General features: G+C 71.1%; 183 protein-coding genes, 1 tRNA gene, 1 rRNA gene and 1 pseudogene. 85 read left to right on the top strand and 101 right to left on the bottom strand.

Translation table 11 applies throughout. The annotated features are described in order from the left end of the window. Positions 1–1,010: homocysteine S-methyltransferase family protein (locus ACZ7L6_RS34605; protein ID WP_471930877.1), on the bottom strand; the 1,010-nt coding region annotated here is incomplete at its 3' end. A gap of 296 nt (positions 1,011–1,306) precedes the next feature. On the opposite strand from ACZ7L6_RS34605, the gene ACZ7L6_RS34600 reads away from it, so the two are divergent. The 4 genes from ACZ7L6_RS34600 (at position 1,307) to ACZ7L6_RS34585 (ending at position 6,553) form a co-directional block, all read left to right on the top strand. Then, positions 1,307–2,071 (top strand): IclR family transcriptional regulator, encoded by a 765-nt coding sequence (locus tag ACZ7L6_RS34600; RefSeq protein WP_471930875.1) that lies wholly within the window; start codon positions 1,307–1,309, stop codon positions 2,069–2,071. Positions 2,072–2,449: 378 nt separating this feature from the next. Next, positions 2,450–3,244 carry an MIP/aquaporin family protein gene (locus tag ACZ7L6_RS34595; RefSeq protein ID WP_471930873.1) on the top strand — a complete coding sequence of 265 codons (795 nt, stop codon included), beginning with the start codon at positions 2,450–2,452 and terminating at the stop codon, positions 3,242–3,244. A gap of 98 nt (positions 3,245–3,342) precedes the next feature. Beyond that, positions 3,343–4,884, top strand: a complete 1,542-nt coding sequence (glpK, locus tag ACZ7L6_RS34590; protein WP_471930871.1) for a glycerol kinase GlpK — start codon at positions 3,343–3,345, stop codon at positions 4,882–4,884. A 52-nt stretch (positions 4,885–4,936) separates the two neighbouring features. Further along, on the top strand, positions 4,937–6,553 hold the full coding sequence (locus ACZ7L6_RS34585; protein ID WP_471930869.1) for a glycerol-3-phosphate dehydrogenase/oxidase: 1,617 nt from the start codon (positions 4,937–4,939) through the stop codon (positions 6,551–6,553). Positions 6,554–6,878: 325 nt separating this feature from the next. On the opposite strand, the gene ACZ7L6_RS34580 is transcribed toward ACZ7L6_RS34585, so the two are convergent. Next, positions 6,879–7,211 carry an ArsR/SmtB family transcription factor gene (locus ACZ7L6_RS34580; protein WP_471930867.1) on the bottom strand — a complete coding sequence of 111 codons (333 nt, stop codon included), beginning with the start codon at positions 7,209–7,211 and terminating at the stop codon, positions 6,879–6,881. 132 nt (positions 7,212–7,343) lie between these two features. Between ACZ7L6_RS34580 and ACZ7L6_RS34575 the strand changes: the two genes are divergently transcribed. Continuing rightward, the gene (locus ACZ7L6_RS34575) at positions 7,344–8,015 is read left to right on the top strand and encodes a FadR/GntR family transcriptional regulator (RefSeq protein ID WP_471930865.1); all 672 of its coding nucleotides are present in this window, start codon (positions 7,344–7,346) and stop codon (positions 8,013–8,015) included. A 13-nt stretch (positions 8,016–8,028) separates the two neighbouring features. Here the strand turns inward: ACZ7L6_RS34575 and ACZ7L6_RS34570 are convergent, their stop codons facing one another. Further along, positions 8,029–8,823 carry an NACHT domain-containing protein gene (locus ACZ7L6_RS34570; RefSeq protein ID WP_471930863.1) on the bottom strand — a complete coding sequence of 265 codons (795 nt, stop codon included), beginning with the start codon at positions 8,821–8,823 and terminating at the stop codon, positions 8,029–8,031. A 372-nt stretch (positions 8,824–9,195) separates the two neighbouring features. On the opposite strand from ACZ7L6_RS34570, the gene ACZ7L6_RS34565 reads away from it, so the two are divergent. Then, positions 9,196–10,125 (top strand): PAC2 family protein, encoded by a 930-nt coding sequence (locus ACZ7L6_RS34565; RefSeq protein ID WP_433038046.1) that lies wholly within the window; start codon positions 9,196–9,198, stop codon positions 10,123–10,125. A gap of 73 nt (positions 10,126–10,198) precedes the next feature. Here ACZ7L6_RS34565 and ACZ7L6_RS34560 read toward each other — a convergent pair whose 3' ends face one another. After that, positions 10,199–11,182 carry an SMP-30/gluconolactonase/LRE family protein gene (locus ACZ7L6_RS34560; RefSeq protein ID WP_471930861.1) on the bottom strand — a complete coding sequence of 328 codons (984 nt, stop codon included), beginning with the start codon at positions 11,180–11,182 and terminating at the stop codon, positions 10,199–10,201. Positions 11,183–11,507: 325 nt separating this feature from the next. On the opposite strand from ACZ7L6_RS34560, the gene ACZ7L6_RS34555 reads away from it, so the two are divergent. Together ACZ7L6_RS34555 and ACZ7L6_RS34550 are read left to right on the top strand one after the other, a co-directional pair. Continuing rightward, positions 11,508–13,229, top strand: a complete 1,722-nt coding sequence (locus tag ACZ7L6_RS34555; RefSeq protein WP_471930859.1) for a S8 family peptidase — start codon at positions 11,508–11,510, stop codon at positions 13,227–13,229. A 54-nt stretch (positions 13,230–13,283) separates the two neighbouring features. Further along, a complete protein-coding gene (locus tag ACZ7L6_RS34550; protein ID WP_471930857.1) occupies positions 13,284–13,853 on the top strand; it encodes a hypothetical protein in 570 nt (189 codons plus the stop codon). A 69-nt stretch (positions 13,854–13,922) separates the two neighbouring features. Here ACZ7L6_RS34550 and mshC read toward each other — a convergent pair whose 3' ends face one another. The 4 genes from mshC to ACZ7L6_RS34530 all read right to left on the bottom strand — a co-directional run bounded on the left by mshC (position 13,923) and on the right by ACZ7L6_RS34530 (position 17,490). Beyond that, positions 13,923–15,152, bottom strand: coding sequence for a cysteine--1-D-myo-inosityl 2-amino-2-deoxy-alpha-D-glucopyranoside ligase (gene mshC / locus ACZ7L6_RS34545; protein WP_471930855.1), 1,230 nt, complete (start codon positions 15,150–15,152; stop codon positions 13,923–13,925). Between the two features lie 179 nt (positions 15,153–15,331). Next, positions 15,332–16,150: an SCO1664 family protein gene (locus ACZ7L6_RS34540; RefSeq protein WP_471930853.1), complete on the bottom strand. Its 819-nt coding sequence runs from the start codon at positions 16,148–16,150 to the stop codon at positions 15,332–15,334. Further along, a complete protein-coding gene (locus ACZ7L6_RS34535; RefSeq protein WP_471930851.1) occupies positions 16,114–16,704 on the bottom strand; it encodes a DUF3090 domain-containing protein in 591 nt (196 codons plus the stop codon). The genes ACZ7L6_RS34540 and ACZ7L6_RS34535 overlap by 37 nt, the downstream gene beginning before the upstream one ends. A 99-nt stretch (positions 16,705–16,803) precedes the next feature. Beyond that, on the bottom strand, positions 16,804–17,490 hold the full coding sequence (locus ACZ7L6_RS34530; RefSeq protein WP_471930849.1) for a histidine phosphatase family protein: 687 nt from the start codon (positions 17,488–17,490) through the stop codon (positions 16,804–16,806). 62 nt (positions 17,491–17,552) lie between these two features. Here ACZ7L6_RS34530 and corA point away from each other — a divergent pair, with 62 nt between their 5' ends. Then, positions 17,553–18,551, top strand: coding sequence for a magnesium/cobalt transporter CorA (gene corA / locus ACZ7L6_RS34525; protein WP_471930847.1), 999 nt, complete (start codon positions 17,553–17,555; stop codon positions 18,549–18,551). A gap of 1 nt (position 18,552) precedes the next feature. Here the strand turns inward: corA and ACZ7L6_RS34520 are convergent, their stop codons facing one another. Further along, positions 18,553–19,341, bottom strand: coding sequence for a ferritin-like domain-containing protein (locus ACZ7L6_RS34520; protein WP_471930845.1), 789 nt, complete (start codon positions 19,339–19,341; stop codon positions 18,553–18,555). Positions 19,342–19,573: 232 nt separating this feature from the next. After that, on the bottom strand, positions 19,574–20,629 hold the full coding sequence (locus ACZ7L6_RS34515; protein WP_471930843.1) for an LLM class F420-dependent oxidoreductase: 1,056 nt from the start codon (positions 20,627–20,629) through the stop codon (positions 19,574–19,576). Between the two features lie 186 nt (positions 20,630–20,815). Here ACZ7L6_RS34515 and ACZ7L6_RS34510 point away from each other — a divergent pair, with 186 nt between their 5' ends. Both ACZ7L6_RS34510 and ACZ7L6_RS34505 read left to right on the top strand, forming a co-directional pair. Continuing rightward, positions 20,816–21,799: an aldo/keto reductase gene (locus ACZ7L6_RS34510; RefSeq protein WP_471930841.1), complete on the top strand. Its 984-nt coding sequence runs from the start codon at positions 20,816–20,818 to the stop codon at positions 21,797–21,799. A 308-nt stretch (positions 21,800–22,107) separates the two neighbouring features. Beyond that, a complete protein-coding gene (locus tag ACZ7L6_RS34505) occupies positions 22,108–24,399 on the top strand; it encodes a helix-hairpin-helix domain-containing protein (protein WP_471930839.1) in 2,292 nt (763 codons plus the stop codon). Between the two features lie 190 nt (positions 24,400–24,589). Here ACZ7L6_RS34505 and ACZ7L6_RS34500 read toward each other — a convergent pair whose 3' ends face one another. Beyond that, the gene (locus tag ACZ7L6_RS34500; RefSeq protein WP_471930837.1) at positions 24,590–25,303 is read right to left on the bottom strand and encodes a hypothetical protein; all 714 of its coding nucleotides are present in this window, start codon (positions 25,301–25,303) and stop codon (positions 24,590–24,592) included. Positions 25,304–25,350: 47 nt separating this feature from the next. Here ACZ7L6_RS34500 and ACZ7L6_RS34495 point away from each other — a divergent pair, with 47 nt between their 5' ends. Continuing rightward, positions 25,351–25,539 (top strand): DUF5703 family protein, encoded by a 189-nt coding sequence (locus ACZ7L6_RS34495; RefSeq protein ID WP_030053310.1) that lies wholly within the window; start codon positions 25,351–25,353, stop codon positions 25,537–25,539. 149 nt (positions 25,540–25,688) lie between these two features. Here the strand turns inward: ACZ7L6_RS34495 and ACZ7L6_RS34490 are convergent, their stop codons facing one another. The 3 genes from ACZ7L6_RS34490 to ACZ7L6_RS34480 all read right to left on the bottom strand — a co-directional run bounded on the left by ACZ7L6_RS34490 (position 25,689) and on the right by ACZ7L6_RS34480 (position 28,391). Further along, positions 25,689–26,504, bottom strand: a complete 816-nt coding sequence (locus ACZ7L6_RS34490; protein WP_471930835.1) for a chaplin — start codon at positions 26,502–26,504, stop codon at positions 25,689–25,691. Between the two features lie 170 nt (positions 26,505–26,674). After that, complete coding sequence (chpH, locus tag ACZ7L6_RS34485; RefSeq protein ID WP_307032906.1) at positions 26,675–26,908, bottom strand: chaplin ChpH; 234 nt, start codon at positions 26,906–26,908, stop codon at positions 26,675–26,677. 157 nt (positions 26,909–27,065) lie between these two features. Next, positions 27,066–28,391, bottom strand: a complete 1,326-nt coding sequence (locus tag ACZ7L6_RS34480; protein ID WP_471930833.1) for a M20/M25/M40 family metallo-hydrolase — start codon at positions 28,389–28,391, stop codon at positions 27,066–27,068. A 189-nt stretch (positions 28,392–28,580) separates the two neighbouring features. Between ACZ7L6_RS34480 and ACZ7L6_RS34475 the strand changes: the two genes are divergently transcribed. The 8 genes from ACZ7L6_RS34475 to ACZ7L6_RS34440 all read left to right on the top strand — a co-directional run bounded on the left by ACZ7L6_RS34475 (position 28,581) and on the right by ACZ7L6_RS34440 (position 42,820). Continuing rightward, positions 28,581–28,668 (top strand) — tRNA-Leu (locus ACZ7L6_RS34475). Positions 28,669–28,750: 82 nt separating this feature from the next. Continuing rightward, entirely contained in the window at positions 28,751–30,859 is a 2,109-nt protein-coding gene (locus ACZ7L6_RS34470; protein WP_471930831.1) for an McrB family protein, read from the top strand. Beyond that, the gene (locus ACZ7L6_RS34465) at positions 30,843–32,126 is read left to right on the top strand and encodes an McrC family protein (protein ID WP_471930829.1); all 1,284 of its coding nucleotides are present in this window, start codon (positions 30,843–30,845) and stop codon (positions 32,124–32,126) included. The genes ACZ7L6_RS34470 and ACZ7L6_RS34465 overlap by 17 nt, the downstream gene beginning before the upstream one ends. A 278-nt stretch (positions 32,127–32,404) precedes the next feature. Continuing rightward, positions 32,405–36,271 (top strand): Pls/PosA family non-ribosomal peptide synthetase, encoded by a 3,867-nt coding sequence (locus tag ACZ7L6_RS34460; protein ID WP_471930827.1) that lies wholly within the window; start codon positions 32,405–32,407, stop codon positions 36,269–36,271. Positions 36,272–36,348: 77 nt separating this feature from the next. Beyond that, positions 36,349–37,692, top strand: a complete 1,344-nt coding sequence (locus ACZ7L6_RS34455; protein ID WP_471930825.1) for a M1 family metallopeptidase — start codon at positions 36,349–36,351, stop codon at positions 37,690–37,692. Positions 37,693–37,825: 133 nt separating this feature from the next. Then, the gene (locus ACZ7L6_RS34450) at positions 37,826–41,539 is read left to right on the top strand and encodes a metallophosphoesterase family protein (protein WP_471930823.1); all 3,714 of its coding nucleotides are present in this window, start codon (positions 37,826–37,828) and stop codon (positions 41,537–41,539) included. A 10-nt stretch (positions 41,540–41,549) separates the two neighbouring features. Beyond that, positions 41,550–42,329 (top strand): hypothetical protein, encoded by a 780-nt coding sequence (locus ACZ7L6_RS34445; protein WP_471930821.1) that lies wholly within the window; start codon positions 41,550–41,552, stop codon positions 42,327–42,329. 62 nt (positions 42,330–42,391) lie between these two features. Then, positions 42,392–42,820, top strand: coding sequence for a YchJ family protein (locus ACZ7L6_RS34440; RefSeq protein ID WP_471930819.1), 429 nt, complete (start codon positions 42,392–42,394; stop codon positions 42,818–42,820). Between the two features lie 4 nt (positions 42,821–42,824). Here the strand turns inward: ACZ7L6_RS34440 and ACZ7L6_RS34435 are convergent, their stop codons facing one another. Together ACZ7L6_RS34435 and ACZ7L6_RS34430 are read right to left on the bottom strand one after the other, a co-directional pair. Continuing rightward, the gene (locus ACZ7L6_RS34435; RefSeq protein ID WP_471930817.1) at positions 42,825–43,184 is read right to left on the bottom strand and encodes a hypothetical protein; all 360 of its coding nucleotides are present in this window, start codon (positions 43,182–43,184) and stop codon (positions 42,825–42,827) included. Continuing rightward, positions 43,181–43,882 carry a FadR/GntR family transcriptional regulator gene (locus ACZ7L6_RS34430; RefSeq protein WP_471930815.1) on the bottom strand — a complete coding sequence of 234 codons (702 nt, stop codon included), beginning with the start codon at positions 43,880–43,882 and terminating at the stop codon, positions 43,181–43,183. Before ACZ7L6_RS34430 ends, ACZ7L6_RS34435 begins: the two co-directional genes overlap by 4 nt. Positions 43,883–44,020: 138 nt before the next feature. On the opposite strand from ACZ7L6_RS34430, the gene ACZ7L6_RS34425 reads away from it, so the two are divergent. The 5 genes from ACZ7L6_RS34425 to ACZ7L6_RS34405 all read left to right on the top strand — a co-directional run bounded on the left by ACZ7L6_RS34425 (position 44,021) and on the right by ACZ7L6_RS34405 (position 49,218). Next, positions 44,021–44,554 (top strand): gluconokinase, encoded by a 534-nt coding sequence (locus ACZ7L6_RS34425; RefSeq protein ID WP_471930813.1) that lies wholly within the window; start codon positions 44,021–44,023, stop codon positions 44,552–44,554. Positions 44,555–44,638: 84 nt separating this feature from the next. Further along, positions 44,639–46,036 carry a GntP family permease gene (locus ACZ7L6_RS34420; protein ID WP_471930811.1) on the top strand — a complete coding sequence of 466 codons (1,398 nt, stop codon included), beginning with the start codon at positions 44,639–44,641 and terminating at the stop codon, positions 46,034–46,036. Positions 46,037–46,055: 19 nt separating this feature from the next. After that, entirely contained in the window at positions 46,056–46,820 is a 765-nt protein-coding gene (locus tag ACZ7L6_RS34415) for an SDR family oxidoreductase (RefSeq protein ID WP_471930809.1), read from the top strand. Positions 46,821–46,834: 14 nt separating this feature from the next. Beyond that, on the top strand, positions 46,835–47,860 hold the full coding sequence (locus tag ACZ7L6_RS34410; protein WP_471930807.1) for an L-idonate 5-dehydrogenase: 1,026 nt from the start codon (positions 46,835–46,837) through the stop codon (positions 47,858–47,860). Positions 47,861–47,997: 137 nt separating this feature from the next. Then, entirely contained in the window at positions 47,998–49,218 is a 1,221-nt protein-coding gene (locus ACZ7L6_RS34405; protein ID WP_471930805.1) for a hypothetical protein, read from the top strand. Here the strand turns inward: ACZ7L6_RS34405 and ACZ7L6_RS34400 are convergent. The 4 genes from ACZ7L6_RS34400 to ACZ7L6_RS34385 form a co-directional block, all read right to left on the bottom strand. Further along, positions 49,172–49,795, bottom strand: a complete 624-nt coding sequence (locus ACZ7L6_RS34400) for a cytochrome b/b6 domain-containing protein (RefSeq protein ID WP_471930803.1) — start codon at positions 49,793–49,795, stop codon at positions 49,172–49,174. The two genes, ACZ7L6_RS34405 and ACZ7L6_RS34400, sit on opposite strands and share 47 nt — an antisense overlap. After that, positions 49,779–50,507, bottom strand: a complete 729-nt coding sequence (locus tag ACZ7L6_RS34395; protein ID WP_471930801.1) for a molybdopterin-dependent oxidoreductase — start codon at positions 50,505–50,507, stop codon at positions 49,779–49,781. Before ACZ7L6_RS34395 ends, ACZ7L6_RS34400 begins: the two co-directional genes overlap by 17 nt. Before the next feature lie 85 nt (positions 50,508–50,592). Beyond that, a complete protein-coding gene (locus ACZ7L6_RS34390) occupies positions 50,593–52,140 on the bottom strand; it encodes an APC family permease (RefSeq protein WP_471930799.1) in 1,548 nt (515 codons plus the stop codon). Between the two features lie 81 nt (positions 52,141–52,221). Further along, positions 52,222–53,172, bottom strand: coding sequence for a hypothetical protein (locus tag ACZ7L6_RS34385; RefSeq protein WP_471930895.1), 951 nt, complete (start codon positions 53,170–53,172; stop codon positions 52,222–52,224). Between the two features lie 296 nt (positions 53,173–53,468). Here ACZ7L6_RS34385 and ACZ7L6_RS34380 point away from each other — a divergent pair, with 296 nt between their 5' ends. The 4 genes from ACZ7L6_RS34380 to ACZ7L6_RS34365 all read left to right on the top strand — a co-directional run bounded on the left by ACZ7L6_RS34380 (position 53,469) and on the right by ACZ7L6_RS34365 (position 55,873). Further along, positions 53,469–54,389, top strand: a complete 921-nt coding sequence (locus ACZ7L6_RS34380; protein WP_471930797.1) for a DMT family transporter — start codon at positions 53,469–53,471, stop codon at positions 54,387–54,389. A gap of 176 nt (positions 54,390–54,565) precedes the next feature. Then, positions 54,566–55,084 (top strand): NUDIX hydrolase, encoded by a 519-nt coding sequence (locus ACZ7L6_RS34375; RefSeq protein ID WP_471930795.1) that lies wholly within the window; start codon positions 54,566–54,568, stop codon positions 55,082–55,084. Between the two features lie 34 nt (positions 55,085–55,118). Continuing rightward, the gene (locus ACZ7L6_RS34370) at positions 55,119–55,511 is read left to right on the top strand and encodes a YidH family protein (protein ID WP_093911039.1); all 393 of its coding nucleotides are present in this window, start codon (positions 55,119–55,121) and stop codon (positions 55,509–55,511) included. After that, positions 55,508–55,873: a DUF202 domain-containing protein gene (locus ACZ7L6_RS34365; protein WP_471930793.1), complete on the top strand. Its 366-nt coding sequence runs from the start codon at positions 55,508–55,510 to the stop codon at positions 55,871–55,873. Before ACZ7L6_RS34370 ends, ACZ7L6_RS34365 begins: the two co-directional genes overlap by 4 nt. Positions 55,874–56,064: 191 nt before the next feature. Here ACZ7L6_RS34365 and ACZ7L6_RS34360 read toward each other — a convergent pair whose 3' ends face one another. After that, entirely contained in the window at positions 56,065–57,042 is a 978-nt protein-coding gene (locus tag ACZ7L6_RS34360) for an NADP-dependent oxidoreductase (protein WP_471930791.1), read from the bottom strand. A 111-nt stretch (positions 57,043–57,153) separates the two neighbouring features. Between ACZ7L6_RS34360 and ACZ7L6_RS34355 the strand changes: the two genes are divergently transcribed. The 3 genes from ACZ7L6_RS34355 to ACZ7L6_RS34345 all read left to right on the top strand — a co-directional run bounded on the left by ACZ7L6_RS34355 (position 57,154) and on the right by ACZ7L6_RS34345 (position 59,902). After that, positions 57,154–57,450 (top strand): hypothetical protein, encoded by a 297-nt coding sequence (locus ACZ7L6_RS34355; RefSeq protein ID WP_471930789.1) that lies wholly within the window; start codon positions 57,154–57,156, stop codon positions 57,448–57,450. Positions 57,451–57,647: 197 nt separating this feature from the next. Continuing rightward, on the top strand, positions 57,648–58,682 hold the full coding sequence (locus ACZ7L6_RS34350; RefSeq protein WP_471930787.1) for a phosphotransferase family protein: 1,035 nt from the start codon (positions 57,648–57,650) through the stop codon (positions 58,680–58,682). Positions 58,683–58,687: 5 nt separating this feature from the next. Next, a complete protein-coding gene (locus tag ACZ7L6_RS34345; RefSeq protein ID WP_471930785.1) occupies positions 58,688–59,902 on the top strand; it encodes an acyl-CoA dehydrogenase family protein in 1,215 nt (404 codons plus the stop codon). Positions 59,903–60,159: 257 nt separating this feature from the next. Here ACZ7L6_RS34345 and ACZ7L6_RS34340 read toward each other — a convergent pair whose 3' ends face one another. Genes ACZ7L6_RS34340 through ACZ7L6_RS34330 form a run of 3 tightly spaced genes read right to left on the bottom strand, consistent with a single transcriptional unit; the run spans position 60,160 to position 63,241 of the window. Continuing rightward, positions 60,160–60,753, bottom strand: coding sequence for a TetR/AcrR family transcriptional regulator (locus tag ACZ7L6_RS34340; RefSeq protein ID WP_433038124.1), 594 nt, complete (start codon positions 60,751–60,753; stop codon positions 60,160–60,162). A gap of 53 nt (positions 60,754–60,806) precedes the next feature. Beyond that, positions 60,807–62,471 carry a class I adenylate-forming enzyme family protein gene (locus ACZ7L6_RS34335; RefSeq protein ID WP_471930783.1) on the bottom strand — a complete coding sequence of 555 codons (1,665 nt, stop codon included), beginning with the start codon at positions 62,469–62,471 and terminating at the stop codon, positions 60,807–60,809. After that, on the bottom strand, positions 62,468–63,241 hold the full coding sequence (locus tag ACZ7L6_RS34330; RefSeq protein ID WP_471930781.1) for an SDR family oxidoreductase: 774 nt from the start codon (positions 63,239–63,241) through the stop codon (positions 62,468–62,470). The genes ACZ7L6_RS34335 and ACZ7L6_RS34330 overlap by 4 nt, the downstream gene beginning before the upstream one ends. Positions 63,242–63,404: 163 nt before the next feature. On the opposite strand from ACZ7L6_RS34330, the gene ACZ7L6_RS34325 reads away from it, so the two are divergent. After that, complete coding sequence (locus ACZ7L6_RS34325) at positions 63,405–64,637, top strand: exo-beta-N-acetylmuramidase NamZ family protein (protein ID WP_471930779.1); 1,233 nt, start codon at positions 63,405–63,407, stop codon at positions 64,635–64,637. Positions 64,638–64,744: 107 nt separating this feature from the next. Next, on the top strand, positions 64,745–66,073 hold the full coding sequence (locus tag ACZ7L6_RS34320; protein WP_471930777.1) for a serine-threonine protein kinase: 1,329 nt from the start codon (positions 64,745–64,747) through the stop codon (positions 66,071–66,073). A 29-nt stretch (positions 66,074–66,102) separates the two neighbouring features. On the opposite strand, the gene ACZ7L6_RS34315 is transcribed toward ACZ7L6_RS34320, so the two are convergent. Beyond that, the gene (locus tag ACZ7L6_RS34315; RefSeq protein WP_471930775.1) at positions 66,103–68,901 is read right to left on the bottom strand and encodes a penicillin acylase family protein; all 2,799 of its coding nucleotides are present in this window, start codon (positions 68,899–68,901) and stop codon (positions 66,103–66,105) included. A gap of 231 nt (positions 68,902–69,132) precedes the next feature. On the opposite strand from ACZ7L6_RS34315, the gene ACZ7L6_RS34310 reads away from it, so the two are divergent. After that, positions 69,133–69,738, top strand: coding sequence for a hypothetical protein (locus ACZ7L6_RS34310; protein ID WP_471930773.1), 606 nt, complete (start codon positions 69,133–69,135; stop codon positions 69,736–69,738). A gap of 93 nt (positions 69,739–69,831) precedes the next feature. Beyond that, positions 69,832–70,560: a 3-keto-5-aminohexanoate cleavage protein gene (locus tag ACZ7L6_RS34305; RefSeq protein ID WP_471930771.1), complete on the top strand. Its 729-nt coding sequence runs from the start codon at positions 69,832–69,834 to the stop codon at positions 70,558–70,560. Here the strand turns inward: ACZ7L6_RS34305 and ACZ7L6_RS34300 are convergent. Continuing rightward, positions 70,506–71,240 carry a hypothetical protein gene (locus ACZ7L6_RS34300; protein ID WP_471930769.1) on the bottom strand — a complete coding sequence of 245 codons (735 nt, stop codon included), beginning with the start codon at positions 71,238–71,240 and terminating at the stop codon, positions 70,506–70,508. The two genes, ACZ7L6_RS34305 and ACZ7L6_RS34300, sit on opposite strands and share 55 nt — an antisense overlap. Positions 71,241–71,401: 161 nt before the next feature. On the opposite strand from ACZ7L6_RS34300, the gene ACZ7L6_RS34295 reads away from it, so the two are divergent. Next, a complete protein-coding gene (locus ACZ7L6_RS34295) occupies positions 71,402–72,469 on the top strand; it encodes an RNA ligase (ATP) (protein WP_471930767.1) in 1,068 nt (355 codons plus the stop codon). A 433-nt stretch (positions 72,470–72,902) separates the two neighbouring features. Here the strand turns inward: ACZ7L6_RS34295 and soxR are convergent, their stop codons facing one another. Next, complete coding sequence (gene soxR, locus ACZ7L6_RS34290) at positions 72,903–73,433, bottom strand: redox-sensitive transcriptional activator SoxR (RefSeq protein WP_471930765.1); 531 nt, start codon at positions 73,431–73,433, stop codon at positions 72,903–72,905. A gap of 116 nt (positions 73,434–73,549) precedes the next feature. Here soxR and ACZ7L6_RS34285 point away from each other — a divergent pair, with 116 nt between their 5' ends. After that, positions 73,550–74,011: a MaoC family dehydratase gene (locus tag ACZ7L6_RS34285; RefSeq protein ID WP_471930763.1), complete on the top strand. Its 462-nt coding sequence runs from the start codon at positions 73,550–73,552 to the stop codon at positions 74,009–74,011. 37 nt (positions 74,012–74,048) lie between these two features. On the opposite strand, the gene ACZ7L6_RS34280 is transcribed toward ACZ7L6_RS34285, so the two are convergent. From ACZ7L6_RS34280 to ACZ7L6_RS34270, 3 genes are all read right to left on the bottom strand, one after another. Next, complete coding sequence (locus ACZ7L6_RS34280) at positions 74,049–74,672, bottom strand: TetR/AcrR family transcriptional regulator (protein WP_471930761.1); 624 nt, start codon at positions 74,670–74,672, stop codon at positions 74,049–74,051. Positions 74,673–74,763: 91 nt separating this feature from the next. Further along, on the bottom strand, positions 74,764–75,051 hold the full coding sequence (locus ACZ7L6_RS34275; protein ID WP_274237805.1) for a YiaA/YiaB family inner membrane protein: 288 nt from the start codon (positions 75,049–75,051) through the stop codon (positions 74,764–74,766). 60 nt (positions 75,052–75,111) lie between these two features. Beyond that, positions 75,112–76,263 (bottom strand): acyl-CoA dehydrogenase family protein, encoded by a 1,152-nt coding sequence (locus ACZ7L6_RS34270; protein WP_471930759.1) that lies wholly within the window; start codon positions 76,261–76,263, stop codon positions 75,112–75,114. 104 nt (positions 76,264–76,367) lie between these two features. On the opposite strand from ACZ7L6_RS34270, the gene ACZ7L6_RS34265 reads away from it, so the two are divergent. The 3 genes from ACZ7L6_RS34265 to ACZ7L6_RS34255 all read left to right on the top strand — a co-directional run bounded on the left by ACZ7L6_RS34265 (position 76,368) and on the right by ACZ7L6_RS34255 (position 78,762). Then, positions 76,368–77,009: a TetR/AcrR family transcriptional regulator gene (locus ACZ7L6_RS34265; RefSeq protein ID WP_471930757.1), complete on the top strand. Its 642-nt coding sequence runs from the start codon at positions 76,368–76,370 to the stop codon at positions 77,007–77,009. Positions 77,010–77,056: 47 nt separating this feature from the next. Next, on the top strand, positions 77,057–77,767 hold the full coding sequence (locus ACZ7L6_RS34260; protein ID WP_471930755.1) for an ArsR/SmtB family transcription factor: 711 nt from the start codon (positions 77,057–77,059) through the stop codon (positions 77,765–77,767). Positions 77,768–77,832: 65 nt separating this feature from the next. Beyond that, positions 77,833–78,762, top strand: a complete 930-nt coding sequence (locus ACZ7L6_RS34255; RefSeq protein ID WP_471930893.1) for a DMT family transporter — start codon at positions 77,833–77,835, stop codon at positions 78,760–78,762. On the opposite strand, the gene ACZ7L6_RS34250 is transcribed toward ACZ7L6_RS34255, so the two are convergent. The 11 genes from ACZ7L6_RS34250 to ACZ7L6_RS34200 form a co-directional block, all read right to left on the bottom strand. Further along, positions 78,754–80,079, bottom strand: coding sequence for an MFS transporter (locus ACZ7L6_RS34250; protein ID WP_471930753.1), 1,326 nt, complete (start codon positions 80,077–80,079; stop codon positions 78,754–78,756). The genes ACZ7L6_RS34255 and ACZ7L6_RS34250 overlap by 9 nt on opposite strands. A gap of 134 nt (positions 80,080–80,213) precedes the next feature. Next, a complete protein-coding gene (locus tag ACZ7L6_RS34245; protein WP_471930751.1) occupies positions 80,214–81,296 on the bottom strand; it encodes a Zn-dependent alcohol dehydrogenase in 1,083 nt (360 codons plus the stop codon). Positions 81,297–81,346: 50 nt separating this feature from the next. Then, a complete protein-coding gene (locus ACZ7L6_RS34240; protein ID WP_471930749.1) occupies positions 81,347–82,735 on the bottom strand; it encodes an aldehyde dehydrogenase family protein in 1,389 nt (462 codons plus the stop codon). A 219-nt stretch (positions 82,736–82,954) separates the two neighbouring features. After that, complete coding sequence (locus tag ACZ7L6_RS34235; RefSeq protein ID WP_471930747.1) at positions 82,955–84,292, bottom strand: ABC transporter ATP-binding protein; 1,338 nt, start codon at positions 84,290–84,292, stop codon at positions 82,955–82,957. Between the two features lie 148 nt (positions 84,293–84,440). Continuing rightward, positions 84,441–85,109 (bottom strand): class F sortase, encoded by a 669-nt coding sequence (locus tag ACZ7L6_RS34230; protein ID WP_471930745.1) that lies wholly within the window; start codon positions 85,107–85,109, stop codon positions 84,441–84,443. Next, positions 85,096–85,746: a hypothetical protein gene (locus tag ACZ7L6_RS34225; RefSeq protein ID WP_471930743.1), complete on the bottom strand. Its 651-nt coding sequence runs from the start codon at positions 85,744–85,746 to the stop codon at positions 85,096–85,098. Before ACZ7L6_RS34225 ends, ACZ7L6_RS34230 begins: the two co-directional genes overlap by 14 nt. Before the next feature lie 100 nt (positions 85,747–85,846). Beyond that, complete coding sequence (locus ACZ7L6_RS34220) at positions 85,847–87,115, bottom strand: MFS transporter (RefSeq protein ID WP_471930741.1); 1,269 nt, start codon at positions 87,113–87,115, stop codon at positions 85,847–85,849. 25 nt (positions 87,116–87,140) lie between these two features. Then, positions 87,141–88,553 carry a CitMHS family transporter gene (locus tag ACZ7L6_RS34215; protein ID WP_471930739.1) on the bottom strand — a complete coding sequence of 471 codons (1,413 nt, stop codon included), beginning with the start codon at positions 88,551–88,553 and terminating at the stop codon, positions 87,141–87,143. Positions 88,554–88,693: 140 nt separating this feature from the next. Then, complete coding sequence (locus ACZ7L6_RS34210) at positions 88,694–90,931, bottom strand: molybdopterin oxidoreductase family protein (RefSeq protein WP_471930737.1); 2,238 nt, start codon at positions 90,929–90,931, stop codon at positions 88,694–88,696. A gap of 139 nt (positions 90,932–91,070) precedes the next feature. Then, positions 91,071–91,685, bottom strand: a complete 615-nt coding sequence (locus ACZ7L6_RS34205) for a TetR/AcrR family transcriptional regulator (RefSeq protein ID WP_471930735.1) — start codon at positions 91,683–91,685, stop codon at positions 91,071–91,073. Further along, positions 91,682–92,299 (bottom strand): hypothetical protein, encoded by a 618-nt coding sequence (locus ACZ7L6_RS34200; protein ID WP_471930733.1) that lies wholly within the window; start codon positions 92,297–92,299, stop codon positions 91,682–91,684. Before ACZ7L6_RS34200 ends, ACZ7L6_RS34205 begins: the two co-directional genes overlap by 4 nt. Positions 92,300–92,458: 159 nt before the next feature. On the opposite strand from ACZ7L6_RS34200, the gene hmgA reads away from it, so the two are divergent. Genes hmgA through ACZ7L6_RS34185 form a run of 3 tightly spaced genes read left to right on the top strand, consistent with a single transcriptional unit; the run spans position 92,459 to position 95,722 of the window. Further along, positions 92,459–93,775, top strand: a complete 1,317-nt coding sequence (gene hmgA, locus ACZ7L6_RS34195; RefSeq protein ID WP_471930731.1) for a homogentisate 1,2-dioxygenase — start codon at positions 92,459–92,461, stop codon at positions 93,773–93,775. Positions 93,776–93,803: 28 nt separating this feature from the next. After that, positions 93,804–94,553 carry a GntR family transcriptional regulator gene (locus ACZ7L6_RS34190; protein WP_471930729.1) on the top strand — a complete coding sequence of 250 codons (750 nt, stop codon included), beginning with the start codon at positions 93,804–93,806 and terminating at the stop codon, positions 94,551–94,553. 26 nt (positions 94,554–94,579) lie between these two features. Next, positions 94,580–95,722: a type ISP restriction/modification enzyme gene (locus tag ACZ7L6_RS34185; RefSeq protein ID WP_471930727.1), complete on the top strand. Its 1,143-nt coding sequence runs from the start codon at positions 94,580–94,582 to the stop codon at positions 95,720–95,722. On the opposite strand, the gene ACZ7L6_RS34180 is transcribed toward ACZ7L6_RS34185, so the two are convergent. Further along, complete coding sequence (locus ACZ7L6_RS34180) at positions 95,719–96,432, bottom strand: TetR/AcrR family transcriptional regulator (RefSeq protein ID WP_471930725.1); 714 nt, start codon at positions 96,430–96,432, stop codon at positions 95,719–95,721. The genes ACZ7L6_RS34185 and ACZ7L6_RS34180 overlap by 4 nt on opposite strands. A gap of 63 nt (positions 96,433–96,495) precedes the next feature. On the opposite strand from ACZ7L6_RS34180, the gene ACZ7L6_RS34175 reads away from it, so the two are divergent. Both ACZ7L6_RS34175 and ACZ7L6_RS34170 read left to right on the top strand, forming a co-directional pair. Next, on the top strand, positions 96,496–97,434 hold the full coding sequence (locus ACZ7L6_RS34175) for an ATP-binding cassette domain-containing protein (RefSeq protein ID WP_471930723.1): 939 nt from the start codon (positions 96,496–96,498) through the stop codon (positions 97,432–97,434). Continuing rightward, positions 97,431–98,213, top strand: coding sequence for an ABC transporter permease (locus ACZ7L6_RS34170; protein ID WP_471930721.1), 783 nt, complete (start codon positions 97,431–97,433; stop codon positions 98,211–98,213). The genes ACZ7L6_RS34175 and ACZ7L6_RS34170 overlap by 4 nt, the downstream gene beginning before the upstream one ends. 167 nt (positions 98,214–98,380) lie before the next feature. Here ACZ7L6_RS34170 and ACZ7L6_RS34165 read toward each other — a convergent pair whose 3' ends face one another. From ACZ7L6_RS34165 to ACZ7L6_RS34155, 3 genes are all read right to left on the bottom strand, one after another. Next, a complete protein-coding gene (locus ACZ7L6_RS34165) occupies positions 98,381–98,650 on the bottom strand; it encodes a hypothetical protein (RefSeq protein WP_398827387.1) in 270 nt (89 codons plus the stop codon). Between the two features lie 126 nt (positions 98,651–98,776). Then, positions 98,777–99,595 (bottom strand): anti-sigma factor, encoded by an 819-nt coding sequence (locus ACZ7L6_RS34160; RefSeq protein WP_471930718.1) that lies wholly within the window; start codon positions 99,593–99,595, stop codon positions 98,777–98,779. Continuing rightward, positions 99,592–100,134 carry a sigma-70 family RNA polymerase sigma factor gene (locus tag ACZ7L6_RS34155; protein WP_471930891.1) on the bottom strand — a complete coding sequence of 181 codons (543 nt, stop codon included), beginning with the start codon at positions 100,132–100,134 and terminating at the stop codon, positions 99,592–99,594. Before ACZ7L6_RS34155 ends, ACZ7L6_RS34160 begins: the two co-directional genes overlap by 4 nt. 231 nt (positions 100,135–100,365) lie before the next feature. Between ACZ7L6_RS34155 and ACZ7L6_RS34150 the strand changes: the two genes are divergently transcribed. From ACZ7L6_RS34150 to ACZ7L6_RS34135, 4 genes are all read left to right on the top strand, one after another. After that, positions 100,366–101,901, top strand: coding sequence for a DUF4331 domain-containing protein (locus tag ACZ7L6_RS34150; RefSeq protein WP_471930716.1), 1,536 nt, complete (start codon positions 100,366–100,368; stop codon positions 101,899–101,901). A 117-nt stretch (positions 101,902–102,018) separates the two neighbouring features. After that, entirely contained in the window at positions 102,019–103,710 is a 1,692-nt protein-coding gene (locus ACZ7L6_RS34145) for a tetratricopeptide repeat protein (RefSeq protein WP_471930714.1), read from the top strand. Continuing rightward, the gene (locus tag ACZ7L6_RS34140) at positions 103,707–105,476 is read left to right on the top strand and encodes an urease accessory protein UreH domain-containing protein (RefSeq protein WP_471930712.1); all 1,770 of its coding nucleotides are present in this window, start codon (positions 103,707–103,709) and stop codon (positions 105,474–105,476) included. The genes ACZ7L6_RS34145 and ACZ7L6_RS34140 overlap by 4 nt, the downstream gene beginning before the upstream one ends. 45 nt (positions 105,477–105,521) lie before the next feature. Next, complete coding sequence (locus tag ACZ7L6_RS34135; RefSeq protein ID WP_471930710.1) at positions 105,522–107,144, top strand: serine/threonine-protein kinase; 1,623 nt, start codon at positions 105,522–105,524, stop codon at positions 107,142–107,144. Between the two features lie 21 nt (positions 107,145–107,165). Here the strand turns inward: ACZ7L6_RS34135 and ACZ7L6_RS34130 are convergent, their stop codons facing one another. Further along, positions 107,166–107,975 (bottom strand): SGNH/GDSL hydrolase family protein, encoded by an 810-nt coding sequence (locus ACZ7L6_RS34130; protein WP_471930708.1) that lies wholly within the window; start codon positions 107,973–107,975, stop codon positions 107,166–107,168. Between the two features lie 318 nt (positions 107,976–108,293). Here ACZ7L6_RS34130 and ACZ7L6_RS34125 point away from each other — a divergent pair, with 318 nt between their 5' ends. The 7 genes from ACZ7L6_RS34125 (at position 108,294) to ACZ7L6_RS34095 (ending at position 118,084) form a co-directional block, all read left to right on the top strand. Further along, positions 108,294–109,499 (top strand): S8 family peptidase, encoded by a 1,206-nt coding sequence (locus ACZ7L6_RS34125; RefSeq protein WP_471930706.1) that lies wholly within the window; start codon positions 108,294–108,296, stop codon positions 109,497–109,499. Positions 109,500–109,761: 262 nt separating this feature from the next. After that, on the top strand, positions 109,762–110,112 hold the full coding sequence (locus ACZ7L6_RS34120) for a hypothetical protein (RefSeq protein ID WP_471930704.1): 351 nt from the start codon (positions 109,762–109,764) through the stop codon (positions 110,110–110,112). A gap of 1 nt (position 110,113) precedes the next feature. Then, positions 110,114–111,211, top strand: coding sequence for a GNAT family N-acetyltransferase (locus tag ACZ7L6_RS34115; RefSeq protein ID WP_471930702.1), 1,098 nt, complete (start codon positions 110,114–110,116; stop codon positions 111,209–111,211). 373 nt (positions 111,212–111,584) lie between these two features. Then, a complete protein-coding gene (locus tag ACZ7L6_RS34110; protein ID WP_471930700.1) occupies positions 111,585–112,439 on the top strand; it encodes a glycosyltransferase family 2 protein in 855 nt (284 codons plus the stop codon). Continuing rightward, positions 112,436–113,440 carry a glycosyltransferase family 2 protein gene (locus tag ACZ7L6_RS34105; RefSeq protein ID WP_471930698.1) on the top strand — a complete coding sequence of 335 codons (1,005 nt, stop codon included), beginning with the start codon at positions 112,436–112,438 and terminating at the stop codon, positions 113,438–113,440. Before ACZ7L6_RS34110 ends, ACZ7L6_RS34105 begins: the two co-directional genes overlap by 4 nt. Beyond that, complete coding sequence (locus tag ACZ7L6_RS34100; RefSeq protein ID WP_471930696.1) at positions 113,437–114,237, top strand: polysaccharide deacetylase family protein; 801 nt, start codon at positions 113,437–113,439, stop codon at positions 114,235–114,237. Before ACZ7L6_RS34105 ends, ACZ7L6_RS34100 begins: the two co-directional genes overlap by 4 nt. Then, a complete protein-coding gene (locus ACZ7L6_RS34095; RefSeq protein WP_471930694.1) occupies positions 114,230–118,084 on the top strand; it encodes a lipopolysaccharide biosynthesis protein in 3,855 nt (1,284 codons plus the stop codon). Before ACZ7L6_RS34100 ends, ACZ7L6_RS34095 begins: the two co-directional genes overlap by 8 nt. Positions 118,085–118,121: 37 nt before the next feature. Here the strand turns inward: ACZ7L6_RS34095 and ACZ7L6_RS34090 are convergent, their stop codons facing one another. Further along, the gene (locus tag ACZ7L6_RS34090) at positions 118,122–119,534 is read right to left on the bottom strand and encodes a GH39 family glycosyl hydrolase (protein WP_471930692.1); all 1,413 of its coding nucleotides are present in this window, start codon (positions 119,532–119,534) and stop codon (positions 118,122–118,124) included. Positions 119,535–119,721: 187 nt separating this feature from the next. Between ACZ7L6_RS34090 and ACZ7L6_RS34085 the strand changes: the two genes are divergently transcribed. Next, positions 119,722–120,816 (top strand): DUF5925 domain-containing protein, encoded by a 1,095-nt coding sequence (locus ACZ7L6_RS34085; protein ID WP_471930690.1) that lies wholly within the window; start codon positions 119,722–119,724, stop codon positions 120,814–120,816. A 23-nt stretch (positions 120,817–120,839) separates the two neighbouring features. Continuing rightward, entirely contained in the window at positions 120,840–121,610 is a 771-nt protein-coding gene (locus ACZ7L6_RS34080) for a DUF72 domain-containing protein (RefSeq protein ID WP_471930688.1), read from the top strand. Here the strand turns inward: ACZ7L6_RS34080 and ACZ7L6_RS34075 are convergent, their stop codons facing one another. After that, positions 121,611–121,979 (bottom strand): GntR family transcriptional regulator, encoded by a 369-nt coding sequence (locus ACZ7L6_RS34075; protein WP_471930686.1) that lies wholly within the window; start codon positions 121,977–121,979, stop codon positions 121,611–121,613. A 71-nt stretch (positions 121,980–122,050) separates the two neighbouring features. Here ACZ7L6_RS34075 and ACZ7L6_RS34070 point away from each other — a divergent pair, with 71 nt between their 5' ends. Both ACZ7L6_RS34070 and ACZ7L6_RS34065 read left to right on the top strand, forming a co-directional pair. Then, on the top strand, positions 122,051–122,980 hold the full coding sequence (locus ACZ7L6_RS34070; protein WP_471930684.1) for a GNAT family N-acetyltransferase: 930 nt from the start codon (positions 122,051–122,053) through the stop codon (positions 122,978–122,980). Continuing rightward, positions 122,961–123,464: a ribonuclease FAU-1 family protein gene (locus ACZ7L6_RS34065; RefSeq protein ID WP_471930682.1), complete on the top strand. Its 504-nt coding sequence runs from the start codon at positions 122,961–122,963 to the stop codon at positions 123,462–123,464. Before ACZ7L6_RS34070 ends, ACZ7L6_RS34065 begins: the two co-directional genes overlap by 20 nt. A 22-nt stretch (positions 123,465–123,486) precedes the next feature. On the opposite strand, the gene ACZ7L6_RS34060 is transcribed toward ACZ7L6_RS34065, so the two are convergent. Continuing rightward, positions 123,487–124,101, bottom strand: coding sequence for a class I SAM-dependent methyltransferase (locus ACZ7L6_RS34060; RefSeq protein WP_471930680.1), 615 nt, complete (start codon positions 124,099–124,101; stop codon positions 123,487–123,489). A 138-nt stretch (positions 124,102–124,239) separates the two neighbouring features. Between ACZ7L6_RS34060 and ACZ7L6_RS34055 the strand changes: the two genes are divergently transcribed. After that, positions 124,240–124,377 carry a hypothetical protein gene (locus ACZ7L6_RS34055; protein ID WP_093910979.1) on the top strand — a complete coding sequence of 46 codons (138 nt, stop codon included), beginning with the start codon at positions 124,240–124,242 and terminating at the stop codon, positions 124,375–124,377. A gap of 33 nt (positions 124,378–124,410) precedes the next feature. Here the strand turns inward: ACZ7L6_RS34055 and ACZ7L6_RS34050 are convergent, their stop codons facing one another. Beyond that, positions 124,411–124,857, bottom strand: coding sequence for a GNAT family N-acetyltransferase (locus ACZ7L6_RS34050; RefSeq protein WP_471930678.1), 447 nt, complete (start codon positions 124,855–124,857; stop codon positions 124,411–124,413). 141 nt (positions 124,858–124,998) lie between these two features. Here ACZ7L6_RS34050 and ACZ7L6_RS34045 point away from each other — a divergent pair, with 141 nt between their 5' ends. After that, complete coding sequence (locus ACZ7L6_RS34045) at positions 124,999–126,000, top strand: lytic polysaccharide monooxygenase auxiliary activity family 9 protein (RefSeq protein ID WP_471930676.1); 1,002 nt, start codon at positions 124,999–125,001, stop codon at positions 125,998–126,000. 119 nt (positions 126,001–126,119) lie between these two features. Here ACZ7L6_RS34045 and ACZ7L6_RS34040 read toward each other — a convergent pair whose 3' ends face one another. After that, entirely contained in the window at positions 126,120–126,989 is an 870-nt protein-coding gene (locus tag ACZ7L6_RS34040) for an esterase/lipase family protein (protein ID WP_471930674.1), read from the bottom strand. Positions 126,990–127,135: 146 nt separating this feature from the next. Continuing rightward, positions 127,136–127,582, bottom strand: coding sequence for a MarR family winged helix-turn-helix transcriptional regulator (locus tag ACZ7L6_RS34035; protein WP_471930672.1), 447 nt, complete (start codon positions 127,580–127,582; stop codon positions 127,136–127,138). 95 nt (positions 127,583–127,677) lie between these two features. Between ACZ7L6_RS34035 and ACZ7L6_RS34030 the strand changes: the two genes are divergently transcribed. Continuing rightward, positions 127,678–128,052, top strand: a complete 375-nt coding sequence (locus ACZ7L6_RS34030) for a cupin domain-containing protein (RefSeq protein ID WP_471930670.1) — start codon at positions 127,678–127,680, stop codon at positions 128,050–128,052. On the opposite strand, the gene ACZ7L6_RS34025 is transcribed toward ACZ7L6_RS34030, so the two are convergent. Together ACZ7L6_RS34025 and ACZ7L6_RS34020 are read right to left on the bottom strand one after the other, a co-directional pair. Continuing rightward, the gene (locus ACZ7L6_RS34025) at positions 128,030–129,034 is read right to left on the bottom strand and encodes a DNA polymerase Y family protein (protein WP_471930668.1); all 1,005 of its coding nucleotides are present in this window, start codon (positions 129,032–129,034) and stop codon (positions 128,030–128,032) included. The genes ACZ7L6_RS34030 and ACZ7L6_RS34025 overlap by 23 nt on opposite strands. Continuing rightward, positions 129,031–132,489, bottom strand: a complete 3,459-nt coding sequence (locus tag ACZ7L6_RS34020) for a DNA polymerase III subunit alpha (RefSeq protein ID WP_471930666.1) — start codon at positions 132,487–132,489, stop codon at positions 129,031–129,033. Before ACZ7L6_RS34020 ends, ACZ7L6_RS34025 begins: the two co-directional genes overlap by 4 nt. A 179-nt stretch (positions 132,490–132,668) precedes the next feature. On the opposite strand from ACZ7L6_RS34020, the gene ACZ7L6_RS34015 reads away from it, so the two are divergent. Beyond that, positions 132,669–133,706: a DUF3533 domain-containing protein gene (locus ACZ7L6_RS34015; RefSeq protein ID WP_471930664.1), complete on the top strand. Its 1,038-nt coding sequence runs from the start codon at positions 132,669–132,671 to the stop codon at positions 133,704–133,706. Between the two features lie 305 nt (positions 133,707–134,011). On the opposite strand, the gene ACZ7L6_RS34010 is transcribed toward ACZ7L6_RS34015, so the two are convergent. Together ACZ7L6_RS34010 and ACZ7L6_RS34005 are read right to left on the bottom strand one after the other, a co-directional pair. Continuing rightward, positions 134,012–135,094, bottom strand: coding sequence for a S1 family peptidase (locus tag ACZ7L6_RS34010; protein WP_471930662.1), 1,083 nt, complete (start codon positions 135,092–135,094; stop codon positions 134,012–134,014). 277 nt (positions 135,095–135,371) lie between these two features. Then, a complete protein-coding gene (locus tag ACZ7L6_RS34005) occupies positions 135,372–136,217 on the bottom strand; it encodes a slipin family protein (RefSeq protein WP_471930660.1) in 846 nt (281 codons plus the stop codon). Positions 136,218–136,307: 90 nt separating this feature from the next. On the opposite strand from ACZ7L6_RS34005, the gene ACZ7L6_RS34000 reads away from it, so the two are divergent. Continuing rightward, the gene (locus tag ACZ7L6_RS34000) at positions 136,308–137,192 is read left to right on the top strand and encodes an alpha/beta fold hydrolase (RefSeq protein ID WP_471930658.1); all 885 of its coding nucleotides are present in this window, start codon (positions 136,308–136,310) and stop codon (positions 137,190–137,192) included. 36 nt (positions 137,193–137,228) lie between these two features. On the opposite strand, the gene ACZ7L6_RS33995 is transcribed toward ACZ7L6_RS34000, so the two are convergent. The 3 genes from ACZ7L6_RS33995 to ACZ7L6_RS33985 all read right to left on the bottom strand — a co-directional run bounded on the left by ACZ7L6_RS33995 (position 137,229) and on the right by ACZ7L6_RS33985 (position 140,455). Beyond that, a complete protein-coding gene (locus tag ACZ7L6_RS33995) occupies positions 137,229–137,954 on the bottom strand; it encodes a hypothetical protein (protein ID WP_471930656.1) in 726 nt (241 codons plus the stop codon). Positions 137,955–138,028: 74 nt separating this feature from the next. Beyond that, a complete protein-coding gene (locus ACZ7L6_RS33990; protein ID WP_471930654.1) occupies positions 138,029–138,934 on the bottom strand; it encodes a S1 family peptidase in 906 nt (301 codons plus the stop codon). Between the two features lie 267 nt (positions 138,935–139,201). Then, positions 139,202–140,455: a DUF5685 family protein gene (locus ACZ7L6_RS33985; RefSeq protein WP_471930652.1), complete on the bottom strand. Its 1,254-nt coding sequence runs from the start codon at positions 140,453–140,455 to the stop codon at positions 139,202–139,204. Between the two features lie 334 nt (positions 140,456–140,789). On the opposite strand from ACZ7L6_RS33985, the gene ACZ7L6_RS33980 reads away from it, so the two are divergent. Next, positions 140,790–141,227, top strand: coding sequence for a cell division protein SepF (locus tag ACZ7L6_RS33980; RefSeq protein WP_031486205.1), 438 nt, complete (start codon positions 140,790–140,792; stop codon positions 141,225–141,227). 38 nt (positions 141,228–141,265) lie between these two features. On the opposite strand, the gene ACZ7L6_RS33975 is transcribed toward ACZ7L6_RS33980, so the two are convergent. Both ACZ7L6_RS33975 and ACZ7L6_RS33970 read right to left on the bottom strand, forming a co-directional pair. Beyond that, positions 141,266–142,456, bottom strand: a complete 1,191-nt coding sequence (locus ACZ7L6_RS33975) for an acyl-CoA dehydrogenase family protein (protein ID WP_471930650.1) — start codon at positions 142,454–142,456, stop codon at positions 141,266–141,268. 469 nt (positions 142,457–142,925) lie between these two features. Beyond that, positions 142,926–144,533 (bottom strand): MFS transporter, encoded by a 1,608-nt coding sequence (locus ACZ7L6_RS33970; protein WP_471930648.1) that lies wholly within the window; start codon positions 144,531–144,533, stop codon positions 142,926–142,928. 261 nt (positions 144,534–144,794) lie between these two features. On the opposite strand from ACZ7L6_RS33970, the gene ACZ7L6_RS33965 reads away from it, so the two are divergent. Both ACZ7L6_RS33965 and ACZ7L6_RS33960 read left to right on the top strand, forming a co-directional pair. Beyond that, positions 144,795–145,964 (top strand): hypothetical protein, encoded by a 1,170-nt coding sequence (locus ACZ7L6_RS33965; protein WP_471930646.1) that lies wholly within the window; start codon positions 144,795–144,797, stop codon positions 145,962–145,964. A gap of 238 nt (positions 145,965–146,202) precedes the next feature. Beyond that, a complete protein-coding gene (locus ACZ7L6_RS33960) occupies positions 146,203–147,231 on the top strand; it encodes a phosphatase PAP2 family protein (protein ID WP_471930644.1) in 1,029 nt (342 codons plus the stop codon). 91 nt (positions 147,232–147,322) lie between these two features. On the opposite strand, the gene ACZ7L6_RS33955 is transcribed toward ACZ7L6_RS33960, so the two are convergent. Beyond that, positions 147,323–147,538 carry an I78 family peptidase inhibitor gene (locus tag ACZ7L6_RS33955; protein WP_471930642.1) on the bottom strand — a complete coding sequence of 72 codons (216 nt, stop codon included), beginning with the start codon at positions 147,536–147,538 and terminating at the stop codon, positions 147,323–147,325. 331 nt (positions 147,539–147,869) lie between these two features. Between ACZ7L6_RS33955 and ctaD the strand changes: the two are divergent. Beyond that, a pseudogene (ctaD, locus tag ACZ7L6_RS33950) lies at positions 147,870–149,582 on the top strand (aa3-type cytochrome oxidase subunit I); the annotation flags it as partial. On the opposite strand, the gene ACZ7L6_RS33945 reads toward ctaD, so the two are convergent. The 4 genes from ACZ7L6_RS33945 to ACZ7L6_RS33930 form a co-directional block, all read right to left on the bottom strand. Beyond that, positions 149,581–150,621: a helix-turn-helix transcriptional regulator gene (locus tag ACZ7L6_RS33945; protein ID WP_471930640.1), complete on the bottom strand. Its 1,041-nt coding sequence runs from the start codon at positions 150,619–150,621 to the stop codon at positions 149,581–149,583. The pseudogene ctaD and the gene ACZ7L6_RS33945 overlap by 2 nt on opposite strands. A gap of 20 nt (positions 150,622–150,641) precedes the next feature. Continuing rightward, positions 150,642–151,112, bottom strand: a complete 471-nt coding sequence (locus ACZ7L6_RS33940; RefSeq protein ID WP_471930638.1) for a hypothetical protein — start codon at positions 151,110–151,112, stop codon at positions 150,642–150,644. 69 nt (positions 151,113–151,181) lie between these two features. Continuing rightward, positions 151,182–152,477, bottom strand: coding sequence for an ABC transporter substrate-binding protein (locus tag ACZ7L6_RS33935; protein ID WP_471930636.1), 1,296 nt, complete (start codon positions 152,475–152,477; stop codon positions 151,182–151,184). Then, a complete protein-coding gene (locus tag ACZ7L6_RS33930) occupies positions 152,452–153,009 on the bottom strand; it encodes an MTB12 C-terminal domain-containing protein (protein ID WP_471930634.1) in 558 nt (185 codons plus the stop codon). Before ACZ7L6_RS33930 ends, ACZ7L6_RS33935 begins: the two co-directional genes overlap by 26 nt. Before the next feature lie 165 nt (positions 153,010–153,174). Here ACZ7L6_RS33930 and ACZ7L6_RS33925 point away from each other — a divergent pair, with 165 nt between their 5' ends. Genes ACZ7L6_RS33925 through ACZ7L6_RS33915 form a run of 3 tightly spaced genes read left to right on the top strand, consistent with a single transcriptional unit; the run spans position 153,175 to position 157,451 of the window. Next, a complete protein-coding gene (locus ACZ7L6_RS33925; protein ID WP_471930632.1) occupies positions 153,175–153,651 on the top strand; it encodes a hypothetical protein in 477 nt (158 codons plus the stop codon). Positions 153,652–153,663: 12 nt separating this feature from the next. Next, positions 153,664–156,777, top strand: coding sequence for an ABC transporter permease subunit (locus tag ACZ7L6_RS33920; RefSeq protein WP_471930630.1), 3,114 nt, complete (start codon positions 153,664–153,666; stop codon positions 156,775–156,777). After that, positions 156,774–157,451, top strand: coding sequence for an ABC transporter ATP-binding protein (locus ACZ7L6_RS33915; protein WP_471930629.1), 678 nt, complete (start codon positions 156,774–156,776; stop codon positions 157,449–157,451). Before ACZ7L6_RS33920 ends, ACZ7L6_RS33915 begins: the two co-directional genes overlap by 4 nt. On the opposite strand, the gene ACZ7L6_RS33910 is transcribed toward ACZ7L6_RS33915, so the two are convergent. Both ACZ7L6_RS33910 and ACZ7L6_RS33905 read right to left on the bottom strand, forming a co-directional pair. Beyond that, positions 157,384–157,977 carry a transglycosylase family protein gene (locus ACZ7L6_RS33910; protein ID WP_471930628.1) on the bottom strand — a complete coding sequence of 198 codons (594 nt, stop codon included), beginning with the start codon at positions 157,975–157,977 and terminating at the stop codon, positions 157,384–157,386. The two genes, ACZ7L6_RS33915 and ACZ7L6_RS33910, sit on opposite strands and share 68 nt — an antisense overlap. A gap of 116 nt (positions 157,978–158,093) precedes the next feature. Further along, positions 158,094–158,756 carry a transglycosylase family protein gene (locus ACZ7L6_RS33905; RefSeq protein WP_471930627.1) on the bottom strand — a complete coding sequence of 221 codons (663 nt, stop codon included), beginning with the start codon at positions 158,754–158,756 and terminating at the stop codon, positions 158,094–158,096. Positions 158,757–159,301: 545 nt separating this feature from the next. On the opposite strand from ACZ7L6_RS33905, the gene ACZ7L6_RS33900 reads away from it, so the two are divergent. Both ACZ7L6_RS33900 and ACZ7L6_RS33895 read left to right on the top strand, forming a co-directional pair. Next, positions 159,302–160,090 (top strand): hypothetical protein, encoded by a 789-nt coding sequence (locus ACZ7L6_RS33900; protein WP_471930625.1) that lies wholly within the window; start codon positions 159,302–159,304, stop codon positions 160,088–160,090. A gap of 159 nt (positions 160,091–160,249) precedes the next feature. Beyond that, on the top strand, positions 160,250–160,603 hold the full coding sequence (locus ACZ7L6_RS33895; RefSeq protein ID WP_471930623.1) for a hypothetical protein: 354 nt from the start codon (positions 160,250–160,252) through the stop codon (positions 160,601–160,603). A 48-nt stretch (positions 160,604–160,651) separates the two neighbouring features. Here the strand turns inward: ACZ7L6_RS33895 and der are convergent, their stop codons facing one another. The 6 genes from der to ACZ7L6_RS33865 form a co-directional block, all read right to left on the bottom strand. Further along, positions 160,652–162,130, bottom strand: a complete 1,479-nt coding sequence (der, locus tag ACZ7L6_RS33890; RefSeq protein ID WP_471930621.1) for a ribosome biogenesis GTPase Der — start codon at positions 162,128–162,130, stop codon at positions 160,652–160,654. 77 nt (positions 162,131–162,207) lie between these two features. Next, complete coding sequence (locus tag ACZ7L6_RS33885; protein ID WP_471930619.1) at positions 162,208–162,900, bottom strand: lysophospholipid acyltransferase family protein; 693 nt, start codon at positions 162,898–162,900, stop codon at positions 162,208–162,210. Continuing rightward, entirely contained in the window at positions 162,858–163,544 is a 687-nt protein-coding gene (gene cmk / locus ACZ7L6_RS33880; RefSeq protein WP_471930617.1) for a (d)CMP kinase, read from the bottom strand. The genes ACZ7L6_RS33885 and cmk overlap by 43 nt, the downstream gene beginning before the upstream one ends. Before the next feature lie 235 nt (positions 163,545–163,779). After that, a complete protein-coding gene (locus ACZ7L6_RS33875; protein ID WP_471930615.1) occupies positions 163,780–164,865 on the bottom strand; it encodes a prephenate dehydrogenase in 1,086 nt (361 codons plus the stop codon). Further along, a complete protein-coding gene (gene aroH, locus ACZ7L6_RS33870; RefSeq protein WP_471930613.1) occupies positions 164,862–165,224 on the bottom strand; it encodes a chorismate mutase in 363 nt (120 codons plus the stop codon). The genes ACZ7L6_RS33875 and aroH overlap by 4 nt, the downstream gene beginning before the upstream one ends. Positions 165,225–165,333: 109 nt before the next feature. Then, positions 165,334–165,750: a YidB family protein gene (locus ACZ7L6_RS33865; RefSeq protein WP_471930611.1), complete on the bottom strand. Its 417-nt coding sequence runs from the start codon at positions 165,748–165,750 to the stop codon at positions 165,334–165,336. A gap of 124 nt (positions 165,751–165,874) precedes the next feature. On the opposite strand from ACZ7L6_RS33865, the gene ACZ7L6_RS33860 reads away from it, so the two are divergent. From ACZ7L6_RS33860 to ACZ7L6_RS33845, 4 genes are read left to right on the top strand one after another with little or no spacing between them, the layout of a single operon-like run. Beyond that, the gene (locus tag ACZ7L6_RS33860; protein WP_471930609.1) at positions 165,875–166,534 is read left to right on the top strand and encodes a hypothetical protein; all 660 of its coding nucleotides are present in this window, start codon (positions 165,875–165,877) and stop codon (positions 166,532–166,534) included. Between the two features lie 48 nt (positions 166,535–166,582). After that, entirely contained in the window at positions 166,583–167,167 is a 585-nt protein-coding gene (locus ACZ7L6_RS33855; protein WP_471930607.1) for a DUF6529 family protein, read from the top strand. After that, on the top strand, positions 167,164–167,574 hold the full coding sequence (locus tag ACZ7L6_RS33850) for a Rieske (2Fe-2S) protein (RefSeq protein ID WP_471930605.1): 411 nt from the start codon (positions 167,164–167,166) through the stop codon (positions 167,572–167,574). The genes ACZ7L6_RS33855 and ACZ7L6_RS33850 overlap by 4 nt, the downstream gene beginning before the upstream one ends. Positions 167,575–167,596: 22 nt before the next feature. After that, positions 167,597–168,340, top strand: a complete 744-nt coding sequence (locus ACZ7L6_RS33845; protein WP_471930603.1) for a nucleotidyltransferase domain-containing protein — start codon at positions 167,597–167,599, stop codon at positions 168,338–168,340. Here ACZ7L6_RS33845 and ACZ7L6_RS33840 read toward each other — a convergent pair. The 13 genes from ACZ7L6_RS33840 to ACZ7L6_RS33780 form a co-directional block, all read right to left on the bottom strand. Next, entirely contained in the window at positions 168,266–169,015 is a 750-nt protein-coding gene (locus ACZ7L6_RS33840) for a nucleotidyltransferase domain-containing protein (RefSeq protein WP_471930601.1), read from the bottom strand. The two genes, ACZ7L6_RS33845 and ACZ7L6_RS33840, sit on opposite strands and share 75 nt — an antisense overlap. A gap of 3 nt (positions 169,016–169,018) precedes the next feature. Beyond that, a complete protein-coding gene (locus tag ACZ7L6_RS33835) occupies positions 169,019–170,041 on the bottom strand; it encodes an ADP-ribosylglycohydrolase family protein (protein ID WP_471930599.1) in 1,023 nt (340 codons plus the stop codon). Then, positions 170,038–170,754, bottom strand: a complete 717-nt coding sequence (locus ACZ7L6_RS33830; RefSeq protein ID WP_471930597.1) for an NUDIX hydrolase — start codon at positions 170,752–170,754, stop codon at positions 170,038–170,040. The genes ACZ7L6_RS33835 and ACZ7L6_RS33830 overlap by 4 nt, the downstream gene beginning before the upstream one ends. Positions 170,755–170,823: 69 nt before the next feature. Continuing rightward, positions 170,824–171,363, bottom strand: a complete 540-nt coding sequence (locus tag ACZ7L6_RS33825; RefSeq protein WP_471930593.1) for a TIGR03086 family metal-binding protein — start codon at positions 171,361–171,363, stop codon at positions 170,824–170,826. Between the two features lie 177 nt (positions 171,364–171,540). Further along, positions 171,541–172,629 (bottom strand): pseudouridine synthase, encoded by a 1,089-nt coding sequence (locus ACZ7L6_RS33820; protein ID WP_471930591.1) that lies wholly within the window; start codon positions 172,627–172,629, stop codon positions 171,541–171,543. Continuing rightward, positions 172,629–173,312: an SMC-Scp complex subunit ScpB gene (gene scpB, locus ACZ7L6_RS33815; protein WP_471930589.1), complete on the bottom strand. Its 684-nt coding sequence runs from the start codon at positions 173,310–173,312 to the stop codon at positions 172,629–172,631. Before scpB ends, ACZ7L6_RS33820 begins: the two co-directional genes overlap by 1 nt. After that, the gene (locus ACZ7L6_RS33810) at positions 173,309–174,400 is read right to left on the bottom strand and encodes a segregation and condensation protein A (protein WP_471930587.1); all 1,092 of its coding nucleotides are present in this window, start codon (positions 174,398–174,400) and stop codon (positions 173,309–173,311) included. The genes scpB and ACZ7L6_RS33810 overlap by 4 nt, the downstream gene beginning before the upstream one ends. Before the next feature lie 18 nt (positions 174,401–174,418). Further along, positions 174,419–175,042, bottom strand: a complete 624-nt coding sequence (locus ACZ7L6_RS33805; RefSeq protein WP_471930585.1) for a hypothetical protein — start codon at positions 175,040–175,042, stop codon at positions 174,419–174,421. Continuing rightward, entirely contained in the window at positions 175,027–176,163 is a 1,137-nt protein-coding gene (locus ACZ7L6_RS33800) for a ParA family protein (RefSeq protein ID WP_398827522.1), read from the bottom strand. Before ACZ7L6_RS33800 ends, ACZ7L6_RS33805 begins: the two co-directional genes overlap by 16 nt. 399 nt (positions 176,164–176,562) lie before the next feature. Continuing rightward, positions 176,563–177,678, bottom strand: a complete 1,116-nt coding sequence (gene ald / locus ACZ7L6_RS33795; protein WP_471930889.1) for an alanine dehydrogenase — start codon at positions 177,676–177,678, stop codon at positions 176,563–176,565. Between the two features lie 144 nt (positions 177,679–177,822). Further along, positions 177,823–179,910, bottom strand: a complete 2,088-nt coding sequence (locus ACZ7L6_RS33790; protein ID WP_471930583.1) for a tetratricopeptide repeat protein — start codon at positions 179,908–179,910, stop codon at positions 177,823–177,825. A 277-nt stretch (positions 179,911–180,187) separates the two neighbouring features. After that, positions 180,188–180,814: an NUDIX domain-containing protein gene (locus ACZ7L6_RS33785; protein ID WP_471930581.1), complete on the bottom strand. Its 627-nt coding sequence runs from the start codon at positions 180,812–180,814 to the stop codon at positions 180,188–180,190. Positions 180,815–180,913: 99 nt separating this feature from the next. Beyond that, a complete protein-coding gene (locus ACZ7L6_RS33780; protein ID WP_471930579.1) occupies positions 180,914–182,560 on the bottom strand; it encodes a CTP synthase in 1,647 nt (548 codons plus the stop codon). Positions 182,561–183,053: 493 nt separating this feature from the next. Between ACZ7L6_RS33780 and ACZ7L6_RS33775 the strand changes: the two genes are divergently transcribed. Together ACZ7L6_RS33775 and ACZ7L6_RS33770 are read left to right on the top strand one after the other, a co-directional pair. Next, positions 183,054–184,856: a glycoside hydrolase family 15 protein gene (locus ACZ7L6_RS33775; RefSeq protein WP_471930887.1), complete on the top strand. Its 1,803-nt coding sequence runs from the start codon at positions 183,054–183,056 to the stop codon at positions 184,854–184,856. Between the two features lie 165 nt (positions 184,857–185,021). Next, a complete protein-coding gene (locus ACZ7L6_RS33770; protein ID WP_471930577.1) occupies positions 185,022–186,404 on the top strand; it encodes an FAD-binding oxidoreductase in 1,383 nt (460 codons plus the stop codon). A 390-nt stretch (positions 186,405–186,794) separates the two neighbouring features. Here the strand turns inward: ACZ7L6_RS33770 and ACZ7L6_RS33765 are convergent, their stop codons facing one another. Further along, the gene (locus ACZ7L6_RS33765) at positions 186,795–187,754 is read right to left on the bottom strand and encodes an LLM class F420-dependent oxidoreductase (protein ID WP_471930575.1); all 960 of its coding nucleotides are present in this window, start codon (positions 187,752–187,754) and stop codon (positions 186,795–186,797) included. Positions 187,755–187,764: 10 nt separating this feature from the next. Further along, entirely contained in the window at positions 187,765–189,270 is a 1,506-nt protein-coding gene (locus tag ACZ7L6_RS33760) for an APC family permease (protein ID WP_471930573.1), read from the bottom strand. 263 nt (positions 189,271–189,533) lie between these two features. Between ACZ7L6_RS33760 and ACZ7L6_RS33755 the strand changes: the two genes are divergently transcribed. Continuing rightward, positions 189,534–191,186 carry a PucR family transcriptional regulator gene (locus tag ACZ7L6_RS33755; protein WP_471930885.1) on the top strand — a complete coding sequence of 551 codons (1,653 nt, stop codon included), beginning with the start codon at positions 189,534–189,536 and terminating at the stop codon, positions 191,184–191,186. A gap of 20 nt (positions 191,187–191,206) precedes the next feature. Here the strand turns inward: ACZ7L6_RS33755 and ACZ7L6_RS33750 are convergent, their stop codons facing one another. The 6 genes from ACZ7L6_RS33750 to ACZ7L6_RS33725 form a co-directional block, all read right to left on the bottom strand. Further along, on the bottom strand, positions 191,207–192,343 hold the full coding sequence (locus tag ACZ7L6_RS33750) for a glycosyltransferase family 4 protein (protein WP_471930571.1): 1,137 nt from the start codon (positions 192,341–192,343) through the stop codon (positions 191,207–191,209). Between the two features lie 754 nt (positions 192,344–193,097). Then, positions 193,098–193,862, bottom strand: a complete 765-nt coding sequence (locus tag ACZ7L6_RS33745; protein ID WP_471930569.1) for a hypothetical protein — start codon at positions 193,860–193,862, stop codon at positions 193,098–193,100. Between the two features lie 383 nt (positions 193,863–194,245). Continuing rightward, the gene (gene recN / locus ACZ7L6_RS33740) at positions 194,246–195,964 is read right to left on the bottom strand and encodes a DNA repair protein RecN (protein WP_471930883.1); all 1,719 of its coding nucleotides are present in this window, start codon (positions 195,962–195,964) and stop codon (positions 194,246–194,248) included. 234 nt (positions 195,965–196,198) lie between these two features. Then, positions 196,199–197,104 (bottom strand): NAD kinase, encoded by a 906-nt coding sequence (locus ACZ7L6_RS33735; RefSeq protein ID WP_471930567.1) that lies wholly within the window; start codon positions 197,102–197,104, stop codon positions 196,199–196,201. Next, the gene (locus ACZ7L6_RS33730; RefSeq protein ID WP_471930565.1) at positions 197,101–197,916 is read right to left on the bottom strand and encodes a TlyA family RNA methyltransferase; all 816 of its coding nucleotides are present in this window, start codon (positions 197,914–197,916) and stop codon (positions 197,101–197,103) included. Before ACZ7L6_RS33730 ends, ACZ7L6_RS33735 begins: the two co-directional genes overlap by 4 nt. 7 nt (positions 197,917–197,923) lie before the next feature. Further along, entirely contained in the window at positions 197,924–198,253 is a 330-nt protein-coding gene (locus ACZ7L6_RS33725) for a hypothetical protein (RefSeq protein WP_471930563.1), read from the bottom strand. A gap of 42 nt (positions 198,254–198,295) precedes the next feature. Between ACZ7L6_RS33725 and ACZ7L6_RS33720 the strand changes: the two genes are divergently transcribed. Continuing rightward, entirely contained in the window at positions 198,296–198,643 is a 348-nt protein-coding gene (locus ACZ7L6_RS33720) for a sterol-binding protein (RefSeq protein ID WP_471930561.1), read from the top strand. On the opposite strand, the gene ACZ7L6_RS33715 is transcribed toward ACZ7L6_RS33720, so the two are convergent. The 4 genes from ACZ7L6_RS33715 to ACZ7L6_RS33700 all read right to left on the bottom strand — a co-directional run bounded on the left by ACZ7L6_RS33715 (position 198,627) and on the right by ACZ7L6_RS33700 (position 202,871). Then, on the bottom strand, positions 198,627–199,535 hold the full coding sequence (locus ACZ7L6_RS33715; protein ID WP_471930559.1) for an ABC transporter ATP-binding protein: 909 nt from the start codon (positions 199,533–199,535) through the stop codon (positions 198,627–198,629). The genes ACZ7L6_RS33720 and ACZ7L6_RS33715 overlap by 17 nt on opposite strands. Then, the gene (locus ACZ7L6_RS33710) at positions 199,532–200,551 is read right to left on the bottom strand and encodes a FecCD family ABC transporter permease (protein ID WP_471930881.1); all 1,020 of its coding nucleotides are present in this window, start codon (positions 200,549–200,551) and stop codon (positions 199,532–199,534) included. Before ACZ7L6_RS33710 ends, ACZ7L6_RS33715 begins: the two co-directional genes overlap by 4 nt. Before the next feature lie 107 nt (positions 200,552–200,658). Then, positions 200,659–201,702, bottom strand: a complete 1,044-nt coding sequence (locus tag ACZ7L6_RS33705; RefSeq protein ID WP_471930557.1) for a FecCD family ABC transporter permease — start codon at positions 201,700–201,702, stop codon at positions 200,659–200,661. A 140-nt stretch (positions 201,703–201,842) separates the two neighbouring features. Next, positions 201,843–202,871 carry an HAD hydrolase-like protein gene (locus ACZ7L6_RS33700; protein ID WP_471930555.1) on the bottom strand — a complete coding sequence of 343 codons (1,029 nt, stop codon included), beginning with the start codon at positions 202,869–202,871 and terminating at the stop codon, positions 201,843–201,845. A gap of 72 nt (positions 202,872–202,943) precedes the next feature. On the opposite strand from ACZ7L6_RS33700, the gene ACZ7L6_RS33695 reads away from it, so the two are divergent. Continuing rightward, complete coding sequence (locus ACZ7L6_RS33695) at positions 202,944–204,236, top strand: DUF1015 domain-containing protein (RefSeq protein ID WP_471930553.1); 1,293 nt, start codon at positions 202,944–202,946, stop codon at positions 204,234–204,236. A 73-nt stretch (positions 204,237–204,309) separates the two neighbouring features. Here ACZ7L6_RS33695 and ACZ7L6_RS33690 read toward each other — a convergent pair whose 3' ends face one another. Beyond that, positions 204,310–205,065, bottom strand: a complete 756-nt coding sequence (locus ACZ7L6_RS33690; protein WP_471930879.1) for a tetratricopeptide repeat protein — start codon at positions 205,063–205,065, stop codon at positions 204,310–204,312. 291 nt (positions 205,066–205,356) lie between these two features. Here ACZ7L6_RS33690 and ACZ7L6_RS33685 point away from each other — a divergent pair, with 291 nt between their 5' ends. After that, positions 205,357–206,199: a hypothetical protein gene (locus tag ACZ7L6_RS33685; RefSeq protein WP_471930897.1), complete on the top strand. Its 843-nt coding sequence runs from the start codon at positions 205,357–205,359 to the stop codon at positions 206,197–206,199. A gap of 32 nt (positions 206,200–206,231) precedes the next feature. Here ACZ7L6_RS33685 and rrf read toward each other — a convergent pair. Further along, a 5S ribosomal RNA gene (gene rrf, locus ACZ7L6_RS33680) occupies positions 206,232–206,324 on the bottom strand; the annotation flags it as partial.

Genomic DNA, 206,324 nt, shown 5'->3' with positions numbered 1-206,324 from the left:
GAGGCCGCCCCCGGCTCCGGGCGCGGCTCACGCTCGGTCGGGGCGACACCACGCACCCGCTCGACCAGCCGGCGCAGGTGCTCCGGGGTCGTACCGCAGCAGCCGCCCACCAGCGACAGACCGTAGTCCCGGACGAAGGTCTCGTGGGCGTCGGCCAGCTCCGGCGGGGTGAGCGGGTAGGTGGCGCCGTCCTTGCCGAGGACCGGCAGGCCCGCGTTCGGCATGCACGACAGGGGGATGCGGGAGTGCCGGGAGAGGTAGCGCAGGTGCTCGCTCATCTCGGCCGGGCCGGTGGCGCAGTTCATGCCGATCATGTCAATGCCCAGCGGCTCCAGCGCGGTGAGCGCGGCGCCGATCTCCGAGCCGAGCAGCATCGTGCCGGTCGTCTCGACGGTGACGGAGACGATGATCGGGAGGTCCAGGCCGGAGATCTCGCGGGCGCGCTGGGCGCCGATCACGGCGGCCTTGGTCTGGAGCAGGTCCTGGGTGGTCTCCACGATCAGGGCGTCCGCGCCGCCTGCGATGAGGCCCTCGGCGTTCTGCTGGAAGGCGTCACGGATCGTGGTGTACCCGATGTGGCCGAGCGTGGGCAGCTTGGTGCCGGGACCGATGGAGCCCAGCACCCAGCGCTGGCGTCCGTCGCGGGCGCCGAACGCGTCCGCCGTCTCGCGGGCGATCCGGGCACCCGCCTCCGACAGCTCGAAGACGCGCTCGGGGATGTCGTACTCGGCCATCGCCGCGTAGTTCGCGCCGAACGTGTTCGTCTCGACGCAGTCCACGCCCGCGTCGAAGTACGCCTCGTGCACCGAGCGGACGATGTCCGGGCGGGTCACGTTCAGGATTTCGTTGCAGCCCTCGAGCTGCTGGAAGTCGTCGAGGGTGGGTTCCTGGGCCTGCAACATCGTGCCCATCGCTCCGTCGGCGACCACCACACGGGTGGCGAGCGCCTCACGGAGGGCGGACACACGGGTCCGGCTGTCGGCGGAAGGGGTCGGCGGCAACGAGGCCATGAAGGGGCTCCCTGGAGTGCGACGGCTGTCGGCTTTGCGCCCTTCCGTGAAATCGTCCACAAGGGGCGCACGCCGCAAGGGTAGCCGGGACCGCCGCCGGATGGTCAGGGCGTCCACGGGGCGGGACGGGGATGACGGGCAGGTCGCTTGCCGGATACGGGTGACACAACAGAAGCGGACGGATACCGACGGACCATTAGCGGGAGGTCGGCATCGACTAGTAGTGTTCGACATTGCCGAACGGCGGCAGCGACGTCGCGGGGTCGACGGTCGAAGGGGACGGAGGCAGTACGGCGATGGCACGGAACATCCAGTCGCTCGAACGGGCGGCCGCGATGCTGCGGCTCCTCGCAGGTGGCGAGCGACGCCTCGGTCTGTCGGACATCGCCTCGTCCCTGGGCCTCGCCAAAGGCACCGCGCACGGCATTCTGCGCACCCTCCAGCAGGAGGGCTTCGTGGAGCAGGACGACGCCTCGGGCCGCTATCAGCTGGGCGCCGAGCTGCTGCGCCTGGGCACCACCTATCTGGACGTGCACGAGCTGCGGGCGCGCGCCCTGGTGTGGACGGACGACCTGGCCCGTTCCAGTGGGGAGAGCGTCTATCTGGGCGTCCTGCACCAGCAGGGCGTGCTGATCGTCCACCACGTCTTCCGGCCCGACGACAGCCGGCAAGTGCTGGAAATAGGGGCCATGCAGCCGCTGCACTCCACGGCCCTGGGCAAGGTCCTGTCGGCGTACGACCCGGTCGCGCACAGCGAGGCGATCGAGGCCGACCGCAAGGCCTTCACGGACCGGACCGTGTGCGAGCTTGACGGCTTCGAGCACATCCTCGACATGACACGCGCGCGTGGCTACGCGGCCGACGTCGAGGAGACCTGGGAGGGCGTCGCCTCCCTCGCCGCTCCCATCCACGACCGGCGCCGTATGCCGGTCGGCGCGGTCGGCATCACCGGCGCCGTGGAGCGGCTGTGCCGGGACGGCGAGCTGCGTCCCGAGCTCATCGCGGCGGTGCGGGACTGCGCCCGCGCGGTGTCGCGGGATCTGGGCGCCGGGCGCTTCTGAGGGCACGCGCGCGAAGACACTGACATTCCGGGACGTCATGCGGCGTTCCGGACTTCGCCGTGTCCTGACATGGCCGTATAAAGCGTCTCCGCGATACGGACCGTGTTTCCTACGCGGCAGTACGCATCGAAGATCCCCGTGTCGATAAATCAACACAACCCATAACGATCGAGCATTCGATAACAGGCCTCTTGACGGGCGCCTTACGCCGGGGCAAGACTCCCGTCCATCGGTCGGCATTGTCGAACACCTACCGGCAATACGCGCTAGAGTGTGACAACGCCAAGGGCCGCCATCGCTCTCACCCCCGAGGGCACGCGAACCACCGGTGGGACCCGGGGTTCGGCTTCCCCTGGACGAAGGACAAAGGAGTCGCGGGTGTCCAGCTCCGACATCTTCATCGGCGAGACCATCGGTACCGCCATACTCATCCTGCTCGGCGGCGGCGTTTGCGCGGCCGTCACGCTGAAGGCCTCCAAGGCCCGTAACGCCGGCTGGCTCGCCATCACCTTCGGGTGGGGCTTCGCAGTACTCACGGCGGTCTACACCTCGGCGCCGCTGTCCGGCGCCCACCTGAACCCGGCCGTGACGGTCGCGCTCGCGATCAAGGACAACGACTGGAGCAACGTTCCGACGTATATCGCCGGACAGCTCCTCGGCGCCATGATCGGTGCGGCTCTGGTCTGGGTGGCCTACTACGGCCAGTTCCACGCCCACCTCACCGACAAGGAGATCGTCGGCGGTCCGGGCGCGCAGGCCACCGCGGCCAAGGCCGTCGAGGCACAGGAGAAGGGCGCCGGCCCGGTCCTGGGCATCTTCTCCACCGGGCCCGAGATCCGGAACGTGGTGCAGAACCTGCTCACGGAGATCATCGGCACCGTGGTGCTGGTGCTCGCCATCCTCACGCAGGGCCTCAACAACAACGGCGACGGCCTCGGCCCGATCGGCGCGCTGATCGTCGCGCTCGTCGTCGTCTCGATCGGTCTGTCCCTCGGCGGCCCGACCGGCTACGCGATCAACCCGGCCCGTGACCTCGGTCCGCGCATCGTGCACGCCCTGCTGCCCCTGCCCAACAAGGGCGGCTCCGACTGGGGCTACGCCTGGATCCCGGTGGTCGGTCCGCTGATCGGCGCGGCGATCGCTGCAGGCATCTACAACGTGGCATTCGCCTAGGAGAACCGAGCTTCACCCGTTCGAGTGAGAAGCACCGAAACTCTCAGCGCACGCCGTACGTAAAGCCCCATAACCACGGAACTTTCCAGGAGCTCACAGTGACCGACGCGCACACCGCCGGCCCCTTCATCGCAGCCATCGACCAGGGCACGACCTCCTCCCGCTGCATCGTCTTCGACCGCGACGGACGTATCGTCTCCGTCGACCAGAAGGAGCACGAGCAGATCTTCCCGAAGCCGGGCTGGGTCGAGCACAACGCCACCGAGATCTGGACCAACGTCCAGGAGGTCGTCGCCGGAGCCATCGAGAAGGCCGGCATCACCCGCGACGACATCAAGGCCATCGGCATCACCAACCAGCGCGAGACCACCGTGCTGTGGGACAAGAACACCGGTGAGCCCGTTCACAACGCCATCGTCTGGCAGGACACCCGCACCGACGCCCTCTGCCGGGAACTCGGGCGCAATGTCGGCCAGGACCGCTTCCGCCGTGAGACCGGCCTTCCCCTCGCCTCCTACTTCGCCGGTCCGAAGGCCCGCTGGCTGCTGGACAACGTCGAGGGCCTCAAGGAGCGCGCCGAGGCCGGCGACATCCTCTTCGGCACCATGGACACCTGGGTCATCTGGAACCTGACCGGCGGTGTCGACGGCGGCAAGCACGTCACGGACGTCACCAACGCCTCCCGCACCATGCTGATGAACCTCCACACCACGGAGTGGGACGACAAGATCGCCGAGTCCATCGGCGTGCCGCTGCAGATCCTGCCCGAGATCCGCTCCTCCGCCGAGGTCTACGGCGAGATCAAGGGCGGCAAGCTGGGCGACCTGCTCGGCGGCATCCCGGTCGCCTCCGCGCTCGGTGACCAGCAGGCGGCCCTGTTCGGCCAGACCTGCTTCGCCGAGGGCGAGACCAAGTCGACGTACGGCACCGGCACCTTCATGGTGATGAACACCGGCGACAAGATCATCAACTCGTACGCCGGTCTGCTCACCACCGTCGGCTACAAGATCGGCGACCAGGACACGGTCTACGCCCTGGAGGGCTCGATCGCCGTCACCGGCTCGCTGGTGCAGTGGATGCGCGACCAGATGGGCCTGGTCTCCACGGCCGCCGAGATCGAGACGCTCGCCCTGTCGGTCGAGGACAACGGCGGTGCCTACTTCGTGCCGGCCTTCTCCGGCCTGTTCGCCCCGCACTGGCGTTCCGACGCCCGCGGTGTGATCGCCGGCCTGACCCGGTACGTCACCAAGGCGCACCTCGCGCGTGCCGTCCTGGAGGCCACCGCCTGGCAGACGCGGGAGATCGCCGACGCCATGGTCAAGGACTCCGGTGTCGAGCTGGTGACCCTCAAGGTCGACGGTGGCATGACCGCCAACAACCTGCTGATGCAGACGCTCTCGGACGTCCTGGACGCACCGGTGGTGCGCCCGATGGTCGCCGAGACCACCTGCCTCGGCGCCGCTTACGCCGCCGGTCTCGCCGTCGGCTTCTGGAACAGCACCGACGACCTGCGTGCCAACTGGCGCCGGGCCGCCGAGTGGACCCCCCGCATGGACGCGGAGACCCGCGACCGTGAGTACAAGAACTGGCTCAAGGCCGTCGAGCGGACCATGGGCTGGCTCGAGGACGAGGAGAGCTGACGAGAGCGCCTGAAGCTCACACGCCGGCTCTGATGAGGAGTAAGAACCCGAAATGACCAGTCAGTCCACCCTGCAGTCCGTGCCTGCCCTGGGGACGCGCCCGGCCTCCGGCTCCAACCCGAGCCGCGCCGAGACCCGGGAGCAGCTCTCCAAGGCGTCGTACGACCTTCTCGTGATCGGCGGCGGCATCCTGGGCATCTCCACCGCCTGGCACGCCGCGCAGTCCGGCCTCAGGGTGGCTCTGGTCGACGCCGGCGACTTCGCCGGCGCCACCTCCTCCGCCTCCTCCAAGCTGCTCCACGGCGGTCTGCGCTATCTGCAGACCGGCGCGGTGAAGCTGGTGGCGGAGAACCACTTCGAGCGCCGTGCGGTCTCCCGCCAGGTGGCCCCCCACCTGGCGAACCCGCTCACGTTCTACCTCCCCGTGTACAAGGGCGGGCCGCACGGCGCCGCGAAGCTCGGAGCGGGTGTCTTCGCCTACTCCGCACTGTCCGCGTTCGGTGACGGCGTCGGCCACCTGCTCAGCCCCTCGAAGGCGGCGCAGGACGTGCCCGAGCTGCGCACCGAGAACCTCAAGGCCGTGGCCGTGTACGGCGACGACCAGATGAACGACGCGCGTATGGCGCTGATGACGGTCCGCGCGGCCGTCGAGGCGGGCGCGGTCGTGCTCAACCACGCCGAGGTCAGCGGCCTGCGCTTCACCAAGGGCCGGGTGACCGGCGCGGAGCTCAAGGACCGCCTGACCGGTGACGAGTTCGGCGTGAACGCCCGCCTCGTGCTGAACGCGACCGGGCCGTGGGTCGACCACCTGCGCAAGATGGAGGACCCCAACGCGGCTCCATCGATCCGTCTGTCGAAGGGCGCGCACCTGGTCCTGAAGCGGACCTCGCCCTGGAAGGCGGCGCTCGCGACCCCGATCGACAAGTACCGCATCACCTTCGCCCTGCCCTGGGAGGACATGCTCCTGCTGGGCACCACGGACGAGGAGTTCGAGGGCGACCCGGCGGACGTCGCGGTCAACGACAAGGACATAGCCCAGATCCTGGACGAGGCCGCGTTCTCGATCCGGGACCAGCAGCTCAGCCGTGACCTCATCACCTACGCCTTCGCGGGTCTGCGGGTGCTGCCGGGTGGCCCCGGTGACACGGCCAAGGCCAAGCGCGAGACGGTCGTGACCGAGGGCAAGGGCGGCATGCTGTCCGTCGCGGGCGGCAAGTGGACGACCTTCCGGCACATCGGCCGTACGGTCATGCAGAAGCTGGAGTCCCTGCCGGGCGCCCCGCTGGGCGACGACTTCGAGCCGATCTCCTCGCTGCCGAAGAAGCTGCCGCTGCCGGGTATCGCCAACCCGCGCGCGGTCGCCCACCGGCTGCTGACCGACCGCCCGGCGCCGGGCCCGCGCATGGCGGCGGACACGGCGAAGCACCTGGCGACCCACTACGGCTCCCTGGCCTTCGACATCGCCCGCCTCGCCAACGAGAACCCGGAGCTGGGCGAGCGCGTCCACCCGGACGCCCCGGAGATCTGGGCCCAGGTCGTCTACGCCCGGGACAACGAGTGGGCCGAGACGCAGGACGACGTGCTGCGCCGCCGTACGACGCTGACGATCCGGGGTCTGGCGACGGACGACGTCCGCGCCAAGGTCCAGGACCTGCTCGACAAGAAGTGACCTCGCAGGCGCCGCGGGAGGTTTTCGCCGGATGAGCCTCTCGCGGCGCCGGGTTCGGCCCCTCCCCTGACCGGGCCGGACCGCACGAGGGCGGCCCCTTCCGCACCGGGGCCGGCCACTACCGAAAGGGGCGGCTCCCCGCCGATTGGAGCCGCCCCTTTCGCGTGCGCGATCGTCGCCACCCTCGGCGGGGAGGCCGCGCACGCCTTCGAGTCCGAGCACGGCGTCGCGCTGCCGGAGCCGTACCGGCCGTACGTCCGGGGCCTGGGATTCGGCGGCAAGCAGCGGAACGTCTCACTGCTTTCGCACTGCTGGAGCGTCGCGGCTAGAGCGTCCGGCCGAGCCGGGCGATCAGCTCGGCGATGCGCTCCTCGTCCCGCTTGTAGTGGGTCCACTTGCCCACGCGCGTCGCCCGCACCAGACCCGCCCGCTGCAGTTCGGCCATGTACGCCGACACCGTCGACTGTGCCAGCCCGGCCTTGGCCTGGATGTGGCTCACGCAGACCCCGACCTCGGCCGGGTCCGCGATCGCCTCGTACTGCCCGAAGTGCCGCTCGGGCTCGCGCAGCCACACCAGCAGCTGCATGCGCACCGGGTTGGCCAGCGCCTTCAGGGCGCCGACCAGATCCGTATCCGGTGAGGTCGCAGCATCGGTCATGGGGTCGCAGTATAGGTCGGCGCCATGGCCGGGGTTCAGGACGCGGTGATCGCCGATCTGGGAGCACTCCTGTGAGCAGGCCGCATAATGTGCCCTGAGACATCCGATCTCTGAACGACAGGGAGGCCGGTCATGGCCGTCACCGACGAGGCGATCGAGAAGATCAAGGGCATGATCGTCTCCGGCGCGCTGCGCCCGGGCGACCGGCTGCCCAAGGAGAGCGAACTGGCCGCCGAACTGGGGCTGTCCCGCAACTCCCTGCGAGAGGCCGTACGGGCCCTGTCGCTGATCCGGATCCTGGACGTACGACAGGGCGACGGCACCTACGTCACGAGCCTCGACCCGCAGCTGCTGCTGGAGGCGCTGAGCTTCGTCGTCGACTTCCACCGCGACGACACGGTGCTGGAGTTCCTCGCCGTGCGCCGCATCCTGGAGCCGGCCGCCACGGCGATAGCCGCGGCACGGATCAGCGAGCAGCAACTGGACGCGCTGACGAACCAGTTGGACAAGCTGGGCAACGATCCGTCGGTGGAGGAGCTCGTCGCCTGCGACCTGGAGTTCCACCGGGGCATCGTGCAGAGCTCCGGGAACTCCGTGCTGTGCTCGCTCCTCGACGGGCTCTCGGGGCCGACGACGCGGGCGCGTATCTGGCGGGGGCTGACCCAGGAGGACGCGGTCAGCCGGACCCTGCACGAGCACCGGGCGATCCTGGCGGCCCTGCGGGACCGGGACGCGGAGGCGGCGCGGTCGTGGGCGACGGTGCACATCGCGAGCGTGGAGCAGTGGTTGCGGTCCACTCTGTGAGTCACGGCCGGTATCAGGGGTCGGCGTCGACGAGCCGGTGCTGCAGCTCGATGTGGCGGAACTGGTAGACGGCACCGGTCCCCGTCAGCCGCGCCGGCACCCCTGTCCGGGGCCGCAGCGCCGCCCGGTACTCCGCGGGCCGGCTCGACAGCACCAGACCGCAGCCGTACGGCAGCGCCTCACCGATCCGGTGCAGCGCCAACCCTGCCGTGTCGGCGGGCAGTTCGTCGAACCCGTCGAGGACGGGCAGCACCAGACGCCGGTCCAGCAGCATCCCGGCGAGCGTCGCCTCCCCGTACTCGCCCGGTGCCGCCGCCCCCAGCTCGACGTAGTCCTGCACGAGCTTGCGCTCCATCCAGCCCCGCAGATCCACGGCCGTCGGATCCCAGGAGGCCAGCGGAAACGGCACCGGCACCGGTTCGCCCGCCGCGCGGCCCTCGATCAGCGCCAGCACCAGGCGGACGAGCAGCAGCGTCTTGCCCGAACCGGGGTCGCCCAGCACCGGCAGACGCCGGCCGGGCACCCGTCCGGCGAAGACCGCGCCGATCTCCCCGTCCCGCCCGCCCAGCCCTTCGGTCACCTCGGCCAGGTCGGGATCCGCGCCCCGCCACCCGACCGGCAACGGATACGGATCCGCCGGCCGCCGCACCTGTGCCTCGGCCTCCCACTGCCGCCGCACGGCGACGGCGAGCCGGTCGGCGACGACGCCGGGGTCCGTGGGCGCGGACGCCGCCTCGACGCGGTCCGCCCGATAGGCGCTCCACGCCAGATACGCACCCGCCAGGGTCGGCGGCAGCGCGGCCACCACGGCCGCCGGGTCCTCGACCCGCGGGGCGACCAGCAGCCCCCCCCCACGTTCCCCAGGCCGAGGAGCGTCAGATACACGATCCTGACCCGCCGCACATGTGACCTGGGAGCAACTCCGCTCACCCGGCGAACAGTTCCGCACCGGCACGGCACCCGATGGCCGATCCGCGGACCCCCACACGAGTGGGTGATACCGCCCGACCTGCCCCGACGCGTCGGGATTCGTCGGACATCGGATCTCTACCGGGGTGTTCCGGGGTGGCGAACGGGGCAGTGATCCGTTCACTCCCCCGTGCAAGGGGGCTGCGGGCGCCCCCGCCGCACGCCGTAAGGTTGGGTGGTCAAGCGAGGGCACGTCGGAAGGAGGCACTGGGTGATCGAGCTCGAGGGGGTTCCCGAGCTGATCGACCCGGTCATGGTGGCCGCGTTCGAGGGCTGGAACGATGCCGGCGACGCCGCCTCCACCGCGGTCGCGCATCTGGACAGGGAGTGGAAGGGCGAGGTGTTCGCGGCGCTGGACGCCGAGGACTACTACGACTTCCAGGTGAACCGCCCCACGGTGTGGATGGACGACGGAGTAAGGAAGATCACTTGGCCGACGACAAGGTTGTCGGTTGTCCGGGTGGGCGGCGAGAAGCCGCGTGATCTCGTACTCGTCCGAGGTATCGAACCGTCCATGCGGTGGCGCTCGTTCTGCAACGAGCTGCTCGGCTTCGCGCACGAACTGGGCGTGGAGCTGGTGGTCATCCTGGGCGCCCTGCTCGGCGACACCCCGCACACGCGTCCGGTCCCGATCAGCGGGACCACGTCCGACACGGACCTGGCCCGCCGGATGGATCTCGAGGAGACCAAGTACGAGGGCCCGACGGGCATCGTCGGCGTCCTGCAGGAGGCGTGCACGCACGCGGGCGTGCCGGCGGTGTCGCTGTGGGCCGCCGTACCGCACTACGTGTCGCAGCCGCCCAACCCGAAGGCGACGCTGGCCCTGCTCAACCGGCTCGAGGACCTGATCGACGTGCGCATCCCGCTGGGCGAGCTGCCCGAGGACGCGCGCGCCTGGCAGGTCGGCGTGGACCAGCTGGCCGCCGAGGACAGCGAGGTCGCGGAGTACGTGCAGACGCTGGAGGAGGCCCGGGACACCGCGGAGCTGCCGGAGGCGTCGGGCGAGGCGATCGCCCGCGAGTTCGAGCGGTATCTGCGCCGACGGGACGGCGGCGGACCGTCGGCCGAGGACCGTACGCGTCCGCCGATGCCCCCGAAGCCGGGCGGCAAGGACGACGACGAGGACTCGTCGGAGGACTGAGGCTCTCGGAGCCGAACGGAGGGCGGTGCGCCGTGCTGCGCACCGCCCTCCGTCGTCCCATCCGCGGGAGCGGTCACGCGGGCACGGAGATCACGTCGTACGTCGTCTGCGGTGTCGGCGTCGTGGTGAAGCGCGCGTTGGGCAGGTAGAGCCTGCCCCGGTACGCGGCCACCGTGGTCGGCACGTCGAAGAGCGGGTCGGTGATACGGCGCCGGAAGACGCCGCTGCGGCCGTCGGCGGCGAGCTGGAACACGTCGATGGCGTTCTGCCGGTTCTGGACGACGTACAGCGTCCGGCCGATCAGCAGCAGGCCGTCGCCGTTGGTGAGCGGGGCCGCGTCGCCGAGGTCGACGCGGCGGGTGACGCCGGTGCGCGGGTTCACGCGGTGCAGGGCGCCGACCCCGGACTGCACGACGAGCACGGCCGAGCCGTCGGGCGTGCGGGTGATGCCGTTGGCGTTGACGACCTCGCCGGGGACCTGGCTCCAGTCGCCGCTCAGCGTGATCCGTACGACGTCCTCGGCGTCCGGCAGTTCGCCGTGCCGGCCGAGGGGCAGGGCGTAGAGGGTGGGCTGGTAGGAGTCGGTGAACCAGGCCGTGCGCGGGGTCAGGAACACGTCGTTGGCGAAGGTCGGGGTCGCCGTGGTGAGGACGTACGAGGCGAGGATCTCGCCTGTGCGGGCGTCCACGACCCGGGCGCCCTGGCCGCGTCCGGCGACGAACAGGCGTCCCCGGTGGTCGAGTTTGAGGCCGACCGAGGGGGTGCCGGGTCCGGCGGAGATGATGCCGCCCTCGCCGGTGCGCAGGTCGGCGCGGTAGATCGAGCCGTCGCCGAGGGAGCCGAGGTAGGCGTACGGGCCGCCGCCGATGGTGATGCCCTCCGGGCGGAAGCCGTTCGGGAGGTGGATCACGGCGGGCCGGGTCTTCTCCGTCCCTGCGGCCGCCGCGGCGGAGGTGCCGGCGGCTCCGGCGAGTACGGCACCTGCGGTGGCGGCGCCGGCCGTGAGGAGTCTGCGGCGGGTGAGGTGAGGTGCGAAGGAGCGGTGTTCGGGGGCCACGGTGCGTCCTTCCGCGGACAGGACCGGGCCGGCATTGCAAGCCGGCCGCTGGTCCAACGGTCAACTGACTCGTCCACCCCACCACACGCCGACCGCCCCCGCAGCAGGAGACAGCCTCTCGACAGCACCTGGACAGCATGTGGCCCGATTGTGGCGTGACATCTCTTTCCAGCCGGATTGCACACGTTGCCCAATTCAACTTGTTCCAAACCGACTTGGCGAAATAAGTCTGGACGGACCGGTCCGGGCGTGCTTGGTTGTTCCACCGAAGGCGCGCCGCACCACCCGCACTTGGTACCCGCAGGACCGAAGGGAGCGGCAGACGATGAGCGAGCAGGCACAGCCGGCGCAGGGTCCGGGAGCGTCCGGGCCGGGGCCCGACGGAGCGGGATTCACCTATCGAGGAGCCGAGCAGGAACTGATCGTCGTCGCCCGTCCCGAGGCCCGGCTGCGGGCCCAGGCCGAGGGCGTCCGGTCGGTGGCGGGCGCCGATGTGTCGGCGCTCAACATGTTCCTCAGCGACGAACAGCTCGCGCTGGAACCGCTGTTCGGCAGCGAGGAGCGACTCCAGCAGGCCACGGTCGCCCAGGACGTGCCCGACCTCGCGCTGTTCTACCGGGTCCGCGGCGGGGAGAGCCGCGCAGAGCAACTGCGGGCCCGTATCGCCGCGCTGCCGGGGATCGACACGGCGTATGTGAAGCCGGGCGCGGTGCCGGCCTCGCTCGGGCCGGTCGGTGAGGACGGGCGCCTGAAGGAGGGCGCGCCGGTCACGCCCGACTTCAGCGGCCGGCAGGGCTATCTGCGGCCCGCGCCCGAGGGCGTCGACGCGTACTGGGCCTGGCAGCGGCCGGGCGGCACCGGCCAGGGCGTGACCGTGATCGACGTGGAGGGCTCCTGGCAGCTGGGCCACGAGGACCTGGCCGCCAAGCTGGCCGGTGTCGTGGTCGGCACGCCGATGGCCGACCTCGCCTGGCGCAACCACGGCACCGCCGTGATCGGGGTGATCGGCGGCGACCACAACGAGTACGGCGTCACCGGCATCGTGCCGGAGACGGTGACCGCGGCCGCGTCCTTCCAGGGCATCGGCACGGCGGCCGCGATCCACGCGGCGGCCGACCGGCTGAGCCCCGGCGACATCGTGCTGATCGAACTGCACCGCCCGGGGCCCCGGTTCGAGTACGCCGAGCGCGACGACCAGCGCGGCTACATCCCGCTCGAGTGGTGGCCCGACGACCTCGCCGCCGTCCGTTACGCCACCGCCAAGGGAGTCCTCGTGGTGGCGGCAGCGGGCAACGGCGCCGAATCGCTCGACGACGCCGTCTACGAGCGCCGCCCCGACGAATTCCCCGAGTCGTGGCGCAACCCGTTCAACCCGTCCAACCCGTCCTCCGGCGCGGTCCTGGTCGGCGCGGGCGCCCCGCCGCCCGGCACACACGGCCGCGACCACGGCCCGGACCGCTCACGGCTCGCGTTCTCCAACTACGGCGCCCGGGTGGACGCCCAGGGCTGGGGGCGCGAGGTGACGACGACCGGCGGCTTCTGGGACCGGCCCGGCGACCTTCAGGGCGGGCCCGAGGAAATCGCCTGGTACACCGACACGTTCTCCGGGACGTCGTCCGCCTCCCCGGTCGTGGTCGGCGCACTGGCCGCGCTGCAGGGCATGCTCAAGGCGGCCGGCCAGGAGCCGATGTCCCCGGAACGCGCCCGCACGGTGCTGCGGGCGACGGGTTCCCCGCAGCAGGACGCGCCGGGCCGGCCCGCCTCCCAGCGGATCGGCAACCGGCCCGACATCAAGGCGGCGGTGACGTATCTGGTCCCGCAGGCGGTCGGCTCGGGCAAGGCCGAACGCTACTGGGACGAGCTGCTGCCGTATCCGCGTGAACTGCCGCCCCGGCTCCGGCTGTTCGTGGCCGGCGAGTGGCGCAACCTCAATCATCCGTCCCCCGAGATCCGCCAGGCGGTCCATACCGCCTTCGCGGGGGGACGGCCCGATGTCCGAGTGTGGTTCTCGGACGACGAGATCGTCGGCCTGGTGATCACCGGCTGACGCAGCCCATCCCATCAAGGCAAGCCCATCACATCAAGGGAAGGTGACACCCGCATGAGCACCACCCCGCAGATGAGTCACATGGGACAACAGCAGGGCCAGCAGTACCCCAGCACGTCGCCGTACCAGCAGCAGCCGTTCGGGCAGCAGCAGGGCTACGGCCAGCAGGGCCTCGGCCAGCAGCAGCCGTACGGCATGAGCGGCTCGCTGGAGCAGCTCCAGCAGCTCGGCCAGCAGCAGCCGTTCCAGCAGCTGCTGCAGCAGCTGGGCCAGCCTTTCGGCACCCAGCAACAGGACCAGCAGGCGCAGCAGGCCGAGCAGCAGATGCAGCAGCAGCTCCAGCAGGTCACCCTGTCGGCGGTTCAGCAGGTCGTCCAGCAGGTGCAGGCCCAGGCGCTCGCCTCCGGTGTGGCGAACGGCTTCGTCGACGTCGTCCACCCGCTCCAGGGGCAGCCGCACCAGATCTTCCTGCGCATCAACAACCAGTTCCGGGTCCTCAACAACCCGAACCCGCAGATCCACCAGCAGATCCAGCAGGCCTTCGCGTTCGGCCACCAGGTGATCGGCATCTGGGACACCCAGTCGCCGAGCGTCCTGCGTAGCGTACGGATCCAACGGATCTGACCGGCTCCTGAACCGAAAGGGGCGCTTCCACCCGCGGGGAGGAAGCGCCCCTCTCTCGTGCTCCGGTCGCTAAAGGGCGACACCCAGCAAGGCGTCCACGGCCCGCGACACGACACCGGGCGCGCCCGTGTCCGTACCGCCCGTCTCCTCCTGCACCGCGACCCAGCGGTCGAGCGCCGCGAGCGCGGCCGGGGCGTCCAGGTCGTTCGCGAGGGCGTCGCGGATCTCCTCGACCAGCGCCTCGGCCGACGGTCCGTCGGGCCGGGACACCGCGGCACGCCAGCGGCCGAGGCGGGCGAGGGCGTCCTCGAGGACCTGGTCGGTCCACTCCCAGTCCGCCCGGTAGTGGTGGGCGAGGAGAGCGAGGCGGATGGCGGCGGGGTCGACGCCCTCGCGCCGCAGCTGCGACACGAAGACCAGGTTCCCCTTGGACTTGGACATCTTCTCGCCGTGCAGGGCGACCATGCCGGCGTGGACGTAGGCCTTGGCCATGGGGAACTCGCCGGTCAGCACCTGGGCGTGCGAGGCGCCCATCTCGTGGTGCGGGAAGGCGAGGTCGGAGCCGCCGCCCTGGACGTCGAAGGTCATGCCGAGGTGGTCGAGGGCGATGGCGACGCACTCGATGTGCCAGCCGGGCCGGCCGCGCCCGAGCGAGGCGCCGTCCCAGCTGGGCTCGCCGGGGCGGGCGGCCATCCAGAGCATCGGGTCGAGCGGGTTCTTCTTGCCGGGCCGGTCGGGGTCGCCGCCGCGCTCGGCGGACAGCAGCCGCATGGCGGCGGCGTCGAGGTTCGAGACCTTGCCGAAGTTCGGGTCGGACTCGACGGAGAAGTAGACGTCCCCTTCGAGTTCGTACGCGGCGCCCGCGTCTCGCAGCCGCTCCACGAGCGGCACGATCCCGGGTATCGCCTCCACCGCGCCGATGTAGTGCTGCGGGGGCAGCATGCGCAGGGCGGTCATGTCCTCGCGGAAGAGCGCGGTCTCCTTCTCGGCGAGGGCGACCCAGTCGATGCTGTCCCGCTCCGCCCGCTCCAGGAGCGGATCGTCGACGTCGGTGACGTTCTGGACGTACTGAACCTGCCGCTTGTTGTCCAGCCACACGCGCTGAACCAGGTCGAACGCGTTGTAGGTCGCCGCGTGACCCATGTGGGTCGCGTCGTACGGCGTGATGCCGCAGACGTAGATACGGGCGACGGGACCGGGGTCGAGGGTGACCAGACCGCCGGTCGCGGTGTCGTGGATCCTCAGGTCGCGGCCCTGACCAGGCAGGGCGGGGACCTCAGAAGCGGGCCAGGCATACATGTCATGAGCCTAACCGGACGGATGTTCCGCATACGAACCGGAGCGGGCCGGATGACCGGGAATACGGTCTTGCGCAGCACCTACCAGTGTGCATGCGCAGCCTGGGTCGGCAGTCCTGCCGAAGCGCACGCGCAGCCCGCGGCCAGTCCTGCCGGTGTGCCTGCGTGGTCTGCGGGCGTTCAGACCGGCGGCCACGGGATCGCCGGCCACTCCCCGCTCGGTTCCGGATGCCTCCCGGACGCCAGCAACGCCTCGACACGCGCGCGCGTGGCCGCCACCTCGGCGGCGGTGATCAGCCCGGCCAGCCGTAGGCCCAGCTCACCGCCCTCCTTCAGCCCCTCCCGCAGGGAACCGAGCACCTCGACGGCCTCCCCCGTCAGCGGCTCCCCCGCCCACCCCCACAGCAGCGTCCGCAGTTTGTTCTCGACGTTGAAGGTGACCCCGTGGTCGATGCCGTACAGCCGGCCGTCCTCGGTGGGCAGCAGATGCCCGCCCTTGCGGTCGGCGTTGTTGATCACCGCGTCCAGGACGGCGAGCCTGCGCAGCCGCTCGTCGTCGGCGTGCACAAGCAGCGCGGTGCGGCCCTCGCCGACCTCGGCGAAGCCGATCGCCTTCCAGCCGGGCTCGGGTTCCTCGTCGTCGACGAGGGCGAGCAGCTCGGCCTCGGGCGTCACGTCGATCCACAGCTGGACCATGCCCTCGCCGTACGGCCCGTCCCGGAGCACGGTGGGCGGTACGAGCCCCCAGCCGGTCGCCTCGGAGACCTCGTACGCGGCGACCTCGCGCTGCGCGAGCGTCCCGTCGGGAAAGTCCCACAACGGCCGCTCACCGGCGACCGGCTTGTAGACGCAGGTCGCCTCCTGCCCCTCGTACGCGACCGTGCAGACCAGAGCGGCGTTCGACGCCTCACGGATGCGGCCGCGCACGGTCAGCTCGCCCTCGGCGAGCAGGTCCACCGAGGTCACGCTCCGCGGCGGTATCCGTTCTGGCGCGGACATACATGTCCTTCCGGGTCGAGCGGGAGGCTGCACAGCGGGCACGGCGGCCGCCCGGCGTTGACGACTTCCAGGGCGCGCTTGGCGAAGGCTCTCGCCTGCGCGCCGGTGAGCCGGACCCGCAGCATCGGGGGTCCGTTCTCCTCGTCCTGGAGCAGTCGCTCCTCGGCCTCGGCGAGGTCCTCCTCGGAGTCGGCGTCGAGCTCCACGAGGGCCTGCGCCTCGACGATCATGCGCTGCTCCTCGCCATCCCAGGCGAGGGCCATGGTGCCGACGCGGAACTCCTCCTCGATGGGAGTGTCGAGGGGGTCGGTGTCGGCGATCTCGGTGGGCGCCACGGCGGGGACGGCGGCGTTGCCGCCACTACGCCGTACGACCTCGTCGAGCAGTTCGTCCATGCGCTCGGCGAGAGCGGCGACCTGGGTCTTCTCCAGGGCCACGCTGGTCACCCGGGAGCCTGCGGTGGCCTGGAGGAAGAACGTACGGCGTCCGGGAAGCCCGACCGTACCGGCCACGAAACGGTCCGGGGGGTCGTAGAGGAACACCTGACGGGACACGTCCTGTCTCCATGGGAATCGTGAGTACGGCGAATCTGAGTACGGCGAAATCGTGTGTACGGCGCTGCTTCGACCGCTTCACCCTACTGCGCCGGACGATCACGGTGCGCCCGCGCCGCCCCCGACCGTCGCGTCACCGGCCGGCGGTTCCTCGCGCGGGGCGAGGGACGTGAAATCACCGGTGTCCCCGAGGCGTACGAGGAACGGCCTCAGGCGGGTGTAACGGATCGCGGTGATGGAACACGGTTCGACGGAAATCCTCTGGAAGAGGTCGAGATGAAGACCGAGTGCGTCCGCGACGAGGGACTTGATGATGTCGCCGTGCGAGCACATCAGATAGACGGCGTCGGCGCCGTGATCGCGCTCCACGCGCGCGTTCCACTCGCGTACGGCCTCGGCGGCGCGGGTCTGCATCGCGCGCATCGACTCGCCGCCGGGGAACGCGGCCGCCGAGGGGTGCGCCTGTACGACCTCCATCAGCGGTTCGTCCTTGAGTTCGGCGAGCTTGCGGCCGGACCAGTCGCCGTAGTGGCACTCCCCGATCCGCTCGTCGGTGTGTGCGGTGAGTCCGGGCCGGGCGTCGAGGAGCGGCCGGATCGTCTCCTGGCAGCGCTGCAGGGGGCTCGTGACGACCTCCGAGATCGGCAGCTCGGCGAGCCGGGCGGGCAGGGCGGCGGCCTGCGCGGCCCCGCGTTCGTCGAGGGCGACGCCGGGCGTCCAGCCGGCGAGGACTCCCTCGGTGTTGGCGGTGGAACGTCCGTGCCGGACCAGGATCAGCGTGGGCATGCCGCCCAGCGTAGGCGTACGAGGGGGTGCGTCCGGGGCCGGACGGCGGGAGAATACGCTCCGTGATCGTCGACTGCGCCATCTACCGGGACGGGCGCCGGACGCAAGGGCCGGAGGATCTCTCCGACGCCCTGGATCTGTGCCGTCTGCAGGACGACGCGTTCGTCTGGATCGGCCTGTACGAGCCCACGGAGACGGAGTTCGACAAGGTCACCGAGGAGTTCGGCCTGCACCCGCTGGCCGTGGAGGACGCCCTGAAGGCGCACCAGCGGCCCAAGCTGGAGGTGTACGACGACTCGCTGTTCATGGTCCTCAAGCCGGTCGGCTACGAGCCGAAGAGCGACATCGTCTCCTCCGGCGAGGTCATGGTCTTCATCGGCGACTCGTTCGTGGTGACCGTCCGGCACGGCGAGGAGGCGCCGCTCGGGACGGTGCGGCACCGGCTGGAGCACGAGCCGGAGATGCTCCGGCACGGCCCGACAGCCGTTCTGTACACGATCGCCGACGCCGTGGTCGACCACTACGTGGACGTGGCCGACGAGTTGGGCACCGACCTGGAGGAGCTGGAGGCGGAGGTGTTCTCGCCGGTCGGCGGCAGCTCCCGGCACACGGCGTCGCGCATCTACGCGTTCAAGCGGCAGATCCTGGAGTTCCGCAGGGCCACCGGCCCGCTGGCGCAGCCGCTGTCCCGGCTCGCGGGCACGGGCTTGTTCGGTGGGCGCGTGCCGTTCGTGCACGAGAAGGCGCAGCCTTTCTTCCGTGACGTGAGCGACCACCTCACGCGCGTGAACGAGGCGGTGGAGGGCCTGGACCGGCTGGTCTCCGACGTCCTCGCGGCGCATCTGGCGCAGATGAGCGTCCGGCAGAACGACGACGTGCGGAAGATCTCCGCGTGGGCGGCCATGGCCGCGATCCCCACGATGATCGCGGGGATCTACGGAATGAACTTCGAGCACATGCCGGAGCTGACCTGGGCCTGGTCGTATCCGGCGCTGATCGCGGGCATGGCCGCCGTCGAGGTGCTGCTGTACCGGCTGTTCAAGAGCCGGGGCTGGATGTAGGTCAGGCGAACTCGGGCGCCGACGTGGCGGGTCCGCCGAGGGCGTCGCGCCGTTCCGGCATCTTCAGGGACACCATGCGCCGCCAGCCCGCGAACCGCTCCCAGGCGTACACGGCGTGGATGCCCGCGGCGAGCAGCGCCGCCTTCGGCCGGGGCCAGCCGAGGATGCGGCCCATGTGATCCATGACGGCGAGGCTGACGTCCCGGTAGATCCGGATCTCGGCGAGCGCGCACTCGCGCAGCGTCCGCTGGATGGCCCGGCCGTGCCCCTGGGCCGCGAAGCGCAGGAGTTCCTCGTGGCAGTAGGCGAGGTGGTTGTCCTCGTCGTTCGAGATCTGCTTGACCGCGCGGCCGATGTCGGGATGGTCGGCGAAGTGCTTGCGCAGCAGGTCCATCTGCTCGGAGGCGCGCTGTTCGGTGACCCGGCTGTGCGACAGGTAGGTGACGATGTCCTGGACGGTGAGCTGTTCGTCGCTCTTGAGCTTGTCGTGGGCCAGGCCGATGCCGTGCTGTTCCAGCAGCATCGTGTAGTCGGTCTCGGGCGGGACGGGGACGGGTTCCAGGCCGCGCTTCTTCAGCAGGGCGTTGAAGATCCGCCCGTGCTTGTCCTCGTCCGCGCCGTGCCGGGTGATCTTGGGTGCGAGTCCTCGTTCGCTCTCCGGGACGAGCGCGGCGATGCGGGCGTTCTCCCAGCCGCCCTGGGACTCGCCGCTGGCCGCGATGGAGCAGAACAGGCGGAAGGACTCGTCGTTGTCGAGGATCTCCTGGAACAGACTCTTGGCCGAAAGCATCTGAGGCACCTCTCTGCAGGATTCCGCAAAGAACGAGTCAAATGCGGTGAGACAGGTGCTGCAACAGTTGTGTCGGACAACTCCGCCGAAAGAATGACCACCGGGGTCACGCCGGGGGCGTAACCGCGGGGGCACGCGCGCGTTGTTCTGCGTGACGGCCGTGGCGGGGAAGACCCCCGAGCCCCCACCACGGCCGTAGAAAATCCCCGCTCTCGGCTCGTACCCCCCCCCGTCACGCCAGTCCGGCGCGCTCCAGGGCCTCGGTGCCGGCGCGGAGCGAGGCGATCCGCTCGTCGAGCTTGAAGCCGGCGGGGGCGAGGCTGAGGGTGGTGACTCCGGCCGCCGCGTACTCCTTCATCCGGTCCGCGATGCGGTCCACGGAACCGAGCAGCGTCGTCTGGTCGATCAGCTCGTGCGGGATCGCGGCCGCGGCGCCCTGCTTGTCGCCGGACAGGTACTTCTCCTGGACCTCGGCAGCCGCGGCCTCGAAGCCCATGCGCTGCGCGAGCTGGTTGTAGAAGTTCTGCTTGGCGCTGCCCATGCCGCCGACGTACAGCGCGGTGTAGGGGCGGAAGGTGTCGGCGAGCGTGGCCACGTCCTTGTCCTCGCCGACGGCCAGCGGGAGCGTCGGGCAGACGTCGAACCCGTCGAGGGTCTTGCCGGCCTTCTCGCGTCCCGCGCGCAGGTGTCGGATCGTGGTCTCCTCGAGGTGCGCGGCGGAGGGGAAGATCACGAGGGCGCCGTCGGCGATCTCACCGGTCTGCTCGAGGTTCTTGGGGCCGATGGCGGCGATGTACAGCGGGATGTGCTCGCGCTGCGGGTGCACGGTCAGCTTGATCGGCTTGCCGGGGCCGCCGGGCAGGGGCAGCGTCCAGTGCTGGCCCTCGTAGGTCAGGCGCTCGCGCGTCATCGCCTTCCTGACGATCTCGACGTACTCACGCGTGCGTGCCAGCGGCTTGTCGAACTTGACGCCGTACCAGCCCTCGGAGACCTGCGGCCCGGAGACGCCGAGGCCGAGCCGGAAGCGGCCGCCGGAGAGCGAGTCGAGGGTCGCGGCCGTCATCGCGGTCATCGCCGGCTGGCGGGCCGGGATCTGGAAGATGGCGGAGCCCACGTCGATGCGCTCGGTCTGGGCGGCGACCCAGGAGAGCACGGTGGCCGCGTCCGAGCCGTACGCCTCGGCGGCCCAGCACACGGCGTATCCCAGCCGGTCGGCCTCCTGCGCGACGGCGAGATTGTCCGCGTCCATTCCGGCACCCCAGTAGCCGAGGTTGATCCCGAGCTGCATGGCGGATTCCCCTTACCGATCAGTAACGTCCCTTGTGGGCCCGACCATAGCGCGGGGGACGTGCCACGGGGAGGCCGGTGTGGCGGGCGTCGCCCAGCCGGCCCCCGGCATCCCCGGTCATCGTCCTGGAAACTGGTCATCCACAGGCCCCCACATGGCAGGTTCCGGCCAGTAATCTCGGCGTTCATGGAGCAGAGGCATCTCGGCCGCACCGGCCTGCGCGTGTCCAGGATCGGGCTCGGCACCCTCACCTGGGGCAGGGACACCGACGAGCACGACGCCGCGGACCTCCTGAAGACGTTCTGGGAGGCGGGCGGCACCCTCGTCGACACGGCCGACGTGTACGGCGACGGGGAGGCCGAGTACCTGCTCGGCCGGCTCATAGAAGGGCTGGTCCCGCGCCGGGACCTGGTGATATCGACGAAGGCGGGCAGCGTTCCCGACCCGGACCGCCGCTTCGACGGCTCGCGCGGCCATCTGCTCTCCGCGCTGGACGCCTCGCTGGCCCGGCTCGGCACGGACTACGTCGATGTCTGGCACGTCCACGCCTACGACCCGTACACACCGCTGGAGGAGACCCTCCAGGCCCTCGACCTGGCGGTCAGCAGCGGACGCGCCCGCTATGCCGGCGTCTCCAACTTCTGCGGCTGGCAGCTGGCCAAGGCGGCGACGTGGCAGCTCGCGGCCCCCGGCATGCGGACCCGGCTGGCGAGCACGCAGCTGGAGTACTCGCTGCTCCAGCGCGGCGTGGAGCGCGAGGTGCTGCCGGCTGCGCTCGATCTGGGCATCGGTCTGCTTCCCTCGTCCCCGCTCGGCCGGGGTGTGCTCACCGGCAAGTACCGCAACGCGACGCCGCCGGACTCACGGGGTGCCTCCGAGCACCTCGCCCCCTTCGTCGCGCCGTACCTCGACGACACGGCGACCCGCATCGTGGACGCGGTGCAGACGGCGGCCGACGGGCTCGCCGTGACCCCGCTCCAGGTCGCCCTCGCCTGGGTTCGCGACCGGCCCGGCGTGGCCGCCCCCGTCATAGGCGCGCGCAACGCACAGCAGCTCACGGCGGCACTGTCAGTGGAGGCCCTTAGTCTTCCTGACGAGATCTGCCGGGCGCTCGACGATGTGTCGGCGCCCGTGCACCGCTATCCCGATCACGACTGGAGCACGCTGTGAGCACGGAGCCGCCCGAGACCACGGAGAACACCGAGCCGGTGCCGCCGGGGGCCGCGGCAGAGGGCGGGACGCCGGGGGCCGGGGGTGCGAGGCCCGCCGGGGGCGACGCGGTGGGGCGAAGCTCTGGCGCCGGGGGCGAGGCCGCGTCCGAGGACGCAACTGCCGCCGCGGGGCAGGAATCCAGCGACGGTACGGACTTGGTGGCCGGAGGGACCGAGGCCGGCGCCGGCGAAGCTGCGACTTCTGGGTCGAGCGGCGACGGCGGGGGCGACCGAGCCGGGGAAGCCGAGGGCGGCGAAGACGCGCCCATGACTTCGAGGCCCAACGGCCGGGACGGGATCAGCCGGACCGAGGACGCCGAGAAGGCGGGGGACGGGTCCGCGGGTTCGACGCCGAACAGCCCGGGCGGGGAAGGCGAGGCCGGGGACGGCGACAGTCCGGCCCCTGCGGCCGAGTCCGACGGCAGCGACGGCGATACGGCGGCGCGCGCCTCCTCGGCCGATGACGGCGACGGCGACACAGCGACCCGCACCCCCGCCGATGACGGTGCCGGCGACGCCGCGCAGCAGATGTCGGAGGCCGAGGCCGAGCTTGCCGCTCAGCGGGTCGAGCGGGAGCGGATCGAGCGGCGGAAGGCGGAGAAGAGGGCGCCCGTCGAGAGTGGGACCAAGCTCAGCGGGAAGGCTGCGGATCTGCTCGCCGCCGTGCGTGCCGTGGAGAGCGGTGCCAAGCCGGTGGCGACCGTCTTCAGCGAGCCGGAGCCGCCACGGCGCCCCGCCCCGGAGCCGGTACGCCGGCCGCAGCCCGTGGCGGCCGGGACGCCCGCGGCCCCCGCGCCTGAGACCCTCGACGCGGTGCGGCGCGTACTGGCCGACGGCGGTGCCCCGGAGGCTCTCGCCCCGCAGGTCGCCGCGGTGCTCGGCGAGGGCGCGGGCGACCGGCTGCGGGCGGACCCCTGGCAGTTGCTGCGCGTCGGTGGCGTACGGCCGGAGCAGGCCGACGGATTCGCGCGGGCGCTGCTCGGCGCGGAGTGCGGACCGGACGACGAGCGGCGCGGCCGGGCGGTCACCGTCTGGCTCCTGGAGCAGGCGGCGCTGGCCGGGCACACGGCCCTGGAACTGCCGGCGCTCACCGCGGCGCTGGACCAGCGGGGCGTGCCGGACGCCGATACGGCCGTACAGAACACCCTGGCCGAGGCCGAGGCCCTGGCCTTCCAGGACGCCCTCGACCAACCCGGTGCCCCGGCCCGGCAGGACGACGAGGCGGCCGAGGACGAGGAGCGGCCGGTCCGTGTCCTCGTCGGCCTGGAGCGGTACGCCCTCGCGGAGGAGAGCCTCGCCGACGGACTGGCCCGCCTGATCAACTCGGTGCCGAAGCAGGACGGTTCGGCCGAGGAGTGGGAGCGGGCCGCGGCCGCCGCGGGCCCCGCCGCCGACCTGATCCGCGCGGTCTCGGCACACGGCCTGGTCCTCCACACCGGCGGGGCGGCGTCCTTCGCCGAACCCGCGGCGCTGGTGCACGCGGCGCGGGGTCTCGGGCTGCGGGCCTGGGCGGCGGCACACACGCCGCTCGGCCGAGGGCGCTTCTCGGCGCTGCTGAGCCGGCCCGGCGGGCCGGCTGACCCGGAGCAGACGGGAGCCGAGCCCGGTGTCGTCACGGTGGCCGGTCTGCTCTCCGGTGCCGAAGGGCCCGGTCGGGACGTGGACGGTGCGCTCGATCTCGATCTGCTCGTCGTGCTCGACGCGCCGCAGCTGGACGTCGAGACGGCGGCGCTGCTCACGGAGTCGTTGCCGGACGGGGCCCGGCTGGTGCTGGCCGGGGATCCGGCGGTGCTGTGGTCGGCGGGCCCAGGGCGGGTGTTCGCCGATCTGCTGGCGGCGCGGATCTGCCCGCAGATCGCCTCACGGCGGCCGGACCCCGGCCCGCTGGGCGAGCTGGTGTCCGGCATCGGTATCGGCGAGCTGAACCAGGTCGAGGCGCCCGGCAAGGAGGTCGTGATCGTGCCCGTGCGCGACGCGGGCGAGGCCGTGCACCGTACCGTGCAGCTCGTCGCGGACTCGGTGCCGCGCGCGATCGGCGTCCCGGCCGAGGAGAGCCAGGTGATCACGCCGGGCCACGGCGGCGCGGCCGGCACCCGCGCCCTCAACGCCGCGCTCAAGGAGCGGCTCAACCCGGGCCCGGGCCGTTTCGGCGGCTTCGACCCCGGTGACCGCATCGCCTACTCCCCCGCACCGGGCCGTACGGTGCCGGGCCAAGTGGTGAAGGCCGACGCCGAGGGACTCCACCTGTCCTGCGCGGGCGAGGCCGTCGTCGTACCGAAGGAACGGGTGGAGCAGTCCGTACGGCACGGCTGGGCCCTGACCGCACACCAGGCGGTGGGCTGCCGGTGGCCTGCGGTGGTCGTGGTTCTCCCCGGCGACGCGGCCCAGGCCCTCAGCCGCCCCTGGGTCTACACGGCCTTCAGCCGCGCCGACCGCCACCTCTCGGTGGTCCACGGCGCGGAACAGGCCCTCCCCCGAGCCGTGGCCGAGATCCCGGCGAAGCCACGCACAACCCGCCTCCCCGTCCTCCTCAGCCCCCAGGTGCCATCGCTGGACTGACCGATCCGCTCCAAGAGACGGCAGAGCAGCCAACCTGAGGGGCGCGGGGAACTGCGCGACCAGCCACCCCCGGCAAGCAGCCGCGCACTGACCCCAGGCACGACGGCGGTCACGCGTTGATCAGCACGGCGGCGGTCACGGACGAACACCGTGACCGCCGCCGCCAAAACAACCGCGTCAGCGGGACGCGCTACCGATCCACGTCCAGCGGCTCCAGATCCTCGTCCTCGTCCAACTCGGTGTCGAGGTCGTCCTCGAGATCGTCGACGTCATCGACCTCGTCACCGACCTCACGAACGTCACCGATCTCGTCGTCGAACACCGCACTGACGTCGAACCGGCAGACCACCCGCTGTGGATCGATCCCCTCGAAGGGCATCTCCAGCCACTCCCCCGGCTCGGCCGACTCGTCCGCGGCGGTCACCCAGAGCGTGGAGTCGCCCTCCTCCAGGCCGAACTCCTTGTGCCGGGAGGCGATCTCGTCCGGCTCGAACTCGCCGAACAGCACGCCCAGCGCCCCGTGCACGGTGCCCGCGGCCTCCGCGCCCTCGTCGTCCGCCGCCTCGATCCGCTCGGCCTGCGCCAGCAGCCGCTGCGGCTCCACCACGGAGTAGTCGCGGCGGATCAGCACGCTCAGCGCGTTCGGTTCCTCGGGGCCCGTGTACGGCGGCAGCGCGTCCTCCGCACCGGGGATCTCGAAGGGGGTGACCTCGTCGTAGCGGTCGTAGAGCAGCTCGTCGTAGGTCTCGGCGGCCGCGGCCAGCTGGTTGAACGCCTCGTAGACGGCCGGGTCGTCCTCACCCGACCGGCGTTCGACCGCGGCCAGGTGGCGGTCGAGCGCGGTCTTGACCGCCTCGGCGGCGGCGCGTACCTCGGCAGCGGTGGGCTGCACAGCATCAGACATAGTGCAGACGCTATCCGTACGGAGCCCCAGCCCGCACAATAGATGCGATGCCGGAATACGAATTTGTCGACGTGTACGTACCGCGCGGGGTCTCCCGCAAGGACGCCACACGCCTGCTGACGGACCATGCCGAGTACGGACACTGGGAGTTGGACCGCCTGAGCCTGCTGCGCGACGGCAGTCGCAAGGTGCGGCTGCGCCGCAGGATCATCCGCCAGGTGCGGGCCACGTGGTGAGCTGAGGCGACAGGAAGACAGCGAAACGGGGACAGCAGGACGAGTCAGGGACAGCAGGAGAAGGAAGCACAACACGGAGCGGGCCCCGCAGCAGCGGGGCCCGCTCCGTTCGTACCGGATGGCTGAGCCTCGTACCGGATGGCTACGCCCTACTGCGACGCCCGTGCCTTGCGGTAGAGCACCGCGCCCGCGAGCAGCGCCCCCGCGCCGACCGGGAGGACGAGGCCCATCGGCACATCACTGCCGGTCTGGGCGAGCTGTGCGTCGCCCTCGGGCTGGGTGACGAAGTGCGCGCCCGACTGGTTCCCGTGCGAGGAGCCGCCGCCCGGCGTCGCGTCGCCCGTCCCGGGCGGCGTGCTCGGGGTGCCGGGGTGGTTCGGCTCGTCCGGGTTCTGCGGGCTTCCGGGGTTCCCCGGGTTCCCGGGGTTGCCCGGCTGACCGGGGTTGCCGGGGTTGCCCGGCTGCTCCGGCGACTCGGGCGGGTTCTCGTGGCCGCCGCCCGGCGGGGTGTGGGCCCCGCCGCCGTTGTTGGCGCAGTCGTTGCCCTCGGTGGAGTTGCCGAGGCCGATGATGTCGACGCTGTTGCCGCACACGTTGACCGGCACATGGATCGGCGCCTGCACGTGGTTGCCGGAGCCGACGCCGGGCGAGTCACTGGCGTGCCCGCCGGCCGACGCCCCGCCACCGCCGGCGTCGTCGTGGCCGCCGGACGCGCCGCCGCCCTGGTTGGCGCAGCTGTTGCCGATCGCCGGGTTGAGCACCCCGACGACGTTGACCGTGTTGCCGCAGACGTTGACCGGCGCGTGCACCGGCGCCTGCACCGTGTTGCCCGACAGCACGCCGGGCGAATCCGAGCTGGAGCCGATCGCTCCCGAGCCGGTCGCGTGGGCGGCGCCGCTCGCGGCGGCGAGGACGCCGGTGGCGGCCGCCACGGTCATCAGGCCCTTGCGGGTGACCTGTCGCATTGCTGATTTACCTGCCTTCGACCTTGTTCCGAAAAGACGACGCCGGAATGAGGCCGGATTGTCGATGTAGGGACGTTCCGGCGTTCCGAAAGGCCGGTCGGCCCCGGAGCGCATGGCACGCGCTCCGGGGCCGACGGGCTCAGCCCCTGGTCACGGGGCGAGGCACAACGTCACTTGTTGATGCAGGTGTTGCCGAAGGCGGGGTTCAGCAGCCCGATCACCGAGATCGTGTTGCCGCAGACGTTCACGGGGACGTGAACCGGCGCCTGAACGACGTTGCCGGACAGGACGCCCGGGGAGTGCACCGCGGCACCCTGGGCACCAGCGTCGGCAACGGCGAGGCCCGCGCCCGCGAGAACCAGCCCACCGGTGGCAGCCGCAGCGGCGACGACCTTCTTGATCATTATTCCTCCTTGTTGGCAATGCGATCACAAGTAGCTGATCGCATCACCTGTAACGAGGAGGAACTAATAGGGCTACGACCTTATGAGCGCGTTCACCCTCCCCAGCCACGCCCAGCACGTCTGGACGATTACTGAAGTGTCGTTTCAGTGGCCCAATTCAGGACGCATCGATGAACCGGTCCAGTACGCGCACCCCGAATTGCAGCCCGTCCACCGGCACCCGCTCGTCGACGCCGTGGAACATGCCCGCGAAGTCCAGCTCCGGCGGCAGCTTCAGCGGTGCGAAGCCGAAGCCGCGGATGCCGAGGTCGTCGAAGGACTTGGCGTCGGTGCCGCCGGAGAGCATGTAGGGGATCGCCTTGGCGGTCGGGTCCTCGGCCAGCAGCGCCGACTGCATCGCCTCGACCAGCGAGCCGTCGAAGGAGGTCTCCAGGGCCTTGTCGGAGTGCACGTCCTCACGCCGCACCTTCGGGCCGAGGATCCGGTCGAGGTCGGCGAGGAACTCCTCCTCGTGTCCGGGCAGGAAGCGCCCGTCGACGTGCGCGGTGGCCTCGCCCGGGATGACGTTCACCTTGTAGCCGGCGCCGAGCTGCGTCGGGTTGGCCGTGTTCCGCAGGGTCGCGCCGATGAGCTTGGCGATACCGCCGAGCTTGGCGAGCGTCGCCTCCATGTCCTCGGCGTCGAGCTCGACACCGAGGGCGTCGCCGAGTTCGTCGAGGAAGGCCCGGGTCGTCTTGGTGACCCGCACCGGGAACTGGTGCCGCCCCAGCCGGGCGACGGCCTCCGACAGCTCGGTGATCGCGTTGTCCCGGTGGATCATCGACCCGTGCCCCGCCGTGCCGGCCACGGTCAGCTTCATCCAGTGCATGCCCTTCTCGGCCGTCTGGATCAGATAGAGCCGCCGCTGCTCGCTCACGGTGAACGAGAACCCGCCGACCTCGCTGATCGCCTCGGTGACGCCCTCGAAGAGGTCCGGGTGCTTGTCGACGAGGAACCGGGCGCCGTACTTGCCGCCGGCCTCCTCGTCCGCGAGGAAGGCGAGGACGATGTCCCGAGGCGGCCTGCGCCCGCTGCGCAGCCGGTCGCGGACGACCGCCAGGGTCATCGCGTCCATGTCCTTCATGTCGACGGCCCCGCGCCCCCACACGCACCCGTCCGTGACCTCGCCGGAGAAGGGGTGGTGAGTCCAGTCGTCGGCGTTCGCCGGTACGACGTCGGTGTGCCCGTGGATGAGCAGCGCCGGCCGGGACGGGTCCTCGCCCTCGATCCGCGCCACCGTGGAGGCGCGTCCCGGATGCGACTCGAAGATCTTCGGCTCGAGCCCCACCTCGGCGAGCTTCTCCGCGACGTACTCGGCCGCCTTGCGCTCGCCGGGCCCCGAGTGGTCGCCGTAGTTGCTGGTGTCGATCTGGATCAGCTCGCGGCAGAGGTCCACGACCTCGTCCTCGCCGGTGACGCCCCTGGCCGTGTCCGTCTCGCTCACGCTGCTTCCTCCCGCGCTGTCCCTGCTGGTGGTCCCCCTCATCCTCCCCCTCCGCCCGGCCCCGCCCAAGACCGGCGGCGACCCGTCACACGCCGTTCACGCCGCGACGGGGGGTGATCGAGGCACCCTCCGAAGCCTGGTAATGTTTCCTTCGTCGCCGCGAGGGAAACCCCGCACGACAGACACCTTGTCCGGGTGGCGGAATGGCAGACGCGCTAGCTTGAGGTGCTAGTGCCCTTTATCGGGCGTGGGGGTTCAAGTCCCCCCTCGGACACCAGTAACGGCCCCTGATCACCAGGGGCCCTTTGCTTTTGCGGTTTCGCCCCCGCCGATCCACCCTCAGGGTGGATCATGAACCGGTGGCGGACGAGAAGAGTGTGGAAGGCGCGGCCCGGGCCTTCGACCGGGCGGCGCTCGCGGACGTACTGACCGGGGCCCAGCGGTCTCGTCAGCAGGTCGTCGAGGGATTCCCGCTCGGGCAATGGCCCGGTCTGCCCCTGCACCGGTACGCCCTCGGCACGGTCCACGACCCGCATTTCGGCCGCCCGTTCTGCTGGCTGATGGAGTACGGGACAGATGCGCTCGGCAGCATCCGGGGCGGCAGCGCGGCGAAGCACATCATCTACCAGAGTCGCCGCACCGGTGAGTGGCGGCTGCCGGCCCCGCTGCAGAAGGAGAGCGTCGGCGACGCGTGGGACGTGGTGCGGGCGCAGTTCGTCGCCGCGTTCGACGCCGTACGGGACAGGGACTTCCGTGCCATCGACGACCTCGTGACACTGTCGTACGGGCAGGCTCTGGTCACCAAGACCCTGGCCACCTACTTCCCGGACGACTTCCTGCCCATCTATTCGGCTTCGCATATCAGGCACTTCACCGAGTTGCTCGGCGGAACCGGTCACCGGGCCTACGGGGGTGTCCACTCCTGGCAGGCCAACCGGGATCTGCTCGCGCTCGTGCGCAGCAGGCCCGAGTTCGAGGGGTGGCACCCGCTGGAGGTCATGCGCTTCCTGTACGGCGAGTTCTCTCCGAAGCCCCGGCGCCGTGACATCTTGAAGATCGCCCCCGGACCGGGCGCCCGCCTGTGGGAGGAGTGCCGGGCGGGGCAGCACATCCGGGTCGGCTGGGACGAGATCGGCGATCTCGGCGAGTACGAGAGCGACACGGAACTGAAGCGTGCGCTGGACAACGTGTGGCCCCAGTCGGTCGGCGGCAATCTCCGGCTCGCACGGCAGCTGCTGGCCTACCGCGACCTGGAACCCGGCGACCGCGTCGTCGCCAACCGCGGTAAGTCGGAAGTGCTCGCACTGGGCGAGGTCACCGGCGGCTACACCTACGACGAGCTGTACGACGAGTTCCGGCACAAGGTTCCCGTGGCCTGGGACGAGAGTTACGCCCAGTTCTTCGAGGCGCCCGAGAACGCGTGGCAGCCGACGTTCGCGAAGGTGTCGGAGAAGCTCCTGCGGCGCATCCGGGACGGTCGTGATGTCGCCGCCCCGGTGCCCGTGGAAGTCCCCGGCGCCGTGCAGGACGTGCTCGACGCGCTGAAGTACAAGGGGCAGGTGATCCTCTACGGCCCACCGGGCACCGGCAAGACCAGGCTCGCTCTGAGCGCGGCGCTGGCCCTGGCCGAGCGGGCGGACGCCATCGACGCACCGGCCGCCGAACGCGCGTCCGTCGTGGCCGGCCTGCTTCCGGCGCCGGGTGTCTCCGAGGTGACGGGTGTGTCCTTGGTGACCTTCCATCCGTCGTACGGGTACGAGGACTTCGTGGAGGGCTACAAGCCCGACACCGCCGCGGACCAGGCCGGACTGAACCTGAAGTGGCGCGAGGGGATCTTCCTGCGGATCTGCACGGCGGCGGAGAAGGCGCCCGACCGGACCTTCCTGCTGGTCATCGACGAGATCAACCGGGGAGACCTGCCGCGCGTCCTGGGGGAACTCGTCACGCTGCTGGAGATCGACAAGCGGGGAATCCCGGTGACCCTGCCCATCAGCGGGCGGCAGGTGAGCATCCCTCCCAATGTGCGGATCATCGGCACCATGAACACGGCCGACCGCAGCGTGGGGCACCTGGACGCGGCGATCCGGCGGCGCTTCGCGTTCCTGGAGGTGCCGCCGGATCTGGACTCCGTCGAGGGTTCCGTGGGCGGGCTCGACCTCGCGGCGTTCCTCGCCGGGCTGAACGCGAGACTGGTCCGCGAGTTCGGCCCCGACCATCAGCTCGGTCAGGCGTTCCTGCTGCGGGAGGACCGGCCCGTCAGCTCGGAGGACGAACTCAGCGCCGTCTTCTACCACGACATCGTGCCGCAGATAGAGGATCACGGCATGGGACGGCCCGAGCCGTTGCGGGCCGTTCTCGGCGGCCTCGTGGACCCGGAGTCCGGCCGCATCGCGCGCGTGCCCGCACAGGACCTTCCCCACACGCTCGCCGCCGAGTTCACGGAGTCGGACGATGCCGGCGAGCGGTGAACGCCGCTCCCGGCTCCGGGACGTCGTCGTGGACGAGCACACGTCCGTGCTGCTGGAGCCCGACCAGCTCACCGAGGCCGACCGCCGCGTACTCGCTCCACTCGTGGAGGGCGGCCGGCTCCGGCTGCAGCCAACCCCGACCGGGTGGAACCTGAAGGCCAGGTCGACGGTCGGGGTCCTCAGGCTGGAGCGTGTACGGCTGGTCATCACGCCGAAGATGACCATCTCCGGCACCCGGCTCATCTCATGGCTGTGCTATGCGCAGGACGTCCCCGTGCCGCACAACCAGACCCACAGGAGCTGGCTGACCGGGTCGGCGGGCTACGCGGCCGTCGTCCCGCACGCCCTGCTGACCGAATGCCGGGCACTGCTCGACGAGGGACTGCGGCGCGAGTACGTACGGACGGAGCAGGAGCAGCCCGTCCTGCGTGGGCAACTGGACCTGCGGACCCAGCTGTCCCGCCGGTACGGTGCCGTCGACCGGCTGCACGTGCGGACCTTCGAACGGCGTGTGGACACCTGGGAGAACCTGATCTGCGGCGCCGCGCTGCACGCGGCGATTCCGCTGGCCACCGATGCCGAGCTGGCCCGCGCCCTGCGGGACACGGCCGAACACTTCCCCCGGCCACGACCTGAGGTGGCGGTCTCACGCCTGATGGCCCACGCGCGGTACACCCGGCTCAACTCCCGCTATCGTGCCGCCCACACCTGGGCACGGCTGGTGCTGGGCGGAGGGGGAGTCACCGATCTGCTGAGCGACCGCGGCCTGCCCTCGAAGAGTCTGCTGCTGGGGATGGACCTGCTGTGGGAACGGGTCGTGCGGCGGATGGCCGCGGGGGCGGCGGCCGAGTTCGGGGGTCGGAAGGAGGACGTCGCCGGCGACGGGGCGATCAGGACGAGCGACGAGACGGGACCCTACCCGCAGCCGTTCAAGCCCGACGTCCTCCTCCGGTTCGAGGGCCCTCCCGTGCGCTTCCTGCCTCTCGACGCCAAGTACATCGGGTACGACGGACGGCACATCAGCGCCGAGAACCGTCATCAACTCCTCACGTACATCGCCGGATACACCACGCCGGACGCTCCGCTCGCCGCCATCGTCCATCCCGGGCCGGAGGGTGCCACGAGCCGGACCGTCCGCATCGACGGACCGCGCGGCCACCTGGGGACGATCAGGGTCCTGGGCATCGACACCCGGCTCCCTCCCGAGCAGGCGGCCAAGCCGCTGCGGGAGCTCATCGCGGAGTTCGCGGCGGGCGGCAGCAGCTGACGGGGCGTACGGACTCCCCCTGAATGTCCCCTTCTTGGCCTTGGTGCGGCTCGTGTGGGACATCTCTCGCGCCGCATGAAGAACAGCAGGTCAGTGGCCTCGGGTCGGCTTGCTGCAGCCACTCGGACGGCCGCTTTCGGGTGGCGGACCGTCAGCCCCGAACCCAGCTTCGTACTAAAATTTCCGGCTTGTTACGGAGCTGGAGCCGGACAACCCCAGGCAGACCTGCGGGCCCGCCAGCGCCCCGGAGGCTTCCGGGATCGAGACGCGAGGACCGGATGGCAGCCATACAGGAGAGCGACGCTCTCGGTCTGCTCGACGAAGAGCTCCGGGCGGAGATCCACCAGCAGTTCGGGGACACGGCACGTTTTTCGGGGGGTCCGGCGGCGTCGCCGCGCACGCTCGTCGACGTGTTCGAGGCGTCCGTGCGGTCGTATCCGGACGAGCCGGCCCTGGACGACGGCACGACGTGCCTGACCTACCGTGAGCTCGCCGTCGAGGTGGAGCGGCTGCGGCGGGGGCTGGCCGGGGCGGGGGTCGGGCTCAGCGATCGGGTGGGGGTGCGGGTGCCGTCGGGGACCAATGAGCTCTACGTCGCGATCCTCGCCGTGCTCGCGGCCGGTGCCGCTTATGTGCCGGTCGACGCCGAGGACCCGGACGAGCGGGCCGAGTTGGTGTTCGGGGAGGCCGACGTTCGGGCCGTGATCGGGGCCGGGCACGAGATCGCCGTGCGGAGTGTCTCCGATGTGCCCGCCGCCCGGCCCGGTGTCGGGCACGACGCGTGGATCATCTTCACCTCCGGCTCGACGGGTAAGCCCAAGGGTGTGGCCGTGAGCCACCGCAGTGCCGCCGCGTTCGTGGACGCCGAGGCCGCGCTGTTCCTCACCGACGAGCCGATCGGGCCCGGGGACCGGGTCATGGCGGGGCTGTCGGTCGCGTTCGACGCGTCCTGCGAGGAGATGTGGCTGGCGTGGCGGTACGGGGCCTGTCTGGTGCCGGTGCCGCGTGCGCAGGTCAGGAGCGGGGCCGATCTGGGGCCCTGGCTGGCCGAGCAGGAGATCACCGTCGTCTCGACGGTGCCCACGCTGGCCGCGCTGTGGGAGCCCGAGACCCTCAATGACGTACGGCTGCTGATCTTCGGCGGTGAGGCCTGTCCGCCCGAGCTGGCGCAGCGGCTGGTGACCGAGGGGCGCGAGGTCTGGAACACGTACGGGCCGACCGAGGCGACCGTCGTCGCGTGTGCCTCGCTGATGAGCGGCGAGGAGCCGATCCGGATCGGGCTGCCGCTGAACGGGTGGGAGCTGGCCGTCGTCGACGAGGCCGGGGAGCCGGTGCCGATGGGCTCCAGCGGGCAGTTGGTGATCGGCGGGGTCGGGCTGGCCCGGTACCTGGATGCCGAGAAGGACGCGGAGAAGTACGCGCCGCTGGAGTCTTTGGGGTGGGAGCGGGCGTACCGCAGTGGTGACCTCGTGAAGGCGGAGCCCGAGGGGCTGGTCTTCCTCGGGCGGGCCGACGAGCAGATCAAACTGGGCGGGCGGCGGATCGAACTCGGCGAGGTGGACGCCGCGTTGCAGGCGCTGCCCGGGGTCGCCGGTGCGGCGGCCGCCGTGCGGACCGCCCGCAGCGGCAACCAGCTGCTGGTCGGGTACGTCGTCACCCAGGACGGGTGGGACCACGCGGCGGCGGTCGAGAAGCTGCGCGCCGAACTGCCCGCCGCGCTCGTGCCGTTGCTCGCACCGGTCGACGAACTGCCGACCCGGACCTCCGGCAAGGTGGACCGCAACGCGCTGCCCTGGCCCCTGGAGGGCCTCGAAACAGGCGGTCCCGCCGAGCAGTTGTACGGCACCGAGGCCTGGCTCGCCGAGCAGTGGACCGAGGTGCTCGGCATCCCCGTCACCAGCGCCTCCGACGAGTTCTTCGCGATCGGTGGCAGCAGTCTGGCCGCCGCGCAGCTGACGACGCGGCTGCGGACCCGCTATCCGAGCGCGGCCGTCCTGGACATCTACCAGCAGCCGGTGCTGCGCAAGCTGGCCCGGCGGCTGGAGGAGTCCGCGCAGGAGGATGGGGCGGAGCGAGTCGTCGCGCCTGTGCCGCGGCGCGCTCAGGTGATCCAACTCCTGCTTCTGGTCCCCCTGTTCACTCTGCTCGGGCTGCGCTGGACCGTGGCGCTGGCCGCACTCGGCAATCTGCTGCCCGCCTACGCGTGGCTGCCGAGGGCCCCTTGGTGGCTCGTCGCGATCGGTGCCGTCGTCCTGTTCAGTCCGCCGGGGCGGCTCGCGCTGGCCGCCGGTGGTGCGCGGCTGCTGCTCAGGGGCGTGAAGCCCGGCCGGTATCCGCGGGGTGGCGGCGTGCATCTGCGGCTGTGGACCGCCGAGCGGCTCGCCGAGTTCAGCGGGGCGACCTCGCTGACCGGGGCGTGGCTGGAGCGGTACGCGCGGGCGCTGGGCGCCAAGGTGGGGCCGGACGTGGACCTGCACTCGCTGCCGCCGGTCACCGGGCTGCTCAAGCTGGGGCGGGGCGCTGCCGTCGAGTCCGAGGTGGACCTGTCCGGGTACTGGCTGGACGGGGACCGGCTGGAGATCGGCGCGCTGAAGGTGGGCGCGCATGCCGTCGTCGGCACGCGCAGCGCGCTCTTCCCCGGTGCCCGGGTGGGCAAGCGGGCCGAGGTGGCACCCGGGTCGGCGGTGACGGGGCAGATTCCCACCGGTCAGCGGTGGGCGGGCGCGCCCGCGGTCAAGCTGGGCAAGGCCAAGCGCAACTGGCCCAAGGAACGGCCGCGACGGGGCACGTACTGGGGTGTGCTGTACGGCGTCACCGGCTTCGCGCTGACCGCGCTTCCCGTGCCGGCAGGGCTGGCCGCCTTCCTCGTGGCCCGGGTGTTCGTCACGCCGGACGCGCCCCTGACGGGCGCCGCACTCGCCCTCGTACCGGCGACGCTCGCCTACGGGGTGACGTACGCCGTGCTGCTCCTGATCGCCGTACGGCTGCTGAGCCTGGGGCTGCGCGAGGGGACGTATCCGACGCACGGCCGGGTCGGCTGGCAGGCCTGGACGGTCACGCAGCTGATGGACCGCTCGCGCGAGACGCTGTTCCCGCTGTACGCCGGGCTGGTCACGCCGATGTGGCTGCGGCTGCTCGGGATGCGGATCGGCAGGGGCGCCGAGGTGTCGACCGTGCTGGCGCTGCCCAGTCTGACGACGGTCGGCGAGGGCGCGTTCCTGGCCGACGACACGCTGACCGCGCCGTACGAGCTCGGCGGGGGCTGGATGCGGATCGGGCGGGCGGCGATCGGGCGGCGGGCGTTCCTCGGGAACTCGGGGATGACGGCGCCGGGGCGGACCGTGCCGGACGGCGGGCTGGTCGGCGTGCTGTCGGCGACGCCGAAGAAGGCCAAGAAGGGCACGTCGTATCTGGGGCTGCCGCCGGTCAAGCTGCCGCGTGCCGCGGCCGACGGCGATCAGAGCCGGACGTACGAGCCGCCTGCGCGCTTGTTGTGGGCGCGCGGGCTGGTCGAGCTGTGCCGGATCGTGCCGGTGTTCTGCTCGGCGGGGCTGGCGGTGCTGACGGTGGCGGTGCTGTGTGTGCTGGGGGTGTGGGCGCCGCTGCTGTCCGGGCTGGTGCTGCTCGGGGCGGGGGCCGTGGCCGGCGTCGTGTCGATCGTCGCGAAGTGGCTGCTGGTGGGGCGGCATCACAGCGATGAGCATCCGCTGTGGTCCGCGTTCGTGTGGCGCAACGAGCTGGCCGACACCTTCGTCGAGGTGCTCGCGGTGCCGTGGCTGGCGGGCTCGGTGCCGGGTACGCCGGTGATGACGGCGTGGCTGCGCGGGCTCGGCGCGCGGATCGGCAAGGGCGTGTGGGTGGAGAGCTACTGGCTGCCGGAGACCGATCTGGTGACCCTGGAGGACGCCGCGACCGTGAACCGGGGCTGTGTGCTCCAGACACACCTCTTCCACGACCGGATCTTGCGGACGGATACTGTGGTCCTCCGTGAGGGCGCGACGCTGGGTCCTGGCGGGATCGTCCTGCCCGGCAGCGCGATCGGGGCCCGTACGACGCTGGGTCCCGCGTCGCTCGTGATGGCGGCGGAGTCGGTCCCCGACGACACCCGTTGGCTCGGCAATCCGATCGAGGCATGGCGTCCCTGAGTACGGCCCACTCGGGGCCGGAGGGCGGTGGCCCGGCACGGGGTGGCAGCATTACGGCGCAGGGAGCACAGACAGCGGTGGCAGTTCAGCAGGCGGCGGGCGTGGACCCGTACTTCCCGGAGCACGGCGACCCGCGGTACCGGGTGCACCGGTACGAGCTCGCGCTGGACTACCGCCCGGGACCGAACCGGCTGTCGGGGACGGCCCGGATCAACGCCATAGCGGGACGGGCGCCGCTGACGGAGTTCGTGCTGAACCTGGCCGACTTCAAGATCGGGCGGGTCCGGCTCGACGGACGGCAGGCGCACTACACGCACCGCGGCGGGCGTCTGCGCGTCCGCCCCGCCAAGCCGGTCCGCGCCGGGGCGGCGTTCACGGTCGAGGTGCACTGGTCGGGCAACCCCAAGCCGGTGAACAGTCCCTGGGGCGGGCTCGGTTGGGAGGAGCTGGAGGACGGGGCGCTGGTGGCGAGCCAGCCGATCGGGGCGCCGTCGTGGTACCCGTGCAACGACCGGCCCGCCGACAAGGCGTCGTACCAGATCTCGATCACCACGCCGTCGGCGTACGCGGTGGTGGCGGGCGGGCGGCTGCTGACCCGTACGACGAAGGCGTCCACGACCACCTGGGTGTACGAGCAGTCGGCGCCGACGTCCAGCTATCTCGTCGGCCTGTCGATCGGCAAGTACCAGACGGTGCTGCTCGGCGACCCCGGCCCGGGCGGCGTGCCGCAGCACGGGCACATCCCCGCGCATCTGCTGCCGGAGTTCTCCCGGGACTTCGCGCGCCAGCCGCAGATGATGGAGCTGTTCCAGGAGCTGTTCGGGCCGTACCCCTTCGACGAGTACGCGGTCGTCGTGACCGAGGAGGAGCTGGACGTCCCCGTCGAGGCCCAGGGATTGTCGCTGTTCGGCGCCAACCACGTGGACGGGGCACGGGGTTCGGAGCGGCTGGTCGCGCACGAACTCGCCCACCAGTGGTTCGGCAACAGCGTGTCCATCGCGGACTGGCGGCACATCTGGCTGAACGAGGGGTTCGCCAAGTACGCGGAGTGGCTGTGGTCGGAGCGGTCGGGCGGCCGTACGGCCCAGCAACTCGCCGCCGCCGCGCACCGGTCGCTGTCGTCGCTGCCGCAGGATCTGCGGCTGGCGGATCCGGGCCGGAAGTCGATGTTCGACGACCGGCTGTACGAGCGCGGCGGCCTCGTCCTGCACGCGGTGCGCTGCGCGATGGGCGACATCGCCTTCTTCCGCATGCTGCGCGCGTGGGGGCAACTGCACCGGGGCGGCACGGTGACGACCCAGGCCTTCACCTCACACGTGACCCGCTTCGCGACCGAGCCGGTGGAGGAGCTGTTCGAGGCGTGGGTGCAGGGGGCGGCGCTGCCGCCGCTGCCGACGGCGGCGGCGCGCAGGTCCGCCTGAGTGCCGGATTCCGCACATCCTTCGGAAGCGGCCTGCCGAAAAGCCCCCCGATCACGTAACCGTACGGATACGCTGAGCGATCAATCGGCCTGCGGCACGGGCGCCGCGGCCAGCTCGGCACGGGGACGGCAGGATGGTCCGCAGCAGCATCACTTGGTGGCAACTCTCCGATCTCCATTGGCCGGTCTTCCCGGAACCGGAACGCGAGCAGTTCATAGCCGTGTTGATCGACCATTTGAGCAAGGTGCACGCCGATTCCGGCGCTCCCGATTTCGTGATCTTCACGGGTGATGTTGCGCAGTCCGGGAAGGCGGAAGAGTACGCCTCCGTGGCTCGAGTGCTCTTCACTCCCCTGCGTGAGATCGTCGGAGAGAACACTCCTCTGCTGTTCGTTCCCGGCAACCACGACATGGACAGGGACGAGGCCGCCATGAAGGCCTCGCATCTGGTCACCGGGCTGAAGGACCCAGGGGCCCTCGACATCTTCCTCAAAGGGGCGCGGCAGCGTGAGAACTTCGCAGATCCCTTCCGGAATTACCAGGAATTCGTGAGGGAGTGGGGACCCGCCGGCACGGACAACGTCTACAGCTGGTCGCACGACGTCGTCGTCGAGGGCAGGCGCTGCCGCGTCACCGGGATCAACTCCGCATGGTCGGGGTACTACCACGTGGCCGAATCCGGGATCGACAGCGATCGCGGCCGGCTGCTGTTGTCGATTTCGCAGATCCCCAAGCTGGAAGAGGACGTCGATTATGCCCTCTTCGCGCAGCACCATCCGTTCGACTGGTTGCATGAGCAGATTTCCGACCCTGCCGTACAACAGCTGAAGAGCGAGTACCAGATCGGGCTGTTCGGTCATGTGCACAGCCCGCGCGCCCTGGGCATCTCCCAGACCCCCAACCACAAACTGATGCGCGTGCCGTCCATGCTGCTCTTCGGTCGTCCGCACCGTGACGACTCGGCGGAGTTCGTGCGGGGCTACACGCGAGGTGAGCTGCTTTTCGACCAGAACCGCTGTGTCATCAGGTACTTCAAGTACGACGGCGTCCACAGCCGGCAGTTCCGCGAACACACAGACGTCTACCACAAGCCCGACCAGCCACCGGTCGCAGAGCTCCAGCCGCTGCGCCATCGGTCGGCGCCGGCCTCCGTGCCGCCGTCGTCAGGCGGGTCGTTCGTCACGCTCGTCCCCAGGATCCGGCATCTGCAGTCCCTCATCGCCGAGCTGCACGACCCGGACCGGGACACCGCGCACACCTTGGAGGTCTTCCAGAAGCTGGTCGAACGCATCGACTACCAGATGCCCTTGACCTCTTATGGTTCGCGTGACCAGGTGGCCCTGGCCTATGTGATGGCCGAACTGTCGATCATGCACGGACGGTCCGGGGCCATCATGCCCGGAGCCGAGACCACGGGTGGCGGACACATCTCCGCCGCTCTCGAGCCGCTCACCGAGACAGCGTGCGGTATCGCCGAAGAGGACATCACAGAACTGTGCCGGTTGCTGGACCACCTCAGCCTCTACGAGCCGGGCAGGATCCGCCGGGCCGGTGACCTGCGCAAGTCGCCGGCAGCCGACTGCTTCGCCTTCCTGTGGGGACTCGCCCGCCTGGCGCAACTGCTGGACAATCCCAGCCTGATGGACGCCGATGCCATGCAGGCCGGTCTGTATCGCAGGAACGTGCTGGACGTGCACGAACGGCTACCCGCGGACGGTACGTTGATCTTCGATCTGGCCACCAGGGACCGGGTCTGCTTCCATCTCACGGCTGAGGCCCAGCACACCGTACGCCTTTACTTCGTGGAACTGGAGAACGTCCGGCGCAGCTGGCAGGTGATGCGCCCGCCCGTCCGGTTCGAGCTGAACACGCCGTACTGGCGTGACCGCTCGCTGCGCAGCCATGAGCTGCGCGTCGACGCTCAGCCGATCACCCGGCTGCTGATGGGCTCGGCGTTGTACGGCGACCGACCGCACGTATGGCTGCGCGAACTGATCCAGAATGCCGTGGACGCCACCCAGATGCGGGCGTCCACACAGCCTGGCGACTACCAGCCCCGGATCGACGTGGAACTCGAGGACGCACACTGGCTCGTGATCCGCGACAACGGTGTGGGCATGACCTACCAGCAGGTGGTCAGCCAGCTGTCGGTGCTCGGGCGTTCCGGGTGGCGTGACTCGGCCGACAGGACAGGCAGCCCGGACGGGGAAGGGCCGACGCTCTTCGGACGCTTCGGCATCGGCTTCGCCTCGGTGTTCAGCGTGGCGAACTCAGTGGAAGTGCGGACCCGCACGGTGGACTGCCGTCCCGTGGACGGGATCGTGGTGCAGTTCTCCACGCCTGACCGCCCGTTCTACACGGACAACACGGTCTGCCCGCCCGGCACGGAGATCAAGGTTCAACTCATCGGTTCCCTCACCACGACGGCCTTCCGTGACGCGATGACCGATCTGTTCGCGTACCTGCCGCCTTTCGCCCACCTGTCCCCCGATCTGAGACTGCCCACCTCCCTGGCCGCTTTCTCGCCGCTGGACCGAAAGCGTGAGCATCTCAACGGCTGGGCCGTGCAACGCCACCATGACGCCACTCATCTGGGCCCGTATCCGGTCGACTTCCACTTGGACGTGGTCCACGATCCGAGCCCGAATCAGCGCAACGGCGACCGGTCGGGCCAGCAGCCCGACACCAGGGAGCTCGGGCGTACGTCCGCCACGTTCTGCGTGGACGGTGTACGTGTCATGGAGCACACCGGGCTGAACTCCCCCGAGGAACGCCTTCCCTACGGCAGCAACGGCCAACAGCACGGGAACCTGAACGGCTGCCACGTCACCGTCGATTTCAGAAGGGACAACGCACCGGTCACGGCCTCCCGAAACGCCCTCGAGGGTGACGCCGAGTTGCACGAGGAACTGATGAAACTGGTGCAGTCGACCGTCGCGGGCATGCTCCCGCAACTGGTCCAGGCCGCCCAGTCCGGATGTCTGAACGCGGCAGCCCAGCGGCGCGCGGCCTTCCAGACACTGTGCGACCTTTTGGACGGTGACCACTCAAGTCACTACTACCGGGGACGCTTCCACTCGTCGCCGGTCCTGTCCCAGGCGGCGGCCGCGGTCTACCGCGACCATTGTCCTGTGGCGGTTCGGTCGGCAGCCGGACGGATCCTCCACATTCCGCTGGACGAGCTCGACCCGGCCAGGTGCTCGGTAGTCACCACCACGAAGCTGGCGCAGCACGCGCTCTTTCCCGCCTTCTGCCGTGCCAACGACCTCACCGAGTGGATCACCGCTCTCGACGGCCGCGAGCTCAACCTTCTCCAGGAGGCGTGGCCGCACGAGGTCTCGCTTCGCGTAGTCGCTTCGTCGTCGCAGCTCATGGAGGACATTCAGAGGATCCTGCCGGAAATTCGCGACGGACATGTATGGCAGTTGCTGCGCGCCGACTACGCACTGTCCGAGAGCCAAGTCTTCGGTGACGCCCTGGTGGTGCCACTGCCGACCCGCCCGGGCACGGTCCGCCGTGCCGACGGCGTGGCCCGGCGTCGCGCAGGCGCGGCGACGGGGGAGCGGCCCCGCAAGCTGCTCAACCAACGCCATGCCCTCGTAGAGGCGCTGGAGCGCCACCTGTCGGGGGCAGCGAGGGCGGGGCAGGACGAACTGGCCACGGCAACCGACCAGATCACCTCCTGGCTGGACCTCCTGTGCGACCAGGTTCTGGACGAGCCGCGGATCACCGTGCAGCGTGAGCGGTGGAAGCAGCTCGTCAAGCGGCTCCAACACCTCACCGGGGACGACTTCTCCCAGACGGCGGCCGACGCGCTGCATCCGTCCTGGAAGGATTCGGTCTCCTGATGCGGCACGAGTGGACCCTTCCCACGCACCGCCGGCGGAGGGCGAACTGATGGCGGGCCGCGGCAAGGCACTTCGCAGCGTCCGCACCCTGCTCGGGTTCTTCGCCCTTGCTCTGCTGGCGTCGGAGGCGGTTCTTCTGAAACTCGTTCCCGAAGTGACCGACACCAACCGGGCCTTCCTGGTGTTCAGCGGCATCTTTGTCGCCGTGGCGTGCCTGGCCGCCCTCGTCGCGCTGGTACGGCCATCGGTGCTGCACGGGCCGCCCCGGCCGTCGGCCGGTACCGTGCCCGTTCAGGAACAGCGAACGGAGATCAAGGACAAGCAGCCGGAGTACCTGTACGACGTGTTCCTCTCGACCCCCATGTCGTCGTTTCCCACCCAGGCCGAGTACCGGTCTCACCGGCGAGACGTCCTCCGCCTGCAACACGCCTTGCAGGAGGTCTGCGGGTTCCGGGTGTACTTCTCCGGTGACCGGCGCCCGACCGTCAGGGACTTCCAGGCGTCTGACATCGGCCTGCGCAAGGACGGCACGGCTCTGGAGAACAGTCGCTACTTCCTGCTCGTCCTGCCGCGCAATCTTGTCTCCAGCGTCTTTGTCGAAGCCGGCATCGCGATTGCCCTGGACAAGCCGTCCGTGTACTTCCAGCACGCGGAGGCGTCCCTGCCGTTCCTCCTGCGGAATCCCGGAAGGCCGTCAGCCAGCGGCCCGGTCGCCAAGGTCTACAGGTACGCGACCTTTGCGGAAGTTGTCGACTGCATCCGGGCCAACGGCCGGGAGCTCTTCGAGTAGCCGGATTCGCCCCCTCGTAGATGCCGTCCACGGAACGCCATGCCAACGGCGACAATGTCGGCATGGCCTCTCGACGCAGTTCCCCCGCCGACTCCCGCACCGCCCGAGGACCGGCAGCCGTACCGGCGATTTGTCCGTGCGGGCTCTCGAACACCTACGAGACCTGCTGCGGCCGCTACCACTCCGGCACCGCAGCCGCGCCCACGGCCGAGGCGCTCATGCGGTCGCGGTACAGCGCGTTCGTCAAGGGGGATGCGGCGTATCTGCTGCGGACCTGGCATCCGCGGACGCGGCCCGCGCGGCTGGAGCTCGATCCGGGGATGCGGTGGGCCGGGCTGGAGATTCTGGGGACGACGGACGGTTCGGCGTTCCACTCCACCGGGACGGTGACCTTCAGGGCCTCGTTCCGGGGCGGGTCGCTGCATGAGCGGAGCCGGTTCGAGCGGGTGGACGGGGCCTGGGTGTATGTGGACGGGGACTTCCTGGAGTGATCGCCTAGGCGGGGTTCCTGCGGCCCGGTGGGAACTCGTTGCCGTTGCGGTCGGAGACCGTGGCGAAGAACGACGTCGCCCAGACGGTCAGGCAGTCGGGTTCGTGGATCGTCTCGAACGGGTGGTCGTTCCACATGCCGTACGAGGTGACGTACACGGTCTCTCCCGGCTCCAGCCAGTAGTCCTGGCCGACGGGCTCCAGCCACAGCTGCAACGGCCTTTCGCCCCTGTTCTGCACCAGCATCGGCACCGGATTGCCGAGCCGCTTGATCGCCTCGAAGCCGAAGTCCCCGGCCTGGGGCATGTTCACCTTCAGCGGCTCCATGATCCGGGGGATGTCCACACGTCGGCCCGCTTCGGTCATGGCGCCAGGATGTCCAGTTCCTGGAGGGCGCCGACCGTGATCTCCCGGGTCAGGTGTTCCGCGCGCGCCGCGTCGCCCGCGCGGACCGCCTCCGCGACCTGGACGTGGAGGGTGACGGCAGCGGGGTCGGGGTCCTCGAACATGACCTCGTGGTGGGTGCGGCCCGTGAGGACCTCGGCGACGACGTCGCCCAGGCGGGCGAACATCTCGTTGCCGGAGGCGTTGAGGATGACGCGGTGGAAGGCGACGTCGTGGATGAGGTAGCCCTCCAGTTGGTGGCCGCGTGAGTGGGCGACCATGCCGAGGGCGCACTCGGTGAGTTCGGCGCACTGGTCGGCGGTGGCGTGCTTGGCCGCCAGGCCCGCCGCCGCCGGCTCGATGGCCGAGCGCAGGACCGTGAGGGAGCGCAGTTGCTGCGGGCGGTCGGCGCCGGCGAGGCGCCAGCGGATGACCTGCGGGTCGTACACGTTCCACTCGGACTTGGGGCGCACCGTCACGCCCACGCGGCGGCGGGACTCGACCAGGTGCATGGACTCCAGGACGCGGACCGCCTCCCGCATCACCGAGCGTGACACGTCGAAGCGCTGGGCCAGCTCGTCCGTGCGCAGGACGCTGCCCGGCGGGTACTCGCCCGCGGTGATCGCGGGGCCGAGGGTTTCCAGTACATGGCCGTGCAGCCCCCGGCCCGGTGTGCTCATGCACTCAGCGTACGGGGCAGATCACGGGAACAAAAAGTCAGACTTATTCATCACAGGGTCTTGAATTCGTCGTACCTAATAGGTTTCAGTGTGCGTCGACATCACGTGTCGACGAAGACAGCAGACAGTGAGGCAGCGATGAGTACCCCCCATGTCGTCGTGGTCATGGGCGTCGCGGGCACCGGCAAGACCACCATCGGTCCCCTGCTCGCCGCCCGGCTCGGCGTCCCGTACGCCGAGGGCGACGACTTCCACCCGCCGGCCAACATCGCCAAGATGTCGGCCGGCACCCCGCTCGACGACGCGGACAGGTGGCCCTGGCTCGACGCCATCGGCTCCTGGGCGCACGGGCGGGCCGGGCTCGGCGGGGTGGTCAGCTGCTCGGCGCTGAAGCGGTCGTACCGCGACCGGCTGCGGGCCGCCGCGCCCGGCGTCGTGTTCGTGCACCTCACGGGCGACCGGGCCCTCATCGAGGACCGGATGGCGCACCGGCAGGGGCACTTCATGCCGACCGCGCTGCTGGACTCACAGTTCGCCACGCTCCAGCCGCTCCAGGCCGACGAGGCAGGAGTCGCCGTGGATGTCGCCGGCAGCCCGGAGGAGATCACCGAACGGGCCGCCAAGGCGCTGAGCGACCTTCCCGACAGGGATCTTCCCGACTCAGCCCGGTAACCCCACCCGCAACACCAGCAGTACCGCACCACCCCCCACGGCAGTACCCCTCTCCCCAACCCCCGTACCTGCAAGGGAACCCCCGTGACCAGACTCAGCGTCGAGATGCTGGCAGCGGACACCGTCGAGCCCATCACCTCGGCCGGCCACGCTCAGCTGGGCATCGCCGTCCTGGCGGGCATCGCCGTCATCGTCCTGCTCATCACCAAGTTCAAGCTCCACGCGTTCCTGTCGCTGACCCTCGGAACGTTCGTGCTCGGCGCGATCGCCGGGGCGCCGCTCGACAAGGCCATCGCCAGCTTCACCACCGGCCTCGGCACCACGGTCGCCGGCGTGGGCGTGCTGATCGCCCTCGGCGCGATCCTCGGCAAGATGCTCGCCGACTCCGGCGGCGCCGACCAGATCGTCGACACGATCCTCGCGAAGGCGGGCGGCCGTTCGATGCCGTGGGCGATGGTGCTGATCGCCTCCGTCATCGGTCTGCCGCTGTTCTTCGAGGTCGGCGTCGTCCTGCTGATCCCGGTCGTGCTGATGGTCGCCAAGCGCGGCAACTACTCGCTGATGCGCATCGGCATCCCCGCCCTCGCCGGCCTGTCCGTGATGCACGGCCTGGTCCCGCCCCACCCCGGCCCGCTGGTCGCGATCGACGCGGTCGGCGCCAACCTGGGCGTCACGCTGGCCCTGGGCGTCCTCGTCGCCATACCGACGGTCGTCATCGCCGGTCCACTGTTCTCGCGGTACGCGGCCCGCTGGGTCGACGTCCCGGCTCCGGACCGGATGATCCCTCAGCGCGCGTCCGAGGACCTGGACAAGCGACCCGGGTTCGGGCCCACGCTGATCACGATCCTCCTCCCGGTCGTCCTGATGCTCTCCAAGGCGCTGGTCGACATCGTCATCGACGACCCCGAGAACACCGTCCAGCGGGTCTTCGACGTCATCGGCTCCCCGATGATCGCGCTGCTCGCCGCCGTGCTCCTGGGCATCTTCACGCTGCTCGCGCCCGCCGGGTTCGGCAAGGAGCGGGTGTCGCCGCTCGTCGAGAAAGGCCTCGCCCCCATCGCGGGCATCCTGCTGATCGTCGGCGCGGGCGGCGGCTTCAAGCAGACGCTGATCGACACCGGCGTGGGTCAGATGGTCCTGGACATCTCCGAGGACTGGTCGATCCCCGCGCTGCTGCTGGCCTGGCTGATCGCGGTGGCGATCAGGCTGGCGACGGGTTCGGCGACGGTGGCGACGGTTTCGGCCGCCGGGCTCGTGGCACCGCTGGCCGCCGACATGTCGACGACGCACGCGGCCCTGCTGGTCCTCGCCATCGGCGCCGGCTCGCTCTTCTTCAGCCATGTCAACGACGCCGGATTCTGGCTGGTCAAGGAGTACTTCGGCCTGAACGTCGGCCAGACCATCAAGACCTGGTCCGTCATGGAGACGATCATCTCGGTGGTCGCCGGTGGTGTGGTCCTGCTGCTCTCGCTGATCATTTAGGGATACGAGGAGTACGACGATGACGGCTCACCCCCTCTTCGACATCAGCGGCCGCACGGCCCTGGTCACCGGCTCCAGCCGGGGCATCGGCCTCGCGCTCGCCCGGGGCCTCGCGGAGGCCGGCTGCACGGTGGTCCTCAACGGCCGGGACGGCGAACGCCTCGCCAAGGCCGCCGCCGAACTGCCCGGGGACCGGGTCCACACGGCCGTGTTCGACGTGACCGACGGTCCGTCGGTGGCCGCCGGGATCGCGGAGGTCGAGGAGCGGGTGGGCCCGCTCGACATCCTGGTCAACAACGCGGGGATGCAACTGCGCGCGCCCTTGCTGGAGTTCACGGACTCCGACTGGCACCGCATCCTGGACGCCAACCTCACCAGCGCGTTCCTCGTCGGCCGCGAAGCCGCCCGCCACATGACGGAACGCGGCCACGGAAAGATCATCAACATCTGCTCGCTGCAGAGCGAGGTCGTCCGCCCCGGCATCGCGCCCTACGCCGCCACCAAGGGCGCGCTGAAGATGCTCACCAAGGGCATGTGCGCGGACTGGGGGCCGTACGGCGTCCAGGTCAACGGTCTCGGCCCCGGCTACATCGAGACCGAGCTCACCCAACCGCTCGTCCGGGACGAGGAGTTCAGCGCCTGGGTGCGGCGGCGCACCCCGGCCGGGCGCTGGGGGCGTACCGAGGACCTGGTGGGCGGGGTGCTGTTCCTCGCCTCGCCGGCCGCGGACTTCGTCGGCGGGCAGGTCCTGTATGTCGACGGCGGCATGACGAGCGTGCTGTGAAGGAGGCCGCGGGGATGCTCGGTTGTGTGATCCACGGTGCGGGTGACCTGCGGGTCGAAAAGCTGCCGCCGCCGGAGCCCGGCCCCGGGCAGGCCCTCGTCTCGGTGCGGTACGGCGGCGTCTGCGGATCCGACCTGCACTACTGGCGGCACGGCGGAGTCGGCGACTTCCGCCTGAAGGAGCCGATGGTGCTCGGGCACGAGGTGGTCGGGACGGTGGTCTCGTACGGTGCCGGAGCATCGGGCCCCGTTCCGGGTACGGCCGTTGCGGTGCACCCGGCCACTCCGTGCGGGGTGTGCCCCGAGTGCGCGGACGGGCGGCGGAACGTCTGCCGGGACACCCGCTATCTCGGCAGCGCGGCACGATTCCCGCACGTCCAGGGCGGGTTCGCGGCCCAAGTGGTCGTGCCGGCAGACCAGTTGCGGCCGCTTCCGGCCGGGCTCGAGCCGCGGCGGGCGGCCCTCGCCGAGCCGCTCTCCGTCGCGCTGCACGCCGTGCGGCGGGCCGGGGAGGTGGCCGGGCGGCACGTCCTCGTCACCGGTGCCGGGCCCATCGGGTGCCTGGTGGTCGCGGCGGCGAAGGCGGCCGGTGCGGGGCGCGTGACGGTGACGGACCTGCTGCCCGCGGCCCTGGAGTACGCGCGCATCGCCGGCGCCGACGTCCTCGTACGGGCCGACGACCCGGACGATGCCGGGTGGCCTTCCGAGGTGGACGTGGCGATCGAGGCGTCGGGGGTGGCGGCGGGGCTGGACACCTGTCTGCGGCTCGTGCGGCGCGGGGGTGTGGTGGTGCAGCTCGGGATGCTGCCGCCGGGGCGGAGTCCGTTCGCGGGGAACCTCGTCGTCAGCCGGGAGATCGAGCTGCGGGGAGCGTTCCGGTTCGACGCGGAGTTCGACGACGCGCTGGAACTGCTCGCCGCCGAGCCGTCGTTCGACGCGCTGGTCAGCGCGGTGGTGCCGGTGCGGGAGGCCGAGTCGGCGTTCGCGCTGGCCGCGGACCGGAGCACTTCCTGCAAGGTGCTGCTGGACTTCGGAGCCTGAACCGCTGCGCTGCCTGGCGCCTGAAATCACACCGACGATCCCCTGAAGCGCCTTCCCTGGGGGCACTTCGGGCCCGATGATGAGGTGTCCCCCGGCGGCTGCCGCAGTGTTCGGGGGCGGGAACTTCGGGGGGCGTCATGGCGGTTTCCCTCGGGATGCGTATCTCGGGGCTGCTCGTCGCGGGGGCCGTGGCGGTGGCCGCCGCGGCCTTCACCAGCGACGGGGGTGGCACGGCGGACGGCAGGGGCGGCGGGGGCACGATCGTCACCGCCGGACCTTCGACCGGGCCTGGGAAGCCGCGGACCGGCTCGCCGAACTCCGCTCCTCCGGTTCGGCCGAAGCCCGACGGGCACGCGACTGTGCCCGTCCCCACGGCCACGCCCAGCCGGCCCCGGAGCAGCCCGGCGAGCGAGCGGCCGAGCCCCTCCCCCAGCCCCTCCATGGCTCAGAAGCTCCTCGAAGTCCCCACCTGGCTCCCGCCCGGTCCCGACTCACCGAACACCGACGGCACCCCTGATCCGGCGAGCGTGTACGACCTGCTCCGCGCCCCCGCCGAGTGCCGGACCGCCCTGAACGTGATTCCCCGGACGTCGGCCGACGCCGAGTGGACACTGCTGCGCGGGCTGGCCACCGCCTGCCTCGCCGTGCAGGGCGAGGGCGGCAGCTGGGAACAGGCGGCGCGGGACCACACCGCCCTGGCGGACAAGGCCGACACCTGCAAGGGCCGTGCCGCGTACACCGTCCTGGGCGGTCTCCTCGACTTCCACCGGCGGCATCCCGGCGCCACCGTGCGGCTGAAGCCCACGGCGAGCGGCACGCCCGCAGCCTGCGGTTTTCGGATCAACGGGGTGGACACGGGCGGCGATGGCGAGGCGCGGCCCGGTGACACGATCGGGATCGAGTTGGCGGACGCCTACTTCGACCCCACCGAACTGCTGCGGGATGCGAGCGTGATCATCGGCGGACAGCAGGCGCCCGGGATTCCCGTCCTGAAGTCCGAGCCCGGCAACCGGCTGGTGCTGTCAGTCGTCGTACCGACGCTGGAGCCAGGCCCGGCCGACGTGACTGTCCAGCACCCAGGTGTCGAGATCCGTATGCCACACGCGTTCATCGTCGCAGCGCCGGACATCGTGCAGGACCCGAGCCCGGTCCCGGGGCCAAGCGCCCCTGACGAATTCAGCTGCGGATCAGCAACGCCCTCAAGGGGCGCGGGGCTGTCATCGATATGCGGCTACCGCCGCGTGGGCGCGACCAGCCACAACGAACCCGCAGCCGCCGGACAGCCCATCGCAGCACTCTCGTTGGCGACTGTCACCGCCTCCACAACGAGTGCTCCCGCTCAGCCCACTCCCGGCTGACCGACCCCGTCCGCATCCCCCGCCGCGCCTCCGGATCCCCCAACGCCATGCCGATATGCCCGGCGAGAACGATCCCTATGGTCAGGGCCAGCCAGTCGTGGACGAACGTCGCACTCGTGCGCCACACCAGCGGCGTGAGATGCGTGAACCACATCAACAGCCCCGTCCCGAGCATCACCAGCGTCGCCCCGGCGATCCAGGCCGCGTAGATCTTCTGCCCGGCGTTGAACTTCCCCGCGGGACGGGACGCGGCCCGCTTGTCACGGCGCAACGCGGCACGCAGCCACACGCGGTCGTGCGGGCCGAAGCGGTTGAGGAAACCCAGGTCGGCGCGGAAGGCGGGGGAGGCGAGTCCGGCGAGGACGGGCACGGGCAGGGCGAGGCCGGCCCACTCGTGGATCCGGACCACCAGCTCGCGGCGACCGACGAGTTCGGCGAGCTGGGGGACGTACAGGCAGGCCGCCGTCACCACGCACACGCCCATCAGCGCGGCCGTCGTACGGTGCACCCAGCGCTCGGCGCGGCTGAAGCGCCGCACACGCGTGGCCCGGCCGGGGGTGTCAACTCGTAGGCTCATCGTCGCGTCCGTTCGAGCGGCCGACCCAGGCGTCGATGTCGTAGCCCCGTTCCTCCCAGTAGCCGGGCTTCACGTCCTCGGTGACGGTGATGCCGGAGAGCCACTTGGCGGACTTGTAGAAGTACATGGGGGCCACGTAGAGGCGGACGGGACCGCCGTGGGCGTGGCCCAGGTCCTTGTCCTGCATGCGCAGGGCGACGAGGACGTCGGAGCGGCGGGCCTGGTCGAGGGTGAGGCTCTCGGAGTACGTGCCGTCGAAGCAGGTGAAGCGCACCGCCCCGGCTTCCTTGCGCACTCCCGCGGCGTCGAGGAGCCGGGACAGGCGCACCCCCTCGAACGGTGTGTCGGGCACCCGCCAGCCGGTGACGCACTGCACGTCCCGCACGAGCCGGGTCTGCGGCAGGGCGCGCAGGTCGGCCAGGGTGTAGCTCCTGGGGTGGTCGACCAGGCCGTCGACCGTGAGGCGGTAGCTGGCGGAACTCTTGCGGGGCACGGAGGAGGCGACCGAGTAGTAGCGGAAGCCGCCGCCGTTGGGCAGCAGGTCGGTCAGGCCGGTGGGGTCCTTGTCGGACGCGCTCGCGAGGAAGGACTCCAGGCCGCGCTGCAGGGTGGGCGCGGTGACCACACCGAGGGCACCCAGGCCGAGGGTGCCGAGGAAGACGCGGCGGCCGATGGGTTTGCCCCGCTGCTCTTCGGGTTGTTCGGAGTTCACCCACCCATTCGAGCACCCGCGGCCCTCGCCGGGCCAGGGATCGCGGGTGCCCGTCAGAGTTCCGTAACCACTTCTCACCCGGTTCTCAGGAGTCGCCGCCGGCCGCCTTCTCCAGCTGGAACGCCTCGTTGCCGAGCCCGATGCGGGCGTGCCGCTCGGGGGCGCGGGAGCGCAGGAGCAGGCCTTGGGCCAGGCCGACGGCCAGGGCGAGGGCGATGACGGCGGGCAGCGCCCAGCTCAGGGAGGAGCCCGGGCCCGCCCCGATCAGGACGTCGAAGTCCTTGACGGTGTAGACGACGATGAAGAGCAGCGCGAGGACGGCGAGCCCCGAGGCGGCCAGCCGCCAGAACTGGGCGGCGACGGCCCCGCGGCGGACGAAGAAGACGATGACGGAGACCGAGGCGGCGGCCATCAGAGCCGCGACGCCCAGCGCGCCCAGGCTGCCCATCCACGTGAACAGGTGCAGGACCGGTGCGGTCGGGTCGCCGGTCGGCTTGTCGTCGGTGAGCGCGAAGGCGGCGACGACCACGAGCGAGACCCCGGTCTGCAGCAGCGAACCCGTGCCGGGGGCGCCGCTCGCGCCGCTGGTGCGGCCGAAGGCGGCGGGCAGCAGACCCTCGCGGCCCATGGCGAAGGCGTAGCGGGCGACGACGTTGTGGAAGCTGAGCATCGCCGCGAACATGCCGGTCACGAACAGCACGTGCAGGACGTCGGTGAAGCCGGTCCCGAGCAGGTCCTCGGTGAGGAAGAACAGCAGTCCGGCGCTCTGCTCCTGAGCGGTGCCGACGATCGCCGAGGGCCCGGTGGCGACGGTGTACGCCCAGCAGCTGATCGTGTAGAAGACCGCGATGCCGCCGATGGCCAGGAACATCACGCGGGGCACGAGGACGTGCGGGCGGCTGGTCTCCTCGGCGTAGACGGGGGCCTGCTCGAAGCCGAGGAAGGCGGCGACGCAGAAGCACAGGGCGGTGCCGATGCCCGCGCCCGTGAGCGTGTCCGGGTTGAAGGCGTGCAGCGAGAGCCCCTCCTTGCCGGGGTCGCCGAGCGCGGCGACGTCGAAGATGACGACCAGGGCGACCTCGATGACCAGCAGAACGCCGAGCACGCGCGCGTTGAGGTCGATCTTCAGCCAGCCGAGCGCGCCGACGAGGAGTACGGCCAGGAGCGCCGGTATCCACCAGGCGACCTCGGTGTCGAGGTAGGTGGCGAACAGTCCCGAGACCTCGAAGCCGAAGATGCCGTAGATGCCGACCTGGAGTGCGTTGTAGGCGACGAGCGCGACCATCGCGGCGCCGGCGCCGGCCGTGCCGCCCAGTCCGCGGGAGATGTACGCGTAGAAGGCGCCGGCGTTGTGGACGTGGCGGCTCATCTCGGCGTACCCGACGCTGAAGAGCGCCAGGACGAGGCCGAGGATCACGAAGAGCAGGGGCTGCCCGACGACACCCATCACTCCGAAGGTCGTGGGCATGACACCCGCGACCACCATGAGGGGTGCCGTGGCGGCGAGCACGGACAGCAGCAGGCCCGTCGTGCCCAGGCGGTCGGCGCGCAGGGCGCGGTCCTGCCCCTTGAACGTACTGATGCCGCCGCCGTCCGCGGTGGCTCTGCTGGTGCTGGAACTGCCCGTCGTCATCGAGTGACCGTCCTTTCGGGGGTAGGGGTGCCGGGGGTGCGGGTCGGGTCGGATCGGTGTTGTTACGTCGGGTCGGTGCTGTTACGCCATGCCGAGCGCGGTGTCTCGTGCGGCGCGGAAGGCGGGGTACGGATCGCGGTCCGGGTACGACCAGGGGGACGGCGTGGCGTGCTCGCCGATGCGGTGGAACAGGGCGGCGGCCTCGGCGCCCCGGCCCTCGCAGACCTTGGCGTGGGCCAGGAAGTTGAGGTCGATCAGGCGGCGCGGGTGCCCTTCCTGCTCCCACTCCAGCCACCAGTCGAAGGCGGCCCGCATCACCTGCCGGGCCCGGCGGCCGGTCCAGTGCCCGGAGGCGGCCGCGTCGCGGGGCTCGTGTCCGGCGCCTGCGAGGACGCGGTAACGCTCGGCATGGGCGATGACCGGGAGGATGGCGAGCGGGGAGTCGGCGGGGGCGTGCTCGGCGGCCTGGTTGGCGAAGTCGTAGACCTCGTGGAGGGGGTCGGGGCCGGCACCGGGGTGGCGCTCGGCGAGCCGGGCGACCATCAGGTGGTGGGCGTGGTGATGGTCGGCGTACCGGGCCCGGACCTCGGCGAAGAGGCGCCGTACCTCCTCGTCGGCACCGAGGGCGCACTCCAGCATGAGCAGCCCGAGCCACGGGGTGGGGTCGGCGGGTGCGAGCGCGGCGGCACTGTGGCAGGACTCGCGGGCACGGACCGGTTTCTCCTTGCCGCGCAAGGCGCGCTGCACCTGCGCGAGGGCGAGCAGGACGGCGGCGTCGGCGGAGTCGGGCTCGGCGAGCAGCCAGTCGCGGGCCCAGGGAGTGCAGTACGGCTCGCGGGCGAGGACGGTGACGCGGTGCCCTCGGCAGTCCCAGTCGTCGCCGGTCCGGGCGAGCAGCGAGCGGACCGACTGCCACCTGCCCTGGGCGAGCGCGGTGCGGGCCGCGGTGAGCTCGGCGTCGTCGAGGGCCGCGTCGAAGGCGTGCGCTGCGCGCTTTCGACTGCGGCCGAAGGAGGGCGGAGGTGGGGGCACCGTCGTGGGTTCTGTCGGGGGCAGAATGTGGACTGTCATCGAATGATCACGGAAAGCAAACCCGCAGCCAACGGTTCGCGTCAAGGGCTGCCGTGGCGTTACACGCGTCAACTTCCGTTAATGATGAGGCAGTTGAGACTTTCAACATGCCCGCAATGCCGGAATCGTTCCAAGCGTGTGGTGTACGTCATGGCGTCGTCGGCACGGGCACCGCACGATTGCGGGACGCGCATGCCGGGCTCAGGGCCGCTACAGTCGGCCCCCACGCACCCCCCACGCACCCCGTCCCCGGCAGGATGATCGAGGTACGCAGCGTGTCGCTTCAGATTCTGATACTCGCCGTCACCGCTGCGTGTTGCCTGGGCTTCGGCTTCGTACTGCAGCAGAACGCGGCCCGGCAGGCTCCGCTGAACGACTTCCTCTCGCCCCGCATCCTCCTCGATCTGATGAAGGTGCCGCGCTGGCTGGGCGGCATCGGGCTCATGGTGGTGGGCATGGCGCTGGGCGCGATGGCGCTGGGCCAGGGCGAGATCTCCCTGGTGGAACCGCTGCTGGCGACGAACCTGCTGTTCGCGCTCATGCTCTCCCGCCGCCAGACCAAGCAGCCTCTGGGCCGCCAGGGCTGGACCGGCCTCGCGCTGCTCGCGGGCGGCGTCACCGCGTTCATCGTCGCCGGACAGCCGCGCGGCGGAACGGCGACCGACGACCCGCTGCGGCACTGGCTGATCATCGGCGTCATGATCGGAGTGGCCCTGCTGCTCACGGCGTACGCCAAGCGCTCACGGCTCAGCTCGGGTCCGGCGCTGCTGGCGACGGCCGCCGGTCTGCTGTACGGCGTGCAGGACGCGCTGACCCGGGTGACCGGCGAGCGTTTCGCCGAGGGCGGCCTCGCGGAGGTGCTGACCGGCTGGCAGCCGTACGCCGTGGTGGCGCTCGGCCTCACCGGGCTGGTCCTGGTCCAGAGCGCCTTCGAGACCGCGTCGCTGCGCATGTCCCTGCCCGCCCTGACCGCGGCCCAGCCGCTCGCCGGCATCGCCTGCGGCGTGGGCTTCCTCGGCGACCGCCTCCGCACCGACGCGGGCGCGCTGGCGTGGGAGGCGGCCGGGCTCGCCGGGATCGTGGTGGGCATCATCCTGCTCGGAACGCATTCCGCGATGCCGTGCGGGGCGAGGGAGCGGGAGCGGGCGGCGGCACAATTCAGCCCGTCCGGCGTTTGAGGACGAGGTCCCTTCGGGGCCGAAAGCGGGGGTCTGGGGCCCCAGGCCCCAGGGAGCGGGGGCGAAGGGGCAGCGCTCCTGGAGGATGGGACGGGTAGGGGGCGGCGGGGGCGAAGACGACCCCGGCGCCAGGGGCAATTCCGGCGCCACCCGGAGGGCCCTGCTTGGATGGCCCCATGAGCGCTGCTGACGAGATCCTCGACATCGTCGACGAACAGGACCAGGTCATCGGACAGTCCCCGCGTGGCGAGGCCTACGCCCAGGGGCTGCGTCACCGCTGCGTCTTCATCGAGGCCCGGGACACAGAGGGCCGCCTCTTCGTGCACCGCCGTACGCCCACCAAGCTGGTGTTCCCGTCGCGGTACGACATGTTCGTCGGCGGAGTGGTCGGCGCCGGCGAGTCGTACGACGACGCCGCTCTGCGCGAGGCCGAGGAGGAACTCGGCGTGAACGGCCTCCCTCGCCCGTCGTACCTCTTCAAGTTCCTGTACGACGACGGCGCCGGGCAGACCTGGTGGTCGGCGGTGTACGAGGTGCGCTGCGAGCTGCCCGTGCGCCCTCAGGTGGAGGAGGTCGCCTGGCACGACTTCCTCCCGGAGGCCGAGGTCGAGCGACGGCTGGCGGAGTGGGCATGGGTGCCGGACGGACTCGCGGCGTACGAGCGGCTCAGGGCCTACCGGGCGGCGACCGGCTGATCCGCCTGCTCACCGCCCGGATAGGGTCGTTCATGTGATCGAGTTCGTACGAAACGTCCGACTGTGGTTCGAACCGCAGCAGATCCGGCAGGAGGGCGGCACCCCCGACTACCGGTTCTCGCTGGCGAACGAGCGCACCTTCCTGGCCTGGCTGCGCACCGCGCTCGCCCTCATCGGCGGCGGCTTCGCGGTGGACCAGTTCCTGCCGGACCTGCGCTGGGGCTGGCGCGTCGGGCTGGCGCTCGCGTTGCTCGCGGCCGGGGTGCTGTGCTCGCTGCGCGCGGTCAATCACTGGGTGCGCTGCGAGCGGGCGATGCGCCGGGGCGAGGATCTGCCGGTGTCGCGGTTCCCGGCGGTGCTGAGCCTCGTGGTCGCCGTCGTGGCGGTGGCGATGGTCGTCGTCGTGCTCGTCGGGTGGGAGGGATGAGCGCCGATGGGGGTCCCCCCGGTCGAGCGTGTTCGAGACTGGGGGACGTCACGGAGCCGGAGCGGGATCCGGGACTGCAGCCCGAGCGGACGCGCCTCGCGTGGCGCCGTACGACACTGTCCGGCACCGTGGCCGCCGTACTCGCCGTGAAGACCGCACTGCACGGTGGGATCTCGGTGGCCGGGACGGTCGCCTGCGCCCTGTGCTTCGGATTGTGGCTGGGCTTCCTGGCCCTGGCCCACCACCGTATCCGCGTCCTCGCCACGTCGGCCGAGCCCGCGGCACTCGCCCCCCGGCATGCGACGGCCACGGTCCTGTTCACCGTGGCCTTGGCGGTGTGCGCCGCGGCCCTCGTCTTCTGAAGACGGTCTTCTGAGGACGGCCGGACCTCACCGGCACACTCCTGAACGACGACCTTCACCGGCAGCGCCTGAACAACGACCCTCGCTGCTGGATCCCTGGGATCCCGCCCTCACCGCCGGTCCCTGGGCGCCCGCCCTCACCGCCGACTCCCCGACAGCCGGCCCTCGGCGGCCGCCGCCCCCGGCCGGCGCTACTCCGACCCCTGCCAGAGCCCCTCCGGAGCGACCGCCTCCTCCGTCTCCCAGTCCACCGTCACCACGATCTTGCCCCGGGTACGGCCCTCCTGGTTGAGCCGGTGGGCGTCCGCCGCCCGTTCCAGCGGGAACGTCTCCGAGACGTGCACGGACACCACGCCCTCCTCCGCCAGCTCCGACAGCCGCAGCAGGTCCTCCGCGTCGGGGCGGACGAAGTAGTAGCGGCCGCCGTAGTCGAAGACGTCCGGGTCGGCGATCGACACCAGGCGCCCCTCGGGGGCGAGGAGGTTGGTAGAGGCCTTCAGCGCCTCGCCGCCGACCGTGTCGAACGCCGCGTCCACGCCTTCGGGCGCCAGTCCGCGCACGCGCTCGGTGAGGCCGTCGCCGTACTCGACGGGCTCGCCGCCCAGGCCGCGGACGTAGTCGTGGTTGTGCGCGCTCGCCGTGCCGATGACGCGGGCGCCCAGATGGCGGGCGAGCTGGACGGCGATCGAGCCCACGCCGCCGGCCGCGGCGTGCACGAGGACGGTCTCGCCGGGCTTGACCTGGAGCACCTTGAACAGCACCTGGTAGGCGGTCAGCCCCACCAGCGGCAGGCCGGCCGCCTCCTCCCAGGTGAGGTTGCGGGGCTTGCGCGCGAGGGTGCGCACGGGGGCGGCGACGTACTCGGCGAAGGTGCCGTGGGAGAGGAGGTCCTCGCGTACGTAGCCGATGACCTCGTCGCCGACGCCGAACTCCGTGACGGACACGCCCGGTTGGACCACGACCCCGGAGACGTCCCAGCCGGGGACCACCGGGAAGAGCGGCTCGAGCATCCGGTCCATGTGGCCCTCGCGGCACTTCCAGTCGACCGGGTTGACCGCCGCCGCCCGCACTTTGACCAGCACCGAGTCGGGGCCGACGCGCGGGTCGCGCACGTCCCCGTAGGCGAGCACCTCGGGGCCGCCATAGCTTGAGTAGCTGATGCCCTTCATGGCTCCGACCCTCTGGGGTGGCAGGGCGCCACGCAAGCCGAATGACCCGATATGCGCCGTTCGCGTGGCAGCCTGTCGACGTCACGACCCCCACCTTCGAAGGTGAGCACCATGACCACCCTGCACGTGGAACACCCCTCCCACACGCACACCCACGGCCCCGACTGCGGCCACACCCCGGTGCCGCACGGCGACCACACCGACTACGCGCACGACGGGCACCTCCACCGCGAGCACGGCGGACACTGGGACGAGTGCGAGGCGGACGGGCACGTCGCGCACGACGGCCACGCCCATCAGCACGGCGCCGACTGCGGGCACGAGAGCGTCCTGCACGGCGACCATGTCGACTACCTCCACGACGGCCACCGGCACGCCGCCCACGAAGGCCACTGGGACGACCACTGAGGCCCCATGAGGCCCCCACGAGGCCCCGCCCGGTCGGCGTACCGGCCGGAACCCGTCCCCTGACAGCTCCCCGGCGCTCCGCGCGGGGAGCTGTCGGCTTATCGTGGCCCCGATCACGTTCGTCTCCCCCACTGGACGACATACCGACTGGTCGGCATCATGAGTCAGGTCCCGTTCACCTGCTTGAGGAGCGATGTATGAGCCCCGACCATCCGCCCGGACTCGATCTCGACCGGCTGCGCGGCCTGCTCGAGCGGGAGCGGCCCGGCCTGGTAGACGGTCCGCTGACCGGCCGGCTGATCGAGGGCGGACGGTCCAACCTCACCTACTTCGTCTCCGACGGCACCGCGAAGTGGGTCGTACGGCGGCCCCCGCTCGGCCATGTCCTGGCCACCGCGCACGACATGAAGCGCGAGCACCGGGTCATCGACGCCCTGCACCCGACGAGCGTGCCGGTGCCGCGGCCGGTGCTGCTGTGCGAGGACGAGGAGGTGCTCGGGGCGCCGTTCTACGTCATGGAGTTCGTCGAGGGCACCCCGTACCGCACCGCCGACCAGCTGGCCCCGCTCGGCCCGGAGCGCACCCGCGGCGCGGTGCTGTCCCTGGTGGACACCCTCGTCGAGCTGCACGCGGTGGAGCCCGCGTCGGTGGGCCTGGAGGACTTCGGCCGCCCCGAGGGCTTCCTGGACCGGCAGCTGCGCCGCTGGGGCAAGCAACTGGACGCCTCCCGCAACCGTGAGCTCGCCGGCATCGACGAGCTGCACGCCACGCTCGGACGGCGGCTGCCCACCTCCCCCGCCCCGGCGGTCGTGCACGGCGACTACCGGCTCGACAACGTGCTCATCGGTGAGGACGACCGGATCAAGGCGATCCTCGACTGGGAGATGTCGACGCTCGGTGACCCGCTCACCGACCTGGGCCTGCTGGTGATGTACAGCATGCCGCTGGGGATGCCGAACTCCCCCGTCTCCACCACGGCCGAGGCCCCGGGGCATCCGGACCCGGCGGAGCTGATCGAGCGGTACGCCGCGCGCTCGGGGCGGGACGTGTCGGCGGTCTCCTGGTACACGGCGTTCGCCTGGTTCAAGCTCGCCGTGATCCTGGAGGGCATCCACTACCGCTACACGCTGGGCCAGACGGTCGGCCGCGGCTTCGATCTCATCGGCGACCTGGTCCCGGTCTTCATCGAGCACGGTCTGACCACCCTTCGAGAAGGCACCCAGGAAGGCTGACGGACATGGACTTCGCGTTCGACGCGCGCACCGAGGAGCTGCGCGCCAAGCTGCTGGCCTTCATGGACGAGTACGTCTATCCGGCCGAGGCCGTGGCGGAGGAGCAGCGCGCCGGGCTGACCTCGCCGTGGGACACGCCGGCCGTGGTGGAGGAGCTCAAGGCGGAGGCGCGCAGGCAGGGCCTGTGGAACCTCTTCCTCCCCGACGCCGAGCACGGCGCCGGGCTGACCAACCTCCAGTACGCGCCTCTCGCCGAGATCACCGGCCGCTCCCCGCAGCTGGCGCCCACCGCGCTGAACTGCGCGGCGCCCGACACCGGGAACATGGAGGTGCTGGCGCAGTTCGGTGACGAACAGCAGAAGAAGCAGTGGCTTCAGCCGCTGCTGGCCGGTGAGATCCGCTCGGCGTTCGCCATGACCGAGCCGGAGGTGGCCTCCTCGGACGCCACCAACATCACCACGCACATCGAGCGGGACGGCGACGAGTACGTCATCACCGGCCGCAAGTGGTACATCTCCGGGGCGATGAACCCGGACTGCAAGATCTTCATCGTGATGGGCAAGACGGACCCGGACGGCGCGGACATCCGCCGCCAGCAGTCGATGGTCCTCGTCCCCCGCGACACTCCGGGCGTCACCGTCGAGCGCGCGATGCAGGTCTTCGGCTACGAGGACCACTACCACGGCGGCCACGCCGAGGTGATCTTCGACCACGCGCGCGTGCCGGTGTCCAACCTCATCGGCGAGGAGGGCGGCGGTTTCGCGATCGCCCAGGCCCGGCTCGGCCCCGGCCGGATCCATCACTGCATGCGGCTGATCGGGATGGCCGAGCGGGCGATCGAGCTGATGTGCAAGCGGGCCGTGGCCCGTACGGCGTTCGGCAAGGCGCTGGCCCAGCAGGGTGTGGTGCACAACTGGATCGCCGACGCGCGGGTGACCGTCGAGCAGCTGCGGCTGCTGGTGCTGAAGACGGCCTGGCTGATGGACACCGTCGGCAACAAGGGCGCGCACACCGAGATCCAGTCCATCAAGATCGCCACTCCTCGTGCCGTCGTCGACATCATCGACCGGGCGATCCAGCTGCACGGTGCGGGCGGTGTCAGCCAGGACTTCCCGCTGGCCGAGCTGTACGCCGCGGCGCGGACGCTGATGATCGCCGACGGGCCGGACGAGGTGCATCAGCGGTCGCTGGCGCGGCGGGAGCTGAAGAAGTACCTGTGACGCGGCGCGGGCGGCGGGAGGATTTCGCCCCCGCCGCCCCTACCCGTCCCATCCCTGGGGGCTGCCGCCCCCAGACCCCCGCTTCGGCCCTGAAGGGGCCTCGTCCTCAAACGCCGGACGGGCTGAAAAACTCAGCCTCTCCGGCGTTTGAGGAGCGGGGGTCCAGGGGGCGGAGCCCCCTGGCGGGGTCGAAGGGGCGGAGCCCCTGGGGATGGGAATGGGTAGGGGCGGCGGGGGCGAGAATCATCCCCGCGCCGTCACGGTCGCAGTGCCCGCAGCAGCAGGTCGGCCAGGTGGTCGGCGACCTCCTGGGGGCCCATCGGGCCGTCGGGGCGGTACCAGGTGGACAGGTGGTGGACGGAGCCGAAGTGGTAGTCCACCACCAGGTCGGCGGGGGTCGCCTTGGAGAAGACGCCCGCCTCCTGGCCCTCCTCGATGAGCGCACGGAAGCGTTCGTGGTAGCGCCGGCGCTCGGCCCGCACCTGCTTGTTCTTCTCCGGGCTCAGGTGGTGCATGGACCGCCAGAAGATCATCGCGTCGTCGAGGTTGTCGATGGTCGTCACCACGACGTCCGCCGCCGCGGCCCGCAGCCGCTTCTCGACCGGCTCGTCGGCCTGCGCGAAGGCGTCCAGACGCTCCTGCTGAAGGCGCAGCACGCGCGCGTACACCTCGTGCAGGAGGTCGTCCTTGGAGCCGAAGTAGTGGTACAGCGCCCCCTTGGTGACGCCGGCCGCCTCGACGATCTCCTGCACCGAGGTCCGGTCGTAGCCCTGCTCGGCGAAGAGCCGGGTGGCGGCGGCGAGCAGCCGCTGCGGGACGGGCGTACCGTCTCCGTCCGTCGTCCTGGCCACTGTGCCGCCACCTGCCCTTCCGAGATGTCTGCTTGCTGTCCGCAGTCGTTCGTCTAGCCGTCGTTCGTACGGGAACGAAGTTCCCGACGGAGGATCTTCCCACTTGCCGTCTTGGGCAAGTCGGGCAGGATCTCCACCTGGCGCGGATATTTGTAGGCGGCCAGTCTCTCCCTGCAGTACGCGGCGAGTGCGTCGGGGTCCGTTTCCGCACCCGGACGGAGGCTGATGTACGCCTTGACGGTCTCCCCGCGGTACCCGTCGGGCACCCCGACGACGGCCGCCTCGCGCACCGCAGGGTGCGTGTAGAGCACGTCCTCGACCTCGCGCGGCCACACCTTGAAGCCGGACGCGTTGATCATGTCCTTCTTGCGGTCGACGACGTACAGCCAGCCCTGCTCGTCCATGAAGCCGATGTCACCGGTGCGCAGCTCGCCGTCGGGGAAGGTCTCGGCGGTGGCGTCGGGGCGCCGCCAGTAGCCCGGGATGACCTGCGGCCCTCGTACGACGATCTCGCCCTGTTCGCCGAACGGCACCTCCGCGCCCTGCTCGTCGACGATCCGTACGACCGTGTCGGGCCCGGGCAGGCCCACGGCGAGCGTCCCGGAGACCGGGTCGACGGGGGCCTCCAGGCCGGGCGGGACGGAGGCGCAGGGGGCGGTGCACTCGGTGAGGCCGTAGCCGTTGCGGATGTACGGCCCGAAGCCGGCCCGGAACTTCTCCACCAGGGCCGGCGGCAGCGGGGCTCCGCCGGAGGAGATCATCCGGAAGGAGGCGAAGTGGTCGCGGGTGACGGCCGGGTGCGCGGCCAGCGCCATGAAGGCGGTCGACGGGCCGACGGTGTAGTGCGGCCCGTGCTCGGCGAACGCGTCGAGCACGACCCCGGCCTCGAAGCGGTACGCCAGCACGAGCGTCCCCGCGCTGTCGAGACAGGCGCCGAGCTGGCAGACCATCCCGGTGATGTGGAACAGGGGCGCCAGCGCGAAGTAGACGGGCGGGTCGGGCAGTTCCAGACCGGTCCGCTGCCGCTCGGAGTTGTACATGATGTTGCCGTGCGTGTTGGTGGCGCCCTTGGGCGTGCCGCTGGTGCCCGAGGTGTAGCTGATCAGCGCGATGCCGGACGGCTCCGGGTCGCGTCCTTCGGGCGCCTTGTGACCGGCGCGGGCGACGGCCGTCAGGTCGTCGGCGTCATCGGCCTGCGGCAGCCGTTCGAAGTTCAGCACGCGCGCGTCGTTGCGCGTCTGGAAATCCAGCTCGCACCCGGTGAGCACGATCCGGACCGGCGAGTCGGCCGCCGTCTCGCGCAGATACGACTCCCAGGCCCGGTCGGAGCAGATCAGCGCGGCCACCTCGCCGTCCCGCAGGACGTGCGCGACCTCCCCCGACTTGTACATCGGGTTGACGGGCACGACGATCGCCCCGGCCTTCCAGGCGCCGAGCAGGGCGAGCACGAAGTGCGGGGAGTTCTGCAGCAGGATCGCCACCCGGTCGCCGCGCTCCAGACCACGGGCGGCCAGGTGCCCGGCGACGGAGTCACTGAGCTCGTCGACCTCGCGGTAGCTCAGGCGGCCGTCGAAGTAGGCGAGGAAGCTGCGCTCCGGCGCCTCGGCGGCGGCCCGGCGCAGGGCGTGCACCAGGGAGTCCTCGGGCTCGATGGGGGCGCGCTGGGCGTCGCTGAGCAGGGCCAGCCAGGGCTTGGCGGCGTAGCGGGAGTCGGTCATCGGGCCTCCTCCCACTTCTGCTGGAGGTGGTTCATGCCGGTCAGCCAGCGGTCGGGGTCGGCGGCCCGCGCCTGGTAGTAATCGGCGACCTCGGGATGCGGCAGGATCAGGAAGCGGTCCTCCGCCATGCCCTTGAACAGGGCGTCCGCCACGTCCTCCGGCGCGATGGCGGTGGGCTTCAGCACGAGGTCGCCCGCACTGCCGGTGGCGTCCAGCATGTCGGTGCGCACGCCCTGCGGACAGATGGCGTGCACCCTCAGGCCGCGGTGGCGGTACGTCAGCGAGAGGTACTCGGCGAAGGCGTAGGCGCCGTGCTTGGTGACGGCGTAGGGGGCGGCGCCGATCATCGTGAGCAGCCCGGCGGCGGAAACGGTGGAGACGAAGCGCCCACTGCCACGCTCCAGCCAGTCCGGGAGCAGCTCATTGGCGGCACGCACGTGTGCCATGACGTTGACGTCCCAGGACAGCGACCACGCCTTCTCGTCGGCGAGATCGGCCGCGTCCGGCCCGCCGAAGGCGACACCGGCGTTCGCGCAGTAGACGTCGACGGTACCGCCGAGGGCGTCCCGGGCGTCGCCGACGATGGCGGAGGCGTCCCCGGGGACCGCGATACCGCCGATCTCGCCGGCGACCTTCTCGGCCTTCCCCGCATCCAGGTCGTTGACAACGACCCGGGCCCCTTCGGTGGCGAAGCGGCGAGCAAGGGCTGCGCCTATACCGCCACCGGCCCCCGTGACGACCACACCTGCACCTTGAACGGCTTCCACCATCGGTCTCCTTCGACTGCGGCTCACCTACGAGGGCCAGACTAACCGGTCGGTATGTACCAGGGAAGGGCAACTGCCATGCCCCGAGGGGCGCGGGGAACTGCGCGACAAGCCACGAACTACCGGCACCTTCCCCACAACCTGCGGGAGCAATACCGTGCCCCCCATGCGCCTATCCAGACGAGCCCTCCTCGCAGCGACAACGGCAGCAGCATCCTTCTCGGCCACACCCCCCGCCTCCGCCGCCCAGCGCCGCACGCAAACCGGCTTCGAGCGACTCTCCGCCGAAGGCTACGCACTCCTGGACGGCCGGCGCGTCGGAATCGTCACCAATCCCACCGGCGTGACCCGCGACGTCCGCCACATCGTCGACGTCATGCACGCCGACGATCGCGTGAACCTCATCGCCGTCTTCGGCCCCGAACACGGCTTCCGCGGCACCGCCCAGGCAGGCGGCTCGGAAGGCCGCTACGACGACCCGGCGACGGGCCTGCCCGTCTACGACACGTACCTCAAGAGCGGCCGTCCCCTCGCCGACATCTTCACCGCCTCCGGCGTCGACACGATCGTCTTCGACATCCAGGACGTGGGCGCACGCTTCTACACGTACATCTGGACCCTCTACGACTGCATGGAGGCGGCCCAGCTGGCCGGCAAGCGCTTCGTCGTACTGGACCGCCCGAACCCGGTGACCGGACGAGCGGCGCAAGGCCCCGTCCTGCACAAGGAGTTCGCCACTTTCGTCGGCCGCCAACCGATCTCGCAGGCGCACGGAATGACGGTCGCGGAACTGGCCCACCTCTTCAACGGGGAGTTCCTCACCGCGCCGGTGCCGCTGGAGACCGTGCGGATGACGGGCTGGCGGCGGTCCGACTTCTACGACGCCTCCGGCCTGCCCTGGGTGCCGCCGAGCCCGAACATGCCGACGCCGGACACCGCCCTCGTGTACTCGGGCACCTGTCTCTTCGAGGGCACGAACCTCTCGGAGGGACGCGGCACCACCCGCCCCTTCGAACTGCTCGGCGCGGAAGGCATCGACGGACGCTGGGCGGCGGCCGCGAACGAACTCGCCCTCCCCGGCGTGCACTTCAGGGAGGCCTACTTCGCGCCGACGTTCTCGAAGTTCCAGGGCAAGACCATCGGCGGCGTACAGATCCATCTGCACGACCGCGCCGCGTACGACCCCGTCCGTACCGGGATCGCCCTGCTGGTGACCGCCAAGCGGGTCTGGAGCGGCTTCGGTTGGCGCTCCGACAACTGGATCGACAAGCTCACCGGCTCCACCCAGGTACGCACGATGATCGACGCGGGCGCGAGCACCGACGAGGTGGTCGCGGGCTGGCAGCAGGAGCTGGCGGCGTTCCGGCGGATGCGCAAGGAGTACCTGCTGTACAAATGACCGCCGCGAATCCGCAACCCGGATGAGTGACGACGTATGGCCAATCACGCCCGTTAGCAGGACGATGCGCCCGTGTCGCACCACTTCGGGGGACGAGGGGGCCTGTCATGGCGGATCCGGCAGTGAGCGTGACTCCCTACTGGGAGCTGACCTTCGACGCGGACGGCGATCCGGACGCGGGCAAGCGGGACCGGCTGCTGGCCGGGGTGGCGCAGCACCACGTCCGTGACCTGATCGTCTTCGCGCACGGCTGGAACAGCGACCGCTCGGGCGCGACCCGGCTCTACGACCGCTTCTTCGCGCCGGTCCCGCAGCTCGCGCCGACGGCGAAGATCGGGTACGTGGGCGTGGTCTGGCCGTCGATGCGGTTCTCGGACGAGCCGATTCCGGACTTCCCGCGGGCCGTGGCGGCCGAGATGCCGCGTCGGCCGGTGCTGGACAAGGACACGCGGCACGCGCTGCTGGAGACGTTCCCGGGGCGGGCCACCGTGATCGACCAGATCGCGCGGATGCTGGACCAGCAGCCGCGCGAGGAGGCCGAGTTGGAGGAGTTCGGGCGGCTGCTACGGCTGCTGGTGGACGTCGTGCCGCCGGGGCCGCAGGCGCTGTTCGCGGCGGACACGCTGGCGGGGGGCGTGCCGCAGAACGAGCCGGACATGTTCTCGGGGTCGACGGCCGCCCTGTGCGAGGAGTTCGCGCAGGCGCTGACGCATCTGGAGGCACCCGACGGTGCGCCGGACGGTGCGGCCTCGTTCTCGCTGCCGAACCCGTGGGAGGGTGCGCACGAGCTGCTGCGGCAGGCGACGTACTACGCCATGAAGCGGCGCGCGGGCACGGTCGGTGAGCGCGGGCTCGGCCGGGTGGTCGGGCAGCTGGCCGCGCGGGAGCCCGAGGTGCGGGTGCATCTGGTCGGGCACAGCTTCGGTGCGCGGCTGGTGTCGTTCGCGTTGCGGGGACTGCCGAAGGGCGTGCGCGCGGTGAAGTCCGTGACGCTGCTCCAAGGCGCCTTCTCGCACTACGCGTTCGCCTCGCGGCTGCCGCACGACGCCCGTGCGGGCGGTGTGCTGGAGGGCCAGCACAACCGTATCGACGGACCGCTGGTGTGCTGCTACTCGCGGCACGACTCGGCGCTGTCCACGATGTATCCGCTGGCCTCCCGCATGGCGGGGGACTCGCGCGGGGTCGCGGCCCTGGACATCGGCCGGATGCTGGGCGCCAAGTGGGGTGCCATGGGGCACGACGGGGTGCAGGCGGTTGCGGGCACGCGGTCACTGAAGCTGGCCGACGCGCTGACGGCGCCCCTGCCGACGTCGGGGTGCGTGAACATCGACGCGGCGGCTGTCGTACGGCGTGGCGGGCCGCCGGCGGGCGCGCACAGCGACATCCTGCACCGGGAACTGGCACAGGTGGTGCTGGCGGCGGGCCGCATCGAGTGACCCGCCGCCAACCACTCACCTGACACCCGTCACCTGTGTGACGTGAACTCCACGACCTGCTGATACGTCGGCCGGTTCTGCCAGCTGATCCTGCCGTGCTTGATGCCGCCCAGGGTGCGCTGGACGATCGAGTCGGCGCACCACTGGTCGCCCGCCGAGCACTGGTCGTCGCCGGGGTAGACCTGGGCGGCGGTCTTGCCGGCCGCCTCCTTCACGGTGCTGATCAGGATGTCCCGGCAGGCACTGAGGCTGCCCCCGCCGCAGTACTTCCGGTCGAGCGGACCCTGGACCGACTCACCGAGTACGGCCCTGATGTCCTTGTCGACATAGCTCCACCAGCCGTACTGGAAGGAGCTTCCGGCGTGCGAGCCGGTCGGGCCGTGCCCGGCCGAGGGGGACTCGTCGATGGGCAGGTTGTTCGTCATCGCGGCGTACAGCTCGCTGCCGAGGCCCGGTTCGAACTCCGCCTTCACCAGCAGCGGCCACCACGCGTCCAGGATGCGGATCGCGTCGGCGTTGGCGTACGTCTTCGACCCGGCCGACGTCTCGGTGCGCTTGCCGCCCGCGGACACCCAGGCCTGGAGCTTGCTCACCGCCGCCGCGGCCGTGGAGTCGGTCACGGTCGAGCTGTTGACGACCTTGAGCAGATCCGGGAGTACGTCCTCGGCCCGCAGGTCGGCCAGCCCCGCGTCCGCCATGGCCTTCACCAGCGAGGCCCGGGTCACACCGCCCGCGGCGACGAGTTTCTTCACCCGGTTCTCCAGCAGGTTGCCGCGGTGGACCGAGCCGTCGCCCCACGGCGCGGTCGTGTAGTCCTTGGCCTGTTTGTTGTTCCAGGAGATGTAGTAGTCCTGGTCGATGGAGTTGGGGTGGGCCGAGGACGGGGTGTACTGCGCCGTGTTCGTCGCCGGGTCCCAGCCCCGCCACTCGTACGCCGACTGCGCCCACACCGGGAACTCCGCGTCGACGCCGTTCGCGCGGACGGGGTTGTCGCCGCTGTTGTAGTAGGCGGTGTGCTCGGAGTCGGCGTAGAACCAGTTGAAGGTGTAGTTGATGTGCTGGACCGCCTTCTGGAAGTCCTCCGGGCCCTTGACGTAGTCCGGGTCGTTCAGCATCTGGAAGCCGATGATCGAGTCGGCCTCGTGCAGGTAGGACGAGCGCAGGGTGGTGTAGGCGACCTTCTTGCCGCCGACGGTCGCGCGGTGCGTGACGGGACCGTACTTCGTGCGCCAGACGCGCATCGTGTACGAGCCCTCGGGGGTGCTGTCGGCGGTGGTCGGCTTCCAGGCGTTCTTCTGCTCGACCTTGTCCATCGCCGTGCAGGTGCCGCGGTAGAGGTAGTGGTAGTCGTCCTGGCACAGCTCGACGGCGTAGGTGTCGATGATGTCCTGGCCGGAGGTCGTGGCGCTCCACGAGTAGTCCTGGCCGCGGCCCAGCTCGACGTACATGCTCAGGCCGGCGAAGGAGGCGCCTCGGGCGCTGATGCCCGGTCCCTGGATCTCCTGGAGCAGGAGGAGCTGGGGCGCGAAGTAGCCGGTCTGCGGGCCGAAGACGGCGACCGGGTGGCCGCTGGCGGTGTGCTTGCCGCTCACCACGAGGGCGTTGGACATGCCCCGCTTGGCGGAGGTCGTGGCGGTCTTGGCCGCCGTGCGCGAGGCGCCGGTCGCGGCGGTACCGGCCGCGCTGCCCGTACGGTCGTGGACGAGCTGTTCCTCGCTCACCGAGCCGGCGTCGGGCAGGGCCTCGCCCTGCGGGTCGGCGGGCTTGGTGGCGTACGGGAAGCTCTTGTCGTGGACGGTGACGACCGCTTCGGGGTCGTTGCGCTCGCGGAACGACTCCCAGAGCTTGGTGCCCTCGGCGACGCCGTACTTCTCCTGGGCGGCGAGCAGGGAGATCGCGTTGTTGACCTCGCCGCCGCCTCCGGAGCCGAACAGTGCGCCGATGACGGAGCCCAGGGCGACCAGGTCGGTGATCTTGAAGTGCTCGATGGTGCCGGCGTTGGTGACCGAGTCCTTGTGGCCGGTCAGGACGTATTCGCCGGGGAAGTAACGGCCGCTGTCGGAGGCGTCTATGTAGGCGTTGATGCCGTCGAGGTAGGCCTTGGCGTCGGCGAGGGCCAGCTGACCGCGTTCGCCGTTGTTGGCGACGGCGTTGTCGATCTGGGCCTGGAGATCGGCCTCGGTGTAGGGCGCGTTGCGCCAGAACTGCTGTTCCAGACCCTGGTTGGAGGGCGCGCCGCCCGCGAAGGACGTCAGCTGACCGCGTCCGACATGCCGGAAGACGTCCATCAGCCACAGCCGGTCCTGGGCGGCCGCATAGCCGGCGCCGAACTCCGTGCCGTATCTGGTGGTACCGGTGATGTGCGGTACGCCCGTCTTCTTGTCACGGACGATCGTCACGTCGCTGCGGCCCGCGGGCTTCACGGTGGAGGCGACTTGGTCGGAGGGGACGCCGAACGAGGCGTCGTTGAAGAAGGTGTTGATCGTCGCGTTGGTGAGACCCGAGTAGCCCTTGGCCAGGTTGGCGTAGGGGCCCAGCTGGTCCGAGGCGTGCTCGGGCATGCTGCCGAAAGCCTGGTTGAGCAGGATCTGGGCGAGGGTGGCGTTGCCGTTCTGGCCCGGCGGCAGGATGTCGGAGCACTGGTTGCCGCAGTAGTCGTCGGCGGCCGTCGCCTCGGTCGCCGCTTCCGCGGGCGCGGCCACCGCTTGGGAAAGTGGCGACAAAAGACCGGCAATGAGCGCGCATACGGATGCGGTCTTCAGGAACCCGGGGAATCTGCCGGGAGTTCTCAGTCCGGCTGGGGCGTTGCGTGGGGTACGCCGTGGCATGGCAGCTCCTACCGACGAGGGTGGGCCGGGATGTTACCGGCGGTATCCCCGGGATTGAAGGTGAACATGCGTCACTTTTTGGAGTCACCAAGATCCGCGTTGGAGGTCATCGGAAATCGGATGGAGCCGAATCGCTTGTCGATACGTCTATTCGTCAACGTCGCGCGAAGTCCGTGCGGCGACGCCGAAGTGACCGAAGTACAGGTGCAGGTGTGACGGAGGTGCAGGGCGATGGCCGGTTTCCGGAGTCTGGCGAGACAGGTGCGCGATCCGCGGTGCGATCTCGCGCTGCGGCGCTACTCGCTGCGTAAGTGCCTTGAGCGGTTCGCTCCTTACGGGCACAGGGCGACCTGGGACCACTTGTGTTCCCGGGCAGGGTTCGGTCCGGAGGACCGGTCCCCCGATCCGGCGCGGCTCGTGGCCGCGTTGGACGAGTTGGAGGAGGCGCGTTCGGTCTGGCTGGCCTATGAGGTCGAGTTCGCCGAGCGGCGCAAGAGGGAGAAGCACGACGGACTGCGCAGGCCGGGCACTGTGGACGACTGGCACCGGCTGACCTGGGGCGGTTTCGGAGTCGCCTGGTGCGACGATCCCCGGGTCCACCCGCATGAACCGCTGGCCGAGGTGCTGCGCCGGCTGATCTCCGCGTTGGAGCGCGAACCGGGTTCGGAGTGCCCGGTGTGCGGCGGGGAGCGGCTGATCTGGAAGTACGACCTGGCCCATGAACCGTCGTCGGGTCCGGTCTGCACGGGCTGCGGAATCGTGGTGCCGCGTCCGGTTCTCACGCCCGAAGCGCTGGCGGCGTCGCGGCGCGAACGGCGACTGCTCGTGTCCGCCTAGTACGACGGGGGTGCGCCGGGGATGCCGCACCCCCTTTTCGACCTGAGGTCTTTCGCCGGTGCCGTTGTCAGTGTCGGCTGACACCATCGAGACATGATCCAGGTGTGTCTCAACGGGCCCCGAGGGGCCGCCGACGGTGCGCAGGTGCCGGTATCGCCGGAGGCGATGGCCGACTCCGCGGCCGCGGCCGTGGCGGCCGGGGCCATGGACATCCACGTACACCCCAAGACCCCCTGCGGACAGGACAGTCTGTCGCCGCGCGTCGTCGCGCCGACGCTGGAGGCGATACGAGCGCGGGTGTCAGCGCCGGTGGGAGTGACCACGGGCGCCTGGACCGAACCCGACCCGATGGCCCGCCTGGAGCGCATCCGGACCTGGACGGTGCTGCCGGACCACGCCTCGGTCAACTGGCACGAGCCGGGCGCGGAGCAGGTGGCGGCGGCACTGATGGAGCGGGGCGTGGGCGTGGAGGCGGGCATCTGGTCCGGCACGGACGGGGCGGCGCGGTTCGCGGCCTCGCCGCTGGGTCCGAGGGTGCTGCGCGTACTCGCGGAGGTGACGGACACGTCCGTGGAGACGGCCGAGGAGTCCGCGCGTGCGCTGCTGACCGACCTCGGTCCGGCGTTCGGCCGCCCCGTGCTGCTGCACGGGGAGGACGGGGGTGCGTGGCCGGTGCTGCGGCTGGCGGGGCGGCTTGGGCTGGCGACGCGCATCGGCCTGGAGGACACGCTGGTCCTGCCGGACGGGGAACGGGCCTTGTCGAACGCTCAGTTGGTGGCCGAGGGGCTGGTCCAGTACGGGTGGGACCAGCGCTCGTCGTAGGGCAGGGCGAGGAGTTCGGTGCGCGTGGCGAGGTCGGGCTCGTCTTGGGCGCGGAGGCGGGCGGGGGCGTGCCGGGTGAGCCAGGACTGGAGCTCCGCGATGACGGGGGCATCGTCGTCTTGGTCCCACCAGCTGAACGGTGAGGCGTCGGAGTCCAGGTCGTACAGCCACGTCGCCGCGCAGGTCGCGAGATGGGCGTCGGGCACGGGCTGACTGTCCCAGCGGTCGAGCAGCGGAGTCATGGTTCCGAGGATCAGGGCGCAGGTCTCGAAGACATCGGCGATGGGGTACGGCGGCTCGGGCGTCATGAGGACGTCCTGCCACCAGGCGTACACGAAGGCCTCGATGGCGGCCGCCTGCTCCGCGGGCCAGGCGCGCCAGTCGACCCGGCTCAACCCGTGATGTCCGTAGCCGATGTCGTCCAGCGTCCCCTCGGCCATCGCATGCGCGGCCTGCGGCAGCAGGCGCCGCATCACGGCGGCGTGGTCCTCGAAGTGACCCGGGACCTTGAAGACGAACCTGCGGACCAGGTCGGTGGGCACGCGCCGGTACGGCGTGCGCAGATACGCCGTCTCCTCCGGGTGGAAGCACCGCTCACAGCCGGTCTCCGTTGGACTGGCGAACCCGTTGAAGATCGTGTCGATGTCCGCGAGGGCTGCGGCAAGGGCAGGTGAGGGCATGGAAGTCGACCCCGTCAGGACTCCGTGCGCGGCGGCGTGCCGCCGGCCGAAGATCGCGACGATACCAGCCGCTAATACGGTCGCTCCAGCCCATTCCCGCCCGGACAGTTGGGGGCGATGAAACACACCTGAGAAGGCCTGAGAAAGACCGAGGAGTCCCGATGTCGACGCTGCGCGTCACTGCCGAAGTGCTGACCGTCCACAAGCATCCGAACGCCGATGCGCTGGAGCTGGCCCAGGTGGGTCTGTACCGGGCCGTCGTCGCCAAGGGCGCGTACCGCACCGGTGAGGCCGCCGTATACATCCCCGAGCAGTCCGTGCTGCCTGCCGAGCTGATCGAGGAACTCGGGCTGACCGGGCGGCTGGCGGGGAGCGGGGCCGACCGGGTGAAGGCGGTGCGGCTGCGAGGTGAGCTGTCGCAGGGGATCGTGTGCCGGCCGAAGGCGCTGTCCGACGTCGATCTGGCGCGGGCGGCGGCGGAGGGCGCCGACTTCGCCGAGGTACTCGGGATCACCAAGTGGGTGCCGCCGATCCCGCCCACGATGTCCGGCGACGTGGAGTCGGCGCCGGATCTGCTGCCCTGGGTCGACATCGAGAACATCCAGCGGTATCCGGACATCTTCGCGCCGGGTGAGCCGGTGGTGCTGACCGAGAAGCTGCACGGGTCGGCGTGCCTGCTGACGTATGTCGCCGACGAGGAGCGGGTGTACGTGTCCTCCAAGGGCTTCGGGGCGAAGTCGCTGGCGCTGAAGGAGGACCCGCGCAATCTGTACTGGCGGGCTGTTCGGGGGCACGGTGTCGCCGAGGTCGCCGCTCGGGTGGCCGAGCGGTTGGGAGCTCGGCGGGTCGGGATCTTCGGGGAGGTGTTCGGGGCGGGGGTGCAGGACCTGACGTACGGGGCGGACGGACGGCGGGACACGCTGGGGTACGCGGTGTTCGACGTGTCCGCGGAGATCGACGGTCGTGTGGAGTGGCTGGACGCGGCAGAGGTGCTGCGGGGGGAACTGCCTCTGGTTCCACGGCTGTTCGAGGGACCGTACGACATCGAGCGGGTACTGGAGGTCGCCACGGGGCGGGAAACCGTCTCGGGGCGGGAGCTGCATCTCCGGGAGGGTGTGGTGATACGGCCGGCTGCCGAGCGGTACAGCCCGGTGACCGGGGGGCGGGCGATCGCCAAGGCGGTCAGTCCGGCGTATCTGACACGGAAGGGCGGGACCGAGTACGAGTGAGCGGGGCTGAGCGGGACCCGGTGCTGGTGCGGGGGGACCGCTCACCGGCGCCGGCCGGGTGCCGGCCTCTTTGGGACGGGCGCCGCCCCAGCGGCACGACTGCCCGCAGGCTGGGTGGGCGGGGCGGCCGGAGGCTGCGGGGCCGGGGCGGCCGAAGGCCGCGGCCAGAGGGGCCCGAAGCCGTGTGGCCAGAGTGGCGGAAGGCCGGGGCCGCAGGCTCGGGGACAGCCGCGGGAGGCTTCGGGGGCAGGGTGGCCCGAGGGGTCGTGGCCGGGGTGGCGCAGGCTGCGGGGCTCAGCTGGGCAGTCGGTCGCGCTGCAGCGCCCCAAGGGGCGCGGGGAACTGCGCGACCAGGCACGCACTACCCGCAGCCGCCGCCGACCCGAGGCCCCGAGCTCATAGGCGAACCCACCAGCCCAAGCAGGCGCAGCGACTAGCAGCAGTCCTCGGTCGCCTGCTCCCGCTCCCGCTTCCCGCCCCTCCCCGAGTTCCCCTTCCCCCGGCCTCCCCCTTGCTCCACCATCAGCCGCGACCCCGTAAGCCGTTCGCCGAACACATCGTCCGGGTTGGAGAGGACGCACGTGTCCAGGGACAGGCAGCCGCAGCCGATGCAGTCGGTCAAGTGGTCGCGGAGGCGGTTGAGTTGCTTGATGCGTTCGTCGAGTTCCGAGCGCCACGCCTCCGACAGGCGGGCCCAGTCCTCGTGCGTGGGCGTGCGCTCCTCGGGAAGTTCGGCGAGGGCCTCGCGGATCGTGGCCAGCGGGATGCCGACGCGTTGCGCGGCCCGGACGAAGGCGACCCGGCGGAGGGTGTCACGGGTGTACCGGCGCTGGTTGCCGGAGGTGCGGCGGCTGCTGATCAGGCCCTTGGACTCGTAGAAGTGCAGGGCGGAGACGGCGGCGCCACTGCGCGCCGACAGCTGGCCGACGGTCAGCTCGTGGATCTTCTCGGGGATCTGGGGCACCCCTCAGAGCCTACCGACCGCGTCGCACGCCCGTTCCGTTGACATAAGCCGCGCACCCGACCATGCTAAGCAGTCGCTTAGACATATGCGGGACCGCGACGCGAGAGGCCGGGAACATGGCAGAGCCGAGGATCTTCACGTCCGTCGACGACCTGAAGGCGGCGGTGGGCGAGCAGCTGGGGTACACCGACTGGCTGGAGATCGACCAGAAGCGGATCGACCTGTTCGCCGAGGCCACCGGCGACCATCAGTGGATCCACGTCGACCCGGAGAAGGCGGCCGCCGGGCCCTTCGGGACCACCATCGCGCACGGGTACCTGACCCTGTCGCTGGTGCCCCTCTTCGGCCCCCAGCTGATGCAGGTCGAGGGCGTGAAGATGGGCGTCAACTACGGCACCAACAAGGTCCGTTTCCCCGCCCCCGTGCCGGTCGGCTCCCGGCTGCGCGCGACCGCGAAGATCAGCAACGTCGAGGACGTCCCCGGCGGCGCCCAGCTGACCGTCGCGTACACCGTGGAGCGCGAGGGCGGGGACAAGCCGGTCTGCGTGGCCGAGTCGGTGGCCCGCTTCTACGTCTGACCCGCCGACCCGCTTCTGCGCCCGGAGGGCCCCGCGGCTACTTGACCCCCACCATCCGCAGCACGAGGTCGGCGTACAGCGCGCCGACCTCGTCGGGCGTCCAGGGACCGTCGACGTTGAACCAGCGGGCCACGTCGATGCAGAGCGAGAGGACGGCGAGGGTCGTGCCCTTCACGTCCAGCACGTCGAAGTCGCCCGCCGCCACGCCGTCCTCGATGATCCCGCGCACCTCGGCGTCGCACTGCCGCCGCAGCGCAAGGATCTCGGCGCGGGCGTCCGGGCCGAGCGAGTCCAGTTCGTACTGCACGACCCGCGCGGTGGTGCGCCCCCCGGCGTGCCAGCGGACGAAGGAGCTGACCGCGTCGGCGAGCCGCTCGGCCGCCGTGCCCTCACGGCGCGCCGCCGTCCGCAGGATCTCGAGCGCCTTTTCGTGGCCGATCCTGCTGATGCGGTGGAGGAGCTCTTCCTTGGTCTTGTAGTGGATGTAGAGCGCGGCCGGGCTCATGCCGGCGCGGCCCGCGATGTCACGGGTCGTGGTGGCGTGGTAGCCGCGCTCGGCGAAGGCCTCCACGGCGGCGATCAGCAGCCGCCGGGCCGCGTCGGGCGTGACCTCACCCCACGCCGACGTCTCGCCGCCGGCCGTCTCCTCCGCCGTACTCATCGCTCACTCGCCCCTCTCGCTGACAGAGGAACCACCATACCGCTGAAGGTGAGCGGGCGCTTAGCGTGGCCGTTCGCAGCCACCGGCGGGGTCAGATCTTTTCGAAGGGGTCGTGTTCCGCCAGGAGCTTCTCCAGCCGTGCCTGGTCCACCCGGCTCACGATCTGCCCGGCCTCCTGGCGGTCCCGGATGACCTTGGCGAGGGTGAACGCCGAGGTCACGAGGTAGAGGACCGCGATCGCGAGGAAGCCGCGCACCCAGGCGTCGGCGTTCAGCCGGAAGATGCCGATGGCGGTGGCGGCCATGGCGACCGCGAAGGAGGCCACGGCCTGCCCGTAGAAGGCGGCCGTGCTCTGTTGCTTGACCGGTGTGTCACTCATGGGGAAGAGGGTCGGCGATTGTGGCACCGGCCACATCCGCTGAAGTACTCAGCCAGGTACTCAGAACGCCGAAACCCCCGTCAAGGACCGCCCGATGAGCAGCTTCTGGATCTGGCTCGTGCCCTCGTAGAGGGTCATCACGCGGGCGTCGCGCAGCAGCTTGCCCGCCGGGTACTCGTCGATGTAGCCGTAGCCGCCGAAGACCTGGAGGGCGTTGTTGGCGGCGCGGACGGCGGCCTCGGAGGCGAAGAGCTTGGCCTTGGAGGACTCGACGGCGAAGGGCAGCCCGCGGTCGATCAGGTCGGCGACCCGCCAGGTCAGCAGCCGGGCGGCGTCCACGTCGACGGCGATGTCGCTGATCAGCTCCTGGACCAGCTGGTGATGGGCGATGGGCTTGCCGAACTGCTCGCGCTCACCGGCGTACCGCACGGCCGCGTCCAGCGCCGCCTGCGCTATGCCCACGCAGCCCGCGGCCACCGACATCCGGCCCTTGGCCAGGGCCGACATCGCGACCGAGAAGCCCTTGCCCTCCTCCCCCAGCAGGGCCGCCGCGGGCACCCGTACATCCTGAAGCACCAGTTCGGCGGTGGCCTGGCCGCGCAGGCCCAGCTTGCCGTGGATGGTGCGGCGGGTCAGGCCGGGGGTGTCGGTGGGGACCAGGAAGGCGGAGACGCCCTTGTGGCCGGGCGCGTCCGTGGAGCGGGCGAGGAGCAGCACGACGTCGGCCCAGGTGCCGTTCGTGATGAACATCTTGGTGCCGTTGATGACGTAGTCGTCACCGTCCCGGACCGCCCGGGTGGAGAGGTTGCCGGCGTCGGAGCCGGTGCCCGGTTCGGTGAGGCCGAAGCAGCCGACGTACTCGCCGGAGGTGAGCCCCGGCAGCCAGCGGCGCCTGTGCTCCTCGCTCCCCCACGCTGCGATCGTCTTGGCGACCAGGCCGAGCGAGACGGAGACGATGCCGCGCACGGACGAGTCCCCGCGCCCCAGCTCCTCCGTGACCAGGCAGTACGCGAGATGGTCGCCGCCCGAGCCGCCGTACTCCTCGTCGATCGTCAGCCCCAGGAAGCCGACCTCGCCGAGCTTCTTGACGATGGAGCGGTCCACTTCCTCGGCACGGTCCCACGCGATGACGTGCGGGGCGATCTCGCGGTCCACGAAGTCCCGGGCGAGCTGCCGGACAGCGGTCTGTTCCTCGCTGAGCTCCAGGTTCATGCCGAGTCACCCCACAGAGAACGGACGTCGACGGCCCTCCATTGAAAGCCGTACATTTAAATTAGCACTGCTAGTTTACATGTGGCAGCCCTACTATGTGCGCCATGGCCCGACCGCGCAAGCCCCTCCTCAGCTACGACCGGATCGTCGAGACGGCACGTGAACTCGTGGACGCGGAGGGCCTGTCGGCCGTCTCCACGCGCCGGCTCGCCGCCGAACTGGGCGTGAGCGGGCCCTCCCTCTACAACCACTTCCGCACGAAGGACGAGATCCTGGAGGCGGTCGCGGACTCGGTGAGCGCCCAGGTCGATCTGTCGATGTTCGAGGACGGCCGGGACTGGCGGACCGCGCTGCACGACTGGGCCGTCTCCTACCGGGCCGCCCTGCGCGACCACCCCAACATCGTTCCCGTCCTGGCCCGCGGCCCCGGCCGCCGCCCGGCCGCACTGCGGCTCGCCGACGCGGTCTATGGCGCGATGGTCGAGGCGGGCTGGCCACCGGCCCAGGCCACGTCCATCGGTGCGCTGATGCGGTACTTCATCATGGGGTCGGCGCTCGGCTCGTTCGCCGGGGGCTTCGTGGACGACGCGAGCGCCTACGACCCCGCCGACTATCCCCACCTCGGGCAGGCGCACCTCCTCGCCGTGCAGCAGGAGAAGATCGACGAGCGGGCCTTCGAGACGGGGCTCACTGCGCTGCTGGACGGGCTGGCTCGGCAGTACGACCAGGTCGGGCGGGCCCGCTAGTCATATTTCGGCGGACGCCGAAGTGTCCGTGCCGCATGCTGGGAGCCATGACCACCAGAGATCCCCAGGCGCCCCAACTGGCCCGGCTCGCGGGCCTGATCGCCGACGAGACGCGGGCCGCCTGTCTGCTGGCGCTGCTCGACGGACGGGCCTGGACCGCCGGTGAGCTGGCTCGGCACGCCGGGGTCGCCGCGTCGACGCTCAGCGAGCATCTGGGCAAGCTGGTCGCGGGCGGGCTGCTGACCGAGGAGCGGCAGGGGCGGCACCGGTACGTACGGCTGGCCGACGCGCGGGTCGCCCAGCTGGTGGAGGACCTGGCCGCGCAGGTCGCGCCCGGGACGGACCGACGGCCCCGGAATCTACGGGAGTCCAGCGCGGGTTCCGCCATGGCGCGGGCCCGCACCTGCTACGACCACCTGGCCGGGCGGCTCGGCATCGCGGTCACGGACGCACTGACCTCACGCGGGCTGCTGAGGCAGGACACGGGGTTCGCGCTCACCGACGCGGGGCTCGGCTGGTTCGACTCCGCCGGTATCCGCCTCGACCGCACCGCCCGCCGTCCACTGGCCCGAGCCTGCCTCGACTGGACAGAGCGCCGCCCGCACCTGGCAGGCATCGCGGGCGCGGCGCTGTGCCGGCATGCGCTCGACGCGGGGTGGTGCGTGCGCATCGGTTCCGAACGGGCCGTGAAAGTGACGGACAGCGGCGAGCGAGCACTGTTCGAACTGCTCGGGATCGAAACGGGTGCCCTGCACTGAACGGCAGGGTCCCGTCCGAAATCCGCGAGCCCCAGTTCCCTTTCCTCCCTAGCCTCTGGAGCATGATGAACCCCCGACGCACCGAACTCCTCGCAGCCGGCGCCGCCACCGTCACCGTGGTGCTCTGGGCCTCCGCCTTCGTATCGATCCGCAGCGCAGGCGAGGAGTACTCGCCGGGCGCGTTGGCGCTGGGGCGGCTGCTCGTCGGTGCCCTGGTGCTGGGGGGCATCTGTCTGGTCCGGCGTGAGGGGCTGCCGCCTCGGCAGGCCTGGCGCGGGATCGCCATATCGGGCCTGCTGTGGTTCGGCTTCTACAGCGTCGTCCTGAACTGGGGCGAGCAGCAGGTCGACGCCGGTACGGCGGCTCTCGTCGTGAACATCGGCCCCATCCTCATCGCACTGCTCGGCGCCCGGCTGCTCGGTGACCCGATGCCGCCGCGGCTGCTGGCCGGGATGGCGGTGTCGTTCGCCGGTGCGGTGACCGTGGGGCTGTCGATGTCGAGCGGGGGCGGTTCCTCGGTGCTCGGGGTCGTGCTGTGTCTGCTCGCCGCGGTCGGATACGCGGGCGGGGTCGTGGCACAGAAGCCGGCGCTCGGCCACGCGAGCGCGCTCCAGGTGACGACGTACGGGTGCCTGGTCGGCGCGGTCCTCTGCCTGCCCTTCACCGGGCAGCTGATCGACGAGGTGGCCGAAGCGTCCCTCTCCGCCACGCTCAACATGGTCTACCTGGGCGTCTTCTCGCTGGCCCTCGCCTTCACGACGTGGGCGTACGCCCTGGCCCGTACGACCGCCAGCCGCATGGGCGCGACCACGTACGCGGTGCCCGCGCTGGTCGTGCTGATGTCGTGGCTGGCACTGGGCGAGGTGCCGGGGCTGCTCACGCTGGCGGGCGGGGCGCTGTGTCTGGCGGGGGTCGCCGTCTCGCGGTCCCGGACGCGGTCCGCTCGGGTCGTGGCGGCCTCGCCACAACCCGAGCAGGCGCGTGAATCAGCGTGAACGCGCCCTGTCCGCAAGGACCTTGATGGACAGCAGGGCGATCACCGCGAGGCCGATGATGTAGCCGGACACCGCCATCGAGGTGCCCGTGGCCTCCAGCAGCAGCACCATGACGAACGGGGCGAGGCCGCCGCCGAGCACGGCCGCGATCTGGTAGCCGAGGGAGGCGCCCGTGTAGCGCATCTCCGGCGTGAACAGCTCGGCGAACAGGGCCGCCTGAGGGCCGTACATGATGCTGAGGAAGCAGCTGGCGACGAACGTGCCGACCGCCAGCCACAGCAGCGAACCGGTGTCGATCAGCAGGAACAGCGGTACGGCCCACAGGGCGATGCCCGCCGCGCCGATCGCGTAGATGCGGATACGGCCGATCTTGTCGGAGAGTGCGGCGGCAGCCGGGATCAGCACCAGCTGGGTGAGGCTGATGCCGAGCGAGACCATGAGGACGGCGCTCTTCTTCATGCCGAGTTCGCGGGTCGTGTAGTCGAGGACGCCGGTGATGATGATGTAGAAGGTCGCGGTGTTCACGGCGAAGGAGCCGCCGGCGAGCAGGACCGTGCCGAGGTGGCCCTTCAGGATCGTGCGCAGCGGGGAGGCCTGCTCGGCCTTCTCCTGCTCGGCCAGCTTCTTCTCCGCCTCACGGAACTCGGGGGTCTCCTCGACGCGCGTGTGGATGTACCAGGCGAGCACGAGGACGAGCAGGCCGACGAGGAACGGCACCCGCCAGCCCCAGGCCGCGAACGCCGAGTCGCTGAGGAACGCTCCGGCCAGCAGGAACACCGTGTTGGCGGTCACGACGCCGATGGGGACGCCGAGCTGGACGAAGCTGCCGTAGATGCCGCGCTTGCCCTCGGGGGCGTACTCGGTGGCCATCAGCATCGCGCCGCCCCACTGGGCGCCGACGGCGATGCCCTGCAGCACGCGGAAGAGGACCAGCAGGATCGGGGCGGCGACACCGATCGTGTCGTACGTCGGGAGCAGGCCGATGCCGGTGGTGGCGAGGCCCATGAGGGTGAGCGCGAGGACCAGCATCGGCTTGCGGCCGCGCTTGTCGCCGAGCTGGCCGGCGACGATGCCGCCGAGGGGGCGGGCGAGGAAGCCGACGGCGAAGGTGGCGAAGGAGGCGAGCACTCCGGCGGTGGGGCTGCCGGCCGGGAAGTACAGGTCGCCCAGGACGAGGGCGGCGGCTATGCCGAAGACGAAGTAGTCGTACCACTCGACCGCCGAGGCGAGGGCCGCGGCCGTGGCCACACGGCGGCGGTTCACCGCGGGGAGCGCGGCGGCGGTGGGGAGGGACTGAGCGGATGGGGTGGTGTCCATACGTGCACACTCCGGTGGGTGCTGGGGACGTTCCGAGGGAACATACTGACCGGACGGTATGGGGTCAACGGGTCTGCACGCAGGTTGCCTGAGCGAACCGAAGGCCATGGCTCCGGTTCCCTCCGGAATCCGGCTCAGAAGACGACGAGAGCCCTGCCGCCCTTCCCCGCGACCATGTTCTCGAACGCCGCCGGAATCCCCTCCAGGCCGATCCGCTCCGTCACCAGCGCGCCCAGGTCCAGACGGCCGGCCCGCACGTGCTCGGCCAGTACCGGCAGGTCCCGCGCCGGGTCGGAGTTGCCGTAGACGCAGCCGGAGAGGGTCCGGCCCCAGTGGAAGATCTCCAGGGCGTTGAAGGTGACCTGCTGGTCCTTGCCGCCGATGCCGACGACCGTGGTGCGGCCGCCGCGGCGGGTGGAGTCCCAGGCCGTGCGGATGGTGGTCGCGCGACCCACGCACTCGACGGCCACGTCCACGCCCTGCTTGCCCGTGAGGCCCCGGATCTCGCGGGCGGTGTTCTCGGAGGCGATCACGTAGTCGGTGGCTCCCGCTGCCCGCGCCAGCGCCTCCTTCTCCGGGGAGACGTCGACCGCGACGATCTTCGCCGCGCCCGCGATCCGGGCCGCCTGGAGGGCGGCCAGTCCCACGCCGCCGACGCCGAACACCGCGACCGTCTCCCCCGGCTGCACCCGCGCCGAGTGGTGCACGGCCCCGTAGCCGGTGAGGACGGCGCAGCCCAGCAGGGCGGCGTCGGTCAGCGGGACGCCGTCCGGGAGCGGCAGGAGGCAGCCCGCCGGGACGACCGTCTCCTCGGCGAAGGCGGCGACGTTCAGGCCGGGGTGGAGGTCGGCGCCGTCCACGGTACGGGCGTACACGTCGGCGGCGCCGTTCAGCGCGTTGGCGCACAGCCAGACCTCGCCGAGGCCGCAGGCGTGGCAACCACCGCACGAAGGAGCCCAGTTGAGGACGACCCCGTCGCCCGGTGCGACCCGCGTGACCCCCTCCCCCACGGCCACCACCGTGCCCGCGCCCTCGTGGCCGAGGACCGCGGGGACCGGGACGCGCATGGTGCCGTTGGACAGGGACAGGTCGGAGTGGCAGACGCCTGCGGCGGCGAGGCGGACGCGGACCTGGCCGGGGCCGGGGTCGGGCAGGTCGATCTCGGTGACCTCCAGCGGGGCACCGATGGCGGGCAGGACGGCGGCACGGACGGCCATGAGGAGCGACTCCCTTGGAACCTTGAGACCTTGGAAACCCTGAACGGGCCTCAGAACTGGAGGGACTTGGTCTGGAGGTACTCGGCGAGGCCGTGCGCGCCGAGTTCGCGGCCGACGCCCGACTGCTTGTAACCGCCGAAGGGGGCGAGCGGGTTGAAGCGGCCGCCGTTGATGTCGACCTGCCCGGTGTCCATACGGCGGGCGAAGGCGACCGCCTCGGCCTCGTCCCCGGCCCAGACGGCGCCCGCGAGGCCGTAGACCGTGCCGTTGGCGATCCGCAGGGCGTCCGCCTCGTCCTCGTACCTCAGGATCGACAGGACCGGGCCGAAGATCTCCTCCTGGGCGATGGTCATCTCGGGCGTCACGTCGGCGAAGACGGTGGGGCTGACGAAGTAGCCCTGCTCGCGCGGCGCCTGAGGGCCGCCCGCGACGAGTCGTGCCCCCTCGGCCACGCCCTTCTCGATGTAGCCGCGCACCCTTTCCTGCTGCTTGGCGCTCACCACCGGGCCGATGCGCTCGCCGTACTTCGTGGCGGCGGCCGCGGCCAGCTCCACCGCCTCGTCGTACTGGTCCCGGTGCACCAGCATCCGCGTCCAGGCGCTGCACGTCTGCCCGGAGTTGGACATGACGTTGGCGACGCCGACATTGACCGCCTTGGCCAGGTCGGCGCTCGGCAGGATGACGTTGGCGGACTTGCCGCCGAGCTCCAGGGCGACCTTCTTGATCGCCGCTCCGGCCACCGCGGCGATCTGGCGGCCGACGGCCGTGGAACCGGTGAAGGAGACCAGGTCGACGCCGGGGTGCTCGGCGAGCGCCTGTCCGGCGACCGGGCCGAGGCCGGTGACCAGGTTGAAGACGCCCGCCGGGACGCCCGCCTCGTGCACCGCCTCGGCGAAGAGCTGGGCGACGAGCGGGGTGTCCTCGGCCGGCTTCAGGACGACCGTGCAGCCGGCGGCCAGCGCCGGGGCGACCTTGGCGACGACCTGGTGGAGCGGGTAGTTCCAGGGCGTGATGGCGCCGACCACACCGATGGGCTCGTGGTACACGGTGGAGTTGCCGACCTTCTCCTCGAAGGCGTACGTCGCGGCCAACTCGGCGTACGAACCCGCGACCGCGATCGGCACGCCCGCGTGGACCGTCTCCGAGAACTTCAGCGGCGAGCCCAGTTCGGCGGTGACCGTCTCGGCGATCTCGTTCTTGCGGGCCTCCAGGGCGTCCCGGAGGGCGGCCAGGCGAGCGGCCCGCTCGGCGGGCGGGGTCGCGGCCCATCCCGGGAGGGCGGTACGGGCGGCCCGTACGGCGGTGTCGATGTCGAGGGCGGTGCCGGCGGGGACCCGGCCGATGACCTGCTCGTCGGCCGGGTTCACGACTTCGATCACGTCCCCACCTGCGGCGGGGCGCCACGCGCCGTCGATGTACATGCCGTCGTGTGCCTTCATCGCGCTTCCTCCAGGCGGGCCGCTCGTCTTCAAGCCCATAAACTAGCGGCGATAGTTTTCCTGCGCCAGACGCCCCCATGATGCCGGTCGGTGACGGCTCAGACCGGCATGCGGTTCGGCAACGCCCCAAGGGGCGCGGGGCTGTGTCGATATGCGGCTCCGCCGCGCGGGCGCGACCAGCCCCAACGGCGCCGCACTCGAAGAACTCCGGTGCGCCCGTCACTCCTCGAGATCCGGCAACCGCGCCGGAGCCGGGCAAATACGCTCGCCGTGCTGGTCGAAGACGAAGAGGTGGGCGAGGTCGACGAGGAGCGGGACCTGCATGCCGTGCCGGAGTTCGAAGTCGGGCGTGGTGCGCACGATGAGGTCGCCGGGGAGGCGACCCTCCGGCGGCGCGGGGTCGGGTGCGGTGTCGGCCGGCTGCTCCAGCGTCACCACCGGCCCGGCGCGCAGGGCGCCCGCGCGGCTGCGGAGCCGGTCCAGCACCGTACCGGTGTCACGGCGGCGGCGCCTGGCCCGGGGGACGGGGCGCGGGGCCTCCAGGTCGGGTACGACGGCCGGGCGGGAGCCGGTGTTGAAGTGGACGAGGATCTCGTGCCCCTGGAACTCCACATGCTCGACCAGGCCGGTGATGTGCACCTCGCCGGGGCGGGCGGCCGAGCGCTCGGCGATGCGGACCGCCTCCGAACGCAGGCCCACGATGACCTCGCGGCCCTGCTGCACGCGCAGCAACTGGTGGTCCAGGGACAGCGGTTCGGGCAGCCGGAGGTACTGCTTGCCGAGGCTGATGGTCATCGCCCCGTCGAGCGGGGCGCGGACGACGCCGCGCAGCAGGTTGATGCGCGGGGTGCCGATGAAGGCGGCGACGAAGACGTTGCGGGGCAGCGCGTACACCGAGCGCGGGCTGCCGACCTGCTGGAGGACGCCGCCGCGCAGGACGGCCACCCGGTCGCCGAGCGACATCGCCTCGGCCTGGTCGTGGGTGACGTACACCGTGGTGACGCCCAACTTCCGGGTGAGCCCGGAGATTTCGGCGCGAAGGTGGTTGCGGAGCTTGGCGTCGAGGTTGGACAGCGGCTCGTCCATCAGGAACGCGGTGGGGTGGCGGGCGATGGCCCGGCCCATGGCGACGCGCTGGCGTTCGCCGCCGGACAGCTGGGCGGGGAAGCGGTCGAGGAGGTCCTCGATGCCCAGCATGCGTGCGGTGGCGTCCACGCGGGGGCGCGGGTCCGCGCCGGGTGCCTCGATGCGCAGCGGGAAGCCGATGTTGTCGCGGCTGGTCATGCTCGGGTAGAGGGCGAAGTTCTGGAAGACCATGGCCATGTGCCGTGCGGCGGGCAGCAGGTCGTTGGCGTACTCGCCGTCCAGCAGCAGTTCGCCCTCGTCGATCTCCTCCAGGCCGGCGATCATTCTGAGCACGGTGGACTTGCCGCAGCCGGAGGGTCCGAGGAGGACGAGGAACTCGCCGGGTTCGATGTCCAGCGAGAGCCGGTCCACGACGCGGACGCCTCGCGTGTAGGACTTGCTCACGTCGTGCAGGGAGATGGCGCGTGTCATGAGTGCTGCCCCCGGGGGCCGGGCCGGAGCGCCGCTGCTCCGTGGGTTCGAAGGCCCCGTGCGGGTCGTACGGGGCCTGTGAGTCACGGAAGTTAACGGAAAGTGCCGGGGGTGGGGAAGACATCGGTCACTTCCGGGCGGTCATCGGTCACTTCGTCGCGGTCAGGTGGGCGAAGACCACCACATTGCTCGTGTATCCGTTCCGCCGGTCGAAGAGGCCGCCGCAGGTGATCACGCGCAGTTCCGGGCGCCGGGTGGGGCCGTAGACCTCCTTGTCGGGGAAGTTCGCCTTGTCGAAGACCTTCACCCGGTCCACCGTGTAGACGGCGGTACGGCCGTCCGCACGCCGCGCCTCGATCTGCTTGCCGCGCTTCACCGAGGCGAGCCCGGCGAAGACGGCGGGGCCGATCCTGGTGTCGCGGTGGCCGACGGCGATCGCGGCACCCGGCTCGCCGGGCGTGGGGCCGCCCCGGTACCAGCCGATGATCTTCGGGTCGTCGACCGGCGGGGTCTCCAGCTCCCCCTCCTTGGTGAGCCCGATGCCGGTGATCGGGGCGTCGATGCCCAGCGACGGGATACGGACCGACGTCGGCCGGGATCGCGGCAGGGGGCGGGGCGGGGGTGTGGGGTCGGCGGAGTGGGCCCGGCCCGCGGCCACGGTGTCCGGGCCGTCGGGCCCGGCCGGTGCGATCGCGTCGCGGTGTCCCTCGCACCGGACCACCACCGTCACCAGGACGACCGTGAGCAGCGCCGTCCTGGTGAGGCGGTAGGCGCGGGTCCGGTACCAGGGCCTGCGTCTGCGCCTACGCGGCACCATCGGGCTGCCGGCGGTTCCTCCGGACGTACACGGCGCCGCCGACGGCTGTCAGGCCCACCACCGCCGCGCCCGCGACCGGTGCGTACGCGGCCGCGGTGTCGATGAGACCGCCGCCGCCCGCGTGCACGCCTCCCCGCGGGCCGTGGTCGCCACGCCCCCATCCCTCGTCGTGTCCGTGGTCCTCGATGCGCCCCTCAGGACCGTGCCTGCCCTCGCGCTTGTCGCCGCACTTGACACGGAAGAGCTTTCGCTTGGTATTGGTGACGTCCACGGTCCAGGTGATCATGTACTGCCCGTCCGCCAGCCCCAGCAGGTCGGTGTGGCCGGCGCCCCCCGCGAGCTGGATGGTGCCGGTGACGGTTGCGGCGCTGGGCAGCGGGGGCTGCGGCGTGATCGTGTACTCGACCGAGGGGAGAGTGTCGAAGTTGACGGCGTCGAGGTAGAACCTGCAGACCACCGCCTCGTCGTCCGGGGTTCCGTAGGGCATGCCCTCGCTGTGGATTCTGATGTCGCCGTTCGCCTGGGCCGACGCGGTCGGCGCCGCCACCCACGACGCGCCCGCCGCGGCGAGGGCCGTGAGGACGACTGTGGCGCCCGCGCGGGCGCGGAACGTACGTGAGGGTGTCAGGGTCGGCATGCGCGCTCCTCTGAATCAGACGATTTTCATACAAATCGTTCCTTCGCCTGACTCTCCGTCACACGCACTGCGACTCGCCGCAGCGATGCCCGGCGCGTCGTCAAAGTTCGCTCGTCCGGCGGAATCGCGAGCGCTTCGGCCGCTCCCGCGCGGCCGTTCCGGGCCCTTCCGGGCACTTCGGCGCGGCCGGTCCGGCCCCTTCCGGCCGCTTCGGCGTCCGCACGGCGACGCCCGCCGACAGCAGCAGCAACGCCCCCAGCATCAGGAACGGCGCCGCCACCCCCGCGAGGCCCGCGACCAGGCCCGCCGACGCCGGCGCGGCGACCTGGCCGAGGCGGTTGCCGGTCAGCCGCAGGGCGAGGGCGGTGGAACGGGCGCCCTCCGGGGCCGCCTGGACGACGGTCGTCATGGACAGCGGCTGGCCGACGCCGAGGCAGAACCCCAGCACCGCCAGCATCAGGGCCAGCGCCCACACCGGCACCGGCAGCGCGATCCCGGCGCACAGCAGGGCCGCCAGCAGACATGTCACGGTCAGCAGCAGGGTGCGGCCGAGCAGCCGCAGCAAGGGCGTCAGGACCAGACGGCAGGCGATGGTGGCCGCCGCGCGCAGGCTCAGCAGGAGGCCGATCACGGAGGGCGCGATGCCCCGGTGCTCGCCGACCACCGGGAGGTAGGCGGTGAGGATGTCGGTCGCGGAGAGCACGGCGAGGCTGATGAGGATGCCTGCGGGCACGCCACGGGCCCGCAGGATGCGCCGTACGGGCACGCGTTCGCCTTGTGCCTCGCGGGACTTGGCCGTCGTACGACTCTCTATGCGCCACAGCGAGGTGAGCGCGACCGCGCCGCCCGCGCCCGCCACCAGCAGGGCGAGGGCGCTGGTGCCCGCCATGTCCCGACCGCCGATCAGCGCGCCCGCGGCGATCGGGCCGATCAGCTGGCCGAGGGAGGCACCGATGGTGAAGTGCCCGAAGTTGCGGTCCTGTTCGTGCGGGGCGGACTGGCGGGCGACCAGCGACTGGGCGCCGATGACGAAGCAGAGGTGGCCGAGGCCCATCACCCCGCTCCAGATCGCCATGGCCCAGAGGGAGCCGGCGAGGCCGCTCATCGCACAGCCGCCGGATATGAGGACCACGCCGACGGGCAGCAGCGGCGCACAGCGGCCGTGGTCGGTGCGGCGGCCCAGCGGGACGGCGGCGAACAGCGGGAGCAGGGCGTACACACCCGCGATCACGCCGATCGCCCGCTCGTCGGCGCCCAGCGCGAGCGCCCGGTAGGAAACGGCGGGCCGGGCCATCGACACCGCCCCCTGCGCGAAGCTGAAGGCGATGACGAGGCGGAGCAGCCAGCCGCGGTTCCCACCGGGCGCCATGAGGAGATCCTCCCGAGACAAAACGTCAGATGATTCCGAAGAGCATCCCTGCCCCGAGGATGACGAGGCATGTGAGCGCGGCCCACTTCACGACGAACTTGGTGTGGTCGCCGAACTCCACCTTGGCCATGCCGACCAGGACGTACACGGCCGGGACGAGCGGGCTCGACATGTGCAGCGGCTGGCCGACCAGGGAGGCGCGGGCCATCTCCAGCGGGGAGACGCCGTGCGCCGCGCCGGCCTCGGCGAGGACCGGCAGGACGCCGAAGTAGAAGCCGTCGTTGGACATGAAGTAGGTGAGCGGGAGGCTCAGCAGACCGGTGACCAGGGCCATGTGCGGGCCCATGCCCTCGGGGATGACGTCCACCATCCACTTGGCCATGTGGTCGACCATGCCGGTGCCCTGGAGGACGCCGGTGAAGACGGCGGCGGCGAAGACCATGCCGGAGACGTTGAGGACGTTGTCGGCGTGGGCGGCCAGGCGGGCCTTCTGGTCGGGGATGTGTGGGAAGTTCACGGTGAGCACGAGGGCGGCGCCGAGCAGGAACAGCACCGGGATCGGCAGCCACTCCATGATCATGGCGGTCAGCAGGGTGGCCGTGACCAGCGCGTTGAACCAGTACAGCTTGGGTCGCAGGGTGGCGCGGTTCGGGTCGAGGACGGTGAAGCGCTCCTCCTCGTCGTCCTCGGCGTCGGTACCGGAACCGGCGCCACCAGAGGTCACGGGGGTCTTCGGGCCACCGGAGCCGCCGGCGCCCACGAGAACCGTCTCGGACTCCTTCTCCTCGGCCTTCTCCTCCACCAGGACCTCGTCCAGCGTCAGCACACCCAGACGCTTGCGCTCGCGCAGGCCGAGGAAGTACGAGAGGACGAAGACGGCCAGCAGGCCGACGAGCAGGGCCGGGATCATCGGGACGAAGATCTCGCTGGCGTCGAGCTTGAGCGCGGTGGCGGCGCGGGCGGTCGGGCCGCCCCACGGCAGGGTGTTCATCACGCCGTTGGCCATGGCGGCGACACCGGTCATCACGACCAGGCTCATCTTCAGGCGCTTGTAGAGCGGGTACATCGCCGAGACCGTGATCATGAAGGTGGTCGAGCCGTCGCCGTCGAGCGAGACGATCGCGGCGAGGATCGCCGTGCCGACGACGATCCGCATCGGGTCGGCCTTGGCGAACTTCAGAATCCCCCGGACGATCGGGTCGAAGAGGCCGACATCGATCATCACACCGAAGTAGACGATCGCGAACATCAGCATCGCCGCGGTGGGGGCGAGGCTGGTGACGCCTTCGATGACGTAGTCACCGAGCTTGGCGCCCTTTCCGACGAACACGCAGAACAGTGCCGGAATCAGCACGAGCGCCGCGATCGGCGACATCTTCTTCATCATGATCAGGACCAGGAAGGTCGCGATCATGGCGAAGCCAAGGATGGTCAGCATGAGTGGATACCTAACGTTCGCCCTTGAACGACCCCACCAGGGCCGGCGGTGCGTTGACGTTAGGTCCCGTCAAGTGGCGTTAACAAGACGTTGACGTGCGAGCAATAAGCGCAAAACTGCTGGTCACAGCTTTGCACAGCTCACAGCGCTGATCCGGTGGCCAGATTTACGGGTACTCCGTTGAGGACCGCGTTGCCCGACAGCGGGTCGAGCAGGCTGCCGTCGAGGAGCTGGTTGACGTTGACGCCGGGCTCCTTCAGCGCATGGTTCAGCCGGGTTCCGGGCCGGTCGTGGCCCCAGCCGTGCGGCAGGCTGACGACGCCGGGACGCACGCTGTCGGTGACCTCCGCGGGGGCGGTGACCGCTCCCCCGGCGCCCTTGACCCGCACGGGCGCCCCGTCGCGCACGCCGAGCCGTTCGGCGTCCTGCGGGTGGATATGCAGGGTGCAGCGGTTGGTCCCGCCGGTGAGGGCGGGGACGTTGTGCATCCAGCTGTTGTTGGAGCGCAGATGCCGGCGGCCGACGAGGACGATCCCCTCGGGACGCTCGTGCAGGGCCTGCCTGAGGCGCGGCAGATCGTCCGCGATCGGCGGCGGCAGCAGCTCGACCTTGCCGCTGGCCGTCTTCAGCGGCTGTGGCAGCCGGGATGTGAGCGGGCCGAGGTCGATGCCGTGCGGATGCGCGAGCAGCTTCTGCAGGGTCAGGCCGTCCGGTCGTACGCCGAAGCCGTCGCCGTAGGGGCCCAGGCGCAGCATCATGTCGAGCCGCCGCTCGGGGCCGGTGTCACCGGTGAGCTGTGCGGCGAGTTCCTTCGGGTCGCGGCCGTGCACCGGGGAGTGCGGCTCCTTGACCGCCTTGCCGAGGGTCTGGTCGACGACCATCGCGTCGACGGCGGCCGGGTCCGCGCCGTGCATGCCGGTGGCCGCGAGAACGAGCCGGGCCAGGATCTCGGTCTCGGCCATGCGGCCGGGCTCGAGCGGGACGGCGGGGCGGTTGTAGCGGACCTGGTTGCGAACGGCGAGGGTGTTGAAGGCGAAGTCGTGGTGCGGGCTCTGCGACGGCGGGGGCGGCGGCAGCACGACGTGGGCGTGGCGCGAGGTCTCGTTGAGGTACGGGTCGACGCTGACCATGAAGTCGAGCGAGCCGAGCGCCTTGTCGAGCCGGTCGCCGTCGGGCACCGACAGCACGGGGTTGGCGGCGACGGCGATGACGGCCCGGATCGGCTCGCCCTCCTCGGTCGCGGTGTCGATCTCCTCGGCGAGCGCGGAGATCGGCAGCTCTCCCTTGGCCTCGGGGTGCTTGCTCACCCGGGAGTGCCAGCGCCCCAGCGCGAAGCCGTGACCGGGTCCGGCGGGGCGGGGCGTCCTGTCGGTGGCGGCCTGCGGGAAGAGGGCGCCGCCGGGGCGGTCGAGGTTGCCGGTCAGGATGTTCAGTACGTCGACCAGCCAGCTGGCGAGGGTGCCGTGCGGGACGGTGCAGCTGCCGATGCGGGCGTAGACGGCGGCCTTGGGTGCGGCGGCGAGCTCGCGGGCGAGGGCGCGGATGGTACCGGCGTCGATGTCACAGGCGGCGGCCACGGCCTCGGGGGTGAAGTCCCTTACGGCGTCCCGCAGTTCGGTGATCCCTTGGAGGTGCGGGGTCAGTTCGCCGGTGTCGGCCAGGTCTTCCTCGAACAGGACGTACGCCATCGCCGCGAGCAGCAGCGCGTCGGTGCCGGGCCGGATCGCGAGGTGCCGGTCGGCGAGCTTGGCGGTGCGGGTGCGGCGCGGGTCGATGACGGTGAGTGTGCCGCCGCGGGCCTTGAGGGCCTTGAGCTTGCCCGGGAAGTCGGGTGCGGTGCACAGGCTGCCGTTGGACTCCAGCGGGTTGGCGCCGATCAGCAGCAGGTGGTCCGTGTGGTCGAGATCCGGTACGGGGATCGCGTTGGCGTCGCCGTAGAGCAGTCCGCTGGAGACGTGCTTGGGCATCTGGTCGACCGTGGACGCGGTGAAGAGGCTGCGGGTGCCGAGACCGGCAATCAGGACCGGCGGGTACAGGGCGCCGGCCATGGTGTGGACGTTGGGGTTGCCCAGGACGACGCCGACGGCGTTCGGCCCGTACCGCTCGACGACCGGGCGGATCCCGGCGGCGACCGCCTCGAAGGCCTCCTCCCAGGTGGCCTCGCGCAGCTCGCCGTCCCTGCGGACGAGCGGGGTGCGCAGCCGGTCGGGGTCGCCGTCGACGGCACCGAACGAGGCGCCCTTGGGGCAGATGAACCCCTTGCTGAACACGTCGTCGCGGTCGCCGCGGGCGCCGGTGACCCGGGTCCCCTCGATGGTGAGGGTCAGGCCGCAGGTGGCCTCGCACAGGGGGCAGATGCGCAGTGCGGTGCGGGACACGGGTCCTCCCGGGGTGGCGGCGGCGTTGACGCACGGACTCGGGGCCGAGCATACCGACCGGTATGCAGGGAGGGGAGCCCCCGCCGGGGACGAGGTCGGAAATTCGCGAGCCGTCAGTGGAGTCCGTCAGCCGAGTCCGTCAGTCGAGAACGCGCGCCAGATACGCCCGCAGCATCTCCCGGGCCTCCTCGATGATCCGCTCGTCCCCTTCCGGCGCCACCCGGAAGGCCAGGTGGACCAGTGTGTCGGCGGTCTCGACGGCGATGAGGAAGACGCGGCGCAGGTCTTCGTCCGGCTCGCGGTCGAGGTAGCCGGAGAGCAGTTCGGTGAGGCGGTCGGCGACGCGGTGGTTGGGTTCGGCGCGGGTGCCGACCGGTATCTGGTTGCCGAAGTCGACGAGGGAGAAGCCGGGCGCGGTGCGCTTCATGGCGAGGTACTCGTCGAGCACGGCGTCCATGGCCACGCGCCAGCCCCCGTCCTCGGCCCCCTTGAGGCGCTCGGCGATACGGGCGGTGTAGCGCTCGAGGTTGCGCTGGGCGAGGGCGTCGGCCATCTGGCGTTTGTTGCCGAAGAAGCGGTAGACCGAGCCGATGGGGACGCCGGCACGCTGGGCGACGGCCCGGGTGCTCAGGTCGTCGTAGCCGACCTCGTCGAGGAGGTCGGCGCACGCGTCGAGGATCCTGGTGAGCCGTTCGGCGCTGCGCCGCTGCACGGGCGCCCGGCGGAGCGATGCGGGATGGGGCACGGTCTTCATGATGCCTTTCCGGCTCGGTCCGGTGAACCTTGCCCCCCTGTACGGAAGCCGGTACCCGGCACGCTCAGTGCTGCCGTGGACGGTTTCGGCGTCGACGTCGCGGTCGCCTCCGCCTCCGATGCCGTGATGGCGGCCGTACTCTCGACGGGTTCGCCGTCCACCGCCCACACCGTGCCGTCGTCGGCGTACAGCCGGACGGTGACCTGGTGCGTGCCGCGCGGGACGAGGGCGGGAGCGAGGCGGCACTCGGGGCTGCGGAGCCTGGTGACGAGACGGCCGTCCACGAAGAGGTACGCGAGCCCGCGACCGGCCACCGCCCGCGCTTTCGCAGCGGCGGGCGAGAAGCGGAAGTCGCGCAGGGTCAGCCGTACGTCCCAGCTGCCGTCGCCGTCCGGGTCCGGCTGCACCTCGATGCCGACCTCGGGGGCGTCGTCCTCGTCCACCTCGCGGTAGTGCCGCCCCTGGCCGTCGGTGTCGTCGAGGACCTTGCCCACCGGGGAGGGCGACACCCCGTCCCCCTGCCTCCGCGCACCGTCGGAACCGCAGCCCGCGGTTCCGGTCAGCAACAGGACACAGACCGCGAGCGCGGCGAGCAGGGTCCGCGTCCACGACATGCCCCGGAGACTAGAACACCGGTCCGACAGCCGGATCCCCCTGAAGTCTGGTTCTCGTCGTCCCTCCTGAGGACCAGAGGAGGTCCGGCCCATCTCTTGCGCCCGAGCAACCGCAATCCTACGGTAAAGCATAGGAATCAGATATCGAGGGAGCGATTCATGAGTGGGGACGCGCGGAAGACCGCGGAGGGGCTGACCTACCTCTCCGGTTTCGGCAACGAGCACAGCTCGGAGGCAGTGCCCGGCGCCCTGCCCGAGGGCCGCAACTCACCCCAGCGCGCCCCGCTGGGCCTGTACGCGGAGCAGCTGAGCGGTTCGGCGTTCACCGAGCCGCGGGCCCACAACCGCCGCTCGTGGCTGTACCGCATCCGCCCGTCGGCAGCCCATCCGGCGTTCACGCGCACGGACAACGGCGCGATCCGCACGGCCCCCTTCACGGAGTCCGTGCCGGACCCGAACCGCCTGCGCTGGAACCCCCTGCCCGAGCCCGCGCCCGGGACCGACTTCCTCGCCGGCCTGTGGACCCTGGGCGGCAACGGCGACGCCACGCAGCGCACCGGGATGGCCGTGCACCTGTACCACGCCAACGCCTCGATGGACCGCGTCTTCAGCGACGCGGACGGAGAGCTGCTGATCGTGCCGGAGCGCGGCGGGCTTCTGCTGCGGACGGAGTTCGGGCTGCTGCATGTGGAGCCCTCACATGTGGCGCTGATTCCACGTGGGGTGCGCTTCCGTGTGGAGCTGTTGGACGACTCTGCCCGGGGTTATGTGTGCGAGAACTACGGGGCACCCTTCCACCTCCCTGACCTCGGCCCCATCGGCGCCAACGGCCTCGCGAACGCCCGGGACTTCATGGCGCCGGTCGCCGCGTACGAGGACGTCGAGGGCCCGGTGGAGGTGGTGAACAAGTTCTGCGGCAACCTTTGGACGGCCACCTACGACCACTCCCCCCTCGACGTGGTCGCCTGGCACGGCAACCATGTGCCGTACGTCTACGATCTGCGGCGTTTCAATGTGATCGGCACCATCTCCTACGACCACCCCGACCCGTCGATCTTCACCGTGCTGACGTCCCCTTCGGACACCCCGGGCCTGGCGGGTGTCGACTTCGTGGTCTTCGCGCCGCGCTGGCTGGTGGGCGAGGACACCTTCCGGCCGCCGTACTTCCACCGGAACGTGATGAGCGAGTACATGGGCCTCATCGAGGGTGCCTACGACGCGAAGGCGGAGGGCTTCGTGCCGGGCGGCGGCTCGCTGCACAACATGATGTCGGCGCACGGTCCGGACCGGGAGACGTTCGACAAGGCGAGCGCCGCCGAGCTGAAGCCGCAGAAGATCGACGACGGCCTGGCGTTCATGTTCGAGACGCGCTGGCCGGTGACGCTGACACCGCACGCGGCCCGCGCCGACCACCTGCAGCAGCGCTACGACGACGTCTGGCAGGGCTTGGAGCGGAACTTCCGCCTCTTGCACTGATCAATTCACTACCGGTACGGATGGCCCTGTGACCTCCTTCGCCCCGGACTCGATCGTCCTGAACCGCAAGCTGCCGCTCTGGTACCAGGTCTCGCAGTCGCTGCGCGCCTCGATACTGGGCCGCCGGCCGCAGGACCCGCTGCGCCTGCCCACCGAGGAACAACTGGCCGGGCACTACGGCGTGAGCGTGCTGACCATGCGGCAGGCGCTGAAGGAGCTGGAGGACGAGGGCCTGATCACGCGCCACCGCAGACGCGGCACGTTCATCGAGCCGGACGCCCGCCGGGGCGCCCCCGTGCGGCTGCTCGGCTCGGTGGACGCGATCGTGGCCCAGCAGTCCGGCATGGCGACCGAACTGCTGGACCACGGCAAGGCGCCGGTCCCGGCCGAATTCGCCGAGTACTTCGGGGACGTCGACGAGGTGGCGACGTACCACCGCCTGCGCAGCGACGAGAAGACCGGCGAGCCGACCAACCACGCCCGCAATTACGTCCGCCCCGAACTCGCCGCCCGCATCGACCTGGACGACCTGGTCCGCTGGCCGATGACCAAGGTGCTGCGGGATGTCGTCGGGGCGGACATCAGCCGCATCACGGACACGGTGGAGGCGCGCCTGGCGGACCCGGAGACGGCGAAGCTGCTCCAAGTCCCCTTGCTGAGCCCGATCCTGCACTACACGGGCGTGACGTACGACACGGACGGCCGGGTGCTGGACGCGGCGGTCATCCACTACCGGGGCGACCGCTTCTCCTTCACGGTGACCCTGGAGGCCACCTGACCCGGCTGTCCTTGCCAGGCTCTACGATGCCCAGCGTGACGCACGACGACGCTCCGCTGCTGGCGGACCTCATGCCGTGGTCCGTCGCACCGCCGCGGCTCGGCCGGGGGTGGCCGACGGGCCCCGACGCGGCGTCCCTGAAGGCCCGCTGGGACGCCTTCGTGAAGGCCGAGGTCCCGGACCGGGAGGCCTTGCTGGAGCCGACGCGCTCGCGCACGCTGCACTCGGCGGTCGGACAGCTGCCCGGCCAGTCCACCGGCACGGAGAAACTGCTCCGCGCCACGGGCCCCGGCCCCGAGCCGGTACGCGTCCTGCACGCCCCCTTCGACGAACAGTGGCTGATCCCGGACCACCGCCTGATCGACGCGGCCCGCCCCGAGCTGTGGCGGGTGGCGGACGAGCACCAGGTCTTCCTCCTGGAGGCGCCGGAGTCCCCCCTGCTGGCGACCTCCCTGCTCCCGCTGGTCCGCCCGGGCCGCATCCGCCCGCTGTACCGCCGCCCGGGCGGCACGGAACCCAACCTGGCGCCGGGCCTCCTGGAGCACCTCGGGGACCGGCTAGGCGCACCGGTCGAGCCGCTGGACGTCCTCGCCTGGACGCTGGCGGCCGTACGTCCCGACCTCACCGTCCCCCTCACCGACGACCCCGAACTCTGGTCCCACGGCGTGGAGTCGGGCCACCGCAGCCTGTGGCTGATGCGGCGCAACGGCGACCGCCCGAAGCTGCCCGGCGGCCGCCGCCCGTACGTCCGCGCGCCACTCCCCTCCCGTCCGCTCACTCTCGAGTACGACCGCGACGAGGAGGCCCTGCTGCTGGACGAGGGCCGCATCTCACCGGTCCCACCGGAGGCCTGGGACTTCGAGGTGGCCGGAGTGAGGGTTCTGGAGCAGTGGTTCGCCGCTCGTGTCTCGGAGCCCGAGCCGGGCACCCTCGCGGCGATCCGCCCGGCGACCTGGCCGCAGGCGTGGACGTCGGAACTGCTGGAGCTGATCACCGTCCTGGCCTTGCTGGCGGAACTCCAGCCTCTCGACGAAGAGTTGACCTCCACCATCACAGCAGCCGACCTCCACGAGGCCGGAGTCCTGCCGGTCCCGGAGTCGGCCCGCAGGCCTGCGTCGGTCCTCGATCACCACGAAGAAGGACCCGAGGGCCAGTTCGCGCTGATCTAGTTCCTGGGCTCGAAGGCGTCGAGCATGCGGCTCAGCATCAGCTCGAACGCCCCGTCGAGATCGATCGGCCCCGGATCCTCCGTGAACGCCGCCGCCATCCTCGGGTAGGCCCCCGTGGCCACCTGACTCCCGAGATAGGCGATCCGCACCGCGTTCTCCTCCTCCGCCGACCACGGCAACGACCGCGTCCGCTCAGCGGTGGCCAGCTCGTTCGCGACGTACGACGTCACACACCCGTTCAGCATCCCGACGAGCTGCATCTTCATGCCGTAGGGCGCCTCCAGCGGGTCCAGACAGGCGAGGCAGTGCTCCAGATACCGCAGGGCGTTGGGGCTGAAGCCGTAGACCGGTGACATCAGCCGCGTCACCCACGGGTGCCGGTGCATCAACTCCCGCGTCTGCTGGGCGACCCGGCGCATGTCCGCCCGCCAGTTGCCGCTGGGCTCCCACAGCTCGTGCTCCCCGCTGACGGCGTCGACCATCAGCTCGTACAGGTCCTCCTTGCGGGGGACGTAGTTGTACAGCGACATCGTCCCGCAGCCCAGCTCGGCCGCGACATGCCGCATGGACACGGCATCCAGCCCCTTGGCGTCGGCGATCCGCACCGCCGCGGCCGCGATGCCGGTACGCGTGAACGCGGGCCGGGGACCACGTCCTGCCCGCTCGGGACGCGCCCAGATCACCTGTGGTTCGGCCGCCTTGCCCGCCATCGATCATCACCTCGGCCACCATCCTAGTTACGTACAGCGTACGTAGTGCGCTATGGTCGACCCATGACTTCTACGTACGCTGTACTTAGTGAAGGTCTGGAGAAGCGCTTCGGCGAGGTCCACGCCCTGCGCGGGCTGGATCTGGCCGTCGCGCAGGGCACCGTCTGCGGCCTCCTCGGGCCCAATGGCGCGGGCAAGACGACGGCCGTACGCCTGCTGACGACGCTGCTGCGCCCGGACGCCGGCTCGGCCCGTATCGCCGGGCACGACCTGCTCCGGGAGCCGGCGGCCGTCCGGCACCGGATCGGTGTCACCGGTCAGTACGCCTCGGTCGACGGCGACCTCACCGGCCGCGAGAACCTCCGCCTGTTCGCCCGGCTGCACCGGGTGCGCGGGCCGGCCGAGCGGGCGGCCGAACTGCTGGAGCGCTTCGGCCTGGCCGAGGCGGCCGACCGGCCGGCGTCCACGTACTCGGGCGGGATGCGGCGCCGCCTGGACCTCGCGGCGAGCCTCGTCCGCCGCCCCGACGTGCTGTTCCTGGACGAGCCCACGACCGGCCTGGACCCCGCCAGCCGCAACCGGATCTGGGACGCCGTACGGGAGCTGACCGCCGACGGCACGACCGTGCTGCTGACCACGCAGTACCTGGAGGAGGCCGACCAACTCGCCGACAGCATCGCCCTGGTGGACCGCGGGCGGGTCGCACACACGGGTTCGCCCGGCCAGTTCAAGGCGCTGATAGGCGCGCATGTCGAGGTCGTCGTCACCGACGCGGACGTCATGGTGAAGGCGGCGGCCGTGCTCGATCAACTCACCGGCTCCGAGCCCTCGTTCGACCACGAGCGGAACGCCGTGGGCGCGGTCACCCGGGACCTGACCCTCACCCTTCCCCACCTGGTGCGCGAACTCGACTCAGCGGGCGTGCCGTTGCTCGACGTACGCCTCGAACCACCGTCTCTCGACGATGTGTTCCTGCGACTCACCGAGGAGCGTGCGGCATGAACGCGCTGGCGTACGACGGCGGGGCGATGCTGGGCCGGCAGCTGCGGCGGATCCGGAACAACCCGGGGCTGCTGATCCTGACCCAGACCATGCCGATCACCATGCTGCTGTTCTTCGGCTACGTCTTCGGCAGCGCGCTGGCGATGCCCGGCGAGGAGTACCGCTCCTTCCTCGTCCCCGGGCTACTGGTGGCGACCGCCGCGAACGGGATCATGACCGGCATGTTCCAGGCCGCCCAGGACACACACCGGGGCGTGACGGACCGCTTCCGGACGCTGCCGATGAGCCGGGCCGCCGTACCGCTGGGACAAGCGGCCGCCGACCTGGTGGTGACGGCCGCCGGGACGGTGCCGTTCCTGCTGGTGGGGCTCGCGGTGGGCTGGCGGATCGAGTGGTCCGCGCTCGAAGCGGTGGGCGCCTTGGGCCTGTTGCTGCTGTTCCGGTTCGCCACGACCTGGGTCGGCATCTTCCTCGGCCTGCTCACGCGGAACGAGGAGGCCGCCGGTCAGCTGGGCGGGGCGACCTTCATGCTGCCGCTGCTGTCCAACGCGTACATCCCGACCGACGGCCTGCCGGGCTGGCTGCGCACGCTCGCCGAGTGGAATCCGATCAGCGCGGTCACCACGGCCCTGCGGGACCTCTTCGGCAACGCACCCGTGCCGGACGGGGCCGCCTGGCCGGTCGCCCATCCGGTCGCCGGGTCGCTGGCGTGGTGCGCGGTGCTGCTGGCGGTGTTCGCACCGCTCGCCGTACGACGGTACGCGCGCGGCGAGCGGTGAAGCCGGAAGACTGAGGAGAGTTGGGGGACGTGCCCGTGCCCGGGTAGCACTCCGCGGCGCCGCCGCACGCCGTGGGGATGACGGCGGCGGCAACGCGGTACGGCGCCGGGGACGGTGTGACCTGCCGGGCGCGGGCCTGGCAGTCGTTCGAGGAACGCCGGTAGGAGTCAGCGCCCGCCGAACAGCGAACGGCGGAGCCGACGCAGCGGGGCGAAGAGCGAGACGCGGCGAACGCGGGCACCGCGGTCGCTGCGCTCGTGCGTGGTGTCACGAGTGGTCAGTTCACGCATCAGCGAGGTCGCTTCGGCCGCCTCCGTCTGCGGTACGGCGGGGCCCGCCAGCACCGAGAGATGGCGGTCGAGGCGCGAACTGGTCGCGCTGCTCCCGCAGGTGATCGCAGGGACCCTGGCCCTGCTGCGCACTGTTATCTGATCCATGTCACTCCCCACCCGTACGAGTCCACCCGGCCCGGGCAGGTTAACCCTATCTCCCCGGTGGGGCACTCGTGTATCGCGGTCACAGGATTCACCTTCCCCGTAAGGGTGTTGACGACTCGTCCGTGATTACTCTCCGAATCCAACCGATTTCAGGGCGAGTTGGACAACCGGCTGGCTGGTGGGTTGCGGTGAGCCCCCGTCCGGCTCGACGGTCACAGCCAGTGACGTCGCCGACTTGTCGAGATCGGACGCGACCAAGGGCGTGTCGCCGTCGAAAAGCCCGAGGGAGCGCGGTTGCACGTCGGGGCGCATGAGCCAGAGCTGGTGCACTCGGCCGCTCGGCAGCTCGTCGTATCCGCTCAGAGTGACGACGGCGCGCCCCTCGGAAACGGAAGCGACGACTCCGATGCTGCGACCCTCAGCGTCCTCGCCGGCGGTCGCCCGGGCGTCGGGTGCCGCCAGAACGTTAGCGATCTCACGTGACCGGTCCCGCTGGGCGTCCAGCTGATCCTGCGTCTTGTTCGCCTGGACGGCGAAGAGCGAGGCGACGACGAGGGCCGCGGCGGCCGTGGCGGTGGCGAACGGCACCAGCAGTGGGCGCGGCCTCGTCGCACGGGAGCGCGGCGGCGGCTGGGTGCCCCACACATGCGGCGGCAGCTGGGGCGCACGCGCGCGTGCCGCCTCCCGCCCGACGGGCTCCTGCGGTGTCGTCCGTACGGCGGCCAGGACCCGGTCGCGCATCGCGGCCGGCGCCGGGGCGGCCGTCGACCAGGCGAGGCGGACGGCGTCCTCGGACAGGACCCGCACCTCGGCGGCACAACTGTCACAGGTCTTCAGGTGCTTCTCGAAGCGGAACCGCTCGGCGGGTTCCAGGGCGTCGAGGGCGTAGGGAGCGGCGAGGGAGTGCAGGTCCTCGCGCCGCAGCAGACGGTCGACGAAGCTCACGCCACACCTCCCAGGCACTTGCGCAGCTGGGTGAGTCCGTCGCGCATACGGGTCTTGACCGTGCCGAGCGGCAGGGAGAGCCGCTCGGCCACTTCACGGTACGTGTAGCCCTCGTAGTAGGCGAGGGTGACGGACTGGCGCTGCAGCGCGGTGAGTCGGTCGAGGCAGCGACGGACCCACTCGCGTTCGAGTCCGGCCTCGACCTCCTCGGCGACATGGTCGAAGGCCGGGTGGTTCGCGCGCATCGCCTCGCGCTGCTCGCGCTCGCCGGCCGCGCGTGCGCTGCGCACCCGGTCGACGGCGCGGCGGTGGGCGAGGGTGAGGACCCAGGACAGGGCGCTGCCCCGGCCGGGGTCGAACCTCGCGGCGGACCGCCACAGTTCGAGCAGCACTTCCTGGGTCACCTCCTCGGACTGGGCGGCGTCGCGCACCACGCGCCTCACCAGCCCGTACACCGGCCCGGAGACCAGCCCGTACAGATCCTCGAATGCCTTCTGGTCACCGCCCGCCACGAGCACCAGCAGCTCGTCCGCCTCCAACTCGTCTCCCCCTCCGGTCAGACCGCAGCGCGGCCGTCTCGTCCCACGAGGCATTCGCAACGAACCCACCTCCGGATGGGGTTACGGATCAGCGCGCCGAAAACGCGGGTCGCCCGCCGAATGAAACAACTTTGGAGTCCCGCCGTAAGAACGCTTGGGATTCGACCAATCCACCCTGGCGACGGCTCCGAATCGGGTTCGTCAGGCAAGTTGGCACTGAGGACGGACGGCATGACACCTATTTCCAGGAGCGGTGCGGGACGCAAGGGCATCGTGACCCTCGTATGTGGTGCGCTGGCCGCCGGGGGGCTCGCAGCCGCCGGCGTCGCCGCGCTGGCACCGGGGGCGGCCTCCGCCTCCAGCCACCGGGAGGCCCCGCTGATCTCGGGGACGCCGCAGTACGACAACACGGACGTGTACGCGTTCGTCAGCCCGGACAAGCCGGACACGACGACGATCATCGCGAACTGGATCCCGTTCGAGGAGCCGGCCGGCGGACCGAACTTCTTCCCGTTCGCCGACGACGCGCAGTACGACATCCACATCGACAACAACGGTGACGCGCAGGGCGAGCTGCTCTACCGCTTCACGTTCGACACGCACACGAAGAACAAGAAGACGTTCCTGTACAACACCGGCCCGGTCGAGAGTCTGGACGACCCCGACCTCAACATCACGCAGACGTACGACATCGAGCTGATCAAGCTCAAGAAGCAGAAGCTGGTGTCGAAGACCAAGATCGCCAACGACGTGCCGGTAGCACCCTCGAACGTCGGCAAGGCGTCGATGCCGGACTACGCCAAGCTGCGCGACCAGGCCGTCCACGAACTCCACGGCGGCACGACGACGTTCGCGGGCCAGGCCGACGACCCGTTCTTCCTGGACCTGCGCGTCTTCGACCTCCTCTACGGCGGGAACCTCTCCGAGGTCGGCAACGACACGCTCAAGGGCTACAACGTCAACTCCATCGCCCTGCAGGTCCCGACGCACATGATCGCCGAGTCGGCGGACCAGCCGGTCGTCGGCATCTGGTCGACGACGCAGCGCAAGAACGCCAAGGGTTACTTCGAGCAGGTCTCGCGCCTGGGCAACCCGCTGGTGAACGAGGTCGTCAACCCGCTCGAGGACAAGGACAAGTTCAACGCGTCCGCACCCTGGGACGACGCCCAGTTCCTGAAGAACGTCACCAACCCCGAGCTGCCGAAGCTCATCGAGGCGATCTACAAGATCCCGGCGCCCGACGAGCCGCGCAACGACCTGGTCGACGTCTTCCTCAAGGGCGTGAAGGACCTCAACCAGCCGCCGCACGTGACACCGTCGGAGATGCTGCGCCTGAACACCTCGATCAAGCCGACCGCCGAACCCAAGCGGCTCGGCGTCCTCGACGGCGACAACGCGGGCTTCCCGAACGGCCGTCGCCTCACCGACGACGTGATCGACGCCTCGCTCCAGGTCGTCGAGGGTGAACTCCTCGGCGCGAAGAACGACTTGGGTGACGCGGTCGACAAGAACGACAAGGACTTCGAGAAGGCCTTCCCGTACGTCGCCCTGCCGACCGAGGGTTCGCGGGGCCCGCTCGCCAAGGGCACGGACGGCGAGACCGACGTCCGCAGCCAGCTCGGCGACGCCCTCCAGCCGGCCGGCGCCTCCGGCGGCACCGACAACACCACCCTGATCGCCGGTTCGGCCGGCGCCGGCGCGATCGGAGTCCTGCTGATCGGCGGGGCCCTGGCCTGGTGGCGCCGGATGCGGGAGCGGGCGTACTAGGCCTTCGGCGCTCCCCACAGAGCTGGCGCGGCCCGCGTAGTACTCATCCCCCACGGCGCGGGCCGCGCCGCAGCACGTGACAACCACCGTTGCCATAAAGCCGATCGAGGAGAGGGCATGGCCCCGCGTACGAACGACAACGCACCGGAGAACGAGGAGACCAGCGCAGCCACCGGTGCGGATGCCGCTGCCGCGGGGGCCGAAGAGCGCGTTGCGGCCGTGAGGCGGCTGCGCAGTATCCAGCCCGTCCGGCGTCTGAGGACGAGCGCGGCAGCACCTCTCGGCGCCGATCGGCAAAAGCAGCCCGTCCGGCGTTTGAGGACGAGGCCCCTTCAGGGCCGGAGCGGCGGTCTGGGGGCGGCAGCCCCCAGGACCGGGGTCGAAGGGGCAGAGCCCCTGGAGGATGGGACGGGTAGGGGCGGCGGGGGCGAGGAAACCAAGGATCAGCGCATCGCCGCCGTACGACGCATCGCCGCAGCCGGACGCCGCCGACACGCCCTCCACCTCGCCGGCTGCGCCGCCCTGCTGGCCGTGGCACTCACCGCCGGATCCATGGCGATCGGCGCCGCACACGACAACGGCCCCGCAACCGCCGCCCCCGCCTCCGCCGCCGTCCCACCCGGCCTCCTCGCAAGCGGCGACCTGGACGCAGGCATCACCTCCCTCCAGTCCCACCTCCGCACCCAGCCAAGGGACTTCACCAGCTGGTCCACCCTCGGCCTGGCCTACGTCGAACAGGCCCGCACCAAGGGCGACCCCTCCCGCTACCCCCAGGCCGACCAGGCCTTCAAGCGATCGCTCGCACTCAAGCCCGACAACGACCAGGCCCTCGCCGGCCGCGCCGCCCTCGCCGCCGCCCGGCACGACTTCGAGGACGCCCTGACGTACGCCGACCAGGCCCTGAAGGTGAACCCGTACAGCGAACGCGCCCTGTGCACCCGCATCGACGCCCTGGTCGAACTCGGCCGCTACGCCGACGCGTCCAAGGCCGCCGACACCGCCGACGACCGCCGCCCGGGCATCCCGGTCTTCACGCGGTATGCGTACGTGCGCGAACTGCGCGGCGACGTCCGCACGGCCCAGCGGGTACTGAAGCAGGCCCTCTCCTCCGCAGTCACCCCCGGCGACATCGCCTACGTGGCCACCCAGCTCGGCCAACTCGCCTGGAACCAGGGCGACTACGAGGCGGCCCTCACCCACTACGCCCGCGCGCTCGCCGCCGACGACGACTACGTCCCCGCCCTCGAAGGCCGCGCCCGCGCACAGGCCGCGAGCGGAGAACGGGACGCCGCTGCGAAGGGCCTGGCCGACGTCGTCGCCCGCTACCCCCTTCCCGGCCCGCTCGTCGAGCTCGGTGAGCTGTACGAGGCGGCCGGCGACAGGGCCAAGGCCGACGACCAGTACGCCCTCGTCGACGCCTGGACGGCCCTCGCCCGCGCCAACGGCGTCAACGCCGACCTCGACACCGCCCTCGCCGCAGCCGACCACGGCGACAAGGCGTCCGCCCTGCGCGCCGCCCGCGCCGAGTGGAACCGCCGCCACACCGTGCACACCGCGGACGCACTCGCCTGGGCGCTGCACGTCAACGGCAAGGACGAGGAAGCCCTGCCCTACGCCCGCAGGGCCACGGCCACCGGCTACCGCAACGCCGCGTTCCTCTACCACCGCGGGATCATCGAGCGCGCCACGGGCCACGCCGAGGACGCCCGCGAGCACCTGCAGGCCGCGCTGAAGCTGAACCCAGGCTTCTCGCCGCTGGGCGCCCGGGAAGCCCGTACGGCACTCAAGGACCTGGAGGCGGCCAAGTGACCCCTCGTCGGCTGTTCGCCTCGTCCGCCGCCGTCCTCACGGCGGCCTGCACCCTCGCACTGTTCCCCGCCTCCTCCGCGGGCGCTCACCCCCTCGGCAACTTCACCGTCAACCGCTACGACGGCCTCGTCGCCGCCCCCGGCGAACTGCGTGTCCACCATGTCGAGGACCTCGCCGAGATCCCGGCGACGCAGGCGAAGCCGGACATCGAGAAGGCGGGCATGACGGAGTGGGCCCGGCAGCGCTGCGCGAAGGCCGCGCAGGGCAGCGAGGTCACCGTGGACGGCCGTGCGGTCGAGCTGACGCTGAACGGCAGCCACGCGCGCGTGCGGCCCGGTCAGGCGGGACTGGACACCCTCCGGGTGGAGTGCCGGCTGACGGCGCCGCTCCCCGAGGGCACCGACGATTCCACCGTCGCCCTCGGCTTCCGCGGCGCGGGCACGGAAGCCGGCCCCGGCTGGCGGGAGATCACGGCGCGCGGCGACCGTATGACACTCACCGCCTCGGACGTGCCCAAGGAGTCGGTCTCCCGTGAACTGACGGAGTACCCCGGGGAGTTGCTCTCCTCCCCGGCCGACACCAAGACCGCGTCCCTGCGCGTGCGCCCCGGCGGGCCGGCCCTCGCCGAGGCGGAGCAGGACGCCCCCGCCTCCTCCGTCCTGCCGCGCGGCGCCGACCGCTGGACGCGCGCCCTGGACGGCCTGGTCGCCCGCCACGACCTCACCCTCGGCTTCGCGGCCCTCGCCCTGGTCGTCGCGGTCTTCCTCGGCGCGATGCACGCGCTCGCACCCGGCCACGGCAAGACCATCATGGCCGCGGTCGCGACGGCACGCGGCGGCCAGGCACGCCTCAGGGACGTCATGCCCCTGGCCGCCTCGGTGACGGTCACCCACACCCTGGGCGTGGTCACCCTGGGCCTCCTGGTCACGGCCGGCTCGGCGGCGGCACCGTCGGTGATCACCTGGCTGGGCATCACGAGCGGCGCCCTGGTGATCGTCGCGGGCGTCACCCTCGCCCGCCGGGCCTGGCACATCCGCGGACACGGCCACCCGCACACGCAGGGGCACGGGAACAACCACCCGCACGGACACGGACACGGGCACGACCACTCGCACGGACACGGGCATTCCCACGACCACGACGACCCCACCCCCGCGCACGAGCACACCCACGAGACCGACCACCCCCACGAGCGCCAACCGGTCCTGGTCGCAGCGCACCCCCACACCGCGACGGAGTCCCCCACGCCCACACCGGGCCACGTCCATGTGCATGCGCCCACAGACCACCACGACCACGACCACAGCCACCAGCACGACCACAGCCACAACCAGGCACACGGCCACACGCACACGCACGCCCCCACCCACAGCCCGCTCACCCACACCCACGGCGGCGTCACCCACACCCACCCCACCGCCCCCACCCTCCGCGGCACGATCCTCCTCGGCTTCGCCGGCGGTCTCGTGCCCAGTCCCTCCGCGGTCGTCGTGCTCGTCGGCGCGGCGGCGCTCGGCAAGGCGTGGTTCGGGCTGCTGCTCGTCGTCGCGTACGGCGTCGGGCTCGCCCTCACCCTCACCGCGGCCGGGTTCGCCGTGGTGCGGCTGGGTACAGGAGTAACCCGGGTGCTGGAGCGACGTCCCCGCTGGACGACCCACCCGGTGACGGTCTTCGTCCGCAGGACGACGCCGCTGGCATCCGCGGTGCTCGTCGTCCTGATCGGGGCCGGATTGGTTCTCCAGGGGGCGGCATCCGCACTCGGCTGAGCTACTTTTGTGGAGAATGCGCACGGATGCGAATGGGGGACGCCCGTGTCCGAAGAACACGGCAGTGAACGTGTGATCGCGGGCCGCTACCGCCTTCTGTCCCCGCTCGGCGAGGGGGGCATGGGCACCGTGTGGCGGGCCCGCGACGAGCTGCTGCAGCGCGAGGTCGCCGTCAAGGAGGTGCGCGCCCCGCACGGGCTGCCCCTGCCGGAGGTCGAGCGGATGTACGCCCGGCTGGAGCGCGAGGCGTGGGCCGCGGCGCGGGTCGCCAACCGCAATGTCGTCACGGTGTACGACGTGGCCACGCAGGACGGCCGGCCCTGGATCGTCATGGAGCTGGTGCGCGGCATCTCGCTGGCCGAGCTGCTGGACGCCGAGGGTCCGCTGAGCCCGCAGCGCGTCGCGCACATCGGCGCCGAGGTGCTGGCCGCGCTGCGGGCCGCGCACGAGGCCGGAGTGCTGCACCGGGACGTGAAGCCGGCCAACGTGCTGATGTCGAACGACGGCCGGGTCGTCCTGACGGACTTCGGCATCGCCATGGTCGAGGGCAGCTCCGCGCTGACGATGACCGGCGAGGTGATCGGCTCCCCCGAGTTCCTGGCCCCGGAGCGGGCGCTGGGCCGCACACCCGGCCCGGAGTCAGACCTGTGGTCCCTCGGCGTGCTCCTCTACACGGCCGTGGAGGGCAACTCCCCGTTCCGCCAGGACACCCCGCTGAGCACCCTGCGCGCGATCGTCGACGAGGAGCTGCCCCCGCCGCACCGGGCGGGTCCGCTCACCCCCGTCATCGAGGGGCTGCTGCGCAAGGACCCGGCCGAGCGGCTGCCGGCCGACCGGGCCGAGCAGGACCTGCGGATCATCGGCGCGGGAGGCACGCCTCGGGCGGACGCCGTTCAGGCGGCCCCGTACACCCCCACCGTCGCGGCGTTCCCGTCGCCGTCGCAGACCGCCCCCACGGCCCCGGTCCCGCCGCCCGCGCCGACCCGGCCCGTCACCGGCAGCGACACCCCCGCCTCGACCACGGCTCCCGTCCGTCCCGACCGCAACCGCCGCGCCGCCGTCGCCCTGGTCGCGGGCGTCGCCGCCGTCGCACTGGCCGTGGCGGGGCTGACGTACGCCCTGCTCAACCGCGGGGACAACGACCGGGACGCGGGCTCCGGGGACACCACCAGCCAGACGGACGTGCAGACGTCACCCACGCCGAGCGACGAGGAGACCGGCGAGGCCACCAGCCCGACGCCGAGCCCGAGCAGCAGCCGTACGACCGCTCCGGCGCCGCAGTCCGTGCGGGTGACGCTGGCGGGCGCGAACACGGAGTACTCCGGCGCCTGTCCGCCGCCGCAGAGCCAGGCGCCCGCCTTCACGGCGACGTTCACGGTGGGGCGGCTGCCGGCGGAGGTCAGCTATCGCTGGGTGTCGAAGGACGGCGACGTCATGGACCAGGGCTGGAAGACGCTGTCGTTCCCGGAGGGTGGCGGGCGGACCAAGCAGGACAGGGCGTTCGTGACGACGTACGACGACAGCGGGACCTTCGAGAACGAGATCAGCGTCGAGGTCCGCGACCCGGTGGAGACGAAGTCCAACTCGGTGCCGTTCTCGGTGACCTGTGTGACGGAGACCCCGACGGGCGGGGTCTCGCCAACGCCCAGCGAGTCGCCGAGCTCGTAGGAGAGCCGGCTGCGCGGGGGTTCAGGCCGCGCTGTTCAGCACCGGGAGATAACCGCCCGACTGGCCCGCGGCCGTCGGGTGGTACGACTCGGGGATGTTGAGCCAGTTGACGGAGTGCATCCACGAGCTGCCGGAGCAGAGTTCGTGTCCGGTGAAGGTGGGCCGTACGTCACCGAAGGTGAAGCCGTGGTCCACGGCTCGCTTCTCGGTCGCGGCGTCGATGTAGTCGGCCGCGTCGTTGAGCGCCCTGCGCTTGGTCTCGGACAGGCCGAGGCACCCCGCCACGCCGAGCCTGTAGAACCGCGGGTAGCCGAGCACGACCACATGGGCGGACGGGGCCTTGGCGCGGATGGCCGAGTACACGGTGTCGAGCCTGCCGGGCAGGGTCGAGTCGACGTACGCCTTCGCGGTGTTGATCCGGGAGACGCAGGCGCTGTCGGACTGCAGCACACAGGTCGTCATGATGTCGGAGAAGCCCGCGTCGTTGCCGCCGATCGTGATCGACACGAGGGCGGTGGAGGAGTTGAGCGGGCCGAGCTGACTGGCCGTGACATCACTCGTACGGGCGCCCGCGCAGGCGGTGAACGCGAAGGACGAGGGTGAGTTCGCGGCGGCCCACAGGTACGGGTACGCCTTGGTGCTGCGCGAGCAGTTGCCGCTGGAGGCGTCGTAGCTGCCCGCCCCCAGGCCGGAGGAGTACGAGTCGCCGAGGGCCACATAGCCGCCGGTGGCGGCGGTGTCGGAGGCCTGTGCGGTGGCGGCCCCGGTGAGGGCGGTGCCGACGGCGAGGAGGAGTGAGGCGACGTATACGGAAAATCGGGAACGTCTCATGGAACCTCCCTATAGCAGGATCACTGCAATAACCGTCGTACCAACTACGCGTGTTGACCGGAAGTGTCCATGCCAAGACTTTTCAGGTCACCACAACCTCCACCCTGTCGGTTCGCTGTGAGTTCGATTGCGTGTTCATGACAGAGTTGTTGACAGGTCGTCAACTCTCTTGTCGGTCACCCCGGGAGCACAGATCCTTTACCTCGGCTCCGGAACGGGAACGCGACGTTCCGAGGCCGTGCCCGCGATCACGCGCGCACCCCCCACAGGCTTGCGCCCCACCCGGGCGCGCGCCGCCAAGAGGAGGACTCCCTCGTAATGGCACAACTGCGTAGCAAGAAGGTCCGGTTCGCCGCGATAACCAGCCTGGCGACCGCCGCCCTCGTCGGCGGACTCACCTCCCTCCCCGCCCAGGCCGCCCCGGCCGAGGGCACGGTCCTGGCCGCCGGCTCCCCCACGGCGGTCAAGGACAGCTACATCGTCACGCTCAAGAAGAGCGCGGGCCTCAAGGCCTCCTCGGCCGCAGGCAAGGACCTGGTCGAGGAGTACGGCGGCACGGTGAAGAAGACGTTCACCAGGGCGCTCAACGGCTATACCGCCGCCCTCTCCGCGGCCGAGGCCAGGAGACTCGCGGCCGACCCGGCGGTGGCCTCGGTCGAGCAGAACCAGCGCGTCCGGGTGGACGCCACGCAGTCCAGTGCCCCCTGGGGCCTGGACCGCATCGACCAGACCTCGCTCCCGCTCTCCGGGACCTACACCTACCCGGACAGCGCGGGCAGCGGCGTGACCGTGTACGTCATCGACACCGGCGTCCGCATCACCCACCAGCAGATCAGCGGCCGGGCCTCCTACGGCTACGACGCCGTCGACGGCGACACCACCGCCTCCGACGGCAACGGCCACGGCACCCACGTGGCCACCACGATCGCCGGCACGACCTACGGTGTCGCCAAGAAGGCGAACATCGTGGCCGTGCGTGTGCTCGACAACTCGGGTTCCGGCACCACCGCGGGCGTGATCGCGGGCATCGACTGGGTGACCAACAACCACTCCGGTCCCTCGGTCGCCAACATGTCGCTCGGCGGCGGCGCCTCCACCTCGCTCGACACGGCCGTGCGCAACTCCATCGCCAGCGGCGTGACCTACGCCGTCGCGGCCGGCAACAGCAGCGCCAACGCCTCCTCCTACTCCCCCGCCCGGGTCACCGAGGCGATCACCGTCGGCGCCACCACCAGCTCGGACGCGCGGGCCAGCTACTCGAACTACGGCTCGGTCCTGGACATCTTCGCGCCCGGCTCCTCCATCACGGCGGGCTGGTACACCAGCGACACCGCGACGAACACCATCTCCGGTACGTCGATGGCGACCCCGCACGTCGCGGGCGCGGCCGCGGTCTACCTGGCGGGCCACACCTCGTCCACCCCGGCCCAGGTCGCCTCGGCCCTGACCGCCGGGGCCACCACGAACGTGGTCACCAGCCCCGGCAGCGGCTCGCCGAACCGGCTGCTGAAGCTCGTGTCGTAGGACGCTCCCGCACCACCTGAGCAACCGTTCCCCGGGGGCCCCGCCGCCTCCGGGGAACTCATGCGCCGAGCCGTACCCCAGCAAGTGTCAAGAGGGCATGCGCATCTTGACGGCCGGCGCGGAACTGAGCCACATTGAAGCCCGGCATCCGGCGCTTCGGGGGGCAAAGTCGCCAATGCAGACCTTACGTATCAAGACAGCTTCACCCAGAGCCGAGGCTGAGGACACCGAGCGGGCGCGACCAGGGCCGGGGAGGGACCTGGTGCCGCTGCTCGCGGGTGCCGCGACGGCTGTGGGGGGAATCGGCGCGATCCTCGCGCTCGTCGACTCGGGCTCGCCGCTGCGCGGCCCCTTCACTCTGTTCTTCCTGCTCGCGGCGCCGGCCGTGGCGATCGCCGCCGCGCTGCGCGGGCTGGATCCCTTCGGCCGTGCCGTCGCCGCGGTTGCGGGCGCGGTCGTCGTCAACATGCTGGTGACCCAGGGCATGCTGGCCGTGCACCGCTGGTCGGTACGCGGCGGGATCGTGGCGGTGACCGCGATCAGCGCCCTCATTCTCCTGCTGGTCCTGGTACGGCGGCTGCGCGGCCGTACGACGCGAAGGCGGACTGACTGACGTGGACATCAGCGTGTACCGCCCCGGCGAGCTCAGCTCCGCCGACCGGGCGGCATGGACATCGATGCAGTCCAAGGCCCATCTGCAGGGTTCGCCGGAACTGGGCAACCCCTTCCTCTCGCCCGAGTTCGCGCTCGCGGTCGGCCGCTGCCGGCGCGGGGTGCGGATCGCGGTCGTACGGGAGGGCGGGGAGCCCGCCGCGTTCTTCCCGTTCCAGCGGACGGCGGCCGGTGTCGGCCGGGCCATCGGCCTGGGCGTCTCGGACGCCCAGGGGCTGGTGCACCGGCCCGGGTTCACCTGGGACGCCCGGGAGCTGCTGAAGGCGTGCGGGCTCGCCGTCTGGGAGTTCGACCACCTGGTGGAGGGCCAGACGGCGTTCGCGGCGGAGGCGACCGGCACGTACCCGTCCCCGGTCATGGACGTCGACCAGGGATACGAGGCGTATCTGACCCAACTGCGCGAGCAGTCACCGAAGTTCACGCGGACGACGCTCGCCAAGGAGCGCAAGCTGGGCCGGGACCACGACGGCGTGCGGTATGTGCACGACGAGCGTGACCCGGCCGCCCTGCGCACGCTGATGGCCTGGAAGTCCGCGCAGTACCGCAGGACGGGGCGCAGCGACCGGTTCGCGCACGAGTGGATCACCGCGCTCGTGGAGCAGCTGTTCCACACGCGCTCCGACCCGTTCGCGGGGGTCCTCTCGGTGCTGTACGCGAACGACAAGCCGATCGCCGCGCACTTCGGGCTGCGCACCGAGCGGGTGCTGGCGTGCTGGTTCCCGGCCTACGACCCGGCGTTCTCGAAGTACTCGCCGGGGCTGGTCCTGCATCTGCGCATGGCCGAGGCGGCCGCCGCCGACGGCATCGCCTATCTGGATCTCGGGCGGGGCCAGAAGGAGTACAAGGACTCCCTGAAGACACGCGAGCTGACGGTGTCGGAGGGGTGGGTGACCCGGCGTCACCCGGTCGCGTTCGGACACCGGGCACGCCGTGCCCCGGTCCGGGCGCTGCGCAACACCGTGCAGTCACGGCCGGAGCTGTTCGAACCGGCGGACCGGCTCCTCAAGCGGATGGGGAGGATCCGCTCGGGAGAGCGGTAACTCCGGTCAAACCGACAAAAACGTGAGGGCTCGTTCCAGCTCTTGCCATACAGGCTCAATCATCAATACCGTCGTAATCTCACCCGCATCGGACTGTCAGCAAGCGGCTCCAGGGGAGGGCTCAAGGACCGCGGCGGTCACGGAGCGGGGCGCGGTAGGGGGGTGCTCGGTGAAGGTGTCCGCACTTGCGACCGAGTCGTGCCGCGCGACCGGCTGCCGATCTTCGGGTGGTCGGCCAGACATGCCAGCTCACCACACGCGCTCGGGGATCCGTTCCTCCGTGCCGTGAGTGAGAACAACCCCCCTTTCGAACCGGACACACAACCGGGCCGCCCAGGGGCGGGCGGTCCACCGGACGAGAGGGACCAGACTCATGAGCTCTTTTCTGCGCCCGGCGGTCGCGGACCACGGTCCGTCACCGGTCGGCAAGTACCGGCCCGTCTCCTCACACCTGGCCATCGCGCCGCCGGTGAGCGTGGTGATCCCGGCCATGAACGAGGCGGAGAACCTGCCGTACGTCTTCAAGACCCTTCCGGACTGGATACACGAAGTGGTCCTGGTGGACGGCAACTCCACCGACAACACCGTCGAAGTGGCCCGTGAGCTGTGGCCGGACGTGAAGGTCGTGCGGCAGCGGGGCAAGGGCAAGGGGGATGCCCTGATCACCGGGTTCGAGGCGGCCACCGGCGACATCATCGTGATGGTCGACGCGGACGGCTCGGCCGACGGCAACGAGATCCTGAGTTACGTCTCCGCCCTGGTCTCGGGCGCGGACTTCGCCAAGGGGTCCCGCTTCGCCAACGGCGGCGGCACCGACGACATGACCTTCATCCGCAAGCTGGGCAACTGGGCGCTGTGCACGGCCGTCAACCGCAAGTTCGGCGCCCGCTACACGGATCTCTGCTATGGATACAACGCGTTCTGGCGACACTGCCTGGACAAGATCGAACTCGATTGCACCGGCTTCGAGGTGGAGACCCTGATGAACATCCGGGTCGTCAAGGCGGGCCTGAAGGTGCAGGAGATACCCAGCCACGAGTACCTCCGCATCCACGGCACGAGCAATCTGCGGGCCGTGCGGGACGGGCTGAGGGTGCTCAAGGTGATCCTCAAGGAGCGCTCCAACCGGCGTGCGCTGCGCCGCCGCACCGCCGCGGTGCACTCCCCGACGCTCGACTCGGTTCGCCCGGTCCACTCGGCTCACTCGGTCCGGGGAGAGGCGTCTTGAGCGGTCCCGACATCTCCGTCGTGATCTGCGTCTACACCGAGGAGCGCTGGCAGGACATCCTCGCGGCCGTCTCCTCGGTGCGGGCGCAGGCGTATCCGGCCCTGGAGACGCTGCTGGTCGTCGACCACAACGACACCCTCCTGGACCGGCTGACCAAGGAGTACAAGGAAGCGACCGATGTGCGGGTGCTCGCCAACGCGGGCCCCCGCGGCCTGTCCGCCGGCCGCAACACCGGTATCGCCGCCTCGTACGGCGAGGTGATCGCGTTCCTCGACGACGACGCCGTGGCCGAGCGCGACTGGCTGCGGCACTTCGCCGCGGGGTACGCCGACCCGTGTGTCATGGCCGTCGGCGGGCGCACGGAGCCGATCTGGGCGTCGGGGAGGCGGCCGGACTGGTTCCCGGAGGAGTTCGACTGGGTCGTCGGCTGCACCTACCGCGGACTGCCGCGCGGCCTGGTGAAGGTGCGCAACGTCCTCGGCGGCAACGCCTCCTTCCGCCGTACGGCGTTCGACTTCGCGGGCGGCTTCGCCAGCGGCATCGGACGCGACGGCGACCGGCTGCCGCTGGGCTGCGAGGAGACGGAGCTGTGCATCCGGCTCACCCGGGCCAGGCCCGACGCGGTGCTGCTGATCGACGACCGTGCGGTGATCCACCACCGGGTGCCCGCGGCACGCGAGCACTTCGGGTACTTCCGCACACGTACGTACGCCGAGGGGCTCTCCAAGGCGCTGGTGGCCCGAAGTGTCGGCGCCGACAAGGGACTCGAGTCGGAGCGCCGGTACACCACCCGGGTCCTGCCGGCAGGGGTGGCGCGCGGGCTGCGGGACGCCCTGCTGGCCCGGCCGGGCGGTGCGGGGCGGGCGGGCGCGATCGTCGCGGGGGTGCTGACGGCGGCCGGTGGGTACGTGGTGGGGAGTGTCCGGGCGCGCCGGGGCGGCGTTACGTACTCGGTGGCCGGGCTCGGAGGGGAAGCGGGCATCGAGGGGGGAAGCAGATGACCGACGGGCGCGTGCCCATTCTCATGTACCACGCCGTGTCCACCTCGCCGAACGACGCCACCCGCGAGCTGTCGGTGGCGCCGGAGGCGTTCGCGGAGCAGATGGCGCTGATCGGCGACCTGGGTCTGACGCCCGTGAAGACCGCTGATCTCGCCGCGCGTTGGCGCTCGGGCAAACCGCTGCCCGAGCGACCGGTGCTGATCACCTTCGACGACGGCTACCACGGCGTGCACCGGCACGCCCTGCCCGTGCTCGCCAAGCACGGGTTCCCGGCCACGGTGTTCGTCTCCACGGGCTGGCTCAAGGGCCCGCACGACATGGGCGGCGGCCTGGACACCATGCTCGACTGGGACCAGGTCCGCGAACTCGCCCAGGCGGACGTCGAGATCGGCGGCCACAGCCACACGCATCCGCAGCTCGACCAGCTCCCGGACGACAGGCTGCGCTCCGAGCTGATCCTGTGCAAGGAGATCATCTCGGACCAGCTCGGCACCGTCCCGGCCTCGTTCGCCTACCCGTACGGCTACTCCAGCCGCCGGGTGCGTGAGGCGGTGCGCGAGACCGGGTACGCCCAGGCGCTCGCCGTCAACAACGGTCTCGCGCGGCGGCGTCAGGGGCCGTACGCCCTCACCCGCCTCACCGTGCGCCGCACCACCGGCATCGAGGAGTTCGGGCGGCTGGTCGAGGGCCGTGCGATCGCCCGCACCTTCGCCGGGGACCGCGCCCTCACCAAGGGCTACGCCCTGGTCCGCAGAGCACGACAGGTCCGCCGGAAGGCCATCCGTTCCCGTGTCTGACACGACGACCACGACCGAGCCCGCCTCGCCCGACACCCAGGCGCCCGAGCAGTCGGGGCGCCGGCTCCGCCTGCCCGGCCTGGGCAGGTCCTCCGGGGGCAGTCAGCTGTTCCGCAACGCCTACGCCCTGATGATCAACACGGGCATCTCCGCCGTGCTGGGGCTCGGCTTCTGGCTGGCCGCCGCCCGCTACTACTCCGAGTCCGCGGTCGGCCAGGGCTCCGCCGCCATCGCCGCGATGAAGTTCCTGGCGGGCCTGACGGCGGTGACGCTGACGGGGGCGCTGGCCCGGTTCATCCCGGTGGCAGGCCGTACGAGCGGCCGCCTGATCTTCCAGACGTACGCGGGCAGTTGCCTGGTCGTGGCGCTGGCCGCGGCCGTCTTCCTGCTGACGCTGGACCTGTGGGGGCCGTCGTACCGGTTCCTGGACGGGGCGACGGCCGGGCTCTTCTTCGTCCTGGCCGTCATCGCCTGGAACCTGCTCACGCTGCAGGACGGCGTGCTGACCGGGCTGCGCAGCGCGGTGTGGGTGCCGGTCGGCAACACCGTGTTCTCCGCGGTGAAGCTGGGCCTGCTGGTGGCCTTCGCGGTGGCGCTCCCCGTCGCCGGTGTCTTCGTGTCGTGGGTCGCGGCGATCGCGCTGTCGGTGCTGCCGCTGGGCTGGCTGGTGTTCCGGCGTCTGGTGCCGCGCCATGAGGAGGCGACCGAGGACCACGCCCGCCCGCCGTCCCTGAAGGAGATCGGGAAGTTCCTGGCGGGTGACTACACCGGCTCGCTGTTCTCGCTCGCCGTGGTCTATCTCATCCCGGTGATCGTGGCCGCGCAGGTCTCCGCCGAGGACAACGCGTACTTCTACATCACGGCGACGATCGGCGGCACCGTCAATCTGCTCGCCATCAACATGGGCGCCTCCCTCACCGTCGAGGGCTCGCACGCCCCCGGGCGGCTGGCCGCCAACACCCGGGCCGCGCTGAAGCGCATGGCGCGGATCATGGTGCCCGTCTGCGCGGTCCTGTTCTTCGGGGCGCCCTGGATCCTGGGCGTCTTCGGCCAGGGATACGCGGACGCGGCGACCCCGCTGCTGCGCTGGTTCGCCGTCGGTGCGCTGCTGCGGGTCGTGATGGAGACGTACTTCGCTGTCCTGCGCGCACAGAGCCGCACCGCCGGACTGGCCTGGCTGCAGGGCCTGCTGTGCGCCCTGGTGCTCGGCCTGACGCTGGTGCTGCTCCCCCGCATGGGCCTGACCGGTGCCGGCGTCGCCGAGATCGCGTCCCTCGCGGTGATCGTCGCGATCGCCGCGCCCAAGCTGTACAGGACCGCACGGGCGACGTCGGCCGAGGTGCCCGAGGACGCGGCCCCCGACGGTGACCTCGCCGACCTGGGGGCGCGCGAGGTGCCCGAGGGGGCGCGGGGGCGCATGCCCGGCTGGGCGCTCGACACCGACACCCTCGCCCTCGGGATCCACGTCGACTTCGACCACCTGGAACGCCGGCCGGACGTCCGCCCGGGACCGGGCACACCGCCCACGGGCACGCCACCGGTACGTCCGGAACACCGGCCGACCTGGGCGCGCACCGTGGATCTCGGGCTGCCGGTCGAGAAGCGCGAACCCGGTTCGGACGCCTCGCTGGGGCCCGCCGAGGTGGACGCCCCGTTCGAGGAGGACTTCGACGCGGGCAAGGGCGAGGAGGCCGTACCGGAAGAGCGCGAGGAGGCTGCCGTACGGGAGGAGGCCGTCGTACGGCAGGAGGCTGCCGTACGGGAAGAGCCGCCCATGCCCGAGGAGCCCCCACGACAGCCCGACCTGCCCTCGCCGACCTGGCGCGAGCGGCTCCAGCCCACCCGGCTCGGAGTCGTCCTCGGCTGTCTGCTGATCGCCGCGCTGCTGCTGTACTGGGTGCCGGCGCTGCGGCTCGGCGAGGCCGACCTGGACGGGATGGGCGGGCTCGGGCTGATCTCGGTGCTGCCGCTGCCCACGCTGGTCGGCGCCGCTCTGCTGGCGGTCGTGTTCGCCTCGCTGCTGTGGCTGGGCCGCGAGCACAGGGCGCTGCTGCTGGTCACCCTGCTCGCCACGGTCGTGTCCCTGCACTCCCTGCCCGCGCTGATCGAGACCGAGCCGCGGTTCGCCACGGCCTGGCAGCACCTCGGGTTCCTCGACTACATCGACCGCACCGGGTCGGCCGTGCCCGACCTGGACGCGCGCTGGAGCTGGCCGGGTTTCTTCGCGGTGACCGCGTTCGTCGCGAAGGCCTGCGGGGTCACCGACCTCACCGAGGTCATCCGCTGGTGGCCGCTCACCATGCAACTCCTCTACCTGGTCCCGATGTTCCTGCTCGTGCGCTCGATGCGGGCGAGCTGGCGCGCCAAGTGGACCGGCATCTGGGTCTTCGTGCTCAGCGGCTGGGTGGGCCAGGACTACTTCTCACCGCAGGGCTTCACCTACCTGCTGTACCTCGTCTTCGCGGCGATCCTGCTGGTCTGGTTCCGGGCTCCGCGCGTGATCTGGACGAAGTGGCGGCCCGGCGAGCTGGAGGTCGAGCCGACCGACCGGCGGCAGCGGGCGGTCCTGCTGGTGGTCGTGACCGGACTGTTCGCGGCGAGCGTCCCGGCCCACCAGCTCACGCCGTTCGTGATGCTGGGCGTGCTCACGGCACTCGTCCTGATCGGCAAGTCCGAACTGCGCGGCCTGCCCATCCTGTTCGGTGTCATGGTCACCGTGTGGATCGGCTTCCTGGCCGAGCCGTACTGGTCCGGGCACTTCGACGAGCTCTTCGGTGGCGTCGGCGGCGTCGGCGGCAATGTGTCGTCCTCCGTCTCCGGCCGCATCGAGGGCGGCAGTTCCACCCACAAGCTGGTGCTGTACACGCGCGTGCTGCTCGCCGGCAGCGTGATGGCGATGGCCTGCTGGGGCTGGTGGCGCCGACGCTTCCACCACTACCGGGAGCGCTCGCTGCTCGTCCTCACCTTCGTGCCGTTCCTGGGCTTCGGCATGCAGTCGTACGGCGGTGAGATGGCCCTGCGGGTCTTCATGTTCGCCCTGCCCGGGGCGGCCCTGCTCACCGGGCTCGCCCTCTTCCCGCGCACCGGCGTCACCGCCAAGGAGCGGGACAAGGACCGGGTGAGCCTCGCCCCGCTGGCCGCGCTGATGGCCGGCCTGGTGCTCATGGGCGGCTTCCTGGTGGCCCGTTGGGGCAACGAGCCGTTCGAGCGGGTGCGGCCCGGCGAGGTCGCCGCCATGGAGTACGTGTACGCCCATGACGATCCGAGCCTCAGGCTGCTGTGGCTGAGCAGCGACCCCGTCAACGACGTGACACCGGCGATGCCGTGGGGCTCGCGGGACATGGAGAAGGTCGCGTATCTGCCGACGCAGGCTCCGGTCGACCCGGTGCTGGTGTCGGGCCTGGTGAAGGCGCTCAAGGACGCGGGACCGAACTCGTATCTGATGATCAACCGCGGTCAGGTCACCTATCTCCGGCTGGACGTGGGCTATTCGGCGACGTGGGAGACACGCCTGATCCAGAACCTGGACAAGCGGCAGGAGCTGAAGAAGGTCTTCGCCAACGCCGACGTGACGATGTACGCGCTGAAGAAGCAGCCCGCGGGCGAGGTCCCGAAGGCCGATCCCGGGCCGATCGGGCCGCAGGTGACGTGGACGCCGTGGTCGGTGGTCGGCGGGCTCGCGGCGGTCGCGCTGATCGTGCTGCTGATGGCCCGCGAGGTCGTCCGGGTGGCGATGGCGCCGAGCGTGCGGCAACTGCGGTGGCTGCAGAGCAGCTTCTGGTTCTCGCTGCCGCTGCTGGCGGTGCTGCTGGCTTCGCTGGTGCAGCGGTTCCTGACGATCAAGTGACAGGGTGGGATAGCTCGAGCAGGAGGGGTGGGGTGGCTCAGCGTTCGAGCCACCTGACCTCGTAGGCCTGGAACTCGACCTTCTTGCCGTCGATCTTCGCGCTGGTCTGCCGGTCGAGGGTGTTCACGGCCAGGACCACGTCGTCCGTCGCCAGGACCCGGATGCCGGGCTTGTCCACGGACACCTTCGCGTACTCGGTCCCCGGCCGGAACTCCTTGCCGAACCGGGAGATCAGGTCGTACATGGGCAGCTTCTGCCCACCGCCCGCGGTGTCGGTCGGCGTCCACAGGCAGCCGGCGCACTCGGTGCCCCTCTCCTTCTCCGGGTTCCAGTAGAAGGCGGAGGTGGCACCGCCCTTGGCCAGGGCGATCATTCCGGCGGCCTGGACGGCGACCCGGCGGGTCTCGGACCAGCCCTTGCGGTCGTCGTTGCCGTCGGCGGGCTCGACGTAGTACTCGGCCCACCACAGGGGCAGGTCGCCGGTCTGCCGGCGAACCCACTGGCTCACGGCCGTGAACTTGTCGGTGGCCGTGAACTCGTCGGGCAGGAGCTCGTCGTCCCGGGTGTAGCTGGAGCCGTCCACGACGACGAAGTCGGCGCCGGTCTTGTGCCTGTTCCAGTACTCGAAGGCGTCGACGGTGCGCTGGTCGAGGGCGCCCCAAGGGCCGGTGAGGTCCGTCGACGCCTCATGGGCGCGCGGGTCGACACTGTCCATCACGAGGTACGGCCCGCCGACCATGATGTCGGGGTTGACCTTCTTCAACGCCTTGTGGACGAGGTTGTAGAGCCTGGTGTAGCCCTCGTAGTCCCAGCGGGCCTCGGCGTCGTTCCAGAAGCCCTTGAACTCGTTCCACACGATGAAGTGCCGTACGTCCGGGTAACGCTTGGCGACGGTCACGGCGAGCGCGGCGAAGTCGTCGAAGTGCTCGGGCTCGGGCGCCGTCTCCAGGGCGGCCTGGCTCCAGTCGGTGTTGTCGACGCCCGCCTTGCCGCCCTTCATCCAGTCAGGGGCGCAGCACAGGGTGACGACGGGGGTGCTGCCGGAAGCGCGGATGAAGTCGATGCGCCGGTCCATGTCCTCGAAGTCGTAACGCCCCTTCACCGGCTCGGGGTTGTTCGCGCCCCAGCCCATGATGTGCTGGATCTGCGGCAGTCCCCCGGCGTCCGCGAGCCGGCCCCCGACGCGCTCGACGGCTGCGGACGCGCCCTCGTCGGCGCTGTGCTGGGTGTGGGTGAACCCCCAGCCCACCTCGGGGTTCGTCGCGTCCGGGGTGGCGGTCGGGGTGCCGTGCACCTTGTCGCCGTCGCGTGAGGTGCCGTCGGTGTTCACGCCGTTCCCCGGAAGCGTGGTGAGGAGGGTGACGGCCAGGGCCAGAGCCGTCGCGCCCACGCCGAGCAGTGCGGTGAGCCGCCACCGCCGTGCCCCCGAATTCCACCCATGACGTCCCATCAAGGACAACGGTAACGGGGGTGACAGTCGCTCGGGCAGGTTTCGCACTACACGGTCCTGTAACAGGACGGAGGGGGTACAGAAGGCATACGGCGCACGCATCGGGCACGGCGCCGACATGAACCGTTGGCGGGACGTAGCACGGAAACCGGGTGCACAGGGGCGCCGCGTGCCGGATCATGGCCGCATGTCTGCGAACCCACACGACGCTCTGCCGATCCGGCTCAACGTCGACGACAGCGACTCGCCGTCCGACGTCGTCGACGCGCTGTTCCTCGGCCGCTTCGCGACGGGCGAGCAGCCGTACTCGCACGCGGTGAACATCGACCGCGTACGGTCCGGGGCGACCCTCCTGCCGCCGGGCGCCCGCGTGCTGCGCGCCGCCCGCGACGACGACCGCAGCGCGACGCTGGCGGAGGGCGACGGCTGGACCCTGCTCATCTCCCGCTGGAACCGGGGCGCCGACGTCACGGTGACGGCGACCAGCGAGGAACTGGCGGCGCGGGTGCTGGGCGAGGCGACGGACGGCGCGGCGGACGAGCCCGAGCCGCAGCCGGAGAACGTGACCATGGGCTTCTGGTACGTCTCCCCCAGGCGCGGCCCGCACCGGACGACCCGGCAGATCTCGGCGGGCACCTGGGACGAGGTGCGGGCCAACTACACCGCGCCGGTCGCGGACGCGATGGACCGCCTGATGAAGACGACCCCGGAGGACATCGCGGGCCGCCTGCTCCTGCTGCACGGCCCGCCGGGCACCGGCAAGACGTCGGCGCTGCGGACCCTGGCCCGCTCCTGGCGGGACTGGTGCCAGGTGGACTGCGTCCTGGACCCGGAGCGCCTCTTCAGCGACGTCGGCTACCTGATGGACATCGCGATCGGCGAGGAGGACGCGTCCGGCAAGGGCCGCTGGCGGCTGCTGCTCCTGGAGGACTGCGACGAACTGATCCGCGGCGAGGCCAAGCACACGGCGGGCCAGGCGTTGTCGAGGTTGCTGAACCTGACGGACGGCCTGCTGGGCCAGGGCCGCAACGTTCTGGTCGGCGTCACGACCAACGAGGACCTGGAGCGCCTCCATCCCGCCGTCGTCCGGCCCGGCCGCTGCCTGGCCCGCATCGAGGTGGGGCCGCTGACACGCCGGGAGGCGGTGAACTGGCTGGGCAGCGACGAGGGCGTCGGCCGGGAGGGGGCGACCCTGGCGGAGCTGTACGCGTTGAAGCGGGGCACGTCCCCGACGTCGCTGCCGGAGCCGCGGGACGGGGCGGACGCGGGGCTGTATCTGTAGCCCCCCAGTGCTTACATGGGGGTATGACCCTGTTCGTCGGGACGTCGGGATGGCAGTACAGGGACTGGCGGGGTGCCCTCTACCCCACGGATGTGCCCATGCGACTGTGGCTGGAGGAGTACACGGGGCACTTCGCCACGGTGGAGATCAACAACGCCTTCTACCGGCTGCCGACGCGGGAGACCTTCGAGGCCTGGCGCGAGCGGGTACCGGGGGACTTCGTGGTCGCGGTGAAGGCCAGCCGCTACCTCACCCACATCAAGCGCCTCAAGGATCCCGAGGAGCCGGTCCACCGTCTGATGTCCCACGCGGCGGGCCTGGGTGACCGCTTGGGGCCGGTACTCCTCCAACTCCCGCCGACTCTGCGCGCCGACCCCGGCCTCCTCGATGCCTGCCTGGCCTGCTTCCCGTCCGGGACGCGGGTTGCGGTCGAGCCCCGGCACGAGTCCTGGTGGGTGCCCGAGATCCGCGAGATCCTGGAGTCCCGCGCAGCCGCCCTATGCTGGGCCGACGTGCAGGCCCGGCCGGTGACGCCCCTGTGGCGCACCACCGACTGGGGGTACGTCCGCTTCCACCAGGGCCGGGCCCGCCCCTGGCCCCGCTACGGCCGGCGCTCCCTGGAGACCTGGGTCGACCGCATCGCGACCACATGGTCCGACACCGAGGACATGTACGCGTACTTCAACAACGACCCCGGCGGGGCGGCGGTGGAGGACGCGGTGGTCTTCGGTAGGGCAGCAAGGCGAGCGGGCCGCACGGTGACCCGTACGCCGGAGCTCGCCGCACGCCGCTGACTACTCGCCGTAAGCCGCCCGCAGGGCATCCCGCACAGCCGCCAGCGCCTCGGCCTCCGTGAGCCCCAGCCGCCGGGCCCGCTCCGCGTACTCCTGCGCGGCCGACGCCGACTGACGCTCCGCGGCCGAGCCTGCGGCAGCCACGAACGTGCCGTTGCGCCCCCGCGTCTCGATCACCCCGTCGCTCTCCAGCGCCCGGTACGCCTTGGCGACCGTGTTCGCCGCCAGCCCCAGGGACTCCGCCAGCCCCCGCACGGTCGGCAGCCGGTAGCCCACCGGCAGCACCCCCGACCGCGCCTGCTCCGAGATCTGCGCCCGCACCTGCTCGTACGGCGCCGCACTGTCGTCGATATGGATCTTCAAGGTCACAGGCCGATTGTCCCGCAGCCGCCGGAAAATGAGAGGCACCCCCGGCATCTCCCCACGTACGGTGCCTCCTCATGACAGTGATCGTGCGCGAGCTCCGCCCGGACGTCCCGGCCGACACCGAGGGCTTCGCCCGGGTCCGCCGTCTGGCCCTGCCATACATCCTCTTCACCTCGGACTCGGTCCGGCACACCGCGACCCACTTGCACCCCGACGCCCGCTATCGTCCGCTGATCGCGGAGGAGGACGGAGAGGTGATCGGCACCGCGCAGGTCCACCTGGTCCATGACAGCCCGGAGGCGGGCCAGGGCTGCCTGAACGTCTATGTGCGCCCGGACCGGGCCCACCGCGGCGCCGGCCGGCTGCTGGTGAAGGCCGGCGAGGAGTACCTGGCGGCGCAGGGCGCGACCAAGCTGCTCGCCTGGGCCCTCGACGAGCCCGCCAACCGTGCCTTCGCCGAGCGGCGCGGCTACACGAGGGGCCGCTGCGGCCACTTCCTCCGGCTGGACCTGGCGAACGGCGCCCTCCCGCCGCTGCCGGCCGTCCCACCGGGCGTCGAACTGCGCACGGCCGCCGACTTCACCGACGATCCGCGCCCGCTGTTCGAGCTGGACGCGGAGACGGTCCTCGACGAACCCAGCGATGTCGCCACCGAGTTCACGGACTACGAGGCCTGGATCGAGGAGACCTGGAAGCACCCGCTGCTGAACCGCGAGCTGACCACGGTGGCGGTGGTCGACGGCCGCCCGGCCGCCTTCACCGTGGCGTACACCGACGGCGAGGGCCGCTACTCGACGGCGATGACCGGCACCGCCCGCGCCCACCGGGGCCGCGGCCTGGCCAAGCTCGTCAAGAACGACTCGCTGCGCCGCGCCCGCGCCGCCGGCTGCACGGAGGCGTTCACGGGCAACGACACCGGCAACGGCCCCATGCTCGCGATCAACAAGTGGCTCGGCTACGAGATCTGTGCGACGGAGGTACGGTATGTCCGCGAACTCGGCTGACCAGGCACCCCTGTTGGACGTGGTTCTCGTCAAGGCGGGCCGGACGAAGATCCGTTATCCCGCCGAACTGCTCCAGGACGACGGCACCCGCATCACCGTCCGCGCCCTCTGGTCCGGCGACGGCGTCCGCGACTTCGGCTTCGTCCGCTTCGAGCCGGGCGACGTCTTCACCGAGTACTACTGGCGCGACCGCTGGTACGCCGTGAAGGAGGTCCGCGACGCCGCGGGCGCCCTCAAGGGCTGGTACTGCGACATCACCCGCCCGGCCACGCTGTCCGGCACGGAGCTGGTCGTCGAGGACCTCGACCTGGACCTGTGGCGCTCAGCCGACGGCACGGACGTACGCCGCCTCGACGAGGACGAGTTCGCCGAGAGCGGCCTGGCGGAGACGGACCCCGAGGCGGCGGCCGCGGCGGTGGCGGCCCTGGACGAGCTCGAGGCCCTCGCCACCGTCGAGGGCGGCCTGCAGTCCTTGCTGGGCTGATCGACTGGGCTGACCTGACGAACTAGACGGTCGCCACCACGGCATACCGCTCGTCGTCCACGGCCTTCCCCCACAGCAGCTCGTCGTCCGACAGGTGCTCCACCCGCACCTGCTCGGCGAGCGGGGCGAGCAGGCCGGTGAGCCGGTCCGCCGGTATGCCGACGGGGCTGACCGTCCCCCACACACCCTCGACCAGCACCAGCCGTCCCCCGGGCCGCAGCAGCCCCGCCCAGTGCCGCAGCACGCGCGCGGGGTCGGGCAACGCCCACAGGACATGCCGTACGAGGACGACGTCGAACCGCTCCTCCCCCACCGGCGGCGCCGCGGCGTCACCGACCAGGAACGCCGCGTCACGCCCGGCGAGCTTGGCGCGGGCGAGGTCGACCATCTCCGGGGACCGGTCCACCCCCGTGACCCGGTGTCCCTGCTCGGCCGCGAGGAGCGACAGGCTGCCGGTGCCGCAGCCGAGGTCGAGGACGTCGCAGGTGTGCCGGGGCAGCCAGGCCCGCATGCGCAAGGCCCAGGCCCGGCGCACCTCGGGGTCGCGCAGACCGTGGTCCGGCTCGTCGTCGAAGGAGGCGGCTGCCGCGTCCCAGTCCATGTCCGTCCCTGTGAGGGCGTCTTCACCGTTCGTCATGGGCCAAGAGTGACACCCGCCACTGACAGTCGAATGGTGACAGCCGCCACTGACAGGACCAGCGGCGATGAGGAACTCTCCCCGAAAGGGTCTACCTCCTTGAGAACGAGGAACTCGGTGGCCCCGAAGGAGGCAGCCATGCGCCGTGTGACCGTGCAGAAGCCCCTGAAGAGGAAGTCGGATGCCCGCCGGGTCCGTGAGGAGGCCGACGAGCGCCCCTCGGGACGACCCGAGGTCCGCAAGGACATCGCACGAACCTGGTGGCCGGACGGCTGAGACGCCCTGCCGGCCGAACAGAGACAACAGACGTCAGAGCCGCTTCCGGTAGTGGATGCGGTCGTACGGGCCGTCCACCCGACGCTCGATGACCTCATAGCCGTACTTCGGGTAGATCTTCTGGTTCTCCCACATCAGCGCGTTCGTGTAGAGCCTGACCTCGGGCAGGCCGAGCGCACGCGCGCGTGCGTCCACGAAGTGCAGCAGCCGTCGCCCCACGCCCTTGCCGTGCGCGTCCGGGTGGACGGCGATGCTGTCGAGGAACAGATGGTCCTCGTACGTCTCCAGCACGACGAGCCCGATCACGGGATCGCCCGTCACGAACACCTTGCCCGCCGCGACGTTCGCCGCGTGGTCCGCCTCCATGGGCACGGGGACCACCCCGATGCGCTCGATGTAGTGCGTGTAGGCCGCGTCGGTCACGGCCTTCACGGCCGGGACGTCGGCGGCCGTGGCGGGCCGGATCTCCTCGCTCGTCATGGCGTGCACGCTACCTACCTGATCTCAGTCTGAGCACTCCCTTAAGGCGACCCTAAAGATCGCCGCGAACCCCCTGCGACAGGCGATTTCACGGTTTCTTGGATTCGGCACACACCCGTTCCGGTTCCGAGGAGATCCCCCATGCCCGCACGCCGCAAGGCCGCCACCGTCGCCGCCCTCGGCCTGACGCCGCTCGCCCTGACCGCTCTGGCCACCGCCCCCGCCGCGGCGCACGGTGCGATGGGCGACCCGGTCAGCCGGGTCTCGCAGTGCTACGCGGAGGGCCCGGAGAGCCCGAAGTCCGACGCGTGCAAGGCGGCGGTCGCGGCGGGCGGCACGCAGGCCCTCTACGACTGGAACGGCATCCGTATCGGCGACGCGGCCGGCCGCCACCAGGAGCTGATCCCGGACGGCAAGCTGTGCAGCGCGAACAGCGACGAGTTCAAGGGCCTCGACCTGGCCCGCGCCGACTGGCCGGCGACGAGCGTGAGCAGCGGGTCGTACACCTTCAAGTACCGCGTGACCGCCCCGCACAAGGGCACCTTCAAGGTCTACATCACCAAGGAGGGCTACGACCCCACGAAGCCGCTGGCCTGGGACGATCTCGACCTGGCGAAGCCGGTTGCGACGGCCACCGACCCCGCCGCCTCGGGCGGCTTCTACACGTTCTCCGGCACCCTGCCCGAGCGCTCCGGCAAGCAGCTGCTGTACGCGGTCTGGCAGCGCTCGGACAGCCCGGAGGCCTTCTACTCCTGCTCGGACGTCACCTTCGGCGGCGGGAGCGGCACTACCGACGACAGCTCCGGCAGCGGCGGCGACGCCTCGGCGGCCCCGAGCGCCTCCGCGCCCTCCGAGGAGCAGATCGAGGACGGCGCCGACAAGTCGACCATCGAGCACCACGGCCACGGCGACCAGGACGCCAGTACGTCGGCGGAGCCGGCCGCGGCGGCCGAGGAGCAGTCCGCCACCCCGGCCAACCGGCCGAAGGCGGCCGGCGCCGGCGAGAACCTCGCGGAGACCGGCGGGGACAGCAGCACGGCGTATCTGGCGATGGGCGGTGCGGCGACCCTGGCGCTGGGCTCGGCGGTCCTGTTCGCGTCGGTGCGCAGGCGGGCGGCCGGCGGCGCCCGTCACGGTCGCTGACCCAGGGCGCCACGGCCCGGGGGGACCACTGTCCCAACGCTCCGCTGCCCCATGACTCCGGGGCCTGACCGGCGGCTCAGGCCGGTCAGGCCCCGGCGGTGCGTTCCGCTCTCACATGCTCAACCGATCGCGGAGGCGCAGGTGGTGGGGGTGGCGTGGGCCGGGTCGAGCGCGTTGGCCACCTCGTGGAAGGCGATCCGGTCGGTCAGGCCCACGAAGGCGTGCTCGGAGATGTCGACCGAGCACAGGTCCTGGACCAGGACGTTCTTCACGTCGGCCCCGCTCAGGAACTGGCTTCGATAGGGCGTGACCACCTCGTCGTACTTGGTGGCGATGACCGTGTAGCGGACGCCGGGAACGGTGTCGCCGCCCGCGTTGAGCTTGGCCATGAAGTCGGAGCCGACGACCTGCTGGGCGAGGGCGGGGGTGGCGGTGGTGAGCAGGTCCTCGGCGCCCGGGAAGTACGGCAGCAGGTTGGTGAGCCCTGACAGGGTGGTGCCGTGGTTGTTGGGCGCGATGCCGACGAGGGCGTTCACCTTCGCGGCACCGCCGAGGAACTTGAGGTAGTAGCGGGGCATCATGCCGCCCTGCGAGTGGCCGACGAGGTCGGCCTCGGCGGCGCCGGTCGCGGCGAGGACCTTGTCGACGTAGGCGGACAGTTGCTCCGCCGACTTGTCGATGGGACCGAGGGCGTGGAAGAACGGCACGCCCGGCAGCTGGCCGTAGTCGAGGGAGAAGACGCAGTAGCCTCGGCCCTTCAGATAGGGGGCGAGTCCGAGCCAGTTGTCGACGGAGTTCGCGAACGTGCCGTGCACGAGGACGACGGGGCGGGGATGGGCGGCGGACGGCTTGCAGGAGTAGTCGTTCCAGCCACTGCTGGAGGTCGCCGCCGTTTCGGCGGCCTGGGCGGTGGTGGCGGGGACGACGGCGACCGCGGTGGTCAGCAGCAGCGCGGCCAGGGGTCTGAGCACTCGTTTCCAGGGCAGCATCGGGTGATCTCCTTGCGGCTCAAGGGAGGTGCGACTGCCTTACGCCCTGTGATCCGGATCACGAGGATGCTGTTCACTCGTCAAGTTACGGGCGAGTAGTAGACGTGTGAAGTTACGCGTCAGTAAAAACTTCCAGTGATAGTCAGTCACCAGGAGGGGCGCAGCGGACCGTTGGGCGCGAGACGCAGCAACTGGCCGTGCAGGGCGCGGACTTCAGCCTCCCCCACCAGACCGCTCCACTCACGCACGACGTCCGCGGCCGCCTCCTCCGCGGCCCGCGTGCAGGCCCACCCCTGCTCGGTCAGCACGACCAGCCGGGCGCGCGCATCATCGGGATGCGGCCGGCGCTCGGCGTATCCCTTGCGCACGATCTCGTCGACGAGCTGACTCGCGGCCTGCTTGGTCACACCGAGATGGACGGCGAGGTCGGTGACCGTCGCACCACCCGGGGCGAGCCGGGCGAACGCGAAACCGTGCGCGGGCCGGAGCCCCTCGAAGCCACGCGCGACCACACCGTCATGGATGCGTTGCGTGAGCTCACCGGCGACGGCGAGCAGTGCGGCGGACAAGGCCATGGCTTCGGAGTTCTGCACGCAGGCATTGAAACACCCTTGACGGATCGGTCAAGCAGCTTGACCATAAGCCCATATAGTCAAGCTGCTTGACCATCGACCCGACAGGAGCCCCCGTGCCCGTAATCCGCGCTTCCGAAGCCGTGACCCACGAGATCCACGGCGCCCGCTTCGTCTCGTACGCCACCCCCCTCACCGGCAGCAAGGAACTCTGCGCCTGGCGCGGCGAGATCCCGGCCGGGACCAAGGCCCCCGCACACACGGTCAACCGGGAGGAGGTCCTCCATCTGCTCGACGGCGAGCTGCTGATCACCCTCGACGGCCGCACCGACCGGATCACGCCCGGCGACACCCTGATCATCAACCCGGGCGCGACCCTGACCGTCGAGAACCCGACCGACCGGACGGCGATCACCTGGGTCACCACGTCCATCGGCCTGACGGCCGAGCTGGCCGACGGCACGCGCATCACGCCGCCGTGGGCCAACTGAGCCCTAAACGGCGACCAAGCGCCCCCGGCATCACCGCATGCGGCCCGAACTTCGCCCGCGCGCGGTCCGCGACCTCCTCGAGGCGGCGGGCCTTCTCGTCGAGCGGGTCGAAGGTGAGCTGGTAGGAGGCCTGCTCGGCGGGGTCGAGGCCCTCCGCGCGCAGGGCGAGGGCGCGGACGCGGGCGCGCTGGAGGCCGAGGGCGTCGTACATGTCGTACGCCGCCCTGGTCAGCGCCGGCGAGTGGGCCGTCGGCTCCTTCAGCGCACGGCTGCGGGTCGTCGAGGAGCGGTCGGCGTAGCGGACGGTGAGGGTCAGGGTGCGGCAGACCTTGTCCAGGGCGCGCAGCCGGGCGCCCAGTTCCTCGGCGGCGGAGAGCAGGGCGCTGCGGTGCCGGCCGGGGTCCAGCTCGTCGCGGCTGAAGGGCCGTTCGGTGGCGAGCGAGCGCGACACGGCGTTCGGCACCACCCGGCCCCGGTCGACTCCGCTCGCCTTCTCGTGCAGCTCACGGCCCACCTTCGCGCCGACGAGGCGCTGGAGCGTGGACAAGGGGGCGGCGGCGACCAGGCCGAGTGTGTCGAGGCCGTACTCGCCCAGGGTGCGGGCGGTCGCCGCCCCGACGCCGGGCAGCGCGGCGACGGGCTTCCCGGCGAGGAACTCCGCGATGGCGTCCGGCTCCTCGGGGACGGCGCAGGTCACCCCCGGCCGGGCGTCCCGCAGCGCCACGCGGGCCAGCATCGGCCCCGGCCCGGCGCCGATCGCACAGTCGACCCCGTGATGGGCGAGGGCGCGCACCCGTATCACCGACGCCAGCTCGACAGCGTTCCGCCCGAAGTACCGCTCGGCGCCCCGCAGATCGGCCAGCGCCCCGTCGGGTGGCAGCGCCTGGACGACCGGCGTGAAGTCCTCCAGCAGTCCGAGCAGCCCCGGCAGGGCCGCCTCGTCCGTCGGCGGCAGCTGGAAACGTACGCAGAGGATGGTCATCCCGCACTCCCCGGACTCTGGTGCCACAACTTCCGTATCTGTGAAGGCTCTTGACCCGCCGGTCGCAGATCGGCCCACGGGTTCAGTTCGTATCCGGTCGGCATTTGGATTCGCCGGCCGCGCGCCGGATCTCCGCCGTCCCCCGTGGCCCCCGGCACCGGTACCGGCTCCGCCAGCCGCGCGGCCACCTCGTCCAGCCCGCCCTCGGCACGCAGTTCGATCAGCTCGGCGAGGTTCCAGGCGGCGGAACCCACCACACTCAGACTGCGCGGCCCGCGCCGCTGCACCACCCCACGCACCAGCAGCAGCCAGGAGTGGAAGACGGTGTGGGCACACGCGTCGTGCGAGTCGTCGAAGAACGCAAGATCCACCAACCCCGTCCCGTCGTCCAGCGTGCTGAAGATGACCCGCTTGCCGGACCGGATCGGCGGCGTCTGGGTGGCCGCCTTGGCCCCGGCGACCAGCACGGTCTCGCCGTGCCGCGCCTCCCGCAGCCGCCGCGCCGAGACGACGCCCAGCTCGTCGAGGAACGCCCGGTGGTCGTCCATCAGGTTGCGCGAGGCATCCATGGACAGCACACCCAGCTCGGCACTGAGCCGCTCCGCGGAGCTGAGGTCGGGCAGTCCGGCCGCGGCCGTCTTCCGCCCGCCGGCCAGCGGCAGCTGTCCCCCGCCGCCGCCCCGGGCGCCCCGGTGCAGCTCGGTCAGATGCAGTTGCAGATCGCGCCGGTTGCCCCCGAAGGCGTCCAGCGCGCCGACCTGCGCAAGCCGCTGGGCGAGCGGCCGACTGGGCCGGGCCCGCTCCCAGAAGTCGAGAAGCGAGGCATACGGCTGTCCCTCCGCGATCCGCGCCGCCTCGGCCTCACTGATGCCGTGCACGTCGGAGAGGGCGAGCCGCAACCCCCAAGTCCCCCCGGAACGCCCAGATTCAGACACCAGTTCGATCCGGTGTGCGACCCCCGACACATTCACGTCCAACGGCAGGATCGGCACCCCACGCCGCCGCGCGTCCGCCAGCAGCAGCCGCTTCGGATACATCCCGGGATCGTGCGTGAGCAACCCGGCGTAGAAGGCGGCCGGATGATGGGCCTTCAGCCAGGCCGACTGATAGGTCGGCACGGCGAAGGCGACCGCGTGCGCCTTGCAGAAGCCGTACGACCCGAAGGCCTCGACGATCTCCCAGGTCCGCCGGATGGTCTCCGCGTCATACCCCTTGGCCGCCGCGTGCTGCGCGAACCACACCCGGATCCGCCCCTGCGACTCGGGATCCGACAGCCCCCGCCGCACCCGGTCGGCCTCGTCCCGCCCGCACCCGGTCATGATGTGCACGATGTCGATGATCTGCTCGTGGAAGACGACGACCCCGTATGTCTCCCGCAGCGGCTCCTCCAGGTCCTTGTGCGGATAGCGCACCGGCGCCCGCCCGTGCCGTGCCTCGATGAACGGCCGCACCATGTCGGCGGCGACCGGGCCGGGCCGGAAGAGCGAGATGTCGACGACAAGATCATGGAAGGTGGCCGGCTGAAGCCGCCCCACCAGGTCCCGCTGCCCGGGCGACTCGATCTGGAAGCACCCGAGCGTCTCCGTCGAACGGATGAGCCGATACGTCGCCGGATCACCGTCCCCCCGCTCGAAGTCGAGCGCGTCCAGATCGACCCGCTCCCCCGTGGCCCGCTCCACCTCCGCGACCGCGTGCGCCATCGCCGACTGCATCCGCACACCCAGCACGTCGAGCTTGAGCAGCCCGAGGTCCTCGACGTCGTCCTTGTCGAACTGCGACATGGGGAAGCCCTCGCCGCTGGTCGGCATGACCGGCGTACGGGAGAGCAGTGAGGCGTCGGAGAGGAGCACCCCGCACGGATGCATGGCGATGCCCCGCGGAAGGGCGTCGAGCGCCTCGGCCAGCTCCCACAGCTTGCCGTACTTCTCCCGCTCCCCGGCCAGTTGCCTGAGCTCGGGCAGCTCGTTCAACGCCGCACGGGCGTCCCGCGCCCGGATGTGCGGGAAGGACTTGGCGATGCGATCGATGTCAGCCGGATCCATGGACAGGGCGGCGCCCACGTCCCGGATCGCATGCCGCACCCGATAGGTCTCCGGCATCGAGACGGTCGCGACCCGCTCGGTCCCGAACCGGTCGATGATCGCGCGATAGACCTCAAGCCTCCGCGCGGACTCCACATCGATATCAATATCGGGCAGAACCAGCCGCCGCTTGGACAGGAAGCGCTCCATCAACAGCCCGTGCTCCACGGGATCGGCGTGCGCGATGCCGAGCAGATGATTGACGAGCGACCCGGCACCGGAACCACGCGCGGCCACCCGGATCCCCATCTTCCTTACGTCATCCACCACTTGAGCGACCGTCAGGAAGTACGAGGCGAACCCGTGGTGGGCGATGATGTCCAGCTCCTGGTGCATCCGCTCCCAGTACGCCCGCCGCCCGTCATAGCCGCGCAGCACCATGCCCGCCACGGCCCGCGAGGCGAGCGCCCGCTGGGCGGTGCGCTGCCCGGCACCGACGAGATACGGCTCGGGGAAGTGGACGCTGCCGATACCGAGGTCGTCCTCGGGGTCGACGAGACACTCGGCGGCCGCCGCCCCGGTCTGCTCCAGCAGCCGGTGTGCGGTGTCGCGCCGGAAACCCGCGGCCTCGACGACCCGCTCGGCGACCCGCCCCATCTCCTCCGCACCCTTGAGCCAGGCCTCACCGGAGTCCAGTTCCTTGGTGGAGTCGATGGGCACGAGCCGACGCGCGGCGTCCAGCACATCGGCGACCGGCCCCAGACCGGGATCCGCGTATCGGACGGCGTTGCTCAGCACGGGCCGCACACGCTGCTCGGCGGCGAAGCCGACGGTACGGGCGGCCAGCCGCAAGGAGCCGGAACCTGTCCCCTTCCTCCCGTGCCAGACGGCCTCCAGTCGCAGGGAGTCGCCGTAGATCTCCCGCCAGGGCACCAGCAGCCTGGCCGCCCGATCGGGACGACCGGCGGCGAGCGCACGCCCGACATCGGACCCGGGCCCGAGCAGGACGATCAGCCCGTCCCCCCGGTTGTCCCCCCGGGGCAGCATCGGCGGCCCCTCCCCGGCATGCGCGGCCGAAACGATTCGGCACAGATCGGCCCACCCTTGAGCCCCGTCCCGGGCGAGAAAGGTGACCCGAGGCGTCGACTCATCGACAAAGGCGCCACCCCGCACCGGAGCGCGCCGCCGCGCAGAGCCACCCGCCGACGAGAGGTCGAACTCCTCCACGGCCAGCTCGACGCCGAACAACGGCCGCACCCCCGCCGCCGCGCAGGCCTTGGCGAACCGGACCGCACCCCCGAGCGTGTCGCGATCAGTGAGGGCCAGGGCATCCATGCCCTGCTCGGAGGCACGCTCGGCCAGCCGCTCCGGATGCGAGGCGCCGTACCTCATGGAGAACCCGGAGGCGGTGTGCAGATGCGTGAACCCCGGCACACGCACCTCCCGCACTCATGAGCCCGGGACCGGCTTCGAACACCGATCCTCGAACATCAGTTCCCAACTCTCCCACCCCCACCATAGACCATTTCCGGCCCCTTTCTCGAACACTCGTACGACATCCGTTCGGTCGCCTCCCACCTGCGCAAACACCTCGCACCCCGGACCGTGGGGGCATGACGCAGACCACCGGCGCCGACACTCCCCGCAGCCCCTTCCTGGCCGAAGTGAAGGACGCGGTCACTCCACGAGCCACGCTGCTCGTGATCGGCACGGTGGCGCTGGCCCTGCTCTTCATCGCCTCCTACGTAGGCGCACTGCACGACCCGAAACCCAAGGACGTCCCCTTCGGCGTCGTAGCCCCCCAAGCAGCCGCCCAGCAAGCAGTGACCAAACTGCAGAACCTGCCCGGCGACCCCCTCGACGCCCGCGCCGTGACCGACGAGGCGACGGCCCGCAAGCAGATCCTGAACCGCGACATCGACGGCGCCCTGCTGATCAACCCGACAGCCACCACCGACACCCTCCTGGTCGCCACCGGAGGCGGCAGAGTACTGGCCACCACCCTGGAGACCCTCGTCACCACCCTCGAAAAATCCGAGGCCCGCACACTCCGCACCCTCGACGTGGCCCCGGCCGACCGCCAGGACGCCAACGGACTCACGTCCTTCTACCTGACCGTCGGCTGGTGCGTGGGTGGCTACCTCTGCGCCTCGATCATGACGATCAGCGCGGGCGCCGGCCGCCCCACCCCCAGACGCTCGGCGATCCGCCTCATCGCCATGGCCTTGGTGGCCATCGCCGGCGGCCTCGGCGGCGCCCTGATCGTCGGCCCCATCCTCGACGCCCTGCCCGGCAGCATCGCCGCCCTCTGGGGCCTCGGCGCCCTGATCGTCTTCGCGGTGGGCGCGGCCACCCTGGCCTTCCAGGCCACCTTCGGCCTGGCCGGCATCGGCCTGGTCATCCTGATCATCGTCATCCTGGGCAACCCCAGCGCAGGCGGCGCCCTCCCACCCCCACTGCTCCCCCCGTTCTGGAGAGACCTCGGCCCAGCACTGCCACCGGGTGCCGGCACCTGGGCAACCCGCTCGATCGCCTACTTCAAGGGCAACGACATGACCGCCGCGCTCCTGGTCCTCTCGGCCTGGGCGGCAGCGGGCATCGCGATCACATTCCTGGCGGCGAGCCTGCGAACGGCCACGAAGGCGCGGTAGCACGCGCGCGACCCCCACCGGCTCGCAGTCGCGTACGGCGGGAAGGGGACGTGCCGGGGGGTGTCCGCCCGCAGCGGCGGGCGTCAAGAAACAGCACCTCTTGAGACTCAGCAACCGCCCGACCGAGGACGGACACCCCCCGGCGCGGCCCCGACCCACCCACCGACCGCAGGCGCTACGCGAACCCCCACAGGGCAGCACAGGCCGCCGCAGGCATACGCGCCACAACCCGCACCAAACACGCAAAGCCCCGCCCCCACACAGGGGCGGGACTTCACGAGCGAACCAAGCGACGCGACGAACCGTCAGCCGATCTCGGTCCCCGTCGCCGACAGCGCCTCGGTCACCGGCTGGAAGAACGTCTCCCCGCCGGAGGTGCAGTCACCGCTGCCCCCGGAGGTCAGCCCGATCGCCTTGTCCCCGGAGAACAGCGACCCACCACTGTCCCCCGGCTCGGCGCAGACGTCGGTCTGGATCAGCCCGTTGACGATGTCACCGTTGCCGTAGTTCACGGTGGCGTCGAGCCCGGTCACCTTGCCGTCGTGCACCTTCGTGGTGGAACCGCTGCGGGTGACCGCCATGCCGACGGTGGCCTCGGCCGCCCCCGTGATCTTCTGCGTGGAGCCGTTGTAGAGGTTGACCTCGCTCGGGTGGTCGACCTCCGAGGTGTACTTGACCAGCCCGTAGTCGTTGTCCGGGAAGCTGGACGTCTCGTTGGCGCCGATCTCCTTGCCGCTGGAGTCCGACCAGGTGGAGATGGACTCGGTGCAGTGCCCGGCGGTCAGGAAGAAGGGCTCACCGCCCTTGACCACGTTGAAGCCGAGCGAGCAGCGCCCGCTGCCACCGGTGATCGCGTCACCACCCGCGATGAAGGGCTTGAACTCCCCCTTGGTCCGCTGGAGTTCGGCCGTGGCACCCAGCCCGTCGACCACCTTGCCGAGCTTGGCCCACTCGGCGTCGGACACCGTACGGTCGGCGGTCACGACGATCTTGTTGGTCGTGGGGTCCGTCACCCAGGACGTGCCCGGAATGGTCGCGTCCTGCTTGAGCGCCGTACGCGCGCTCTTCAGCTCGGCGAGCGAGTTCTCGACGACCCGCGCCTTGGCCCCGGCCGCCTCGACGGCGTCGGCGGCGGCCTCGTCGAGGACGTTCACCACAAGGTTCTTGGTCTGCGCGTCGTAGTAGGTACCCGCGGCATCGGCGCCGAGGTCCTTGGCGAGCGTCGAGGCGAGCTTTCCGGCCGCGCCGAGCGACAGGGTCTTCGGCGCGGACGCCTCAGGCGTCTCACTCGCGTTCGCAGTCTGGAAGGTCACTCCCGCGGCCACCAGTGCGGCGATACCCGCACCTGCCACGGCTGCACGCCGCTTGGGTATGCGTCGGTGCTTCAACTCACGTCCTCCTGTGGGGGGTCGGCCCGAGAGGTTGTGGGGACCTCACGAACCGGAAGGCGTACGGCAACGAAGGCGGCGCACAACAAAAGCCGCGCCCGGGCCGGTTGAACAACGTTCACTATTCCGGTGCCCACAGGGAGCGCACAAGGTCGACTTCAGGACGCGCGTAGAACACGGTTGCGCTCCCCCTACTGTCTTGACCGTGCACAGTCACGCCCGCTCCCTTCGCGCAGCAAACACCGCAAGCGAGCGAACCATAAGCAGCGTGTTAGGTCTACTCCTGTCTTGAATTCGACCCTTCGGGATCCGAATCCAAGCGGATTTCCAGGGGCGGGGTTTCGCCGCGCCCAGGGGCCGCGACCTGCGCACCCTTCTCCAGAAACCGCAACAATTCCACCGGAATCGGCAGCACCAACGTGGAGTTCTTCTCAGCCGCCACCGCCATCACCGTCTGCAGCAGCCGCAGCTGCAGAGCCGCCGGCGCGTCGGCCATCTGATGAGCCGCTTCCGCCAGCTTCTTCGAGGCCTGATACTCCGCGTCGGCGTTGATCAGCCGCGCCCGCCGCTCCCGATCGGCCTCCGCCTGCCGCGCCATCGACCGCTTCATGGTCTCGGGCAGCGACACATCCTTGATCTCCACCCGGTCGATCGTCACGCCCCACTCGACAGCCGGGCTGTCGATCATCAACTCCAGCCCTTGGTTGAGCTTTTCGCGATTGGACAACAAATCATCGAGCTCGCTCTTGCCGATGATGGACCGCAGCGACGTCTGCGCCATCTGCGAGACCGCGAACCGGTAGTCCTCCACCCGTACGACCGCCTCGGCCGGCGAGGTCACCTTGAAGTAGACGACGGCGTCGACCCGCACGGTGACGTTGTCCCGGGTGATGCCCTCCTGCGCGGGCACGGGCATCGTCACGATCTGCATGTTCACCTTGCGCATCTTGTCGACGCCCGGAACGATCATGGTGAACCCGGGCCCGCGCACCTGGGAGCGCAGCTTCCCGAGCCGGAAGACCACCCCCCGCTCGTACTGCTTGACGACCCGCGCTGCCGCCGCCACGTACACCGCTCCGGCGGACGCGAGTGTCACTCCCGCCGCGACCAGCTCCTCGACCATGACGACCCCCCGGGGTCCGAATGAGGCGCACGAGGTGTGTACTTCGACGGTAACTCCGGGATGTACGCGAAGGGGAGACGGAGGACACAGGTGGTCGACGGCGTACGGATGCACGACGGGCGGTGGCTGACGGTCGAGGAGCGCGGCGACCCGGACGGCACGCCGGTGGTGCTGCTGCACGGCACCCCCGGCTGCCGCCTCGGAGTGGTGCCCGAGGACGTCATGGCAGCGCACCCAGGGGCACGGTTCATCGCCTACGACCGCCCCGGATACGGAGGTTCGGACCGCCTGCCGGGCCGCAGGGTGGCCGACGCCGCCCGCGACGTGGCGGAACTGGCGGACGCCCTGGGGCTCGACCGGTTCGCCGTCCTCGGCCGCTCGGGCGGCGCCCCGCACGCGCTGGCCTGCGCCGCGCTGCTGCCGGCGCGGGTACGGCGGGCGGCGGCGCTGGTGTCCCCCGCGCCGCCGGACGCGGAGGGGCTGAGCTGGTTCGACGGGATGGCCGAGTCCAACGTCGAGGAGTACACCCGGGCGCTCACCGACCCGCTCGGCCACGCCGAGCGGCTCGCCGCCCGCGCCGCCGCCATCCGCAGGGATCCCGCACAGCTGCTGGTGTCCATCCGTGACGGGCTCACCGACGCCGACCGGCGGATCGTCTCGCGGCCGGCCGTCGGCGAGATGCTGCTGCGCAACTACCGTGAGGCGCTGCGCACTTCGGCGTACGGCTGGCTCGACGACAACCTCGCCCTGCTCAGCGACTGGGGCTTCGAACCGGCCGCCGTCACCCGGCCGGTCCTGCTGTGGCACGGCGCTCTGGACACGTTCTCGCCGGTGGGCCACTTCAAGTGGCTCGCGGCCCGCATCCCCCGCGCCCGTCCCGTCCTGGAGCCGGACGCGGGCCACTTCGGGGCGCTGGAGGCCGTGCCCGCCGTACTGGACTGGCTCTGCGCCACACCGCCGCAGCCCGTGCGATGACGGCGGGACCGCCCTCGGTGCCGACGCGCGGCCGCCTCACCCGGAGGAGCGCCGCGGACGGCTGCCCGGCCAGTCCAGCCGGGCGCCTCGCATCAGGTCCATGGTCCGCTCATGGCTGTCGCCCACGGCGTCGGTGACCCGCAGCCGCATGCGCAGCTGATCGATCTCGTCCACGAACCGCCGGCCGTAGGCCCCCGCCCGCATCCCCCCGCTGCCCAGGGGGAACCCCGCACCGGTCAGCCGGAGGTAGTAGTTCTTGCCCTGGAGGAGCCCTCGCTCGGCGAGCGCCTCCCGCAGCCCGGCGTGGTCGGTCCACTCGGTGGGCTCCCCGCCATGCGGGACGAAGCAGTAGTCCACGCGTTCCACAACGGCGTGCTGCGAGCCGCCGTTCACTATCTCCACGCTCCAGGCCGGCTCGTCCGGACCGAGGTCGCCGACCGTCCAACTGGAGCTCCAGCCCAGTGCGGGCCGCACCGTCCGCCCGTACTGGGCCCGGCCGAACACGGCGGCGAGCGCGACGGCCAGCAGGCTGCCCAGGGGGTTCATGTCCATCAGGCGCAGCCGCCAGGGCCACTCCTGGCTCGCCGGGCCGGTCACGTTCGACCGCACGATCTCCCACAGCAGCACCACTGTCAGCAGGATGAGCAGTACGAGCGGCGCCACGAACAGCAACGGGCTGCGCCGGACCCGCCGTTGCCGGTCGTCGAACTCCAACTCCGCTCCCTCCCCCGTGACGGCGTCGACAATAACGAGCCCCCGCACGGCGGTTGCGTGCGGGGGCTCGCGTGCTGCTGGCTGCAGGTCAGGCCATCAGGTGACGATGTCCGGCGCGAACGTCAGTAGACGCTGACACCGTAGGCGCTGAGGGCCTCCGTGACCGGCTGGAAGAAGGTCGTGCCACCGGAGGTGCAGTTGCCGCTGCCGCCGGAGGTGAGACCGTACGCGGTGCCGTTGCTGCCGTACAGCGAACCGCCGGAGTCACCGGGCTCGGCGCAGACGTTGGTCTGGATCAGACCGGAGACGATGTCGCCGCCGCCGTAGTTGACGGTCGCGTTCAGGGCGGTGACACGGCCGCTGTGCGTGCCGGTCGTGGAGCCGTCGCGGATGACGGTGGTGCCCACGCTCGGCGTGGCCGCGCGGGTGATGTCCACGCCGTTCGCGGTGCCGGGGCGGCTGACGGACCCGGAGTAGCGCACGATGCCGTAGTCGTTGCCCGGGAAGCTGGAGCCGGCGGTCGAGCCGATGACCTGGGTGCGGCCGGAGTTGGAGTACCAGGTGCCCGCGCCGTCGGTGCAGTGGCCGGCGGTCAGGAAGTACTGGGTGCCGTTGCTGCTCTGGACGTTGAAGCCGAGGGAGCAGCGCCAGCTACTCGCATAGATGGCGTCGCCGCCCTGGATCAGCTTGTTGAACTTGCCGGGGGTGCGCTTGATCGTGAGCGCGTCGGCATTGCTGCCCGCCTGCTCCTTGATCTTCGCTATCTCCGCCTGGGAGACCGTGCTGTCGACGGTCACCATCACGCGGTTGGTCTTGCTGTCGACCGCCCAGGCGGTGCCCGGGATGTCGGCCTTCAGCACCGAACCGCTGGCGCTCTTGAGCTGGGCGGCGCTGAAGGTGGTGGGCGTGTCCACGGCGTTCGCGTTGGGGATCGCGATCGCGGCTGCGGCCACGAGTCCGGAGGAAACGGCGATCAGCCGGGTCCGTCTCGTAATGCCGCTGCGGGGGGTGGTGCGCTTGATCCTCACTTTTTCGTTCCCTCCAAGGGAAGTCGGGGGCCCGCGTGGGGTCGGGGCCCGTGAGGCGCAGTCAGCGGGCCGTGTGCCCGGATTCCGAACACGCCGTGCCCCTGACAAGCGCTGAGGGGGAGTATTCGGCCGAACGTCGGGTAGCCGCAAGGGCGCCTTTCGGCCGTCAACCTTTGAACGATCTATGAAAGTTGGACGCCTTTGCCCACCGTCAGCCCTCGCCACCCCCGTACCGGGGATGTCCGGAAGTCGCCGCTCCGGACAGTCCTAGCAGCCGTCGCAGGGGCAGCAGCAGTCGCAGCCGTCGCAGTCGCAGTCCCGGCAGCAGCCCTCGCGCTTCTTGCGGGACCACGGGCCCTCGTACTCCTTCGCACAGCACAGCTTGCAGGTGCAGCACAGCAGCCAGAACATTCCGCAGCCGGCCCAGAACCCACGCCGCCCCTTCGGCGGCTGCGGGGCCGGTCCACCGCCGAACCCGCCGAAGTCACCACCGCCGCCTCCGCCGAAGCCACCGGCACCACCACCGGGCGCGCCCCCGCCACCCGCGTACGGATTCCCGCCGGCGTACGGATTCCCGCCACCGGCATACGGATTCTGCGGCGCCCCGTACGGCCCCTGCTGCGGCTGCTGTCCATAGGGGCCGGGCTGATGCGACGCACACGTCGGCACCGTGCCGAACGCCCGGTCCACCGAGCGCCGCAGCTCGTGCACCAGCAAGAGATGGGCGAGTCCGGCATCGGTGAACTCGACTTCACGCAGCGCCAACCGCACCCCCTGCACCGCGTCGTCGGCGAGCCGCCGCGCCTCGGCGAGCGAGGTCCCAGTGGCCGTCAGCGGGTTCCACGCACCCGACGCGGCGTCAGCGGCCTGATCCTCCACCGCGTCCAGGAGATGCGCCAGCCGTCCGAAGAGGCGCCCGGCCTCGGCGAGCGGCTCGGCGTTGTGCGGCCGTCCGGCCAGGATCGCGGTGTGCGCGAAGGCGGCGGCGGTCGCCGTCTCGGTCGGTTCGGTGACGGCGAGGATCGGCGTCCCGGGCCCGGCCAGCGCCTCGATGCCGAGCTGCCGGTCCACCGCGTCGACGAGTACGGCGGTGTCGAACCCGACGGCCGAGCCGGTACGGGCACCCGCCGCACCCCAGCCCGCGGCCACCCGGCGCGCGGCGAGGGCCACCGGCTTACGGGCCAGCAGCCCGTCCCCGTCGGCCACATGGTCGCGCACCTTGGCCGAGGCGAGCACCAGCGAGACGGCGGCGGCGAGCCGCGCACCCTCACCCTGCGCGACGGACGCGGTGCGCATCCCGCGCAACGGGCACGGTCCCGCCGTACGCCGCAGTCCACTGTCCCGCTCGGCCTGAGCCTCCGTCAGAACGGAGATGAGGAGCCCGTCGTAGTTCGTCACGATCCGCGCGAGCTGACCGTGGTCTCCGCGCAACGAGAGGCACAACCCGCACAAATGCGCCATCCATTGGCCGGCGAGCTGTTCTCCGAGCCGATGACGACATGGCCTGACGATTCCGAACACGACGTCCCCCCGAGGTTCTTACGACGTTGCTGTGACGTTTCCTGTGACGCTGAGCTGCCGCATCGTACCGACCGGAGTACCGGTCGCGACGGCGGCCTCGTTCACCCGTACGCACCCCGTCTCACCCATACGCCGCGAAGAATCATATTTCACTCACAGTCAGCAGCCGTACGTGGCATGCCCCTTGGGGGACACGGGCTCTCGACGGATCCGCTGTGCACCAGTACCGTCACAAACCCCCCGCGCGGCGTCTATCCACTTGGCACGACGTCCGCATCATGGATGACCATAGGGATGCGGAATGGAAGAAAGACCGCTGTGAGAGGAGGCGTCCATGGGATCGGTGCGCAAGGCGAGTGCCTGGCTGGGCCTCGTTGACGACAACGATGACGAGCGTTACTACGACGACGACTACTCCGAAGGGACCGAGCCCGGGGATGCCTGGGTCACCGACCCGCGGGTCAAGGTGGCGTCGGATGTCGCCGAGGAGAAGGGCCGCCGTATCGGCACGGTCACCCCGGACAGCTTCCGGGACGCCCGCGCCATCGGCGAGCTGTTCCGGGACGGGGTCCCGGTCATCATGAACCTCACGGCCATGGAGCCCGCCGACGCCAAGCGCGTCGTCGACTTCGCGGCGGGGCTCATCTTCGGTCTGCGCGGCTCGATCGACCGCGTGTCCAACCGGGTGTTCCTGCTGACCCCGGCCGACACGGAGATCATCAGCGGCGAGCGGGCACCGCACCGCGAGGACGGCTTCTACAACCAGAGCTGAGGCAGGGCCGCTCACCGGCCCTGCCTCCCGCGCGGGGTCTACCGGAACGCGTCGAGTCCGGTGAGCGCCTTGCCCAGCACGAGCTGGTGCATCTCGACGGTGCCCTCATAGGTGAGCACCGATTCGAGGTTGGTGGCGTGCCGCATCACGGGATATTCGAGCGAGATCCCGTTGGCACCCAGAATCGTCCGGGCCGTACGGCAGATGTCGATGGCCTCGCGGACGTTGTTGAGCTTGCCGAAGCTGACCTGCTCGGGACGCAGGCGGCCGGCGTCCATGCGCCGCCCCAGGTGGTGGGCGAGCAGAATCCCCTTGTGCAGTTCCAGCGCCATGTCGGCGAGTTTGGCCTGGGTGAGCTGGAAGCCCCCGATCGGCCGGCCGAACTGCTCCCGTGACTTCGCGTAGTCGACGGCGGCCTCGAAGCACGACCGCGCCGCACCCATGGCACCCCACACGATCCCGTACCGGGCGTGCGACAGACAGCTGAGCGGCCCCTTGAGCCCGACGACCTCCGGCAGCACGGCATCGGCGGGCAGCCGTACGTCGTCGAGGACGAGCTCACTGGTGACGGAGGCGCGCAGCGACAGCTTGTGCTTGATCTCGGGCGCGGAGAACCCACCGCTGTCGGTCGGCACGACGAACCCGCGAATCCCCTCCTCCGTCTGCGCCCACACCACGGCGACCCCGGCGACGGACCCGTTGGTGATCCACATCTTCCGCCCGTTCAGCACCCAGTCGGAGCCGTCGCGCTTGGCGTACGTCCGCATGGAGGCCGGGTCGGAGCCGTGATCGGGCTCGGTCAGCCCGAAGCACCCGATGACCTCGCCGGAAGCCATACGGGGCAGCCACTGCTGCTTCTGCTCCTCGCTGCCGAACCGGTGAATGGCGTACATGGCGAGAGAGCCCTGCACAGAGACCAGGGACCGAATTCCGGAGTCGGCGGCCTCGAGCTCCAGACAGGCGAGCCCGTACTGCACGGCGGAGGCACCGGCACACCCGTACCCGTCGAGGGACATCCCGAGAGCGCCGATCCCCCCCAGCTCACGGGCGAGCTCACGGATCTCCGGCAGCTCGCCCTTCTCGTACCACTCGGCGACATACGGCACGACCCGATCCGCCGCCCAAGCCCGTACGGTGCCCCGGATCGCCAGGTCCTCGGGCTCCAGGAGGTCATCGATGCCGAGGGGATCAGCGGGATCGAACGGGGGCAACTTCGAGGACGCGGACATGGACCACCCTCCGGCGACGACTAAAACTAGCACTGCTAGTTACGACTCTGGGGCAGACGCTACGACGGAGTGTCCCGCACGTCCAGTGCAGGGCCCACACACGGCGACCGTTTCCACCCGCACCGACCGTTTCCATACACGGCGGCCGCTTCGACGCATGGCGGATTCGACGCAGGGAGGCCGTTTCGACGCATGGAGGATTTTTCGGCGCACAGAGGCCGCTTCGACGCATGGCGGCCGTTTCCCGCGCTGGCAGTTACGACTCACGGCGACCTTTCGGCGCATGACGGCCGTTTCCACCGCACTGACCTTCGACTGGCGGCGACCACTTCCACGCACTGCGACCAGGTCCACGCATCGCGACCCGCGGCCCACACACCGCAAGCCGCCGACGGCGAGGAGCCCCCACAGGAGACGTCCACCCATCAACGAACTGGAAACGGGTGGTGCGTGGGTGGGAGAAGGCCGGTCAAGCGGAGACGCGGGACTCCACGACTTCCCGAGGCGCAGGAATCTCTGCCTCCACGGCAGCGGGCTCACACTGCATCACGCGCGGCAACCGCAACGCCATCACCGCCCCCAGCAGCAACAACCCCGCGCTCACCAGCAACGTCACATGCAGCCCGTGCACAAAACAGTCCCGGGCCGCCCGCTGCAGGGCCACCCCCGCAGACCCGCCCAGCTGCGCAGCAACCTCGTAGGCCTCCCCCAGCGAGTGCGAGGCAGCCGCGGAGGCCGATGCCGGCACACCCGACACGCTCGACAGCCCGGGGGCATACGCCGCGTTCATCACGCTGCCCAGCAACGCGATCCCGATCCCGGCGCCGAGCTGGTACGACGTCTCCCCGATCGCCGCCGCCCCGCCGGCCTGCTCCTGCGGAGCCTCGCTCAGCATCGACTCGTACGCCCCGAACAGCGTCGTCTCCAGCCCGAAGCCCAGCAGCAGGAACCCGAACAGCAGCAGCCCGGGATTGTCCTCGCCGCCCATCGCCGTCAGCAGCAGCACCGCGACGGCCGTCAGAACGAACCCGGCGCACACCATCCGCCGCGGCCCGAAACGCCGCAGCATCCGCGCGCCCGCCAGCCCCGCCGCCATCGCGGCGAAGGTCAGCGGCAGCAGCCGCAGCCCTGTCTCCAGCGGCGACAGCCCCAGCACCAGCTGCAGATACTGCGCCGCGATCAGTTCGAGCCCGACCAGCGCGAGCATGGCCAGGACGATGCACCCGACGGACGTACTGAACGCCGGTCGCGCGAACATCCTGAGGTCGACCAGCGGATGCGCCCGGCGCTTCTGCCGTCGTACGAAGAGGACCAGCAGTGCCGCGCCGACCACCAGCGGCACCAGGGTGAACAGGCTGGCCGGCGGCTCCCCGCCGCCGAGCCGCTTCACGCCCAGCACCACGCCGAACAGGCCACCCGCCGCGAGCAGCGCGCCGACCACGTCCCAGGGACCACGGCCGTCACCCTTGGACTCGGGCAGCAGCAGGCGTCCCACCGGGAGGCTGACCAGCATCAGCGGGATGTTGACGAGGAAGACCGAGCCCCACCAGAAGTGCTCGAGGAGGAAGCCGCCGAGCAGCGGCCCGACCGCCGCGCCCACCGCGGCCACGGCGCTCCAGATACCGATCGCGAGGGCACGCTCGCGTCGGTCCGGGAAGACCTGGCGCAGGATCGACAGCGTCGCGGGCATGATCATCGCGCCGCCGACGCCGAGCAGGGCGCGGGCCAGGATCAGCACCTGCGGGTCGTGCGCGAGGGCGGCGAGGCCGGAGGCGAGGCCGAAGAGGCCGTATCCGAGCAGCAGGACCCGTCTGCGGCCCACGCGGTCGCCGAGCGTGCCGAAGAGGATCAGCAGCGAGGCGCAGACCAGCGGGTAGATGTCGACGATCCAGAGCAGTTCTATCGCGCCGGGCCTGAGGTCCTCGGTGACGGCGGGCACCGCCACGTGCAGCACGGTCGCGTCGACGGCGACGAGGAGCAGGCTGACGCACAGGACGACCAGGACGACCCAGCGGTTGGCACCGGCCCCGGCCGCCCGACGGCGCAGCGCAGCGGCAGCCGTGGTCGGACCGGTCATGTACGTACCTCCCAGATGTTCCCTCGCCCCGGCGGGCTCACGGGGTGGGGACTCCCCGTGACTCGGCCGGAGAGGAGCGGTGGTCTCCGGCCCGCGCAACGAAGCGAGTGAATCGTCAGGGTACGCGAGTCCGCGTCGGTGCCGAGTGGCGGACCTCTCACACTCCCAGCGGAACAGGTGTGGCGTACGCCACTCCTCTCCCCGTCTGCAGCACACCCGAGCTTGCCCGCCCGGTTCCCCGCCAGGTCGATAATCGGGCCCGTGACCGACCTCTCTACGCGCGTGGCCGCCCCTCCCGCCCCTTCGGCCCTGAAGCGCGCGGCCCCGGCCCTCCTCGGGTACGCGGCCGTACGTGCCCTGGGGCTGCTCGCGCTGACCCTGTGGAGCGCGCCGTCCGGCAAAAGCGCGTACACGCTGCTGACCGCCCGCTGGGACGCGCTGTGGTACACGAGGGTCGCCGAGCTGGGATACGGCTACGAGGTGCGGCTGCCGAACGGCGACGTCCACTCCAACCTCGCCTTCTTCCCGCTGCTGCCCTGGCTGGAGCGGGCGGTCGCGGCGGTGACCCCGCTGTCGTACGCCGACGCCGGTTTCCTGGTCTCGTTGCTCGCCTCGCTAGCCGCGGCCTGGGGGATCTTCGCGGTCGCCGACCATGTGTACGGCCGCCGGGCCGGGGTCTGTGCGGTGCTGCTGTGGGCGGTGCTGCCGGTCGGGATCGTGCAGTCGATGGCGTACAGCGAGTCGCTGTTCACGGCGCTGGCGGCCTGGTCGCTGTACGCGGTGCTGACCGGACGCTGGCTGACGGCGGGCTCCCTGGCCCTGCTGGCCGGTCTGACCCGTCCGGTCGGTCTCGCCGTCGTGGCGGCGGTGTGGGCGGCCGGGATCACCTCGTTCGTGCGGGATCGAAGGGTGGCGCCCGCCGACCGCGCACAGGACTCCCGGCGCGCCCTCGGCATGCTGCTGGCGCCCCTGGGCGCCGCCGGCTATGTGCTGTGGGTCGGCCACCGCACCGGCAAGGGCCCGCTCGGTTATCTCGACGTCCAGGCCGGCTGGCGCAACGGCTTCGACGGGGGTTACGCCTTCGCGCGTTTCGTCGCCGACAAGTTCACGTCGATTCCGTCGGCACTCGCGGGCCTCGCACTGATCGCGGGGGTCGGTCTGGTGGTGTGGCTGTACGTGGTCTGCGTCCGGCAGCGCCAGCCGCTCGCGCTGCTGGTGTACGCGGGGGTCGTCACCGCGCTCGCCCTGTGCGCGTCGAGCTACTTCGGCTCGAAACCGCGCCTGCTGCTGCCCGCCTTCCCGCTGCTGTTCCCGCTCGCCCTTGCCCTGGCCCGGCTGCGAACGCGCAGGTCGGCCGCGGTGCTGGCGCTCATCGCGGGGGCGTCGGCGCTCTACGGGGCGTTCTGGCTGAACGGCTCCGGTCCCCCGTGACCGGGTGGCGTCCATCCGATGAGCGCCGGAAGAATTCAGAACCAGCTTTCGGTGAACTAATTCATAAACCGCATAAAACCATGCGCTGGAATGATCAAAGGAATTGAAGGGCGCGACCACCGTCGATTGTGAGTCGCAGGAAATAGCCCGGCCTTTGAGAGGAATCCCACATCACATCGTCATCACAAAGCGGTGGAATCGACCGGGATCTGAGCTCACTCGCTGTAACGTCGATTGGGTGCGTACCAAACCGAAGCTCACCCGTCTGGACCGGGTGTTCGCCAGGCTGGACCGTGAGCCGGAACGACCGGCCCACATCGATGTGCCGAAGATGAGCCGGCACAGGGTCGTGCTGCTCTCGGCGACCCTGGCCTTCTACGGGGCGATCGTGTGGGCCGTCGTCATCACCTCGTGGCTGGTCCGCCTGGACTGGCAGGTCATGTTCTTCCGGCCGTACCAGCAGTGGTCGGAGATCCACGCCTTCGTCGACTACTACGTGGTGCTCGGCCAGCGCGGCCCCACCGCCGTGATGGTCGCGGCCTGGCTGGGCTGGCGCTCCTGGCGGCAGCACACGCTGCGGCCGCTGCTCGCACTCGGTGTCTCGCTGCTCCTGCTGAACATCACCGTCGGCGCCGCCAAGATCGGCATGGGCCGCCTCGGACCGCACTACGCGACCAGCATCGGCTCGAACGAGATGTGGCTGGGCGGCGATATATTTCCCAGCGGCCACACCGCCAACGCCGTGGTGACCTGGGGAATCCTGGCCTATCTGGCCTCGACCCCGAGAGCGCGCCGCTGGCTGTCGGCCCTGTCGGCGGTGACCTCGCTGGGCGTGGGACTGTCCACCGTCTACCTCGGTACGCACTGGTTGAGCGACGTGCTGCTCGGCTGGGCCGCCGGCCTGCTGATCCTGCTCGCCCTGCCGTGGTTCGAGCCGCTGATCGCCCGCTCCGAGATCGCGATCTTCGACCTGCGCGACCGCTGGCGCGAGCGCCGGGCCGGCACCTTTGCCGCGCCGGCCGCCCCGGTCGAGGTCCCCGTGCGGCTCAAGCCGCGCCCCACGGCGGCCGACGAGGAGGTCGCCGCACGCGAGGCGGCCCCCGCGTCACGCTCGCCCCGGGCACCCGTCTATCACCTGGCGCCCAGCCCGCACACGGCCCGCGCGGAGCGCACGCCGGTCACCCCGGTCGGCAGCCGCCGCCCGCCGCACACGGACCGCATCACCCGCGGCACGGCCCCGGCAGCCCGCCCGCTCACAGGCGGCTGACCTGCCCTGACAGCGAGGTTCGGTACGCACCACCACCTCCGCACGGCGAAGGCCCCGGTTCCTCGGCGGGAACCGGGGCCTTCGCCCGTCGTCAGCCCTTCCAGGCCCGCTTCACCTGGCCGTCCTCGACCTCGAAGTTCAGGCGGCCGCTCCGGTATTCCATGGTGATGATTGTCCCCGGCGCCAGCGAACGCACCGTCGACCACCCCCGGTCGCGGGCGAGCTGCTCGGCCCGGTCGGCGGCGAGTCCGACATAGGTGTCCGGGCTGTCCTGGGGTTCGGCAGGGGGTTTCGGAATGGGTGCCATGTCGCCACGCTAGGCCCTGTGTGAAGCATCCGGCCAGGGCGGACCGGGAACCTTTGTAGCGGCCACCCAGGTCACAGATCCCTCTCACGTCACGCTTTTGTCACAGAATCACGACACGTGTTTCGGTCTCACTTCGTCACACGGACGAGCGGTTCCGTAGGCCTTCTGCAGGCATTCGATCGTAATTCCCGCGTGTCGCGACTACCCCGCCAATAGAGCGGCGGAAAAGTGCCCGGGGAACTGCCCCTGGACTCCTTTTCCCTCTGCGTGTCATTGGCTGCTGCCGCAGCGGGCGCACGGAACGCGGGAGCCGGTTCCGCACAGGAAATACATGGTCCCGACACAGAACCTCCGTACGCCCCCTGTCGGAGCGCTGCCGACGCGAGCATCATGGCGTGAGCTCGCGTCGGCGCGTGCGGCGCGGGCTTCAGCGGGCCCGGGGCGCGACGAGCGAAGGGGCGAGCGAGCGATGGGGACGCAGACCGTGGGGGCTACGGCACGGCCCATGGGGATGAGGGAGCCCGGCGGCCGTGTGGTCGTCGACTGGCTGACCACCACCGACCACAAGAAGATCGGGCATCTCTACCTGATCACGTCGTTCGTGTTCTTCCTGGCCGGCGGTGTCATGGCGCTGCTGATGCGGGCCGAGCTCGCCCGGCCGGGGCTGCAGCTGCTGACCAACGAGCAGTTCAACCAGATGTTCACCATGCACGGCACGATCATGCTGCTGCTCTTCGCGACCCCGACCTTCGCGGGCTTCGCCAACGAGCTCATGCCGCTGCAGATCGGCGCCCCGGACGTGGCCTTCCCCCGGCTCAACATGTTCTCGTACTGGCTGTTCCTCTTCGGCGGCCTGATCGTGATGGGCGGGCTGATCGTGCCGGACGGGCCGGCCTCCTTCGGCTGGTTCGCCTACGCGCCGCTCAACAGCATGGAGCGCTCCCCCGGCATCGGCCCCGACCTGTGGATCATGGGCCTGGCGCTGGCGGGCTTCGGCACGATCCTCGGCGCGGTCAACTTCATCACCACGATCATCGGGATGCGCGCCCCCGGCATGACGATGTTCCGGATGCCGATCTTCACCTGGAACACGCTGTTCACGTCGATCCTGATCCTGATGGCGTTCCCGGTGCTCGCGGCGGCGCTGCTGGTGCTGGAGGCGGACCGGCGGTTCGGCGCGCAGGTCTTCGACGCGGCCAACGGCGGGGCGATCCTGTGGCAGCACCTGTTCTGGTTCTTCGGCCACCCCGAGGTGTACATCATCGCGCTGCCGTTCTTCGGCATCATCACCGAGATCATCCCGGTCTTCTCGCGCAAGCCGATGTTCGGCTATCTGACGCTGGTCGCGGCCACGATGGCGATCACGGGGCTGTCGGTGGTGGTGTGGGCGCACCACATGTTCGCGACGGGCGCGGTGCTGCTGCCGTTCTTCTCGTTCATGAGCTTCCTGATCGCGGTGCCGACGGGCGTGAAGTTCTTCAACTGGACCGGCACCATGATCAAGGGCTCGCTGTCCTTCGAGACCCCGATGCTGTGGTCGGTGGGCTTCCTCGTGACGTTCCTCTTCGGCGGGCTGACCGGGGTGATCCTGGCGTCGCCGCCGATGGACTTCCACGTCACGGACACGTACTTCGTGGTCGCGCACTTCCACTACGTCGTCTTCGGCACGGTCGTCTTCGCGATCTTCGCCGGCTTCTACTTCTGGTGGCCGAAGTTCACCGGGAAGATGCTCGACGAACGGCTCGGCAAGATCCAGTTCTGGACGCTGTTCACCGGCTTCCACACCACGTTCCTGGTGCAGCACTGGCTGGGCGCGGAGGGCATGCCGCGCCGGTACGCCGACTATCTCGCCGCCGACGGCTTCACGGCGCTGAACACGGTCTCGACGATCGGCGCGTTCCTGCTGGGCCTGTCGACGCTGCCGTTCCTCTACAACGTCTGGAAGACCGCCAAGTACGGCGAGAAGGTCCAGGTCGACGACCCCTGGGGCTACGGCCGCTCCCTGGAGTGGGCGACCTCCTGCCCGCCCCCGCGGCACAACTTCATGACGCTGCCGCGGATCCGCTCGGAGTCCCCGGCGTTCGACCTGCACCACCCCGAGCACGCGCTGGAGGCTCCGCAGCCCGAGCCAAAGAGCGAGCAAGCCGGCCGTGAGCCGTCCTGATCGCCTCGACGAGCTCGTCCGGCTCCACGACCTCGAACTCGAAGCCCATCAGCATCACATGGATCACCATCACGTCGATGCTTCCGGCACCGGTGCGCAGGATGCAGCTGTCGGGCCCCTCGGCCTCCAGCTGCCCGGCAGAGGGCGAGATGCTCCCGGCCGCCTCCTCCAGGGGCACCAGCAGCCGGATGACGGCGTGCGAGGCGTACGCGCGCGTGGAGACGCCCCGGGAGACGTACGCGGCGAGGTCCTCGGCGGGCGGGGTGCGCGGGGTGAAGCGCGGGCCGTGCGGCGGCCTGGGTGTGATGCGGTCGGCGCGGAACGTACGCCAGTCCTCGCGGTCCAGGTCCCAGGCGACCAGGTACCAGCGGCGCTCGCTGCACACCAGGCGGTGCGGTTCGACGGTCCGGCGGGTGGGGGCGCCCTCGTGATCCCGGTACTCGAAGCGCAGGCGTTCGGCGTCCCGGCAGAGGTGGGCCAGCTCGGTCAGGACGGCAGGGTCGACGGCGGAGGGCTGGGGGCCGCGCAGCATCGGCACCGTGAAGGCGTTCAGGGCACCGACGCGGCGGCGCAGCCGGTTCGGCAGGACCTGCTCCAGCTTGGCCAGGGCCCGTACGGAGGTCTCACCGATGCCCTCGATGCCCTGGCCTGCGGCCGTGCGCAGGCCTATGGCGACTGCGACGGCCTCGTCGTCGTCCAGGAGCAGGGGTGGCAGCTCGGCTCCGGCGCCCAGTTGGTAGCCGCCGCCTGTGCCGGGGCTGGCGTTGACGGGGTAGCCGAGTTCGCGCAGGCGGTCGACGTCCCGGCGGACCGTGCGGGGCGTTACTCCGAGACGTTCGGCGAGTGCGGCGCCGGACCATTCTCGGTGGGCCTGGAGGAGGGAGAGCAGCCGCAGGAGTCTTGCGGAGGTGTCCAGCATGATGCGAGTTTGCCAGTCGCCTAACAGCTCGGGGGTGCGGATATCGCAGGCGAGTGCGGGTTCGTCGTGGTTGATCGCGCCCGCGCGGCGGAGCCGCAAACGTCACAGTCCCGCGCCCCTAAGGGGGTTGCCGGCACCCGGCATTCGACGCTCAGGTTGCCCTGGCGGGTCTCGTACGGGACCCGAGAAGCGAGGGAGTGCACCTTCATCGCGCCCGGTGCCAGGCGGTGGGGTTCCTCGTCCGTCACGCGCGCGTACGCGTCCCAGTGGCCCTCGGGGAGGGAGACGCTGCTGGGGAGCGCGGCGCGCAGGCGGCCGTGTGCGGACGGGGCCAGCGGCAGGGTGACCTCCTCGTGGCCCTCGCGGTGGCGCAGGACGAGGTGGGCAGGCTCGGTCGCCCCGGTCGCGCTGACGTCGAAGGTCAGTCCGCCGGCCGAATCCGCGATGCAGTCGGCGCGCAGTGGTGCGGTGTGCGACAGGGGCGTCGTCATGCGGTGCGGTTCCTCCCTCGGGGTTCTGCTCCGTCAGTTGGACCTTCCATGCGGCCTTTTGGTTGCCCGTCAGGGTTGATACGACAGCTGCGGGACCTTGAAGCACGTGGTGTTCATGTCTCCTTGGGAGACCCAGCCCTTGCCGTCCTCCCAGCGGGCCACCGACAGACAGGTCCGGCGGCTCTCGGGCGGCTCGGCCAGCCGCTCGAACCTGACCGGGATCAGCAGGCCGTCGGCGGTGTATCCCTGGCTGCGGTTCATGAAGTCGTCGACGCACGCGCGCGTGACGCCCTCGCCGGCGCACGCCCTCGCCGCGTCCGTGAACCACATCGCCGCCGCCCAGCCCTCCAACTGCCACTGGGAGTGCGCCTTGAGGCTCTTCGTGGCGTCCCGGAACTCCCGTACGGCGTCCTGGTCCGTGTCCTCGAAGTTGCGGGACGATCCGGTCGCCCACAGGGCGTTGCGGCAGCGCGGGGAGTCCTTGTAGTCCTCGGCGACGGTGGACGTCCAGTTCTGTACGTTCGTGACCTTGGCGGTGACCTCGGCGCCGACGTCGTCCATCGCCTTGCACAGCCGGGCGTTGCCGTGGGTGTCGATGGCGTCGAAGACGAGGTCGGCGCCCTGCTCCTTCAGATCGGCGGCCACCGCGCGGAAGTTGGGCAACGCGAAGTCGACCTGCTCGGTGACGACCTTGTAGCCCTCGGCCCTCAGCCCCCGCTCGACGAGCCGGGCGTAGGCGGCGGAGGCGGCCTGGTTGTACGAGACGACGGCGGCCGTACGGGCGCCGTGCTCGCGCTTGAAGTAGCGGTAGACCTCCGTGCCGCCGTACTGCCTGCCGTCCCAGCCGGTGGTGCCGTGGCGGGGCGCGAGGCTGCCGTAGATGCCGTAGAGGTGCGGGTAGGTGTCGTAGGCGGCACCGATGGGCTGGCCGCCGATGTCAGGCACGCGCGCGCGTGAGACGCGGGAGGCGCCCGCGTAGTCCAGGGCGGTGGTGGCGACCAGGGCGACGACCTCGTCCTCGTCGAGCAGCTCGTGTACGCACTCGTTGTTGCCGACGCCGCTGCCGCCGTCGTCGCACTCGTGCACCTCGACCGGGCGGCCGCCGATGCCCCCGCGCGTGTTGAGGCGCTCGAAGAAGGCCTTGGCGCCGTCGCGGGGGCCGGTGAAGGCGTTGCCGCCGACGGGGCTGGTGGCGCTCGTGATGATGCCGACGCGGACCGGGGTGCGGTCACCGGCCGGCGCCGAGCCAGTGCTCCGGTCGCGGTGCTCGAAGTCGCTCTCCGGCAGCCGGCTGCCGCACGCCGTACTCAGAGCAAGCACCATCACGGCGATCGCCGCCTCAGCACCCCGGGATCGGCGACCCATTGCCGCTCATCTGGACCAGCGCGCACAGGGTCTTGGCGGACACCTTCCAGGTGCCGTCCTGCTCGACCGCGGTTCCGGCGGCGTTCGGCAGGGCGGTCGCGCCCTTCAGCGTCAGGTCGTACGTGACGTTCGCCTCGGTCGGTGAGGTGAACTCGACCTTGGAGACCTTCGCCTGGACCTGCCCACCACGCTCGTCACCGCTGAACGCCTGCAGGACCGGCGCCATCTGCTCGCCGTTCTCCAGGACGGTCTGCTTGTCTTCCAGGGACGTCTTGGGATCGAAGAACTTCGCCCAGTTCTGCTTGATCTCCGTCTCGGCCGCCCGCGCGTCCGCGGGCGCCGTCGCGGCCGGTGACGTCTGCGGCTGCGTCTGCTCGACGGTCGGTGTCGGCGGTGTCTCGTTGCCGCCGCCGCCCTCGTCGTCACTGCAGGCCGCGAGGGCCGGGGCGAGGAAGAGGAGCAGGGCGGCCGCCAGCGCCGTACCCCGTCCCCTGTGCGCGTTGCTCCGCCTGACGTCGCTCCCGAGAACCATCTGGCTCACCACCGGGGTGTCGATCCGGGCCGTGCGCGCCCGGTGCTTTCAGGGTCAGCTTGCAGGAGGCATAGTGCAAGTCCATTGGCAGACTTGGAATACCGCCAGGCACATGCGCAGAAAGCAGACGCGCGTGCACACAAACCCGACGTGTGGGAGCCAGCGATGCGGACAGCCCGACTGCGGACCGTGCACCCCGTCCTGTGGGCCGGCTGGGCCGCGCTCGCGGCCGGCGCGGTGCTGTGCGTCATCGGCTGGTACGGCGTCTCCGGCGAGCGGTTCGCCGAGCGGCAGCTGCCTTATCTCGCGTCGTGCACGGTTCCCGGCGCCGCGCTGATCATCGCCGGGTCGGTGCTGCTGACCCACGGCCGGGGCGCGCTCGCCGCCGCGCGCATGGAGGAGCTGTACGGCCTTCTGGTGGCCGCCGAGCCCGCCGACGCCGAGGAGTCGGGACAGCCTGCCACGGCACCGCTCGCGGTCAGCGGGGACCTGCTGATGGTGCCCGGCGGCACCCTCTGGCACCGCGCGGACTGCCCGCTGGTCGCGGGGAAGGTCGAGGCCGTACCGGTCGATGCGAAGCTGGTCAGGAGCGGGGAACTGGGCCCGTGCCCGATCTGTGAGCCCGCCGAAGCGGACGACTGAAGCGGATGACTGATGTCCTCGCTGACGTACGACCTCACGCTGGCCGGTCTGTCGGTCGGCAGCGCCGCCGCGCTCACCGGGATCGGTCTGATCGTGACGTACCGCGCGACCGGCGTGCTGAACTTCGCGCACGGGGCGATCGCGATGGTGTGCGCGTATGTGCTGCGGCAGTGCGTGGTGGAGTGGGGCTGGCCGTTGTGGGCGGGCGCGACGGTGACGCTGCTGGTCCTCGCGCCCGGCATCGGGGTGGTGCTGGAACGGTTCGTCTTCCGGCCGCTGTCGGTCCTGGGCAGCGACCCGGCGCAGACCCTGGTCGCGTCCATCGGCGTGTTCGTGCTGCTGGTGGGCGGGGCGGCGCTGGTGTGGGGCCAGGGAGCGCGGGACGACGTGCCGGAGCTGGTGTCGGCGGATCCGTGGGGGCAGCTGGCGGTGGCCCTGCTGCTGGCGGCCGGGGTCGGTGCGGTGATCCGCTGGACGCGCTTCGGCCGGGAGCTGCGTGCCGTGGTGGACGACCGTGAGCTGGCCGTCCTGGGCGGCATCGACGCGGACCGGGTGGCGGCGGCGGGCTGGGCGTTCGGCTCGTTCACGGCGGGCCTGACGGGCGTGCTGCTGGCGCCGTACGTCCGGCTGGACCCGTACGGCATGCCGCTGCTGGTCATGGAGGTCGTCGCGGTCGCGGTGGCCGCGCGCATGCGCAGCCTGCCGGTAGCCGTGGCGACGGCGCTGGCCATCGGGGTGGCGCAGAGCCAGCTGACGCGCCTGCACCCGTCGGACTGGAGCGCACCCCTCCTTCAAGCGGTCGGCACGAACCTCTTCGTCGTGGCCCTGCTGATCGCGGCCCTGGCCCTTCCGAGTGTGGGTACGCGTGACGCTCTCCCCCGCACGGCCACCGCGCGCGTGCCGACGCCGCCGGGCGCCTGGATCGTGGCTGGGGTGCTGTTCCTGCTCCCCCTGGGCTTCGCCGGCTCGGACCTGCATACGTCGGTGCAGGTGCCGGCGCTGGCCGTGGTACTGCTCTCGCTGGTCGTGGTCACGGGCCGCGGCGGCCAGATCTCCCTCGGGCACGCGGCGTACGCGGGCCTGGGCGCCCTGTTCACGGCCCTGCTGGCAGCGGGCCGCTTCCCGGGCCTGCCACGCCTGCCGGAACTCGCGGCGCTGGGGCTGGCAGTCGCCCTGGTGGCCCCCTTGGGCCTCCTCACCGGCTGGCCGGCGATCAGCCGCCGGGGCCTGGCCCTGGCCCTGGCGACCTTCGCGGTGGGCGTCGGCGTCAACCGCTTCGTCTTCGCCCAGCCGTACGCGATCTCCGGCCTGTCCCTGGGCCGCCCGGCCGGCTTCGAGGGCGATCGCGCGTACTACGTCCTGGAACTGACCCTCCTGGCAGCCGCCCTGCTGACGACCTGGCTGCTGCGCCGGGGCCGCACGGGCCGGGCCTTGGCGGCGATGCGGGACCACGAGCCCGGGGCGTCGGCGGCAGGCATCCAGGTCCCCTCCCTGAAGCTCCTGGCCTTCGTCTCGGGCGCCGCCCTGGCAGCCCTGGGCGGCGGCCTGCTCGGCATGGGCCTACGGGCCTTCGAACCGTCCGCCTACGACCCGGTCCGCGGCTTGTTGTGGTTCGCGGCGGTGGTGGTACTGGGCGCCGACAGCACCCTGGGCGCCCTGGCCGCGGCAGCCCTCCTGGTCGGCCTCGACGCGGGAGCCCGTGGCGGCGTGGCGGCAGCCCTGATCGGCATCCTGGCGGTCTTGGTGGGCCGCTTCCCCGGCGGCCCGTACGAGGCGCTGCGGGCGACGGCGGAGAGGCTCCGGCTGCGGCGGAGGCCGACGCTGACGGCGTTGGGGACGGAGGTACGAAACCGACTACGCCCAGCAGAACGAGGCCCCGCACGACAGCCGACTTCGGCGGGCCTGACCCCGTCGCACCTCGCGAACGCGACGCCCCCGGATGACCACGAGGGGACAGCAGCAGACCCATCACCGCCGCAGTACCGCCCGGTGGCGAGCCGACAGGCGGATGGCACGGCGGGAGGCCGGGAACGGCGAGAGGAAGACACCGAGGCGGGCGGCGGGGGCGGGGGCAGCGCGGGCCGGGGCAGCGAACTCGGCTCACTCAAGGCCAGTGGCAGCGCGAGCCCGGGCGGCGGAGACGGCGGCAGCGCGGGCCCAGGCAGCGCGGGCGGGGGTGGTACGGGCGGCAGCGCGGGCGGGGGTGGTACGGGCGGCAGCCCGGGCGAGGGCGGTGGCAGACAAGGCGGCGAGGGTGGTGAAGCCGATGATCGTGCCGCAAGGGCCCGCATCGCCGCAGCCGCCGACGGCGGTGAACCCCCGCAGGGGCCACCCGCATCCGACGACGAAAGCTGCACGAGCGGTGCGGGTGGGAAACCGAACGCGGCTGAAGGCCGCGTGCACCCCCACACACGCGCACACGCACACGCACCCGCGCTGACGGCCCACCACCTCCAGGCCCGCTACAACGGCTTCACCGCCCTCGACGACGTCACCCTCACCGTCCCCCCCGGCCAGGTCACCGCAGTCATCGGCCCCAACGGCGCCGGCAAAAGCACCCTTTTCCACTGCCTGGCCGGCACGCACCGCCCCACCCACGGCCAAGTCCTCCTCGGCACCCAAGACATCACCCGCCTGCCCGCCCACGCCCGCACCCGCCTCGGCATCGCCCGCACCTTCCAGCAACTGGCCGTCTTCCCCTCATTGACCGTCGCCGAGAACGTCCGCATAGGCGCCGAGCAAGGCCGCGTCCGAGACCCCGCAGCCGTGGAACGAGCCCTCAGACTCCTCGCCCTGGACGGCCCCCTGCGCTCCCACCCCGCCGCCGCCCTGCCCACCGGCACCCTCAGACGCGTAGAACTGGCCCGCGCCCTCGCCGGCAGCCCGCGCGTACTGCTGCTCGACGAGCCCGCCGCAGGCCTCGACACCGCCGAGGTCACCGCACTGACCCGGATCCTGAAGGCACTCGCCGCAGACGGCACCGCCCTGCTCGTCGTCGAGCACGACCTCGACCTGGTCGCCGACCTCGCCGACACCGTGCACGTCATGACGGCGGGCCGCATCGTCGCCTCCGGACCGCCCGACCGCGTACTGGACGCCGCAGGCCCCTGGGAGACCCCCGCATGACCACCATCTCCCTGCGCCGCGCGCGCGTGCGCTACGGCCCCCTGGAGGCCCTGCACGGCGTGACCCTCGCCGCCCCCGGCCCCGGCCTCACCGTTCTCCTGGGCCGCAACGGATCCGGCCGTACGACAACCCTGCGCGCGCTGGCCGGAACCGTGCCCCTGTCCGGCGGAACGGTGGTGTGGGACGGCATCGACATGACCCACGTACCCGCCCATGAGAGGGCCCGCCGCGGACTGTGCCTGGTCCCCGAACGCCAGGCCGTGTTCGGCGCCCTCACCGTCCGCGAGAACCTCGAACTCGCGGCTGCTTCGTACGACGTCGCCCTCCACGCCTACCCGGCGCTCGAACCCCTCCTCGCACGCCGCGCCGGCACCCTCTCCGGCGGCGAGCAGCGCATGCTCGCCCTCTCCCGCGCCCTGCTGGCACGCGCGCGCGTGCTGCTCGCCGACGAACCCGCGCAGGGCATGTCGCCGACGGCCGCCGCCCGTACGTACGAACTGCTGAGCGAACTCGACGCATGCGTGGTCGTCGCCGAACAACGACTGCCGCCCGTGCTGCACGGCCGGGCGGCACTCGTCCACGAACTGCGGCGCGGTGCGGTCGTGTTCAGCGGCGAGGCGGGTGAATGGGAGCGCCGTGCAGCGCACCGAACCGGGTCGAACCCTTCCGGATGAGGAGCGAGGTGCTCGAGGTCAGCCGGTCGGCGATGCTGGGCTTCCCCATCTCCGCCCGGCTCTCGATGCCGTCGTACGCACGGTTCCTGAGACGGAAGTACGCACGGCCCTCGAGCCCGTACCTCCTGGAGCAGTGCGGCCAGGCCCCCCACCCCTGCACGGCCACCACCTTCTTGGCGATCGTGATCTGCTCCTGACGGGTGGCGAGATCCGCGCGCGGGGCGTACTTCCCCCCGCCGAAGCCCTCCCAGGTCCGCTGCGAGAACTGCAGCCCCCCGAAGTGGCCGTTGCCGGTGTTGATGTGCCAATTGCCGCCGCTCTCGCACTGGGCGACGCAGCCCCAGGGCCACTGGTCCTTGGCACAGCCGAACGACACACGTTTGGGGGGCGGTCCGAGTTCCGGTGGCGGTGGCGCCACCTGCACGGCGGGCGTTGCGGGCGCGGCGTGCGCTGCGTGCGCCGTGCCCGAGGCAAGGGCGGTGAGCAGCGAGCCGGCGAGGACGATCGTGAGCGGTGTGCATTTCATATGAGCACGCTAGGCAGCTTGTTGCGGTCAACCGCCGCGGCGCGTCCGAGCGACCCCGGGGCCCCACCCGGTCGGCGGACCGGGTGGGGCCCCGTACCCCGGCAGGGGAGCGACGCTCAGAGTTCGAGGCGCTGCCCGGGCACGATCAGGTTGGGATCACCGCCGATGGCGGCCTTGTTGGCGGCGTAGAGCCGCTGCCAGGTGGTCCCGTGCCGGGCGGCGATACCGCTCAGCGTGTCGCCCTCGCGGACGGTGTAGTCACCGCGGGACGAGCCGCGGTTCGTGTGGCCCGACGGACGTTCCGGCGTCTGCGACGGAGTCGTCGGGGCTGCCTTGGTGGAGGCCGACGAGCCGGTGGCGGAAGCCGCGGGTGCGCTCCCGTACGCTCCGGCCCGGGCCGAACAGGTCGGCCACGCGCCCCACCCCTGGGCGCGCTGGACCTTGGTGGCCACGGCGATCTGCTGGGCCTTGCTGGCCTGGTCCGCCGTCGGCGCGTAGGCCGTACCGCCGTACGCGCGCCAGGTGGAGGCGGCGAACTGCAGTCCGCCGTAGTAGCCGTTGCCGGTGTTGATGTGCCAGTTGCCGCCGCTCTCGCACTGGGCGATGCGGTCCCACACTCCGCTGTCCGCCGCTGCGGCGTTGCCGGTTGCGGCCAGCAGCCCGAGCGGAGCGAGCAGTGCCGCTCCGGCGAGGACCGCCGTCGTACGAGTCCGGCTCCCGTTGGAAGCCTTCGGCGCCTTACGAGCGTTGTCGTGAGTGGTATCGGCACATTCGGACATGTAGTTCCCTCTCGAAGGACCCGGGGCTCCCCAAAGCGGAACGCCACTCCCCTGCGCCATGGGGCGCGTGAGTCGCGCTCGCCCCGTCCGCCTGAGGCTGGTGCTGTTTGCCGGCTGACTGGTGTGGTGCGGCGGACGTACCCGAGCGGTGCTCGTTGCACACGGCCGAGGAATGTAGGGAGGCTGAGCGGCCTGTATCAACCAACTCCTTGTCACTCCAGGCCAGTTCGCCGTTACCTCCGGTATCGGCAATTTCCGGCCACCCACTTCATTCGCTGATTTCGGGATTTGTCGACCAGCCATCCCGCCGATCTGTGACTCACCTCACGCAACCAACTTCCTTGATTTTCCAAGGACTTGACGGTGAGTAGGCGATTCCGTACCCGAGGTGACCGTGCGCGGTGGATGGTTCGATTCCGTTCGGTGTGGTGCGTGACTCCCGCCACAGATCGTCCGTTGTCTCCTTCATGAGCCCGGGACCCACCCGGTTCACGGGCCGGGAGCCACCCGGCCCCGCCACGCATCACATCCCGAGGGAGCCACCCGTGCCGCGCATGCTCGACGTCAGCGACGAGGTACGTGCCGAGATCGGCGACGAAGAAGCCGACCGGCTGCTCGCCGGAGAGAACGCCCCCGGCAGTTACGACTGCACGTCCTGCCGCACCCCGGGCGACTCCGAACAGGAGCGCACCAGCACCGTCCTGTTCATCGGGGACGAGACCGCCGTCCTCGCCTTCGCCCACGCCACCTGCCTGCCCTCGCAGGTCGTCCAGGTCACCGAGGAGCAGTTGCGGGGCGCCGTGAAGTCCATCACCGGCGACACGGTCGATCTGGAGCCCGACAAGATCGTGCCGGAGCAGGCCGTGCTCGGCGTGACCAGCGGACTGGTGCTGATCGCCGGGGAGTTGCACCCCGCCCTGGTCGTCGAGCCGACGGGCCCCATCGTGCGGCCCGGGGCGGTCGGCGCCGGGGACGACTTCCTGCCGTTGCTCATCGAGCAGGGGTTCATGCCGGTGACGGAGCTGGCCGAGGTGCCGCCGGTGCTGCACGGGTGGTCCGTGCTGCTCGCCATGGGGCAGCTGCATGCGGTTCTCCAACCCGGCACCGGGCCCTCCGGGGGGCAGCCGGTTGCCTGGTGGCAGGCGCATCAGCCGCTGCAGGTGACCGACGGGTGGCGAGCCGCTGCGAACAAGCATCAGCAGGTGTTGATGTTCGCGGCGCCGGTCGGGTCCATCGGACGCCAGCCCAGGGAGGATCTGCTTCGAGGGGCGCTGGACAAGGCGGCGGCGAATGGGAAGTTGGTCGCAGCGGCGCTGCCTCTTGCGGGGACGTGAGTGCGCCTACCGGGCGGGGACTGTACGTGAGTACGGCGGCTACGGGCGGTTCGTGGCGTGTCGCGCCCACGCGGCGGAGCCGCATATCGATGCAGCCCCGCGCCCCTTTAGGGCGATACCCGGCCGCATCTCTTCCTGTGCCGGGTCGTTTGGACATACGTGCATGCATACGACGTTCCCCGCCATCAGGGCGGCCCATCGGCCACGCCGATCTACGACGCGCTCTACGCCGAGTACGTCAAGTCCTTCCGCTCGCTGCCGGGTGACCGCAGCGGCGAGGAGGATCTGGGGTTCACCGCGTTCGGGAACATTCCGCCGCGCACGGGCTCGTACGGCGGCGGCCATCGTCCGGGGTCGTTCAGCAGTTCGTACACCGCCTACAGCGCGGGTGCCCACAGCGCCCGGCACGGCAGCGGGCAGCAGCCGCAGTGGCAGCGCGTCGGGCACATCGGCCCGCAGGGGTCGGGGATGCACCACGTCCCGGCCGCGCTGCCGCCGGCGCGCAGAGGCTGAGCACGCGGAAGGGCGGCCCTTGACCGGGCCGCCCTTTCGCTGTGTCCGTTACTTCTTCTTGCCGCGCTTCTCGCGCACCCGCACCGAGATATGGATCGGCGTCCCCTCGAAGCCGAACTCCTCGCGCAGCCGGCGCTCGATGAAGCGGCGGTAGCCCGCCTCGATGAAACCGGAGGCGAAGAGCACGAAGCGCGGGGGCTTGGTGCCGGCCTGGGTGCCGAAGAGGATGCGGGGCTGCTTGCCGCCGCGGATCGGGTGGGGGTGGGCGGCGACCAGTTCGCCGAGGAAGGCGTTCAGGCGGCCGGTCGGAACCCGGGTCTCCCAGCCCGCGAGGGCGGTCTCGATCGCCGGGACCAGCTTCTCCATGTGCCGGCCGGTGCGCGCCGAGACGTTGACGCGCGGTGCCCACGACACCTGGTTCAGCTCGGTCTCGATCTCCCGCTCCAGGTAGTAGCGGCGCTCCTCGTCGAGGGTGTCCCACTTGTTGTAGGCGATGACCATCGCGCGGCCCGCCTCGACGGCCATGGTGATGATGCGCTGGTCCTGGACGGAGATGGACTCGGAGGCGTCGATCAGGACGACGGCGACCTCGGCCTTCTCCACCGCGGCGGCGGTGCGCAGGGAGGCGTAGTAGTCGGCGCCCTGCTGGAGGTGGACGCGCTTGCGGATGCCGGCCGTGTCGACGAACTTCCAGGTCACGCCGCCCAGTTCGATGAGCTCGTCGACCGGGTCACGGGTGGTGCCGGCCAGCTCGTTGACGACGACGCGCTCCTCGCCGGCCACCTTGTTCAGCAGGGAGGACTTGCCGACGTTCGGGCGGCCGATCAGGGCGATGCGGCGCGGACCGCCGACGCCGGCGCCGCCGAACGACTGCAGCGGCGCTTCCGGCAGCGCCTCAAGTACGGCGTCCAGCATGTCGCCGGTGCCACGGCCGTGCAGCGCCGAGACGGGGTGCGGCTCGCCGAGGCCGAGGGACCACAGGTACGCGGCGTCCGCCTCACCACTGGGACCGTCGACCTTGTTGGCGCACAGCACCACGGGCTTGCCGGCCTTGCGCAGCAGTCGTACGACGGCCTCGTCGGTGTCGGTGGCACCCACCTTGGCGTCGACGACGAACACGACGGCGTCGGCGGCCTCGATGGCGAACTCGGCCTGCGCGGCCACGGAGGCGTCGATGCCGAAGACGTCCTGCTCCCAGCCGCCGGTGTCGACGACCTTGAAGCGGCGCCCGGCCCACTCGGCCTCGTAGGTGACGCGGTCCCGGGTGACGCCGGGCTTGTCCTCGACGACGGCCTCACGGCGGCCGATGATCCGGTTCACGAGAGTCGACTTGCCGACATTCGGCCGCCCTACGACGGCCAGGACGGGCAGCGGCCCGTGCCCGGCGGCCTCGATGGCCCCCTCGACGTCCTCGAGGTCGAAGCCCTCTTCCGCGGCGAGCTCCATGAACTCCGCGTACTCGGCGTCGCCAAGCTCTCCGTGGTCGTGCTCTTCGAGCGAGCCCTCGGAGTGGATGTGGTCGTTCATGAAGTCCGTACCTCGTTCATCGTGGTGATCGGTGGAACACCCGGGTTTCTCCGGGCTGATCCACTACTCAGTGTCGCCTAGCGGCCGGTCAGCTGCCTGGCGTTTTCCAGGTGCGCGGTGAGCTGCTTCTGGATGCGCTCGGTCGCCTCGTCCAGCGCCCTGCGGGTGCGCCGCCCGCTGCCGTCGCCCGCCTCGAAGGGGTCGCCGTAGACGACGTCGATGCGGTGGCGCAGGGGAGGCAGCCCCTTTATCAACCGTCCCCGCTTCTCGGAACTTCCCAGTACCGCGACCGGGACGATCGGCGCCCCGCTGCGTACCGCGAAGTAGGCGAGCCCGGCGCGCAGCGAGGCGAAGTCGCCCACGCCGCGGGTGCCCTCGGGGAAGATGCCGAGGACACCGCCGTTGGACAGGACGTCGAGCGCCTGGGTGATGGCCATGCGGTCGGCGGCGTGACGGTCCACCTTCAGCTGGCCGATGCCGGTGAGGAAGGGATCGAGCGGGCCGACGAACGCTTCCTTCTTGATCAGGAAGTGCACGGGGCGGGGCGTGACGCCCATCACCATCGGGCCGTCGATGTTGTGGCTGTGATTGACCGCGAGGATCACCGGCCCGGTCGCGGGCATCTTCCAGGAGCCCAGGACCCGGGGCCGCCACAGCCCGTACATCAGGCCGACGCCGATGCGCCGCCCGACCTCGGCGCCCCGCTCGGAGGGCACGGACAGAGCGCTCACTTCCCGGCTCGCTTCTCCTCGACGAGCGTGACGACGCACTCGATGACCTGCGGCAGCGTGAGCTCGGTGGTGTCCACCTCGACCGCGTCGTCCGCCTTGGCGAGCGGCGAGGTCTTACGGCTGGAGTCGGCCGCGTCGCGCTTGATCAGCGCCTCGCGGGTCGCGTTGACGTCGGCGCCCTTCAGCTCGCCGCTGCGGCGGGCGGCGCGGGCCTCCGGGGAGGCGGTGAGGAAGACCTTCAGGTCGGCGTCCGGCAGCACGGTCGTCCCGATGTCACGCCCCTCGACGACGATCCCGATCTCCGCGGAGGTCGCGAGCGAGCGCTGCAGCTCGGTGATCCGCGCACGCACCTCCGGCACGGCGCTCACCGCACTGACCTTGGAGGTGACCTCCTGGGTGCGGATCGGACCGGCCACGTCGACACCGTCGACGGTGATCGTCGGGTTGCCCGGGTCGGTGCCGGAGACGATCTCGGGCTTGCCGGCCACGGCGGCGATCGCGGACGGGTCCTCGATGTCGATGCCGTTGGTCACCATCCACCAGGTGATCGCCCGGTACTGGGCGCCGGTGTCGAGGTAACTCAGCCCGAGCTGCGCGGCGACGGCCTTCGACGTGCTCGACTTGCCCGTGCCGGAGGGGCCGTCGATGGCGACAATCACGGGCTTGGCGGCACCGTTTTCCACGGGGGGACACCTTCCTGGTGCGGTTCGGCGAGATTGGCGGGGCGCGAGCGCACCCTGCACAAGGTTACTGGGTACGCGTCACTCGTCCGGCCGGACGGCCACTGGGCGACGCCGGTCCAGGCGATTCAGCCCGTCCGGCGTTTGAGGACAAGGCCCCTTCAGGGCCGAAGCGGGGGTCTGGGGGCGGCAGCCCCCAGTGATGGGACGGGTAAGGGCGGCGGGGGCGAGAACCCTCCTACTGCCGGATCGCCCAGCCCCGCTCCCGCAACGCCGCCGACAACACCGGCACCGCCTTCGGCTCCACCATCAGCTGCACCAGACCGGCCTGCTGCCCCGTCGCATGCTCGATCCGCACGTCCTCGATGTTGACCCCCGCCCGCTCCGCATCCGCGAAGATCCGCGCGAGCTGCCCCGGCTGGTCGTCGATCAGCACGGCCACGACCTCGTACACCCGAGGAGCCGCCCCGTGCTTGCCCGGCACCCGGACCTGCCCCGCGTTCCCACGCCGCAGCACGTTCTCGATCCCGGACGTCCCCTCCAGCCGCTTCGCCTCGTCGGACGACTGCAGCGCCCGCAGCGCCCGCACCGTCTCCTCCAGGTCGGCGGCGACATCCGTGAGCAGGTCGGCCACCGGCCCGGGGTTCGCGGCGAGGATGTCCAGCCACATCCGGGGATCGGACGCGGCGATCCGGGTCACGTCCCGGATGCCCTGCCCGCACAGCCGTACGGCGGCCTCCTCGGCGTTCTCAAGGCGCGCTGCGACCATGCTGGACACCAGGTGGGGCATGTGGGACACCAGCGCGACGGCACGGTCGTGGGCGTCGGCGTCCATCACCACCGGCACCGCACGGCAGTGCGAGACCAGCTCCAGGGCGAGGTTCAGCACCTCGGTGTCGGTGTCCCGGGTCGGCGTCAGCACCCACGGCCGGCCCTCGAAGAGGTCACCGGACGCGGCCAGCGGTCCGGACTTCTCACGCCCCGACATGGGATGCGTACCGATGTACACCGACAGGTCGAGCCCGAGCGCCTCCAGCTCGCGCCGCGGCCCGCCCTTGACGCTGGCCACGTCGAGGTAGCCGCGGGCCACCCCCCGGCGCATGGCGTCGGCGAGCACCCCGGCGACGTGCGCGGGCGGGGCGGCGACGATCGCGAGGTCCACGGGGCCCTCGGGCGCCTCGTCCGTGCCGGCGCCGAGCGCGGCCGCCGTACGGGCCTGCTCGGGGTCGTGGTCGGCGAGGTGGACGACGACCCCGCGCTGGGACAGGGCGAGTGCGGCGGACGTACCGATGAGGCCGGTGCCGATGACGAGTGCGGTTCTCACTGGGCGATGTCCTTGCGCAGGGCGGCCGCGGCGCCGAGGTAGACGTGCGCGATGTCGGCGCGGGGCTTGTCGGACTCGATGTGCGCGAGGACGCGCACGACCCGCGGCATGGCGCCCTCGATGTCCAGTTCCTGGGCGCAGATCAGCGGTACGTCGACGATGCCGAGCTTGCGGGCGGCGGCCGCCGGGAAGTCGCTGTGCAGATCGGGCGTGGCCGTGAACCAGATGCTGATCAGGTCGTCCGAGCTCAGTCCGTTCCGCTCCAGGATCGCCGTGAGCAGTGCCCCGACCTGCTCGTCCATGTGGCCGGCGTCGTCCCGCTCCAGTTGGACGGCCCCCCGGACCGCTCGTACCGCCACTGCTCGGCTCCTTGCTGCTGTACGGATCGGCTCTTCGACCCGCCAGCCTAGTCAGCCCGGGCACGGCGGACGTATGCCGCCCGCACGCTGAGACGGCTGCGGGCCCCGCTCACGGCGACTGCTGCCGGATCAGCTCCTCCAGGTCGGCCCGCGAGGGCACCTCGCCCTCGGGGGTCAGCTTGTCGACCACCGGGGGCAGCACCTGGGCGAGGTCGTCCGCGGCCTGGGCGGGGGTGATGCCGACCTCCCGCGCGACCCCCTGGAGGGTCTCCTCGCCGAGTGCCTGCTGGAGCTGGCCGCCGGTCACCGACTGGTTGTCGCCGGTGCCGAGCCAGGACTGCACCTGCTCGCCGAGCCCCGCGCCCCTGAGCGTCTCCAGCAGCCCGCCGAGCGGATTGCCGCCACCGCCGTTCCTTGCGAAGACCGACAACAGGGCGCCCAGGAGAAGCCCTCCGCTGCCGGTTCCGCCCCGGCCGCCGAGGACGCCGCCGAGCAGATCACCAAGGCCCTGGTCCTTACCCGTCATGGTCACAATGTCACCCGAATGTCTCTGTTCCGCTACTTGGGGTGAGAACACCCCTGTGCGCCTCTTTACGCCCGGCACGGCGTCCGCTCTCATGGCAGGAAGCTCGCCTCGGGGGAGGCCCGTCATGAAGCGTCCTGGACCGCTGCTCACTCTTCTCGCGGGTCTTCTGCTCGCGGCGTTCATGCTGTCGCTCAACGCGACGACCGGGACGCGGAACACCTCCGCACAGACCACGAAGGAGTCGCCTGCGCCCACGGCGTCGCCGACCCCGACCAGAACGACCCCGCCGCCCTCCCCGCCGCAGAGCCCCGTCACCGTCCCCGACGCCGACTACGCGGGCCGCACCGACGACGACTCCTCGGCCGTAGCCGTCAACCTGCGCGACGGCCGGGCGATCGCGTACTTCTGCGACGGCCGGAACAAGGAGTCCTGGCTCAAGGGCGAGGTGAACGACGACGGGACCATGCGCCTCACCGGCAAGGACGGTTCCGTTCTGAAGGGCGCCCTCAAGGGAGGCAAGCGGATCCAGGGCACGGTCGACATCGACGGCGGCCACTACGCCTTCACCGCCGACAGGACGAAGAAGCCGTCGGGCCTGTACCGGGCCACCGCCACCGTGCGCGGCGCCCGGGTCGACGGCGGCTGGATCGTGCTGCCGGACGGCCGGCAGGTCGGGCTACTCACCCGCGACGGCCGGCCCTCGCCCGCCCCGCGGATCGAGCCGGAGACGGGTGCCGTAGCGGTCGACGGACAGCAGCTCACGGCCCGCCCGGCCGCGCCCTGATCACCTCGCTCCATCCTCGATGCCCCCCCTTCCTCACGGGAGTCGATCATGACCGTCGACCCGAACGCCGTCACCCAGGACTTCCCGTCCCCGCGGCCCGGCCACCGCCGCCCGCACGCGGCCCGCTATCTGTTCCCGGCGCTGGTCGCCGGCGCGGTCGCGGTCGCCCTCGGGGCGTACGGCAAGGTCCACGACCCGACGGGGACCGCCTTCAACCTCGCCGGGTTCAGCAGCAGCGGCGCGGTCAAGTCGTGGCTGGCGACGACGGCGGTCTTCTTCGCGCTGGTCCAGCTGGTCTCCGCGTTCATGGTGTACGGAAAGCTGCCGGGACCGACGTGGGCCTCCGCCCTGCACCGCTGGTCGGGCCGGGTGGCGTTCCTGGTGTCCGTCCCCGTGGCGGTGCACTGCCTGTACGCGATGGGCTACCAGACGTACGAAATGCGTGTTTTCCTGCATTCCATCCTGGGTTGCTTCTTCTTCGGTGCTTTCAGTGCAAAGATGCTGCTGCTCCGCTCGGAGCGACTTCCCGGCTGGCTGCTGCCGATCGTGGGCGGGCTGGTCTTCGCCGCTCTCACGGTCATCTGGCTGACCTCCGCCCTCTGGTTCTTCCGCACTTTCGGAGTGACGACATGAGCAACCGTCCGACGCGGCGCACGATCCTCATCGCGACCGGTGCGACGGGCGCGGCGGCGCTCGTCGCGGGCTGCGGCGAGTACGACGACAAGGGCGAGTCGTCCTCGGAGGTCTCGCCCGGCCAGGAGCTGGCCGGCACGGCCGACGTCCCGGTGGGCGGCGGTCTGATCCTCAAGGACGAGAAGGTGGTGCTGACCCAGCCGAAGGCCGGTGAGTTCAAGGCCTTCTCCGCCATCTGCACGCATCAGCGGTGCACGGTCGGCAGCGTCTCGGACGGCACGATCAACTGCCCCTGCCACGGCAGCAAGTTCGACATCACGGACGGCTCGGTGGCCAACCCTCCGGCGACCGAGCCGCTGCCGGAGAAGAAGATCACCGTGGAGGGAAATTCGATCCGCCTGGTGTGATCCGCCGCGTACGCTCCGGGGCATGCACCCCGAGACCCTGGTACGCGACCACACGATCTACGCCTGTGTGATGGGCTCGCGCGCCTTCGGTCTGGCGACGGACGGCAGCGACACCGACCGCCGGGGCGTGTTCCTCGCCCCGACAGCCCTCTTCTGGCGCTTCGACAAGCCGCCGACACATGTCGAAGGCCCTCAGGAGGAGCAGTTCAGCTGGGAACTGGAACGCTTCTGCGAACTGGCCCTGCGCGCCAACCCGAACATCCTGGAGTGCCTGCACTCCCCGCTCGTGGAGTACGTCGACGACACGGGCCGCGAACTCCTCGCCCTGCGCGAGGCGTTCCTGTCCCGCCAGGCGTACGAGACGTTCACGCGCTACGCGCTGGGCCAGCGCAAGAAGCTGGAGGCCGACGTCCGCGCCCACGGCGCCCCGCGCTGGAAGCACGCGATGCACCTGATCCGCCTCCTCATCAGCGCCCGCGACCTGCTCCGCAGCGGCCGGCTCACGATCGACGTGGGCGACCACCGCGAGCCACTGCTCGCGGTCAAGCAGGGCGAGGTCTCCTGGCCGGAGGTCGAGTCCTGGATGACCCGCCTGGCGAAGGAGACGGAGGAGGCCTGCCACCACAGCCCGCTCCCACCGGAGCCGGACCGCCGCCGCGTGGAGGCCTTCCTGACCCGCGTCCGCCGCGCCTCAGCCCTCCAGCCGGGTCCGTACGACGAAGGCGTGCAGGGCGTCGTAGGCAGTGGGGGCGTCGGGCAGCGCTGAGGCCGTCTGCGCCTCGTCCAGCACACGGTGCAGCCGCTCGACGTCGGCCGCCACGCGCGCGTGGTCGACGCCGGCGGGCCCGTGCTCCTGCTCCGCCTTCGCCGCGACGAGCTCCGGGAGATAGGCGGGAGCGTCGACCTCCCCGATCAGCGTCGGCAGATGCGGCTGCACTTCCCCACTGCGCATCAGATGGATGCCGGTGAGCAGCACCCGGAAGGTGTAGAGCAGCGGCTTGAGTTCCCCGGTCTTCTCGAACAGCCGCCACTGTGTGTTGGCGAACCCCCGGTAGTGATGGGCGTGGTGGCTGGTCAGGGCGCCGGGCGCGAGCTCGGCCAGCTCGCGGTGGGCGTCCGTGGTGTGCACGACGAGCGGCGACAGCAGCTGCTCCAGAACATAGCCGTTGCGCCGCAGCATCAGCCGTACGAACTTGCGCAGGTCGTGCGTGACCAGGTCCATCTCGACGCCGTCCCGCACCCACATCCGCGACCGCGTCTCGTCCGGCTCCCGCAGCCCGACCAGGTCGGCGGTCGGCAGCAGGTGCACGCCCCGCAGGTCCACGTCGGAGTCGCGCGACGGGAAGCCGTACAGGTGGGCGCCGGAGACGGTCGCGAACAGCACCGGGTCGGGCTGTTCGGCGACGACGGGCACGAGGTCGAGGTCCAGGGCGTCGATCATCCGTCAAGCGTCCCAGAGCGCTCCGAGGGTCAGCAGGTCCCCCCGGTACTCGATGCGGTCCGCCCACTGAGCCGGCCAGGCGTCGGCGCCCAGCCAGGCGCCCGCGAACGCTCCGGCCAGGCAGGCGATCGAGTCCGAGTCGCCAGAGGTGCAGGCGGCCCGCCGCAGCGCCGTCAGCGGCTCGTCGACGAACCACAGGAAGCACAACAGCCCGGTGGCCAGGGCCTCTTCGGCGATCCAGCCCTGACCGGTGGCGAGGCACGGGTCGGTCTTGGGCGACGCGCTGCGCACCGCCTCCTGGAGGCGGTCCAGGACCTCCAGGCACTCGTCCCAGCCGCGCGCGATGAAGTGCTCGGGCGAGGGGTCCTGGCTACGGGTCCACAGGTCGCCGAGCCAGCGGTCGTGGTAGCGGGTGCGGTTGTCGTAGGCGTACGACCGCAGCAGGCCGACCAGTCCGGTCGGCTCGGCGCCCTGCGCGAGGAGACGTATGGCGTGGGCGGTCAGGTCGGAAGCGGCGAGCGCCGTCGGATGCCCGTGGGTGAGGGCGGACTGCAACTGGGCGGCGCCCGCGCGCTGTTCGTCGCTCAGGCCGGGGACGAGCCCGAGCGGGGCGACGCGCATGTTGGCGCCGCAGCCCTTGGAGCCGATCTGGCTGGCGTCCTGCCAGGGCCTTTGCTCGTCCTTCAGCAGGTTGCAGGCGACGAGGCAGGTCCGGCCCGGCGCGCGGTTGTTCTCCGGTGACTGGTACCAGTCGACGAACTCCTCCCGCACCGGCCGCTCCAACCGCTTGGGCCCGAGCAGCCCCCGGTCCATCGCCGTCCGCAGCCCCTTTCCCAACGCCAGCGTCATCTGCGTGTCGTCGGTGACGATCGCCGGCGTCGGCAGCTCCATCTCGCGCCACGGCCCGCACTTGGCGAGGATCGACGGCACGTCGTTGAACTCGGTCGGGAAGCCGAGCGCGTCCCCGAGGGCGAGGCCGGTCAATGAGCCGGTGGCGGCGCGTTTGCGGACGGTGGTCGTGGTCATGCGGGGCGTCCTTCCGGGGTCGGCCGGAGCAGCGGCGGGTGGAGGGTGGTGGCGGTGCCGGCGCGGTAAAGCGCGGCCGGTTTGCCGCGGCCGCCGGTGAGCCGGGCGGCCCCGGGGACGGGTTCGACGAAGCCCGGGGTGGCCAGCACCTTGCGGCGGAAGTTGGGCCGGTCGAGGGCGGTGCCCCACACCACCTCGTAGACCTGCTGGAGCTCGCCGAGCGTGAACTCGGGCGGGCAGAAGGCGGTGGCGAGGCTCGAGTACTCCAGCTTGGCGCCGACGCGTTCATGGGCGTCGGCCAGGATGCGGTCGTGGTCGAAGGCGAGCGGACCCGCCTTGTCGTACGGCACCCAGCGTGCCTGCGCCGCGTCGCTGCCGCCGTGCGGTTCGGGCGGGTGGGGCAGCAGCGCGGTGAAGGCGACCGTCACGACCCGCATCCGGGGGTCGCGGTCGGGCTCGCTGTAGGTCCGCAGCTGCTCGAGGTGCAGCCCGGAGACGTCCGACAGGCCGGTCTCCTCGGCGAGTTCGCGCCGGGCCGCGGTCTCCGCCGACTCGTCCGGCTGCACGAAGCCGCCGGGCAGCGCCCAGTGCCCCTGGTACGGCTCCTGCCCGCGCTCGACGAGCAGGACATGCAGGACGCCCTCGCGGATCGTGAGAACGGCGAGGTCGGCGGTGACGGCGAAAGGCTCGTGGGCGTACTTGTCGTACTCCATGCGAACCCATCCCCTTAATAGTCAGTACGACTATAAAGAGAGGGGTGGGTCACCGCAACCCCTGTCGCCTCATGCGCCGTCCCGCCGCCCCAGGAAGGCCAGCAGCCGGACGTCGGCACGCGCGCGTGGCGTCACCTCGACCGGCGGCCCGAACCGCACGCCCCGGTCCTGATCGGTGACCACGCAGCGGGCGACGCTCAGCAGCTCGGCCGCGAGCGACACCGGGATGGGCCTCGGCCGACCGCAAGCCTGGGCGACGTCCCAGCCGTGCACGGCGATCTCGACGGCACCGACAGCGCCCATCACCCGCACGTCCAGCGGCCGTTCGCCGACCAGGACCTGCCCGGCGGGCCCGGCCGCCCAGGCGCCGAGCACGGCGCACGCGCGCGTACGGAAGCCGCAGGCCCGGTCGGCACCCGGGAACGGCCCTATCCGCCCGCCCGTCAGCCCTTCGTAGAGCGCGTCCAGGGAATCGTCGAGGTGCCCGAGCAACTGCCCCAGATCCCACTGGACGCACGGCGTCCGGCACCCGAGACTCCCCGCCTCCACCTCGGCGACGCTCCCCAGCGCGTAGGCGAGCGAACGCTCCAGCAGCTCCCCGGAGCTCATGACAGGCCCCGCAAGGCCCTCAGCGGCCCCTCAGGCGCCGTCTGAGGCGCCTCCTGGGCGATCGTGTTCATCCCCGCTCCCTCCGTCACGGATACAGACCGGCGGAGCGGCGAAAACGAATCGGCCGGTCCCGGACGAATCCAGAACCGGCCGACACGGCAAGCGCCATACAGCGATTTACAGATCGACTTCCTTCATCAGCATCCCGACCTCGGTGTTCGACAGCCGCCGCAGCCAGCCCGACTTCTGGTCGCCGAGGGTGATGGGCCCGAAGGAGGTGCGCACCAGCTTCTCGACGGGGAAGCCCGCCTCCGCCAGCATGCGCCGCACGATGTGCTTGCGGCCCTCGTGCAGCGTGACCTCGACCAGGTAGTTCTTGCCGGTCTGCTCGACGACCCGGAAGTGGTCCGCGCGCGCGTAGCCGTCCTCCAGCTGGATGCCGTCCTTGAGCTTCTTGCCCAGGTCGCGCGGGATCGGGCCGACGATGGCCGCGAGGTAGGTCTTCTTGACGCCGTACTTGGGGTGGGTGAGGCGGTGGGCCAGCTCGCCGTGGTTGGTGAGCAGGATGACGCCCTCGGTCTCGGTGTCGAGCCGGCCGACGTGGAAGAGCCGGGTCTCGCGGTTGGTGACGTAGTCGCCGAGGCACTGGCGGCCCTCGGGGTCCTCCATCGTGGAGACGACACCGGCGGGCTTGTTGAGCGAGAAGAACTGGTACGACTGCGTGGCGACCGTCAGGCCGTCCACCTTGATCTCATCCCTCTCGGGGTCGACCCGCAGGCCCTGCTCGGTGACGATCTCGCCGTTGACCTCGACGCGCGCCTCCTCGATCAGCTCCTCGCAGGCACGCCGGGAGCCGTAGCCCGCGCGCGCGAGGACCTTCTGCAGCCGCTCGCCCTCCTGCTCGGCGCCGGGGAAGGTCTTGGGCAGCTTGACGTCCTTCTTGCCGGCGTACCGCTCGCGGTTGCGCTCCTCGGCACGGGCGTCGTACTCGCGGGAGGTCGCCGGGGCCGAACGGCCCCGACCGGTGCCGCGCTGCTGGCCCTGCTTGGGCCCGCCCTTGGCACCGCCGCGCGCGGAGGCGCCGCGCCCGGACTTCGGGCCGTCCTTGGTCGCCCCGGGGCCCACGTCGTAGCGGCGCTCCTCGGGACGGGGCTTGCGCGGACGGCCGCCCTGACCGCCCTGGCCGCCCTGCTTCTGGTCCCTGTTGTTGCCGGCACCGCGGTAGTTACCGCGCCCACCACTCTTGCCGCTGCCGCTGCTTCGCATCAAAGTTCCGTCTGGTCGTCTGCGTCGTCGGTACCCCGGCTCACCGAGGTGCCCGGACCGTCATCGGGAGCGTCCGGGTCGAACGACGGCACCCCCTCCTGGGTCTCGGCCTCGATCGCCTCCGCCTCCGGGAGGAAGGGCGCGAGCTCCGGGAGCTCGTCCAGGCCGCGCAGGCCCATCCGCTCCAGGAAGTAGTTCGTCGTCCTGTACAGGATCGCACCTGTTTCGGGTTCCGTGCCCGCCTCCTCGACCAGACCGCGCTGCAGGAGGGTGCGCATGACGCCGTCGCAGTTCACTCCTCGTACGGCCGAGACGCGGCTGCGGCTGACCGGCTGCCGGTACGCGACGACGGCGAGCGTCTCCAGGGCGGCCTGGGTGAGCCGGGCCGTCTGCCCGTCCAGCACCAGCCGCTCGACGGCGGCCGCGTACTCGGGGCGGGTGTAGAAGCGCCAGCCGCCCGCGACGAACCGCAGCTCGAAGCCCCGCCCCTGCACGGCGTACTCGTCGGCCAGCTCCCGCAGGGCGTCGGCGATCTGCCGCCTGGGCCGCTCCAGGATCTTCGCGAGGTGCTCCTCGGTCGCGGGCTCGTCCACGACCATGAGCATCGCCTCCAGGGCGGGCTTGAGGTCGAGGTCGGCGACGGTGCGCAGCCCGACCGGAACCTCGGTGATCTCCTCGCTCACGCCTTCTTCTCCTCCTTGGGCGGCTCGGGCGGCCGGTCGAACTCGTCGGTCACCACGGGTTCGGCGTCCCCGTCCCCACCGGTCCACCGCACGACGAGCTCCCCGAGCGCGGTCTCCTGGTCGAGGGCCACGGCCTTCTCGCGGTACAGCTCCAGCAACGCCAGGAATCGCGCTACGACGGTGAGGGTGTCGTCGGTGTCCTCGACGAGGGCCCGGAAGCTGGCCTCGCCGAGCTCCCTGAGCCGCGCGACGACGATCCCGGCCTGCTCCTGCACGCTCACGAGCGGCGCGTGAATGTGGTCGACGTACACCTGCGGCTTCGGCTTGGGCTGCATCGCCTTGACCGCCAGCTTGGCGAATCCTTCCGCCCCGATGCTGATGACGACCTCGGGCAACAGCTCGGCATGGTGCGGTTCGAGCCCGACGGTACGGGGGTAGCGCCGGGCCTCGTCATCGAGCCGCCGGCTGAAGATGTCGGCGATCTGCTTGTAGGCCCGGTACTGCAGCAGCCGCGCGAACAGCAGGTCCCGCGCCTCCAGCAGCGCGAGGTCGGCCTCGTCCTCCACCTCGGCGGAGGGCAGCAGGCGGGCCGCCTTGAGGTCGAGCAGCGTGGCGGCGACCACGAGGAACTCGGTCGTCTCGTCGAGATCCCAGTCCGACCCCAGCGCGCGGATGTGCGCCATGAACTCGTCGGTCACCTTGGACAGGGCGACCTCGGTGACGTCCAGCTTGTGCTTGGAGATCAGCTGGAGGAGCAGATCGAAGGGGCCCTCGAAGTTGGAGAGCCGGACTTTGAAGACACCGTCATCGGCGCCGTCACCGGCCTCGCGCTCCGTCGCGTCCGGTTGTGCGGGCGGCTCAGGAGCGGGTTCGGGCTCCGGCACGACAACCTGAGGCTCCGGCTCCGGTGCACCGACCGGGGGCTCCGGCTCTGCGGCCACGATATCCGCGACCTCGGGCTCCAGCTCCTCGGGAACCGGCGCCGGCGCAGGCGCCGGTGATGCTCCCGGCCCCCTTCCCAGCGCACGCCGACGACCGCCGGAGGCAGAGGCACCGGCGCCGCGGACGGGAACGTCGTTCGAGGTCATAGCCCCCGCAGGCTACCGCTACCGCCCGCGAAGCCGTCGTACGAGGATGCTGGCGTCTCCCCGGGTCTCCAGATCCGCGAGCACCACGGCCACCGCCTCGCGGACGATCCGCCCGCGGTCGACCGCCAGCCCGTGCTCACCCCGGAGCACCAGACGCGCATGCTCCAGATCCATGAGCTCCTCGGCGGAGACGTACACGGTGATCTTCTCGTCGTGCCGTTCGCGACCACTGGGCCGGCGCGAGGCGGTGCGCCCACGCTTGCGCGGCGCGGAGGCGGCCGCACCGGACGCGGCGGAAGCACCGGCGGCACCGGAGGCACCCGCCGACGGCGTCCCGGCAGAACCTTCCTGCGCCCCCTGACGTCGCGCGGACCGCTCCGCGGCCGCGGCCCGGGTGCGCGACTCACCGGCGTCGGCGGACTCGGCGTCGACCGCCACATGCTCGGCGCCGTCGCCGTCACCGCCCTGCGCGGGCACCGACTGCGGCGCGTCCTCCGCGGCCACGGCGTCGCTCTCCCCCGCGGGAGCCGGCACCCGGGCCTCGCCGTTGGCCGGGCGCCGGGGAGTGGACGGCTGGAGCGCCATTCCCCCTGTCGTACGGAACAGTTCGTCGGCCCCCGGCAGACTCACTCGGCGTGACACCGGGCGAGCACCTCCCTGGCGAGCTGGCGGTAGGCGGCGGCACCGACGGAGTTGGAGGCGTACGTGGTGATCGGCTCACCGGCGACCGTGGTCTCCGGGAAGCGGACCGTGCGCCCGATGACCGTGTGGTAGACGTGGTCGTCGAACGCCTCGACGACACGCGCGAGCACCTCACGGCTGTGCACGGTGCGCGAGTCGTACATCGTGGCGAGGATCCCGTCGAGCTCCAGCTCCGGGTTGAGCCGCTCCTGGACCTTCTCGATGGTCTCGGTGAGCAGCGCGACACCGCGGAGGGCGAAGAACTCGCACTCCAGGGGCACGATCACCTTGTGGGCGGCCGTCAGCGCGTTCACCGTGAGCAGGCCGAGCGAGGGCTGACAGTCGATCACGATGAAGTCGTAGTCGGGCAGCAGCGGCTTCAGGGCGCGCTGCAGCGTGGACTCGCGCGCGACCTCGCTCACCAGCTGGACCTCGGCGGCCGACAGGTCGATGTTGCTCGGCAGCAGGTCCATGTTGGGGACCGCCGTCTTCAGGAGCACCTCGTCGGCCGACATGCCCCGCTCCATGAGCAGGTTGTAGACCGTGAGGTCGAGCTCCATCGGGTTCACGCCGAGGCCGACCGACAGCGCGCCCTGCGGGTCGAAGTCGACGAGGAGGACCCGGCGTCCGTACTCCGCGAGCGCGGCACCCAGGTTGATGGTCGACGTCGTCTTGCCGACGCCGCCCTTCTGGTTGCACATCGCGATGATCTTCGCGGGACCGTGGTCGGTCAGCGGACCCGGGATCGGGAAGTACGGCAGCGGGCGCCCGGTCGGGCCGATGCGCTCGCGACGCTGGCGGGCAGCGTCGGGCGCGAGCGTGGCCGCGTACTCGGGGTCGGGCTCGTACTCCGCGTCGGGGTCGTAGAAGTGCCCTTCGGGCAGTTCGTCGTAGTCGGCGAAATGGTTGTGGGGCGCGCCACTTCCGTCGCCGGCCATGGCGTTCACGTGATGGCCATCCATGCTCTGGTGTGCTGACAGAGCCGTGTGGGGGCTGGTCTGGCTCTGGTGGGCTGCGAAGGTTCGGACAGCGACGGAGCCGACAGCCTCGAATCCCGCGGGACCCTGGCCCCGTACAGGCATTCCTGGTTGACCACCCCCGGGAGAAAATGTCGACTCATTCACAAGTCGTCTTACCTCCTTGGTGACCAGGAAACTTCTAGACAGGTCAGCGTGGCACCATGCCGACGGTTGGCGACTCTATGGCGTGTCGGGCGTCCGCAGCAACACAATCCGCCGGACCGGGCAGATGTGTCGACAATGAAACATCGCGCTGTCAAGGGCGTACGGCCGTCGCACAGCAGGTTTCACCGGTGTACGAATCGCCCGAAGGGTTGCGTTCGAGGCGAGTTGACCGAGTGCCGCAAAGTGACCATACACACATCCAGCCGGACCTTTTTGAGCAAGGTCCGGCCGGGTGCGTACGGTTGACGACTCGTGTTGACGTATCGCCTTTACCAGAAAGTGACTTAGTCGATCGGCTCAGCCGAGCAGCGACTCGAGCTCCACGTGCTCCAGGCCGTGCGCCTCCGCGACCTCCCGGTAAACCACCTTGCTGTCATGCGTGTTGAGGCCCTTGGCCAGGGCGGGGTCGCGGCGCAGTGCCTCGACCCAGCCGTGGTTGGCCAGTTCGATGATGTACGGCAGCGTGGCGTTGGTCAGCGCGTAGGTGGAGGTGTTGGGCACCGCGCCGGGCATGTTGGCGACGCAGTAGAAGACCGAGTCGTGGACCTTGAAGGTCGGCTCGGCGTGCGTGGTCGGACGGGAGTCCTCGAAGCAGCCGCCCTGGTCGATCGCGATGTCGACAAGGACACTTCCCGGCTTCATCCGCGCGACCAGCTCGTTGGTGACCAGCTTCGGGGCCTTGGCGCCCGGGATGAGCACCGCGCCGATGACGAGGTCGGCGTCCAGGACGGCCTTCTCGAGCTCGAAGGCGTTGGACATGATCGCCCGGACCTTGGTGCCGAAGACCTTGTCCGCCTCGCGCAGCTTGTTGATGTCGCGGTCGAGCAGCGTGACGTGGAAGCCCATGCCGACGGCGATCTGGGTCGCGTTCCAGCCGGAGACGCCGCCGCCGATGACGACGGCCTTCGCGGGCTGGGTGCCGGGAACGCCACCGGGGAGCACGCCTCGGCCGCCGGCCGAGCGCATGAGGTGGTAGGCGCCGACCTGCGGGGCGAGACGGCCCGCGACCTCGGACATGGGGGCGAGCAGCGGCAGGGCTCGGGAGGGCAGCTCGACCGTCTCGTAGGCGATCGCCGTGGTGCCGGACTCGATGAGCGCGTCCGTGCACTCCTTGGAGGCGGCCAGGTGCAGGTAGGTGAAGAGCGTCTGGTCCTTGCGGAGGCGGTGGTACTCCTCGGCGATGGGCTCCTTGACCTTAAGCAGCAGGTCGGCGGTGGCCCACACCTCGTCGGCGGTCGGCAGGATCTGCGCGCCGGCGGCGACGTACTCCTCGTCGGGGATCGACGAGCCGACGCCTGCGCCCTGCTCGATGACGACCTGGTGGCCGTTGCGCACCAGCTCGTGCACGCCGGCGGGGGTGATGGCCACCCGGAACTCGTTGTTCTTGACCTCGCGGGGGATGCCGACCTTCACGTCGATCACGGTCCTTGGCTCAGAGGGTGTGGGGGCATTACATGACATACCCGAGCATGCAGGGCACACCGGGAGACACCGCAGGAGAAGGTGCGGCAGAGCCAGTCTAATGAAGGTGTTCCCGCTGTCTAGCCTTTCATTGCATCAATCTTCAGCGGATGTACTACGGATTTCGCAGGCGTTAGCGTCGTGTTCCGGCTCGAAAGCGTCTTGCTCGGTGCCAGGCTCGTCCACATCGGGCTCCTCGGGCTCCTCCCCCAGCATCCGCCGGGCCGCGCCCCGGTGCAGCTGCGCCGCCGCGGGATCACCCAGGTGCTCCAGGGTGTCGGCGAGCCGCAGGTACAGCGCCCCCTGCAGCCGCGTGTCCCCGGCGCGCCGCGCCCACTCCACCGCCTCCTGGCACGTGCGCAGCGACTCCTCGGGCCGCCCCGCGTACTCCTGGACCCGGGCCAGCTCGCTCAGCGCCCGCGCGTGAGCGGCGAGATCCCCGTTCTTGCGGTGCCCGGCGACCGCGGCCCGCCAGTTCCGCAGCGCCTCGCCGTACCGGCCCGCAAAGGTGTGGGCGGCGCCGATACGGCCGTACAGCCGGGCGGCGTCCGTGCGCTCGTCACGGGCCAGCCGCTGGGCCAGCGCCCGGCCGAACCAGTCGGCGGCCCGGTCGTAGTCCCCGAGCTCCAGATGGGCGCCGCCTACGGATTCCATCGCGCGGCCGGTCGCGTACGGGTCGTTCGCCTCCCGTCCGGCGTCCAGCGCGGCCCGATAGCGCACCAGAGCCGCCTGGGTACGCCCCGTCCGGGCGTCGACGTCGCCGAGGTTCAGCAGGGCCGCGGCCTTCTCGCGCGGGAGGTTCTGTCGCTCGGCCACGTCGAGGACCAGGCTGTGCACGGCGTACAGATCATCGGCGGCGGCCTGTGTGCCGACGTGCACGACCAGCGCCCTGACCAGCTGGGACATCAGGCGCCGGGCGAGGGTGTCCAGCTCCCCGTCGGCGACGGCGGCCCGGGCCGAGGCCAGCAGGGCGGGCCGGCGGATGGTCAGCCAGTCGGCGGCCGCCCGGGGGTTGGGGAAGCGCAGGGCCTGGGGCATGCCGAGGAGTTTCTGGCGGGTCTCGGGGCTGTCGGTCTCGGTGATCGCCCGGCAGGACTGCAGCAGCCGTACGGTCCGCTCCAGCATGCGGGCGCGGGCCAGCTGCAGCTCGGCGGGGCGGTCCTGGGTCTCGGTGAGTGCCTTGAGGTGGGCGTACAGGCAGGCCGGGACCTCGTACTGCGGCAGCGGCGATTCGACGCCGTGCAGCAGACCGAGGGCGACGAGGTCGTCCAGGATGGTGCGGGCGCCGTCGACCGAGCAGCCGGCCAGGGCGGAGGCTGTGTGCGGGTCGACGAGGCCGCCCGGGGCGAGGGTGAGCAGCCGCAGTATCCGGGCGGCGTTGGTCGGCAGGGACGCGTAGGCGAGGCGGAAGACCCGGCTGAGCGCGGTGCCCTCCTCGCTCTGCGCCCGCAGTTGCTTGGCGAGGTCGGCGACGGCCGCCTTGGGGCGGGCGGCGAGCCAGCCACCCGCCAGCATCAGCGCGGCGGGCTGCCCCTGGCACACCTCGACGAGCCCCTCGGCGGACCGCGGGTCGACGGTGATGCGGACCGAGCCGGTGTACCGGGACAGCAGCGCCACAGCCGACTTGGTGTCGAGGCCCCCGACGGTGCAGGGCCGCACGTCCGCGATCCCGGTCAGCGGTCCGCCGGAGACGGCGACGACCAGGCACTGCGGGGCGTCCGGCAGCAGGGCGTCGACCTGTTCGGCCTCGGCAGCGTCGTCCAGCAGGAGCAGGGCCCGGCGCCCGGCCAGGGCCTCGCGCAGGGCCGCCGTGAGGTCGTCCTCGCCGGCGCCGGGCGGAATCGGCCGGTCCAGGGCGGTGAGCAGCTCCCGGGCCGCGCGCGCGACGGGGACGGGGGTGCCGTCGGGCTCGCTCAGGCGGGCGCGCAGCACACCGTCGGCGTAACGGTCCGCCACCTGCCGTACCAGTTCCTCGGCGAGGGCGGTGCGGCCCGAGCCGGGACGGCCCGCGATGAGCAGCACGCGCGCGCGTGGCGCCTTGCGGCCGGAGAGGGTGTCCAGGCCCGCGCGCTCGATGTCGGCGCGGAGCTCCTTCAACTCACGCGTGCGGCCCAGGAATCGGTGCTCGCCGGACGCCTGTGCCGACACCTGCACGCCGCCTGTGTCCACCACCTGATCCGTCACGGGCCACGCTCCCGTCCCACCACACGCGCTAGCCCGCCGGGACTTCGGCCAGGGCGTCTCCAGAGCCTAGTTCACGGTCCGCGACGATCTGGGCGCAGCACGGCGGACACGTCCCCCGACCGGATCAGCAGATCGTAGGACCGGCACCATCAAACGGGCGCCAGGGCCGCGCCCCCTAAGGGGCGCGGGGAAGTGCGCGCCCAGCCACAGCGGCGCCGCACACAACCCACGACCTATCGCGACACTTCCGTAGTTGTCGGCTCTCCCAGCGGAGCGCTCACGCCTCGAACGGCCGCGCCGGCCACTCCGCTTCCGCCGGCCGCAACCCGTCAAGCCCGCCGGAGGCCCGGGCGGCGACCAGTGACAGCACACCGACGACGAGACAGTTGTTGTGCAGCTCGCCCGCGAGCACGCCCCGGACCAGTTCGTCGACCGGCACGCGCGCGTGCTCCAGGTCGGCCTCCTCGTCCTCCACCTCGAAGCGCTCCCCGTCGGCCTCGGACAGATCCCGGGCGAGGAAGATCCGTACGGCCTCGTCGCAACCGCCGGGGGTGGTGTAGACGTCGGTCAGCACCCGCCAGTCCTCGGCCTTGACGTGGGCTTCCTCGTACAGCTCGCGCTGGGCGGCGTGCAGCGGGTTCTCACCGGGGATGTCGAGCAGGCCGGCCGGGATCTCCCAGAGCTTCTCCCGCACCGGGTGCCGGTACTGCTTGATGAGCAGGACGCGGTCCTCCTCGTCGAGGGCGAGGACGGCCACCGAGCCGGGGTGGACCTGGTAGTCGCGGCGTACCACCGAGCCGTCGGGCATGACCACGTCGTCCGTGCGGACGGAGGTCTTGTTCCCCACGAAGGGGGTGTCCGTCGCCCGGATCTCCCACTCCTGCGGGGTGTCCTTGATCGTCAATGCCCTGCCCTTCCACACGCTTTCAAAAAGAACCCGCCAAAGAAAACCGGGGTGCGCACCTTTGAAGGTTTGCACCCCGGCCACCGTACAACTGACGTGTTACTTCGAATTCTTCCGCTCGACCGCGGCCTTCACGAGGCCCGCGAACAGCGGGTGCGGACGCGTCGGACGCGAGCGCAGCTCGGGGTGGGCCTGCGTGGCCACCAGATAAGGGTGGACCTCGCGGGGGTACTCCACGTACTCCACGAGCTTGCCGTCGGGCGACGTGCCGGAGAACAGGATGCCCGCCTTCTTCTCCAGCTCCGCCCGGTAGGAGTTGTTCACCTCGTACCGGTGACGGTGCCGCTCCTCGACGTACTCCTTGCCGTCGTACACCTCACGCACGATCGAGCCCTCGGCCAGCTTGGCCGGGTACATGCCGAGGCGCATGGTGCCGCCCATGTCGCCCTCACCGGCGACGATGTCGAGCTGCTCGGCCATGGTGGAGATCACCGGGTGGGAGGTGGCCGGGTCGAACTCGGTGGAGTTCGCGTCGCCGATGTCGGCGAGGTTGCGCGCCGCCTCGATCACGATGCACTGCAGGCCCAGGCACAGACCCAGCAACGGGATCCTGTTCTCGCGGGCGTACTTGATCGCGCCGACCTTGCCGAGGACACCGCGGTCGCCGAAGCCGCCCGGGATGCAGATGCCGTCCACGTCGGAGAGCTGCTGCTTGGCGCCGGCCGGGGTCTTGCAGTCGTCGGAGGTGACCCACTTGATCTTCACGCGGGCCCTGTTGGCGAAGCCGCCCGCGCGCAGCGCCTCGGTGACCGAGAGGTAGGCGTCGGGCAGGTCGATGTACTTGCCGACCAGCGCCAGGGTGATCTCGTGGTCGGGGTTGTGGACGCGGTCGAGCAGGTCGTCCCAGGTCGTCCAGTCCACGTCCCGGAACGGCAGGTCCAGCTTGCGGACGACGTAGGCGTCCAGGCCCTCGCCGTGCACGGTCTTCGGGATGTCGTAGATCGAGCGGGCGTCGGGGCAGGCCACCACGGCGGCCTCGTCGACGTCGCACATCAGGCTGATCTTGCGCTTGATCGCGGTCGGCACCTCGCGGTCGCAGCGCAGCACGATCGCATCTGGCTGAATACCGATGTTCCGCAGGGCCGCAACCGAGTGCTGGGTCGGCTTCGTCTTCAGCTCTCCCGAGGGGCCGATGTACGGCAGGAGCGAGATGTGCACCACAAACACGTTGTCCCGGCCGACCTCGTGACGGACCTGGCGGACGGTCTCCAGGAACGGCAGCGACTCGATGTCTCCGACCGTGCCGCCGACCTCCGTGATCACGACGTCCACCTCGTCCGTCGCCATACGGCGGATGCGGTGCTTGATCTCGTTGGTGATGTGCGGGATGACCTGCACGGTGTCGCCCAGGTACTCGCCGCGCCGCTCCTTGGCGATCACCGTCGAGTACACCTGACCGGTGGTGACGTTGGCGGAGCCGTCCAGGTCGCGGTCGAGGAAACGCTCGTAGTGGCCGATGTCCAGGTCGGTCTCGGCGCCGTCGTTGGTGACGAACACCTCACCGTGCTGGAAGGGGTTCATCGTGCCAGGGTCGACATTGAGGTACGGGTCCAGCTTCTGCATGACGACGCGCAGGCCCCGCGCCTTGAGCAGCATGCCGAGGCTGGAGGCCGTCAGGCCCTTGCCGAGCGAGGAGGCGACACCCCCGGTGACGAAGATGTGCTTGGTCGTCGTGGATTTTGGCATGGCCAAGAGGGGGCTCCCGTGGTCGCGATCTTGAAGTGCGGTTCGGGGGTCTTCACGCCCACCGGTCCACGGGCTACCAGGGTATCAGCGCCGAGAAGCGATGGCTTCCGGCCACGCTCCGCACACGAGTCGGCACGGATCCGCACGGCCCGCCCGCTTCTCACCCATCACTCACCCCCTGCTCACCCGTTCGGCCGACCCGGGTTGCCCGGAGCGGCACGCAGATCATCTACGTGCGTCGTATCCTGCTCGGACATTCGCTGCCGAGCCCGGCCGGCAAACACGGCACCACCCCCGCCCGTCACACCCGGAACAACGAGAGCTCGTCAGTTCGTTGAGCAGAGATTGTTGAGAAGAGACTGTCGTTTGCCTCAGGGCGGAAGCGACTGCTTTGCTTCACGGCTCAACGACGCATTACAACCACCCCTTGACCGCACTAGCGAGAGCCCCCTTGCCAGGAGGGGGTGACGTGGCCGTTCGACTGGAGTTGCACGTGGCCGGGCGCATCGAAGACTACGCACTCATCGGAGACATGCAGACCGCCGCACTGGTTTGCCGGGACGGCACAGTGGACTGGCTGTGCCTGCCCCGCTTCGACTCGCACGCCATCTTCGCCGGCCTGCTGGGCACCGAGGAGCACGGCTTCTGGCGGCTCGGCCCCGCCCATGCCTCCGACGCCCCGCCGCCCACCGCGGCCCGGCGCAGCTACCGCGGCGACTCCCTGATCCTGGAGTCCGAGTGGGACACGCCGCGCGGAACGGTCCGGGTGATCGACTTCATGCCCCCGCGTGACGGCGCGCCCCAGCTGATCCGGATCGTGGAGGGCGTCTCGGGCCGGGTGCCGATGCGTTCGGCGCTCAGGATGCGTTTCTCGTACGGCCGGGTGGTGCCGTGGGTGCACAAGCACGAGGGCCGTACGGTCGCCGTCGCCGGCCCGGACTCGGTGTGGTTCGACGCGGAGACCGAGACCTACGGCAAGTCGCTGACGACGTACTCGGACTTCACGGTCGCCCCGGGTGAGCGGATCGCGTTCACCATCTCCTGGGAGCCCTCGCACAAGCAGCCGCCGGCGCTGCCGGAGCCGGAGCAGTCGCTGGAGGCGACGGAGGACTTCTGGCGGGAGTGGGTCGAGCACTGTACGTACCACGGCCCGTACCGCGAGGCGGTGATCCGCTCGCTGATCACGCTGAAGGCGCTGACGTACGCCCCGACCGGCGGCATCGTCGCGGCGCCCACGACCTCGCTGCCGGAGGACATCGGCGGTGTCCGCAACTGGGACTACCGCTACACCTGGCTGCGGGACGCGGCGATCACCCTGTCCTCGCTGCTGCGCACCGGCTACCGCGAGGAGGCCCGCTCCTGGCGGGAGTGGCTGCTGCGGGCCGTCGCGGGCGACCCCGAGAACCTGCAGATCATGTACGGCATCGCCGGCGAGCGCGAGCTGGGCGAGGCCGAGCTGGACTGGCTGCCCGGCTACGAGAACTCCGCGCCGGTCCGGGTCGGCAACGGCGCCGCGCACCAGCTGCAGCTGGACGTGTACGGCGAGGTCACCGAGGCCCTGCACCTGGCCCACATGACGGGTCTGGCCCGCAACGACTACGCCTCTCTGCTCCAGCTGAAGCTGATCCGCTACCTGGAGGACCACTGGGACGAGCCGGACGAGGGCATCTGGGAGGTGCGCGGCCCGCGCCGGCACTTCGTGCACTCCAAGGTCATGGCCTGGGTCGCCGTCGACCGCACCATCAAGCTCATCGAGTCCGGCGACGCCGACGGCCCGCTGGAGCGCTGGCGCGAGCTGCGTGACGACATTCACAGGGACGTGTGCGAGAAGGGCTACGACAAGGAGCGCAACACCTTCACGCAGTCGTACGGCTCCAAGGAGCTGGACGCCTCGCTGCTGCTGATCCCGCAGATGGGCTTCCTGCCGCCGGACGACAAGCGCGTCATCGGCACCATCGAGGCGATCCAGCGCGAGCTGTCCACCGAGGACGGCTTCATCCTGCGCTACCCGACGCAGGGCGCCCACGAGGGCGTCGACGGCCTGCCCGGCGACGAGGGCGCCTTCCTGGCCTGCTCGTTCTGGATGGCCGACGACCTGGCGATGATCGGCCGCGTCGACGAGGCCCGCAAGCTGTTCGAGAAGCTGCTGTCCCTGCGCAACGACCTCGGTCTGCTGGCGGAGGAGTGGGACCCGCGCCTGCAGCGCCAGGTCGGCAACTTCCCGCAGGCCTTCAGCCACGTGCCGCTGATCGACACCGCGCTGCGGCTGACGGCGTCCGGGGCGTACGGCGGCTAGACGCTCCGCCGGGAAGGCCGTGGAGGTCGTCGGTCCTCTGCGGCTTCGTCGTGGCTGGTTCCGCCCACGCGGCGGAGCCGCAGATCGACACTGCCCCGCGCCCCTTCGGGGTGCTTCCGCCTAGGCTGAGTACATCCCATTTGCCCCTTTTGGAAGGGGGTGGCCATGGCTACCCACTCCAAGGCGGGCGCGGCCCTCGCCGCGCTGCGCGAGGATCTCTCCGGTGACGTGTTCGCCCCGGGCGATGTCGGCTACGACGACGCGCGGGTCGTCTTCAACACCATGATCGACCGTCGGCCCGCGGTGATCGCACAGTGCGTGGACGAGGACGACGTCGTGCGGGCCGTACGCTTCGGACGCGACCTGGATCTCAACATCGCGGTGCGCGGCGGCGGGCACAGCGTGGCCGGCATGGCGCTCAACGACAACGGTCTGGTCGTCGACCTGCGCCATATGCGCGCGGTCACCGTCGATCCCGCGGCCGAGGCGGTACGGGTCGCGGGCGGGGCCACGATGAGCGATCTCGACCGCGCCACCCAGGCGTACGGCCTGGCCACGACCGGCGGCCGGGCCTCGACCACCGGCGTCGGCGGCTTCGTCCTCGGCGGCGGCACCGGCTGGCTGGACCGCTGCTGCGGGCTCGCCGTGGACAATCTGCTCGGGGTCGAGCTGGTCACCGCCGACGGCAACCTGACCCACGCGAACGCGGACGAGAACCCGGACCTGTTCTGGGCCCTGCACGGAGGCGGCGGCAACTTCGGCGTCGCCACCGCGATCACGTTGAAGCTGCACGAGCTGCCCGAGTTCGCCATCGCGTTGCTGCTGTACCGGCCGGAGTTCGCGGCGGACGCCGTCCGCACCTTCCGCGACCTGATCGAGTCCGGCCCCGACGAGGTGGGCGGCGGCATCCTGCACTTCACCGGCCCGCCCGAGGAGTTCGTACCGCCGGCTCTGGTCGGCACACTGATGTGCGGTGCGCTGCTGACGTACGCCGGTGCCGAGCAGGACATGCGCAAGTACGCCGAGCCGCTGCTGGCGCTGCCGCACGAGGCCGAGATCGTCGGCGCGATGCCGTACGCCGACGTGCAGTGCATGATCGACGATCCGCCCGGCATGCGGCACTACTGGTCGGCGGAGTATCTGACGGGAGCGCCGGACGACTTCGTCGACGTCTACTGCGCCGACGCGCAGAGCATGCCCGTACCGACCGGCACCCAGCACGCCCTCCTGCCGCAGGGCGGCGCGATCGCCGCCGGCCCGCACGAGTACCCCGTGCCCTACCGGGACGCGCCCTGGGCGGTGCACCCCTACGGCATGTGGGAGGACCCGGCGGACGACGAGCGCTGCATCCGGTGGGTGCGGGACGTCCGCGCCGACGTCCGGCCGTGGAGCACCGGCGCGGTCTATCTGAACTTCATCGGCGACGAGGGCGCGGAGCGGGTCGTGGCCGGCCTGGGCCCCGAGAACACCCGGCGACTGGCCGAGCTGAAGCGACGGTACGACCCGGACAACGTCTTCCGGTTCAACCACAACATCAGGCCGGCCTGAGGCTTCGACGGGGGCACTGGTTCCGGTTGGATGCCGGATTCCAGTTGGATTCCGGTCGCCGCGCGCGAACGCGAAGGGTGCGCAGCCGGGGCCTGGGGTACCGGGGGTGCCGGCGCCAGGGCTGAGCCAGCTTCGGCACGAGAATTCGCGGCCGATTGGACGGGCCTTCTTGAGGGCCACGACGGGGATACGACAGCTTGATCAGGGCTGCGCGGGCAGGAACACGGCGGCCTGGACAAGCCTGCGCGGACCGGCGCCCGTCAACGGCTGTCAGGCGGGCGGCACCGTACAGCGCTCGTAGCTGCGGGCAGGCGTGCCGCTGGGGCGGCGCCCGTGCCAACGAAGCGGCACCCCGCCGGCGGGGGCGAGCGATCCGACCCTGCGGTGGGATCAGGCCCGCGCCAGCGCCCCCAGTGTCCGCTCCCCGCCCGGATCGCCCGCCGTCGCCGGGACGAGGGCGATCTCGTCGAGCCCGGCCTCGGCGTACTCCTCGGCACGCGCGCGTACGGCGTCGACGTCGCCCACCAGGCCGACCATTCCGGCCGCCTCGGCGGGCAGCGCCCCGACCAGTGCGTCGGAGTCGGCACCGCTGCGGGCCAGCTCGACGGCCTGCCCGAACCCTGCCGCCTCGAACATGTCGCTGTAGCCCGGCACCGTCAGATACCCGGCGATGCTCCGCAGCACCTGCGTGAGAGAGTCCGGGTCCGGATCGACGGCGGCCGGCAGCCAGGCGGCCAGCGTCGGCGGCGCCGTACGGCCCGCACGCTCGGCGGCCGCTTCGAGTTTCGCCCGCAGTGTGCGGACCTGTTCCGGCGAGACGATGTCGAGCAGCATCCGGTCGGCGTGCGCGGCGGCCGTGGCGATCGCGCGGTCACCGAAGGCCGCCACGGTGAGCGGGCCACCGGGCGGCTGGAGGCGGCGCCGGAAGACGCTGCCGGGGACCACCGGCTCGCCGGGCTTGCCGCGCAGGAAGCCCCGTACGGCCGCCGCCGAGGCCTCCATCGCCGCCGCGGGCCGCACCCGCGGCACCCCGTGCACGCCCTCGACGACCCGCTTGCTGGACGTCCCCAGCGCCACCCCGACCGGCCGCCCGGTGACGGCCGCGACCGAGGCGGCACCCCGCGCGATGCCGAACGGATCCCGCACCGACACCCCCACAGGACCGGCCGTCAGCGCGACCCGCTCGGTGGCCCGCCCGATGGCCGCGGCGAGGACGAAGGAGTCCCAGGTCGGCCCCTCCCCCGCCCACACCTCGCGGTACCCGAGCCGATCGGCGGCCACCGCCACCCGCAACGGCTCCTCGACCGGACTGTCGTCCTCCCGTGCCACGGCAACCACGCTGAAGTCCATGCGGACGCCGCTACCCCGCCGCAGGTGCCGTAACCGGATCTTCCTCCCGCTCGGCCGAGTCCTCCAGCACGATCCGGCCGATCACGGCGTACCGCTCCGGCCGCCGGACTTTCAGATACCAGCCGAGCCCGAGCCCGCCGAAGAAGACCAGCCCCACGATCCACGGGATGGCCTTGAAGAAGAGCGAGCCGGCCGCCGTACCGGCCGCGGTGTCCAGGTTGGTCACCAGCAGCCCCACGACCGCGATCATGCCGATGCCGCCGAGCAGCGGGGCGGTGAACGTCCGGAACCAGTGGCGGTCCTCGGGGTGGTTCCTGCGGAAGTAGCCGATGACCGCGAAGGAGCACAGGGTCTGCACGATGAGGATCGCCATCGTGCCGAGGATCGCGAGCAGCGTGTACAGGTGGATGTACGGGTCCTGACCGGTCAGCCAGAAGGCCCCGACGAGCGCGACCGCGATGACCGACTGCACGAAGGACGCGATGTACGGAGACCCGTGCCGGGCGTGTGTACGGCCGAGCGCGGGGTGCAGAAAGCCCTCGCGGCCGATGGCATACAGGTAGCGGGCGGCGCACTGGTGGAAGGCCATGCCGCAGGCGAACGAGCCGGTGATCAGCAGCCACTGGAAGGCGTCGACGGCCCAGGCGCCGATGTAGGTGTGCGCCGGGTCGAAGAACAGGTCGAGCGGGCTGGTACCGGAGGAGATGTCGACCGAGGCCTCGAGGCCGTTGCCGGCGATGGTCATCCAGGAGACGTAGATGTAGAAGATCCCGACGCCTATCACCGAGATCAGCGTCGCGCGCGGGATGACGCGCTTGGGGTCGCGGGACTCCTCACCGTACATCGCGGTCGACTCGAAGCCGACCCACGACCAGAACGCGAAGAACAGGCCGAGACCGGCGGACGCGCCCGTGAAGGCGTTCTTGGGGTTGACGGGCTCCATGGGGATGCCGTCCGGGCCGCCGCCGTGCAGGAGCACGGCCGTGGCGACCGCGAAGAGGACCGCGATCTCGGCGAGCAGCATCACGCCGAGGGCCTTCGCGGTCAGGTTGATGTCGAAGTACGCCAGGACCGCGGTGACGAGCAGCATGGCGGCGGCGTACAGGATCCAGGGCAGGTCGAGCCCGAGCTGGTCGTGGACCGTCGTCTGCGCGAAGTACGAGAAGACGCCGACGATGGACGCCTCGAAGACGACGTACGCCAGGACGGCGAGCATCCCGGACGCCATGCCGGTGATCCGGCCCAGCCCGTGCGAGATGTAGCCGTAGAAGGCGCCCGCAGCGGTGATACGGCGGGCCATGGCGACGTATCCGACGGAGAACACCGTCAGCACGAGCGTCGCGAAGAGATAGCCGGCGGGCGCGCCCGTGCCATTGCCGAAGCCGACCGCGATGGGCAGGTTGCCCGTCATCGCGGTGATCGGCGCGGCGGTGGCGACCGCCATGAAGACGACGCCCACCAGGCCGACGGAGTTCGCCTTGAGCCGGTGAACCTCTCGCGTGGGTGTTTCCGTCATTCCATCCCTCTCGACGTGCTTCCGCAACGAAATCCGAAGGTGAAGCACCCGCTTCCTTCGGATACGCCAGTCTGGCGGCGCAGTGATGTACGCCACAACCGACAAGGGGTCCCGCAATCCGGCGTGCGGCGCGACGCATTGTCGGGCGTCGGGCGCCGGTGATCGTCTCCGTAACCGTCCGGAGATGTCGTGGAAGCATCCCCGCGGGTAGCGTCCGGCTCATGGACAGCGGTACGGGCGGTACGGGCAGCCGTACAGGCGGCATGGGCAGCGGCACGGGCGGTACGGAGAGCGGATTCGGCACCCACGGCGCCGGGATCACCGTGCGGCGGGCGCTGGAGCTGCCGGGGCTGCGCAGCGGGCTGCCCGAGATCCTGGCGGGCGCCGACCGGCTGGGGCGGACCGTGCGCTGGGTGCACGCGGGCGAGGTGCCGCACATCGCCTCGCTGCTGAAGGGCGGCGAGCTGCTGCTGACCACGGGCTACGGTCTCGGCACCCGCCCGGCCGACCAGCGCGCGTTCGTGCGCACCCTGGCCGAGCGCGGTATCGCGGCCCTCGTCGTCGAGCTCGGCCCGCGCTTCACGCGCCTGCCCGCCGCGCTGGTCGACACGGCCCGTGCAGCCGGTCTGCCGCTGGTCCAGCTGCATCGCGAGGTGCCCTTCGTGACGGTCACCGAGGAGATCCACACCGAGATCGTCAACGGCCACTACGCACTGCTGCAACGGGCGGAGGAGGTGCACCGACGGTGCACGGAAGCACTGCTCGGCGGCGGCGGTGTGCCCCAGGTGCTCGGCATCCTGGCCGACTTCAGCGGCAACCCGGTCTTCCTGGAGACGACGGACGGCCGGCTGCTGTACGCCGCCGGGGCCGGGCCCGAGGGTGCGGACCCGTTGCAGGTGTGGGAGGGGCTGCGGGGGCAGCACAAGGACGCGCCGCCGCCCGCCGGGTCGGTGCTGGTGGATGTGCCGGGCGGCGGGCCCGGGACGGGTTCGGTCCGGGCGCGGCTCGTCCTGCTCCCCGTGCGGGGCCCGCTCACGCCCGTCCATCGCATGGCCGCCGAGCGGGCGGCGGGGATTCTGGCCGTGGTGCTGATGCAGGCGCGGCAGGAGGAGGAACTGGCGGCACGCGGACGCGGGGACTTCCTGACGGACCTGGCGGAGGGCCGTATCGCCGCCGACGACGCCCCGGCGCAGGCGCGCGTGCTGGGCTTCAAGCCGGGCAACAGCCCGCTGCTGCCGGTGGTGATGCGGCTGGGGGACGTCCTGTCGCCGGGCGGCGGCTGGGCGGTGCTGGCGCGTGCGGTCGCGGAGGAGCTGGCGTCGGTGGGGGTGCCGGTCCTGCTGGGCGTACGGCCGGTGGAGGGCCGTGTCCTGGTGCTGCTGGGCCTGCGGTCGGAGTCGGAGCGGTCGGCGGTCGCGGACCGCGTCGCGGCGGCGCTGCGGGCGGGCGTGGAGCGGGCCGGGATCCAGCGGCCCGGAGCGCAGCCGCCGGTGGTGGTCGTCGGAGTGGCCGGCGGCTGGGCGGCGGCCTCGGCGGGCCTCAGACACGCGGCGGAGACGGCGACGGCGGCGCAGGGCCTGACGGACCGCCCCTGGTACGACGCCCGGCGCCTCGACATCGACCTGCTGCTGTGGCGGCTGCGCGACCACCCCGACCTCGCGGCCTTCGTGGACCGCGCGATCGGCCCGCTCCGCAACCACGACAACCGCTCCAAACCGCCCCTGCTGCCCACCCTGGAGACATACTTGGCGCACGCGGGCCGCAAGGCCGAGACGGCCCGCGAACTGCACCTCAACCGGCAGACGCTCTACAACCGCCTCGCCCGCATCGGCGAGTTGCTCGGCACCGACCTCGACGACCCGCAGACGGTCCTGGCGTTGAGCCTGGCGCTGCGGGCACGGCGGCACGTGCCGTAGGAGAGGCGACCGCGGAGCGCCTAGATCATCGGCCGAGGCTGCGTCAACTCGTCGTAGACACTGAGCACTTGAGCGACCGTCTCGTCCTCGGTCGGCCAGGTCGCCGCCTGCCGCACGCCCCGCTCCTTCAGGAGTTCCCGCCGCTCGGGGTCGCCGAGCAGCCGTACGACGGCGTCGGCGAGCGCCTCCGGGTCGCCGTACGGGACGAGTTCGGCCGCGTCACCGACGAGTTCCGGGATGCCGCCGACGTCGGTGGCGACGAGCGGCACGCGCGTGTGAAGGGCCTCCTGGGCCAGCACGGACCGCGCCTCCCACCTGCTGGGCAGGAGCGCGATGTCGGCGGCGGCGAGCAGTTCGGAGACGTCGTCGCGCCGCCCGATGAGCCGCACGGGCAGCCCCTCGTCCTCGATCCGCCGCTGCAGCGCGGCCCGCAGCTCCCCCTCCCCCGCGATCACCACCAACGGCACGGGATCGAGCCGCAGCCATGCACGCGAGGCGTCCAGCAGCACGTCGTATCCGCGGTGCCGCTCGAGCGAGCCGACGGCGATCAGCAACGGGCGCCCGGTGGCGCCGAGTTCTGCGCGGACCTTGGGCCGCAGCCGGTCGGGGTCGTCGGGCTCGACGCCGCGGCGCGCCCCGGGCAGCGCGACGGCGGCCAGGCGCGCGTCCCGGGCTCCGGTCCGGCGGGCCCGGTCGACCAGCGCCGAGGTGCTTCCGAGCACGACGGAGGCGGCCTTGACGACCCGCCGCTCCAACAGCCGTACGAGATGGGCGCGGGCCCCCTCGGCATACGCCCGGTCGTGCCAGGTGACGACGAGTGGAGTACGCCGTCCGCTCAGCGCGAGCACGGCACGGAAGGAGGCGTGCAGCCCGTGCGCATGCACCAGGTCGGCCTCCGCGCACGCCGCTCGCAGCACGGCCACGGACGCGGGGTCGCTGCTCCTCGGCACATGCACGTGTTCGGCGCCGGCGCCGGTGAAGTCGTAGAGGTGATCGGCCTCGACAGGGGCGCACACGGTGACCCGCACGCCCCGCGCGACCAGCCCCGAGGCCAGCGATCGCACATGCGCGCTACTGCCGGCGTTGCCGCCGCCCAGCACCTGCACGGTGCGCAGCGACGACTGGCCGTGCGGTGAGGGGCTGCTCACGGGGGTCACGTGGCCGGGGCTCCTGGTCGTGGGTGGGCGGTCACGAAGAAAGTACAGAAGGATCGGGCGGAGGGGGTGTACCGCGAGGATCCCTACGCGTACGACGTGTTTACGCCAAGGATGCCAGCACGTACGGGTGTTCCGTGACCGGCGGGAGGGCGGGGGCCGGACGCCACGGCGGGGCGAGTCACCTGCATGGGTGAGGAACGCCGCGTTCCACCCGAACACCTGCACGCGGCGCACGCCTCGACGGCGAGCCCGATCCAACGCCTCAAGCCGACCCGACAACAGGCCCACCGTCCACTCCAACGCACTGCAATGGGCCGATGCGCACCACACCGGCAGGGCGTCAACCTCGCCAGTGGTCCGCGGTCGCCTCAGGAGTGGCCGAACACGCCTGCGGGGCGGGCCGACCTCCGCGTCGTGGGCCGATCACGCCTGCGAGGCGGCCGACCTTCGCGTCGGTGGGCCGACCACGCGTGACGGGACGGCCAACTTTTTGCCTCGGGGGGCCGACCACGCCTGGCGGGACGGCCGACCTTCGCGTCGGTGGGCCGAGCACACGTGACGGGACGGCCAACTTTTTGCCTCGGGGGGCCGACCACGCCTGACGGGGCAGCCAACCTTTCGCTTCGGGGGGCCGACCACACCTGACGGGGGCAGCCAACTTTTCGCCTCAGTGAGCCGCCCACGCCTGACGGCACGGCCGACCTGCCGCCCTCAGCGAGCCGACCAACGCCTCGGTGGCGGACCGTCCTTCGTCTCACCGGCCGCCCAGCCCACCCGCCGCCTCGCTCACCTTGTCGCCGTACACCGCGGCTGCCACGAGGGCGGCGGCATGCGCGACCAGGCCTGCCCGGCTGTTCCCGGCGACGACGGCGGCGCCCAGCGCCGCGCCCAGCGCATGGGCACCGGTGTCGCCGAGCATCGCCCGCTCACCGAGGTCGTCCGGCAGTACGGCCGCGGCGGCACCCATGGCGGTGGCGGCGATCCGGGCGCCGGGCCCTTCTCGGAGCAGCCCCGGCGCGCCGAGCGCGAGCACCGCGGTGGCGGCCCTGCCCGGGTGCACGTCCAGGAGGTTGACGAAGTGCGCGGCCCCGGCGATCACCACGCCCGCGAGCAGCTTGTCCACGGGCCGCTCCTTGAGGAACGCCCCCGCGGCGAGCCCCGCGGCGGATATCCCGATCAACTTGACCGCGCCGCTGGTGACTTCGCCGTCCCGGAGGGCGGAGAGATGCGCCCGGAACCCACGCCGGGGATCACCGGCCCCGGCGACGTCGTCGTACGCCCCGCAGGCTCCGGCGACGGCCACGGCCACCCCGGCGGCCGGCCGCACGCGTCCGGCCCCGACCGCGGCCGCCAGGGCGGAAGCGGCACCGGCGTACAACTCCACGGTCCGGCCGGCATAGTTCTTCCGCTCCCAACGGCCCCGGCCACCGGGCGCCTTGGCACGCAGGGCGGCGACGGTGGCGCGGGTGAGGGCGGCGGAGAGGCCGAAGGCGGTGGTCCTGGGGGCACGTTCGATCATGCGGCCACCCTACGGACCAGCACTGACATCCGGGCCCCAGTTGCCGACCGAGCCACGACCGCCAATCCAGTCCACAACTACCGACCCCAGCCACCATCGCCAAGCCGACCCACAGCTAGCGACCTGAGCCACGACCGCCCCACAACGACCTCGAACCACCACTGCCAAGCCCAGCCCCAGCCATCGGCGCCAGCCACCACCGCCAAGCCGACCTACAGCCACCGACCCGGGCCACGACCGCCAAACCCGGCCACAACTACCGACCCCGACCCCGACCCCGACCGTCAAGCCGGGCCGCCATGACAGCCCAGCCCTCCCCGGCCCCGGCGACCCGCCCCGCGCCCCGGCCGCCAGCGCCGCCCCTCGCAGAGCGCAGCAGCCCGCTACATGTCCGCCCGAGCCGTCGCCAGCAGTTCCTCCGCGTGCGCCCGGGCGGTCTCCGAGTCCTCCTGGCCGGCGAGCATCCGGGACAGCTCCCGGATCCGGTCCTCGCCTTCGAGGACCTTCACGCCGGACCGGGTGACCGACCCGTCGTTGGTCTTCTCCACCAGCAACTGCCGGTCGGCGAAGGCCGCCACCTGCGGAAGGTGGGTCACGACCACGACCTGCGCAGTCTTCGCGAGCCGCGCCAGCCGCCGCCCAATCTCGACCGCCGCCTTGCCGCCGACACCGGCGTCGACCTCGTCGAAGAGATAGGTCGGCACAGGATCCGTCCCCGCGAACACGACCTCCACGGCGAGCATCACGCGCGAGAGCTCACCACCGGACGCGCCCTTGGCGATGGGCCGAGGCGGCGCACCAGGGTGCGGGGCGAGCAGCAGCTCGACCTCGTCGACGCCGGCCGGCCCGTACGCGACCGTACGCCCGCCGACCTCGACCCCCTCCGGATCCTCGGTCTGCCGGATGGCGAAGGACACGCGCGCGTGCGGCATGGCGAGCGAGGCCAGCTCGGCGGTCACGGCGGCGGCGAACCGCTCGGCGGCATCCGTCCGCGCATCGGTCAGCGCCTGCGCCAGCCCGCCCAACTCGGCCCGCAGCGCATCCCGCTCGGCGGTCAGCTCCTCGATCCGCTCGTCGTCGCTGTCCAGTTCGGTGAGCCGCGCAGCGCTGCGCTCGGCCCAGGCCAGCACCGAGGCGACGTCCTCGCCGTACTTCCGCGTCAGCGCGCCGAGCGCGGCCCGCCGTTCCTCGACGGCCGCCAGCCGCAGGGGGTCGGCGTCCAGGTCGTCGGCGTACCCCGCCAGCTCCCCGGCGACATCGCCCAGCAGGATCCCGATCTCGCCGATCCGGTCGGCCAGCGCGGCCAGCGCCGGATCGTGCGACCGCACGGCGTCCAGGGCACGCTGAGCGCCCGCGACGAGCGTGGCGGCGTCGATGCCCTCGGGGTCCTCGGGATTGCCGGCGAGGGCGGCATGAGCGACCGTGGCGGCCGAGGACAGGGCCTCAGCATGCCCGAGCCGCTCCGCCTCCTCCGCGAGCTCGGTGTCCTCACCGGCGCGCGGCTCCACGCCCGCGATCTCGTCGAGCCCGTACCGCAGCATGTCGGCTTCCTGGGCCCGCTCACGCGCGCGCGTGACGATCTCCTCCAGCTCGACGGACACGGCCCGCAACCGCCGGTAGGCCTCGCCGTACTTGGCCAACGGCCCGGCGACGGCGTCCCCCGCGTACCGGTCGAGCGCCTGCCGCTGCCGGGACAGCTTCAGCAGCCCCTGCTGGTCGGTCTGCCCGTGCACGGCGACGAGCTCGTCGGCGAGCTCGGCGAGAACCCCCACCGGAACGGACCGCCCACCCAGGTGCGCCCGCGACCGCCCCTCGGCGGAAACGGTACGGCTGATCAGCAGCGCCCCGTCGTCGAGCTCGGCCCCGGCCTCCTCGGCGCGCACGGCGACCGACGCGTCCGAGGGCACGGTGACCCGCCCCTCCACGACAGCCTTCTCGGCCCCGATCCGCACCAGCGCCGGATCCGCACGCCCACCCAGCAACAACCCGAGGCTGGTGACCACCATGGTCTTGCCCGCACCCGTCTCACCGGTGACGGCGGTGAACCCCGGCGACAGCTCGACGACCGCATCGTCGATGACTCCGAGCGACCGTATCCGCATCTCCTCCAACACGGACACGACCTTACGAGGTCGGGACCGGGGAGTGCGACGGCCCCCGGTCCCAGTCATGTGAAGGTCCAGGTGACGAATGTGTATCGGCCTCACATGTCACCCAGGCGAGTGGAGGTTCCTAGGGGCGCGGGGCTGTTTCAATGTGCGGCTCCGCCGCGTGGGCGCGACCAGCCACAGACCACCCGCAGCCGCCGACGCTTCGGATCCATCCCCCACCAACCGCTAATGAGGCGCCCCCCGCCACCCGGATACCGGCAACGCGAACTTCGCAACCAACCGATCGGTGAACGAAGCGTGATGCAGCCGAGCCAGCCGCACCGGCACAGCCCCCCGCCGCACCTCGACCCGCGCCCCCGGCGGCAACTCCACAGTCCGCCGCCCGTCGCACCACAAAACCCCCGGAGGGATATGCGGCAGAACCTCCACAGCCAGCACAGAATCCGGCGACGTCACCAACGGCTTCGCAAACAACGCATGCGCACTGATCGGCACCATCAACAGCGCCTCCACCTCGGGCCACACCACAGGCCCACCCGCGGAGAAGGCATACGCCGTAGAACCTGTCGGCGTGGACAGCACAATGCCGTCGCACCCGAACCCCGTCACCGGCCGCCCGTCGATCTCCAGCACGACCTCGAGCAGCTTCTCGGCGCCCGCCTTCTGCACGGCTGCCTCGTTCAGCGCCCAGTCCGTATGCACGACGTTGCCGTTCTGATGCACGACGACGTCGACGGTCATCCGCTCCTCGACCTCGTACGCCTTGGTCACGACCCGGTCGACAACCTTGTCGAGATCGTCGCGCTCGGCCTCCGCGAGGAACCCGACCCGCCCCAGGTTGACACCCAGCATCGGCACCCCGGACGCCCGGGCGAACTCGGCGCCCCGCAGCAGCGTGCCGTCACCGCCGAGCACGATGAGCAGCTCGCACCCGTCGAGGCACTGCGGGGTCGCCTCCTTGACGAGTTGCACCTCGTCCGGCAGAGGCAGATCCTGCGCCTCCGCCTCCAGCACACGCACACCGATCCCCGACCTCAGCAGCCCCTTGACCACGAGCTCGGCACTGCGGATGGCGGCGGGCCGCCCGGTGTGGGCCAGCAGGAAAACAGTACGAGCTCGGTTCTGCATCAACGCGGCCCCTCCGCAACTGCTCGGTCAACGTCGGCCGGGTCCAGAGCGGGCGCCCCGGCACGCAGCCACAGAAAGTACTCGACATTCCCGGAGGGTCCGGGCAACGGACTGGCCGTGACGCCCTTCACCCCGAGCCCGAGTTCCCACGCCTTGTCGGCCACGCCGCGCACGGCCTCGGCCCGCAGCTGAGGACTGCGGACGACCCCGCCGCTCCCCAGCCGTTCCTTCCCCACCTCGAACTGCGGCTTGACCATCATCACCAGGTCGGCGTCCGGCTTCACGCACCGCACCAGGGCGGGCAGCACCAGTCCGAGCGGGATGAAGGACAGATCCCCCACGACTAGATCCACTGGTTCCCCATCGATCGCTTCGAGCGTCAACTCGCGTACGTTCGTACGGTCCTTGACGGTGACGCGTTCATCACTCTGGAGAGTCCAGGCGAGTTGTCCGTATCCGACGTCGACGGCGACGACATGCGCGGCTCCCGACCTCAGCAGCACGTCGGTGAATCCCCCGGTCGACGCCCCGGCGTCCAGCGCCCGCCGCCCCTCCACCTGGAGCCCCTGCGGTACGAAGGCCTCCAGCGCACCCGCGAGCTTGTGCCCGCCCCGCGACACGTACTCGGGATCACTGCCGTCGGTCGCGACGACGATCGCCGCCGCGGTCTCCACCTGCGTGGCGGGCTTGGTCGCGACGGTCTTGCCGACGGTGACCCGGCCGGCGGCGATCAGCTGGCTGGCGTGCTCGCGCGAGCGCGCGAGCTTCCGGCGGACCAGCTCCGCGTCCAGACGGCGACGTGCGACTCCTGCCACGTTCGGTTCAGCTCCTGTTCCCGTACGACGGTGAGGGCGCCGGAGGTCCCGGGCGGGCGTCGAGCGCGGTGAGCGCGTCGCGCAGCCCCCGATGTACATCCTCGTACACCTCGATGTGCCCGTCGGTGGCGAGGTGGTCGGCATCGCCCAGCCGCTCCAGCTGGGCGTCGACGTCGGCGTTGCCGGTGGGAGTGCGGGGGATGTTCAGCGGGGCGGGCGCGGCAGGGTCGTGCTCGGGCTCGACCGAGAACTCGGCCTCCGCTTCGGCCGCCGCCTCGGTCGCCTCCCCCGGGATCCCGGCCTCCGGGATCTCCGTTTCCGGAACTGTGTCGCTCATGCCCAGACGCTACCCCGAACCGCTGGGGTACCGTCGATCGCGATGGCCACGATCGAGGAGTGCCGCGCCGCACTCGAGAAGCTCTCGGACAACATGCAGCGTGCCGAAGGGGACGCCCGCACCGCCGCGGCCCTGGACCGCTCGGTGAGCTGCCACATCACCGACCTGGACGTCACGTTCGCCGGCCGCATGGCGGGCGGCCGGATCCATGTCCAGGACACGTTCCAGGGCCCGCCCCGCGAGAAGGCCCAGATCAGACTCAGCATGACCGGCGACGACCTGGTCGCCCTGGTCGACGGCGAGCTGCACTTCGCCAGGGCCTGGGGGTCGGGCCGGGTGAAGCTGCACGCGGGCGTGCGCGACCTGCTGCTGCTCAGGAAGCTTCTGTAGCGGCCACCTTCACCTCCGCGCGTGCCTTCCGCGCCGCCGGCACCACCAGCGGCGTCCCGGTCTCGGGGTCGTCGATCACCTGGCAGCGCAGCCCGAAGACCTCCTCGACCAGCTCGGCCGTGACGATGTCGTTCGGCGCGCCCTCGGCGATGATCTTCCCGCCGCGCAGGGCGATGAGGTGCGTGGCGTACCGGGCGGCGTGGTTGAGGTCGTGCAGTACGGCGACCAGCGTCCGCCCCTGCTCCTCGTGCAGCTCGGCGCACAGGTCGAGGACGTCGATCTGGTGCTGGATGTCGAGGTAGGTCGTCGGCTCGTCGAGCAGCAGCAGCGGCGTCTGCTGGGCGAGCGCCATGGCGATCCACACGCGCTGCCGCTGGCCGCCGGACAGCTCGTCGACATAGCGATCGGCGAGCTCGGCGACGCCGGTCTGCTCCATGGACTCCTGTACGACCCGCTCGTCCTCGGTGGACCACTGGCGCAGGATGCCCTGGTGCGGGTAACGGCCGCGGCCGACCAGATCGGCGACGGTGATCCCGTCGGGCGCGATCGACGACTGCGGCAGCAGCCCCAGCGTGCGCGCGACCTTCTTCGCCGGCATCGACTGGATGACCTGCCCGTCCAGCAGCACCCGGCCCTGGCTGGGCTTGAGCATCCGGGACAGCGCCCGCAGCAGCGTGGACTTGCCGCACGCGTTCGGGCCGACGATCACAGTGAAGGAGTTGTCGGGTATCTCCACCGACAGTTGCTCGGCGATGACGCGCTGGTCGTAGGCGAGGGTGACGTTGTCGGCGGACAGGCGGTTCACAGTGCTCCTTCGGTCGTTCAGCGCGTTGTTCGGCCCGCTGCTCAGGCTCTCGCTGCTGCGGCCCTCGCCGCCGCTGCCGGCGCTCATATCCGGCCCGCCCTGCGCTCGGTGACCAGCAGCCAGAGCAGGTACACGCCGCCGAGCACGCCCGTGACCACGCCCACGGGCAGCTGGTCGGCACCGAAGACCCGCTGGGAGATCCAGTCGGCGGTGACGAGGAGGGCGGCGCCCATGCACAGGGAGGGCAGCAGGTTCGGCCCGGGCGAGCGGGTCAGTCGCCGGGCGAGCTGCGGGGCGGTGAGCGCCACGAAGCTGACGGGGCCGGCGGCGGCGGTGGCGGCCGCGGTGAGCAGCACGGCGGACAGCATCAGCAGCAGCCGTACGCGTTCGACGCGCACTCCGAGGGCGTAGGAGACGTCGTCGCCCATCTCCATCATCCGCAGCTCGCGCGCATTGCCGAGGACGAGGGGTACGAGCACGGCGCACAGCCACAGCAGTGGCCAGACCTGAGCCCAGTCACGGCCGCTGAGGGATCCGGTCATCCACACCACCGCGCGGGCGGCGTCGACCAGGTCGGCCTTGGTCAGCAGATAGCCGTTGACCGCCGTCATGATCGCGGACATGCCGATGCCGACCAGGACCAGTCGATAACCGTGCACGCCCCGCTTCCAGGCGAGCAGGTAGATGGCGAGCCCGGTCCCGAGTCCGCCCACGAGCGCGCCGACGGTGACCTCGGTGGCGTTCCCGGAGAACAGCACGATCACCACGAGCGCCCCGGCCGTGGCGCCCTGCCCGAGGCCGAGGATGTCGGGGCTGCCCAGCGGGTTGCGGGACAGCGCCTGGAACAGCGCACCGCCGAGGCCCAGCGAGGCCCCGACCAGGAGTCCGACCAGGACCCGCGGCAGCCGCAGCTCGTTGACGATGAACTCCTGCCCCGCGTTGCCGTCGCCGAGCAGCGACTTGAGCACGTCACCCGCCGGGATCGGGAAGTCGCCGGTGCCGATCAGCACGACGCTCGCGGCGAGCGCGGCGACCAGCAGCAGGACGACGACGGTCAGGGCCCGGACGTCCAGCCGCACGGAGAGCCCACCCGGGATCCGCACGGCACGCGTGGCACGGCCGGCCTTTCCCGCGGGCTTCCCTGCGGTCTTCGCTTCGCTCTTCGACGCGCTCTTGGCGCCGTCCTTGGCGTCGTTCTTCACTGCGGTCCTCACAGCTGTGCCGTCCTCCGCCGTCGTACGAGAAAGATGAAGACCGGCCCGCCGAGAATCGCGGTGACGATGCCGACCTGGAGCTCGGAGGGCCGGGCGACGATCCGGCCGAGGACGTCGGCGCCGAGCAGCAGCACCGGCGACAGGACGGCCGCGTACGGCAGGATCCAGCGCAGGTCGGGTCCGGTGAAGGACCGTACGACGTGCGGCACCATCAGGCCGACGAACACGATCGGCCCGCAGGCGGCGGTCGCGGCCCCGCACAGCACGGTCGCGGCGAGCATCGACAGGACCCGGGTGCGGTTCAGATGGGCGCCGAGGGCCTTGGCGGTGTCGTCGCCCATCTCCATGGCGTTCAGCGGACGGGCGAGGGCGAGCGCGAGGACCGTGCCCGCGAGGAGGAACGGCAGCACCTGGGTGATGGTCTCGTCGGTCGCCGAGGACAGCGAACCGACCGTCCAGAAGCGCATCTTGTTGAGCGCCGCGTCATCCATGATCATCACGGCCTGGAGATAGCCGTAGAGCGCGGCGCTGATCGCCGTACCGGCCAGCGCGAGCCGCACCGGCGTGGCACCCCGGCTGCCGCCGAGGAACCAGACCATCGCCCCGACCGCGGCCGCGCCGAGGAAGGCGAACCAGACATAGCTGCTCAGGCTCGTGACGCCGAGGAAGGTGATGGCGGTGACGACGGCGGCGGACGCGCCCGCGTTGATGCCGAGCAGGCCGGGATCGGCGAGCGGGTTGCGGGTGAGGGCCTGTAGCACGGCCCCGGCGAGGCCGAGGGCGGCACCGGCGAGCAGTCCGAGAACGGTGCGCGAGATCCGGTCGTCGACGACGACGTCGCCGTAGGTCCCGGAGGCCTCGAACAAGCCGTGCCAGACCTCCCCGAGGGACAGCTGTTTCGCCCCGATCGCGATGCTCGCCGACGCGACGACCACCAGAATCAGGACAGAGACGAGCAGCCCAACGGCACGTATCGCCCGTCGGGTTGGGGGCGCGGACTCGGGCTCCGCGCGCTGTTCGGGAGGACTGTCGACCAACACGCAGTTAGGTTAGCCTACCCTCCCATTCAGCCACGATCCCGCTGCGACGACCAGCGCTGACGCGAGCGCGCCCGCTCTCACTCCGGGGCCGTACGACGACTCACGGAGCCGTACGACGACTCACGGAGCCGTACGACGACTCACAACCCCAGCCGCGCCAGCGCCTTCCCCGCGTCCAGCGCACACGAGCCCTCTCCGGCCACGGTCCAGGCCGCCGCGCACAGCGCCCGCAGCCCGTCCAAGCCCGAACCGTCGCCGTCGAGTTCCAGCCGCTCCACCCCGGCGGCAGCCGTCCAGCCACCACACCGGAAGCCGCCCCCGTCCTGGACGACCTCCGGCTGCCCGGTGAGCAACCCCCGCAGATCGGCGTCGACATACGTCGGCCGGTGCTGCGGCGGCGCGGCCAGCAGCTGGGCGCCGTCGGTCACCCCGGTCAGCACCAGCAGCGAATCGACGTCCCCGTTGAACGCCCCCTCGATGTCCGTGTCCAGCCGGTCCCCGACCACCAGCGGCCGCTCGGCGCCGGTCCGCAGGATCGTCTCCCGGTGCATGGGGGGCAACGGCTTGCCCGCCACCTGCGGCTCGGCGCCCGTGGCTATCCGTACGACCTCTACCGCCGCCCCGTTGCCCGGCGCGATCCCCCGCGCGCTCGGAATCGTCAGGTCGGTGTTGGACGCGAACCACGGCACCCCGCGCGCGATGGCGTAACAGGCCTCCGCGAACCGCCCCCACGGCAATTCCGGCCCGCCGTACCCCTGCACGACCGCCGCCGGATCGTCCTCCGCCGACTCCACGGGCTCCAACCCGCGCTCCCGCAGCGCCACCCGCAGCCCCTCGCCGCCGATCACCAGCACCCGGGCATCCGCCGGCACCTGCTCACTGATCAGCCGCGCGACCGCCTGCGCCGAGGTGATGACGTCGTCCGCCCCCGTCGGTATCCCCAGCTCCGTCAGATGCGCGGCCACGGCGCCCGGAGTCCGCAGGGCGTTGTTCGTGACGTACGCCAGATGCATCCCGCCCGCACGGGCCGCGGCGAGCGACTCCACGGCGTGCACGATCGCGTTGCCTCCCGCGTACACCACACCGTCGAGGTCGAGCAGCGCCGTGTCGTACGCCTCGCTCAGGGCCTGGCCACTGCCCTCGGGCCTCGTCCTGACGCTCTGGCTCATTCCGCATCGCTCCTCGTTCGACGGCTTTCCCCCGATCATCCCCCATGCCACTGACACCCGTACGATGCCGGGATGAACACAGCAGGTCACCCGGAAGCAACGGCGCGCCGAGGCCTCGAACTCACCCCGTTCCGAGGGCTTCGCTACGACCCCGACCGGGTCGGCAGCCTTGCCGCCGTGACATCCCCTCCGTACGACGTCGTCGTCCGCCCCGACGGCCTGCATCACCTCCAGGACGCGGACCCGCACAACATCGTCCGCCTGATCCTCCCCCAGGCCGGCACGCCCGGCGCCCGCAATGAACAGGCCGCGAAGACCCTGCGCCGCTGGCTGTCCGAAGGCGTCCTGACCACCGACCCCGAGCCCGGCCTCTACGTCTACGAACAGCACGACGGCGACGGCATGCTGCAGCGCGGCGTCATCGGCGCCCTGCGCGTGACGGAGCCGACGGAGGGCCTGGTCCTGCCCCACGAGGACGTCATGCCGCACGTGGTCGCCGACCGCGCGGCCCTGATGCGCGCCACGTCAGCGAACCTCGAACCCCTGCTCCTGACCTACCGCGGCAACGGCACGGCAGCCGACACGACCGCCGTCATCGAGCGCACGGTCGCACGCCCCCCGCTTCTGGCGACCACCACGGAGGACGGCTTCAGCCACCGCCTGTGGTCGATCACCGACCCCACCGAACTGGCCCGCGTCCAGTCCGACCTCGCCCGTCACCAGGCCCTGATCGCCGACGGCCACCACCGCTGGGCGACGTACCGTCGTCTACGCGCGGAGCACCCCTCCCCCAGCGCCTGGGACTACGGCCTGGTCCTCCTGGTCGACACAGCCCGCTACCCCCTCCGCGTCCGCGCCATCCACCGCCTCCTGCACGGCCTGCCGGTACACGACGCCCTGGCGGCCCTGGACGGCCTGTTCCGCGTACGCCGCCTCGACGTCCCACTCACCGAGGCCCTGGAGACGCTGGCCGACGCGGCCTGCTCGGGCAACGCCTACCTCCTCGCCGGAGACGGCGCCTTCCACCTCGTCGACCAACCGGACGCCACCCTCCTCGCCCGTACGGTCCCCGAAGACCGCCCGGCCGCCTGGCGCACCCTGGACGCGACGGTCCTGCACGCCACACTCCTCGCCCACGTCTGGCACATCCCCGAGGACGACCCGACCCGCATCGCCTACATCCACGACACCGCCGCCACCGTCCGGAAAGCGGAACGCGACGGCGGTACGGCCGTCCTGATGCACCCGGTCCGCGAGGACGTCGTACGCGACCTCGCCCGCCAGGGCGTCACCATGCCCCGCAAGTCGACGTCGTTCGGCCCGAAGCCGGCCTCGGGCCTGGTCCTGCGCGCCCTGGACCTCTGAACGCCGCGGGCCGCCTGAAACGCCGAAGGGCGGGACCCCTTCCTGGGATCCCGCCCCTCACCTCAAGCGTCGCTCACTCCTTGTCGCCCTCATCGGGCCGAGCCTGATCCTGCTCGTCGCCGCGGTCGTCCTCGTTCTCGCCCTCGGTCTCGTCGAAGGCGTCGACGAACTCGACACCGTCCAGCTCGGCGAGCCGGTCGGAGGCGTCCGTGCTGCCGTCCTTGTCGGCCTCGACGGCCTTGGCGAACCACTCCCGCGCCTCACCCTGCCGCCCGGCGGCAAGCAGCGCGTCGGCGTACGCGTACCGCAGCCGCGCGGTCCACGGCTGTACGGCGTTGGAGGCCAGCTCGGGGCTCTGCAGCGTCACGATGGCCGCGTCCAGCTGCCCCATGTCACGCCGGGCGCCGGCCGCGACGAGCCGCATCTCGACCTGCCCGGCCTTGTCCAGCTTCTGCACCTCGGGCGCACCGGCCATGTCCAGCGCCTTCTCGGGCCGCCCGAGCCCACGCTCACAGTCGGCCATGACGGGCCACAGGTCGGTGTTGCCGGTCATCCGCCGAGCGGCCCGGAACTCGGCGAGCGCCTCACTGTACTTCTGGTTGGCATACGCGGCGAACCCAGCGGCCTCCCGTACGGCGGCAACGCGCGACGCGAGCCGCAGGGCCACCTTGGAGTAGCCGTACGCACCCTCGGGGTCCTCGTCGATGAGCCGGGCGACCATCACCAGGTTCTTGGCGACATCCTCCGCAAGCGTCTTCGGCAGGCTCTGCAGCTCCTGCCGTACGTCCTTGTCGATCTCGTCGCCCGTGACGTCCTCGGGGATCGGCAGCCGCTTGATCGGCTCGCGGTCGCGGTCACGGTCCCGCTCGTCACGGAACCGGCCACCGCCGCGCCGGTCGTCGCGCCGGTCGTCGCGGCCACGGAACCCGCCGGGGCGTCCGCCCCGGTCGTCACGCCGGAACCCACGGCCTCCACGGTCGTCCCGCCCACGGAACCCACCGCGCTCACCCCGGCTGTCCTCACGCCGGCTGTCCTCACGCCGGAACCCACCGCGGTCCCCACGGTCGTCGCCCCGACGCTCGTCGCGCCGGAATCCACCACGGTCCCCACGGTCCTCGCCATGACGCTCGTCGCGCCGGAACCCACCACGGTCACCGCGATCGCCACGCTCACCCCGGTCGTCCCGGCGGAAGCCACGGTCGCGGTCGTCGCCACGGAAGCCACGGTCCCGGTCATCCCGCCGGAAGCCACCACGATCCCCGTCGCGACGGTCATCACGGCGGTCGCCACGACGGTCATCACGGCGGTCGTCGCGACGGTCATCACGGCGGAAGCCACCGCGGTCGCCGCGGTCATCGCCCCGACGGTCGTCTCGGCGACCGTAACCACCGCGATGGTCATCGCGACGACCGTAGCCACCACGGTCGTCGTCGCGACGGTCGTCCCTGCGGTCGTCGCGGCGGTCATCTCGACGGAAGGCGGGGCGGTCTCGGTCCCCGTCCCGACGGAAGCCACGGTCGCGGTCCCGGTCGTCGCGGCGCGGCCCACCGGGCCGGTCGTCACGCCGGAACGCCGGACGCGGCCCACGGTCGCCCTCGCGCCGGCCGCCGTAGCCGCCGCGGCTGTCGTCACGCCGGAAACCACCGCGATCGCCGCCACGCTCGCCTCGGTCGTCACCTCGACGGTCGTCCCGACGCCCGTAGCCACCACGGTCGTTGTCCCGGCGAGGCCCACCGGACCGGTCGTCACGGCGTTCGCTGTCCCGCCGGTAGCCACCACGGTCACCGCGGTCGCTGCGGAATCCTCGGCGATCCCCCCGGTCCCCTCGGTCGCCGCGGTCACCACTGTCCCGTCGGCGCTGGTCGCGCTCCGGTCGATCGTCGGGAGAGTTGGTGGACATGGTGACTCCTGTCTTCGGTACCGCAAGCATTCTAAAAACGAAAGGACCCCTGGTCCCAGCTGAACGCTGGTGACCAGGGGTCCTTCCCAAAGATTGTTCGGCGGCGTCCTACTCTCCCACAGGGTCCCCCCTGCAGTACCATCGGCGCTGTAAGGCTTAGCTTCCGGGTTCGGAATGTAACCGGGCGT

Source organism: Streptomyces sp. NPDC107522, from assembly GCF_055657525.1.
Note: the sequence above shows the minus strand (reverse complement) of the source record. Positions and strands in the feature narration are given on the sequence as shown.

Bases quoted from the DNA above. Each gene is read 5' to 3' on its own strand.
- ACZ7L6_RS34600 (WP_471930875.1), top strand. From the start codon at position 1,307: ATGGCACGGAACATCCAGTCGCTCGAACGGGCGGCCGCGATGCTGCGG.
- ACZ7L6_RS34585 (WP_471930869.1), top strand. From the start codon at position 4,937: ATGACCAGTCAGTCCACCCTGCAGTCCGTGCCTGCCCTGGGGACGCGC.
- ACZ7L6_RS34580 (WP_471930867.1), bottom strand. From the start codon at position 7,211: ATGACCGATGCTGCGACCTCACCGGATACGGATCTGGTCGGCGCCCTG.
- ACZ7L6_RS34575 (WP_471930865.1), top strand. From the start codon at position 7,344: ATGGCCGTCACCGACGAGGCGATCGAGAAGATCAAGGGCATGATCGTC.
- ACZ7L6_RS34555 (WP_471930859.1), top strand. From the start codon at position 11,508: ATGAGCGAGCAGGCACAGCCGGCGCAGGGTCCGGGAGCGTCCGGGCCG.
- ACZ7L6_RS34550 (WP_471930857.1), top strand. From the start codon at position 13,284: ATGAGCACCACCCCGCAGATGAGTCACATGGGACAACAGCAGGGCCAG.
- mshC (WP_471930855.1), bottom strand. From the start codon at position 15,152: ATGTATGCCTGGCCCGCTTCTGAGGTCCCCGCCCTGCCTGGTCAGGGC.
- ACZ7L6_RS34540 (WP_471930853.1), bottom strand. From the start codon at position 16,150: ATGTCCGCGCCAGAACGGATACCGCCGCGGAGCGTGACCTCGGTGGAC.
- ACZ7L6_RS34530 (WP_471930849.1), bottom strand. From the start codon at position 17,490: ATGCCCACGCTGATCCTGGTCCGGCACGGACGTTCCACCGCCAACACC.
- ACZ7L6_RS34520 (WP_471930845.1), bottom strand. From the start codon at position 19,341: ATGCTTTCGGCCAAGAGTCTGTTCCAGGAGATCCTCGACAACGACGAG.
- ACZ7L6_RS34515 (WP_471930843.1), bottom strand. From the start codon at position 20,629: ATGCAGCTCGGGATCAACCTCGGCTACTGGGGTGCCGGAATGGACGCG.
- ACZ7L6_RS34510 (WP_471930841.1), top strand. From the start codon at position 20,816: ATGGAGCAGAGGCATCTCGGCCGCACCGGCCTGCGCGTGTCCAGGATC.
- ACZ7L6_RS34505 (WP_471930839.1), top strand. From the start codon at position 22,108: ATGACTTCGAGGCCCAACGGCCGGGACGGGATCAGCCGGACCGAGGAC.
- ACZ7L6_RS34500 (WP_471930837.1), bottom strand. From the start codon at position 25,303: ATGTCTGATGCTGTGCAGCCCACCGCTGCCGAGGTACGCGCCGCCGCC.
- ACZ7L6_RS34495 (WP_030053310.1), top strand. From the start codon at position 25,351: ATGCCGGAATACGAATTTGTCGACGTGTACGTACCGCGCGGGGTCTCC.
- ACZ7L6_RS34490 (WP_471930835.1), bottom strand. From the start codon at position 26,504: ATGCGACAGGTCACCCGCAAGGGCCTGATGACCGTGGCGGCCGCCACC.
- chpH (WP_307032906.1), bottom strand. From the start codon at position 26,908: ATGATCAAGAAGGTCGTCGCCGCTGCGGCTGCCACCGGTGGGCTGGTT.
- ACZ7L6_RS34465 (WP_471930829.1), top strand. From the start codon at position 30,843: ATGCCGGCGAGCGGTGAACGCCGCTCCCGGCTCCGGGACGTCGTCGTG.
- ACZ7L6_RS34460 (WP_471930827.1), top strand. From the start codon at position 32,405: ATGGCAGCCATACAGGAGAGCGACGCTCTCGGTCTGCTCGACGAAGAG.
- ACZ7L6_RS34450 (WP_471930823.1), top strand. From the start codon at position 37,826: ATGGTCCGCAGCAGCATCACTTGGTGGCAACTCTCCGATCTCCATTGG.
- ACZ7L6_RS34440 (WP_471930819.1), top strand. From the start codon at position 42,392: ATGGCCTCTCGACGCAGTTCCCCCGCCGACTCCCGCACCGCCCGAGGA.
- ACZ7L6_RS34435 (WP_471930817.1), bottom strand. From the start codon at position 43,184: ATGACCGAAGCGGGCCGACGTGTGGACATCCCCCGGATCATGGAGCCG.
- ACZ7L6_RS34430 (WP_471930815.1), bottom strand. From the start codon at position 43,882: ATGAGCACACCGGGCCGGGGGCTGCACGGCCATGTACTGGAAACCCTC.
- ACZ7L6_RS34425 (WP_471930813.1), top strand. From the start codon at position 44,021: ATGAGTACCCCCCATGTCGTCGTGGTCATGGGCGTCGCGGGCACCGGC.
- ACZ7L6_RS34415 (WP_471930809.1), top strand. From the start codon at position 46,056: ATGACGGCTCACCCCCTCTTCGACATCAGCGGCCGCACGGCCCTGGTC.
- ACZ7L6_RS34410 (WP_471930807.1), top strand. From the start codon at position 46,835: ATGCTCGGTTGTGTGATCCACGGTGCGGGTGACCTGCGGGTCGAAAAG.
- ACZ7L6_RS34405 (WP_471930805.1), top strand. From the start codon at position 47,998: ATGGCGGTTTCCCTCGGGATGCGTATCTCGGGGCTGCTCGTCGCGGGG.
- ACZ7L6_RS34400 (WP_471930803.1), bottom strand. From the start codon at position 49,795: ATGAGCCTACGAGTTGACACCCCCGGCCGGGCCACGCGTGTGCGGCGC.
- ACZ7L6_RS34390 (WP_471930799.1), bottom strand. From the start codon at position 52,140: ATGACGACGGGCAGTTCCAGCACCAGCAGAGCCACCGCGGACGGCGGC.
- ACZ7L6_RS34380 (WP_471930797.1), top strand. From the start codon at position 53,469: ATGATCGAGGTACGCAGCGTGTCGCTTCAGATTCTGATACTCGCCGTC.
- ACZ7L6_RS34375 (WP_471930795.1), top strand. From the start codon at position 54,566: ATGAGCGCTGCTGACGAGATCCTCGACATCGTCGACGAACAGGACCAG.
- ACZ7L6_RS34365 (WP_471930793.1), top strand. From the start codon at position 55,508: ATGAGCGCCGATGGGGGTCCCCCCGGTCGAGCGTGTTCGAGACTGGGG.
- ACZ7L6_RS34360 (WP_471930791.1), bottom strand. From the start codon at position 57,042: ATGAAGGGCATCAGCTACTCAAGCTATGGCGGCCCCGAGGTGCTCGCC.
- ACZ7L6_RS34355 (WP_471930789.1), top strand. From the start codon at position 57,154: ATGACCACCCTGCACGTGGAACACCCCTCCCACACGCACACCCACGGC.
- ACZ7L6_RS34350 (WP_471930787.1), top strand. From the start codon at position 57,648: ATGAGCCCCGACCATCCGCCCGGACTCGATCTCGACCGGCTGCGCGGC.
- ACZ7L6_RS34345 (WP_471930785.1), top strand. From the start codon at position 58,688: ATGGACTTCGCGTTCGACGCGCGCACCGAGGAGCTGCGCGCCAAGCTG.
- ACZ7L6_RS34335 (WP_471930783.1), bottom strand. From the start codon at position 62,471: ATGACCGACTCCCGCTACGCCGCCAAGCCCTGGCTGGCCCTGCTCAGC.
- ACZ7L6_RS34330 (WP_471930781.1), bottom strand. From the start codon at position 63,241: ATGGTGGAAGCCGTTCAAGGTGCAGGTGTGGTCGTCACGGGGGCCGGT.
- ACZ7L6_RS34325 (WP_471930779.1), top strand. From the start codon at position 63,405: ATGCGCCTATCCAGACGAGCCCTCCTCGCAGCGACAACGGCAGCAGCA.
- ACZ7L6_RS34320 (WP_471930777.1), top strand. From the start codon at position 64,745: ATGGCGGATCCGGCAGTGAGCGTGACTCCCTACTGGGAGCTGACCTTC.
- ACZ7L6_RS34315 (WP_471930775.1), bottom strand. From the start codon at position 68,901: ATGCCACGGCGTACCCCACGCAACGCCCCAGCCGGACTGAGAACTCCC.
- ACZ7L6_RS34310 (WP_471930773.1), top strand. From the start codon at position 69,133: ATGGCCGGTTTCCGGAGTCTGGCGAGACAGGTGCGCGATCCGCGGTGC.
- ACZ7L6_RS34305 (WP_471930771.1), top strand. From the start codon at position 69,832: ATGATCCAGGTGTGTCTCAACGGGCCCCGAGGGGCCGCCGACGGTGCG.
- ACZ7L6_RS34300 (WP_471930769.1), bottom strand. From the start codon at position 71,240: ATGCCCTCACCTGCCCTTGCCGCAGCCCTCGCGGACATCGACACGATC.
- ACZ7L6_RS34295 (WP_471930767.1), top strand. From the start codon at position 71,402: ATGTCGACGCTGCGCGTCACTGCCGAAGTGCTGACCGTCCACAAGCAT.
- ACZ7L6_RS34285 (WP_471930763.1), top strand. From the start codon at position 73,550: ATGGCAGAGCCGAGGATCTTCACGTCCGTCGACGACCTGAAGGCGGCG.
- ACZ7L6_RS34280 (WP_471930761.1), bottom strand. From the start codon at position 74,672: ATGAGTACGGCGGAGGAGACGGCCGGCGGCGAGACGTCGGCGTGGGGT.
- ACZ7L6_RS34275 (WP_274237805.1), bottom strand. From the start codon at position 75,051: ATGAGTGACACACCGGTCAAGCAACAGAGCACGGCCGCCTTCTACGGG.
- ACZ7L6_RS34270 (WP_471930759.1), bottom strand. From the start codon at position 76,263: ATGAACCTGGAGCTCAGCGAGGAACAGACCGCTGTCCGGCAGCTCGCC.
- ACZ7L6_RS34265 (WP_471930757.1), top strand. From the start codon at position 76,368: ATGGCCCGACCGCGCAAGCCCCTCCTCAGCTACGACCGGATCGTCGAG.
- ACZ7L6_RS34260 (WP_471930755.1), top strand. From the start codon at position 77,057: ATGACCACCAGAGATCCCCAGGCGCCCCAACTGGCCCGGCTCGCGGGC.
- ACZ7L6_RS34255 (WP_471930893.1), top strand. From the start codon at position 77,833: ATGAACCCCCGACGCACCGAACTCCTCGCAGCCGGCGCCGCCACCGTC.
- ACZ7L6_RS34250 (WP_471930753.1), bottom strand. From the start codon at position 80,079: ATGGACACCACCCCATCCGCTCAGTCCCTCCCCACCGCCGCCGCGCTC.
- ACZ7L6_RS34245 (WP_471930751.1), bottom strand. From the start codon at position 81,296: ATGGCCGTCCGTGCCGCCGTCCTGCCCGCCATCGGTGCCCCGCTGGAG.
- ACZ7L6_RS34240 (WP_471930749.1), bottom strand. From the start codon at position 82,735: ATGAAGGCACACGACGGCATGTACATCGACGGCGCGTGGCGCCCCGCC.
- ACZ7L6_RS34235 (WP_471930747.1), bottom strand. From the start codon at position 84,292: ATGACACGCGCCATCTCCCTGCACGACGTGAGCAAGTCCTACACGCGA.
- ACZ7L6_RS34230 (WP_471930745.1), bottom strand. From the start codon at position 85,109: ATGGTGCCGCGTAGGCGCAGACGCAGGCCCTGGTACCGGACCCGCGCC.
- ACZ7L6_RS34225 (WP_471930743.1), bottom strand. From the start codon at position 85,746: ATGCCGACCCTGACACCCTCACGTACGTTCCGCGCCCGCGCGGGCGCC.
- ACZ7L6_RS34220 (WP_471930741.1), bottom strand. From the start codon at position 87,115: ATGGCGCCCGGTGGGAACCGCGGCTGGCTGCTCCGCCTCGTCATCGCC.
- ACZ7L6_RS34215 (WP_471930739.1), bottom strand. From the start codon at position 88,553: ATGCTGACCATCCTTGGCTTCGCCATGATCGCGACCTTCCTGGTCCTG.
- ACZ7L6_RS34205 (WP_471930735.1), bottom strand. From the start codon at position 91,685: ATGAAGACCGTGCCCCATCCCGCATCGCTCCGCCGGGCGCCCGTGCAG.
- ACZ7L6_RS34200 (WP_471930733.1), bottom strand. From the start codon at position 92,299: ATGTCGTGGACGCGGACCCTGCTCGCCGCGCTCGCGGTCTGTGTCCTG.
- hmgA (WP_471930731.1), top strand. From the start codon at position 92,459: ATGAGTGGGGACGCGCGGAAGACCGCGGAGGGGCTGACCTACCTCTCC.
- ACZ7L6_RS34185 (WP_471930727.1), top strand. From the start codon at position 94,580: ATGCCCAGCGTGACGCACGACGACGCTCCGCTGCTGGCGGACCTCATG.
- ACZ7L6_RS34180 (WP_471930725.1), bottom strand. From the start codon at position 96,432: ATGGCGGGCAAGGCGGCCGAACCACAGGTGATCTGGGCGCGTCCCGAG.
- ACZ7L6_RS34175 (WP_471930723.1), top strand. From the start codon at position 96,496: ATGACTTCTACGTACGCTGTACTTAGTGAAGGTCTGGAGAAGCGCTTC.
- ACZ7L6_RS34170 (WP_471930721.1), top strand. From the start codon at position 97,431: ATGAACGCGCTGGCGTACGACGGCGGGGCGATGCTGGGCCGGCAGCTG.
- ACZ7L6_RS34165 (WP_398827387.1), bottom strand. From the start codon at position 98,650: ATGGATCAGATAACAGTGCGCAGCAGGGCCAGGGTCCCTGCGATCACC.
- ACZ7L6_RS34150 (WP_471930716.1), top strand. From the start codon at position 100,366: ATGACACCTATTTCCAGGAGCGGTGCGGGACGCAAGGGCATCGTGACC.
- ACZ7L6_RS34145 (WP_471930714.1), top strand. From the start codon at position 102,019: ATGGCCCCGCGTACGAACGACAACGCACCGGAGAACGAGGAGACCAGC.
- ACZ7L6_RS34130 (WP_471930708.1), bottom strand. From the start codon at position 107,975: ATGAGACGTTCCCGATTTTCCGTATACGTCGCCTCACTCCTCCTCGCC.
- ACZ7L6_RS34125 (WP_471930706.1), top strand. From the start codon at position 108,294: ATGGCACAACTGCGTAGCAAGAAGGTCCGGTTCGCCGCGATAACCAGC.
- ACZ7L6_RS34110 (WP_471930700.1), top strand. From the start codon at position 111,585: ATGAGCTCTTTTCTGCGCCCGGCGGTCGCGGACCACGGTCCGTCACCG.
- ACZ7L6_RS34100 (WP_471930696.1), top strand. From the start codon at position 113,437: ATGACCGACGGGCGCGTGCCCATTCTCATGTACCACGCCGTGTCCACC.
- ACZ7L6_RS34090 (WP_471930692.1), bottom strand. From the start codon at position 119,534: ATGGGACGTCATGGGTGGAATTCGGGGGCACGGCGGTGGCGGCTCACC.
- ACZ7L6_RS34085 (WP_471930690.1), top strand. From the start codon at position 119,722: ATGTCTGCGAACCCACACGACGCTCTGCCGATCCGGCTCAACGTCGAC.
- ACZ7L6_RS34080 (WP_471930688.1), top strand. From the start codon at position 120,840: ATGACCCTGTTCGTCGGGACGTCGGGATGGCAGTACAGGGACTGGCGG.
- ACZ7L6_RS34070 (WP_471930684.1), top strand. From the start codon at position 122,051: ATGACAGTGATCGTGCGCGAGCTCCGCCCGGACGTCCCGGCCGACACC.
- ACZ7L6_RS34065 (WP_471930682.1), top strand. From the start codon at position 122,961: ATGTCCGCGAACTCGGCTGACCAGGCACCCCTGTTGGACGTGGTTCTC.
- ACZ7L6_RS34060 (WP_471930680.1), bottom strand. From the start codon at position 124,101: ATGACGAACGGTGAAGACGCCCTCACAGGGACGGACATGGACTGGGAC.
- ACZ7L6_RS34055 (WP_093910979.1), top strand. From the start codon at position 124,240: ATGCGCCGTGTGACCGTGCAGAAGCCCCTGAAGAGGAAGTCGGATGCC.
- ACZ7L6_RS34050 (WP_471930678.1), bottom strand. From the start codon at position 124,857: ATGACGAGCGAGGAGATCCGGCCCGCCACGGCCGCCGACGTCCCGGCC.
- ACZ7L6_RS34045 (WP_471930676.1), top strand. From the start codon at position 124,999: ATGCCCGCACGCCGCAAGGCCGCCACCGTCGCCGCCCTCGGCCTGACG.
- ACZ7L6_RS34040 (WP_471930674.1), bottom strand. From the start codon at position 126,989: ATGCTGCCCTGGAAACGAGTGCTCAGACCCCTGGCCGCGCTGCTGCTG.
- ACZ7L6_RS34025 (WP_471930668.1), bottom strand. From the start codon at position 129,034: ATGACCATCCTCTGCGTACGTTTCCAGCTGCCGCCGACGGACGAGGCG.
- ACZ7L6_RS34015 (WP_471930664.1), top strand. From the start codon at position 132,669: ATGACGCAGACCACCGGCGCCGACACTCCCCGCAGCCCCTTCCTGGCC.
- ACZ7L6_RS34005 (WP_471930660.1), bottom strand. From the start codon at position 136,217: ATGGTCGAGGAGCTGGTCGCGGCGGGAGTGACACTCGCGTCCGCCGGA.
- ACZ7L6_RS33980 (WP_031486205.1), top strand. From the start codon at position 140,790: ATGGGATCGGTGCGCAAGGCGAGTGCCTGGCTGGGCCTCGTTGACGAC.
- ACZ7L6_RS33975 (WP_471930650.1), bottom strand. From the start codon at position 142,456: ATGTCCGCGTCCTCGAAGTTGCCCCCGTTCGATCCCGCTGATCCCCTC.
- ACZ7L6_RS33970 (WP_471930648.1), bottom strand. From the start codon at position 144,533: ATGACCGGTCCGACCACGGCTGCCGCTGCGCTGCGCCGTCGGGCGGCC.
- ACZ7L6_RS33955 (WP_471930642.1), bottom strand. From the start codon at position 147,538: ATGGCACCCATTCCGAAACCCCCTGCCGAACCCCAGGACAGCCCGGAC.
- ACZ7L6_RS33945 (WP_471930640.1), bottom strand. From the start codon at position 150,621: ATGCTGGACACCTCCGCAAGACTCCTGCGGCTGCTCTCCCTCCTCCAG.
- ACZ7L6_RS33940 (WP_471930638.1), bottom strand. From the start codon at position 151,112: ATGACGACGCCCCTGTCGCACACCGCACCACTGCGCGCCGACTGCATC.
- ACZ7L6_RS33935 (WP_471930636.1), bottom strand. From the start codon at position 152,477: ATGGGTCGCCGATCCCGGGGTGCTGAGGCGGCGATCGCCGTGATGGTG.
- ACZ7L6_RS33930 (WP_471930634.1), bottom strand. From the start codon at position 153,009: ATGGTTCTCGGGAGCGACGTCAGGCGGAGCAACGCGCACAGGGGACGG.
- ACZ7L6_RS33925 (WP_471930632.1), top strand. From the start codon at position 153,175: ATGCGGACAGCCCGACTGCGGACCGTGCACCCCGTCCTGTGGGCCGGC.
- ACZ7L6_RS33920 (WP_471930630.1), top strand. From the start codon at position 153,664: ATGTCCTCGCTGACGTACGACCTCACGCTGGCCGGTCTGTCGGTCGGC.
- ACZ7L6_RS33915 (WP_471930629.1), top strand. From the start codon at position 156,774: ATGACCACCATCTCCCTGCGCCGCGCGCGCGTGCGCTACGGCCCCCTG.
- ACZ7L6_RS33910 (WP_471930628.1), bottom strand. From the start codon at position 157,977: ATGAAATGCACACCGCTCACGATCGTCCTCGCCGGCTCGCTGCTCACC.
- ACZ7L6_RS33905 (WP_471930627.1), bottom strand. From the start codon at position 158,756: ATGTCCGAATGTGCCGATACCACTCACGACAACGCTCGTAAGGCGCCG.
- der (WP_471930621.1), bottom strand. From the start codon at position 162,130: ATGAACGACCACATCCACTCCGAGGGCTCGCTCGAAGAGCACGACCAC.
- ACZ7L6_RS33865 (WP_471930611.1), bottom strand. From the start codon at position 165,750: ATGACGGGTAAGGACCAGGGCCTTGGTGATCTGCTCGGCGGCGTCCTC.
- ACZ7L6_RS33860 (WP_471930609.1), top strand. From the start codon at position 165,875: ATGAAGCGTCCTGGACCGCTGCTCACTCTTCTCGCGGGTCTTCTGCTC.
- ACZ7L6_RS33855 (WP_471930607.1), top strand. From the start codon at position 166,583: ATGACCGTCGACCCGAACGCCGTCACCCAGGACTTCCCGTCCCCGCGG.
- ACZ7L6_RS33850 (WP_471930605.1), top strand. From the start codon at position 167,164: ATGAGCAACCGTCCGACGCGGCGCACGATCCTCATCGCGACCGGTGCG.
- ACZ7L6_RS33845 (WP_471930603.1), top strand. From the start codon at position 167,597: ATGCACCCCGAGACCCTGGTACGCGACCACACGATCTACGCCTGTGTG.
- ACZ7L6_RS33840 (WP_471930601.1), bottom strand. From the start codon at position 169,015: ATGATCGACGCCCTGGACCTCGACCTCGTGCCCGTCGTCGCCGAACAG.
- ACZ7L6_RS33835 (WP_471930599.1), bottom strand. From the start codon at position 170,041: ATGACCACGACCACCGTCCGCAAACGCGCCGCCACCGGCTCATTGACC.
- ACZ7L6_RS33830 (WP_471930597.1), bottom strand. From the start codon at position 170,754: ATGGAGTACGACAAGTACGCCCACGAGCCTTTCGCCGTCACCGCCGAC.
- ACZ7L6_RS33825 (WP_471930593.1), bottom strand. From the start codon at position 171,363: ATGAGCTCCGGGGAGCTGCTGGAGCGTTCGCTCGCCTACGCGCTGGGG.
- ACZ7L6_RS33820 (WP_471930591.1), bottom strand. From the start codon at position 172,629: ATGCGAAGCAGCGGCAGCGGCAAGAGTGGTGGGCGCGGTAACTACCGC.
- ACZ7L6_RS33810 (WP_471930587.1), bottom strand. From the start codon at position 174,400: ATGACCTCGAACGACGTTCCCGTCCGCGGCGCCGGTGCCTCTGCCTCC.
- ACZ7L6_RS33800 (WP_398827522.1), bottom strand. From the start codon at position 176,163: ATGCCTGTACGGGGCCAGGGTCCCGCGGGATTCGAGGCTGTCGGCTCC.
- ACZ7L6_RS33780 (WP_471930579.1), bottom strand. From the start codon at position 182,560: ATGCCAAAATCCACGACGACCAAGCACATCTTCGTCACCGGGGGTGTC.
- ACZ7L6_RS33770 (WP_471930577.1), top strand. From the start codon at position 185,022: ATGGCTACCCACTCCAAGGCGGGCGCGGCCCTCGCCGCGCTGCGCGAG.
- ACZ7L6_RS33765 (WP_471930575.1), bottom strand. From the start codon at position 187,754: ATGGACTTCAGCGTGGTTGCCGTGGCACGGGAGGACGACAGTCCGGTC.
- ACZ7L6_RS33760 (WP_471930573.1), bottom strand. From the start codon at position 189,270: ATGACGGAAACACCCACGCGAGAGGTTCACCGGCTCAAGGCGAACTCC.
- ACZ7L6_RS33755 (WP_471930885.1), top strand. From the start codon at position 189,534: ATGGGCAGCGGCACGGGCGGTACGGAGAGCGGATTCGGCACCCACGGC.
- ACZ7L6_RS33745 (WP_471930569.1), bottom strand. From the start codon at position 193,862: ATGATCGAACGTGCCCCCAGGACCACCGCCTTCGGCCTCTCCGCCGCC.
- recN (WP_471930883.1), bottom strand. From the start codon at position 195,964: ATGCGGATACGGTCGCTCGGAGTCATCGACGATGCGGTCGTCGAGCTG.
- ACZ7L6_RS33725 (WP_471930563.1), bottom strand. From the start codon at position 198,253: ATGAGCGACACAGTTCCGGAAACGGAGATCCCGGAGGCCGGGATCCCG.
- ACZ7L6_RS33720 (WP_471930561.1), top strand. From the start codon at position 198,296: ATGGCCACGATCGAGGAGTGCCGCGCCGCACTCGAGAAGCTCTCGGAC.
- ACZ7L6_RS33715 (WP_471930559.1), bottom strand. From the start codon at position 199,535: ATGAGCGCCGGCAGCGGCGGCGAGGGCCGCAGCAGCGAGAGCCTGAGC.
- ACZ7L6_RS33700 (WP_471930555.1), bottom strand. From the start codon at position 202,871: ATGAGCCAGAGCGTCAGGACGAGGCCCGAGGGCAGTGGCCAGGCCCTG.
- ACZ7L6_RS33695 (WP_471930553.1), top strand. From the start codon at position 202,944: ATGAACACAGCAGGTCACCCGGAAGCAACGGCGCGCCGAGGCCTCGAA.
- ACZ7L6_RS33685 (WP_471930897.1), top strand. From the start codon at position 205,357: ATGACGCTCGTCGCGCCGGAACCCACCACGGTCACCGCGATCGCCACG.